Source organism: Streptomyces sp. GQFP (assembly GCF_021545335.1).
GTDB lineage: Bacteria > Actinomycetota > Actinomycetes > Streptomycetales > Streptomycetaceae > Streptomyces.
The window spans coordinates 7,198,482-7,429,167 of the sequence record NZ_CP089312.1 but is presented as its reverse complement, the minus strand read 5'-3'; the positions used below and the strand labels follow the sequence as shown (position 1 = coordinate 7,429,167).

Sequence of the window (230,686 nt, the reverse complement as noted above, 5' to 3'; positions counted from 1 at the left end):
AGCGAACGCCCGGCGGGGCCGCGCGCCCGGGGTGCCGTATGAGGGCCCGGCCACGGTCACCCGCCCTCTCTGAGCACCTCCATCAGCGCCCACAGCCGGGACGACCCCGCCAGTTCCTCCAGCGTCACCGGCCGGCCCTCCGCGTCGGCGATGGGCAGGCGCCAGTTCGGGTACTGGTCCCACGTACCCGGCAGGTTCTGCGGGCGGCGGTCGCCGACGCCGTCCGGGAGCCAGACGCCGATCATGCGGGCGGGGGTGCGGAGCAGAAAGCGGTGGACGGCCTGGATCTCGGCCTCCTCCACCGCGCCCGAGTGACCGCCGCTGCACCCCTCCAGCAGGCCGAGGCGGGAGAGCAGGGTCAGCCACTCCCCCGTGTCGGCGGAAGCGGCGTCCCGTTCCTCGTCCAGGGGGTTGGTCAACAGGCCAAGCCGGTCGCGGAGTTCGACGTGGTCGCCGGTGAGGCGGGCGGCGGTGGGCGGCAGGTCGTGGGTGGTGACGGTGGCGAGGCAGTCGGCGCGCCAGCGTTCGGGGGGCAGGGGTCGCCCGTCGCCGTCCCAGTCCCGTTCGAACCACAGTACGGACGTACCGAGCACCCCGCGTTCGTGCAGCGTCTCCCGGACGCCCGGCTCGACGGTCCCGAGGTCCTCGCCGATCACGACCGCCCCGGCCCGCGAGGCCTCCAGCGCGAGGACGGCGAGCATGGCCTCGGCGTCGTAACGGACGTACGCGCCCTCCGTGGGCGCCTGCCCCTGGGGCACCCACCAGAGCCGGAACAGGCCCATGACGTGGTCGATGCGGAGGGCGCCCGCGTAGCCGAAGAGGGAGCGCAGGAGCTGGCGGTACGGGGTGTAGCCGGACTCGGCCAGTCGGTCGGGTCTCCAGGGCGGCAGGCCCCAGTCCTGGCCGCGCGCGTTGAAGGCGTCCGGGGGCGCGCCGACGGACATGCCGGCCGCGAAGTACTCCTGCTGCGCCCAGGCGTCGGCGCCCCCGGGATGCACCCCGACGGCGAGGTCGTGGACGATCCCGACGGGCATGCCCGCGTCGCGTGCGGCCCGCTGGGCGTCGGCGAGCTGGGTGTCGGTGAGCCAGGCAAGGTGAGAGTGGAAGTCGACGCGGTCCATCAACTCGCGCCGGGCGCGGGCGGTTTCGGCGGAGCGGGGGTCCTGGAGACCGGCCGGCCAGCGGGACCAGTCCGAGCCGTGCGTCTCGGCCAGCGCGCACCAGGTGGCGTGGTCCTCCAGCGCCTCACCGGCCCGCGCGAGGAAGTCGGCGTACTCGGCCTGCCGCCCGGGCCCGAGCGGCACGGCGCACACCAGCTCCAGCGCCTCGCGCTTGAGTTCCCACACGGCGTCCCGGTCGATCAGCGCACCCTTGTCCAGCACCGACTCCCGCAGCCGCCGGGCCCGCTCCAGCAGCGAGCGCACCCGCCCACCGGCCTCTTCGAGGTACGCGAACTCGGGGATGGCCTCGACCCGCAGATGCACGGGATCGGGAAAGCGCCGGGAGGACGGCCGGTACGGGGACGGATCGGTCGGCGCCCCGGGCACAGCCGCGTGCAACGGGTTGACCTGCACGAACCCCGCCCCCAGCGCCCGCCCGGCCCAGGAGCTCAGCTCCCCGAGATCACCGAGGTCACCCATGCCCCAGGAGCGCTGGGAGAGAAGCGAGTAGAGCTGCACGAGGATGCCGTACGAGCGTCCGGTGGGCGTGGGCAGCCGGGCCGGGGCGACGACGAGGTGGGCGCGGGCGGTACGTCCGTCGGGCGCGACGGCGTCCAGCTGATGCACACCGGGCGGAAGCTGATCGACGGAGTCACCGACCTCGCCCTGCTCGGTACGGACACGAAGCCGCGTACCGGACGGCAGCCCGGCCAACGCGGTCGCCGCACCGTCGGCGCCACACACCACGGTCGGCGGCAGCAGCCGCGCCGCCAGCTCCCGCTCCCGGGCGTCGAGGGCGTCCCGGACGGCCTCCGCGCTGCCCGCATCGACACCGAGCGCGCCCAGCACGGCGACGAGCGCGGAGTCGGAGGCGGCGACGGTCCGGTCCGGGGAGGGCCGAAAGGAGGAGGAGACGCCGTACAGCTCGGCAAGCCGAACAAGCGCGACCCGCTCCCCACCCTCGGCCGGCTGGTCTGCGGTCATCTACAACCCCGCGAGTTCCGACAGCGCGGGCACCGGACCCTCGTACAGCCCCGTGGGGTCCGCCTCGGCCTCGGCGTGCTCGCTGGTCATCGCCTCCGCGTCCGCGAGCGGGGGCTCACTGGTGAGCGGCTCGGCGGCGGGCAGGGGCGGCTCGCTGGTGAGCGGCGCCTCGACGGCGATGCTCTCGGCACTGAAGATGTAGGCCGGTACGGCCACGGAGGCCTCCTTGTTGGCGGGTTTCCTTCGCAGGCCTACCCAGTGGGCGGGACGGCAGACGTGTATGAACGGACGAACCACGGCACCGAAGCTCACATTCCGTGGTTCTTCCGCCGCTCGCACGACCAAGTCCATCACCTTCCACTATTCACTCAGTACATGTAGCGAGTGCATAATGACCGGCATGAGCACCCGCCACATCCTGCTGGGGCTGCTCGCCGGAGGGCCGAGCCATGGCTACGACCTCAAGCGACGGCACGACGAACGCTTCCCGCAGGCCCGTCCGCTGGCCTACGGGCAGGTCTACACGACCCTGCAGCGCCTGGTGCGCGACGGCCTCGCGGAGGTCGACGGCACCGACGCGGACGGCGGCCCCGAGCGGACGAAGTACCGGGCGACGACGAAGGGGGAACACGAACTCACCGACTGGATACGGCAGATCAGCGCACCCGCGCCGCACGTCGTCAACGAGATCTTCGCCAAGGTCGTCGTCGCGATCCTGGCCGGCGGGGACCCGGCCGCGTATCTGCTGGACCAGCGGGCCGCACACATGGCGCGGATGCGGGAGCTGACGGCGGTCAAGACCGCGCCCGGCTCGGACCTCTCGACCGTGCTCTCGGCGGACTACGCCCTCAACCACCTCGACGCCGACCTCCGCTGGATGACCACCACGGCGGCCCGGCTCACCACACTGACCGCGGAGGTCGACACGGCATGACCACCACCAACGGGGAAATACCCGAGGGGCAGGCCTCACCACCCCTCCTCACGGCGAGCCGCCTGTCCAAGACGCACGGCAGGACGCCCGCACTGCGCGGCGCCTCGGTCGCGCTGCGGGCGGGCGAGATCCTGGCCGTCACGGGGGCGAGCGGCAGCGGCAAGTCGACGCTGCTGCACTGTCTGGCGGGGATCGTCCGGCCGGACACGGGCACCGTCGAGTACGCCGGGGAGCGGCTCGACACGATGCCCGAGCGGCGGCTGAGCGAGCTGCGGCGCACGGAGTTCGGGGTCGTCTTCCAGTTCGGCCAGCTGATCCCGGAACTGACCGTCCTCGACAACGTGGCACTGCCACTGCTCCTCGCCGGAACCTCGCGCGCGGCGGCGCACGAACAGGCGGGCGAATGGCTGGAGCGGTTCGGAGTACTGGGCCAGGAGACGCTGCGCCCGGGCGAGCTGAGCGGCGGCCAGGCCCAACGCGTCTCGCTGGCCCGCGCCCTGGTCACGGCCCCGAAGGTGATCTTCGCCGACGAGCCGACGGGCGCCCTGGACTCCCTCGCGGGCGAGCAGGTGATGGCAGCACTCACCCACACGGCCCGCGATTCCGGCACAGCGGTCCTCCTGATCACGCATGACGCCCAGGTGGCGGCGTACGCGGACCGAGAGCTGAGGCTGAGCGACGGGGCTGTCGTCGCAGCCGACGAGGCTGAGACGTCGACGGAGGTGACACCGTGACGCCGATCAGCGTTTCCGCCGACGGTTCCGGCGGTTCCGGCGGCGGATCCCCGGGACCCGGCTCGCGACCGGCCCCACAGCCCCGCCGCTCCCATTCCCGGCACGCCGACCGGCGGAACGCGCATGCGGCCCGCGCACCACACTCCGGCGGCCAAGCCCGGCCGGACGGCACGGCCGTCGGCTCCCCGGAGGGGACCTCATGACGTCCAGTAAGGCTTTCCGAAGCAGCCCCCTCCGCGCCGATCTCCGCCTCGCCTGGCTGCTCACCCGGGGTTCCGATCGGCGGGAGTGGTGGCGGGTTCTGCTCACGGGGGTCGGGGCGGCGCTCGCTACCGGGTTCGCGCTGGCCGCCGTGGCCGTCGCCTCGATTCGTGGGCAGTACTCCGTGTCGTTCGGTTCCGGGTTGCTGAACCACCAGGGGGAGCGCTCCGGCATCGTTCTCGCCCTCGTGCTGCTGCTCGTGCCCGTGCTCGGGTTTCTCGGGCAGTGTGCGCGGGTCGGGGCCGTGCACCGGGACCGGCGGCTGGCCGCGCTGCGGCTGGCGGGGGCCGGGGCCGCGCAGGTGCGGCGGATCGCGGCGCTGGAGACGGGGCTCGCCTGTCTGCTCGGCTCGGCGCTCGCCACCGTGTTCTGCGTGCTGTTCCTGCTGCGAGAGTGGCGGCAGCCGCCGGTCGCCTTCTGGGTCGGGGTCGCGCTGGTCGCGATCGCCGTGCCCGTGCTGGGCTCGCTCGTCGGCGTACTGGCGCTGCGGCGCGTGGTCGCCTCGCCGCTGGGGCGGGTCCGGCGGGTGCCGCCGCGTGAGGGGCGGGGGCCGGGGATGCCGTTCCCGACGGCGGTTCTGGGGCTGCTGCTCGTGGGGGTGCTGCTGGCGCCGGACACGTTCGGCGGGTACGCGACCGCGCCGGTGCTGGTGTTCTCCGTGGTGATCGTGACCGGGATGGGCGCCCTGTGGCTGACCGGTGCCACCGCCCGCTGGACCGGGCGGATCCTCGCCGCCCGTACCTCCGACCCGGCGACACTGATCGCGGCGGAGCGGCTGCGCGACGATCCCTGGGCCGCCGCCCGGACCCATGCGGCGGTGCTGCTGGTGACCACCGTCGGTACCGGGTTCGTCGGTGTCCGTGAGGTGCTGCTGACCTCGCTCCGTGAGCGCGGGGAACACATGCTGGCCACGCCCATGTCCTTCTACACCACCGGCGTCGACCTGACCGGCGCCGCCGTGCTGGTCGCCCTGGTGATCACGCTGTGCGGGCTCGGCGTCGGCACCGCCGAGTCGGTGGCGACCCGGCGCCGGGGCCTGGCCGCGCAGGCCGCCGCCGGGGTGCCGCGTGCGGTGCTCGGCCGGGCGCTGCTCCTGGAGACGGCCCTGCCCCTGGCACCGGCGCTGCTCCTCGCGGGCACCGGAGGCCTGCTGATCGGCGGCTGGTTCGCGGCGATCGCCCACGACGGCAGCCGCTCGGTGCCGTACACGGCGCTGCTGGTGCCGCCCGCGGTGTACGTGTCGTGCCTGCTCGCCGCGGCCACCTCGCTGCCGCTGCTGCGCCGTGCGGCGCGGCCGGCGGAGCTGCGGTACGTGTGAGCGCCCGGGCATGAGAGATCCGGCCCTGGGGAACGGGGGTTCCCGGGGCCGGATCGCATCCGTACCGTACGGAGAATCCGTACAGGTGTGCGGGTACTGGGTACTCCCTATTCAGATGAATTCAGGTATACGAAAGCCCGGACGTCAGGCTGAGATGCCGTCGATCCGGGCCAACGCGTCGTCCGCGCCGTACGGCTGCAGGTATGGCAGCCAGCGCGGGTCCCTATGCCCGGTTCCGATGATGCGCCAGGCGAGACCGGTGGGCGGGGCGGGTTTGTGGCGCAGCCGCCAGCCGATCTCGAAGAGATGGCGGTCCGCCTTGGTGTGGTTGCAGCGGCGGCACGACGCCACCACGTTGTCCCAGCGGTGCTGACCGCCGCGGGAACGCGGGATGACGTGGTCGACGCTGGTCGCGGCGGCGCCGCAGTACATGCACCGGCCGCCGTCGCGGGCGAACAGTGCCCTACGGGTCAGTGGAACGGGCCCCCGATAGGGAACCCGGACGAACCTCTTCAGCCGGACCACGCTGGGTGCGGGGACAGTAACGGTCGCGCTGTGCATAAAGGCGCCCGATTCCTCCAAGGAGACTGCCTTGTTCTCCAGGACGAGGACGAGCGCGCGGCGGAGCGGTACGACGCCGAGTGGCTCGTACGACGCGTTGAGTACCAGGACATGCGGCACGGATGCCTCCTTGGGCGTCGGCGGCGCGTGGCTCGCGCCGGGACGATCTGCAGTCAGTCTCCCCTCTCGCCTGGTGGCAGCGCCACCACGTCCCGGTAACGGGCTGGGAGTGTTTTCGACCACACCTTGTGCACTTCCCCGGGACCACACCCTCTTCTATCCCCAGGTGAGCACGGTCTCTCCCTCGAACATCGCGCCGATCCGCACACGTTGCCCCGTTAGTGTGGTGGTTCTGTCCTTCCGGTGACCTTTCCGTGACCTGAATCACCAGCTGACCGACGAGCTGACCGCCGTAACCATCCGTGCCGGGGGCAGGCCGCTTTGGAGGTACCCGCCGTGTCCTTGTCCGCCGTCCTACTGGCCGCCGGTTCGTCGCCGTCGCCGACTCCCTCGGAGTCACCGACCGCGCTGGTCCCGTCACTCCAGGACGCCCAGGAGAGCGCGACCAACGCCGCGAGCTGGGTCGAGCAGAACTGGTCGACCTGGCTGTCGATCGGGCTCAGAGTCCTGCTGATCGTGGTGATCGCGGCGGTCCTGCGGATGACGCTGCGGCGGGCGATCACCAAGCTCATAGACCGGATGAACCGCACCGCCCAGGCGGTCGACGGCACCGCGCTCGGCGGGTTGCTGGTGAACGTGGAGCGGCGTCGGCAGCGCTCGCAGGCGATCGGCTCGGTGCTGAAGTCGGTGGCGAGCTTCCTGATCATGGGCACGGCCGCCCTGATGATCCTCGGCACGTTCGAGATCAACCTCGCCCCGCTGCTGGCCTCCGCCGGTGTCGCGGGTGTGGCGATCGGTTTCGGCGCCCGCAACCTGGTGACGGACTTCCTCTCCGGCGTGTTCATGATCCTGGAGGACCAGTACGGCGTCGGCGACACGATCGACGCCGGGGTGGCGTCCGGTGAGGTGATCGAGGTCGGGCTGCGCGTGACCAAGCTGCGCGGCGACCAGGGCGAGATCTGGTACGTCCGCAACGGCGAGGTCAAGCGCATCGGCAACCTCTCCCAGGGCTGGGCCACGGCCGGCGTCGACGTCACCGTCCGCTCGGACGAGGACCTGGACCGGGTGAAGGCGACGCTCGCCGAGGTCGGCGAGCAGATGAGCAAGGAAGAGCCCTGGAACGAGATGCTGTGGGGCCCGATCGAGATCCTGGGCCTGGACAGCGTGCTCCTCGACTCGATGGTCATCCACCTCTCGGCGAAGACGATGCCGGGCAAGGCCCTGACGGTGGAGCGGGAGCTGCGCTGGCGCGTCAAGCGAGCCCTGGACGCGGCGGGCATCCGCATCGTCGGCGGTCTCCTCCCGGCCCCGGAGGAGGAGCCGCCCGCGGACCCGACGGCGGGTATGGCGGCCCCCTCGGCGTACTCCAACACGGGCTCCCCGCAGGCCCAGGCGGCCACGCCCTTGGTGAGCCCGCCCGCATCGAAGTAGCACATCGAAGCAGTACGCAGAGAGGCGGCACCCCGGAATCCGGGGTGCCGCCTCTCTGCGCGTGCGCAAGTAACGACTCCGTTTCCGCGCGGTTTTCCTTCCGGTTCCCCCCTTGACGCCCGCCTTGGTCCGGTCCTACCTTCCTGCCATCCGATAGGAAACCTTCCTAACAGTCATCGTGGAACACCCACCGCCGGTGACCGTGAAAAACTGGACGACGGAAAGGCAGGTGCAGACCCCCATGGCAGGAACCGCAGGCACGCCAGGCACCCCGCGCGTCCTGCGTGCCATGAACGACCGGGCCGCCCTGGAACTCCTCCTGGAGCACGGGCCCCTGTCCCGCACCCGGATCGGCAACCTCACCGGACTGTCGAAGCCGACCGCCTCACAACTCCTCGCCCGCCTGGAGGCCGCCGGCCTGGTCCTGGCGACCGGCACCAGCGAGGGCCGGCCGGGCCCCAGCGCCCAGCTGTACGCGGTGAACCCCGCCGCCGCCCATGTCGCCGGGCTCGACGTCACCCCCTCGGGTATCCGCGCGGCCGTGGCCGACATCACCGGCCGTACCGTCGGACAGTTCGAGCTGCCGACGCCCGGCCGCAGCGCGCAGGGCGCCGTCGACCGCGTCCTGCAGTCGCTGGACGGGGCGGTCAAGGACGCCGGGCTGCACCGCGCCGACGTGCACCGGGTCGTCATCGGCACACCTGGCGCCTTCGACCCCACCACCGGCAACCTGCGCTACGCCAGCCACCTGCCGGGCTGGCACTCCCCCCAACTGCTGGGGGAACTGGCCGCCACGCTCGGCCCCGTCCCCTTCGAGGTCGAGAACGACGTCAACCTCGCAGCCGTGGCCGAGCAGCGCATCGGCGCGGCCCGCGGCAGTGAGAACTTCACCCTCCTGTGGGGTGAGCGGGGCATCGGCGCGGCAGTCGTGATCGGCGGCCGACTGCACCGGGGCGCCACCGGGGGCGCCGGCGAGGTCGGCTTCCTCCCCGTGCCCGGCGCGCCGCTGGTGCGTCATGTCGCCCGCAACAACTCGGGCGGCTTCGACGAACTCGCGGGGCTGCCGACCGTACTGCGGCTGGCCCGCGAGCACGGGCTGGCGGCCCCACCCGGCGGAAGCCTCACCGACAAGGCCGCCGCCGTGGTCGCTGAGGCGGCGCGGACCTCCGGCTCCCCCGGACCGGGAGCGACACTCCTCGCCGAGTTCGCCACCCGGCTGGCGACCGGCCTCGCCTCGATCGTCTCGGTTATCGACCCCGAGCTGATCGTCCTGGCCGGCGGGCTGATCACGGCCGGCGGAGAACCCCTCCGTGCCCTGATCCAGTCCGAACTCGCCGAACTCGCCGTACCCCGTCCCGCCATCCGCCTCAGCACGATCCCCGACGGGCCCGTGCTGTGCGGGGCCCTGCAAGCGGCCCTCGCGGCCACCAGGGACGAGGTCTTCGACACCACGGATCGCACCCCCTGATCCGCCAGTCCCCGCTCCTCCCCCTCCTCCCTTTCTGACGCTCTCGTCACCACTCGTGCACCCGCCCTGGCACCGGCATGCCCGCACGCCGAACGTCCGCCACCCCGAGAACACCCCTCTGCCAAGGAGTTCCGTCATGCCCAGAATCAGCCGCGTCTGTCTCGCCGGCGCCCTCTCGGCGCTCGCCCTGACCGCGACCGCCTGCACCGGATCCAGCACCTCCGGCGCGACCGACGACCCGAACCAGAAGTCGACCATCACCTTCTGGCACCCCTGGAGCGCCCCCACCGAGGTCAAGGCGATCGAGGCGAACATCGCGGCCTTCGAGAAGGCGCACCCCAACATCACGGTCAAGGTCGTCGGCAATGTCGACGCCGACAAGGTGAACCAGGCGCTGCGCGCCGGCGGGTCCAACGCCCCGGACGTGGTGGCCTCCCCCGAGACCAGCAACGTCGGCAAGTTCTGCTCCTCCGGTGTCTTCGCCGACCTCGACCCGTTCCTGAAGAAGTCGAACATCGACACCGCGAAGACCTTCCCCAAGCCGATGCTGGACTACACCCAGTTCGAGGGCACCCGCTGCGCGCTCCCCCTGCTCGGCGACGCGTACGGCCTCTACTACAACAAGACGGCGTTCAAGGAGGCGGGCATCACCTCCCCGCCGAAGACGCTGTCCGAGTTCAAGGCCGACGCCATCAAGCTGACCAAGTCCAAGGGGGACAGCTACTCGCAGCTCGGCTGGATGCCGAACTTCCACGGCTACGAGGTCACCGTCCCGCACCTCGCGGCGCAGTGGAGCCCCGAGTACTTCTCCTCGGACGGCAAGTCGAACGTCGCCAAGGACCCGGCCTTCAAGGAGCTCCTGACCTGGCAGCAGGACATGGTCAAGTCGCTCGGCGGCTTCGAGAAGCTGGAGAAGTACCGCGCGACCTTCGGTGACGAGTGGTCCGCGCAGAACCCGCTGCACACCGGCCAGATCGCCATGAACATCGACGGCGAGTGGCGCGGCGGGATGATGAAGGACGCCGGGGTGAAGTTCGACTGGGGCGTCGCGCCCTTCCCGGTGCCGGACGACCAGGCCGACACCTACGGCAAGGGCTTCCTCACCGGCACGGTCATCGGTCTCGCCAGCACCAGCAGCAAGCAGAACGCCGCCTGGGAGCTGGTGAAGTACATGACCACCGACACCGACGCGGTCGTCTCCTTCGCCAACGCCATCAACAACGTCCCCTCGACGTTCGCGGCGCTGAAGTCCCCGAAGCTCAAGAACGACGCGACGATGCAGGCCTTCGTGAAGATCGCCGAGAACCAGTACAGCAACACCGCGCCCGCCGCGGTCAACGGCAGCGCCTACCAGGAGACCCTGCAGAACCTCGCGTACGACTACGAGTCCGGGAAGACCAAGGACCTGGACACGGGGCTGAAGACGACCGCCGAGCAGATCGACACCGACATCGCCAAGGCGAAGTAGCCCATGGCCATCCTCTCCGGCCACTCGGCGGCGCTTCGTTCGAAGCGCCGCCGGGAGGGGCTGCGCACGCTGGCGTTCCTCTCCCCCTGGCTCATCGGTTTCAGCGTCTTCTTCGTCTATCCGCTGCTGTCGACCGTGTACTTCTCCTTCATGAAGTACGACGGCTTCAAGCCGCCCACCTTCAACGGCCTGGACAACTGGACGTACGTCTTCAGCCAGTACCCCTTCTTCTGGGCCGCGATGCGCAACACCCTGTGGCTCGTGGTGATCATGGTGGCGTGCCGGGTGGCCTTCGGGCTCGGCGTCGGGCTGCTGATCACGAAGATCAAGACGGGTGCGGGGATGTTCCGCACCTTCTTCTACCTGCCGTACCTCGCCCCGCCCGTGGCCGCGACCCTGGCCTTCGCCTTCCTGCTCAACCCCGGTACCGGGCCGGTCAACCAGGTGCTCGGCGACCTGGGTCTGCCGCAGCCCGGCTGGTTCAACGACCCGTCCTGGTCGAAGCCCGCGCTGACCCTGCTCGCCCTCTGGGGCATCGGCGACCTCATGGTCATCTTCATGGCGGCCCTGCTCGACGTGCCCAAGGAGCAGTACGAGGCGGCCGAACTCGACGGCGCCGGCTCCTGGAAGCGCTTCCGGTACGTCACCCTGCCGAACATCTCGCCCATCGTGCTGTTCGCCGTGGTCACCGGGGTCATCCAGACCATGCAGTACTACACGCAGCCCCTCATCGCCGGTAAGACGGCCAGCGGTGTCATCGGCGCCGGAGCCGGCCAGATCTACGAGCCCGGCTACCCGGGGAAGTCCACGCTGACGCTCCCTCAACTCGTCTACACCCTCGGCTTCCAGCGCTTCGACACGGGCTCCGCGTGCGTGGTCGCCCTGGTGCTGTTCATCCTGTCCATGGCGTTCACCGCGCTGCTGATGCGCCGCCGCAGCGGCCTGATCACGGTGGAGGACTGATCCCCTTGACCAACACCGTCACCGCACGCCCCCCGGCCCCCGCCACAAACGGCCCGGCCGCCACGGCCAGTCGGAGCCCGGCGGCCCGCGCCGCCCGCCGCAAGGAGCTGCTGCACTGGATCGCCGTGCACTCCCTCGGCATCGCGGCCGCACTGTTCTTCGTACTGCCGTTCGTGTTCATCCTCCTCACCTCCCTGATGGACGATCAGCAGGCGCTGACCAGCGCGCTGTGGCCGCGCTCCTGGAACTGGGACAACTACTCGAAGGTCTGGCAGGCTCCCGGCTTCCTCACCTGGTGGCGCAACACCCTGCTGTACGCGGGTCTGGGCACCCTTCTGACGGTGCTGTCCAGCGTCCCGGTGGCCTACGCCCTCGCCAAGTTCCGCTTCCGGGGACGCCGGATCGCGATGATGCTCGTCGTCTCCGCGATGATGCTGCCGCCGCAGGTGGTCATCGTGCCCATGTACCTCTTCTGGGCGAAGCAGATGCATCTGACGGGCACTCTGTGGCCGCTGATCATCCCGATGGCCTTCGGCGACGCCTTCAGCATCTTCCTGCTGCGCCAGTTTCTGCTGACCATCCCCGACGAGTACCTCGACGCGGCCAAGGTCGACGGCTGCGGCGATCTGCGCACCCTCGTACGCATCGTGATACCGCTCGCCAAGCCGGGGATCGCCGCCGTCGCCCTGTTCCAGTTCTTCTACTGCTGGAACGACTACTTCGGCCCGCAGATCTACGCCAGCGACAACCCGGCGGCCTGGACGCTCAGTTACGGGCTGGAGTCCTTCAAGGACAATCACCACACGAACTGGAACCTCACGATGGCCGCGACCCTGCTCGTCATGGCCCCGGTGATCGCCGTGTTCTTCTTCGCGCAGAAAGCCTTCATCGAAGGCGTGACCCTGACAGGAGTCAAAGGATGAAACTGGCGGTCGTCGGCGGCGGCTCGACCTACACACCGGAACTGATCGACGGTTTCGCCCGGCTCAGGGACACCCTGCCCATAGAGGAGCTGGTGCTCGTCGACCCTGCCGCCGACCGGCTGGAGCTGGTCGGCGGGCTCGCCCGGCGCATCTTCGCCAAGCAGGGGCACCCCGGGCGGATCGTCACGACCGACGACCTGGACAAGGGCGTCGAGGGCGCCGACGCCGTGCTGCTGCAACTGCGCGTCGGCGGCCAGGCCGCACGGCAGCAGGACGAGACCTGGCCGCTGGAGTGCGGCTGCGTCGGTCAGGAGACCACCGGCGCGGGCGGTCTCGCCAAGGCGCTGCGCACGGTGCCGGTGGTCCTGGACATCGCCGAGCGCGTCCGGCGCACCAACCCGGACGCCTGGATCATCGACTTCACCAACCCGGTGGGCATCGTCACCCGCGCCCTCCTGGAGGCCGGCCACAAAGCGGTCGGCCTGTGCAACGTGGCGATCGGCTTCCAGCGGAAGTTCGCCGCACTGCTGGGGGTGACCGCCGCCGACATCCACCTGGAGCACGTGGGCCTCAACCACCTCACCTGGGAGACGGGCGTCCGCCTGGGCGGCCCCGAGGGCGAGGACGTCCTCCCCCGGCTCCTCGCGGAACACGGCGACGCCATCGCCGACGACCTCCGTCTTCCGCGCCCCGTCCTGGACAGCCTGGAGACGGTCCCCTCCTACTACCTGCGCTACTACTACGCCCACGACAACGTCGTACGGGAACTACGCACCAAGCCCTCCCGGGCGGCCGAGGTCGCGGCGATGGAGGCGGAACTGCTGCGCATGTACGGCGATCCGGCCCTGGACGAGAAGCCGGAGCTGCTCGCCAAGCGCGGCGGCGCCTTCTACTCGGAGGCGGCGGTCGACCTCGCCGCGTCACTGCTGGGCGGGGGCGGCAGTCCCTACCAGGTGGTGAACACGTACAACAAGGGGACACTGCCCTTCCTGCCGGACGACGCGGTGATCGAGACCCAGGCGGTGGTGGGCCCGAAGGGGCCGACTCCGCTGCCCGTAAGCGCGGTTGACCCCCTGTACTCGGGACTGATCGCCAATGTCACCGCGTACGAGGAACTTGCCCTGGAGGCCGCTCTGCACGGCGGGCGGAACCGGGTCTTCCGGGCTCTTCTCGCCCATCCGCTGGTCGGACAGTACGACTACGCGGAGACCCTGACCGACACTCTGATCGCGCACAACCGGGAGCATCTCGCGTGGGCATGACCGCACACGTCCTCGCCGTCGACGCCGGCAACAGCAAGACCGACGTGGCGGTGGTCGCCGCCGACGGGGAGGTGCTGGCCACGGCGCGCGGCGGGGGGTTCCGGCCGCCGACTTACGGCCTCGACGTGGCGGTCTCCGGGCTGGCCGCCGCCGTCGACGAGGCCTTCACCGCCGCCGGGGTCACCTCCGTCGACCGGGTCTCGGCGTGTCTCGCGAACGCCGACTTCCCCGTGGAGGAACAGCAGTTCACGGCCGCGCTGCGGGCACGCGCGTGGGGCGCGAGTGTCGACGTACGCAACGACACCTTCGCGATCCTGCGGGCCGGGATCACCGAGCCGCGCGGGGTCGCCGTCGTCTGCGGCGCCGGCATCAACTGCGTGGGGATGACCCCGGACGGCCGCACCGCCCGGTTCCCCGCGCTGGGGCGCATCTCCGGGGACTGGGGCGGCGGTTGGGGCCTGTCGGAGGAGGCCATGTGGCATGCGGCACGGGCGGAGGACGGGCGGGGCGGACCGACGGCGCTGCTCACCGCCCTGCCCGCGCACTTCGGGCTCACCTCCATGTACGCGCTGATCGAGGCCCTGCACCTGGGGCACGTCGACAACGCGCGGCGGCACGAGCTGACGCCGGTGCTGTTCGCGACGGCGGCGGACGGTGACCCGGTGGCGTGCGCCCTGGTGGACCGGCTGGCGGAGGAGGTGGTCGCCATGGCCACGGTCGCGCTGAACCGCCTGGGTCTCCTCGAAGAGGAGACGCCCGTTCTGCTCGGCGGCGGTGTACTGGCCGCCCAGCACGCCCGGTTGACGGACCGCATCACCGAACTGCTGGCCGCACGGGCGCCCAAGGCGGTCGCCCAAGTGGTGACGGCACGGCCGGTGCTGGGCGCGGCACTGCTGGGCCTCGACCACACGAACGCCCCGGCGGAGGTGCACGCGCGCGTACGGAGCTTCTACGAGGACTGAGAGGACCGACACCAGGGCTGATACGAGGTCTGACCCCCTTCGTACGGGAACCGAACAGATTCCGGCGGCGTATTCATGGGCAGAGGGGTGGTGCGGGGAGCGCGGGTATGTCCGAATGCAGGACAGCGCGCCCCCGCACAACGCCTCCGCACTGCAACACAACGCGGCCGCACTGCGATCCGATCAAGATCCAGTGAAGGCCGGTGCGGATTGTCAGTGCCGGGGGCGATACTGGCGGTGACGGATGACCATGGGGGAGGTCACAGTGACATCCACGAGCAGTGCGGCACCACCGGCGCCCAACTCGCCCGGCACAGTGGGCACGACCGGCACGCCTGCCGCCCCGCCCCCGCCCGCCGTCCCGGCACAGGCGGGCACGGGTCCGGCCCCCGGCGCCCCCCAGCCGCCGCGCCGCACCGCCTTCGCCGAGGGCGTCGACCAGTTGCGGGCCGCCGCGACCACCGAGCCGGGCCGGCTGCGGATCATCGGCGCCCTGCTCGCCGCGCTCGTCGTGGCGTTCGGCGCCGTCACCGCCTGGCAGATGACGGACCGTTCGTCCGCCGCCGACGACGTGCTGCACAACAGCCAGCCCCTCAGCTCCGCCGCCGCGGACATCTACAGCTCCCTCGCCGACGCCAACACCGCGGCCTCCAGCGGCTTCCTGGCCGGCGGTGACGAGACGGCGGACTCCCGCGAGCGCTACCAGCGGGACATCCGCAACGCCGCCGCGAAGCTCTCCGACGCCGCGACCAACTCCGAGCCCGACTCCCCGTCGGCGGCGACCATCGCCAGGCTCAACGAGCTGCTGACGGAGTACACGGGGTACATCGAGCGAGCCCGCGCCAACAACCGGCTGGGCTTCCCCGTCGGCGGCTCGTATCTGCGCCTGGCCAACGAGAAGATGCAGGACGAGATGCTCCCCGAGGCGGAGAAGCTCTACGCCAGGGAGAACCAACGGCTGCGCTCCGACTACGCGGACGCGACCTCGTACCCATGGGCGGCGATCGGGCTCGGCGTCGTCGTGCTCGGCGCCCTGGTCTGGGCCCAGCGGCGCAACTACCGGCGGACCAACCGGGTGCTGAACCACGGTCTGGTGGCGGCGACGGCCACCGCGACGATCGTCCTGCTGTGGCTGGTCGCCGGGCAGAGCTTCGCCCGCTCGGGCCTCAACGACTCCTACGACCACGGCATCCGCTCGCTGAACGTCCTGCACGACGCCCGGATCGCCTCCCTGAAGGCGCGCGGCAACGAGAACCTGACGCTGGTGGCGCGCGGCGCGGAGACGACCGAGCTGAAGGACGGCACGGTCGTCGACGCCTACGACAACGACTTCCAGGTGGACATGAGCACGCTCGGCAAGGGCCTGGCCGAGGCGGAGCGGCTCGCCGACGACGGGGCGGGCAAGGAGCCGGTCACCAAGGCCGTCGGCGGCATGGAGGAGTGGGAGAAGCGCCACAAGACGGCGCAGACGGCGTACAAGTCGGGTGACTTCCAGCAGGCGCTCGCCAAGGTCATAGGCGGCAAGGACGACAAGCCGACCGGCGAGTGCTTCGACAACGTCGACACGGCGCTGAAGACGGCCATCGGGCACGAGCAGACGGAGTTCCGGCAGGCCGCCGGGAACGGCCGGGACGCGATGACCGGCCTCCCGGTGGGCGCCGGCGCCCTCGCCGTCCTGGGGGCGGCGGGCGCGGTGCTCGGCATCGGGCGCAGGCTGTCGGAGTACCGCTGATGCGGTCCGACACGGTAGAGATGCGGTACGACGCAGTACAAGGGAGTGCGGCGGCAAGGAAGTTCGGGCGATGAGAGGGGGCGTGACGATGAACGCACAGCGGCTTCTGCGGGGTCCGCGCACCGGTCTCCAGGTCCTGCGGGCCGGTCTCCGGACGCTGCGGGCCGGACTGCGGGGCTGGGGCGGGGTCGGGGCGATGGCGGCCGTCTGCGCCCTCGCGGTGGCCTTCGCGCTGCTGCTCCCGCTGACCCAGTCGTCCGGCGACGGCAGCACGGGCACCGGCGGCCAGGGCGTCGCCGAGGGCATCCAGGCGAAGGCGGAGGCCTGCGTGAACGCGCAGGACCAGAGCCCGCCCCCGTCCGACCTGGACGGGAAGACGATCGAGGCGATCAAGGCCCGCGAGGGCGAGGACCGCAAGCTGATCGTCGGCGTCGACCAGAACAGCTACCGCTGGGGCTACCGCGATCCGAACGGCGGCCCGGAGGCGTCGCTGGAGGGCTTCGACATCGACCTGGTCCACCGGATCGCGAAGGACATCCTCGGCGACGAGAACGCGGTCCAGTTCAAGGCCATCCCGACCAACCAGCGCATCCCGGCGATCAAGGCCGGCCTCGTCGACATGATCGTCCGCACGATGACGATCAGCTGTTCACGACTGGAGGACGTGTCGTTCTCCGCCCCGTACTTCCTCACCGGCCAGCAGGTCCTCGCGCCCAAGAGTTCCACGATCAAGGGGTACGACAAGACGCTCGACGGCAAGAGGATCTGCTCGGCGGACGGTTCCACGGCACTGGAGAAGCTGACGGAGGACAAGGCCGCCAACAAGGCCGCGGTCGCCTCCGCCGACATCGGCACCACCGTCCCCAACCAGCTCGACTGTCTCGTACAGCTCCAACTCGGCCTGGTGGACGCCGTGGTGACCGACGGCGCGCTCGCCGCGAGCCAGGCGGCCCAGGACCCGACGGTGGAACTGAAGGGCGCCACGTTCACCAAGGAGTACTACGGCGTGGCGGTGAAGAAGGGTGCGAACGACCTGGCGGCACGGGTCAATCGCATACTGGAGCAGTACCGCCAGGACGGCGGCTGGCAGACGTCGTACGACAAATGGCTGCTGCCCACCCTGGGCAGTGACTCCCAGTCGGCGAAGCCGCCGGTGCCACGCTACAAGTGACGGTTCACCAACCAGGTTCACCAACCAACCAAATGACCGCAGAGCCGACTAGTCGAGGTGATCGATGGGCGTCACGGGAGCCACCGGGCCGGTGATGGACCGGGACGAGGTGGACCGTGCGCTGGCGCGGCTCGGCGCGGAGCACGAGGCGATCGAGACCTCGCTCCTCGCCCTCCAGGACCACGCGGGACGCAGACTCCTCGAAGGCGCCGAGCTGACCGGCACGACCGAGGAACGCTGGACGTCCGCGGAGGCGTCGATCACGCTGCTGTGGGCGTACTTCGACGCGTACTCGGACGCGTTGCGCTCCGCCCGTGAGATCCGTTCCCGCCGCCGCTGGTCCAGCCGCGAGGACCTGGTGGAGCTGACGGAACTGCTGCGCGGCGAGTGCGTCACGGTCGCGGGCAGCACGACGGCCACGGCCAACGCGCCCACCCTGCACGGCACCGGCCGGCTCAGCCAGGCGTACTCGCTGGCCGCCCTGGTGGAGCGGATGAACGAGCTGTACGCGAGCTCACTGGACATGGTCGTCACCGCCGACGCCGTCTGGTCGGCCCTGCCCGCGCGGATAGATTTACTGGCCGCGGAGCTGCAGCGCACCCGCCAGCTGGCGCACTCCGTGGGCGTACGCCCCGGCGAGCACCCGGCGGGCGACGACCTGGAGCGCATCACGCGCACCCTGACCGCCCTGCGCGAGCGCGTGATCTCCGACCCGCTGGCGTTCTGGCTGCCCGCACAGGGCAGTTCGGCGCCCGGCGGCGGCCGTCCGGACACCACGGTGTACGACCGTGAGGCCCGCGCCCTGGAGGACGTACGCCGGGAGATCGACGCCGTGCTGACGGTCCGCCAGGACGCGGAGGCACGGCTCGTCAACCTGCGCGACCTGCTGTCCCGCGCGGACCGCACACTCGCCGAGGCACGCAGCGCGCGCGGTGAGGTGCTGGCGAAGATCGCCGCGTCCGAGGTGCCGGCCGTCAGCGGTCCGCCGACGGCGTTGCAGGAGCAGCTGGCGACGGCCGCCGAGTACCGCAGACACGCCCAGTGGCACCGGCTCTCGCCGCTCCTGGAGGCGCTGGAGGCGAAGGCGGAGGACGAACTGATGCGCGCCCGCGAGTCGTTGACGGCGGTCACCCAGCCGCTGGCGGTCCGCGCGGAGCTGCGCGGGCGGCTCGACGCGTACAAGGCGAAGGTGGCCAGGCACGGCCTCGCGGAGGACCCGCTGCTGATCGAGCGGTACGACGCGGCGCGCCGCATGCTGTGGAGCGCGCCCTGCGATCTGCGGGTCGCGGAGCAGGCCGTGCTGCGTTACCAGCAGGCCGCCGCCGAGTTCTTCGGCGGCCCGCGGGTGCCCGGCCAGGCCGGGCCCAGTGACCGGAGGGGGGACTACTGATGAGCGAGACCGAGAGCGGGACAGAGCAGCAGAAGTGCCAGCGGCCCGACTGCGAGGGCAGCTACGAGGACATGGGCGGCGGCGAGCTGTACTGCGACACGTGCGGACTCGCACCGGTCGTGTCGGCCACCGGCATGGTCGGTTCACCGCCCACCGGGGTCACCGGAAGCGGCAAACGGGGCTCCGGGCGCGGCAGTTCGTCCTCGTCGAGTTCCCGCGCCTCCTCCCGTACCTCTCGGTCCTCGCAGTCCCGCCGCTCGGTCTCCGGGCGGCTGTCGCGGGCCCTGTCGGGGAAGTCGACGGGCCGGTCGGTGTCGGTGCGCAGCTCGGGGTCGACCGCAGGGTCCTCCGCGCGCGGGCGGCTCGGTGTGGGTCTGGTCGAGGTGCCGGGCGTGCCGCGGCCCGACCCGCGCGCGATGGTGCTGGAGAACCCGGAGGTTCCCGAGCGCAAGCGGTTCTGCTCGCGCTCCGACTGCGGGGCGCCGGTGGGGCGGGCGCGCGGCGAGGGCAGGCCGGGGCGCACGGAGGGGTTCTGCACGAAGTGCGGGCACCCTTATTCGTTCGTGCCGAAGCTGCAGACCGGTGACATCGTGCGCGGCCAGTACGAGGTGGTGGGCTGTCTGGCGCACGGCGGTCTCGGCTGGGTCTATCTCGCCGTGGACCGGGCGGTGTCCGACCGGTGGGTGGTCCTCAAGGGCCTGCTGGACACCGGCGACCAGGACGCGATGGCCGCCGCGATCTCCGAGCGGCGCTTCCTCGCGGAGATCGAGCACTCCAACATCGTGCGGATCTACAACTTCGTGGAGCATCTCGACCAGCGCACGGGTTCGCTCGACGGCTACATCGTCATGGAGTACGTCGGCGGCAAGTCGCTGAAGGAGATCGCCAACGACCGCCGCACCCCGGCCGGCAAGCGGGACCCGCTGCCGGTGGAACAGGCGTGCGCGTACGGCATCGAGGCGCTCGAAGCGCTGGGCCATCTGCACAGCCGCAACCTGCTGTACTGCGACTTCAAGGTCGACAACGCGATCCAGACCGAGGACCAGCTGAAGCTGATCGACATGGGCGCGGTCCGCAGGATGGACGACGACGAGTCGGCCATCTACGGCACGGTCGGCTACCAGGCGCCGGAGGTCGCGGAGGTCGGCCCGTCGGTGGCGTCCGACCTGTACACGGTCGCGCGCACGCTCGCCGTGATGACGTTCGACTTCCAGGGCTACACGAACGTGTTCGTGGACTCCCTGCCCGACCCCGACCACATCGAGGTCTTCCGCCAGTACGAGTCGTTCTACCGGCTCCTGGTCCGCGCCACCGACCCCGATCCGGCCCGCCGGTTCGCGTCCGCGCAGGAGATGGCGGAGCAGCTGACGGGCGTACTGCGCGAGGTGGTGTCGCTCCAGACGGGGCGGTCCAGGCCCGCGCTGTCGACGCTGTTCGGGCCCGAGCTGAAGGTCACGGACGCGGAGCTGTTCGGGGCGCTCGACGGGGACGTGTCGCGGCTGGGGGCACGCGTGGTGCCGCCGGGCCGGAAGTCCTCGGCGCCGGCCGCTCCCGCCCTCGGTGGCACCACCAGGGCGCTCACCGGCACCCCGCGGCTCGTGAAGGCCATCGACGCCGGTGCCGCGGCGCTCGCGCTGCCCGTGCCCCGGGTCGACCCGACGGACCCCAACGCGGGCTTCCTGGCGGGGCTGATGGCCTCGGCGGCCGGTGAGCTGATCGCGGCCCTCGCGGTGGTCCCGGCGCAGTCGACCGAGACCCGGCTGCGGCAGGTCCGGGCCCAGCTGGAGAACGGCGACCCGGCGACCGCCCTGGCGTCGCTGGTCGAGCTGGAGGAGGAGCGGCCCGACGACTGGCGGGTGGTCTGGTACCAGGGCGTGGCCGCGCTGGTGACGGGCGATCACGAGAGCGCCGCGCTGTCCTTCGACGCGATCTACGACGCCTTCCCGGGCGAGAGTCCGCCCAAGCTGGCCCTCGGGCTGTGCGCGGAGGTGCTCGGGCAGCTCGACAACGCCGCCGAGTACTACCGGCTGGTGTGGACGACCGACCCGAGCTATGTGAGCGCCGCGTTCGGCCTCGCCCGCGTCCAGTTGGCGGCGGGCGACCGCCGTAGCGCCGTGAAGACGCTGGAGTCCGTCCCGGAGGCGTCGATCCACTACACGGCGGCCCGCGTGGCGGCCGTACGGGCGCGGCTGCGGCAGCGGACGGCCGCACCCGCCGACGCACCGTTCCTGGACGATCTGATCGCGTCCGCCGGGCAGGTGGAGGCACTTGGCGGATTCGGTCTGGACGCGGTCCGGCGGGAGCAGCTGTCCACGGAAGTCCTCGGCTGCGCGCTGGACTGGATACTCTCCCAGGATCAGGCTTCCGCCCCTCCGGCCGTCGGGGGGCGGGTGCTGCTCGGCAGCGACCTGGACGAGCGTGGCCTGCGCTTCGGCCTCGAGCGTTCGTACCGGACGCTGGCCCGGCTCGCGCAGGGCGGCGAGGAGAGGATCGACCTGGTGGAACGAGCCAACCATTACCGCCCCCGGACGTGGGTGTAGTTGATGTCCCAGATGCCCCAGCCACCCCAGCCGTCCCAGCCGACGGCCCTGTCCCGGTGCCCGAGCTGCGAGGAGCCCCTCGAATCCGGCGACCGGTTCTGCGGCGCGTGCGGGTACGACCTGTCGGCCGTGCCCCCGCGCCCCGGTGACTCCCCCACCCTCACCCTGAGCGGCGCGCTCGCCGCCGCCCAGCTCCCGCCTCCGGAGGCCGCTTCCGTGGACTGGCCCCGCGCTCCCGAGACCAGCAACTCCGGCACCCCGGCGACGGTCCACCTGGCGACCGATCTGCAGGGCGCCGACTCGGGCGAGACCCCGCTCCCACCGCTGCCCGCCGGTCTGCCGCCCACGGGCTCGCCGGTCTCCCCGGCCACGGGCGTCCGGTTCGACCGCCGGACCGGCGGTGAGCCCGAGGAGTACCCGCTCCAGGCGCCCGTCCCGCGCCCCGCCGGGGCCTCGACGCCCCCGGCCGGCACCAAGGTGTGCGTGGCCTGCCGGGCGGGCCGTGTCGACCTCGACGGGTACTGCGAGAACTGCGGGCACGCCCAGCCGCGCGAGCGCGACCACATGGAGGACGAGGTCGGCCCGCTCGCCGCGGTCACCGACCGCGGCCTGCGCCACCACCGCAACGAGGACGCGTACGCGATCTCCCACACCACGCTGCCCGACCGCGCGCCCGCCCTGGTCGCGATCGTCTGCGACGGCGTCTCCTCGGCGACCCGCCCCGACGAGGCCTCGCTCGCCGCGTCCCGGGCGGCCGGGGACTCCCTGATGGCGGCCCTGCCCCAGGGCACGCACCCGCAGCAGGCGATGCACGAAGCGATCATCGCCGCCTCGCACGCCGTGAACGCTCTCGCGGACGAGCCCGGCGGGGCCCGCGAGCACACCCCGCACCAGAACTCCCCGGCCTGCACCCTGGTGGGCTCCGTCGTCACCCCGACCCTGCTGGTCGTCGGCTGGGTCGGCGACAGCCGCGCCTACTGGGTCCCGCTGGACCGCTCCGCCGCCCCCGCCCGCCTCACCGAGGACGACTCGTGGGCCGCGCAGATGGTCGCCGCGGGCCTGATGAACGAGGCGGAGGCGTACGCCGACGAGCGCGCCCACGCCATCACGGGCTGGCTCGGCGCGGACGCGTACGAACTGGAGCCGCACACCGCTTCCTTCAAGCCGGACCGGCCAGGTGTAGTGGTGGTGTGCACGGACGGACTGTGGAACTACGCGGAAGCGGCGGACGAGTTGGCCGAGATTCTCCCGCCGGACGCCTCCGCCCGCCCGCTGCACGCCGCCCGGGTCCTGGTCGGCCACGCACTGGACGGCGGGGGCCACGACAACGTAACAGTGGCCGTCGTGCCGTTCCCGGCCCCTTCACAAGGGGCAGGATCGGCCTGAGGACACTGACACGGGGGTGTCCTCAGAAGGACCGGAGGGGACCGGTCCGTATCAGTCACCGCCCCACGGAGGTGGGGGTTTTCGAGGGGGAGCGAAGCACGCATGGCCAATTTCTCGAAGTCGAACGTGCCGCAGTTCTCGGTCGACGTCTACCAGAACGAGTACCTGCCCGAGGGCGGCCGTGAGGTCAGCGCGATCGTGACGGTCACCGCCACCGGCGGCGGCACGGTCGGCACCGCCGTCGCGGCACCTCACCTGTACTCGCCAGGCCAGGGCCCGGACGCGGCCGTGGCGATCATGGTCGACTGCTCCGGGTCGATGGACTACCCGCCGACCAAGATGCGGGGCGCCCGGGAGGCGACGTCCGCCGCGATCGACGCCGTGCGCGACGGGGTGCACTTCGCGGTGATCGGCGGCACGCACCTCGCCAAGGAGGTCTATCCGGGCAGCGGACGGCTCGCGGTCGCCGACGCGACCACCCGCGAGCAGGCCAAACAGGCGCTGCGCAAGCTCAGCGCGGGCGGCGGCACCGCCATCGGCACCTGGCTGCGCCTCGCCGACCGGCTCCTCTCCTCGGCGGACGTCGCCATCCGGCACGGCATCGTGCTGACCGACGGCCGCAACGAGCACGAGTCGGCGGAGGACCTGAAGGCCGCCCTGGACTCCTGTGCCGGCCGCTTCACCTGTGACGCGCGGGGCGTGGGCACCGACTGGGAGGTCAAGGAGGTCACCGGGGTCGCCTCCGCGCTCCTCGGCACCGCCGACATCGTCGCCGACCCGGCCGGCCTCTCCGCCGACTTCACGCAGATGATGGAGACGGCCATGGGCAAGGAGGTCGCGGACGTCGCCCTGCGGCTGTGGACCCCGGTCGGCACGGAGATCAAGTTCGTCAAGCAGGTCGCGCCCACCGTCGAGGAGCTGACCGACCGCCGCACGGAGGCGGGCCCGCGCGCCGGTGACTACCCCACCGGCTCCTGGGGCGACGAGTCGCGCGACTACCACGTGTGCGTCGAGGTGCCCTCCGCGAACCTCGGCCAGGAGATGCTGGCCGCCCGCGTCTCCCTGGTCATCCCGCAGCCCGACGGCAGCGCCCAGAACCTCGGCGCACAGGGCCTCGTACGGGCCGTGTGGACCGACGACATGGTGGCCTCGACGTCGATCAATCCCCAGGTCGCGCACTACACAGGTCAGGCCGAACTGGCACAAGTCATCCAGCAGGGTCTTGATGCCCGTAAAGCGGGTGATGTCGACGGCGCAACGGCCAAGCTGGGACGGGCAGTTCAGCTCGCCAGCGCCTCCGGAAACGCGGATACTGCGAAACTCCTTGCGAAGGTGGTGGACGTGGTCGACGCCGCGGCAGGTACTGTGCGACTGAAGGCGAAGGTCGAAGAGGCCGACGAGATGACACTCGAAACACGGTCCACAAAGACTGTTCGTGTAAAGAAGTAGCAACACAAAACGTAGCGAAGAGGAGAGGGGGAAGCGCCGACATGCCGACCTGCCCGAACGGACACCAGTCGGGTTCCGACGACTGGTGCGAGGTCTGCGGTCACCGCATGGCCGGTGCCGTGCCCCCGCCCCCGCCGCCACCCCCGGCGCCCGGTTACGGCTACCCGCCGCCGGGCTCCGCCACCGGTGCGCCCGGCAGCCGCTCGCACCTGTCCGCCGTACCGGACGCCGAGCAGGAGCTGTGCCCGCAGTGCCGTACCCCGCGTGAGGGGGGCGCTCCGTTCTGCGAGGAGTGCCGGTGGAACTTCCTGACGAACACGGCGACCTCGTACACCCCGGCCGCCCCGCGCCCGCCCGCGCCGGGCCCCGGCCAGGGGTACGGAGGGGGCCCCGGTCAGCAGCCGTACCAGCCCCCGCCGCCCGGACCGTCCTACGGCGGCGGTGACGGCTACGACTACCAGAGCTCGCGTCCGTCGCAGATGAACCGCCCCGCCGAGCCGATCCCGCCCTTCGGCGGCGACCCGTCCCGCCCGGTCCCCCCGCCGCCGGGTCCCACACCCGGCGCGCCCGGTGGCCCCGGCAACGGTCCTGGTGGCCCTGGTGGCACGTCCCCCGGGCAGCAGGGCTTCGGTGGATCGCCGGGATACCCGCCTCCCACGTCGGGAGGCCCGCAGGGGTACCCGCCGCCCGGTGGCGGCCCCGGAGGGCCCGGAGGGGCTCCGCAGGCGTTCCAGCCGTCCGGTCCGCCCTCCCCGCCCGCGTTCCCGCAGGAGACCGGCCGGCGCGGTGGCCCGCAGCCCGGCCCCGGCGGTGGCTTCGGCGGTGACGACGACTGGGTGATCTCCCCGCCGTCCGGCGGCCCGAGCGGACCCCCGCCCCCGCAGCAGGGCGGTGGCTACGGCTATCCGCAGCCCGGCTCGACCCAGGCCCCGCCCGGACCCGGCGGCTACGGCCAGCAGCAGCCGCTGTCCTGGAGCGCGACGATCGGCCCGGACCGCGAGTACTTCATGGCGATGATGCAGCGCTCAGGACCCGAGGCCGCGGGCCTCAACCTGCCCGCGTACTCGCCGGAGCAGCAGCGCGCGCTCACCGGCAACCAGATCACGATCGGCCGCCGCCGCCACTCCACGGGCGAGTCCCCGGACATCGACCTGGCGGTGCCGCCGGAGGACCCGGGCGTCTCGCACCAGCACGCGGTACTGGTCCAGCAGCCCGACGGCAGCTGGGCGATCGTCGACCAGAACTCGACGAACGGTACGACGGTCAACGGCTCCGAGGAGCCCATCCAGCCCTTCGTCCCCGTACCGCTGCAGGACGGCGACCGGGTGCACGTGGGCGCGTGGACGACGATCACGATCCGCCGGGGCTAGGGAACAGGGCTGGCGGGGGTCAGCCGGGGAGGGGCCAGGCGTACGGACCCGTGGGTTCGTCGAGCCAGGCCCACTCCCGGTCGCCGCTGACGGTGATCCCGTACCGCTCCCGCACCGGCCTGCCCTCGCGCTCCCACAGCGCGTACGCCTCCTGCGGGTCCAGGCTGCCCCGGGTGAGCGCCAGCAGGAACCGGAACAGCTCGTGCTCGCGTGTCCGGCGCGGGAGTGCGCCCAGGTGCGGAATGTCGGGCTCCGGCCGGGTTCCGCCCCGCAACGGCACGAAGTAGGCCGACGTGTGCAGGAAGCGGCCCTCCGCGTGCTCGGCGTCGCGGACCGTGAGGGCGGCCAGGCCGGTGGCGAACGGGGTCAGGATGCGGGCACCGGGGCGGCACTGGGCGAGCCAGGCGCGCGGGACCGAGGTGAGCGTGCAGGTCGCGATGATCCGGTCGAAGGGGGCCCGCTCGGGCACTCCACGGGCGCCGTCGCCGGTGACGACGACCGGGTGGTGTCCGGCGGCGGCCAGATGCCGCCGGGCCGACTCGGTGATCTCCGGATCCAGATCGACCGTCGTGACGAGCGCGTCGCCGAGACGGTGCGCGAGCAGCGCCGCGTTGTACCCCGTGCCCGCGCCGATCTCCAGGACGTGGTGCCCGTCCTCGACCCTCAGCTCCGCGAGCATCACCGCCATGAGGGAGGGCTGGCTGCTGGAGGAGAGCAGCTCGCCGTCGCGCATCCGGGTCGCGAGCGGCGCGTCCGCGTAGGCGCCGCGCACCCAGCGCTCACGCGTGCGCCGGTCCGGGCTCTCGCCCCACAGCCGCTGCTGCCCGGTCACGGCACCGGCGTAGTAGTACGGCACGAACAGATGCCTGGGAACCGTCTCGAACGCCTCCCGCCAGACCGGGTCGCGGTCCCAGGCCCCGCTCGCCTCGATCAGCCGCACGAGTTCGGCCCGCGCCGTGGCGGCGAGGTCGTCGAGGTCCTTGTCCCTGCCCTCGTGGAGAGCGTGCGCGCTCATACGTCCACTGTCCTGCGCCCCGGGCCAGGACGCGAGCGCCGATACCGGCCGAAACGGAAGCGGACGCTCAGTACGGCCCGGCAGGGGTCGGTTTACGGGTGGTCCTAAGCCTTGAGTCCTCGGTCTCCCCGTCTGAGACCATGGTGGGGTGAACGAGATTCCGCGCGGCACGCTTCAGGAGCAGACCTTCTACGAGCAGGTCGGCGGCGAGGAGACCTTCCGGCGCCTTGTGCACCGGTTCTACGAGGGTGTCGCCGAGGACCCGCTGCTGCGGCCCATGTATCCGGAGGAGGACCTGGGCCCGGCCGAGGAGCGGTTCACGCTGTTCCTGATCCAGTACTGGGGCGGCCCCACGACGTACAGCGAGAACCGCGGCCACCCCAGGCTGCGGATGCGCCACGCCCCCTTCGCCGTCGACCGGGCCGCACACGACGCGTGGCTGAAGCACATGCGGGTCGCCGTCGAGGAACTCGGCCTCTCCGAGGAGCACGAGCGGACGCTGTGGAACTACCTGACGTACGCGGCGGCCTCGATGGTGAACACGGAGGGCTGAGCGGGCCTCCGGCCGGCCGGGGCTTCAGCGGACGCTGACGTCCAGCGACCCGAGCCCGGCCCTGCGTACGGCGATCGATCCGTACGGGGTGCGCAGCCGCAGCCAGGGCCCGGAGGAGACGAGTGCGAGCCGTGTGTCACCGGAGGACTCCGGCCGCAGGAAGCCCAGGGACTGGGCCGCGTGGACGGCCCGTACCGGCAGGTGGGTGTCGCCGACCGTCCTGGTCCAGATCTCCCGCCCGATCCGGTCGAGTTCGGGGCGGGTACGCAGCTCCGGCGCCAACTCCCCCGTACGGGACCGGAATTCGGCGACCGCCGCGGCGACCATCGCCCGCAGCGCGTCCGGAGCGGGCAGGCCGGGCTCCGGTCGCCAGCCGCCGCGCGGGGGCAGTACCCCGGCCCACGGCGGGCCGGTCACCGCGGCGGGGACGGTGAGGGTGGCGGCGGACTCGTCCACCGACTCCAGGAGTTCACCGGCCGACACGGTGACGTCGAGGGCGGCGTCCAGGCCGTTCTCGTACGGCTTGGCGAGGCGGGCCGCCCGGATCGCGAGGACCTCGAAGGACGGGGGCCGTCCGAACACGGCGAGCGCGGTGCCGTGCGCCTGGAGGCGCACCGCCGCTCCACGGTCGTAGTGCAGCAGCCGGCCGAGGAAGGCGGCGAGGTCGGCCGCCTCTCCCTCGTCGGCGAGGTGCAGAACCGTCATGCGGCGACGGCCCCGCCCTCTTCGTCATCTTCATCTCCGTCGTCCGCGTGCATGTACTCCTCCAGGAACTCCCGCTCCTCGGAGGTGATGCGGCGCGGGCGCTGGGTCGCGAAGTCGAACGGCACGACGACCGTCGAGGCCCGGACGTACACCTGGTCCGGGTCCTTGACCTCACAGGTGAGTGTGAAGGACGCCGCCTTTATGTCCGTGACCCACAGCTCGATGTCCACGGGTGTATGCCGGTGGACCAGCTGCCGTTTGTAGTCGATCTCGTGGCGTGCCACCACCGACCCCTGCTGGAAGTCCTTGTCCGGGCGGAACAGGAAGTCGATACGGGCTTCCTCCAGATAGCGGAGGAAGACCACGTTGTTGACGTGGCCGTACGCGTCCATGTCCGCCCAGCGCAGCGGGCAGCGGTAGATGTGCCGCAAGATCAGCCCCGGGTCAGCTTCTTGTAGGTGGCGCGGTGCGGGCGGGCGGCGTCGGCGCCGAGCCGCTCGATCTTGTTCTTCTCGTAGGACTCGAAGTTGCCCTCGAACCAGAACCACTTGGACTCGCCCTCGTAGGCGAGGATGTGCGTCGCCACCCGGTCCAGGAACCACCGGTCGTGGGAGACGACCACCGCGGCACCCGGGAACTCGAGCAGCGCGTTCTCCAGCGAGGACAGGGTCTCGACGTCGAGGTCGTTCGTCGGCTCGTCGAGGAGCAGCAGGTTGCCGCCCTGCTTGAGGGTGAGCGCGAGGTTCAGGCGGTTGCGCTCACCACCGGAGAGGACACCGGCCGGCTTCTGCTGGTCCGGGCCCTTGAACCCGAACGCGGAGACGTAGGCGCGGGACGGCATCTCGACCTGGCCGACGTTGATGTAGTCCAGCTCGTCCGAGACGACGGCCCACAGGGTCTTCTTCGGGTCGATGTTCTCGCGGCTCTGGTCGACGTACGAGATCTTGACGGTCTCGCCGACCTTGATCGAACCGGAGTCCGGGGTCTCGAAGCCCTGGATCATCTTGAACAGGGTCGTCTTGCCGGCACCGTTCGGGCCGATGACGCCGACGATGCCGTTGCGCGGCAGCGTGAACGACAGGTCGTCGATGAGGACCTTCTCGCCGAAGGCCTTGGTGAGGTTGGTGACCTCGACGACGATCGAACCCAGCCGCGGGCCCGGCGGGATCTGGATCTCGTCGAAGTCCAGCTTCCGCATCTTGTCCGCCTCGGCGGCCATCTCCTCGTAACGGGCGAGACGGGCCTTGGACTTGACCTGACGCCCCTTGGCGTTGGACCGCACCCACTCGAGTTCTTCCTTCAGACGCTTCGCACGCTTGGCGTCCTTCTGGCCCTCGACCTTGAGACGGGAGGCCTTGCTCTCCAGGTACGTCGAGTAGTTGCCCTCGTAGCCGATGGCGCGACCGCGGTCCAGCTCCAGGATCCAGCCGGCCACGTTGTCCAGGAAGTACCTGTCGTGGGTCACGGCGACGACGGTGCCGGGGTACTTGGCGAGGTGCTGCTCCAGCCACTGCACGGACTCGGCGTCCAGGTGGTTGGTGGGCTCGTCGAGGAGCAGCAGGTCGGGGGCCTCCAGGAGCAGCTTGCACAGCGCCACGCGGCGGCGCTCACCACCGGAGAGGTTGGTGACGGGCCAGTCGCCGGGCGGGCAGCCCAGGGCGTCCATGGCCTGCTCCAGCTGGGTGTCCAGGTCCCACGCGTTGGCGTGGTCCAGGTCCTCCTGGAGCTTGCCCATCTCGTCCAGGAGCGCGTCCGAGTAGTCGGTCGCCATGAGTTCGGCGACCTCGTTGAAGCGCCTGAGCTTGCCCATGATCTCGGCGGCGCCGTCCTGGACGTTCTGCAGGACGGTCTTGGACTCGTCGAGGGGCGGCTCCTGGAGGAGCATGCCGACCGTGTAGCCGGGCGACAGGAAGGCGTCGCCGTTGGACGGCTGCTCCAGGCCCGCCATGATCTTGAGAACGGTGGACTTACCGGCACCGTTCGGGCCGACCACACCGATCTTCGCGCCGGGCAGGAAGCTCAGCGTCACGTCGTCAAGGATCACCTTGTCGCCGTGCGCCTTACGCGTCTTGCGCATGGTGTAAATGAACTCAGCCAAGAGAAACCGTCCGGCAGCTTGAAATCTGGCAGTGGTGGGTTACACCCCATCTTGCCGTACCGCCACCCCTGCGGGGAAACGAGTACGTCAGCGGCCCCGGCGCCTGGGAGGCGGGCCGGGGCCGCTGGAATCAGTGGGTCACCGGGCGGTCACACACTGTTGAGTTGTCAAGGTGCGGTGTCGCTCGCGCTCACTCCTTGGCGCCTGTTCCGTGGGGCTCCTTCTTGCCGACCAGGAGGACCACTCCGCCGCCGATCACCAGTAGGACGATCGCTATGCCCGCGATCATCGGCGTCGCGCTGGAACCGCCGGTCTCGGCCAGGTTGACGCCTCCGGCGGTGGTGTCGTCGCCCGCCAGGGCCGGGCTGGGTTCGCTGAGCGTCTGGACCGAGTCGCCGGTCGCGGCGCCCTGGGTCTCGCAGTCGAGGACGCCCGTGAACCGCTGCTCGAAGCCGTTCGGTCCCTGGATCGTGAAGTCGTAGGGCTGGTCCTCCTGCAAGGGGATCGTCACCGTGCGCGACTCCCCGGCCTCGATGGTGTGCTCGAAGCCCATGAGTTGGAAGGTGAACGCCTCGTCGCCCTTGTTGGCGGCCGTGATGTCCACGCCGTCCTTGGCGCAGTTCTTCTGTGCGGACAGCGCGGGGACCGGGCCCGTGGCCGCCCAGTTCGCGGTCGCCGTCGCGGAGACCGTGGACTCGCTGGAGCCGGCGAGGATCTGGGTCTGGCTTCTGCTGTCGGAGGTGAAGGCACGGCCGACCGGGACGCTGGTCGAGGCCTGGACGCTCAGGGCGGCCGAACCGTCCAGCGCGTCCTCGGGCACCTCGAAGAAGACCTGGCCGCCGTCGACCGCGGACGTGACGGGCTTGCCGTCCTGGTCGACGACCCGCACCCCGCTCGTCGCGGCGTCGGCGGGCGGTATCACCGTGACGCTGTCCGCGTCGGTGTGCACGGTGACCGGTCCGAGCCGCTCCCCGGGGTGTCCGGAGACCGCGGGCGGGTCGAGGGTCAGCGAGGCCTCGGGCTCCGCGAGGTTCTCCGCGCTCTTCTCCAGGTAGTCGGCGAGCTTCTCGGCCGCCGGGTCCACGGCGTCCACGTCCGCGCCGTCCGAGTAGCGCCAGATGGCCACCTGGGTGCCGGCCGCCGCGTCCTGCTCGGTGAGGCCGGCCGCGCCCGCCCGGTCGGCCAGCGCCGCGAGGTCGTTCACCTGCGGGTAGGAGTTCTGCAGGATCCAGCGGATCCGGCCCGCGTCCTTGTTGCCGCCCAGGGAGGTGCCGCTCCAGGAGGTCTCCTGGTACTTGGCGTCCTTCTGTGTCGGGTTGTGCAGGTCGACGCAGTACGTCTGCAGCGTGCCGCCGTTGTCGACGGACATCTCGAACAGGCCCGCGGAGATCTGCTCGTCGCCGTCGTCGCCGTGGACGACGGCCGCGCCGTACGTCTTCAGCCCGCCTATGGTGGCGGTCGCCCCGCCCTGCTGCTGCGGAGTTCCGTCGGCGACGGCCGTACCGGCGCCGACCAGCGCACCGGTCATGGCGAGACCGGACACCATCGTCGCGGCGGCGAGCCGGGCCGCCGCCGCTCGCCCGCGCCCGGACAGCGCGGAGAACGAAGAAAACACAGAATTCCCCTTCGAACAGGACTCGTTGACGTGGGGGGTGCGGTCCCACCAGCAGCATCAGAGGCCCCGTGAGCTATGCCCGGCATCCTAGGGACGCGGGCGGACCGCATTTCCCAGTCCGGTCATCCGATAACCGATCCGACTCGGAATCGTTATCGCCAAGATCATCCGCGTGCCGGCCAGTTCACCGATAAGCCTCAGTTCGGACCTGAGGTCACGTCACCGCCGCCGGTTCCCGCCGCTGTTGGGTCTCCTCATCGGCCGCCGGTGTCTCCCAGCTGGGTTCCGGACGGGCCGGCGCCCCTGCCTCGCCCTTGAGCGGTCCGGCCGAGCGGCGGAACGCCGATGTGCCCCGTGCGAGGTCGTGGCCGATCGCCACGGCGTCGATGTCCGCCGATGTCCAGCTCTGCCCGTCGCGCACCTCCGTGCGCACCTTCAACCGGCCCTGCACGATGACCGGTTCGCCGAGCGTCAGGGACGCCCCGACGTTCGTCGCGAGCGCCCGATTCGCCCACACCGTGAAGAAGTTGGTGTGTCCGTCCGTCCACGCGTTCTTCTCGCGGTCCAGGTAGCGCGCGGTCACCGCGACCCTGAACCTCGCCGACGCCCCCGACGCCAGGTCTCGGTAGACCGGCTGCGTCGCCACGTTGCCCACCACGCACACCATCGTCTCGTTCATGCGGACCACCCCTCCCGGTCCCGGCGCACTCGCGCCGGGCGGATACCCGTACGGGCCCGTCCCGTACGGCTGCTTCCGGCACGGCGACCGTGTGTTTCTCCGGTCACCGCCCCGCGTCGATCGCGTCCGTCGTGATCGCCGCGAAGCCAGAATGCATCCGCCGGGCCGAGCCCGCTGAGCGCTGTGGACTACCGGCCGGTTGTGGACAACTCCGTCACCCGACCGAGTGATCCATTTCCCTCTCTCGTCTCACTCCTCCGGGGTTCACCTCGTTTGACCTGCCGTTTTCCACTCTCACCCCACCACCGCCCGAGCACCCGTCACCCGCACGTACTGCTCCCGCACCTCGCGATACCGCAGCAGTTCGGCCGCCACCGGATCCAGTACCCGGGCCCGGCCGCAGCCGGCCGCCGCCTCCCGCAGCCGTCGTTCCGCCTCCAGGCCGTATCGGCGGGCAGGGCCGCGAGCCGCCAGTTTGCAGCTCCACTCCACTCCCGGGCCGCCGACGATGCCCACCGACATCAGCAGCACCGGCACGCCCAGGTTCGGCGCCATGACGCCGACGATCTGGCCTGCCAGCCACAGCCCGCCCACGATCTGGAGGAGCGTCATGGATGCCTGCGCCAGTACGGCCACAGGCCACCAGCCCGGCCGGGGCGGCCGACCCGAGGGTGTCCCGGCCCGGGCCGCCAGTTCGTCCAGCGCCTCGGGCAGGCCCTGGGAGCCGCGTACGGCCGCCTCACGCACCGCCAGCGCCCATGGCGCGGGCAGTCCGGCCGACGCCCGCTCCGCGACCGTACGCACCGCCTGTTCGACCCGCTGGCGGGCCGTGGCCTCCTCGTCCGGCTGCGTGCGTACGGCGAAGCGGCCGGTGGAGGGTTCGCGGCGGTCCTGGTACCAGCGCCACAGCCGCAGCCACGGGGTGCCGCAGGCGCGGTTGGCGTTGCGCAGCCAGGCGCGTTCGGCGGCCTGGCCCGCGGCGGTGGCGCCCACGGCGTCGGCGAGCCGGTCGGCGAACTCGTCCCGGGCCCGTTCGCTAAGCCCGGCGCGCCGTCCGGTGGCGTACACGGGCCGCAGCTCCCAGGCGGCGGCGTCGAGGTCGGCCGAGATCCGGCGGGCCGCGGCCCCGCGTTCGCCCACGAACTGTCCGAGGGCCTCGCGCAGTTCGCCGATGCCGTCCCCGGTGAGCGCGGACAGCGCGAGCACGGTGGCGCCCGGTTCGCCGTACTCCCCCAGGGCGATGCCGTCGTCGTCGAGCAGGCGCCGCAGGTCGTCGAGGACCTGGTGGGCGGCCTCCCCGGGGAGGCGGTCCACCTGGTTGAGGACGACGAACATGACCTCCGCGTGGCCGGCCATGGGCCGCAGATAGCGCTCGTGGAGCACGGCGTCCGCGTACTTCTCCGGGTCGACGACCCAGATCACCGCGTCGACCAGTGCCAGTACGCGGTCCACCTGTTCGCGGTGCTGGACGGCCGCCGAGTCGTGGTCGGGCAGGTCGACGAGGACCAGGCCGCGCAGCTGCGCCTCCGCCTCCGCGCTCTGCAGGGGGCGCCGGCGCAGCCGTCCCGGGATGCCGAGGCGGTCGAGGAGGGTCGCGGCGCCGTCGCTCCAGCTGCACGCGATGGGCGCGGCGGTGGTGGGCCGGCGTACCCCGGTCTCCGAAATGGGTACTCCGGCGAGGGAGTTGAACAGCTGGGACTTGCCGCTGCCGGTGGCGCCCGCGATGGCGACGACGGTGTGCTGTCCGGAGAGTCTGCGCCGGGCGGCCGCCTCGTCGAGGACCCGGCCGGCCTCGGCGAGGGTTCTGCTGTCGAGGCGGGTACGGGACAGCCCCACGAGTTCGCGGAGCGCGTCGAGCCGGGAGCGCAGCTGTCCGTCGTACGCCAGGGGCATCACGGGCTGGGGGGTGGCGGTGATCCGGGGCTCGACGACCGTCTCGCGCGCGGGGCCGTCGGTCTCGGTCACGCGGCGTGCGATCAGGCCGTCGTCCCAGGCGCCGGAGGGCCCGGGTTCGGCGCGGGGTTCCTTGGGTGCGGTAGGGGTGACCGAGCCGGAATCGGCGGCCACGCGCGCGTGGCCGTCGCCGTCGGCGGAAGGGACCTCCTCAGGGGCCTCGCTTTCGGGCGCCCCGCCATCGTCCTCGCTTTCCTCCTTCCCCTCGGCTTTGTCGTCGTCGGAGAGTCCCTCCTGTGGAGGCGTGTTTTCGGCCGGGGGCGGCGGATCGGTCGGCTCGGTGGGCTCCGCGGGCCCGGTCCCCGAGGCGTCGTGGTGGTCCTGGTCAGTGACGGCGGTCACCGCGGTCACCTCTCCTTCTGCAGTACGGACAGCGCGGCGATGAGTTCGGCCTGGGGCTCCGGATGGACGTCGAGGGCGTCGAGCGGGGCGAGGCGGCGCTCGCGTTCGGTGTGCATGACCCGGTCCAGGTGGTCGGCGAGGAGCCGTCCGCCGCGGTCGCGCAGCCGCAGGGCGCCGTGGGCGCCGATGCGTTCGGCGAGGCCCTCACCGGCGGACCGGGCGCGTCGGCCGCCCAGCAGTGCGGTGGCGACGAGCGCGGCGACCGCCTCGACGTCCGGGGCGACACCGCGGTCGAGGTCGCGCAGCTCCTCCTCGGCGTACTCCTCCAGCTCGCGCCGCCACCGTCGTACGGCCATCCCGATGCGGTGTTCGACGCTCTCCTGGGACGGGTCGGGAGCCGTAAGTTCCGGGGCGCCCGCGGCGGGTTCGCGGCGCCAGGCGTCGTCGACGCGTTCGTCGGCGGCGGTGACGGAGCAGAGCAGGAGGGCGCAGAGGCTCTCCACGAGGGCGTCGAGGAGTTCGCCCGCGGTGCAGTCGAGCGGGAAGGCGCGCCACCGCTTGAGCGCGTCCCCGGCGAGCACGGCACCGGCCTGCAACCGCCCCCGTACGCGCGCGTGCTCGCTGTCGTAGGCCCCGTCGACGGCCGCGGTGAGCCGCAGGGCGGCCGAGTACTGCGCGGCGGCGGCGCCCGCCAGCTCGGGCATGCGGGACTTGAGGGAGTCCAGGACGCCGTACGCCGTACGGGCCATGGCCTGTTGGCGGCTGGCCGGGTCCTGCGCCTGCTGGGTGAGCCAGGCGCGCAGCGGTGCCACCGCAGTGGCCGGAAGCAGCCCACCACCCCAGGCGGATTCGGGCAGTTCGGGCACGGTGAAGCGCGGTACGTCGCCGAGGCCGGACTTGGTGAGGAGGGCGCCGTACTGCCGGGACACCTCGGACACCACCTGGTGGGGCACCCGGTCGAGGACGGTGACGAGGGTGGCCTGGTAGTCCTTGGCGGTGCGCAGGAGGTGCCAGGGGACGGCGTCGGCGTACCGGGCGGCCGTGGTGACCATGATCCAGATGTCGGCGGCGCAGATCAGTTCGGCGGCGAGGACACGGTTGTCGGCGACGAGGGAGTCGATGTCGGGGGCGTCGAGGAGGGCGAGTCCGCGCGGCATGCTGTCGGCGGTCTCGACGCGCAGGACCCGGGCGCCGTCCTCGCCGGGGAGCAGCAGATCGTCGTCGGGGTCGCGGCCGGCCTCCTGTTGGGGCACCCACACGCGCGTGAGGTCGGGCAGGACGCGCATCCCGCTGAACCAGTGGTGGTCCTCGGGATGGCAGACCAGGACCGGTGTCCGGGTCGTGGGCCGCAGGACGCCGGCCTCGCTGACCCGGCGTCCCACAAGGGAGTTGACGAGGGTCGACTTCCCGGCCCCGGTGGACCCGCCGACAACGGCGAGCAAGGGTGCTTCAGGTTCCCTCAGTCGGGGCACCAAGTAGTCGTCGAGTTGCGCGAGCAGTTCGTCGCGGTTGGCACGCGCGCGTGGAGCCCCCGCCAGGGGCAGCGGGAAGCGTGCGGCGGCGACACGGTCGCGAAGGGCGGAGAGTGCGTCGAGCAGCTGAGGCCGTACGTCCAAGGTCACCACATGCGAAGAATGCCCAATTTTAGGGGAATTCTGAAGCATATGGGCATGTCTGCGCGCCGACGGAACACAAGGGACGGAAGGGACGACTGGGACGTAGGCGTAGTCCAGGCATAACGAGTGCACAACACCCGATGCGCGAGACGCCAAAAGCGGTGCACGATTCGTACCTGCCTGCGATTATCAGGACCGCTTCACTGAACCTCCACATTGAGCCACGGAGGCGAAGCAACCAGGACAAGGACCCGGGAGCCCTATCCTTGTCCCCGGCAACGTCAAGGACCAGCCCGCACCCGGGCCCACCGCGACCGAGGCCACCACACCCGGCCCCCGTAGCTCAGTGGATAGAGCAGGCGCCTTCTAAGCGCTTGGCCGCAGGTTCGAGTCCTGCCGGGGGCGCCACTGACCACCGGTCGAGCTGGCGATGTTTTCGCAGTTCAGAATGCATTTTCACGACCTTCCACGTTAGTCGGATCGTTCGCCTCCGCCAGGGGCCGAGTCCGGCTGACACCGGCCAAAACCGGGCTTCTACGGGTGTCCGTCCCACATACGTCCCACAAAATCAGGGGGCGCGGGACGGGCCCGACACCCCCTTTCAGCACACAAAGCGGAGCGGCCTCGGGCCCCCTCTTCGGGGGTCCGAGGCCGCTCCGCTTCTCACGACGCCACTTCTGGGAGCCTCAGCGCGGCTTCGGCGCGTTTCAGGTAGAGCTCCCGCTGGCCGACGACGCAGCGCGCGTAGATGGCCTGCAGGACCGGCACACTGTTGCCGGCCATCTCGGCGACCTCTGAGTGCGGGATGCCCTCGTTCATCCAGGCTGTCAGGCAGGTATGACGCAGGTCATACACGCGCTTGCCAGTCGGTGACTGAAACTCGTGATCGGACAGGACCTCCTCGCGCGCCTTGGCCCAGACGCGCCTGAACACCGACCCCGCGAGCATGTCACCCTTCTCCCCCGGGAAGAGGAGGTCGGCCGACCCAAGGTCATACTTCTTGATCATCTCGCGAAGGATCACGACGAGGACCGGGTGGATGGGGACCAGACGCGTGTCGCCCTCTGCCCGTCCTTTGAGATGCCGCTTCTCATGGACCTCGCCGGTGTCGGTCCACTGCCTTCCGACTTCGGGCTGAGCCTCGTGGACCAGGAATTCGCCCCACCCTGTCTCCGGCAGCGTGGCGTCCCCCACCCGGAGTGCAACCGCCTCCTCTGGCCGAAGGCCGGCGTAGTAGAGGGTGGCGAAGAATGCCCGGTAGATGCGCCCACGACGCGGACGCTGGCCTATCCAGTCCAGCATCTTCGCGACCTGGTCGCCGTTCAGCAGGCAACGCTTGTCGATGGCCTGGGCCACCTTCGGAGCAGTACGCGCGCCCTTACCCTTCGGGAGAGGGTTGGCCTTCAGGTAGCTGTGCTCGATCGCGTAGGCCATGACCAAGTTCATGATGCGGTCGTTGCGCCTGACGGAGCTGGCGGCTGCGGCAGTACCGTCAAGGCGCGTGGTGAGGGCTGTTACGACCTTGTCAACGTGCTCGGTCTTCTCCCAGGCGCTCATCGGGAGAGAGTTGCGCTGGACCCAGTTGAGGATCGTCTGCACCTCGGCCGGTATGGGCCTCTCCTGATTTGCACGTTGTCGGATATTGAAGGCGTACTCCCGCAGCGCCCTGCGGACCTTCACCGGTTCGAAGTGCTGAGGCAGCGGCGTGCGCAGCAGGGCGATGGTCACGGGTGTGAGCGCCTTCGCCATGTTCTTACGGGTGTTGATAGCGGCGCTGGGCGATTTCCAGTCGACGTACTCGATCGCGAAGTCGTACCAGTTCACCTCGGCGGCCTTGGACGTCCAGGAGATCGGCCTCCCGGTTTCGATGTCGAACGGCTCGCGTTTCCTGTGCGCGGACATCAGCTTCGCACGCTCATCGTCGGCTACCGCGCTCTTCTTGTACGTCTTGCTGTGTTTCTTGTGGGCGACCTTCCAGCGGACGGTGTAGGTGTTGCCATTAGCCCGCTTGTTCGTCTCGATGGGGTAGAAGCGAACATCCAACGAGCTGGTGTCCATCAAGAAGAGTCCTCACAATCCATAAGCCAGTTTTCGAAGTCACCGCGCCGTATGCGGAGCGAGCCGTTGGGCAGTCGGATGCAGCGTGGCCCGCGTCCTTTCTGGCGCCAGTCGTAGAAGGTCGATCGAGAGACCTGCAGCTCAGCGCAGACCTCGTCGACCGTCAGCTTTTGCGCAGGCCGAACCGCTACCGTCATGACGCCGCCCCGCGATTGCGGATAGACGCGGAGTCAGCGAGCAAGGCGGATGGGACCGCCAGGCTGGGGTGAAAAAGGGCAGGAGGTATCGCGGATCGGCACATGAGTGAATTCCTTGAGAGGGAGCGCACGGAGCGACAGAACGGCATCAGCAACACCAGAGAGCCCTTACGCCAACTCGGCGTGGGCATCGCTGCTTTGAGCGAACCGGCGCTGCAATCAGGGAAGCCGCAGGCGGGGGCCGCTCATTACCTCCTTGCGTCTTGCGGCACTACCGGCTGCGTTCCACAACGGCTCCACCGCCAAGCACAGCCGCTGCGAACACCCTCAATGGTCGTCACGATCGCCGGTTTGGCTAACCGGCGATCGTCGTCTATGTTTCGCCCCGCACGGGAGGTCCACGGACGTTCTCATCGGCGGACGACGCCCGGAACGGCAGCCGGTAGGGCCAGAGACCGTGGGGTGCCGTCCATCACGAGTGCCGAAAGCCCACTGTCAGTGAGCCGGTCAAGGCTGCCTGCCATTACGCGTTCGAGAGAGCCGACAGGTCGAGCGACCCGTCGCGCTGCGGCTCCGGGTGCATCGCGATGTGTGTGAGGACCACTTAGTTACAGCGGTGGCCGCGTTGCAGCCAAGTCGTCGCCGAACAGCTGGCCGCACAGACGCGCAGCGCAGACGGTGCCGTAGTCCTCTCACTCCTGTGCAGTCCCCGCGTTCGAAGGCGCCAAATGCCAAGCGGGTAGGAGCAGTGAAGTTGGGGATCGCTGAGCGGGATCCGACAGGTGCGCCTCCTTGAGGCGGTTTCGGCCGAAGCAGAGCGCAGGTACAGGCCGCCGGAGCGGCCAGCCTGCTGCCGGTCGCATCGGAGGCCCCATCCCTGGCCTGGTTTTTTACGGGACGTTGTACGTTGACATGATCCCGGAGGAGGTTCCAGTCCTTTGGGTCTCTTTCTCGTCTGCCGTGAGCTGATGTCCGGTGACAGCGAACCTTGACCGTTGGCCGCTGAACATTGACCACTGCTCGATGGCGCGGTGGCGGCTGCTGCTGGGCTACCGGGTGAGCGCGGCGAGGTAGGCGTCCAGGGGCTGCACATACCCCGGGAGGCGTTCGAGGAGGTCCCACCAGCGGATAGCCGAGATCTCCTGGGTGGGCTCGAAGGCGCGGGTCTCGGCGCAGGTTCCTGCGTACAGGGCCAGATATTCGGCTCGCCGGTCAGGCGCCAGCACGAATCGCGCGTAGCCGATGAACCGCAACCGTTCGTCAGGTTGCTGCCCGCTCTCCTCCAGCAGCTCGCGCGTGGCCGCCTGGCGAGGGGATTCCCCCCCGGAAGCTCCCAGGACTGACGGTACCGATCGAAGACCATGAGGACCCTACCGGCTCGCCACAAGACCACCAGCGCCGCCGGCAGCGGGGCGTCCTGAGGAGGCGCTGTCTCACCGCCCCGCGCGAACGAGATCAAGGAGTTGCCACGGCCATCGGCTGCAAGCGGTTTATCTGCGGGGTAGGCCACACGGCCGGATGCTTCCCCATGCGACTCCACGAGAAGCCCTCCGCCCCCTCGCTCCGGCAGGTCACCAGCTTCCACCTCTCCCCGGTCGCCATCGTGCAAGCCACCGACCGTCGCCCCGCTTCGGGGTGTCCGCCGACCGGGCTGCCTTCTGCGTTGCCGAGCGGGAGGACACCGGCCCGCCCGACTTCAGTGCCCACGGCATCGTGTACGTGGACGCCCTCGCACCGCCGACCGGGCAGTGGCTGTGGGCGAGCTGGGCCGCGTCCTGGCCCCGGCGGCCGACTGGTTCTGACCCGGGCGCTGCGGCGCGGCGCGGAACCCGTCTGGGAGAAGCAGGCACACGCGGCCAGGCTCGCGGTGGAGCACATGAACGAGCGGCCCGCGAAACCCGCGATGTGGGACCGGCCCTACCGGCTGTGGATCGCCCACGCCGACGAACTCCAGCGCGGGCGAGAAACAGGCGCAGATCATGCTGCGCGAAGCTCACCAGGTGTTGCCCACAGGGCCCGGCCGCCGCGCCCTCCTGCTGGTCCTGCGGCGCCCCGCGTGTGTTCCAGCTGGGCCTGGCACCGCCGATAAGATGTCGGGGCCCGGGTGCCGCCCCGGTGACGGGCCCACGTCCGGCGAGAGGCCCCTCAGTGACCCAGCACCGTTCTGCCCGTGCGGCGGTGTTCTCGGCCGGCTCCTGGGGTACCGCAGTCGCCAAGATCCTGGCCGACGCCGGCACCCACGTCATCGTGCACGCCCGCCGGGACGAGATCGCCGACGCGATCAACACGGTTCACCGCAACCCCGGCTATTTCCCGGATGTCGAGCTGCCGCCCGCTCTGAGGGCCACGACCGACCCGGCCGCCGCGCTTCACGGCGCCGACTACCTCGTGCTGTCCATCCCCGCCCAGTCCCTGCGGACCAACCTCGCCGCGTGGACACCGCACATCGGGCCCGACACCGTGATCGTGTCGCTGATGAAGGGCATCGAACTGGGCAGCAGGGAACGAGCGAGCCAGGTCATCAGCGAGGTGACCGGCGTGAGTGCGGACCGGGTCGCGGTGCTGTCGGGCCCGAACCTCGCCCGCGAGATCATGAAGGGCCAGCCCGCCGCCGCCACCGTCGCCTGCGCCGACGAGGCCGCCGCCCGACGCTTCCAGCAGGCGTGCCACACCTCGTACTTCCGGCCCTACACCAGCACCGATGTGACCGGCTGCGAGCTGGGCGGAGCGGTGAAGAACGTCATCGCTCTGGCGGTGGGCATCGCCTCCGGGATGGGCCTGGGCGACAACGCCTCGGCCATGCTCATCACACGCGGGCTGGCGGAGACCACCCGGCTGGCTGTGGCCATGGGCGCCCACCCGGCCACCCTCGCAGGGCTTGCCGGCCTCGGCGACCTGGTGGCCACCTGCTCGTCCCCGCTCTCCCGCAACCGCACCTTCGGCACCCACCTCGGCCAGGGCCTGAGCGTCGAACAAGCGACGGCCGCCACCCGGCAGACCACCGAGGGCGTCAAATCCGCCGAGGCGATTCTCGCCCTGGCCTATGCCCAGGGCGTGGAGATGCCGATCACGGAAGTGATCTCCGCCCTGCTGCATGAGAAAGTCACCCTCGACGAGGCCGCCGCCGCGCTCATGCAGCGGCCCCGCAAGCCCGAGCGTTGACACCCGGCGCCCCGGTTAAGGGGCCGCCCCCGCACCCTTTCTCCTCCCGCCCGAAGGCTCCTGCCCGTACACGTGCCGTCGCTGTCCAGATCGCCGTCACCGCCGCCCTCATGACGTGGATGATCACCGGCTTAACCCGGACCTGGGCCGGCCTGGCGCCCGCTACCTCGCTTGGTACCCGGCCGAGGCAGTGGTCGAGCAGAAATGGGTCGAGAGCGGCGCTAAGGCGCTGGCACTGTGGGGCGATGTTGTTCAAGCTCACCGGGTCGAGCTGCTCGGGCAAGACGACGCTCGCCTACGCCACCGCCAGCAGGCTCCCGCACATCGTCGTGCACGACTTTGATGAACTTGGTGTGCCAGCGGGCGCCGACCTGCACTGGCGCCACCGGATGACCGAGATGTGGGTGCAGCGCGCGCTGGAGTACCAGGAGCGCGGCATCGACCTGTTACTCACCGGCCAGTCTCCCCTGGGTGAAGTCCTCGCCGTGCCCTCCGCGCCGCTTCTCGATGGCATCGCCGTATGCCTGGTCGATGTCGCCGACGAGGTCCGGCGCGCTCGTCTTGCCGCACGTGACCCCGGCCGGTGGGACACGCCGGCCGTCGACGCCTTCCTCGGTTGGGCCACATGGCACCGGCAGCACGCTCTCAACCCCGGCCACCGGCCCGACGTCATCATCGACAACAGCTGGCACAAGATGGTCTGGCACCGCTGGACCAGCTGGCATGCCAGTGATCCCCGATGGCGCACTCAACTGCTCGACACCACGGACCAACCATTGCCGAACTCCGTGGGCCAGGTCGAGCGATGGATCACGGAGCAACGCGACGCACATCAAGTCGGCCGACTCGCCCTGGGGCACGGTTGGGCTTCGTGATCCGTGCGAGCATTCCGGGCATGGCATCGACGATCTCGATCGGGCCGATACCGATCGGAACTGCCGTCCCCCCGCATGACCATCGATCGGCGCCCTGACAACGCGCCTGCCACGCATCAAAGCCAAACGGAAACGGCGGCGACTCACGCAGGTGAGTCGGCGCCGCGTCTGATCTCAGACGTCGATGGGGGCGACCTTGCGGCCAACTTGAGGTACAACTCGGCACCTTCAAGTTCCCTCAATCACGACTTCGCCGAGCGCCTGCCGTACGGAAACCACCGTTGGCATCGACAGCCGCAGCCAGCCGTATGGGACCCGCTATCGCCAGGTTCTCGATTGCCATCGCCGCTACACGCTCCGTACCCTGCACAGCAACGCGTCGACGGAGACGAGTAGCCACGGATCACACGAGCCGAGAGAGCCGCCGGAAGCTGGGAAGGCGGTCTCGTGCCCTGTGGTGAAGACCCTCCCGAGCGCGGGGAGGAACGACCCCACCCGGTGGTCCAATGCCCCGCCGGCCGGCCCCCGTCACCGGGCCGAATGAGGCCGCCACCGCGTGGCGGCGAAAGTGCGGTGGTACCGCGAGTTGCCCTTCTCGCCCGCACTCCCAAGGGATCATGACGACGTCCTTCGGAGGACCCGAATGATCCACAGCCGCGTACACGTCTCCGACCTGCGAGAACACGTCGGCCGTACCGTTTCTGTCTGCGGATGGGTGAACACCCTTCGCCTGCAGAGCACTATGCAGTTCGTCATCGTGCGCGACAGCACCGGCATGGTGCAGGTGACCCACAAGCGCAAGGACGGGCCGGTGGAGGCCCAACTCGAAGCTCTCACCCCCGAATCCGCAGTCAAGATCACCGGCCGCGTCGTCGACGCCGCCCAGGTCAAGCTTGGCGGCCTGGAAATCGTCCCTGAGGCGGTTGAGGTCCTGAACCCGGCCGCCACACCGCTGCCGATCGACGAGCACACCGGCCTGGAGCAGCGGATGGACTGGCGCTTCCTGGACGTGCGCCGCCGTCCCGCCACCCAGTTGATGTTCGCCGTGCAGACCACTCTGGAACAGGGCATGCGCGAGTACGCCTTCGCGCAGGGCGCCACCGAGATGCACACGCCCAAGCTCATGGGCATCGCCTCAGAGTCGGGCGCCGAGGTGTTCAAGCTCGGCTACTTCGGTGGCAGCGCCTACCTGGCGCAGTCACCGCAGTTCTTCAAGCAAATGGCGATCTCGGCGGGCGTCGACAAGGTCTTCGAGATCGGGCCGGTCTTCCGCGCCGAGCCGTCGTTCACCTCCCGGCACGCCACCGAGTTCACGGGCGTCGACGTGGAGTTGGCCTGGATCGACGGGGTCGAGGACGTGATGGCGTTCGAGGAGCAGATGCTCGCCCACGCGATCGCCAAGGTCGCGGACGCACACGGCGGGGCGATCGCCGAGCGCTTCGGTGTCGAGGTCACCGTGCCCACGACGCCATTCCCCCGCGTCACCATGGCCGAAGCGCAGAAGATCCTGCGCGAGAGCGGCTGGGACCGGGCAGGGGGCAAGGAGGACCTGGACCCTGAGGGTGAGCGGAGCATCAGCGCTCACATCCAACAGGCCACCGGTCACGAATTCGTGTTCATCACTCACTACCCGGCCAGCATCCGGCCCTTCTACAACATGCGGCCGGCCAACGACCCGAGCGGGACGCTCAGCTTCGACCTGCTGTGGAAGGGGCTGGAGGTCACCACCGGTGCGCAGCGCGAGCACCGGTATGACGTACTGCTGGAGCAGGCCGCCGCGAAGGGGATGAGCCCCGAGCCGATGCGGGACTACTTGAACGCGTTCCGGTACGGGTGCCCGCCCCACGGTGGGCTCGGGATGGGCCTCGGGCGCGTGCTGATGGTGCTGCTCGGCCTGGACTCCATCCGCGAGGCCAGCTTCCTCTTCCGCGGGCCGAACCGGCTCACCCCGTAACTGGTCGCGCGGCCAGCCTGGGTGTGAGCAGCTCCAACGCCTCGTCCCAGCGGAACCGGTCCGCCCCACCGCCGGCCTTCGGCTGGTGAAGCTCGTACGAGCCGATCAGGATGCCCATCTCGCATAACCGCTCCACGCTCTGGCGGTACGCGGGATGGGCGGCCTGGGCGGAGTTCAGATACGGGAGGACCGCGGTGCGGATGCCGAGCCCGTACGCCTCACAAAGGATGGCCAGCGCCAGGGTGTCGGAGATGCCGGCGGCCCACTTGTTGATCGTGTTGAAGGTGGCCGGCGCGACCGCGATGGCGTCAGCAGGCGGCAGCGGACGAGGGTCTCCGGGCGAACGCCAGGCCGAGCGGATCGGGTAGCCGGCCTGCGCCTCGACCGTCTCGGCGTCGAGGAAGCCAAGGCCCTGCGGGGTGGCGACGACACCCACGTCCCATTCTGCTCCCTGAGCAGCAGTGATCAGCGTGCCGACGTCGCCTGCGACACCGGCCGCGCATACGACGACGTACAGGAACGGCTTCTGGATCTGCCGGTCGGGCTGCTCACTCACGCGGGAACTCCAGAGAAAGTCAAAGGCCGTGACGACGTCTTCGAGGATGCCGGGGCGAAACGCCAGAGGTAGACGGCGGCCACGGTGAACAGGCACATACTGCCCTGCATACGGTCAGGTACTGGACAGGGTCGGCGGCTGCCGCCCGCGCCCCGGCAACGAGGACCTCCCACCGCGCGACTGCTGCGTCGCGTCCTTGACCAGGAAAGGCCCCATGAGGCAACCGCCCCTAAATGCCATTGCTGAAAGCTGGCTGGATGCGAAGCGCGGGGACCACCCGAGACGTCCTGGGACGTCCTGCTGATCACCAAACGGTCAACGCGCCTCCCCCATAGGCTGCGGAGCATGGATCTCACCCCTTGGGCCCGTGACCTGGCCGGGTCCCTCCTCGCCGAGCCCCTGCCGCGGCGCTGGGCGCACTCTCAGGGCGTCGCCGCAAAGGCGCAGTCCCTGGCGGGAATCCTTGGCGACGATGCGGAACTCTTGTGGGCCGCGGCAATGCTGCACGACATCGGCTACACGCCGTCACTGGCCACAACGGGGTTCCATCCGCTGGACGGCGCCCGATACCTGCGCGACCATTCGGCTGCGGACGAGCGCCTGGTACGGCTGGTCGCCAATCACTCGTGCGCACGGTTGGAGGCAGAGGAGCGCGGACTGCGAGAGGAGCTGGAGGCCGAGTTCCCGATCCTCGACCACGCCGAGCTGGTGGATGCTCTCGTGTACTGCGACATGACCACCACCCCGGACGGTACCCCCACCACCGTGGATGTCCGGCTGGCGGAGATCCTCACCCGGTACGACCGCGACAGCATCGTCGGCCGGTTCATCCGCCGGGCCGACGAGGATCTGCGAACTGCTGTGTACAGCGTCGAAGCCCGGCTGATCCTGGCCGAGCGGTAAGGCAGGGCACCGCGCTCAGTCGACGTGGGGATGCGTCCCGTCCAAGTAGTGGGCGATCTGCTTCCTCATGGAGGGGTGGATGTCGTACGAGTCCAGATCACCGGGCAGGACCCAGCGGACGTCGTCTGCTTCATCGTTGACAGTCGGTTCGCCGCCGACGGGGCGTCCGATCACGGTCACTTCGTATGCCTGCCGGATCTCGCCGTCCGTGTAGGCGACCACATGTTCGGGGAGCGAGTAAACGCCAAGGAGGCCGATGGGCATGACATCGACTCCGGTCTCCTCCTTACATTCCCGCACCGCGCACTGGGCCGGGGATTCGCCGATGTCCATGGCTCCGCCGGGGAGTGCGTACTGACCGGTGTCGCGGCGGCGCTGCAGGAGGATGGCACCGTCGCTCTCCCGGGCGGCGAGCATGTTGCACGCGGGGATCAGGGTGTTCGGCTTGGGTGCGTTCTCGTCGTACCAGTACTCCGTACGTCCCATCGCGGGCCGTGCTCCTCACATGGATTCGGGTGACCAGGGTTTTGCAGTCTCCCAGACGGCGTCGAAGCTGCCCGCGTAGTGGTCGAACCAGCCGTCGTCTCCCAAGCGTCGGAGTTCGAACAGGGGGTTGGCGCTGGCGGGCTGCCCCCAGACGTGCGGGTTGACGAGGAGTGCGTCATCGAAACGGAAGAGGCTGTTGTACAGGGTCGTGTCGTGGAGGCGTACCTCGCAGCCGGGGGTGCCGATCAGCTTGCGGTAGTAGGTGAGCGATGCCCTGATTTTCGCGGAGAGGGTGCCGCCGATCCCTTCTTCCTCGTCTCGGACGGCGACCGCCTTGCCGGACGGATCGCCGAAACAGAGGCGGACCCGGACGCCGGCGTCGGCGCGCTCGGCGAGCATCGCCGCCACGCGCGGGTTGGTCTGGGCGAAGAACGTTCCGCTGAACACCAGGACGTCGATCTGCTCCTGCGCGGACTTCAGGAGGCGGACCCAGGTTTTCTGCGGGACGCTCGCGCGATTGGGAAAGGCGGCGACCAGCTCCGTCTGTTCCGTCGGCTGGCCCGGAGTGTCGTCCTCCTCCGGCGGCCACAAATACGATTCGTCCACGCCGAGTCTCCGCGCGACCGCCCAGCGGTGCCTGCGGAGTGGCTGTCGGCCCAGGCTGATCCAGCGCTCCACCGTCTTGACGTCGACTTCGCAGGACGCCGCAAGATCCTCCGGGGTCACCTTTCGTTGGATCATCACCGTACGCAGCCGCTCGTTCACATTCGCATCCTCGCAGGACGTCCTGGGACGCGGCAAGATCTTGCGGGACGCCAGGACGTCCCAAGAGGGCACTATTAACAGGCAGTTCACGCTGCTTACCCTGGGCACGTGCAGCTCATCGTGCTCTGGGACGTGGACCATACCCTCGTAGACAACGCCGGCGTCAGCAAAGAGATCTACGCCAGCGCCTTCAAGGCCCTCGCTGGGCGGGACGCCGAGTTGCCCGCGCCGACGGAAGGACGCACCGACCGGGCGATCATGCGCGAGATGTTCGTCCAGCACGCTCTGCCGGTTCCCGGATGGGAGTCGGCGCAGTTGGCGCTGGAAGAAGCCGGGCGGGGCCGCGAGGAGGACCTGCGGCGACGAGGCCGGGTTCTGCCTGGTGTCCAGGAGGCGTTGAAGGCGCTCGCGGCTGACTCCGAGGTCTGTTCCTCGGTCCTCACGGGCAACATCGCGGCGAATGCGCGCGTCAAGCTGGGGGCTTTCGCTCTCGACGTCCTGCTCGACATGTCCGTGGGTGGGTACGGCGAGGACAGTGAGGACCGGGCCCGTCTCGTCGATGCTGCCCGGGCCCGGATTCACGCCGCCTATGGCGTGCCAATGACGACGCCGACCGTACTCATCGGTGATACGCCGCGCGACGTGCGGGCCGCGCATGACACCGGGGCGCGCTGTATTGCTGTCGCCTCGGGCATCCACTCAGTGGCGGAACTCCGTGCCGGCGGCGCCGACTTCGTCGTTCCGGATCTGACGGATACGGAGGGCCTGTTGGCCCACCTGCGGGCAGCAGCAGCCTGAGCCGACCTGTCCCTGCCACCGAGGGGCCTCGTAGAGGTCAGGATTTGGATCGTGACGGGTCAGGGGCGCAGGGCGTAGCAGCGCATCGAGTCCAGGTCTTCACTTCGGACCGATGACCAGGGCGCGGTCAGCAATTCCGCCTGCTGCACGGTGATTCCGATCGATTTCCGTTCCTCCGGGAGGCGTTCAACAAGAGGGGTCACCAGCCAGAACGTTCCGCCGGGTGGGAGGAGCCATCGAACGCGGTCGAGAAACGCGGGCTTGTCCTTGATGAAGGCGAATACCAGTCGGCAGGTGACGAGGGCGTAGCCAGCGTCGGGAAGAACGCTGGTGTCGTCAGTCTCGATGTCCAGGTGACAAAAGCCCGGGCCGACGATCGCGGTTTGCTCGGCCTGCGCGATCTTCAGAGCGGCGGAGGAGCAGTCGATCGCCGTGGTGCGGTATCCCAGGTCGGCGTGCAGGTAGCGGGCAAGTGCGCCGGCCCCGCAGCCGATGTCAAGCGCGGGCCGGCCGCGGCCGGCGCCGAGGAAGCGGCGGGTCAGCTGCTGTTCCTCGGGGCCGAGTCCGCGGTAGCGGCGTCCCGATGCCCACAGCGGGTCCCAGTAGTCGGCCGGGTTGGTGTTCGTCATGGGTTGGCGGGCTCCTCTGCCGGGGTCAGGGAGACGAGGGCGGCGGGGCCGAGAGCGCGGACGGGCGAGTTCCACAGCACGAGGAACGGGACGACCAGGGCCACGGTGATGAGCGTGAGGGTGGGACGCAGGCCGAGCAGAGTGCCCAGTGCGCCGGCGGCGAGCGCGGCGAACGGGCGCAGGCTGAAGGCGAGCCAGGAGCCGGTGGCCTGGGCCCGTCCTTGGAGATGGTCGGGGGCGAGTTCCTGGCGGACGGCCCGCTGGAGCCCGCCGTGGCACACGGCGGCGCCGGTTTGGATGACCATGCCGGAACCAATGGCGATCTGCCCGCCGAGCCCGGGGGTGACGAGGACCAGGGGGATCTGGGCGAGTGGGTTGAGGGCGAGTGCGCCGAGCATCACCTTGCCTGGGCCCCAGCGTCGTTCCAGGGGCTGCCAGACGAGGGCTCCGAGGATGCCTCCGACTCCGCCGGCGCCCATGACGATCCCGAGGGCGGTCGGGGTCCAGTGCAGTTCGCGAAGCAGGTACAGCGACCACAGGGCGCTGCTGGCGGCCAGGACGAAGGAGGTGGCCGTATTCGACAGCACGATCGAGCGCACGACGGGGGTGTGCAGGGTGTAGGTGAGCCCCTCGCGGATTTCCGCCCAGTGGCTCGTGCCCGCCGTGCGTGTGGGAGGCGGGTCTTCCCGGTGCTTGATGCGCGACAGGAGCAGGGCGCTGGCCAGGTAGGAGGCGGCATCGACGGTGACGGCGCGGGCCGCGCCGAGCGCCGTGACGAGGACACCGCCGGAGTTGGTGCCGATCAGGTCGGCCAGGGAGTTGTTGGCGCCCATCTTGGAGTTGCCGTCCTTGATCCGGCCTGGGCCGAGGAGGGAGGGCAGGTAGCTGATGGACGCGTTACTGCCGACCACCTGCAGGGCGGCCACCGTGAAGGCGACCGCGTACAGGTGGATCAAGGTGATGCGGGCGAGGATTTGTGCGGTGGGGAGGGTGAGCAGAACGGCGGCGCAGAGCAGGTCGCAGGTGATGATCACGGGGCGTTTGCGGCGGCGGTCGGCCAGGACGCCGGCGTGGAGGGACAACAGCAGGGGTGGGAGTTTGGAGGCAAAGGCGATCAGCGCGACGTTGAAGGTGGAGGCGTGCAGTTCGACGACGGCCAGGACGGACAGTCCGATCGTGGTCACGCCGCTTCCGGTAACGCTGATGCCCTGCGCGAAGGCGTAGTTCCGGAAGTCTCTGTCCCGCCACAGGCTTCCTTCGGCGTCGGGTTCGGATCGGTGCGGCACGTCGGTGAACTCCCCTCGTAAGTAAAGGCTGTTACGGCCCCGCCGTTCGGTGTCGCGTCCCGTGGTGGGCTCCCGCTGCCGACCAGGGCCGCACACGGTCAGCGCGGCAGGAGTCGTTCGGCTCCTTCGCCGTGCAGCAGCTGGGTGATGTTCTCCACGAGGCCGCCGGGGTCGTCGGCCGGGCCGGTGGCTGCGACGTGGATCGCGTCGCCACCCAAGGGGTGGAAGACGGCGGCGTCGACTCTGATCCGGTGGGGTTTGTCGGTGTAGTGGGCGTGGACTGAGCAGGCGGTCTGGCAGTTGCCTTTGAGCTGGGCGAGGACGCCACGCTCGACGGCCAGCAGCCGTGCGGTGGCGGGGTCATTGATGGCGTCGAGGAGGTGGGCGGCGATGGTGTCGCCGCTGCGCTGCTCGACGACGAGCATGCCCGCGCCGGTGGCCGGGGCCAGCACCGAGGCCGGGATGAGCTGTGTGGCACGGCCCGCCTGGGAGACCCGGCACAGTCCGGCATACGAGACCACAAGGGCGTCGAGTGGGTTGTCGCCTTCGCCGGCGTCGAGGCGGGCGAGGCGGGGAAGCAGGTTGCCGCGCACCGGTTGGATGGTGAGGTGGGGGTAGCGGGTGCGGAGTTGGGCGATGCGGCGCGGCGCGCTGGTGCCGAGGACGCTTCCGGCGGGGAGGTCGTCCAGGGTGGCGTCGGGCTGTCCGACGGGAAGGACGAGGGCGTCCCGGGCGTCTTCGCGGGGCAGGACGGCACCGATGGTGGTGTCGGTGCCGCGCTCGTGCGGGCCTGGGAGGTCTTTGGCGCACGAGACGGTGACATCGACGCGTGCGGCGGCCAGCGCCCGGTCCAGCTCGCGTACCCAGGCGGCCTTGCCGCCGATCTGCGCGAGAGGTCCCTGGTGCAGGTCGCCGGCGGCTTTCATCGGGGTCACGTGGACGGCGACCTGGGGGAAGGCGTGTTCGAGTAGTCCGGCGACGTGCGCTGCTTGGACCAGGGCCAGGTCGGAGTCGCGGGTTCCGAGGACGAGTCGGGGCGGGATGTGGGTCACGGACGGATCCTGGGGTCGGGGAAGTGGGAGGTCACGAGGGTGACGATCGTGGTGATGGCGAGGCCGGCCGCGATCACGCCGAGGCAACCCAGCAGGTCGCGCAGCGTGCTCCACAGCGGGTCGGCGGCCCACTTGCTGGGCCGCCGCGCACCGGGCCGTGCGGTGCGCGGCGGGTGGTGGGTGTCAGTCGGGGGTGCTGGCGGCATGTGATTCGCCGTTGGCCGAGGGAGTCGGCAGCACCAACGGTGCGGCGGCGCCGCCGTACTGGTTGGCCTGCAGGAGGTACATGCGCCGGTAGGGGGAATCAGGCCGCGCCATGAGCTCCTGGTGCGAACCGCTCTCCACGAGGTGTCCCTCGTCCAGGACATAGATGATGTCGGCGTGCTGGACGCCGGCCATGCGGTGGCTGACCAGCACGACGGTCTTGCCTTCGTCGGCCAGGCGGCGGATGCGTTCGAAGGATTCGATCTCAGCCTCGGGGTCGAGGGCGGAGGTGGGCTCATCGGCAATGACGAGGCTCGCCTGCCGATGGCGCAGCCGGGCTTGCCCGACCGTCTGCCACTGTCCCCCGGACAGTTCCTGGCCTCCGCGGAACTGCCGGGCCAGCAGGGTATCGAGACCGCGGGGAAGAGTGTCGGCGAGCTTGTCGGCGCCCGAGTAGGCGGCAGCGCGGGCGATGTCGTCGTCCGCGTTGCGTTCCGGCTGGCCGATCTGGATGTTGGTTCGCAGGGTGAAGGGCCAGCGCTGGAAGCCCTGATCGAGAGCGGCCACGTGCCGGAAGATGTCCACCCGGTCGGCCTCGACGAGATCGGTCTGCCCCCACAGGACGCGGCCGGCCGTTGGCCGGTGCAGCCCGGCGAGGAGCTTCACCGCGGTGGACTTGCCGCTGCCGTTCGCTCCGACCAAGGCGATGACGGCCCCGCGCGGGAAGGTCAGGGTCACCTCCTGCAGAGCGGGAGTGTCGCGGTCGGGGTAGGTGAACGACACGTTCTCGAAGGTGACGTGGTCGGGAAAGTCGTTCACGGGCTGGCCGCCTGTGGGGATGGCCCGGCGTTCGGCTTCGTCACGGAAGTGGTCGAGGTCGCGGACGTAGAGGGACTCCTCGTGCAGCCGCAGGATGTTGTCGACGAGGGCGCCGAGGCTTGCTGAGCCGGTGCGGATCGCGAGCGCGGCCGTGGCAACGGTCGCGGCGCTCATGTGGCCGGTCAGCCACAGCGCCCCCAGGCCGGCAAACGTGGCCGCCGATGCGAGGCCGGCCATGGCGGCAGCGATCAGTTCGGTGACCGCGCGGCCGTCGGCGAGGCGGGTCTGTTCGGCCTCGGCGGTCTGGCCCATCTCGTGGAAGTGATCGAGCAGGAAGGGGCCGACCTGGTGAACGCGGATCTCCGTGGCGGATTCCCTGGCGGTGATGAGGTTGTTGACCAGGCGCTTGGCCCGCTCGTGCTCGATCCACTGCATCCGGGAGGCGTAGCGGCGCCGGGCCACATGCATGGCGCCCCAGCCACGGGGCAGCGCGATGAGCAGCAGCAGGGGCAGCAGTACGGGGCTGAGGACCGTGACCACGCCGGCCGCGGCGACGAGGGAGAACAATCCGTTCACCACGGCCACGCAGACGCCGATCATGGTGCGGGAGGACTGGGCGCCGAAGTACGCCGAGTCCAGCAGGGTGCGGAACTCGCCGTCTTCGATGGCCTCGAGTTCCGCGCGGGCGGCGCCCTCCAGGAACTGTTCGGTGGCTAGCCTCTCGACTTTCGGTTCCAGCCGCCCGGTGCCCGCCGTCGAAAGGCAGGCCAGGACGGTGCCGACCACGGCGATGATGCAGCCGGCGATCAGGGCCGGCAGTGCGGCGTGCAGCCGGGAGACGTTGTCCCCGTCCTTGAGCAGGGCTTGGATCACCTGGTTGGTGACCAGAAGCCCGGCGGCTTGGGTGATGCTCTGGCCCACCTCGGCGATCCCGATGGTCAACAGCGCACGGCGGTCCGCCTGCCAGGCCAGGCGCAGGGTGCTGCCCACCAGCGTCGGCACCATCCGGGCGGCCTGCCCGAATTTGGTGTCCAGTCGCGCGTACTCGTGGCGCACCCAGCCGAAGTCGTAGCGCAGCGCCCCGCCGAAGAGCGCGACCTCAGACTCGGAGACGGTCTGTTCCGTCTTCCAGACCCGTTTCAGGAGCCGCTTCATCGCGCCTCCGACCCGGCCGGGCCGGACAGGACGTGGGACGTGCCGTCAATCAGCACAGCCGGCACACCAGCAAGCAGCGCGGCGTATGCCGCCTGGATGCGGCGGGCGAGGCGGTGCGGCAGCCGCGGGAGGGCCTCCTCGACGGGGAGGAACTCGGCGGCGCCGATCTCCCCGTCCGCGAAGCGCAGGGACTGTGTCTGCTGATCGGTGAGGGGACCCACGTGGAACACCGTGACGACCATGGCCCGCCCGTACCGGGCAGCGGGGACCTGGTCCAGGACGAGGAACCGGCCGATCGGCACGCCGGTCAGGTCGAGTTCCTCGGCCAGTTCACGTTCCAGGCCCTCGATCTGCGTTTCGCCGGCCTCCACCATGCCGCCAGGCAGGTCGAAGCCGTCCTTGTAGGTCGGGTCAACCACGAGAATCCGGCCATCAGCATCGGTGATCAAGGCGGTGCAGGAGGCCATAGGCGCCTCGACCTGGGCCCAGTACGCCCGCTGCTCGTCAGTGACCACGCGGTCAGGGCTGCCAACCATCTGTTCGGTGGTGTCAGGTTCGCCGGACATGAAAGTCCTCCTCCAGGGCCAGAAAGGCAGTGCAGGGCATCGCGCCGACAGGACTCCGGCACGAGAGTGCGCGTCACGTGCGGACGTCAGGGCAGGAGGGCCGCCATGCCCGTGTGGGGAATCTCGATCGCGGCCTGCGGCGGACTCAGCGGAATTCCCCAGCGGGCCGCCGCCGTTCGGGCCGCGTACTCGGCCTGTTCGGCTCCGGCGCGTCCAAGGCCGAGCAACTCGCTCGCCTGCACCGGGCTCACCAGCAGCCGACCGTAGGTAATGCCGGTCGCGACATCCGGCGCCGCTGGCCCCAGGGAATCGATGCGGGCGATGTAACGTGCCCGGGCGTTCGCCCCGGTGCCTGGGCCGTAGACCGCACCGTCCGGATCGAGGAGGTAGCCGAGGTAGGCGGCATCGTGCAGGCGCAGAGCCGCCTCTTCGGCGGCTTCACGCAGTGCCGCCGCCTTCGGCCCGTCGTCGTCCATTTCGACCGTTCCGCCGGGCAGGACAACATGGCCGTCGCGCGGATCCACGAGGACGACAACACGGCCGAGCGGGTCGAAGGCCCACGCCCACGCTTGCTTCACGGGAAGGCCGGCAGCGGGATCCATGGCCGGGTGCCAGGCGACGTCCTGGTAGCCGATCGCAATACGCGGGACCACGTCCAATCGCTGCAGCGCCGGACCGAGCCCGACAGCCTCACCGTCCTCCAGCACAACGGGTCCGGCACGGTCGATCCGGGCGCGCAAGGCAGCAAGCATCCGCCGCCCCTCGATCGAGAACATCCGGGATGCGGCCTGCGCCGGCGGAAGGAAGTCGAACGAGGTGATCTCGTCCTCGGGCAAGCGAATCCGGGCGATGTCACTCTCCGCTAGGACGCCACCGTCCCAGATGGAGACGGTTTCACCGGGAAAGCCGTACACCTTCCCGAATTCCGGATTGCCCTTGCCGACCCAGTCGACCGCCAGGAGCTGGCGTACGCCGACGGACAGCCCGAGTTCCTCGGCCACCTCGCGCACCGCCGCGGCCGAGGGCCGCTCCGCCTGGTCCACGGCTCCACCGGGCAACAGCAGCCTTCCAGGCCGGTACGCGGGATCCAGGGTCAAAACCCTGCCCTCTGCGTCGGTGAACAGCACCGCGGCCCCGCCCCAGAAGACAGCGCGTGAGCGCGCATAGTCCTCCGGCGCCATCAACCCCACCGGCTCGCGCACGTCGTCAGCAGGCATCGGGCCACCCCACCGTGCTCGCGCTCTGTCCCCGCTGAATACAGATCAGGGCCTGGCGGGTGTAGCGCACGAGCCTCTCCGGCAGAGCCGAGAGCGGCCACCACTGCAGCTCCGCACACTTGTCCGGTTCTGCGACATGAGGCCGCCCGGCGTACTGATTGGCGGTGAAGAAGACTTGGAGCCGACTCTCGCGAGTCTTGGGGTCGTAGTCATGGACCGTGTGCGCGACCACCAAGTCCGCCTCTTCAAGAGCGATGCCCAGCTCCTCCCGAGCCTCACGGACCATGCCGGCGAGGAAGGACTCCCCCTCCTCAAGATGGCCAGCTGGAACATGCCACCATCCGTCACACCAAGCAGTGCCCGAACGGAGACCGAGCAACACCCGGTCCCCCCGAACCAGGACTAAGTGAAGTCCGATCACAGAACGGTGTGGCAACACCTTCTCCTTCTCTACATGCCTAGGGCGAAGGGCAGTTGTCCGCACGGGCCGCAAGGCAGGGCCACGGGTGCGGGACGATCCGTTCTGGGAACGCGGCCTCGTGCCAGGTAGTGGCATGGTTGCGGTCAACGCCTCGGCAAGGGCGTCGGGGCGATATCGACGGCACCTAGCAGGCAGCAGACACGACACAGCGGGGCCTCCCGAGCATGAGGAAACAATGCGTACGCCGCCTGTGACCGCAGCGACTCGGGTGCCCGTTGCCGGACTCCGCCGAGTCTATCTACCTTGAGCCCTACGGCCGTTGGGTAAATCGGTCTTCGCGACGCTTCCACTCGTTGCGGTGGTTCTCCGGAGCGTCGGGCGCGTCGCTGCGTACGACGACGACCGGGCAGCCGAGCCGCGGCTAAGGGATGTCGCCTGCGCGTCCTCGCGGGTCGATCCCAGCGGTTACGGGCAACGGGCGCCGGAGGTCACCGGCATCCATCCCTGCCCCGAGTCTCCAACTCTCCGGATGAGTGCAGCATCGGGCCCGTGCGCCTTCTGGTCAGCTCGTGGTCTGGTACCTGCGCAGCACCCATGGGAAGCCGCTGGATAGGGTCAGCTACTCCCGGCTTGAGAGGTAGTGGCATGACCGACATCGTGATTGCGCAGACGACCATAGACGACGAGGACCAGGCGATGGCACTGGCTCGGGGCGCGGTTGAGAGCAAGCTGGCAGCCGGCGCTCACATCGACGCGCCGTTCACCGCCGTCTACTGGTGGAAGAGCGAGATCGAGACGGCGCGCGAGTGGCGGATCTCGTACATGACGACCGTGGGCCGGCTGCCGGAGCTGGAGGCGTGGGTGTCCGAAAGGCACTCGTACGAGGTGCCGCAGTGGGTCACCCTTCCCGTGACAGGCGGATCGAGCGCTTACTTGTCCTGGGTCGTTGAGGAGACGACCCAGCGCTGACGCGCTCGCGTCTTCGGCGAGTTCTGCGTTGGGTATGGCCCGAGCCTCAAGACGCGAACTTCCTGAGGTGATCGGCAAGTTCTCGCTCGTTGTCGGGAAGCCAAGTCGCGATGGCTCGGGCGCGCTCCTTGCCCATCGTGTTGGGCTTGGCCTGGCTCGCAGCCGCAAACTGACGTGTTACGTAGACACCTTGCTCGATATCTCCGCCGCGGAGCAGCGCGGAAGCGAGGTCGCCGAGCACGACAACGCCTCCATCCGATAGGCCATCCCCGAGGCGTTCGATGGCGGTGTCGGCCGTGGCCGTCAGCTCGGATCGTCCCAGCTGTCCGTACACGGAGAGTGCCAGTGAGTCCATGCGGTAAGGGGTCACGAAGCGGACCCACGCCTGCTCGCTTGTGTGATCCGCAAAATCGTAGGCGAAGACTGCTTGCTCCAACGCACGCAGTGCCTCTGTGTCGTCGCCGAGCGCCGCGGCCTCCTCCGCGTGCCTGCCGAGCACCCAGGCGGCGGCCGTGGCGTTGCCGTGGCCTCGAACGTCCTGGGATGCCTGGGAAAGAAGCCTCAGCCTCTCCTTGGGCGTCGGAGCTCCGTAGCTGGCGTAGGTCAGGGCCAGGGCTCGGAGCGGAGGGTGTCCGGCAGCCGATGCACACTCCGACGTGACCTGGTAATAGGCATCAGCCTTGTTGGTCTCCCCCAGGTCCCAGGCCACCCACCCGGCCAGGGCTGCGGTTTCTCCGGCGGCGATCGTAAGAGCCCGTTCGTGCTCGCCGGCACGGGGCAAAGCAGCCGTGATCGCGTCAAGGTGAGACTCGACCGTGCGCTGCAACCGGCGTGCACTGATTCCGAGTTCTTGGATGTGCAACTCAGCGGCTCGGTCGACGAGAGCGGCCACGGAAGGCGCGTCGGCCTTGGAACCCTTACTGAGGGCGAGGGCCAGCCGTCCCCATGGCTCGGCAGCCGCGCTCACTCCGATGGCGGCGCCCCCCAGCATCGTGCGGCGCTTCACGTCCTCCTGGTCCTCCTCTTCACGGGCGTATTCCTTTCTCTTCCTGGCGCGAGCGTCCTTGGCCTCCCGCCTCAAGTCCTCGGATGAGACGCCGCAGGCCGCCGCGATCTGTTCAAGCGTGTGGTTGGTCGGGATGTTCTCGAACTGCTCGTAGCGGCTGATCTCTCGACGGGTCATGGTGTCCCGGCCGGAGACAGCGTTGATGGCGGCTGCCTGCTGCTCCTGTGTCCGGCCTGCGTCCTTCCGGAGCCGGAGGAGCAGTTCGGCGAACGGATCTGCCATGAGTGTGACCTCTGTCCGGGGGCGGAATCCAATCATGGCTTCAGTTCCCCCTCCAGTTTCCCCCCTTGACAGATTTTTCCCCCTCCGGATTCCCCTGGTCCGGGGCCCGGACACGCGATGCGATGGGCCCATGACGACGTTCCGCAGGGCGGCACCGCCCCTGCTCACGAGGAGGGCCATCCCGGCGGCCGGAGCTTGGCTGAGGCGAGACCGACTCTGCAACGCAGCCAGGCTGTCGGGTCGAGGCTCTCTCCTTCTTGCCCGAGAGAAGGCCGAAGTTCTTCCCGAGGACAGTCACGCTCTGAGCGCACGCTCGGTCTGGCTCACCACGGCCTCGCCCAGCGCCGAGCTACTGGGCGGCTGCGATGCAGCGGAACCCGGTGTCGTTGTCCTTCATCGTGGAGTTGGCCGCGTTCGCGAGCGCCGGCGCGCCACGCTCGAACGGGCTGCTGAACGCGGACCCCTTCAGCTGGTACCGGTCCGGCCCGTCGATTCCCGGCGTAGAGCACCACTCCCACACGTTTCCGCACAGGTCGAAAGCCCCGTATGGGCTTACTCCGGACTGGTAGCGAGTCACAGACGTCGTGCCGCCGATGCCCGATTCTGCGGTATTGCACTTCGCGGCGGTGGGATCGCTGCCCCAGGGGTAGGCGCGCCCCTTCGGGCCGCGGGCCGCCTTCTCCCACTGGTTGACGGTGGGCAGCGCCTTGCCCGCCCAGCGGGCGTACGCGTCAGCGTCGTGCCACGTCACCCAGACCACGGGATGGTCGTACAGGGCGCTGGGGCAGCGCCGCCCGGTCCAGTGCTGCGGGGGCCGGTGCCCTGTGTCGCGGATGAACTGCTCGTAATCGAGGTTCGTCGTCGGGTAGACGTCGATCCTGTACGCGTCCACCCAAATCGACGTATCTTCTGCGCCAGACAGGTAGATGCCTTCCTCGATCAGCACCATGACCTTGCCGTCGACCGGATGTCTTATGGTGCGCGGGTCGCGGCGCAGCAGCTCCTCGGTTCGCTCGTCGTGCCCCACCGCGGCCTGTTCGGTGAGGAGCTGAGCGAACCGCCACTGGGTGTCGGGGGACGACGTGGAGAGCAGGGTGTCCAGCGCGGCCTGGTTGTTGGGGTGGGGCTTGATCGACTCACCCCGCCCCTCCCAGTTCACGAGCTGCCTGGTGCTGATGCCGACCTTGGCGGCGAAGTCCTTGCCGTTCATGCGCAGCGCTTCGCGCAGCAAGGCGACTTCCCGGCCGGTCCACCGTGTGACCCCCGTTGTCACGCTCGCCCCCTACGGCTACAGAGTCTCGCCGGGGATGGACAGGTACGTCTCACGGAGCGCAGCCAGCACGGGGTGTTCGGTCGGCAGTTCCTTGTCGTCGATCGCCGACAGAGCCCGAACCCCGATGCTGGTGTTCGTCGCGAAGCCCGCCGCCATGCGCTTGGCCTGATCGAGGGTGACGGGGGCGGTGCGGTGCTCGACGCCATTGGCGTGCTTCTGGAGGAGGGCCATCGTCACACCGGGCAGGACGGCCGCCTGCGGCCACACCACCGTCCCGTTGCCGTCGATGAAGGCAGCGTTCCAGGTGCCGCCCTCGCTCACGAGACCTTCGCGGCCGACGAACAGGGCGTCGCCGAACCCTGCGCGCTGCGCTACCCCTCGGGCATGCAGGGCACCGAAGAGACCGACATGCTTCACCTCGGGCAGGTCACGCTCGTACGGCACGCTCATGGCACGCAGCGGTTCTGGGGGCAGGGCGCCGGCACTGCGCACGGACACCATCACGTGCGGCTCATCAGCGTCGACCGGGTGTCCCATCTCGACCTTCGGGTCGTACACCGTGACTCGGACGACGCACGGGCCGCTCTGCCCCTCCAGGCCCCGGCGGACGTAATCGCGAACAAGTGCGGTGTCCAGATCCGCGCCCCACACGGTCTTGCAGTCCCGTACGAGCCGTTCCATGTGCAGCGTGAGGCCCCGGATGCTGCCATCGCCATCGACGCGCATGGACGTGAAGTGACCGAAGTTGGTCAGAGCCAGGGGGAGCAAGTCGTCTGCGGACACGGGGTTTCCATCAAGAGTTGCCATGCCGCCCAGCATCTCAGGACCGTCCGTTCCTCCGGCACCCCAATCAGAGTTACTGACGGGTCAACTTCGTTGAAACTTCCTTCCCCTTGCGGCGCCACACGGTGTTCGCTTGTCACCGTGCGAACACGTCTGGTGATCGACGGACCGAGGCGTGTCACGCGACGCAATGACGACGCATGCCGCACGATCCCCCACACCGCCCACTCGGGAGGCCCTCGATGAGCCCCGCTACAGCCGTCGCGCCGGCTGCCACGAAGGCGCCGCCGCAGACGTCGCGTGCCTTCGACTTGGCCTTCGCCTCTGCCCCAGCCCTTGTCAGACAGGCACGCCGGACCACCCGCGAATTCCTGCGCCTGTGGAACGTGAACGGCGAACTGGCCGAGAACATCGTGCTCGCCGTCTCCGAGCTGGTCACCAACGCCAGTGCGCCATGAGGCGCTCTGTTGTATCCCCGGTCCAACCGGGAGGAACTGAAGGGAGGTTCCTGGGTCCGATGGCTTACCTGGATCCGAAAGGAAAAGGGGACCGTAGCATGCCAGAAAATCAGCGCTCGTGTTCAAGTGCGGAAGCGAGGCGCTGAGGGACCCGCGCGATATGGCGAAAGCTGTACTGCCTGAACCCCAATCTCCAAAGGATGCAATGTGTAACATCCGCCGGAAATCTGCACTTGTCACCGGCGCCGCACCCTGCGGTGGAGTAATTGCATATCCATCGCACCCTTCGGGTCGCGGAATGATTCCCAGTGAGGGAATTAAAGGAGATGAGTGGGGCGCCTAAGTCGCGCTAGATACGTACAACAGAGATGAACATGGGATCACCTAAAGGGCGCGAGCCCCATGGTGACGGAGGCCCCGTAGTAGTCGCAGGAGTAACGACCTGCCAAGGCGGGCGGGAAAGCCGCTCACAGGGCGAAGGGGGCCAGGTGATCGGACATCACGATGCTGGGAGGTATGCGTAATGCAGAACGCCGAAACGGTACTTGATGTCCTGCGTGAACGCGGCAGGCAGGGCCTGCCGTGCAGCGAACTGTATCGACAGCTGTTCAACCCGAACCTGTATCTGCTCGCCTACGGGCGCATCTATGCCAACCATGGTGCGATGACCCCCGGGGTCTGCGGGGAGACCGCGGACGGCATGTCCGAAGCCAAGATCGGACGCATCATCGAAGCCATGCGCCACGAGCGCTACCGCTTCAAACCCGTGCGGCGCACACACATCCCGAAGTCCAACGGGAAATTGAGGCCGCTGGGCCTGCCGTCCTGGTCGGACAAGCTCGTGGGCGAAGTGATCCGCCTCCTGCTGGAGGCGTATTACGAGCCCCGCTTCTCTGGCCGTTCACACGGTTTCCGTCCCGGCCGGGGCTGTCACACGGCGCTGTCCGAGGTGACATACAACTGGACAGGGACGACCTGGTTCGTCGAGGGAGATATCTCCGACTGCTTCGGATCGCTCGACCATGACGTCATGGCGGCGATCCTGGCGGAGAAGATCCACGACAACCGGCTCCTACGCCTGATTCAACAGATGTTCCAGGCGGGATACTTGGAGGACTGGAAATGGCATGCCACCTTGTCGGGAGCCCCGCAGGGCGGCGTCCTCTCCCCTCTCCTGTCCAATATTTACCTGGACCGGCTGGACACCTTCGTCGAGACAGTTCTCATCCCGGAATACACCCGAGGGAAAGCCAGGCGCAAGAACCAGGCATACCGAGACCTGGAGAACGCGATCAACGCCGAAAGGAAGCGGCTCGCCTACCGAAAGGAGCACACCGAGTCCGCTCAAGTCCGCGCATGGCGCAAGCAGTTACGCAGCCTTCCGGCCGGTGATCCACAAGATCCCGGCTACCGCAGACTGCGCTATATCCGCTACGCGGACGACCACCTCCTCGGGTTCACCGGACCCAAGGCAGAAGCCGAGACGATCAAACAACGTCTGGTCGAGTTCCTGCGCGATGACCTCAAGCTGGAACTGAACCAGGACAAGACCCTGATCACCCACGGCCGCACCCAGGCCGCACGGTTCCTCGGCTACGAGATCACCGTCCAGCACGCCGACGACAAGATCTCCCGGGGCGGCCGCATCAACCGTGGTGCACGCTCCATCAACGGGAAGATCCAACTCCGGGTGCCCAAGGACGTGATCAAAGCCAAATGCGCCCCCTTCCTCAAGCACGGAAAACCCGCGCACCTGCTCCCGCTGACCGTATGCACACCCCTTGACATCGTCGGCATCTACGGAGCGCAGTACCGGGGCATCGTTCAGTACTACCTGCTGGCCGGCGACGTCTGGAGACTCGACCGGCTCAAGGGGGTCATGCTGACCTCCCTGCTCAAGACCCTGGCCGCCAAGCACCGGTCGAGGGTGACGACGATGGCCAACAAGTACAAAACCACCATCAAGACACCCCAAGGACCACGCAGGTGCTTCGAGGCCCGGGTCGAACGGCCAGGCAGAAAACCACTGATCGCACGGTTCGGTGGTATTCCCCTCACCCGCAAGCGGACGGCCGTCATCGACGACCTGCCGCCCACCCAGTTCACCCCCCGCAGCCGCCCGCGCGGCAGTCAGCTCATCGACCGGCTCCGCAAGGGATGGTGCGAACTCTGCGATGAGCGATCTTCGGTGGAAGTACACCAAGTTCGCTCCCTCGCAGGGCTTCACGGCAAGGGTGAACGGACCGCATGGGCACAGCTGATGCTCAAGAAGCGGCGCAGAACTCTCGTGGTCTGCCCGCCTTGCCACGGAGGGATCCATGCGGACCAAGGATGAGGAACACGCACAAGTCACTGGAGAGCCCGCTGCATCGAAAGGGTGCACGGCGGGTTCGGACCGGGGGCCACTGGAGAAGGATCCGTTCAGCGGACACCTCGCCAGTGGCCTACCGGTACTCGAACACGGAACCGGAGACGTGGGACTTCGGATCCAGTACCCCGACGGCGAATTGCGGATCGAGGTCACTGACGACAACCCCACCCCAGCCACACTGCGCCCCGCTGACGACGAGGACCTGTCGGGACGCGGCCTGTTCCTCATCGCCGTCCTCTCACGAGAGTGGGGCGTCAGCGACGACGGCAGGACGACATGGTGCGTCTTCCGCGTCCCTGCAAGGAGGTCGTGATGACCCCAGTCACGCCTGAAACCGCAGCAGGACTGAGCCAGCGACGCTCCACCGACGAGATGAATCCACTAGCTGCATCCCCATCCCCTCCGATGTCCTCAACAGCGCCACCTGAGAGCCACAACAGAACGCCTCAGCCTCAACGGCACACCGCAGGTGGGTTACTTGGCCCCGATAGTGATCCCGGCAACGGGACGTCCCAGGACGTCCCGCCCAAGTCCTGTGCGGCGGTACCGGCGTCTCCGAACTCCCTGAACGATGCCCGTGTAACTCACCGCACCGTGTCTTCCTTGAACGAACCGCCCTTGTCGGCGAGTGGCGGCTCGAAATGCCTCGGCGGCTCCTCTTTGGGGGCCGCCGAGGCGACATCCCGATCGCCAACTTCGGATCTCGCTATTGGAGTTGTCCTTATGCCTCGCACCACAACCTCGGCCCCCGCAGTCGGCGGTGGGCAGGTGGACGGCGTGTCCTGGCCGGAGGGCTCATTCAGGGAACTGGGCCGTGACCTGAGGACCGCTGTATCAACCCTCGCACCCGGACCGTCGCCTCTCGCGGTGCAGGAGGCCCTTCACCGCGAAGTGACCAGACTGGTCTTCGCTGAGGCTGCCTCCGTCAGCGAAGACCCGGACGAGCGACACGTTCAACTACTGCTCATGCGCGGCCACTTGATGCGACTTCTCGGAGCAATTGTTCCCGTCGATGCCAACGAGCCTCCTCTGGAAGATGATCGACTGGTCGTACGCGTGCGTGGCCTGCTCGACGAAGAGATTCCCGGCGACGCCGGGCGTGCGGCGTTCCTGCACCGGCGGATGTCCGAGGTCGGGCGTGAGCTGCTCGCCGTCCTTCCTGCTGTCGACGCCTTTGACGACGTGGTCGATGGCTGGGACAGGGCTGTGTGCGCTGGGTTCGATTCGACGCGTATCCGCGAGGCCATTCGTGCGGCGAAGTCCTGGGAGCAAGCGGGGGTGTACCCGCATCCGCCTACCCTCGCGGCGGTCACGCGAGCGCTCGGCGGCTACGTCACGACGCTCGTCCCCTACGTCTCGATCCACTTGGAATCACTCGCCTCCGGGAGTCGGGGGTGGGCCGCATGCGGTGAAGTGATCGAGCGCTCTCAGGAGGCCCGCGACGTCCCTCCGGGCGAGGGACTCAGGGCGGCGAGGGAGCACGCATTCCGTCTCGCGGTCCACACCGAGGCCCTGCTGCGCTACGCCGAACAGGACTGCGAGAGGGACGGTGAGTGACATGGCCAGGTCCTATCGCGCGACGCACCCTCAACGGATTCACCGGGCTCCGGCCTCCCCACCGAATTCGGGCTCGCCCCGCAAAGACGAGCCAGCCCCAGGGCGCCTTCGGCGTGGCTGGCGACAGGCTCGCGCGCACTGGGGCGCCGTCCTCCTCGCTGCCGCCATCAGCCTCCCCACCGTCTGTGTCCTCGCCGAACTCGCCCTGCAGTTCTACGGCCGGTCGTAGCACACGCCCCAGCCAGCTGACCAGCGAAGTGGGCCGGCCCCGATAAGACGACGACTGTGCCAGAACACCGAAGGAGTACGACCATGCCAGCCCCGGACGAGACCATCTCGCCACCGCTTTCCTCTCAGGAGCGGGAGGCTCTGCTGGGCATCTCGCAGGGAAGGACGACCGCAGAGACGGCCTGCGACATGGGAGTGTCCGACAGCACGGTCAAGACGTACATCCTCCGGATCGGCGGAAAGCTCCGAACTTCGGAGCGGGCGGGCATGGTGGACCTCGCCTACCGGCACGGGCACTTGGACGTCCCCATGCTCGTGGCCTACGACGTCGAACTGCCGAAGGAGCAGCGCACCGTCCTGGCAGGGCTCGCCGGCGGAAAGACTGTCGAGGAGATCGCGGTCGACGCGAAGCGTGTGCTGGACGACGTGCGCAAGGACGCTCGACGTCTGCTGCGGGCGCTGGGGGCTTCCTCGGCCGCGCACGCGGTCACGCGAGGGTGGCAGTTCCGCCTTCTGGGCCCCGCGAGCGGCCGTGAAAACTCCGGAGACGTCGTTTCCGTGGCAGGACAGGCATGAACGCCCGCGTCGAGGCCAGCAGCCTGCGACCGGGCAGAGCCCACGTTCACGAGCACGCGGGGGACGTGTTCACCTGCGATCGGCGACAGGACTTCGTGCCCAACGTGATCCGTACGCACCGAGGTGGTCGCTGGCGCAGGGTGGACCGGAGCAAGAACGCGGGCGAGTGGGCGAAGTTCGTCCATCGCTCCGAGATGCTCGTGTTCGACGTGGACGATGGTGGGGAGGGCGGCCCGGGCATCGTCACGGGAGTGATCCCGTCCAAGGAAGACGCCACGGCGCGCTTGGCCGCGCTCGCTCCAGAGCCAGGGATGACCGTTGCCGAGGTCGGCACGGACTGCGGCTGGACTGCAGCCTCTCTGGAACACCTTCTCCAGGGCGGCCAGGTGGTGACGGTCGCGGACACAGAACGTCTCGCCGAGATCGCCCGGCAGCGCCTACGCCCCTACCCGCGGGTTCGGGTGGTCAACGGGTCTGAGGCCGGGGTCATGGGGCCGGCGGGTTCGTTCCACGGGCTCCTGTCCCATCGTGCGGTGCGGCATGTGCCGTGGGAGTGGGTCACCCGGATTCGTCCGGGTGGCCGGCTGTGTCTGCCCGTCCGTACCGCTCTGGGCGGATCCAGCACGCTGCTCGTCCTGACCGTGGCGCGGGACGGGGCGTCGGCCAGTGGGCGTTTCCACGCTGGACCGGCTCATCAGACCGTGTGGCTTCGCGAGCACCGTCCTGGTGAGGGCATCTCCGTCGAGTCGCAGGGCAGCCCGAGGGCGTCGGAAGCCGACGCGAGGGGGGCGCACGTACGGCTGGCGGCCCGGTTGTTCGCCGGTCTGCTTCGCCCTGACCTTCGAATGCAGGTGGTGCGCGGTGTTGCGCAGTTCGAAGGCGATGTTGCCGACCGCTTGCGTATTCATGACCACCAGGCGTCTCGGGCGGTGGTCTTCCTGCACTCCCCTCGCGTCTACGAGTGGGGGCCGCGTGATCTCGGCTCCGATCTGTTCGACGCGCTCGGTCAGTGGCACGCGGCCGGGGAACCAGAGGTGGAGCAGCTGGGCGTGACGATCACGGAGATGGAACACACGCTGTGGCTCGGTGCACCGGACGGTCCGTCGTGGCGTCTGCCCGAACTCCACACGATCACCGGAGGGGTGGAGCGGCATGCGCCCTGACCACCCGATGCTTCTCCACCCTTCCGGAGCGATCGCCGAGTTGCAGGCACGGCCGTCGAGCGCCCGGATGCAGAACTACCTGCTAGGCGGGCGAGACCACTACATCGTCGACCGTGAGGGGGCCCTTCGGGCTGCCGACCGTATGCCGTTCCTGGAGAGCGCCGTCCGTCACGAGCGTATGTACGTGCTCCTGATGGTGCAGGCCCTGGCCATCGCGGGCGTCCGGCAGCTGGTTGACTTCGGCTGCGGCCTTCCTCACGGGCCAACGCCGGTGGATGTCCTGACCCGCGTTCATCCCGATGCCCGCGCCATGTGCATCGACAACGACGTGCTGGTGCACACCCACGCCGAAGAAATGATGACGGCCAAGGCGCCCGCTGTCGTCGAGAGCCTGTGCGCCGACGTACGCGACCCCGAGTCGATTCTCGCTTCCAGAGAAATCCTGGAGACGATCAACTGGCGAGAACCGGTCATCCTTCTCCTCGGCAGCGTGCTCCACTACATCAAGGACACTGCGGCGCAGCCCCTGACCGTCCTCGTCGACCAGTACAAACACGTCGCCGCCACCGGCAGCGCTCTCGTCATCACGCACGCCACCGCCGACGTCTCGGGCAAACCCGTGCGCCGATTCGCCAAGACGATGACGGCGGCCGGCTGCCCCGTCCACCTGCGGACGAAGGAACAGATCGCCCGGCTGTTCGACGGCTGGCAGCTGACCTCCCCGGGCCTGACCGCTCCACAGGCACTGGCACTCGATTACCCAGTCCTGCCCCAAGCCGCGTCGTACGCCGGCACGGCCCGAAAGGAGGCCGCGCATGGCCGAGCTGTGTGATCAGCAGACCGGCGTGATCAAGCCGGTGACCAGCCAACTCCCTTTGGTGTTCCGGCTAGACTCCGTGGCGTCCGGAAACGGGCACCCGGGCGTCGCGGTCACTGACGCTGGACGTCACGTCTGCACCCCGGAGATCCGCATGCCCAACACCCCCGCCTTCTCGCGCGTTCCCGTAAACCCCGTTGTGGGACAGTTCACCGACGCCACGCCGCGGTGCCCGGATGCGAGTCGGCCGCACCCCCGTCTGGCAGGCCAGCGGTGAACGGGCAGGTAGCCTCGCATCGGGGCGGGGACGACATCGTGCAGCGCCACCGGGAACCGGTCGACGTCCATCTCATCCTGCGGCGTAGCGGCGAGGTGCTGCTGAGCCGGCGGGCGGGCGACACCTATGCCTCGGGGCTGCTGCACATGCCGTCCGGGCATCTCGACGGCGACTTCGAGGACGTGGTCACCGGGCTGATCCGCGAAGCCGAAGAGGAACTCGGGGTCCTCATCCGCCCGGAGAACGTCCGGTTCGCGCTGGTGATGCAGCACCGCTCTCCCGGGGGCGAGAACCGCACTGGCTGGTTCTTCGAGGTCACCCAGTGGTTCGGACACCCGCGCATCGCCGAGCCGGACCGCTGCTCCCAACTCGGCTGGTTCCCCCTCAACGAGCCTCCCGTCGACATGGTCGCCTACTGCCGTGCCGGCCTGGACGCGTACCGTCATGGCCACACCGCGGCCCTTCACCTCCAGGAGCCGGGCGACCCCATCGCCTACGATCCAGCCGGGCCCAGCCGCCTTTACCCACTGCCCAGCCGGGCTCCGGACGCGCGCGCCATGCTCGGCGAACAGCTCTCCGACTTCGCCGAACAGGCCATCGGCCCTCTGCACACCGTCACGGACTCGTCCTGGGCGCGCGAAGGATCCCGCGTGTGGAAGCTGACCGGCCGTAGCGGCGGCAGCTGGTTCCTCAAGGTGCACCAGAACACCACGTTCCACGAACGCGAGGTGGCGGCCTACCGACGCTGGGTTCCCGCGCTCGGCCGGGGTCACGCACCCCAGCTCGTGGCCGCCGACCCCGACCAGTTCGCCGCCGTCGTCACCGCCCATGCCGGGATCAATCTTCACGGCGCCGACCTGAACGAGCCGACCTGGCAGGCGGTCTACCGCCAGCTCGGACAGCTCCTGCGCGTCCTGCACTCCTGCGAGCCGGCCATGATGGCGCCCGCCGTGGGCGGCCTGGCGAAACTGGACCGCCACCTGGCCGCGGCCGACGGACTCCTGGAACCGGGAGAGGAGAAACTGATCCGCCGCCTCGCCCAGCGCCTGACGACCCTGCCGCCCATTCCCCATGGCCCACGCCACGGCGACATCCAACTGCGCAACCTGCTCCTCGACGACAGCATGCTGCTCGCCCTCATCGACTTCGAGCGGGCCGAAGTCGGCCCCCTCGTCAGTGACTTCATCCGGATCGCCGACACCTGGGCGAACGCCCCGGCCCGCCAGGCAGCCATCTTCGACGGCTACGCCCGCTCGCTGTCGCCCGACGAGGCCCGGGCATTGCAGGGCCTGTCAGCGCTCGACGCCCTCAGCGGTATCCAGTACGGCGCGGCCCACGGCGACCCCGAACTCGTCGAACGCGGCCACCGCACCCTGTACCGCCTGCGGAAGGACGCGGCGTGAGCACCCCCGATTCCGTGACACCGGAACAGGTGAACGAGGACGGCTGGCTGGAGTACGGGCAGCGGCAGCTCGACCGTGGCTACAGGCCACCGGAAGTCACCGAGATCGACTGGGGATTCTGGGGAACCGGCCCCGGTACGACCGTCCTGGGCAACATCGCCGGACACCGCGTGCTGGACATCGGCTCCGGAGCCGGCGTCCACGCCGCGCACCTCGCCCGCGCCCACTCGGCCTTCATCGACGCCATCGACATCTCCGCCACCCAGCAGCAGCGCGCCCGCCACCGGTTCACCTACCTGCCGGGCGTGCGGTTCCTCCTCGGTGACGCCGTGGCACACCTGCGCGACACCGAGCCCTACGACCTCGTGTACTCCGTGCACGGCCTCTCCTATATCGATCCGTGCAGGCTGCTGCCCATGCTGAGGGACGGGATCCGGCCGGGCGGGCGGCTGGTGTTCTCCACCCTGCACACCAATCTCGACGGGCTGGGTCCCTCCTCAACCGTCGCCTCCCGCCAGGAGGAGATACGGCTGGCGCAGACCCCACCGATCCCGGTGCAGATGTGGATTCTCGCCCCCGACGTCTGGGAGCGGCTCCTGGCCGAGAACGGCTTCGCCGTCGAGTCCATCGAACTGCTGCACGCGCCGGACACCGACAACCCCGTCGTGGTCCAGCTCATCCAGGCCCGCCGCCTCATCCACCCCGACACGCCCCGAGTCGTGACACAGGAACGCAGCCAGTGGTCACCTCTCCCACAGGCGGCCCTGGGCGTCGGCGTCATCGTCACCAATCCGGACGGCCACGTGCTGATGGGCCAACACCGCCTGGGTACCCACGAGTTACCCGGCGGCAAAGTGGACGCATCGGCCTCCGCGGTCGAATCGATCGAGGGCGCGGCGATGCGTGAACTCGCCGAGGAGACCGGCCTCGTGGCAGATCCCAAGGACGTCCGGGTCCTCGCGCTGCTCCTGGACGCACGACACGACATCAAACGCCTCACCGCCGCCGTCGTGATCCGCCGCTTCGACGGCACACCGACCACCAGGAAACCGAAGACCGTCGCGGAATGGCGCTGGCACCCGCTGGACTCCCTGCCCAGCCCACTGTTCGTGCCCTCCGCACAGGTCCTGCGCTGCTGGCGCCCCGACCTGCCCATCGATCATCCACCCGCCCACCGCTACCCCGTGGATTCCTCCCGCCCGCCTCGGCCGCGCACACACGGCGATGCGCGAAGGAGTCCGCCGTGACACCAGCGCTGTTCCGATTCGGCACCTACTACCGACTCAACCCCCGGCTACCGACCACGCCCGCCCAGAACCAGTGCTCTGAGCTGACCGTCGGCATGATCCGCGCCGCTGGGCTTTCCAGACTGCGCCCCGCCCACCATCACGTGGTCGCACACATCGAGTTCGTGTGGCTGGTGACGGAGACGCACCAAACCGGCCGCCACACCTCCACTTTCGAACGTATCCAGGAGCTGCCCCTGCGGCACTGAACGACAGTCGGCTTCCACCAGCTGGCATCCATCACCGAACCACCACGCAGTTGGCGCCGACGCCGGAGGCGAAGGCGCACGAGGCCCCGTAAGGAACCCCTCTATGACCGATGTGACCATGGCCCCCGACGAGGCCACCCAGCTCCGCAACAAGGTCGTCGACCAGCTCAAGGAGGACCGCACGATCGTGTCGCCCGCGGTCGAGGCCGCCATGCGCAAGGTGCCCCGGCACCTCGCCGTACCGGAGGCGCCACTGGAGAACGCTTACAGCACATACAACGCCGTGATCACCCAGGAGGACGAGCACGGCAATCACACCAGCTCGGTGTCCGCTCCACAGATCCAAGCGATGCAGCTGGAGCAGGCCGGCATCCGCCCGGGCGACAACGTGCTGGAGATCGGCACCAACGGGCCGAACGCCGCCTACCTCGCGGAACTGGTCGGGCCCACCGGTCAGGTCACCACCGTCGACATCGACCCCGCGCCCGCAGACCGAGCCCAGCGGTTCCTCACCGAGACCGGCTACACGGGCGTCAACGTCGTCGTCGCCGACGCCGAGAACGGCCTTCCCGAGCACGCCCCCTACGACGCGATCGTGGTAACGGTCGGCGCCTGGGACATCCCGCCCGCCTGGATCGACCAGCTCAAGGACGACGGCCGGCTCGTCGTGCCGCTGCGCATCAACGGCCTGACCCGCACGTACGGGTTCGTCCGGCGGGCTGACCATCTCGTCGCCACCAGCGCCCACGTGTGCGGTTTCGTGGCGGCACAGGGCGCCGGCTCCCACGCGCAGCAGGTCATGCAGTTCCCCGGCGAGGAGGGCGTGACGCTGCGCTTCGACGAGGGCTTGCCCGCCAACCCGTCGCTGCTGGACGGCGTCCTGAACAGCGCTCGCGCCGAGACGTGGACCGGGGTGACCGTCGCCAGCCAGGAGCCCATCGGCACCCTCCAGATGTATCTGTCCACGCGGGTCCCGACCTACTGCTTCATGTCCACCGACCCGGAGTTGGCCGCCGGCAGGATCGGTCCCACGGGCAGCGGCTGGTCCATGGTCGCCATCGACGGGCCGCACTTCGCCTACACCGTCGTGCGCCGCGACAGCGAGAAGAAGACCGCAGAGTACGGGGTCCACGCCTTCGGGCCCGACGCGGCCGAGTTCGCTGAGCGAATCGCCGACATCCTTCGCACCTGGGGCGCAAAGGTCCGCGGCACTGACGGGCCACGCATCGCCGTTTACCCGGCGGGCACGCCCGATGACCGGATCACCGGCGACCGGATCATCGACAAGAGGCACAGCCGGATTTCGATCTCCTGGCCGGCCGTCTGAACCGCGGCGCTGGGTCAGGGCGTTCTGCACCATCCCATCGGACAAAGAGAGTGATCACATGACCACCGCCGTATTGCACAGCGTCCCGGCCCCGCTCGGCCTGCCGGTCGACGCCCTCGCCGATGACGACTTCGAGCTCGACATCCGGGTCGTCATCTCCGAGAGCCCCCTCACCGTCTTCATGTGCCCCACCAGCGACGGCTGCGGCAACACCTGCGTGAACGGGGCGAGCGCCTGCCAGTCCTCCATCGAGGACGCCGCCTGACACGTGGCGTCCGCCGGGGCGGCAGCCGATCATCGCTGCCGCCCCGGCTCCACCCATCCGCGCACCCCACAACAGGAAGGGACACCGGTGGCCCACGGAATACCCCTCACGTATCAGTGGCAGCCCGGAATGCTGCTGCGCGCCTCCACCGCTTCACAGCCGATCCCTGTGCCGGACTTTGACCTGCACGGTGACGACGCCGCGATCCGCGGTCGGCGGTGGCTGGACGAGGTATGGCGCGCTCCAGTGCCGACGGCGCTGTCCGCGGCCAGCCCCGTCCTGTGTCAGCGCGTCGCCGAGATCCTGAACGGCGCCGTCACCGACGACCGCCGTATCAGGCGGGCCGTCCGGTCCGTTGCCGCGTACCTCCTGCGGTGGAACCACCGGCCCACCCCGTTCGGGGTATTCGCCGGGGTCGCTCCCGCTGAGCCCGCTCAAGCCGCCCGCATTCTGTGGGGTGAGGGGTACCGGACTGTTCTGCGTCCTGACTCCGACTGGCTGACGGACGTCATCACCCGCCTGGAGAGCCACCCCGCTCTGGTGGCCCGGCTGACGGTCGTGGCCAACAACACCGGCCGCCCCCGCGGCAACCGGCACGTGGTGGACGGGATGCCTGCCGACGCGCACACCTCCGGCTACGCCCCCGTCGAGCTGTCGGTCCGCCTCACCCGGCCCGTGGCCGCCGTGCTGGAGGCTGCCCGCACCCCGGTCCCGTACGAGCTGCTCGTGCACCGTCTGTCCGGGCAGTTCCCCACCGCGCGCCCCGAGCAGCTCGCCGGCCTGATCGGCGACCTACTGAGCAAGCACGTCCTGATCAGCAGTCTGTGGCCCCCAATGACGTCCGTCGACACGCTCGCCCACATATGCGATGAGCTGGAGAAAGCAGACGCCACCGGCATACCCGACATCGCAGAGCTGGCCTCCCACCTCGCTTCGATCCGGGGCGGCTTGAATCACCCGGACACCGTCGCCCCCTGGACGCTCGGCGACCCGCTGACGCAGAGCATGCAGTACGTGAGTGCCACCGGCCGCGTCCCGCTGCTGGTCGACGCCGCACTGGACTGCACCGCCCACATCCCCGAAGCCCTCCTGGCCGAAGCCGCCGAGGCAGCCCAGGTCATGCACCAGCTGTCACCTCATCCGTACGGGTATCCGCAATGGCGCGACTACCACCAGCGGTTCCTCGACCGGTACGGCAACGAGGCCCTCGTGCCCGTACTGGATCTGGTCGCGGATAGCGGCCTCGGCCTGCCCGCGGGCTTCCTGGGGTCCGAGCGCGCCCGCCCGCCATATGAGGTGACCGACCGGGACGAGAAGATCCTGCGCCTGCTCCAGGAGGCGATGCTCGACGGGAGGCGTGAGCTGGTCCTCACCCGGGCCACGATCGCCGACCTGACCGCCCACCACACCGAACCGCTGCTGCCCGTGCCCCGGGCCGAGCTCGCCGTGGAGATCCACGCCCCCACTCTGGAGGCCGTGCAGTGCGGCGACTACCGGCTGCTGGTCACCGGAGCCCCCCGCCCCGGCAGCAGCATGCTCGGCCGGTTCGCGCACCTGCTCCCGCCGTCCGCGCAGAGCGCGCTCACCGACTCGTATGCGACCGCCGGACCCGGCGCCATCGCGGCGCAGCTGTCGTTCGCCCCTCGCCGGCGCCGCAACGAGAACATCACCCGCACCGTGCAGGTCCTGCCCTTCACCATCCCTCTCGGCCAGCACCACGAGCCCGGCCCCGGCGTGATCCCGCTCGACGACCTGGCGGTGACCGCCGATACCCGCCGGTTCCATCTGGTGCGCAGGTCAACGGGGCAGCACGTCGAGCCCCGCGTCACCCACGCGCTGGAAGCGTCCGTCCACACACCGCCGCTCGCCCGGTTCCTGGCGGAGATCACCACCGCCCGCAGCGCCGCCTACCGGGCGTTCACCTTCGGCGTCGCCGCCACCCTGCCCTACCTGCCACGCGTGCGGTACAAGCGGACGATCCTCACGCCTGCCCGTTGGCTGCTGTCCGCCGAGGAACTGCCCGGCCGGTCCGCCCCCATGGCCGACTGGGACAAGGCACTGGCCCGGTGGCGTGAACGGCTCTGCGTCCCCGATCGCCTTGCTCTGGTCGAAGACGGCCAGCAGCTGCCCCTCGACCTCGACCAGCGCATCCACCGGGCGCTGCTGCGCGCCGGCGCGGACCGCAACCGCGTGGTCGAACTGCGCGAAAGCACCACCGCGCAAGACTGGGCGTGGATCGGCCGCCCCCACGAGCTCCTGATCCCTCTGACGAACTCCACCCCCGCCGACCCGCCCCGCCTGACGGAGCCGGCTGCCGCCACCGGGACGCCCAGCCAGCCCACCGTCCTGTATGCCCGGCTGTTCGCGCACCCCCAGCGCTACGACGAAATCCTGACCGGCCACCTGCCCACTCTGCTCGACCAGTTCGCCACCATGCCGCTGTGGTGGTTCAGGCGCCATCGCGACACCACCCGACCGGCCTCCGACCAGCATCTGGATCTGTACCTTCGCCTCCCCGATCCAGCCGCCTTCGGCGCAGCCGCCCAACAGGTCACCGGCTGGGCAGACGCTCTCGGCAGCCAACGTCTGGCGGGCCACCTGGAGTTGACCACCCACCCGCCGAAGTCCGGCCCGTACGGGCATGGCCCCGCTCTGGACGCCGCGCACCTAGTGTTCGCCGCGGACTCGGCCGCCGGCGTGGCCCAGATCCGTGCCGCCGCGGATGACGCCGCCATCGGACAGGCCCTGACCGCCGCGAGCATGTTCGACCTGACGGTGCGGTTCACCGGCGACGCAGATCAGGCGTCGGACTGGCTGACCCGCGCCCTGCCTCAAGAACGCGGCCCTCTCGCCCGGGAGCGCGTCACACTGGCCCTCGCCCTGGCCGATCCCGAGCACACTGCCCTCCAAGCCCTGCCAGGCGGCCCAGCTGTCATCGCGGCCTGGCGGCAGCGCGCCGCCGCCCTGACCGCCTACCGGCAGCAACTGTCCACCGCACGCAACGCCGACAACGTGCTGCTGTCGCTGCTCCACGAGCACTGCGTGCGGGCGCTGCCCGTCGACCCCGAGCACGAACGCGCCACCGGCCGACTCGCCCGAGCCTGCGCCCTGCGACACCGGGAGCGGCAGCCGTGACCACCGCAACCAACCCAGCCGTGCTGGCGGACACCTACGCCCGCCACCTAGCCACCCCCCTCCCGCCGCCTGAAGAGCAGCCTTGGGCGGCGCAGGACCTGGCCGCCGGCGCCGCAGGATCCGCGCTCCTGCACATCGAGCGCGCCCGCACCGGGGACGGCACATGGCAGCAGGCACACCCCTGGATCAAGACCGCCGTCGCCACCCCCGTCAGCGCCGCCGACACCAGCGGCCTGTACCTGGGGGCACCCGCGGCAGCGTTCATGCTCAACTGCGCCGTCACCGCCGAGGCACCCCGGTACCAGAACGCGCTGGCAGTCCTGGACCACCACGTGGCTCAACTCGCCCACCGCAGATGCGACGCAGCGCAAACTCGCATCCGCCACGGCCGTCCAGCCGGCTTCCACGAGTACGACATCTTCTACGGGCTCACCGGCATCGGCGCGTACCTGTTGCGCCGGTCCCCGTCCGGCACCGCGATGGCACGCGTCCTGGCCTACCTCGTACAACTGACCCGCCCCATCCGACACGACGACCTGGGCGGGCTGCCCGGCTGGTGGGTCGATCACCAGCCCGACCTCACCCCATCCACCGTCCCCGCCGGCCACGCCAACTTCGGTGCCGCCCACGGGATCGGCGGCCCCCTACTGCTCCTTGCCCGCGCCCTGCGCCAAGGAGTGAGGATCGACGGCCAGGAAGACGCCGTCGACACCATCCTTCACTGGCTCGACACCTGGCGGCAGGACGGCCCCGCCGGTTCCTGGTGGCCCGAGCACCTCCACCTCGGTGAACTCCGCGCCGGCCGACCCGTTCAACGCGGCCCGGGACGGCCCAGTTGGTGCTACGGCACCCCTGGCATCGCCCGCGCCGGACAGCTCGCCGCCCTCGCCCGCCGCGACACGGCTCGCCAGCACCTGTACGAGGACGCCCTGGTCCACTGCCTGACCGACCCCGATCAGCTATCCAAGATCACCGACGCCGGCCTGTGCCACGGCTGGGCGGGCGTCTACCAGACCACCTTCCGCGCCGCCCGCGACGCCGCAGGCCCGGCTCTGCGCGCCGCCCTGCCCGACCTGGCCGCCGCCCTGACCCAGCACGCCCGTCCCGGCGGCGACCCCGGCCTCCTGCAAGGCGACGCGGGCACCGCCCTCGCCCTGAACACCGCAGCCCACGACGCCGCGCCGACCTCGGGATGGGACGCATGCCTACTGATCGGCTGAACCAACCCTCCCTCCTGGACGCGACCCTGCACGCCGTACTGGACGTCCTGGCCGGCACCGACATGAACACCGCCGCAGCCCGCGCCGGACTCGAGCCCGCCGACTTGGACGCCGCCGTCGCGGTCTACCAGCAGGCCGGGCAACAGGCCCTGGCCCAGCAGGCGGGACCTCCGGCGTGGCGTCAGCTGTACATCCAGTTCACCGACTGGGACAAGGCCGAGCAGACCGCCTCCGACCACCTCGTCCCCGTTCTGGACCTGGCCCAACAGGACGGTCTGATCACCGGGTGGTGGTTCATCCGTAAGCACCCGTGCTGGCGGATGCGGCTGCTCCCGGCCGTCGGGACGCAGCAGCTTCCCCTGGCGCTGGCCGGCCTGCTCGACGAACTCACGGCCGCCGGGCACATCCACCGCTGGTGGCCCGGTATCTACGAGCCCGAAACCGCAGCGTTCGGCGGCGACATCAGCATGACCATCGCCCACACCCTGTTCCACGCCGACAGCCACGCCATCCTCACCACCGGCCATGGCGAGCTGGGCCGCCGGGAGTTGTCACTGCTGCTGTGCGCGACCCTGATGCGCGCCGCCGGACTGGAGTGGTACGAGCAAGGAGACGTCTGGCACCGCGTCACCCGGGAACGTCCTCTTCCCTCAGACGTTCCGGCCGCCAAAGTCCACGCCATGGCCGACAGCCTCCGACAGCTACTCCTCGCTGACACCAGCCCCGCTGGCCCCATGCTCCAGTCCGACCGCGCTCTCAAACCCGCCGCCGACTGGGTGAGCGCGTTTCGGCAGGCCGGAAGAGACCTCGGCACAGCCGCCCGGGACGGAGTCCTCGACCGGGGCCTGCGCGAGGTCCTCTCCTACCACGTGATCTTCCACTGGAACCGGCTCGGCCTGCCCGCCCGTACCCAGAGCGTTCTCGCTCACGCGGCACATACCGCGATCCTGCATCCCGTTGACCCCACGGAAAGGCCGATGCCGTGACCGCGCCGCCACAGCCCCCATTGGAAAGGCTCCGCCGGCTCTCCGGGCGCTTCCCCCTGGTCAGCCGATCCCACCTCGTCTACCGCAACTTCGCCGCCCGGATCGACGAAGTCCGCACCTGCGGGGAGAAGTCGGCGCAGGACGGACCCCTCCTCGACCGGATCAACCTCGCCTGCGCCACCTGGAACCTGTCCGCGCTGATCGCCTCCGACTGCGGGCTGACCGACCTGGCGACAGACCTCTGCCTTCGTCAGCTCCGTCTCTTCCAGGCCGCATGGCCCGTCACCGGGGACACCGCCATCGCCAGCCTCCAGCCCATCGTCAACCTCGTACGACTGACCGCCCGAACGGGCGACCCACAGGCCGCCCATCAGCAGCTCATGAGCGTGCACCGCGCCGCACACGATGGCGGTACCGTGACCGTCCACGGACAATCCATCGGCCTCACGGGCTTCACCACCGAAGCCACCTTGAACCACATCCGGCCCTGGCTCCACGACCTCCTGCTGGACGACGGAACCCGGCTCCTGGTCGCCGCCGGCCAATGGCGTCAAGCGGCAGAGCACGCGACCGTCTACGACAAGGAACCCGAGCGGCTGTACGGCAGCAGGCAAGCACACGTCGTGGCGAGCCTGCACACGGACGCACAGGACACGGCCAATTCCCTGATCGACAAGGCCACGATCACCGAACCATGGGAGGAAGCCGTCGCGCAGATCCTCCGCCACTACGCCGACCACCTGGCGGGCCGCGCCACAGCAAAAGGGTTCGCCGCCACGGCAATCGCCGTGCGGGATGCGCTGGAGCCTGACCCGCCACACTTGCGCATGTTCCGGGTGCGGCTGGTCCTGGCGGCGATCGATCTGGCGCCGGAAGGCTGCGAAGTCCTCGCACGCCCGCTGTACGACGCGATCGTCAGCGACACCACGCAGGCGCGGGACGCGTACGCAGCACGCGAAATCCTCCGCCACCCCGCTCCACCGGCTGGCGGGTGGTCACGCCGCGAGCTGGAGGCGATCGTCCACGACGGCTGCCTCGGCCGCGGCTCCCTGCCGGAATCGGTGCTGTCCACGATGTTGCGGGCTGTCGGCACGGCTGGGGCGAGCCTCGCTCAGTGCCTCACTGAGGGGGGAGGTGTATCGCCGCATGCGAGACGGCCAGGCGTCAGCTGATGCAACGACCACCGATGCTTTGGGGGCGACAATGACTCCTTGGCCTACCTCACGAAGAGGGAAGAGGACGAGCACGGCACGTTCTGGCAGATCGGCGTCAGGGGCCACGGCCCGCGCGCCGCCGAACTTGCCGACGAGGTCGCCGCCACTTGCCCGAACCCACTTTCCGCATGGCCGTCGGTGCCGCCCGCAACCGACTCACAGCCTCCGAGTCACGCTTCGTCATGGACAAGCCCGACAGCCGCCTCGTCGTCGACTGGCCCCTCAGGAGTTGAGCCGACGATGCCGTCACAACAATGGAGAGATTCTCAGCCCGGTTGACCCGCATCACCGATGCATGCAGAGCAGCGGTATTTCCTGATCTGGATGCCAACACCCTTGTGCACCACGTATTTTTCACAGGCTTATGACCTGAGAGCATCGATTACTTCCCTGGTTTACCTGTAAAATCAACGCAGGCCGGAAACGGTCACCCGGGCGTCGCGGACAAGACGCTAAGACGACAAGTCTGCGCACCCGGAGGACACCGTGCCCGCCCTGTTTCCCGCCTTAGCCGGCGTAACGGCCTATCGCGGCCGTGCCTGGATCATCGAGGCCACCAGTTGCGCAGGCGCCCCAACTCCCGCGGACTCGCCGGTCATCGCCGCTCAACTGATCGGCCACGTGCGGTTTCTCGGGAACATACCCCCAGCAGAGACTCGCTTTCGTGAGCATCACCCTCTCCTTGGTCCTTGTGCTGGCCGTGGTGGTGTGGCTGCTGATCAGCAAAGGCGGCCTCAAGGCCAGCCATGCCGCAGCAGCCGTACTCCTCGGTTTCCATCTCCACGACATCTCGCTCGCACCGTCCATCAGCAGTGTTGTGGCGAGCGTGGCCGAGACGGTCAGCAGGGTCCGCATATAGACCGGCCGCCGGGGCACCCCCGTGCGCCCGGACCGTACGCTGCCTCCCCCGTCGGCCGCGGTCCGGTGCGCGTGCCCCGGCGGCCACGCCCACCCGAGTCCCGGCATGGCCGCCACTGTTTGCGCACCTTGTGCCGGTGCGCTGCTCGCCCGGTCCCGGCCGGCCTTTCCGTCCTCCCTGTCAGGACCACGTTCCGCGAGGTCGCCAATGTCTGATCTGTCATGCCCGCGCCCACATGGTCACCGGCGTGGCCAGCGACGGCGTGCGCGCGATGCCGAACCGCTGCGCACCGAGAGGGGACTGCGCCTGCGGCTGCGGCTTCTGGTGCTCGTGCCCGCTCTCCTGGTCTCGGCGATCTTGTGCACGGCGGCTGCCGTCAGTACGACGGTCCGCGTCCCTGGGGATGGCTGGATCATCGCAGCGGTGGTGGCAGCCACTGGTCTCGCCGTGCTGATGTGCGCGGACTGGCTGGCGGTTCGCATGGCGGCTGCGCTGCACCAGCAGCGCAGCGAGGACAGCGATTCCGTACACGGCTGGCTGCGGCATTTCCAGTCCGGTGTGAACGAGGGACGCAAGAGCATCAGCGATGCTCTGGAGCAGATCAACCGGGGCGAGCGGCCTTCCCCTCCCGACTTCGGTACGCCACAGGGGAACTCCGACAGCAACCCGTGGAGCGAAACCGAGGCCGCGCTGCTCCGGCTGCACGCCGAAGCGTGGCGGGCGGTGGCGAACGGGCGGCAGACGGAACTGACACAAGCGCTCGTCTACCTCGCCGGGGGCATGACCCTGCTGCTCGTACGGGCGTTGGGCACCGTGTCTGAGCTGACGAAGCAGGTCCAGGACCCGGACGTGCTGTACAGCGTGTTCGAGGTCAACAATCTCCTCAAGCGGATGCGGCGGTCGGCGGGACGGCTGGCGGTTCTGGGCGGTGTGAAGGCACGCCAGCTCAACCAGCCAACCGGGCTGGTGGATCTGCTACGCGGCGCGGCGGGGGAAATCGAGAAGTACCGCCGGGTCCGCATGCACACATCCACTCTGGATGTGCAGATACCGGGCTTCGCCGCACCCGATCTGATCCACTTGCTGGCCGAACTGGAGGAGAACGCGACACTCTGTTCGCCGCCGGACAGCCAGGTCATCGTGCGCGCGACGCGGGTCACCGCGGGTCTGGCCGTAGAGATCGAGGACCGCGGCATCGGCATGGCCGAGGGCGAGATCGACCGCCGTAACCGGATGCTGGCCGATCCCCAGGACTCGGACCTGGCCGAGCAACTCGCCCTGCGCCAGACCGGCCTGCTCGTGGTGGCCAAACTCGCCCGCCGGTACGGCATCCAGGTGAAGCTGCAGAAGAACCTCATGCACGGCACCACGGCGCTCGTGGTGGTGCCGAACAAACTCCTGCTCTGGCGGGACAAACCGGCGGCCCCCTCGGGGGCTCAACCTGGCGCACACGGTGGCGCCGCACCGGGCCCGGCAGCGCAATTCGCGGCCCGCCCCGTCCTCCAGCCGGCCGGAGGCCCCCGGCCCAGCCCCCCGGCCCAGGTCCCGGTTGCGGCCCAGGTCCCGGCGGGGATGGCGGCATTGCCCTCCCGCGCTGGGCGGCGTGCCCCGGCGCAACAACCCCTCGCTGTGGCAGCAGCCGCGGCGATGTCTTCGGAGGGCGCACCGCACGACGCTCGACCCAGGTTGCCGCAGCGGACACCGCAGGCAACCGTCCGTGAACCCGAGGCTTCTGCTGTGCCGGATGCCGCCCCGGCCCCGACAGTGCCGCCGGATCCGGCCTTCGTCAGCAACTTCGCCCAGGGCGTGCTTCGTGCGGAGCAGGCCCACGGGGCCGGCCTGCCCAACCGGCCCGCGGCACGGCCCTCCGATGGGAGCGCGGGCTAGCCGCTTGCAGCCGCGTCCCGTCCACATCCTTTGTGCCCGGATTCGTACCTGGGTACCGACCGTACAGCGTACGGAGATTCGGAGAATTCGATGACCACCGACTCGACGGCAGTCCAGCCGGAAGAGGTCCTGGTCCTGGACCAGGCTCTCAAGGACCTGGCGGGGCTGCCCGAAGTGAACGGAGCCTTGCTCGCCTCGCAGGACGGCCTGAGACTGGCCCACGCGGGACCGGCGATGGACGGCACCCTGGCGGACCGTCTGGCCGCAGTGATCAACGGCATGTACTCCATCGCCCACGGGATCGACGACGGCAAGGGCGCGGTCGAACAGGTCCTCATCAGGAAGAGCAGCTGGCTCCTGTTCATCATGAGCGCCGGATACCCGCCGGCCGCGGTGGCGGTGAACGCCGGACGTGATCCGGCCAAGGTGCAGAGCGTGTTGGGTGTACTGACCACCACGAAAGCGGACGAGGGCGCCGTCGGTTTCGCCATGGTCGACCTGATCAACCGGATGGGCGAGCTGCTGGCCACACCAGCACGTGCGGGTGGGGACTCTTCCGGTGACGGCCAGTGAGATGGCGGCCACAGGCGGCCCGGCCTGGACCGTCGAGGACACCGAGGCCCCCAGCCACTACGTCCTGACCGGCGGCCAGACCAGGCCCACGCACGACCTGCAGATCCAGACGCTGCTGTGGGCCGAGGGAGAACCGCCGCCCGGCCAGCCGCGGGAAGCCGAGCAGGCCGTGGCGTTGTGCCGGGGACGGCCCCTGGCCGTCGCCGAGATCGGAGCCCTGATCGGGCTGCCCTTCCAGATCACCAGGATCCTCATGTCCCGACTGATCGACATCGGCGCACTGAACACCATGAGCGCCACGGACTCCGCTGCCCTTCCCGACGTTGCTCTCCTGAAGGCCCTTCGCGATGCACTCCACACGCTCTGATCCCGGGCTGTCACGCCTGTTCGCCGGTGCGACGCCCACCTCCACCAAGATCGTCGTCGCCGGCGGGTTCGGGGTCGGCAAAACCACGTTTGTGGGCGCCGTCTCCGAGATCACCCCGCTGCGTACCGAGGCCGTGATCACCACAGCCTCAGAGGGCGTGGACGACCTCACGCTGCTGTTCGACAAGACGGCGACCACTGTCGGCATGGATTTCGGCCGGATCACGCTCCCGCAGCTGAACACCATCCTGATGCTGTTCGGCACACCGGGGCAGACCCGGTTCTGGTTCATGTGGGACGAGCTCACGCGAGGAGCCCTCGCCGCGGTTGTCCTCGTCGACACCCGCCGCCTCGACGAAAGCTTTCCCGCGGTCGACTACTTCGAGCGGCTCGGTCTGCCCTTCCTGGTCGCCGTGAACGTGTTCGACGACGCCAGCCACTACGACCCCGCCGAAGTCTCAGCAGCCCTGGCGCTGGCGGCCACGGTTCCGGTCGTGCTGTGCGATGCCCGCAAGAGAGCGGATGCCGCTTACGTCCTGGGCCGTCTCGTCGACCACGTGCTCAACCTCTCGGATGTCTCTGCCCACCTTCTGCAAGGAGCACCGCTGTGAATCCCCACGCTCCGTCAGGTCTCCTGACTGCCACCGGTCACGACGTTGACTGGCAGAGCCAACTGCCCGACCACTTCGACCCTGCGGCTCCGCCCGTGGGCGCGTTCGACGCCTTCGCCCAGCAGGTCGCCCGCGCGGCCGGCACCCCGTACGCCATGCTCAACTGGGTCGGCAGCGAGCAGTTCTTCATCGGCCTGGCCAACCCCACCGGAGGCGAGCTGCCCGTGGTGGGCCGCTCCATGCCGCTGACCCACGGCTTCTGCCCGCACGTCGTCCAGCGCCGAGGCTCACTCGTCCTGACCGACGTCCTCGACTACGACGACTTCGCCGGCAACCCGGTCGTCGACGAGATCGGCGTCCGCGTATACATAGGGGCCCCTCTCATCGACGAGCGCACCAACCACGTCTTGGGCACAATCTGCGGGGTCGGCACCGAGCCGCGACAGCGCTCGGAAGGCCGCGCGCTATGGAACACCATCGATCACCAGCGCGATCTCTTCATGGCCGACTTCTACCGGCGTACCAGCGCGTAGCACCGCCGCATTTCGCCAGGGCCGCACCGCAGTGGCCAGCCACGCAGGCAGAAGGGGAGTTTCACGATGCCCGCCACGAGCCCGTACCTGACTGACGATCACCACAGCCTCCGGGAACAGGTCAAGAGCATCGCGGACACCGAGATCGCCCCCCGTGTCCCGGACATGGAATCCCGGGGCCCGCACACCGACCGTGAGCTGCGACCGATCCTGGGTCAGTGGCTCGGCCTGCTCATCGGCTCGGAGTGGGGCGGCAAGGACGCAGGACACCTCGCAAAGACCGTCGCGGTAACGGAGGTGTCGCGCGTCAGCGGGGCCGCCGGAGCCATCCTCCAGGCGTCGATCCTCGGGTCCGCGCCGGTCATCGAGTACGGCAGCGCCGAAATGCGGCGAAGATGGCTGCCCGCCATCGCCGACGGCAGCGTCTGGCCGAGCATCGCCGTCACGGAGGCCCGCCACGGCAGTCACCTGCTGGACATGGACACCACCGCCCGGCTCGACGGCGGGGACCTCGTGATCGACGGTGCGAAGGAATTCATCGGCAACGCCGACCTCGCGGACATCCACTGCGTCGTGGTCCGGACAGGCGAGCGCGGCACCAAACGCGGCCTGACCGCGGTCCTGGTGGAGGCCGACAGGAACGGCGTCGACATCGTCCGCCAACCCGCCAGCGGTCTGTACGGATTCTCCGTCGACCGCCTCCGCCTCGACGGCGTCCGCGTCCCGGAGGCCAACATCATCGGTGAGGTCGGCGACGGCCAGGACGTCGCTCTGATGGCATCGGTGGTCTACGGCCGGCTCAACCTCGCGGCCGTCGCGCTGGGCATCCACCAGCAGGCCCTGGACGTGACCATCACATGGGTCTCGGAGGAACGCGAGCGCTACAACGGCCACTTGGCCGACGTGAAGATGGTGCGCCGCCGCCTGGCGAAGATGTCCTTCCGACTGATGCAGGCCGAACTCGCCGCCTATCACGCCGCTTATCTCCTGGACCACGGGGAGCCGTGCGACCGATGGCTGTACAACGCCAAGCTCGTGAACAACCGTCACGGCGTTGCCTCCGCCGAGGACGCCAAGCAACTGCACGGCGGTCACGCCACACGGATCGGCAACCCGTGCGAGCGGATCCTGCGCGACATCCAGCTCATCAACGCCCCCGCAGGACCGGACGACATCCAGCTCAAGTACATCGCCGACGACCTGCTCTCCCCCGCCCGGCATCAGTGGTCCGCACAGCACGCCTCCCGCCGCCGCGCCGCCTGACCCTCCCGTCGTTCCCCGAGACCGAGCCAAGACGGGCCGAATCGCGCCTCCGTGCCAGCCGCGAACCGGCGTGTCCGGCCGCCTCGATCCCGAAAGTGCCGGACAGCGGTCTGGCCCAGACCGGTATGTCCGTCAAGCCACAAGGACCATGACAGTGCGTCGGATCACGATCGTCACCTGCGACTTCGAGCCCAGCGGCAACGGCGATCACTCCATGTGGTCGGCCATACACCGACAGCCTGCCGTGCTGCACCCGGCGATGCGGTGCAGACAGGAGAACGTCGGTCATGCCCGCACCGGCCGCAGATCCACCCTCTTCGGCGAGTCGAAGCACATCCGGCGTCGGCCGCGGTCCATCGAAAGGATTTCCCCCGTGAGCACCCGGCTTGCCCGCCCGCCCGCAACGCTTCTGCCCCTGACTCCTCTACAGCTGCGGATCGTGCGGAAGATCGCGTACGGCGCGGCCACGACCGCGATCGCCTCCGAACTGTCGCTCACCATCGGCTCGGTCAACGTGCAGGTGACCCTGTGCGGGCGCAAGCTCGGCGCGAGCGGCCGGGCCGCCGTCGTCCACGCCACCTTCGCCACCCACCAACTCCCGTGCCCGGAACGGGCCGCCGCCCCCGGGGAGTTCTCGGACCAGCACATCGAGGCATGGCGCATGCTCGCCATCGGCGCACCATCCAGGGTCTATGCGCAGCGCGTCCGCACCAGCCGAGGCGAGGCCCTGCGGCGGGTCACGGCGCTGCGCAAGTTCGTCGGCGCCGTCAATGCACCGCACCTGGTCACCCTCGGCTGGGCGCACGGCCAGCTCGATGACTCCCTCACCAAGATGGCCACCGGTCACCTCCTTTGTACCCCGGTACATGCCGGGGCGGGACGGCGCCAGGGGAGAGGAGTGCCGTCGGCAGAACATGTGACCCGTACTCCACCGCCCCGGCAGCACCAGCATGTTGCCATCGGTCCGGATCAGACCGCAGGCGCCCCGTACCGGCTGGTTCCTGTTCGCACGGGCACGGGTGAGCTGGATGGATAACACGGAATGGAGTCGTGGGCTGACGGCTGACGTCTTGGAAGAGCAGTACGGACTCACCGTCGTATCAATGCAGATCACCAAGTTGAGCAGGAAAGGGGCCAACCGGCACGTCGTCACCGACGAGGGAAAGCGGCTGTTCGTCAAGGAGTATCACTCCACCACCGGCCGGGACCCCGCACGCGTCGCGCTCGACACATCCCAGCACTGCCGGGCCGCGGGGCTTCCCGTCCCCCTCGTACGGCCCGACAAGGACAACTGCCTCATGACGGTCGCGCGGGGCAGCGCCTGGAGCGTGACCGACGAAGCACCCGGCCGCGTGTCCACCTCGGCGATGACGCGCCCCCTCGCCGAGCACACCGGAACCGTACTCGGGCGCATGCACCGGGTCCTGACCGCCTACCCGCCGCCCGAACACGTCCAGCCCAGCCCCTGGCGCACCGAACCAACCGAAAACGCGCACGCCCAGTGCGCCACCGTGCTGAGCAACGCCGTCCGCCACCAGTGGACACACGACGGACAACTGCACGCCGACCTCGACCAGCGCCGCGATGACCTCGACCGCCACGTCCTGCGGCTCCGCCGGCAGTTACCCGACGCCCTGGTGGAACAGGCACTGCACGCCGACGCGGGACGCACCAGCCAACTGGTCCTCGCCGACCAGGTCACCGGCATCATCGGCTTCCGAGGCGCCCGGGGCGCCACCGCCTGGGAACTGGCGCGCGTGGCATTCGACCCGCGCACCGTCTCCACCAGTCCCGACTGGATCGCCTGCGCGCTGACCCTGCTCGACGCATACCACCTCGCCAACCCCGCCCTCCCCCTTCCCGACTTACAGGCGTGCGCCCGAATCGCCCTGCTGGACCTGCTCTTCGACTTCGAGGGTGCCCCGACCGCCGCGTACAACCAGTGCGAGCTGGAGCAGGCCATCCAGCAGCGGGAGTGGAGCGAGCGCCAGACCACCATCCGGCGTCTGCTGGAACACCTTGACGACCTCGACGACGCCCTCGACGAATTCGGAGCGGAAACGGGCGGGCCATGACGAGCCCGCCCGCCGCACACGCCCAGCTCCCCCACCATCCGCAACTCATCGACAAGTGGGACGACTTGGCCGCAACACGATCGGCCCGCACCATGTATGTACGGCCCAGCCTCCCTACACCAGCCTCCTCCTCAGCGGCTCACGGACCACGCCCCGGCCCTGGCCGGAGCCGGGCCGCGATGACGATCCGTACGGGCACGTCACCCGCCGGCGAGCACCCCGCGCCCGAAGAAAGCATGCGGGGCGAGGAACCGCGGTTCGTCATCCCGGGTGATCGCCGGATCCTGGCCGCCCAGAGAGCCGCCGGCCGGGTCATGGCCCACCGCCGGTCCCAGCTGATCCGCCGCTCTGTCCGCCGTCCGATTCAGGCCCTCGTATGACCGGCCGCCCGGAGAGCCGCCCTGCCTTCAGCCTCTCCTTCGACCCCCGTGCCCTGACAGACCTGCTCCAGGCCCCAGGGGACATCCGCGACCTCGCCCTCGCCCAGCTCCAGGACGTCGTCAACGCCCGCCTGTTCGGCATCGGCCTCACCGGTGAACTCACGGGCTACCGCAAGCTGTACGTCGATCACCGGCAGGCGTGGCGCACCGTCTACATTCAGCGCCCGACACCCGCGAACCTCACACACCGTGCCGAAATCCACGTCGTCGCCGTACGCCCGCGCGACCAACAGGACGTGTACAACGCCGCCCGCGCCCGCCTCGGCATCCCCCAGCCTCCGGCGGAAAAACAGCCTCCCCCTGCACACACCCGGCCCGCGCGGCTGGACACACATCGCCCGATCCCCAAACCTGCCCCGCCACTGCGCCCCGTGCCCGTCCACCCCCACCCCGGTCCGGATAAGATCACCCGCCCCGCCGCACCTACGCTCCCCGCCCTCGGTCCACGGCCCGAAATGTGTCCCCCATCGCCTGGCACAGCTCGTGACCAGCCCCGTTCGTCAACACCGATTCCGCCCTCTGGCGACGGCGAAACCGGCGCACACCGCGAACGGCGCTACCGAGACCCGGCTGCCTCCACCGCAGCTGTCGCGACCGGTGCCGACGCGGGGTACATGAGCGGCGCGAACCAACTCCCTTACCCACGGCGCCCTGAGACCGAAGACATCGTCGGCACCAACGCCTCCCCACGCACCGACGCCGACCAGGTCGTCCGGGTCACGAGAGGACAGTCCACGGCGCCCCGCGCTGAGCCGCCCGCCCCGGCCCCACCTCCGACCAGACCGCGCCGGGTCCGGCGCCCGCCCACCACACCGAGCGCGTCCTGGCAGACAGCACGCCACATCCAGATCTACGCCTCCACCCTCGTCCCCGGCCCCTTACAGGTCTGTGGATACCGGGAAGCGGTCCGCAGCTGTCCGTGGGCCCGCGAAGGCGGCCACGACGAAGCCGACCTGCCGGGCGGCGTGAAGGCGACAGTCCTCCTCGAAGAGGGAGCCCTCCATCACCAGGTCGGCTCGCCCGATGTCATGTCCGCCCAGATCACCCACCTGATGGCACTCCTGACCCCCGGCACGGACCTGTCGCTCGGGCTAATTCCCCTCAGCGCCGCCCGCACACCGGCCGAACTCCCCCTGGAACCCTTCGCGATCCTCGACGACCACGACGTCGTCCTGCCCCTCACCACCGTGCCCATCGTTCTCGAACAACACGCCCAGACCTTCCGCTACAAGGCGGCCTTCGCCCAACTGCACCGCCTCGCCCTCACCGGAGCCACCGTCCACCACCACCTCTCCCGCCTCGTGAACAGCCCTGTACCCGCCTGATCTCCACCACCAGGAAGGAAACCAACTCCCTTATGCGCAGCAGCCGTTTGACGAGCGCCGCACTGGTCGCCCTCGCCGGCACCGCCATCACCCACATGGTCCTCACCCACCGCCGCCACCGCGACCGAACCGTCCTGGAAGCCGCACACCTCCACCAGCGCCTCCTCGCCGCACAGGTCGAACGCCCCGGCCTCCGCGCCATCTGGGGAAGCCTCGACCCACTGGAGCCGGCCGAACGACGCCTCCACCTCCACCGCAACGCGTGGGTCTCGGCCTGGGAGGCAATGTTCCGCGTCGGTGTTCTCTCCGCGGACGGCGTCCACGGCGCGGCACTCGCCCTGTTCGCCACCCCCGGCGGCCAGAAGTGGTGGACCGGCGTACGGGACTCACGTGCCCAGGCGGTCGGCGAGGGGTACGCCCACCGCTTCCACACCCTGGTGGACACCGCCTACCAGGACGCAACCGGTGACATCCTGCCCACCTTCCCCTCCTGGCAGGCGGGCCAGACCGTCACCAGCCGGCCCGACACCGCGGGACCCTTTCCCTGAACCCAGCCAACCGCAGGTCCTCCGCCCGAAGCCGTGCACCGCGCTCCATGACGACCCGGAGGTCTTCGAACAGGTCACGCTGTGGGACACCGACTGGCCGAACTGGCTGACACCGCCCACCGCGATGGCCCTCCGGGTGCGCGGCACCGCCAACATCGGCCTGGTGGCGGCCTGTGCACACCTGTCCTACGACTCCCCACCGCTCAGGTCGGCCCAGGCCGACGACGTCACCCGGTTCGCCGACAAGGTCGGGATCTGCCGGGCCCCCGACGGATGGGTGGGACGGACGCTGCCGGTCCTCGCCGTCGGCATGGACTGCGACAGCTACGTCGACCCCGACCGCATGCCGCACCGCGCCAAAGGCCGCTCCTGCCACTCCCATCGCCGACTGATGGCGGCAAGGACCGTCATGGCCCGCACCGCCCTAATCGACCCCGGCTCCGCACCCCGCCAGCACCTCCAAGGAAGGCCACGACCATGCCTCGGCACATCACCGTCGTCAGCTGCAACTTCGAACGCAACGGCGGCGGCGACTACAAGAAGTGGCTCGCCATGCACCAGCGGCTGGCGCAGCTACGCCCGACGATCCTGTGCAGGCAGGAGAACCCCGGTCACGCCCCCCAAGGAAGCGGCAACAAGCTGTTCAACGCCTCCAAGCGCATCCTCGGGGGCCTTGAAGGGGACCTGGGCCCCAAGTCGGCCACCGCGCTCTACTACGACCCGGAGGTCTTCGAACAGGTCATGCTGTGGGACACCGACTGGCCGAACTGGCTGATGCCGCCCACCGCGATGACCCTCCGGGTGCGCGGCACCGACGACATCGACCTGGTGGCGGCCTGTGTACACCTGTCCTACAACTCCCCAGCACTCAGGTCGATCCAGGCCGACGACGTCACCCGGTTCGCCGACAAGGTCGAGATCTACCCCACTCCAGACGGCGAGGTGGAACGGAAACTGCCGGTCCTCGCCGTCGGCATGGACTGCAACAGCTACGTCGAGCCCGACCGCCTCGTTCCCGGAGAGCTGCCCATCCCCACCCTCGCGGAGATCAAGGATCCGCAGCACCGGGCGCACCGCAGCTACGAGACGTCGCCCGGACATCGGGTGATGGACTCCCGCCCGGACCGGACCCTGCTGACCGCCCATCTGGAGGACGCCGCCCGCCACAACGCCCTCCTGCCCGGCGGTCCCGGTCTGGCCGCCGTCGCGCCCACCGTGGACGCCTCGGCGAGCCACGGGCCGGCCCACCGGGTCGACCGCGTCTTCAGCACCGACTTCCTGCTGCCCGCCGTTGTGCGTGTCGAGGTCGTCGATATGAAGGGCCTGTCCGATCACCACACCGTGATCGTGACGTACGACCTCGACGCCGTTGTCGAGATCTACCGCGCCCGCTTCGGCCTCGCGGCCTGACGCGCCGACCCCGCCAGCCGCCTAGCGGCTTCAACACGCGACGCGTCGATCTGCGCGCCCTGCGCACACCCTGCTCAAACCATATGAAGGAGACCTGTTGACCTGCGACTGCACTGAACTGCGTGTTGCCTGCTGGAACCTTGATCACAATGGAGGCAGTGGCCCGATGCGTCGTCTGGCGCACCGCATCCTCGCCTCCTACAAGCCGCACATCGTCTTCCGCCAGGAACTCACCGGGGCCTGGGACCACGGCAAACGCGCCCTGTACGAGGAGGCGACCGCGCTCGGCGGCCTGTTCCCGTTCATGGTCGCCCCACGCGAAGGCCGCAGCCGCAATCCGACCGGTGTGATGGTCGATCCGCATCTGTTCGAGATCGTCGCCCAAACCGATCACGATCTGCCGTGGAAGGCGATCTGCCACGTTCAGGTGCGCCTCAAGGGCTGCCCCAGGACACTTCATCTGGCATCCGGCCACCTGTGCCACTTCGATCCCGACCTGCGCGCCACCGAGGCCCGTCGACTCACCACCCTGGCCGACCACGGACGCACCGCACTGATGGGCATGGACGGCAACAGCTACCCCCATCGCACCGCCGACGAGGTCAGCAAACCGCTGGTCTGGGCGGAGGTCGAGGACCCCGTCCACTTCCAGCACCGCACCATCGAGCGAAACGGTGTACGCGTAAGCGACACCCGCCCGAGCGAGATCCTCACCGGCGGCCCGAAGGCAGTCTTCACCGACCTCGCTCACCACGCCGGCACCGTTCTCCGGCAGCCCGGAGCCCTGGCCCCCACCGCCAGCCTCAAGCGCACGGACCAGGGACCGCCGCAACGCATCGACTGGCTAGTCGCCACGCCCGACTGGGCGCCGGCCCTCCGGCGCGTCGAGGTCATCGACAGCGAGGACGTCCGACGGGTGACCGACCACGCCCTCGTCATCGCCACCTTCGACCTCTCCTGTGTGCACGGCATCCTCACCACCGCCGCGTAACCCGGCCGCCCGCGGCACGAAATCGGGCTCCTCCGGGCCCAAACCCTCGTCCGGCGCTCGATGGACGCAGCCCCGGTGGCGGGCGGCGCCCTTCACCGCTGAACGAGCCTCTTCCGACCCGTCTCCCACACAACCGAGGAAACGACCGATAGTGGACCCGCTCAAGACCCCTACACCGCTGTTCGCACACCAGCAGGAAGCAGTGGAAACCCTCTCCAAAAGCCTGATCGACTCCAGCCGGGTCACCGCCGTGATGGCGTGCGGGACAGGCAAGACACGGGTAGGCGCGGAAGTCGCGGGCCGGGTCGCCGATGCCGGTTCCCAACGCCGCCTGGTGGTCGTTCCCACCCTGGAACTGGTCCGGCAGACGATGACGGAATGGGCACGTCAACTCGGTCGGCACCGGCTGGGGCGCGTCATCGCGGTCTGCTCGGACAGCGAGGTCCTCTCCGCCCAACGCACCGGATTGCAAGGCGAACTCGCTGGCACCGACACGCAAGTCGCCAACGACGCTGCCCAGTTAGCAGATCTCGCCGCAGGCCCTGGTGCAGTCACCGTCGCGTGTACCTACGCCAGTCTCCACATCCTGGCCCAGGCCCAGGCTCGGTACCGCATGGCTCCGCCAGCCATCGCCGTGATCGACGAAGCCCACCGCACCGCAGGCACCGCAGGAAAAGCCTGGGCGGCCATCCACTACGACCACATCATCACGGCGCGCCGCCGCCTGTATCTCACCGCCACTCCCCGGATCCTCGACAACGAGGGCGACGACGTCATCAGCATGGCGGACGAGCGCCTGTACGGTCCGGTCGCCTACCGGCTGCCCTTCGCGACCGCCATCGACCTCGGCCTGCTGGCCCGCTACCGCCTTGTGGTCCCCGTCGTCACCAGCATCGAGGCCCATCAACTGCTCGGCCGGGACGACGCCTTCCTGCGCATCGGCAGGACCGCCGTAGCGGCCCCCATGCTTGCCAAGCAACTCGCTGTGCTGCGCGCCGCCCACGAACACGGCATCCGCCGCATGATCACCTATCACGGCACCATCGCCGAGGCGAAATGGTTCGCCACGACCCTGCCCCACGCCCACGCCCTTCTGCCCCCCGACCAGCGCCCTACGGCTTTGGCGGCCGAGCACGTCCACGGCCGCCAAACAACCGCGGAGCGGCGAAGGGCGCTGGACAGGCTCGCCGGGCAGGAAGACGGCCTGGTCGTCGTCTCCAACGCCCGCGTTCTGTCTGAAGGAGTCGACGTCCCCGCCGTGGACGCCGTCTGCTTCCTCAGCCCGCGCAGCACGATCGAAACCATCCAGGGGACCGGTCGGGCCATGCGGCTCAGCGACCGCAGTCAACCCAAGACAGCGACCATCGTGGTGCCGGTCTTCCTCCAGGAGGACCAGGACCCCGAATCCGCGCTGAGTTCCACCCCGTTCGGCCCGGTCTGGCAGACGGTCCGGGCCCTCGCCTCGCACGACGAGACGCTGCAGCGGCAGCTCGAAACCGCCCGACGGTCCCTGGCCACCCCCACCGCTGAGGGAAGGGTCCGCCTCGGTGCCGGCACCGAGAGCAAGCTGCCCGACTGGCTCTCCGTCACCGGTATTCCCGTCCCTCCGGACTTCGCAGACGCCATCACCGTGCGCACCGTACGCGCGGCCACCACCGTCTGGCCCGAATACCTCCAGGCCGCCGAAATCTACCGGGGCGAACACGGCGACCTCCGTGTCCAGGACGACTACCGCACTTCCACCGGACTGGGCCTGGGCCGTTGGGTCGCCTACCTGCGCAAACTGCACCAGCTGGGAAAGCTCTCTCCTTCCCAGATCGAGGAGTGGGAGGCCGTCGGGATGACGTGGTCAGTTCCCGAACAGAAACTGCAGGAACTGATCCACGAGTTGAGGGAATTCAAGAAGGACTATGGCCACCTGGACGTCCCGAAGACCTACACAGCCAAGAGGGGAGACCGCGATTACACGCTCGGCAATATATGCGCCACTCTGCGCACTTCCTACAGCAACGGCCAAGTTCCAGAGGCCAAGGTCAAGGCGCTCAACGCGGAGGGATTCATCTGGGACAGGGCAGAGTACGTCTGGAATCAATTCGTCTCAGATTGCCGCGAGTTCATGATCTGGAACGGCCACCTCGACATACCCCAGACGTATGCCCTGCGCGGTCGGAACATCGGTCAGCAGGTCTCCAGCTTCCGCTCCCACCCGGACCGCCTGACTCCCGAGCAGCACAAGGCACTCGACCGCATAGGTTTTATCTGGGACTCGCTGCAGTACCGCTGGGACCTGCACATCAAAGCAGTCGCCGAGTTCAAGTCCCGGCACGGGCACCTGAACATCCCGGGCAGCTACATCATCGAGAAGCCGATCCTCCTTCGCCCACGCAGCTGGATGAACACCTGCGTCCAGAAGTACCGGCGCGGCAAACTCAAGCCGGAGCGGCATCAGCAGCTGGTGGCCCTCGGAATGGAGTTCCCGGCGAAAAGGGCGTGACCATCGCCCACAGGACGTTGAGGCGTCGGCGCGCGAGCTCAAGCGGGGCCTGCTTGTGCCCTTTCCCCTCGCTGCGCTTGCGTTGGCAGTAGTTCTTGGAGGCGGGACAGGTTGTGATGCTGACCGTCGCCGAGAGATACATGCTCTGCAGCAGCCCGCGGTGATAGCGCCTGGGCCTGCGCAGGTTGCCACTGACGCGACCGGAGTCGCGGAGCTCCGGGCGGCCAAGTCCTGTGAGCCGTCGAACCGCTGGTGCAGCGTGGCCGTCGCCTGGCAGCGCGCGAGCGGCGGTGACTGGATGGGATACGCCGCTGACGTCGCCGCCCGGTCCGTCATCCGTGCCGGCTCCCGGACTACGGACACCCCGAGTGCTTAGCCGAGCTGGACCTCTTCGACAACGTCCCAGGTGTAGTAGCCACGGTCAGGGTGCTGGTATTGGTTGACGAAGTGGACGCGGTCGATCGTGATGTTCACGCGTGGGGGCCGTAGCGCCCGCAGTGCCCGGTTCAGGTCCCGGCTGGAGAAGTCCGCACGGGCATAGGTCAAGGATGCGTGAGCCCAGAATCTGGCTTCCTTTCCTCGCAGAGAGATACCCGGCACCTTCTCGGCCGCGGTCCGGACCCGATAGTTGAGTGCGGCCATCCCGTCCTCCGGGTAGACCGCGACCGTCACGGCGGTGATGCCGGGCCATACCGGTCCGAGCTGGACCTGGAACGGCTGCATACCGGCGAGTTCGTCGTGCAGGGCGCTGCGGAACTGAGCCATCTGCTTGGCGTCGAGGGCGTGGTGGATGCCCTGGACCGTGGAGTGCAGCCACTGCTCGGGGATCACGCCGAGCTGCTCGCTGTACTCGGATAGCAGGTCATGGTGGGCGCGGGCGTACTCGCGGAACTCGGGGTATTCACCGAGGAGCACGAGGACGTGTGGGAAGGGGCCTCCGTCCTTCCAGATCTTCGTGGGGGTGAAGAAGTTTTCCAACGTCGGGCTCCCGATGTGGTGTGTGAAGCTGCCGGCCTGGACAGTGGCGGCTGAGTGTGTTCTGGGCCGGCGGATTCTTGAAGTCCCTGCGGTCTGCGGGTGGTTCAGAGTGTGCGGGCGTGCTGGAAGACGGTGTCGAGCCGTTCACGCAGCCCGGGGTCGGGAATCAGCTTCACGGCGCGGGTGAAGTCCTCCTGGGCGGCGGCCAGATGGGGCCGCTGTTGGCGTTCGTGGTCGACGAGGACGGCGGTTGCGGCCCCGGTGGCGCCGGGCCGGGCCCGGGTGGCGTAGATCATCGTGAGGGGGAAGGCGAAGCAGGCGTGGAGGAACCCGTACGCGGGCCGCTGGGTGCCGCGCCACGGGGAGAAGTACGTCTCGTCGTCGGGGATGGTGATGTGGAGCGCGGCGAGGGCGTCGTTGAGCCAGTTGTGGGCGGCTTCGTGGACGAGATCGCGGCCCAGCACCGTAGCGTCTCCGGTGTGGTCGGTGAAGACGGTCGCCGGGAGCCGGGTGATGGCGAAGCTGCGCAGGGTCTGGTCGGGGCGGCGTCGGCCGGTAAGGCAGATGACGGCGGCGTGCGCTGCGACGAGAGCCTCGAGGCCGGTGACAGTGACGTGGCCGAAGGCATCGTCGGTCAGTACGGCCAGGGACTCGGCGGCGCTGGTCGTGTCGGGGCCGAGGACGTAGTACGGGGTGTCGGAGTGCGGGCCGTGGATCATCTCGTCCTTGTTCGGGGCGATCACGATGCGCGGGCCGAGGCGGGAGGAGTGGGCCAGGCGGGCCAGGGTGGGCCCGGCCGTGTTGCGGTACCAGTCGAGGGTGGTTGTGTCGCGGTGGCGGGCGGCGTTCTCGGCACCTTCGAGCCGGTGGTGTGCCAGTGCGTAGGCCAGGGGCAGCGCCTCGTCGTCCGGCGGTGTGACGGAACCGGGGTGGAGCAGGGTCAGCGCGGCGGCGGTGCGTTCGCGGCGGTGGGTGGTGATGGCGTCCAGGTCGAGGGCGGCGGCGATGTCGTTCATGTCGGGAGGCTCCTTGGCAGCGGGCCCCGGTGCCGGGCCGTGGGGCGCCGGCACCGGGTCTGAGATGTGGGACAGGCCGGATGGGCCCTGCCCGATCAGCTGGCGCTGTCCGCCTCCGGGGTGGCGGCCGGCGCCGATTCGGCGCCGGTGGCCGGGGCGCTCCAGGCGTCTGCGGAGACGCTGGAGGTGTGGGCGGTCAGGCGCACGGTGCCGCCGTCGTCGTGCAGTTGGTCCACCGCGGCGAGGAACTCGCCGCACGCATCGGTCGTCATCTCTTCCTCCGTGGGGTTGCAGGGTCTGGTCGGGGTACATCGCGCGAGGGGCGGGCTGCGGATGGGCGGGGGCATGGCCGGATCAGGCTTCGCTGATCAGCCAGCTGATGAACTTGCGTGCGCGCCCCGCGCGGACCGGCTCGGTGCCGTGGGTGACCTGGGATCCGTACAGCAGCGCGGTGCCGGGGGCGGGGTGCACGTTCCAGCGGGTGCGCGGCATGGTGCGGAACCAGTCGGCGGAGTGGTCGGCTCCGTCGTGGGTGAACACCATGGCCGGGTCGTAGCCTTCGCCGCCGTGCTGGTCGCTCCACAGGGCAGGGTGGGAGGTGGTTTCGACGAAGAAATCCCCTCCGTCTTCGGCATGTTCGAGAACGACGCTGATCCCGGCGAGCTGGCGGACAGAGTCGGCGGGGTCGGGGGCGATGCCGTCGACGTGCGGGGTGATGTGCTGTCCGGGCGCGTACTCGACGTACATCCATTCGCGGCAGGAGGTCAGGGCGGGCAGGGCGCGCCGCAGTGCGGGCATCGCCCGCTCTACGGCGTGGGCGAGGACCTTGGCCGCGGTCTCGGGCGGCGGGTGGATTTCGAGGCGGCCGGCGGGTTCGTAGACGGCCATGGCCTGCTCGCTGGTGTGGCCGGGGATGGAGTGCAGGGTGGTGGTGCGCTCGGCGTCGAAACGGCGGAGGCCGTCCTCACCGAGGGCGTCGTCCACGGCGCTGATCAGGGTGGTGATCTCGCCGGGGGTGAGGAAGTTCTCGATGCTGGAGACGGTGAGCGTCTCCGCTATGTGGATCATGATGCCTCCCGGGTAGGGCGGGGCGGGCGGAGGGCGCAGGCGCACCCGGTGACCGCCGGGGTGTGGCGGGCGGCGTGCGTGAGCGTGCGCACGGCCTGGTCGAGGCCGGTGAAGTAGTCGGCCCATGTGCTGCCGGGGGCCGGGGCGAGGGTGAGGTTGAGGACGGGGTGACGGCGGCCGGTGTGGGCGCTGGTCAGGTCGGTGCGTGCGACGAGTGCGGTGATGGCGCCGGGCAGGTAGCCGTCGGCGGCGGCGAGCGTGTGGCACAGTCGGTCGGCGAGTGCGGCGTACTCGGTGCGGGTGCGCGGCAGCAGGCCGACGCGGAACGCGGACGGGGCCAGGCTCGTGCCGGTGTGGGCGTGTCCCTGGCAGGAGCCGTAGGTGACGGCCTTCCAGCTGCGGGTCAGCGTGTCGACCAGCGGCCACACTCGGTCCTCGATGCCCTCACGCCACTGGGGGTGGTGCGGGTCGAGGTCGTCGGCCGCCTGCTCGCCGGGCAGGCCGGCGGCGTTGATGTTGCCGTGGTCACTCGCCCGGAGCCGGGCCGGGGAACGGGGAGCTGCCGGATCGTCCCAGCGAGCGAGGAAGGCGTCCACGTCGTCCATGACGTTCGGGCCGAGGGGCCGCCAGTGGGCGCGGAGGCAGTGAGCGCCGGCCGGGTGGTCGGGGGCGGCGAGCAGGTGAGCCATGCCGTCGATGAGGCGCCCGCGGTGGTCGCAGTACGCGTCATCGCTGCCGGTCTCCTGGACCATGCGCCAGCGGGTCGCGGTGCACCCGCCTCCGCAGACCGCCTGGTACGGGCAGGAGAGGCACTTCGTCATCAGCTCCCGTCCGGCGGTGAGCAGCGGGTTGGCGTGCTGGGCCTGGGTGACGTCCTTCTCGCTGTGTGCGGCGGCGAGGGGCAGTAGGCGGGCCTGGGGCCAGGGGAGTTCGTCGCACGAGCCGAAGCGGCCGTCGGGGTAGGCGGTGAAGACGTGGGAGCACTTGTGCGCGGAGAAGTGGCAGTGGGCGGTGTCCAGGCCCTTGAGTCGGCTGATCGTGGCGACGGCCGGGTCGAGTTTGATCCGCCGGAAGTGGCCGGCGCCGATCCAGCGGGCGGCGGCCTCAAGGACGAACTCGGCGTACTGGACGGGAGTGATCGCCCAGGCCGCGCCGTCGGTGCCGACCGCACGGGCCTGGAGGAGGCGGCTGGGGCTGGTACGGCGGCCGGACGCCGTGAGCGGCTTGGTGACGGTGGTGTCGAAGGCGGGCAGGAGGTGCACGGCGCGTACCGCGTCGAAGGTGGCGATGTGGTCGATGACCTCTGCGGCGCGGCCCAGGACGGCGGGGGTGACCACGGTGACGATGCCGCAGGTGCGTCCGCGCTCGGCGAGCAGATTCAGCGCGTTCACGATGTGCGGGTAAATCGCGGTGCCGTCGTAGCCGATCCGCCAGGAGTTTCCCTGTTCGTCGCCGTCCATGGAGATGCCGATGTGCAGGCCCGGGTAGTGGGCGTCGAACAGGTCGAGCCACTCGCCGTCCAGCCGCACGCCGTTGGTCTGCAGGTGGACGCGGTGCACGGTGGGCTGGGCGGCGAGTTCATCGAGGAGCGCGGCCATGGCGTCCTTGCCGACGGTCAGGGGTTCCCCGCCGTGCAGTTCGATCGCGAGAGGCCGCTCACCGAAGATCTGGCCGAGGCGGTGTATCTGCTCGACGGTGATCTGGGCGCCGCCGGGGGCGAGTTTGCGTTTCTCGAAGCAGTACAGGCAGTCGACGTCGCAGGTCTCGCCGCGCAGCTTGAGGACGACGGAGACCGCCGCGGCGTGGTCGGTGTCCTCCAGAGGCCGCCACACGTCGGCGCCGACGGTCGTCGTGGGGGTGGTGAGCGTGCTGGGCATCGGGACCTCCCCGGTCGAGGGTGGGCTGATGGGTTCAGGTGCGGGCGCGCCGTGCGGCGGACTGCTGCCAGGTGCGTATTTCGCCGTCGGTGAGCGGGACGCGGGTGTCGCCGCGGCGCAGGAACCAGCCGTCGCTGTATCGCTGCGGCAGCCAGCCGAAGCCGCCGAGCCGTGCCTCGTCGAAGGGCTCCGGCTCGGCGTCGGTGGGCCAGAGCGTGAGCAGGGCGTCGGCGAGGCGGGTCTGGACGGGGGCGAAGAAGGGACTGTGTGCGGCGGCGCTCAGCCACTGCGGCTCGGGCAACGCGGGCACGGGTCTGAATGGTTCAGCGTCGTCTTGGCTCAGCAGGCTCGGTAGCCATTTCTCGCCGAGCAGCGGAGCGCCGGCGGCGACGGTCTCGGCCTGGGCGACGACGCGGGCGAGCTGGTCCCACACCAGGTCAGCGTGGGGGTACAGGCCCGCCTGGGCCAGACCGAGAAGGTCCTCGGCCAGGCTCGCCGCCACCTCGCAGCGGTCCGCAAGCGCCCACCGTTGGTAGGTGGCCCGCTGCTCGGGCTCCAAGACCGCCCCCTGATCCGGTGCTTGAGTCAGCGGGCGGGCCGTTCGCAGAAGGGTGAGGTCGCTCAAGCGTGCCCGCACCGCGCGGAACGTGGCGATGGCGCCGCGGGTCACGATGAACGCGTCGAGCAGCGTGCGCCAGTCGTCCACGGTGGTTTCCCGCACCGCCCGTACGTCGACGCGGATGCCGTGGATGAGGCGGGAGCCCGGCTCGGCGACGAACTCTTGGGTGATCAGGAGTAGATCCACGTCACTGTGCTGGTGGGCCAGACCTTCGGCGAGCGCGCCCACCAGCCACACGTCGGCGCCGGCGTACTCGTCTGCCAGGGCAGCGGCGGCGTGCTCGGCGACCTCTAGTCGCGTATTTAGCCACGGGGTGGCGGTCATCGGGCTGTCCTGTCTGCAGCGGCAAGGACACCGGCGGCGGTCGTGGCGACCCAGCGGTCGAGGAGGGCGCGGACGTCGCTGCGCTGGGCGCCGATGTGCGGGGTGGCGATCAGGTTGAGGGGTCCGGGCAGGGCGTCAGCCGGCCACAGCGGCAGATCCGATTCCTCGACGGGATCGAGGGCGAGACCGCCAAGCGGGCCCTCGGTGAGGGCGCGCAGACAGGCGTCGATGTCGAGCGTGCCGAGGCGGCCGACGCAGATCAGCAGGGGACGCCGTTGCCGCGCTGCGGCGAGGAACCCGGTGCCGAACCGGCCTCGGTTCTCGTCGGTGAGCGGGAGCGCCACAAGGTGGGTGTCTGCCCAGGCGGGCAGTTCGTTGCCGGGCCGCGAGGGCAGGGTGTCCGGCAGGCTCGGCCGGGCGGCGAAGGCGATCTCGGCGACATGCGGGGCGAGGGCGTGCGCGCAGGCCCGGCCGACCGGCCCGGCGCCCCAGATCGCCAGGCGCATCGCAGAGACGGGCGGGGCGAGGCAGTGCTGCTTCGCGTGCCGGCCCTGGAGGAGGGCGGCGTGCCCGTACGGGATCCGGCGAGCGAGCGCGAGCAGTGCGGCCAGGGCCCATTCGGCGACCGCGCCGGCTGCCGGCTCTGGGTTGCGGTGCACGCTGATGCCCCGCGCCGCCAGGGCGTCGATGTCGATGCCGTCCAGTCCGGAGCCGGCCCGGATCACGTGCCGCAGCGCCGGCCACTGGCTCAGGCGCTGGGTGTCCAGCCGGTGCCCCGACCGCAGCACCAGCACGTCGGCCCGGGCGGCAAGTTCCGGGTCCGCGGTGGCGAGTGCGGTGATCTCCCGGATCACGCAGCCGGGGAGGTGTTGCTGCAACAGTGCGGTGTCGGCCGCGCCCTTCACGCTCACGAGGAGCGGCGCCTTGCGCACCGCGCTCACTGCTGTGTCCCGTCGGCGGGCGCGGTGTAGCGGCCGAAGGCGAGGTCCCCGGCGCCGGTGATGACCTGAAGCGGTGTGGGCGCGCTGAAGTAGTCCTCGCAGGCTGCTTTGACGCCGGGCAGCCCGTTCCATGCCTTCGGGTTCGCCTCCAGGTCGGCGTAGTCGTCGACGATCAGCGTGCCGCCGGGGGCCATGCGCGGGATGCACGCGGTCAGGCAGGTGTGGATGGAGTCGTAGTAGTCGCCGTCCAGGTAGGCGAAGGCGATCTGGTCCGGGAGCCGGCCGGGGAGGGTGTCGGCGAACCATCCAGGGTGGATGGTCGGCGGGGTGCGGCCCCAGCGGTCGTGGAGGGCGAGCACCTGTTCCGGCTCGGCGCGCAGGTACCCGGTCTCGAACAGGTCCGGGTCCTTCGTTCCGCGTTCGGGCAGGCCCTTGAAGGAGTCGTAGACGTGGATGCTCCGCTGGTGCTGTCCGGTGGCGTCGAGGACGGCGCGCATCCACAGCGCCATGGCGCCCTGGTAGCAGCCGAGTTCGATCACGGCGCCGGGCACCTTACGGGCTGCGAGCTGTTCGAGTTCAGTGCGGATGGCGGGCAGGCGGTCGGCATCCACGGTGTCGCCATGCTGTTCGAGGAGCCAGTTGTGCAGTTCCGCGAGGCTCGGCACGGTGATGGGAGGGTGGTGCATGGTCACCACCGGTCCACGAGGACGTCGCGGTCGGCCGGGTTCCCGGCGAGTGCGTCGAGCACCTGTTGGTTGACCCGCGGCAGCAGGTACTTGCCGCCGAACTCCTGAAGGGGCACCCATTCGAAGCCGACCTGGATCGGGTCGGGTGGGTCGGACTTACGCGGGGTGGTGTCCTCGTCGAGGAGCTCGGCGAGGAAGTTGTGCTGGGTCTTGTGGACGGTGCCGAACTCGTCGTTGTACTGCTCGGGGACGTACTCGACGACGAATAACAGCCGCGAGGTGCGCACCCGCAGGCCGGTCTCCTCCTTGACCTTGCGTACGACCGCGTCGCGCAGCGGCTCACCCACCTTCGCCTTGCCGCCGGGCAGGTTGTAGTGGAAGCCGGAGTGGTCGTCGTAGGACATGAGCAGGATGCGGCCCTGGTGGACGATCGCGGCCTTGACCGACACGCTGATGCGGGGCAGAGATGTCATGACGCGGATGTTCCTTCCCTCGTCGAGCCCGCCGCGGCCGACTGCCCGGCGGAAGCTGGTGGTACGGGGCTGGAGCAGAGCGAAACTGTTGGAGCAGCGGAGACCGCCGCCTTCTACAGGCAGGCGCGGGCGGTCGGGTCGGCGATCTGGAGGAGGTCGGCGACATCGGACAGTGGCGTTCCGCCGGCGGTGAAGGAGCCGGTGGACTGGAAGGAGGCTGCGGCGCGCCGCATGGCGGCGAGCGCGGCACGCGAGAGCTGGTTGGCGTAGATGGCCAGGGCGAATCCCGCCTCGCCGAGATCGTCCGGGGCCAGGTGCGCAAACGCGGTGGGCACGGTCACCAGCGGCACCGCTCCCGTCCAGGCGGCGGCCGTGGCCAGGGCCTGCTGCCCGGTGGGGTCCTTGGAGTGGATGAGCACCGCGTCCGCGCCACAAGCCGCGTACGCTGCGGCCCGCTCCACCGCCTCCGCAACACTCCCGCCGCAGATCAGGGCCTCGGTCCGTGCGATCAGGGCTACCTGGGTGCCGGCGGCCTCGCGCATCGCGGCGAGCTGTTCGGTCACCGTCTCGATGCGGGCGAGCGCCTGGCTGCGGTGCAGGGCGAAGGAGTTGACCTTGGGGTAGGCGCTGTCCTCCAGGCAGAGGGCAGCTGCTCCGGCGCGGGTGAGGTCGCCGGCGAACCGGCGGGCGGTGGCCGGGGTGCCGCCGGCGTTGTCGATGTCCACGATCACCGGCAGCGCCGCCGTACGGGTGAGGGCGAGGACGGTGTCGGCCAGGTCGCGCGGTCCCAGCACGTTCTCGTCCGGCAGGCCCAGGGCCGTGGAGACCTCCAGGCCGGACACCCACAGGGCGTCGAAGCCGGTCTCCACGGCGACCTTGGCGGCCACCGCGCTCGCGGCGCCGATCGCCCGCAGCGGGCGGCGGGCGCCCGCCGCGGCGGTGAGCCGCGCAACGAGCGGGGCTATGTCGGTCTCGGTGGGAGTGGTCACGACTCGGCTCCTTCACGGTCGGGCAGCAGGCCGTGCTGGGCCAGAGCCTCCCAGGCGGTGTGCAGGACGGTGGCGCGGTCCTGCGCCGCGTTGATCCGGACGACCTTTCCCAGGGCGGGGAACGCGTCAGGCGTGTCGGCAACGGACTGGTAGACCTCCCGGACCCTGGTCTGAACGTCCATCACGTCCCAGTCGGGGCGGGTGGCGTCCCCCGAGCGGTCGGCAGCCCGTTCCATCGCGGTCTCAGGTGTGATGTCCAGGACGAGCGTGAGGTCGGGCACCAGGTGGAGCTGCCCGGTGAGATGGGTGTACGTCTCTTTCGGGGCGCGGTCGTGTTTGACCGCGAAGAAGGCCAGTTCGGACAGCAGCCACCGGTCCGCGATGACCGGACGGGTCGCCAGGCTGGGGGCGATCAGCCGGTCGGCGGTGGCCTGCTTGTCCGCCGCGAGTGCCGCCAGGTAGCGGTCCCGGTTCTCTGCGGTGGGCTGGTACTTGCCCTCCACCAGGTCCAGCGCGACTGCCGCGTCAAGGAAGTTGGTGGTCAGTACGGCGAGCGGCGTGATGCGGAACAGGCCCTCGAAGAGGCGGAACAGACCCTTGCGGAGGGTCGTCTTACCGGTGCCGTCCAGGCCCTCGACGACGATGAAGGGATAGCGGTCCATCGGCTTTACTCCACCTGTCCTGCGCCGGTGCCCCCGGCGTACTTCATGAACCGGCCACGCCACGGGATCGACGTCGATACCAGATCGACCAGCCTCAGTTCACCCAGCTCGTCCAGCAGTTCGGGGAGTCGGCTCTCGACGACGATGCTCTCGGTGATCGCCCGGCAGTACGCCATGCGTACGGCCTCGTCTGCCGAAGCGGTGCGCAGCTGCTCGGAGAGGATCCGCTGGGCGGTGCCGAGGGCCACGATGCTCGTCGCGCTCTGCAGCGTGTTCAGAGTGATCGCGGTATCGACGGGCTGGAGGGAGGTGTGGTGGACGCCGAGGTGGCGGATGACAGCGAACGCGCCCGTCCACCAGGCCGACGCCGTGCACACGGCGGCCACCGCAGCGCGGACGACCGGATCGGTGACGCCCCCGAGCAGGGTGCCGGCGACCTGGTCGGCACTCGCGGCCAAGGGGTTCGTCCCGGCGTCGGCCGTTCCGTATTCGGCCGGCAGGCGCAGCCAGTGCTGAAGGCCGGCCTGGTCGATGACGGCCTCGGCCGACGGTTCGGCGAGCGGGGAGGGGCGCGCGGCCAGCGCGCTCGGCGGGGTCTGCGCGAACAAGGCGATGTTGCCGGGCGGTGCGAGGAGTTGCTCGCGCAACTGCGACAGGTGCAGGACCAGGCGCTGGACCTGCAGTCCGTCGGCGAGCGTCTCCCAGGACGCGTACAGGTTCGGGCCGGGTGGGAAGAGGGTCACACGGGCTCCTTTCTCGGGCATGCGGACGCCCTTTCTGGATTCGTCAGGACCGGAACGCGACACAGCGCCCGCGATCACGGCGCACGGCCGCGTGCAGCCCGGGCAGCTGGAGGCCGAAACCGGGCAAACAACTCTGATTCTAGATCTCGCCGGAGGACGCCACCGAAGCACGAGTGAGCTCGAACTACCGTACGGAATAAGGAAGTTGGCTCGATAAGAGCCATCGCGTCGACGGCCGTCATCGGCCTTCCTCCCGGCCTGCGGCATGGCCGATCCGGAACCAGACCTGCTTCCCGTACAGCAGGGGCTGGCTCTGCAGCTCGTCGGCCAGGCAGGACAGAAGGAACAGGCCCCGGCCGCCCTCGGCGTCCCCGTCGGCGTCCTTCACGGTCGGCAGCGCGTCCTCGAAGTCGGTGACGCCGACCAGGATGCCGTCGGGCATCTCGCGCACCAGCAGCTCACAGTCGCCCGGCGTGTGCTTCAGGACATTCGTCAGCAGTTCGGTGACGCCGAGCTCGGTGACGAACTCCAGCTCGCTCTTGCGCCACATGCGCAGGAGGACCCGCACGATCTCCCGGACGCATTCCATGCTCTCGGGGCCGATTGCGGGCAGCACCATGTGGTGCTGCCGAACTGGGCTGACCGCCATCACAGGCACTGACCCTCCAGGTGGCACGTGCGTCCACGGCGGAGATGGCGCGGCGTAACCGGGGCGCCACCGTCCGCTGGGTGAGCTTCGATAATGACGGCCAACTACCCTTTCGGCAAGCAGTCCTTGAGGAAAGCCTTTCCTCTCGGGGAGTTGGCATATTCACGAAATGGCCCAGCCGCTAGTCTGGCGTCAAGACTGACGAGGAGGTGAGGGATGCCGGTCGAGCCGACACCTCGGCGCCGTCGCCTGGGTGCTGAACTCCGGCGCATCCGCGAAGCCTTGGGCTGGACGCAGGAGGAGGCGGCGAGCCATCTCGGCTACCGGTCCTTCTCGACGGTCAGCAAGATCGAGAAGGGGGTGCAGGGCCTCAAGATCCAGCAGCTGCCGCACTTTTTCGAGGTATACAGGATCACCGACCCCGAACTGCGCGAGGAACTGCGCGGCCTGGTCCGCCGGGCCGGGGAAGCCGACTGGTGGCAGCGCTACCAAGGTGTCGTCGACGACCCACTCGGCGACTACCTCTCCCTGGTGGAAACCGCGAGCAACCTGTTCGTCTTCAACCCCGCAGCCATCCACGGACTACTTCAGACCCCGGAGTACGCCCGCGCGGTGACCGAGGGCAGTCGGGCCTGGAAGACTCCGGAGGACATCGACGGCTTCGTGTCCATGCGCCAGGAGCACCAGAAGAACATGCTGGAGCGCGACCCGGCGCTGAAGATCTGGGCCGTGCTTCCCGAAGGGCTCCTGCGTCAGGAAGTCGGCGGCCGGCCCGTCATGCGCGCCCAGGTTGAGCATCTGATCGACCTCGCCCGCACGGCTCCCAACATCACCGTCCAGGTCCTGCCGCACCGGGTCGGCGCGCACGCAGGGATGGACGGACCGTTCATGCTCATGTCCTTCGCGACCGGGCGGGACTTGGTGTGCATCGAGTCCATGCGGGCCTCGCTCCACCTCAATGAGCCGGAGACGGTGGAGGTGTACCGCACCACCAGCGACCTGCTCAAATCCGACGCTCTCTCCCAGAAAGCGTCGCTGCCACTTCTCACCACCATTGCCAAGGATCTTGCATGAACAAGAACGAACTCGACCCGGCCTGGGTCGAGTCCCAGCTGCGTGACGCCCAGTGGCAGACCAGCAGCTTCAGCAGCGGCGGCACCAACTGCGTCCAGATCGCCTTCCTCGACGACGGCATCGTGGCCCTCCGCGATTCGAAGAACCCCGGAAAGCCCGCGCATCTGTTCACGGATTCCGAGTACGACATGTTCGTCAGCGGCATCATGCACGGCGAACTGCGCCGCCGTGTGCCCAAGACCCATTGAACATCCTGCTGATGGGGTCCGAGGGGCGTATCCCTCGCGAATCCCGACACCGCCGCAGTGTCCCACCGTCGGGGGAAGCCCAGGTGAACGCCCGTACGCCGGCGGCCGGGCGGCGTAGCGTGCCCGGCATGACAGAGATCGAACCACTGCCCCAACTCGTCGACTACGCGGGCATCGGGCAGGGCTGCCTGGTCTGCTCCGACCAGCATGTGACCACCACTGACGTCGAGGCGGTCGCGCACATGGCCAGCCACCGCCCGGACGAACTCGCCTGGGCTCTGCTGCTGTGGGCCGGTCAGACCCAGTCCCTGACCGCGTGGTGTGCCGAGAACGAGGGCATCGAGGACGAAAGCACGGCCGACGCGGTGATCGGCGCCGTCGAGACGACCTTCGACCGGTCCCTCCCGCCGGACGTCCAAGCCCGCATCGAGCGGCACCCCTCGGGCACCTGACCACGAAGGGGTGAGCGAGTGATCCCCGGACCGCACCGGAGGAAGGGCGCCGGCCCGATCATCGGCACCGGCCCCGGAGGCGCCGGGCCCTTCGGTCCGTGCGGCGCGGACACCACCGACATGACCGACGGGGAGGAGTGGACGGGCGAGCGCGCCGCGCGGTACCTGAGCCTGCTGCCCGCCGGCGCCCGCCTGCTCGCGGTCCTGGCCTCCGAGAACGGGTCGGTGGCCGTCGCCGACCTGCGCACCCGTCTCATCTCGGTGCGCGGCTGCCGCACCGCCCACGGCTTCGCCCTGCGCCGCGGCGTACGCGAGGGCTGGTGGCCGACGACAATCCCAGAGCCCGTCACGCCGGTGTACGACCCGGCCGACCCCCACCGGCACCGGGCCGTCGCCTACACCATGGCCCCCGCCCGCCGCGCCGTCTTCCTCCAGGCCCTCGCCCGCCTGCGGGGTGACGCGGACTCAGGTCATCCTGCGTGCTGATCGCTACGCTTCGTCCACAGGGACGTCCCGCAACCCCGGGGAGCAGTTGGTGTCACGACGTACACGCCGTCACGGCAGCGGAGGCAGGACGGGGCAGCACTACAGCGCCACCGACCGGAACCGCAACGAAGCCGCCGTCCGTGCCGCGATGGAACGACTGCTGGGCGGAGACCTCCCGCCGGGCGGCAAGTGCGACCTCAAGACGCTCGCCTCCCTAGCCGGGATCACCCGCACCGGCTTCGACCCGAAGAAGAACCGCGACGGCACCACACGGCCCGGCACCTACCAGCATCTGGCCGAGGAGTTCGAACGCCGACGCGCCGAGCTCCAAGAAGCCGGCGCGATCACCGACCCGCGAGACGCACAGATCGAGCGGCTCAAAGCAGAGGTCGCCACTTTGAAGTCGCGGGTCCTCGCCCGCGATCAACAGATAGAAGCCCTCTCCGAGTTCAGAGCTCTCGGCATCTCTCGGCTCGCTGCCCAGCACGATGAGATCGAACGGCTGCGCCGACAGCTGGCGGAAACCGGAGCTGCCCGGCAGCTGCCGCGCAGCGCGAGCCGCAAGGCTCCGTACGGCTCATGTAGTTGACACACTCCCGGCATTGAGGGCACTCCGGGGTCTTCGGTGCCGGGGAGCCTCCTTGCCGCTGCAGCTGAGGCTCTGGCTCCGCACCCCTCGATAGCATCGGCTGGGGCACGGTCCAGGGCCATGCCAAGGCGCCGAGCCGGAGCGGCCTCGTACTGACCGGGCGGTGCCGTTCTGCGTTGGTGTCCGCCCACGACTTCCAAGGAGTCACATGGAGTTCCGTCCGGTCAGGCGCGCCCCAGGAGCGTTCCAGCAGTCGCTGGACCCCGAGGAGATCACGGCGGTGTGTGACCGGGCCTTCGGACCCGAGAGCCGCCCGCTGTCCGCCGTCGAATTGGGCATGGGCATGTACAACAGCACCTACAAGGTCGAACTGGCTGGCCAGGACCGGCCGGTTGTCCTGCGGGTGGCGCCGGAGCCGGGCAGCCAGTTCCGTTCCGAGCAGCAGTTGATGCGCAACGAATACGCCTCCGTGCCCTGGCTGGCAGTGATCGCGCGGCTGATGCCACGAGTGATCGCGGCGGACTGGTCGCACCAGGTGATCGGCCGGGACTGGATGATCCAGACGTACCTGGACGGTGTCCCGGCTCCGGAGCGCCTGGGGACGTACCCGCGTGCCGCGTGGCCGGCGTTCTTCCGGCAGATGGGCGCCATCACCCGCTCCGTGCACGACGTGTGCGGCCCGTACTTCGGTCCCGTCGGCGGCCCCGGCTGCGAGACGTGGAGCGAGGCGGTGATCACGTCACTGGAGGAGATCGCCGCCGACCTGGACGGCGTCGGCCTGGACGCGGCCGACGTACGGAAGATCGCCGCGGCGGCAGCGCACCACCGCGCGGTGCTGGACGAAGTCGCCGAGCCCAGGCTGCTGACCGGAGACCTGTGGACCGTCAACGCCCTGGTGGACTCGGCAGCGCCCGAGCCGGTGATCACCGGCGTCATGGACTTCGACCGCACCTCATTTGGTGACCCGGCCGCTGACTGGACCATCCGCATGGCGACGGCCAAGGACGATGAGCGGACAGCGTTCTGGGAGTCCTACGGTGCGCTGGACCGCTCGCCCTCAGCGGTGTGGCGGGCGCGGGTCTACGAGGCCCGGCACTTGGGCGCGATCCGGCTCGAACGCCACCGGCTGGGCAACGCGGACGCGGTCCGCGAGAGCTACGGCGCAATGTCCGAGGTGCTCGCCGGCCTGACCTGACCGGGGTTCTCGGGGGCTGGTTCGACGTGGATGCGGACCCGCCGCAGAAGTGCGTCGGCCCGCTCCTCGACCTCGGCGGCCTCTGCGCCGGTGACCACGAACGCCCCCAGCCGGTGGCTGTTGGCGCCCGGCTCGTGGACGAGGCCGCCGATCGCTGCCCGCCAGCGGACGAACGGCAAACCCGGTCCCGTCTTCGGAAACCCGCAGAGGGAAACCAGCCGCCCGGCGCGCGGGCTGATCACGAACCGTACGGTCGCGTACCCGCGGGCGGCGGGGGTGAGCGCGGCAGGTCGGCCGAGGGCGACATCGAGCAGCGCCGCCCACACGTCGATGCCCAGGGCGTGCTGGATCAGGACTCCGATGTGTCCGGCGGCGAGGCGGGCGCCGATCTCGATGACCGTGCACCGCCCGTCCCCGCCGACGATGACCTCGGTGTGCGAGGCCCCTTGCCGGATACCGGCCGCCCGGATGGCCGCCTCCACCTCCCGGTACACGGCCGACACCACGGCCGGGGGCAGGCAGATGGGCAGGCTGTGCCCCGTCTCGACCCTCTTCGTGCCGCCGGTCACCTGCTTCCGGGTCACGGCAAGATGCGTCGTGGTGCCGTCCTGGGTGAGGGACTCGACGCTGTACTCCGTCCCGGCGGCGAACGCCTGGACCAGGACGCCCGGGTCGCCGCCGCTGCCGTACATGCCGACCGTCTCGCGGGCGACGTGGGCGGCCTCGGCCGCACCGGCGGGGCCGCTGGCCACCGTGACGCCTGCGGAGCCTGCCCCGGACAGCGGCTTGAGCACGCAGGGGAAACCGAGCCTCGGGTCCGCCAGGGCGGCCCGCAAGCCGGCATCGTCCCGGACGAGAACGGTGTACGGGGTGCGCACCCCGGCCGTCGCGAACGCCTCGCTCATGACGGCCTTGTCACGGGCCGCCCGCGCCCGGCCCGGATCGTTGCCGGGCACCCCCAGCTCGGCGCAGAGATGCGCGGCGAGCTCGGTCAGGTACTCGTTGACGGTCAGCACCGCGCCGACCCCATGGCGGCGGGCGTACGCGGCGGTCTCGGCCAGGGCCTTGCCGGGCCGGGTGAAGTCGGTGGCGATGTGCCCGGCCAGCAGGCCCTTCAGCTCCGGCCCGTAGCCCGCGTACGGCGCGGCGGTGGTCGCTGCGTGAACCTGGTGGCCGCGGGCGGCTGCCGCCATGGCAAGGGCGCCCGCCTCGGGGCCGGCCGCGTCCAGCAGCAGCACGCCCGGGAGGGTCACGACAGGTAGTCCTCGAAGCCGCCGGTGCGGCGGGTGTCCAGGGTGAAGCAGTGGAATCCGCCCCCGAACAGCCTCCGGTGCCGGTGCCGTACGGGGACCACGTCGAACTTCTCCGCCTCCAGCAGCTTGATCAGGCCGGTGCACTCCTCGTTGACCAGAACCGTGTGCTCGTCGACGGAGAGCACGTTGAGGTCGATATAGGGGCTGGTGAGGACCAGGTCCTCGTAGTCGTCGTAGACGGGGAACGCGCCCGCGTCCGGCTCTGGCGGCACGAGGTAGCGCCACGAGCGCAGTGGCTCGGGCATCAGGTCCCGGATGCCGTCGTGCCGGGCCAGGAACACCCCCGGCTTCAGGGCGAGGACCATGCTGTCGATGTGGTTGTCCGCCATCCTCCATACCCGGTGGACGCGGTAGTCGTGGCCGAGGTGCCTCTGAAGCCATTCGGCGCCCCGGGTGTGGTTCTCCTGGGCGACGTTGACGACCAGGTCGCGGCCCAGCCGCAGGACCTGCGCGCCGTCCAGCATCATCTCCAGGCCGACGTCGTACGGGCTGGGCTGCGGGTCGTCGATGACCTCGGTCGGCCCGCCCAGGGTGGTCGCGGTGTCCCTCGCGTACGACAGGTCGAAGGAGTTGTCGGTGAGGGTGGGGCGGGGCATCGTCATCCACCGTGCACCGTTCTCCCAGTAGTGGGTGAAGACGGGGGCGAGCAGGCGGGTCTCCAGGTAGCGGGAGCGGATCGCGGGCGGCGTCTCGATGATCTGGTCGCCGAGGATCAGCGTGTTGTCGCGGATGTTGAGCGCCGGGGTCGGGGCGGCCTCCCAACCCAGGCCCGCGATCGGGGCAGCGGCCGCAGGCAGGGGCAGCGGCCGGTGCACGGCGATGCCGAGTCCGGCGAGGGTGGCCGCCAGGGCTTCGACGTCCTCGTGCAGTTCCTCCGCGTACCGGGCCTTGATGGCCCAGCTCTCCCGGTGGCCGGCTGCCGCCTGGGTCAGACGGGGATAGGCCCAGTCCGACCGGAAGCCCGTCAGGTTCTCGTGGTGGAACAGCTCGAAGCTGACGTCGCGGTCGTGTCCGACGTAGTTGGCGGCGGACCCGACGATGACCTCCTTCAGCGGGGTGAAGTCGTCGTGACTGTTCAGGCGGGGCATGGGTGTTCCTCTCGGGCAGCGGAGCGGGTCAGGGGGTACGGGAGGCTGCGGTGACGTGCCGGTCAGCGAGCGCGCGGCCGTGGCGGGCCCGCAGAGTCAGGCCGGTGCCGTCGCGGTCCGGCTGAAGGGTGCGCTGCTCGCTCCAGCCGGAGAACCGGAACTCGCGGTCGTCGACGGGGGTAAGGGCGAAGACGCGTCCGGCGATCGTCAGGGCGAGCACGCCGTCGGCGCCGCGGTCGATGCGGGCGGGGATGAGGGAGCCGTCCAGCGGGTCGGAGGTGTCGAAGTCCGCGAACCCGACCGGCAGCAGCGCGTCGTACGGCAGCCCAGCAGGCCAGGCCGGAGCCGCTGGCGGGCCTGTGCGGTTGAGCAGGACCTCGCCGCGGGTCAGCAGCTCCTGCCAGGAGTCCGGGAACCAGGCCACGAGGTCGGCGGTGAGCAGGGCGTCGATCACGACGTGGACCCGGGTCACCGTCTCGCTGGTGTTGCGCACCAGGTGCTCGCGGGAGAAGTCGCCGTACCAGCAGCTGCCGGGCTGCCAGCAGTGTTCGACGCCGTCCAGGACGAGGACGGCGGCCGGGTCGGTGACGACGGGGATGTGCAGACGCACAATGCCGCGGTCAAGGCGGTACTTGGGGTCGCAGTGCGCCTTCGATACAGCGCCGGGCCCCAGCGCCATCAGCCGCACCGCGTTCAACGGGGCGGGGATGGTGTCCAGGACCTGTGCGAGGTACGGCAGCCGGTCGAGCCATCGCGTCGCCTGGAACGTCTGGGGTCCGGGGCCGCCCGGGTCGGTGCGCTCCGGGTCGCCGCCGAGGCTGCGCAGTGCCAGGACCCGCCAGTCGATCGTGGCCGCCTGGCCGATCTGCCCCTCTCGGGTATGGGTGCGCTGCACGTTCCAGGTATGGGCGGTGACGGCCGCGAGTTCGGCAACCAGCCGGCTGTAGTCGAAGACGGGGCGGAGTCGGGCGGCTTCGGCCGGTGCCGAGGTGAGCGAGGTGGTGGTCACAGGGGGGCTCCCGGTCAGGAGGAGAAGGACACGGCGCCGGTGCCGATGTGCTGGCTGGCGTCGTAGGTGCCGGCGGGCACGGTCGCGAACCGCGCGTCGAGCAGGGCGAACGTGCTCGCGTGGCCCTCGGCGGGGTCGTAGGCGAGGCAGAACACGAACTGCACCGGTTCCCCGGGGGCCAGGGGGATGGCGGGCATCGACACGATCACCCCGGTCCGGGTGGACGGGTCGTACGCCAGGCCCAGCTCGTCGAGCAACGTCAGGAACGCGGCGAATGACGGCACCGCCCAGGTGGGCGGGACGTGGTACTCGACCACTTGCCGGACCGGGACGGCGGCGACATCGACGATGCCGTGAGCGATCGACTGGTAGATGTGCAAGGACCCGGAGACCTGGGCGTTGACCTCCGTGAACACCACGGTCCCGTCGGGCAGGACCAGGGCGTCCGCGCTCAGGTGCCCGCGGTAGCCGAACGCCCGGTACGCCTCGGCCAGCCGGGCCCCGCCGTCCAGCAGCGCCGCGCGCACCGGCTCGGTGACACCGTCGAGCGGCACGACCTGGTGGCTCAGACGCCGCCCGACGTACAGCAGGCGGCCCGTCTCGGTGGCCCGGGTACCGGCGTCGGAGGCGTAGTGCTCGGAGTACACGGCATCCGCGCCGGGCGCGAACTCCTCGATGACGACCGGCCAACGGCCGTCCCCACTCGCCCACGGCCACCGCTCGGCCCAGTACGCGGCGATGCCGTCGGGGCCTGGGGCCAGGTGGTGCAGGTGCCGGGCGCCGACGTGGTCCACGGCCATCTCCGGCTCGCGGACGAGGAGTTGGTTGCCGACCCCTGCCCCGTTGTGGGCCTGCTTGACCACGACGGCCCCGGATGCGGAGTCCTTCAGCAGTGCACCGGTCGCTTCGGTCGCTTCGGCGAGGCTGCGGCAGATGCGGCCCGGCAGGATCGGCACCCCGACCGCTGCCGCCAGGGCCCGGAAGTTCGCCTTGTTGTTTCCGATCTCCCCGCCGCCCTGCCCGAAGAAGGCCGCTCCCGGTAAGCGGTCGGCCACGCCCAGGGCATCGGCGAGCCGCGCCACGGCGGCGGACGGCCACAGCGCGAACACCTCGCTCACTACGTCGGCACCGGCCGGGCCGAGCGTGGCGCGCACCTGCTCCACGAACGCGGGCCCGGTCAGCGAGGAGGGGTCGAGCAGCCGGTCGCCCCAGGCTCCGGCCGGGGCGGTCAGCAAGGTCAGCTCCTCGCGCTTCACGCCGGTGTGGGCCAGGGCGTAGTCGACGAACTCCATGTCCGGCTCGCAGCACAGGACGAGCAGGTCACCGGGGCGGGCGAACCACAGCAGGCGCTGGGTCCAGGCCCGCATGTCGTGGCGCTCGCGGATGGATGGATCGATGTGGTTGCCGATGAGGATGCGCACAACAGGCTCCTGGAGTAGGGCGGGTGAGCGGCGTCAGAGGAGGAGGGCGGGCAGCGTGTCGAAGGCCCGCATGGTCGCCGTGCGGCGCCGCACGCCGTCGTCGGCGGCGGTCAGGCGGGTGGGGTGGTCGTTCAGGGCCGCGACCAGGGCGCGCAGTCCCGTCTGGGCGACCGTCGTCCCGATGCAGGCGTGGGGTCCCCACCCGTAGCCGAGGTGGCGGTTCGGGGTGCGGTCCAGCACCAGCTCGTCCGCCCGCGAGAAGGCGGCCGGGTCTCGGTTGGCCGCCGCGAACAAGGGGACGACCTTCTGGCCCGCCTCGATGACGGCGTCGCCGATGCGGCAGGAGCGCACGGCGGTGCGTGTGGTGCCCTGCACCGGTCCGTCGAAGCGCACCAGCTCGTCCACGCCCGTGGCCAGCAGCGCCGGGTCCTGCATCTGCTCCAGGGTTCTCGGGTGGCCGAGGAGGGTGTGCACGGCGTTGCCGACTGCTGCGGCCATCGTGCTGTAGCCGCCTTGGAACATGACCCGTGCCGTGTTCTTCACGTACAGCCGGGCCGACGCGTCGGAGTCGGGGGGAACTGCCTGCCGCACCTGGGTCAGCAGGCCGGGGCGGGACGAGGCCGTGAACCAGGAGTCGACCAGGTCGCTCAGCTGGCGGCGGGCGGCGCGGCCCGGCTCGACGAGCGTCGGGTTGAGGCCGCCGTCCATGCTCCGCATGATCGCGTCCGACACCGCAGCGAACTCCCCGTACGGCGGGGGCTCGACACCGAGCAGGTCGGCCACGACCGCCACGGACAGCGGCACCGCGATCTCGGCCATCACGTCGAACGCGCCGGCGCCGGCCAGTTGGTCGAGCCGTTCGCGCACCAGGAGGCGGGCCCGGTCTTCGAGCCTGGTCAGGTCCTGGGCCCGCAGCGCGGTCATGAACAGGGACCGGACTCGGCTCTGCTGCGGGGGGTCGAGCGTCTGCACGCTCAAGGACGGTTCGGGCACCGTGCCTCCGGTGCGCCGGGGGTCGCGGGCGAACGTCGCGTGGTCGCGCAGCACGCGCACGCTGTCCGCGTACCGGGTCAGCGCCCACGAGCCCATTCCCTGGTGCCAGAACACCGGCTCAGACAGCCGCAGTTCAGCGAGAGCCGGGTACGGGTCGCGCAGGATCTCGGGGTCCAAAGGGTCGTAACGGTCGATCACAGATGACATCGCGAGTCCTTCCAGAGCGGGGCGGGCCCACCGTGGAGGGCCCGCCCCTGTACCTCTCGGGATCAGTGGTCATACGACATAGCTGGCCTCCTCTCGTCCGACTGCGTCGCGCCAGCTGCGGCAGCGCCGGTGACTGCTCGCCACCAGCTCCGCCGGGCTCGGGCCACTCCGACCTCTCGGGTGAAAGGCTCCGGGACCCGACGGCCGCGCTCTGCCGAGAACCGGAGCCGCCTTTGACCAACTTCATGTTGGAGAAACCGAGTTCGAGGCGGACGATGTTCAGTCAAGCGCCGGGTGCCGAACCCCGGCAGGGGGAAGGATGTAGTCCTGCGTAGGCCCGTGTAGTCCAGGGGTGGGGTGACGAGATGACGAGCAGGCCGCACGCCCAGGCCATCGCGAACCTGATCCGCACGGCCTGCGAAGAACGCGGCTGGGGCCCCACGGACCTGGCGCGAGCCGTCGGCAAGGAAGAGGGAAGCGGGCCCGGCCGCATAGGTCGCCAGTACGCCCGCAAATGGATGACCGGCGAACGCACGCCCGACTACTGGTGGCCCCACGTCGCCCGTGTCCTCGATCTCGATCCTGACGCGACCGTCATCCGCCAATCCGCCGCACCAGCACCGCCCCACGCCGATACCGTGGCCTCAGTCATTGAGTTGGGAAGGAACGACCTCGACGTGGACCGCCGGAACTTCCTCACCGCGTCCAGCGGCTATGCTCTCGCGGCCCTCGGCCTGCCCGACCCCGAAAGCATCACCCGCCGCGTCACCAGAACGCCGGCCAACGCCGTGCGGGTCGGCCGGGGCGAGGTCGAAGCCATCAAGGTCATGGTCAAGACCCTCGGCGACTCCGCCTCCGAACTCGGCGGCGGCCACGCCCGCCACCTCGCCGTGCGCTACCTCACCGAAGACGTCGCCCCCTGGCTGAACGGCAAGTACACCGAAGCCACGGGCCGAGCCTTGTTCGCCGCCACATCCCAGCTCGCCCACCTCGCAGGCTGGATGGCGCAGGACGAAGGCGACACTCCTGAACTCCAGGGCATCGCCCAGGGCTACTACGCACACGCCTACCGGCTCGCGGACGAGGCCGGCGACCCCGAACTCGCCGCCACCGCCCTCCGCGGGCTCGCCGTGCAGTGCATCGATCTCGGCTACCGCGCCGAGGCCGTCCAGCTCAGCGAAGCCTGCGTCAACTACGGCAAGGCACTGCAAAACCCGCGCGCCGTGGCGTACTACAACGCCACCCTCGCCAACGCCGCCGCCCAGGACTACGACCGCACCCTCGCCACCCAACACCTCGCCCTCGCCGAGAGCGCCATCGGCAAGCCCGCCACCGGATCCGGCGACTCCTGGGCAGCTCACTACTCTCCCGGCCGCTGGGCCCACGAAACCGGAATGATCCACACCCGCCTCGGCGACCTCACCGCCGCCGAAGAACACCTTCACCTTGCCCTCGACATCCACGGCCTCGACCGGCGCCGCACCCGCGCCATCGTCCTGGCCGACCTCAGCGGCGTACTCCTGCGCCAAGGCAATGTGGACGGTGCTATGGCCACCTGGTCAGACTTCCTCGACTTCGCCGACGGCGTTCACTCCGTCAAAGTCCGCGCTGCGATCCAGGACATGCGCGTACGCCTCCGCCGCTTCCCCGACCTGCCCGAAGCCCAAGAACTGAGGACACGGGCGGCAGCCCTCTCGTAAGTCTGACCGCGAGCCCTGCAGGACCAACATCGCTTTTCCCCCTCAGACTTGGAGGTCGCGTCGGTACGTTGACTCATCATGAAGCCGTTCACATTTCAGCAGGGCAAAGACTTATGGGAAGCCGGTCGCACGCCGTCTTTGCTCCACGCCTACGTCACCGTCGATCTCGGCCGCAATCCGGAACTCTCCGAACTCATCCGCGGTGTCCGTGAGGCAACCAGGGACGACCCGCTCACCCACGTCGCCAACGAGTGGTTTCACATCACGCTCTACCAGCTGAGTTCAATAGCCGCCCACGATGTCCCGGAAGCCGAACGGCAGGCCCTCGTCGCCGAGTTGGCCCGGCAGATGCGCTCCATCGCCCCGTTCTCCATCACGGCTGGCAGTCCCCTGGCGTACCCCACCGGGATTCTTTTTGACCTTGGGCCGGACGGGCCGCTGAACACGCTGCGCACCGCAGCCACCCGCGCCTTCGAGGTCGTTTATGGGGCCGACGCGACGGCATACGAGACCGGAGTGCTCCACCTGACGGAGTCGTACGCCACAGCCGAGGTCACCCTGGACCACTTCCACCAGATACACCGACGCGTCCGGCGTGTCCGTCCCAGTCACGCCCCCCTGCACATCGAGTGCATCACGCTGGTCGACGTCGTCGCCAACGACACTGAGAAGACCATCACCTGGCAGACTCTGGCGGAGATCCCGCTGGGTGGCGTCCGGTGAGCACCGGAACGGTCGGCGAGGGACACGTCCAGCTCCTCGTCGAGCCCGTCACGATCACTTATGCCCACAGTGGGGCCGACTCCGATCAAGCACAGCGGCTGCTGCGTCGGATGGGGCCACGGCACGCGCCGCTGCCCTTCTCTGCTTTCGGCCTTGAGGACCTTCACGCCCGACAGCAGCGAGAAAACGATCACGTGGAGCACCTCGGTGCCATTGCCTGGGCATCACTGTCGGGCCCCGGCGCAGCAGCCGGATGCAATCCGGTCGCCGCCGCCCGTTGCGCGACAGATCGGCCCGGTCAGCCGCCACACCTCAGCACTCCGGACGCTCACAAGCGAGTTCGAGGTGTGATCCGGTCGCCCCGGCCCCTCTGGGAGGCAGTCAGGTCATGGTCACAGACCACGCTTCGCTGAGTGCCGGGGATGAGCAAATCACCGTGGGGCCACTGGACTTGCGCACCGCAGGGAGGATAGGAGAAGTACATCTGCCGAACCGGGCGGGTATCCATGGGCGGCAAGGAGAGGGGCCCGGCGTGCTCGATGTGCCGACGGACGAGGCTGTGGCTGCGGGGCATGTGGAAACGCAGGTGGATACCGGGGCGGAGTCGGTCGTGCGGGTCCGTGTGGACTGGCACGCGCCGGCAGGCGCGCATCCGCCGACGGCGGAGGGGACGTGGCATCTGTTGGCACCGGCCAGCCAGTCGCTGATTGTTCCGGAGCCGGTTGTCCAGAGCGCGTCCGTCGTCGTTGCTGATGCCCGCAAGCACCCCAGCTGGCAAGCCGCGCAGGAGGAGCTGCGGGAGAGAGTGCGGTCGCTTCCCGGCGCCTTGGTCGTGGCCGCGGTGACAAGCAGTCGCTCAGCACTGGTGTGGGTGCGCGTCCAGCCGCCCGCAGTGTGGGAACCGGCCGGCTATACGGTCATGGTCCGCAGCGACGAACCTGGGCCGGTGGGCCTGTACCCGTCGGTGATCTATGGCTGGATCAGGTGGTGGGCCGACCAGCAGACCGATATCCCGGAAGGCTTTCCCGCCGGCCTGCTGCAGCCCCGTCCGCCGACCCGCATCGACGCCACCGTGCTCTCCGACACCTACCGGCTCGCCATCACCCCGGCCGACGCGTCCACCTCCTCCGTACACCCGCACGATCCCACGGAGTGGAGCTGACCCGCCTGGCGCTGTGTGCCCGTCCCTCCGGGTTCTCCTCCTCTAGGCTGCCTGCGGCCTTGCTGGTAGCCCGCTGCGGAGCCACTCCAGGGCGGGGGCCAGCAGCATGCGGAAGTCGGGGGTCTCCATCGACGGCAGGTCCACCGTCACCCATACCTCCTGGGGTGTCGTCAGGGAGGTGACCAGGCGGCTGAGTGGTCCGCCGTCGTCGGGGAGGCCCTCGGCAAACAATGCGCGCGTAGCGGACACTGCGTCCGCTGTGCGCAGATACTCGGCATCCGGCGTGTGCGTATACGGCGCGAGGGCGGTGAGCGTCGCCAGCTCGTCCAGCTGCTCATCGCAGTCGAGCGCAAACAGGATCAGTGCCAGACTCTGCAGTGCGAGATGGCGCCTGTACTCCCACTCCTTCGTCAGCCACTGCGGCTCGATGAGCCGCACGGCCCGGGCCACAGCGACATCCCATCCAGGCTCGTCCCGGCCGATCGCCGAAACCTCTTCCGCTGCCGTGCGCAGGTTCGATCCCATGGCAGCACGGTATCGATTCGACGGCCGCTCCAACAGGTTGACCAGCAGATCTCGCGCCGGGCAGGCGCCGTTCGCCGAGACGGACGCCCGGCCGCAACGATGGCGTCAGATCGGTGCGGGACCTGCTCCTGTGCCACCCTGGTTGCAGCGCCCTGCCGCCGGACGGGGGCTCAGCCCAGTCGGCGTCACCGGCAATAACGCCAGCGCCTCCGCTCGTCGCTCGGGAGGGGGTTACACAAGCAGAGCGGCGGTGAAGCGGGACAGGTACCGGGGGTCGGACTGTGCGCTGTAGGGCCTGCTGGTGACGAGGAAGTCGCGCTCGACTGCTACATCAGCGCCGATGGGCAGCTCGGCGTACGCGAGCGCGTTGCGCACGCGCCAGACGTCCAGCCGGTGGTCGGCCGTGGTGTGCCCCTCGGCGCACACGAAGGTGACCGCCGGGCCGTCCACGCGCAGCGACCCGCCTTCGCAACCGTCGCAGATGTCGCACTTGATCGGCCTGATGGCGTCGGTGGCGACAGCCTGGACGTAGCGGCCAACCGAGATGGTCAGCGCTCCGGGGGAAGGAACGGGTACCGGCGTTCGCCGGATGACGGCCTCGTCCAGACCGCTGATCCTTTCGTGCAGACGGCCCACGGCCGCCCACAACGCTGGGGGCCATCCCTCTGCGTCGCCCATCGGGTCGCCCGGCGCCTCCTGCCAGCTCTTCAGGTCCGTCCACAAGGTGTCCAGCGTGTCGGGACCGTAGCCGTTGCCCAGGACGCCGGCGGTCGTTCCGGCCGCTTCGATCCGCCGGCTCAGCTCGTGCGGTTCTTCGCCCTGGTCGCTCAGGGCCTCGGCTACGGCCGCCGGAGGGATGGACTCCGGGGGCTGCTCACGCTCGACCGACAGCGTGAGCAGGATGAAGGCGAGCGCCTTGAGGCCGTTGGGGCGCTCATCCCAGCTCGGTGCGAGAAGGTGGGCGGCGCGCGCCACGGCGGCACGCCACACGTCCGGCGCCGTGGTGGGCAGCAGGTAGGCCATCTCGTCCGGCAGCGTCCGATGGGGCAGGACAACCGTCATACGGTGACTCCAAGCGGGTCGGATGAAATGTCAACGAGGCGCCGAGCTCGGCGAGTTCAACCGGCTCAGGCTACAGCGCGCACTCGCGCCCGCACTGCGTTCCATGGCCAGACTCGTGCCCAGCACGATGCCCTGCGACACCTCCCTGACACCCGGCCCCGACGGAGGACCATCACAAGAGCCGGTCATAGCAGTCGCCCCCTGCCAGACCGGCTGTCCCGTACAGCCGGCACCGGTGCTGAGGCCGTGTACGGTCCGTCTGCCCAGGGCCGTCATAGGCTGATCACCCTCACAGTGAGGGAGTGGCCGGTCGGCAGCAGCGCCCTTCGGGCACGCCCCCGGGGCTTGTCCCGCACCAGCCCGGCCAAGACCGCCTCCGCAGCCTCGCCGTCCGTCACGTCGACGGCCACGCTGTACCGGGTGGACAGGTCATGGACGGCCAGCGTGTGCACATGCGCTTCGACGTTACAGGCCCATGGGACAACGGCCCTCAGTACCGCGATGGTCCCGTGCGTGGTGGTGGTCCGCTGCGGAAGAACGCTGTCGGGGATCGCGGCATTCGTCACCGCCACGATCTCCACACCCTCGCGGACACCGCGCACCGAAGCGCCGTGACGGCCGGTGAAGACCGGCTGGAGCAAGGGGACCTCACCCAGCACGGCGGCAACACGGTCGACGGCGGAACGCTGATCGGCCACGGCCAGCTGATGCGGGGTGTGCAGACGGACGAAGGGCTGCTCACCGAGTTCACACACGACATGAACCTGAACAAGGTCGCCGGCCGATCCCAAGATGTGTGCTGCCGTCTCCAGCTGCTGGATGAGAACCCCCATGGGGGCAGTCTGCCCGATCCCGTCGGCGCGGCGCGGGCCCTTGCCCAGGCGTTCAGCCCGAAGGCGAAGCTCAGAGGCTGGATCGCCGCGGTGCTCACGCTTCAGCCTGCGAGGCGGATTCCTGCCGGTCCCCTGGCGCCTGATCCCGCAGAAGCCTGCCCTCCCGCTTCTCGGCCCTCGCCGCCGTCCACGCTCGTCAGCCGTTGGCCTGCTGATCGACGCCACGGCAGCCGCAGGCAGGGACCAGCAGTCCTCCACCTCATGAGAGCTTGCAGGTACAGGGCCCGGGGCGGCGCTCCGCCTTCCGGCCACGTTCGCCACTTGATCACCGCGGCGGCGTGCTGATCGTCTACCGTCTGTGAGAGGGGTGTCGACGAACTGCTCTGAGACGCCCACAACGCGCCAGTCCTACAGACTCGTTCGGGCCGTGCCTGGTTGAAGTCCCTTGGGAGAAGCCGATGATGACGTTGACCCGCGAAGGCGAGTTCACCGCGGTCCACAGCCAGCAGGGACTGCCGTCCTGGCACGAATGCCACCATCCGCACGGACACCGGTGGACGGTACGGCTGGAGGTCGTGGCGAAGGACAACCTCACCGAGGACGAATCGGTCGCGGTGCACACCGCTCTGGCCGAGTTCGACACCTGGGTCGACGCCGAGCTGGCCCACCAGTACCTGAACAAGCTGGACGACTCCCTGACGGGAAACTGCTCCCCCTGGGAGCTGGGCCGGTGGATCTTCGCCACCTGGTCCGATCGCGTACCTCACCTTGCCGCGGTGCACGTACAGGGCCCGCTCAAGGACGGTCGGTCACGCGGATCAGTCCCGGGCGGCGAACGGTACGAGGTCACCTACCGCCCCGAGGACGACCCTCGCTACGGCCGGTACCCGCTGCACAATGACGCCATCGAGGTCGCCGAGGTCGTGGCGTCCTGGGGTGAGTTGTGGATGGGGCCTGACGGCGCCCGCACGGTGGAGACGGTCAGAAACGTCAAGGTGCGCTTCGTCGACGGCCACCAGCCTTACGCCCGTTGGCACGGCGGGAACGTCCTGACCGACTGGGCCGCTCCCGACGCCCAGTTGCTGCGCGTGGAGTCGGTCTCTTTCGAGTACCGGTACACGACGTGGCCCGCGCCGGTGTGGTGGTCCGGTATCGCAGGCGCGGAGACTCTGTACGCCAACGAGAGCGGCCAGGTCATCGAGCCCCGTCGCGAGCGGTCACTGGCCACCATGGGCATGGGCGAGGGGGTTCCCGCGTGGGTGCGGTCGCTGGAGCGGGCCCACCGTCCCGCAGCAGAGGAGGTGCCGCCTCCGCCGCCCTCCGCTGCTCGCTCCTGAATACGGTGTGCATCGTCAGGGGCGATGTCGAGCAACGGCCCGGCGTAGGCGAGCCCGGCAATTGGCAGGGTTTCGGTCGTCAAGTTCTGCCTCGACTCACGCGCCCGCTGAGCGGCTGGCGAGTTGCCCGAGGACGACCAAAACCGGCGTGCCGCCGTCCGGGGAGGGCCGGTAGGCGACACCGTAGTCGCGGGCAAAGCGGTTGGCCTCGGCCTCGGAACCGCTGAGCCGGTGCAGGTAGAGCCCGTAGGCGACCGAGGCGATCTGCCTGTCGTTCAGGCACAGCCGCCAGCGGTTGTCCGCCCGGCTGAAGGACGCGGCGTGCACGCGCTCGACGAGCCCGTCGGCCGGGGCAGTAGCCAGTGCGCGGGCGAGGCCGACGAAGACGCGCACCGCACGCATCTGGGCCGGGCGCAGTTCCACCAGCCGTTCACCCGGACCGGGTTGAGGCCCATCGGACACTTCCAGCGGGCAGGCATGAGCGTACGCGAGAGCGTCGCGACCATGAGGGGTCAATCGCGCCGCCCAGCGCACCGGCCGGGAGGTGAGGACGGAGAGTTCGGCGCGGATCCCCCTGCCGGCCAATTCGACCAGTCCTTCGCGCACCGCAGCCTCCGCACTCCGCTGGAGGGACACGGGCACCGCATCGTCCAGCACCCACGCCTCCTGCGCGCCTCGCTCGTGCTCACGCAGCGCGTCCAGCACGGCGATCCTCTTCTCCGAGCCCCTCATCCCCGCCTCGCCTACTCGAACCTCGATACCCCACCGCCGGCAACCCATCGTCCTTGATCGCAGACCGGAGTGCCCCGCGTCCCCTTCGCCTTCACACCTGTGAGGGACGGGCGTCGTCGGCACGGCCACCTTGGCCACCGCGGTTGACCACGACTGGCCGGCACGGCTCCGCTGCCGATCGCGGATCCCTGTCGTCCCCGTAGAGCGGGCCGCGGAGGGTCACGGAGCCCGTTCGTCCTCACTGCTCATATTCACGCAGCCTGGGCCGGAGCTCTTCGCAGGATCGGCGTCGTCTTCGGCTCTCGCTGCGTCTCCATGCTGTCAGGGAGTCTCGGGCGGATGGGCCAGGAGCCAGAGTGTCATCTCGGACAGAATGTTCGGCTGCGGGGGCCAGGTCGCCGGCAGTTTGCGGCCGGTCAGGGCGCCTGCATCCAGCAGGTCGGCACCGGGAGCGCAGATGGAAGCGAGCAGTCCAGTGAACAGTTGCATGCTGTAGGTGTGTTGAGCCGTCTCGGCGTCGGTGGCGGACCGGGGCCGCTTACCGCTGTTTACAGCGGCAGCGTCGTCGTAGTACGCCTGGGTTGTCCTCACCGCGTCGAGCAGGTCGTCTCCGGTGAGGAACAGGGTGAGCTTGGTGATGTCCTCCAGCATGCCAGCGGGATCGCCGTAGTTGGAGGTGAGCAGCAGCTCGGCGTCCGCGGGGCCGTGGTCGCTGACATCGTCGAGGCAGGCCAGGAGCAGGTGGATGGTGCCGTTGTCGTCGATGACCATGCCGAGGCCGGGGGCGGGCATCGTCGTGGGGAGGTTGACGGGGGCGCGGTCGCCGGCGGTTTCCTGGAGCGGCATCGTGGTCAGGATGCTGTGGCGACCGCCGTTGCGCCAGGCTCCCAGAGCGGCGATGCGGGCACCGTCCCACAGAGCCGTCCGCGGCGGGGTGTCGTACTTCGCTTTCAGATAGGCGGAGACGAGCCGGCTCGGTACCCAGCACCATGGCTGCCAGTCCTTGTGTTCCCGGGCACGTAGTTCCTCCAGGTTCGCGAAGATGCCGGGATACTTCTGGTTGGCCTGGGTCTCCAGCCGGTGCCAGTGTGCTGCCGCCTCCCGGTAGATGTGGGCGATGCGCCGGTGGCCGGCGTCGAGCTGGTGGTCGAGCGCGGGGTCGAAGACACCGTGCGAGACCTTCTTGGAGGTGGCGGCGAACTCTGGTGACGGCTTGAACCAGTCGTCGGGATCGCCCGCCGCGCTCATCTTCTGGGCGGCGCGCTCGGTGATGTCGCGGTGTGTGGTGTCGGCGTCAGGCGTGGTGGCAACCTGAACCCCACGTTTCTTCGCCTTGAGTTCCTTCAACGCCTGGGTGACGGCGGCTTGGGGCCGCTGTTCGGACAGCGTCGTGGTGTCCGCGGTCAGGGCGTACCAGGCGGCGACCACGGTGCGCAGCGGGACGGCCGAGTAGAGCAGGCCGGACGACAGTTCCTTATTCGGCTGGAGCAGTCGCGTGTCGATGCGGGGCAGGAAGGACAGGTGCAGGTCGAAGTCGGGGTTCATCGGGATGAGCCGGCCCCGGGCCGCGGCGTCCGGCTCCTGGGCTTCTTCCGGCATCGCCGTCCACCAGGTCAGATGTACTCCGGGGCCGAAGCCGTCCATCGGCGGCCCCCAGGTGGCCGCGATCACGGGATGCGGCCCGATCGTCATCAGCGGATCCTGCCGGGAGAAGGCCAGCATGCCGGAGGGGGCGGGCAGCACGTCCGCGGTGAACGGCAGGGGAATCGACTGGTCCTGCCCGACGGTGCGGGCCGCCTGTATCAGGTCACTGTCCATCGCGAACGTCATGCCGTCGGCGACCCGTTTGCTCTCCGCCGCGACCAGGGACTCGGCCTGGTGCGAGCGGGCGCGCGCCGACCAGGAGGCAGGCATGGTGAAGCTGTGCCCCTGAGCCATGAGCCAGCTCCAGACCTCCTGGCCGAGCGGGGTGCGCAGGAAGGTCAGTGTCTCGCGCCGCAGTGTTGCGGCCTGGTCGGCAAGCGGATGCACAGGCATGAACGAACTGTAGAGCTCCACCCCGCGAGGCAGACAATTCGCTCCCGGGTCAGCCGAGTTGAGGTCGCAGCTGCCTCGGGTGGGACGATCTCCCCCACCCGAGGCCGACGACTGACGATGGCACGGCCCAGCGCGCCACCGACTCGTTGGGCCGGTCGGGGAAGACAACCGCGATGGGAGTCGCAGGCAGAAGCACTCCCGCTTCACCGCTCGCGGTGACACCCCGCCCACAACGATGGCAAAGTTGCTGACCGAGGAACTCTGCCGCGTCAACCACCAGCGCGGCACGCGAACAGGACCCGAGAACGGAGTTGACGGTGACCGCGCAGACCACGCCGGCGACCAGGGCCTGGGACGACGCCGTGCGCCGCGCCACGGCCGTGGCCAACAGCGAACGGCCCGGCGGGATGGACGAGGACTGCTGGGATGACGTCGCCATCCGTGACATCATCGCCACGGTCCTCTACGCCCTGCACCTGCGCACCGGCACCGAGACCGACACGGTGCCATGGTCATCGGTGCTGTGGTGGCTACACGATGACGAACGCGTCATCTCCCTGGTCGAGGACACCGTGCCCGGCGCCGCCCAGGCCCTGACCGAGACCACGGCAGGAACAGGAGACGCGGTACTGGACCGGTGGCGATGGCTGAACCGCACCTGGGATCCCGACGCACCCGTCCGGCGCCGCAACCGAGCGTCCTCCGCCGGGGGCACGCTCCGGCAAAGCGGGCACGAACTGTTCGGCAGTCGGGTGGCCGTGGCGGAGCCCCGGTGGGACGGCATGAGCCGAGGCATCGCGGGCGGCCTCCCGGACCCCGCACTCGAAGTCTGCACGCACTGGGCCGCGGGCGCGGTCGCCTCCGTCCTCAGCGCGGAGTGCAGAGGCTTCGCTATCTACCAGCGCGTCCACGTCGTGGCCGGCGACTTCACCGGCCGGCGCGGCTACGTCCAGGACCTCGGCTGGATCGTCGACGACGAAGAACAGCAGCTGACCGGTCCGGCGGGATACATCGTCGACCTGGACGGCACCGAAGGCAGCACTCCGATCGATGCCGAGGATCTGGAGGCAGCACGCGACGACCGATGGGCACGGCGCCTCGCGGGCACCCTCAAGGACGGGCCGCCCCCAGGCTGGGGCGCTCCGCTGCCCCCGAGCCCCTCATGCGGCGAGGACCTGGAGGAACTCCTGGGCCGGGCCGGCAACCCCGACGCCGTACCGGAGGAACTGCGGCAGAGCATCCGAGACGCGCACAGCCACCACCACCTCGACCTGCGGCGCCTCGCCAGCCCACGCCCACACCGCGCTACCGCCCAGCTCCTCCTCCACTGGTACCAGTTGTCCGACCGCTACGTAGACGGTCCGGACGGCCGGGCGGAGTTGTGGGAGGTGGTGCTGACGGAACATCTGCGGGACGAAGAACCGACCCGCCTGCTGGCCACGAACGAGCAGGCGGCGAAGGCGCTCGCCGAGCAGCACACCGGACTGCCGCTGTGACACCGCCGGGCGACGCTCCCCGCACCGCAGGGGCACTGAGCCCCGAGGAGGAGAGCCCACACCACGAACTGCGCACCGAGCGCCACGGTGATCACCGGCGGCACGTAAAGTCCAGCGCATGAGCGGTGACGGACGATGGCACAAACGCGGTAGCCGGGTCCTACACGCGGGCGGCCCTCAGGATCGCATCCGCCTGACCGTGGATGAGGCCGTACGGCCCGACGGTGCCACGGTGGGTTATCCGCATGTCGCCGCCCCGGACTCAGTCCGCGTTCTTGCCGTCCGGCGAGACAAGGTCGCGACGGTCACCCAGCATCACTACCTGCACGGCACGATCACCGATCTGCCCGGGGGCCTGGTCGACGACGGCGAGGAGCCGGCGCAGGCCGCCCGTCGTGAACTCGCCGAGGAGACCGGCCTGACGGCGCAATGGTGGCACCCCCTCGGGACCGTCGTCACAGCACGCGCCACGAGCACGGAGAGGGTCCACCTCTATCTCGCGCACGGCTGCACTGAGGGCACGACGTCCCTGGACGCCGGCGAGGCGGTGCGGGCACAGTGGCGCTCGTGGCACGAACTGGAACAGGCCGATGCCCTGTCGCTGCTGGGCGACGCCACTCCGGCCCTGGCCGACGCAGCGTCACTGGCCGCGCTCCAGCGCACCGGCGCTCTGCTGCGGATCGTGGGTGATGAGCTTCCTCCTCCCCACACTGAGCTGACGAAGGCGGCATGGGCGGCCTATCTGGTCGCCGAGGCCGGCGCCGGTATCCCGAACAACCGCCTGCTTCTGCTGTGGATGGATCTCGCCGTTGGCCGCTTCGCTGAGGGCGCGGCCATCGTGGCCGAACTGGAAACGCACTACGCAGGTCCCGATGCCGAGGGTGCGTGGGCGAAAGCCGCCCATCGGCTATTTACCCTGGCCCAGCAACGGTGAGCACTCCCCCGCGGTCCGCGCTCCTTTTAACGGCTGCGGTTACTCGGGGCGACGAGCCACACCTGCGGCGGCGGGGCCGCCGGAGGAACCGCCGGCGGTGCGCTTGGGGTCGTGCGGGTTGAGCATGGGCCGAACTGGCTGTTGTCCGTGTGCAGGTCCTGGCAGTACGCCGGGGTGTTGGTCTTGCCCATGATCGCGGCGCCTTGAAAGCGAAGCACCGCCGCAGGCCCGAGCCGAGGACCGCATCCGCGCCGTCCGCGCCACCGGCCTGCGTAACCCCTTTCCGGCGAAGCCCGCCGCTGGGAACCCCGCCGCCTGCGGCTTCGCCTGTTCTCCATAGCCGGCCGACTCGTCACCACCGGACGCCGCCGCATCCTCCGCCTCGCGGCGAACTGGCCCTGGACCGATGTGATCACAGACGCCCTCGACCGGCTCCTTGCTCTCCCGAATACTGGCTAACCAGCACCTTCGCGCCCCTGCGACCCGCACCACCCCACCGGAGCCGTGGAACCCGGCGCCCACCCGGCGTGACAGCCGGGGCCCAGCCCTGCCACGGTCAGCCCTCAGGGCCGAAACGGCCCGCCAGGAAAACCGACGGACTGTCAGTAAAGATCGAGGTTAAGGCAAGGTAAGACGTCGCCGCTTAATTTCGATCTTGGAATCCAGATTGTGAGATTACTGCGCACGGGTGACCTTCACAACACCCCAGTCTATATGGATCACGCTTTCCGCCTTGTACGATCAGCAAACAGGCCATGCTGGCCGACCGCCGCACGCCTCAAGCACAAGCTCCTGGCTACTAGCGAGTATCGGGATGGGACTGGCAGCGAACACCTCACTGGCATTTCAATGGAGCGACCATGCGCTGGCGTAGAGACCCCTCACAGCGCGCACTCGTGAAAGAATGCGAGAGACTGCTCGCCGATCTCCCTATCCCCGCTCCTTTCAGCGTCGAGGCGCTGGTGCGGAACATGGAGGGCGTGTCGGGTCGCCAGATTCGGCTAGTGCCACTGGACGATCCCGACGGCGGCCTGGGCACAGCATGCGGTCTTCGAGTCAAAGCGCCGGAGGTCACAATCATTCTCTATCGCCGCCGTTCAAGTCGCAATCACACCGAGCACATCATTCTCCATGAGCTCGCGCACGAATGGCTGGACCACGGGACATCCCTGACGGCTGCCGAAATCGAGCGATACGTCCCTGAACGTATCCGCCAGGAAGTGCTTCGACGTTTCCCGTCGGCTCTGGTCCAAGGGCGCGTAGATTTTGACAGCCCCGAGGAAAAGCAGGCGGAGATTTCAGCCTCATTGATAAAACGGTTGGCGCGTCGTCAATCGATCACAGGAGATGACATGGTTAGTCTCCTGGAGTCTTCACTTGTTCACCCAGTTGCTCCACCGCGGCGCCGACGCTAACCACGATTGGGTGCCGCCCGCCGAGGTGAAAATCCCGACCTCGCGACTTTCGCCGCACCGAATAGTCTTCCCACTGGCAATTAATGCTGCAGTCAGTCATCCTTACGGATCGGCAAAACGTGCAGCCAGCACAGATAGTAATTGGTTGCATGTTCGACTACTTTACATACCTGACTGCGGCAGTGATGACCGTCATCGCCATATGGCGATTCCCTGCAGTTCGGTACGGCGACTCTCACCGCAGGGCGCTCTGGGGCGGCTATGCGGGATTCGCTGTAGCCCTGTGGCTCTACACGCCAGCAGCAATGGATGCGCTAGATCGTATTCCCGTGGTGGACCTGAGTGCCCTACTCAGGCACTTCGCTAGCACTGCATCGATCATCGCGGCCCTGACGTACGTCGCCACCAGCTACGGGAAAAGCTCGGAGACAGTCGTCCCCCGGCACGTAGCGGTCTCCCGCTGGGTCGCCCGTGCATCCTATAAGGCCGGGGCGATAGGCGTCACTCTGCTCACGGTCCTATTTTTCACCGTGGTGGACCGACCCACGCCGAGCCAAAATTTCCTCATCGACCACGCTGGAGAATGGGGAGTCGCGGTCTACATGACCGTCTTCTACTTCTTCCCCCTTGTCACGACCGCGATTTGCGGCTACCAGTGGACGAGGGCGGCGCGACAGGCCGAGAGCACCAGCATGCGCGTGGGACTGGGCTTGATGGGGATTTCGATGTGGATGGGACTGACCCACACTTTGGCCCGTATCACCATCCTCTGGACTGCGGTAGCCTTCCCACTAAGCCCATCCACAGTGCAGCTCCTCGTAGACGCCACAGCGATATGGATGGATCTGCTGTTCCTGATGGTTGCCGTAGGTGCGAGCATTCCCACCACCAGCGCGGCGGCGGCCCAGTGGAAGACGTGGCGCACCCTCTACAGGATTTATCCACTCTGGTTTGACCTGGTGGAGGCTTTTCCCGGGACGAGCCTGTATCCGCCCGGACGGCGCCTCGTGGAACTCATGCACATACGCGTCCCCATCGATGTCCGCCTGGACCGATGGACCCAGGATATTGCTGACGCCTGCGAGAGACTGCGCTATTACGCTCCACGAGACTTGATGTTCGCCGCCGAGGACATCACGGCCTCGCTCCCCGACCCTGAGCCGGCTGCGGAAGCGTACTGGATTAAGGCCGGACTCCAGGCCGCTGACACCACGCCAGCCAATCCGTATGCCGCTGCTACATTGAGAGCGAAACCGTTCGTTGACACCGATAGCGAAGCGGCGTGGCTAGCGCGGGTCAGCACGGCCTACTCGCACATCACCACCGATCAAGCTCGGGAGCTTCTCCTGCACTCCGCAGAGGCGGAATCCGAACCAGGCCGATAGCCTGCAATGAGCTTCACAGGCTGATTTATCGGTTCAGACCTCATTGCCCGGCACACATAGCCATGCGGCATAGCGATCTTGATGGCGCGTCCGCAAGTGAGATTTAGCACCATCTACTGTATGAAATGAGCTGGTACCGTCGGTCATGCGGACTGGTAGGTCTTGCTCCGCCCCTAAGTACACCCCGGCCTGCGACGCACAGATACCGCCGTCGCCACCTGTAGCCGGGCCGTGACGCCGGCCGGTCTGGACTGGCGTCGAAATCTCAGCAATGGAGTTCCCGCATGTCCAACCGCTCCGGTCTTATCCTCGATTTCGGGGGCGTTCTCACCACCCCCCTGCTGCCCGTGGTGCTCGCCTTCGAGCAGCGTGAGGGACTCCCGCAGGGTGCATGCATCTCCGCGCTGTACAAGGACGAAGAGGGCGTCCGGCTCACCAGCGATCTTGAGCGTGGCGCGGTCAGTCAGACCGAGTGGAACACCATCGCGGGCAAGAAGCTCGGCGTCTCCCCCGACAACTTGATGGGCCGGATCTTCGGCGGTCTGCGTCCTGAGCCGCTGATCATCAATGCGGCTGCTGCGGCGAGGCGAGCCGGCATCAAGGTGGGCATCCTGTCCAACTCCGTAGGGCTCGCGCCCTGGGACCTGTACGACGGCTACGAGCTTGAGCGGCTGTACGACGTCGTAGTGATCTCCGAGCAGCACCTGCTGCGCAAGCCTGACCCCGAGCTCTTCGAGATCACGCTCAAACTCATGGGTCTGCCGGCCGAGGAGTGCATCTTCGTCGACGACACCGAGGGTTATGTTCGGGCAGCGGAGCAGCTCGGCCTCGCGGGGGTGCACAACCAGGACCCCCGGCAGACGGTGGCCACTCTCTCCGAGCTGCTCGGCGTGGACCTTACGGCGTCTTAAAGGTTGCGCGGAGAGGCACGCTGGAGGACATCGGCTGCAGAACGGGCACAGGTCACAGTGATCATGGAGTTGCGACGCTCTGTGATCGCTGGGGGACCTGTGCCCGCGCTGCCATCATGGCTGGCTGAACCACTCTCGCGCGCTTCTGCCCGAGCGGCCGGTGTACCACCCAGACCATCCGCTCGTCTACGCCGGGCCGCTCGGGGAACGCTCCTCAAGCGGCCCGAAGCCTGCAGGGAAGGGGATCCCGAACCGCTGGCACAGCAAGGGCACGTCGTGGCGATCGACATCACGAGCCGGATAGCCGGTATGCCAGCGCACCGCCCACTCGGCCGACTCGCACCGCACCGCAGTCCCGGCAATCGAACCGTGTCCAGCGAGTGCTTCAGCCGGGAAAGGGCCGCCATCCACCACGGATCCGTAGTGCAGCGATCCGTTCGCGAGCGGCTCGTAGAGGTGCAAGTCGACCCGCAACCGAACGCCGTCGTGCAAGACGAAGTTCCACGGCCTGTCGCCAGGCCACGGGAAGAGCCGGTCGACACCAGCCTCCGCGAACGCGACAAACAACTGCTCAAGGTGTGCGGCCGGCGCCCAAACGTCAAGGTCAGAATGGTCTCGCGTCTGCTCCCCGAGCAGCGCATCCACGCCCCATCCGCCCCCGATACACGCATCCACGCCGTGGGCGTCGAGCCGCTCCACAAGCGCGATTACATCCGTGGCTGACATCGAATACTGACTCACCGCACCAGGGTAGAGGCCAGCCCAGCCCCACATCTGGCGATGACTATGGGCTTCACCGGACCCGGGAGCCGGTCCCCTGGCCCGAGTCCAGACCACTCAGTGGACGCGCTGGTTTCACCACCCTGACCGGCCACTGCCCCGCCCAGGGTGAGGCGAACGCGGAGGACGACGAAGACGACTGCCCTTCTAGAACCGGCGCTGGTCGGCCCTGCCGAGGAAGATCAGCAGCAGTCCGGCCAGCAGCAGGAAACGTCTCACCGCGTACACGCCCGGGGTCAGGACCGAAGACGGCGACTGGGACGCCCTCGTCATCGACGAGGGGGACACCGCCGGCGTACCGGGGATCGCCGGTGCTGAAGCCCACGGTCGCGGTGACGTCATATTCATCGGCGAGCTTGACCAGGGCCTGGTCGACGCGAAGGCGGAAGACGCGGGCCACCTGCCAGAGCCTGCCGGGCGGTTGGGTGCGGCTGCTTGTTCGGCGGCGGTGGCCTCGGCCAGGGCCTTCGCCCGGGTGAGCTCGTTCCTCGCGCGGATCTCCTCCCGCTTCTTCTCCTTAAGCCCGCAGAGCGAAAATGCCTCAGACATCCAAGCCCACGAGGATTACTCGCCGACGGCGTCACTCCCCATCCTGCGCCTCTGGCAGCTTGTGCTTCAGCTCTCCGACGAGCTCGTTGATGTGGGCCATCATCTCGGCGGACAGACCCCTGCTGCTGCCACGGGCAGCCAGGCCAAGGATCTGCCCTCGGTGAATCGAGCCGAGGAAGCGGAGTCCCTCCAGGAATTCGCGGGCCGCAGGGTCGACCTCGGCATCGTCCTCGAAGAGGGCCGCGTCGACCTGGAGGGCCTGGGCCAGGCCAGCACGCACCACATCAGAAGCCTCGGTTGTGGCACCCGCGCGAAGGGCGGCGATGCCGTCGGCGGTGACGGCCGCCACGCCCGCATACTCATTGACGATCCGCGCAATTTCCTCATCAGAGGGCGCTTCCTGACCAACGTACCCGTGCTGCAGGAGATAGTTGATCTTCTCCCCGACCGTGCGAGGTGCGGACGCCCGCTCGTCACGCGAGCCCCGGGGGCGAAGCCCGAACGAGCAGTCCTGGGCGGCCAGCAATTCCTCCTTGGTCACCCCGTACGCCTGTGCAAGCGGCTGCACGTAAGCATCACTGAGCCGGCGCCGGCCGGATTCCGCGTTGCTCACCGGCACGCGGCTCGCGTCGATGATCGCAGCGGCCTGCGCCACGCTGAGGCCGGCGTCGCAGCGCAGGAGCTGCAGGTCCGGCGGACCGTCGTGGGGGAAAAGGACATCAAGCGGCTGACCGAGCGCCGCTGCAATCGCGGGGAGCTTCTCGCCCTTGGGGAAGTCCTGGCCGCTCTCCCATCGCGCGACTGTGGGGGCGCTGACGCCCACCATCTCGGCCAATTCCTTCTGATGGAGGTCCTTGCCACGCCGGACAGCACGTATGCGGCTGCCGTCGAACTGACGTGGGGACACATGAACTCCTGCAGGGTGGCGATCGGGCTGGTGGGGGCGTCCTCTAGAGCAACTGTAGCCCAGGCTTGATACATTTACGCAACTGGCGTACGTTCCCGTATCGCACCTGCTGGCCGGCTCCAGCTCTCTACGGTGCGAGCCTCCGGAAGGACCCTCCATGCATATTGCGTCGCCGTCGCCGCCTGCGCAACGCGCCACCGGATTCGGTACCCAGCCGTTGCCGACGACGAGACTACGGATTCGGCCCCACCCTCATCAACGGCCGCACCCTGTCGGGGCCGCGCGGGGATAGCCCCGCGCCGCAACCCCACCCACAGGGGTGCTGCCTGATGACTCGCAACCGTCCAGTCCAGCGCCGAACGCCTGGCAGAGTGGAATAAAAGGGGCCAATTTCCCAAAGGGTCTATATGGCGGCACGAGTCGGCACTTCCGGGCCAGCGCAAAAGTGAGGCTCCCCGTCGCTCTCTGCAACTAGTACAGGGATTAAGAACCAACTCTGGATCTTGACACGGGTCCGTGCGTATGTTCGTCGTCCCCCAGGCACCCCGCCGCCCGGGCCCACGAGCGTGAGGAGCACGGCAGGTACCGACCAGAGCTGTAGGTCCGCATACAGCGGCGGCGCCCGGGAGCGCTAACTCCCGGACGCCGAACGCTCAACGGCAACTCGCCCCGGCAAGGGCGGAGATTGCCCACCTTCACCACGCTGATCCCTTCCACGGGGCGCGTCAGCGTGGCAACACTGCAAAGGGGATTCTTACATGCCTCCTGCCCTGCGCAAAAGGCCCAACCGCATGGCCTGCGCGGCAGCCACCTCCGCCTCGGCGCCTCAGCGCCCCGAACCGGAGCACACCATCCCGGCCCCGGTGCGCCGTCGGCCCCGCCTGCTCACCGGGAGCGGCCGATGAGCAGCGAAGCCCGCGAGTGGGTGTGGGAGCACAGCACCAGCCGGGGGACCGCGCGTCTGGTCCTGCTGTCGATTGCCGACCGGGTGGCCGACGAGCAGTACGTCTCCTGGGCCTCGCTGTCGAGCCTGGCCAAGCGCACGCGCGCTTCCGTCTCCACGGTGCGCGAAGCCATCGACCGCCTGGTCCACGCCGGTGAGCTGGAGCAACTCGACGACCTCACCGGCCCGCAGCGCAGCACCGTCTACCGCCTACCCCTCGCCGCCGAGGCCGCGGTGCAGACCGCCGAGGACGAGGAAGCCGACCAGGCGCCGGAGGAGGGGCCCGAGGCCGCCCCAGCGCTCCGGATCTCGGCCCTGCGGCGGTACGGAATCCGCCCCCGTGAGGTGCCGGAATCACCCGCGAGGGCCCGGAAACCGGCAGTACCGGAAACCGGCAGGTCCCGACGGAAACCGGCACGTCGACGTACCGGAAACCGGCACAGCGATGTACCGGAAACCGGCACACAGAACCGTAGTGAACCGGATTTGAACCGTAGGTACAGCAGTGGTGCTGCCGTCACCTCGGCTGCCGAGTGGCAGGTCGACCCAGCCACCCACACCTGGGCCCGCCAGCAGGGACACCTCGACCGCCTCGGCGAGCAGGGCCTGCAGACGGCCGACGCGAAGTGGCGTGCCCACCGCGCCGGCTTCGAGCCGAGGCCGGCGGAAGCCTGGGCTGCCGACTGGCGCTCCTGGATCGCCCGAGAGCACGCCCCCAGCCGCCCGAACCTCTACGCCGGGCCCGGCAAGAGCTCCTCCGCGCCGAGCGGCATGACGCGGACCGAGGCCCACACCGCTGCCCTTCTCGCCGCCCTCGACGAGCCGACCGGAACGGAGGTCTGACCGTGGACCGCCGCGAAACCGCCGCCCTGCTGGCCTACCTCGGCCGACTCGACCCCCGCACCATCCGCACTGACCAGGGCGAAGCCCGCGACCAGCTCGCCCAGTGGCACGAGCTGCTCGGCGACGTGCCGATGGCCACCCCGTACGGCTGGGACGCCCGCGTGGCCGCCCGCCAGCACATCCGCACTTCGCCGTACCAGATCCTGCCCGCGGACGTGGTCCGGCCCTGGGAGAGCTACCGGCGCGACCGTCTGGCCCGGCACTCCGACCCGACACCGTCCGCCGATCCGGACGACCAAGTCGCCTGGACCGCCGAGCTGGTCGGCATGCGCCGCGCCGTCGCCGCCGGCCTCGCGGAGCCCGCACAGGCACGGGCGATCACCAGCGGTCGGGAGGGGACCGACCCGGAGCTGGAGACGATGCTGGAGCGGGTCGGCTCCTGCATCCCGCCCGCTGCCCGAGCCGCCCTCGCGCCCTACCGGCCCGGCCGGGCAGCCCGTGAAATGGCCATCGCTCTAGGAGAGCCCGACGCCCTGAGCGTGCGCTGCGAATGGTGCAAGGCCCAGCCCGGTGAGCCCTGTCGGCGCCGCCGGATCGGCCCCGACGACGGGGTACGCGGAACTGCCCCGCGTGCCACCCCGCACCCCGGCCGCATCGACCTCGCCGCCGCCCAGCAGGACCAGCAGGCTCAACAGCCCGCCATGGCCTGACCAGCGCATCCGGCGCGTACATCCCGTCCGCTGCACCGCCTCCCAACATCACCGTCCCGCCCCGGCTGCGGCGCACGCCCGCGCACCGCAGCCGGCACCCGACGCAGCGCCCGCCGAGCACCGCCCCGGTCGGCCGCCGCGGCAGCACATCGGAGATCGCCTTGCGCCACATCACCACCCACGACGCGCCGGCCACCGGCCTGCGCGGCATCGGAGACACCAGCTGGCACACCCGCGGAGCGTGCCACGGCATGGACGTCGAGGACGCCGACGCCGTCTTCTTCCCCGGGCCCCGGGACCACGAGGACATCGCGGAGGCGAAGGAGCTGTGCGGCTGGTGCCCGGTACGCCGTGAGTGCCTCGACTTCGCCCTGGAGAACGTCCTCAAGGAAGGCGTCTGGGGCGGCCTCACCGAAGCCGAGCGGCGCCCTCTGCACGACGGCCTGCCCAAGCGTCTCGACTACCGGCGCGTGACGGCCTTCTTCCAGGGACGTGACGTACACCTGACCGAGGTCGAGCGGCAGGTCGTCATCGACCATGCCTACGTACGCGGCTGGCGGCCCGGCAGGCTCGCCGCCGCCCTGCAGATCAGCCACAAGCACGCCCGAGACCTGCTCCGTCAGGCCGCCAACAAGGTCTTCGACCGCGACCGCACCTACGGCGTGCCGCGGCCCAAGAAGAAGCGGAAGACGACCAATCCGGCAGCAGGCAGCCCCGCGCCCGCCGCACCTGGCACACAGCAGCCGGTAGCCCGCCCGGCGGCGTCGACTCCGGCGCCCGCTTCTCTCGGAAAGGCCGCATGATCCACCCCGTCCTCACCCTCAGCGCCGCTCCGGACCTCCCTCTCCTCCTCGACGCCGGCGTGCCCGCTGCCCTCGTGCTGGTGCTGGCCGCCTGGACGATCCGGCGCCGGGGTACGCGCACGCAGAAACGTCTCGGCGGTCCGGCGGTCAAGGTCGCTGCCCTTGCTGCCCTCGGCTGCACCGCCTACAGCGCCGACACCTCGTGGCGCTTCGCGGCCGACTTCCTCGATATGGCCGGCACCGCCGAGCGGGCCGGGATGTTCGCCGCAGCCGAGCTGGCGCTCTTCGCGACCGCGCTGATGGCACGCCAGAACCTGGCCACTCAGGGCGCCCCCGGCATGCCGGGCACCCTGGTCTGGGTGATCACCGGAGTGCAGGTGATTCCCGCCTATGCCGAGAGCGGTCCTGTCGGCGGCACCGTCCGGGCCTTCGTCGGGCCAGTCATGGCGGCGATGCTGTGGCACCTCGCGATGGGGATCGAGCTGCGCCTGCGCACCCCGGGCGCCGCCTCCCACGGGCTGATCGCCGTCCTGGGCCGGGAGGCACGCGAGCGGCTCCTGTCCCGCCTCGGCATCGCCGCGCGAGACCGCGACGCCGCGCAGATCACCCGGGATCGGGCGACCACCCGCGCGGTCGCCCTCGCCGCCCGCCTCGCCGAACGCACACCCGCGCAGCAGCGGAGCCGACGCGGCCGTCGGCTCACGCGGCGCCTGTCGAAGGCGGTCGGCAGGGCCTCGGTCGGCACCGACCCCCTCCAGCGCGCGCAGCTGCTCGACCAGCTCGCCGCCCGTCGGCACGCCCTCGCGCTCGCTACGATCCCGCTGCCCTCGCCCTGGTCCCCGGTACAGAGCACCGCAACGGCAGCCACGGTCCCCTCGCAGTCAGCCTCGAAGGCGCCGGTCCCCGTAGCCGGTCCCCACGGTCCCGACGAGTCGGACGGGGGCACGGGACCGAGCGCCCCGAGGGGACCGGGGACCGAGTTTGCGGACTCGAAGGCGTCGGCAGGCGCGGGGACCGAAGGCGAGGAGGCGGGGACCGGGGTGGGGACCGAGGTCCCAGAAGCAGGCGCGGTCCCGGGGACCGGTCCCGCCAATCCGGAAACCTCGGAGGGGGACGCCCGAGGCGTGGGGACTGAGCGCCTGACGCGAGAAGTGCCTGCTCAGGGCCCTGATTCACGTCGGGGACCGAGCGCCGCCGAGTCGGGGACCGAGCCCACCGGGGACCGGGGACCGACCGACACGGGGACCGAGCCCACCGGGGACCGGGGACCGACCGACACGGGGACCGAGCCCACCGGGGACCGGGGACCGACCGACACGGGGACCGAGCCCACCGGGGACCGGGGACCGACCGACACGGGGACCGAGCCCACCGGGGACCGGGGACCGACCGACACGGGGACCGAGCCCACCGGGGACCGGGGACCGACCGACACGGGGACCGAGCCCACCGGGGACCGGGGACACAAGGTCCCCCTCCGGCGGAAGACGACCGCGAAGACCAGGACGAAGAACAAGGGGAAGCGCGGCCGGTCCCGCACCCCGCAGACACAGCGCCCGCCACGCGAGCCGGAGCAGTCGGTGGACCAGCTCGTCCTGCAGGTCCGCCCCCACGTCCCCGCCCTGCTCGAACGGGACGGCAACGAGTCCGTCACCCGGGTCCAGCTGCGGGAGATCCTCCGCCGCGAGGGCCTGAAGGGCGGCCGGAACGACCGGCTGAGCCTCGTCCTCCAGGAACTGCGGAGCGACGGCACCACCAAGACAAGGAGCACCGCCCGATGAAGACCTGCCACCAGTTCGACACCGTCCGCGCGGAGTACGAGCGGGAGATCGGCTTCATGCTCGCCCACTCCAAGCGGCACGAGGGCAGGCCGGCGGCGAAGTCCAGCGCAAAGCAAGCTGCCTCGACGAAGCAGCGGATGGCCCGAGCGCTCAACAGCCACGTCGGGCGCTGCCCCGAGTGCGGCTGAACCGGCCAAACCCCAGCTCAACACCCCTACCCGCAACGGGTGACCCGGCTCCGTGCCGGGCCACCGCCCCGCTCCAGGAGACACGCCATGATTCCGCTTCCCTCTCGTTCATCCGAGCCCAACGCCGCCGAGGCCGGCGCCTGGGCGGACGTCCTGGTCCGCCGGCGACTCCTGCACACTGCCGTCTTCACGCCGAACCGCCAGTGGCTCGTCCAGGACCGGCCCGACGGACCTGTCCGCGTCCTCTTGGGACCGGCCGACGTCGTCGCGCTGGCGGCGACCATCCAGCACCGCACCCGAACCATGAGGCCCGAAACCCGATGACGAACCCCGCCCAGAACGGCACCACCCCGGAACCTGATCCCGACTCCAACTCGGTCTCAGGGCGAGCAAGTTGGGGCGGAAGCGTAGCTTCCGCCAACCCCGCCCCCGAGGGGGACGGGGAGGACCTGCACCGGGGGGCGCAGGTCCGGGAGGCTTCGACCGGGGGCGGATCGAAGCCGGGCAAGGAGGAGAAGCCGACCGAGCGCCGCAGCCGCCGTGAGCGTGCTGACCGCGCTCGTCAGCGTCCGCGTCAGCCGCGCGCCACGAAGCGCCTGCACCAGCCCAACACGCGTTTCAACGAGGAAGAGTTCGCGCTGATCAAGTCCGCCGCCGCCCGGTGCAACCTGTCCGTCGCCGGGTTCCTCGCCCGCGCCGCGCTCGCCACAGCCCGTGACCTCGACCGCACGAGCGCCGAGATCGCCGACGAACGCGAAGTGATCACCGCGCTGTTCGACAGCCGCCGCAAGCTCGGCTGGGCCGGCAGCAACCTCAACCAGGCCGTGAAGGCCCTCAACTCCGGTGCGGAAGCACCCCAGCTGGAAGCGGCGATCGCCGCGGTCCGCCGTGCCGCCGAGAGCGTCCGCGATGCCTCCGCCCGCCTGATCGAACAGCGTGCCGCGTGATCCCCAGCGTCAACGACACCGGATCGAAGACCTTCGGTCTCCTCAAATACCTCTACGACACAGGCAAGTACGAGGACCACACCGACCCCCACCTCGTCGCCTCCTTCGACGGCATGGCCCCCGATCCCGGCCGCGACCCGAACGCCGCCCTCGAAGACCTCCAGCAGCTCCTGGACCAGCCCGTGATGGCACTGCCGAAGCACGCCCGTCCCGCTAAGCACGTCTGGCACACCTCCGTCCGCGCGACGGCGGACGACCGGATCCTGTCCGACGAGGAATGGGGCGAGATCGCCCGGCGGATCGTGGCCGCCACCGGCATCGACCCCGGCGACGGGCAGCCCGGCTGCCGCTGGGCCGCCGTACGCCACGCCGACGACCACATCCACATCGTCGCCACCCTGGTCTGCGAGGACGGCTCCCGGCCCGACGACTTCCGCTCCGGCAAACGCGCCCAGGCCGAGTGCCGCCTCATCGAGAAGGAACTCGGCCTCCACCAGGTCGCCCCTGGTGACGGCACCGCCGCCCAGCGGCCCACCAGCGCCGAACGCCACAAGGCCGAGCGCCAGGGCCGCGAGCGCACCGCCCGGGAGGAACTGCGCGAGAGCGTACGGCGGGCGGTGGCCGGCGCGACGGGCGAGGAAGAGTTCTTCGACCGGCTGGCCGCCGCCGGCCTGCTGATCCGCAAGCGGTTCGCCCCCTCCGGGGACCTGCTCGGCTACAAGGTCGCGCTGCCCGACGACCGCAACAAGGACGGCGAACCCGTCTTCTACCCCGGCGCGCGCCTCGCACCCGACCTGTCACTGCCCCGGATCCGGGAACGCTGGTCCGCCGACCGCCCCGACCAGGACGCCGTACCCACCGGTCCGAAGGACCGTACGGCGCCGGGCGGACCGTCGGCGGCCCGCCGTCGTACGGCCGCAGCGGCATGGCAGGCCGTACTCGTCATCGAGTATGACGACGACGCGGTCGCCGCCGCCCACATCGCCTCCGCCGGCGAGGTCCTGGACGCCCTGGCCAAGACGTCCGCCGCCCACACCCGAGCCGAACTGCGCGAGGCCGCCTTCATCTTCGAGCGTGCCTCCCGTTCCCACGTCCGGGCCGAGCGCGGCCACGACCAGGCGCTGCGCGAGGCCGCCCGCGACCTCGTCCGCAGTGGCCCCGCCCTCGGCCGGGGCGAGGACGGCGCCACGACCGCGATGGCCATCGACATGCTGTTCTTCCTCATCACCGCCACCGCCCACTGGCACGCGAAGAAGGGCCACTCCCAGCAGGCCGCCGCCGCCCGAAAGGCCGCCGAACACCTGCGCGCCGCCTACCAGTTGGCCGCTGCCCAGCCACTCGGCGCCCTCTACCAACGCGGCCGGCACCTCGGGCGCCCCCTCCTCCAGCGGCAGACGACGGTCCTGCGCGAAGCACTGCCGGAGCTGGCGGAGCAGATCCTCGCCGAGCCCGGCTGGTACGCGCTCGCCGCCACCCTCACCGACGCCGAAACCGCCGGCCACGATCCCGCCACTCTCCTGGCCGACGCCGCCGCACGGCGGGAACTGGGCACGGCCGAGTCCGTCAGCGACGTCCTGGTCTGGCGCCTGCGCCGGGCTGCGGGCCTGCCCGCCGACACCAGCACCATGGGCAGCGGCGCCTCTCAGCCGGACGAGTCGGGACGCCGTACGGGGCAGCAGGCGTCACGGGGGTCCGGGTCCCGGCGCGGACGGAGGTGACTGTGGAATGTGTGAATTGAAGCAGGCGAGGACGTGGGGCACGATCATGACGCGTGCTGGACGAGACGAAGGAGAACACCAGATTGTTTGAGCGGATACGCCGCCGTCGCGGAGCGGACACCGAGCAGATGCGCCGCGTGCACGATCAGATGTGGGCGGGGCTGGAGAGCTGGGTGCCGCCCGAGGCGGAACGGATCCGGGCCGCGATCTCAGCAGAGGAGACGGCCGCGGTGGTGGACGACTTCCTTCCCCCGGACCTGCGGGTGGCGAGCCACGATCAGCTGGACGGGCGGATGATGCCCTGGACCCAGCCGCTCGTCATCGACGGCGAGATGGCCACGTGCGCGACCTGCGGGGCATACCGGGACTGGCTCGTCCTCTCGACCCGCGACGAGATCTGGCTGCGCTGCCGAGCCGGCCACCAGCAGCACGAGACGCGCCTCGACACCGCCTGGTACAACCGGCACGCCGCGCCAGCGGACGCGACGCACGCCACATTCGAGGACTGCCTGCGCCACCTCGGGCACTGACCCCCCCACCCCTACAACCCCACCGGGCCCGCGGGCCCGTACTGACCAACCGTCGCCCAGCACCAAGGGGTCAGTTCCGCATGCGCGTTCGCGTCACCACCACCGCCCTCGGCCTCGTCGCCGCCACCGCCCTCGGCCTGTACGCCTGCTCCAACGACACCAGCGAGCCGAAGCCCACCGCCCCGTCCTCCGCCCGCGCCAAGACATCGTCGGACGACAGCACGGCGTCCGAGACGCCGCTGTCGTCGGCGGCGCTGGCCGCACGCCTGCTGAGCGAGCAGGATCTCGGCAGCGGCTACACCCCCAAGCCGCAAAGCGCCTCCGCCCAGCACGACGACGTGACCGTCCTGAGCTGCCCCGCCCTGAACGACCTGGGCAGCGACGCGGTCACCGGAGGATCGCTCGACTTCCCCCACCGGGCGAAGGCCGCCTTCGTCTACGCTGGCAGCAGCAACTCGGAGGTCACCGAGGAGCTGTACAGCGACGCCCCCGGCAAGTTGTCGGTCGGCACCGCCCAGATCTTCGACACCATGGCCGCCTGCCTCTCGTACCAGGTCCTCGTCGGCGGCACCGCGGTCGACGTGACCACGCAGGCGGTGACCGCCCCTCGCCTCGGTCAGGAGCGATGGAGTCAGCTCCTGACGTTCTCCACCGGCGCAGGGGACACCGTGGTGAAGCAGACCGCGATCCGCGAGGGCAGCCTGCTGCTGGTCGTCTCCGGCTCACCGGCCCTCGTCGACCGACACCTCGATCAGGCTCTCGCCAAGGCCACAGCGGCCCGCTGACGTACCCGTACGAAGGGGCGCCGACCACCGCATGGTGGTCGGCGCCCCTTCGTACGGGTGGTCACGGCGGATGCAGTGGGCCATGTCCGCGCTGTCATCAGCCGCGCAACGAACCGCGCTGCGCCTCGTAGGTCCAGCCGCGCGGAACAGGGTCTCCTTCATCGAGGCGCAGGGCCTCGTAGGCATCGCAGACGAGGCGAAAGGCGGCCTCCTCGGCCACCTCAAGGTCGACGCGGTACGGCCCGGCCACGTATACCGGCCGACGCGTATCGCCCTCGCGTTCCCATTCCAGTCGGTGGTTGAACGCCTCGGACAACTCGTCGTCCGGAACACGGTCTTTGGTCCTTGATACCTGCGGCTGTTGCAGGTTGCCGATTCCCATGGCGTATTCGTCAAAGTGCTCGATCACGTCCCGCGCGCTCTCGCCTCCAGGAACGGCACGGTCGAATGCGGCGAGTGCCTCGCTGAGCAACTCCCGGGCTGCTTCTGTCTTTAGGTGTTTGCGGGTCATCTCAACCCCGCGGAGAACATGCCGTAGCGCCATGACCGTGTACGGGGCATCGATGAGCGCACGATCGCAGTCGCCCTCGTTGAGCATCCGGTGCAGGTCGAGCGCCACCTTCCGGTGGGCCATCCAGGCAGACGAATGCCCGATATTGGCCCCGTGCCCGGTCGGCCGCCACGCCTCGGTGGTCTCGCTCATTTCCTGAACTCCCTTACCAGTTCCTGCAGAACAGATCAGATTACGGTGTCTATCGATTCCAGCGGGCGGATTTTCTCTTGGCGCGTCAGGCGCAGCCGTCCGGCACCTTGAGGCGGGTAAGCACGGTGCCCGGTCACCCCCTTCGCGGGGTGACCGGGCACCGTGGGTTTCGGCCGCGCGGAAGACGGTCGAGCACTTGTATCTCGGGATTTCTTCAATCGGTTTCCGGAAGTCAGGTGGCCGGGGCACGCAGGAGCCGGTCTCGGGTGCTCTCGGGCAGCACTCGGCGCAGGACTGGGGCCGTGGAGCTGAGGGAGGCGGCGAACGTGGCGACGAGGTCGTGCGGCACGCTGCCGCTGAACGACGCCGCCCACAGGCACGGAGCACCGAGCGTCGGCTCGGCCCACGCTTGCCATCCGGCCGGGCCCGCCTCGTCTCCTGCGGTATCCAGGGCGCGCGGGTCGGCGTCCTGGATGAGCGGCGGTACCTCGCCGAGGGTGAGGTGCGAGGTGAACGTCGGGTCCATCGCGCCGGCATTGGGCTGGTCGATGTCGCGGAGCCAGCCCTGTGCCGTGACGGTGTCGAGGACGAGCTCGGGCGCGGCGAACTGCTCGGCGGGCTGCTCGCGGGCGTCGAGTGCGAAGAGGAAGTCGACGATGACCTCCCCGGGGACGTCGGGGGTGAAGTAGGCGGACCACTGGGCGAGCGGGCTGGCAGTGTCCGCTCGGGCGGACACGTGCCAGGCGATCGGCAGCTCCCCGAGGTAGAACGGCTCGTCCGCGAGGACCCACTGGGCCCAGCGCAGGGTGTCGGGGCTGAGGTGCAGGACGGTGGAGCGCAGGACCTGGCGGTCCTCCGGTTCCTCGTCCGGCTCCCGTCGTCCGCGCAGGATCGTCAGGCTGGTCCAGCCGAGGTCGGCGAGCGTATCGGCGACGGCGTCGTAGAGCCGTGCGTCGTCACCCGCCAGGTGACGGGGACCGACCCAGTACGCGCCCTGGGCCTTGTTCGGGGTGGATGGGTCGAGCGGGAAGTCGGGGTTCAGGGGCGCCTCCAACGGCTGGTGGGGGATCTACTGTCCGCCGGCGGTGCGGCGGGGACGGCGCGGGGGCGCCTGGACGGGTCCCTGCCAGGCCAGCAGGACGGCGACCTCGGGCGGCAGATGGCCGAGCTGGGTGTCCGCGTCCCGACCCTCCGCGAGATAGACGACCGCTCGTCCGGTCGCGTCCGTGGCCGGGACCACTTGTTCCAGGCGGTGCGCCATGGGGACGAAGGGGTTGATCGCCAGGTGCACCGGAGTGCTGGGGTCGCAGGCGGACAGTTGGTCGATGAGTTCGCCGACGGTCATCTCGGAACGGGGCACGGGCAGCCTCCTTGGGCGGCGGAGCACGGGTGAGGGATGCGGGCCCTGGAACGACAGGGGTGTCGACGTCATGCGCGCCGAGAGGTCTCCAGGATGCGTGACACGGCTGCGGCGACGACGGCTGCTGGCGTCTCCACGTCGAACGAGACGCTGTACCCAGGGACCTTCGCCGTACCGGTGACGGCGATCTTCCACCCATCCCCATGAGTACCGGGGCGGCCGAGTGGAAACCATCCGAGGTAGAAGCGACCGTCGGCCGAATTGACGTGCACGTCTGCCCGGTCGTCCACGACCAGGTGGAAGTCCTCGGCGGTGAACTGGTCCATGACGATGGTGGGCTCGCCGGGACCAAGCTGCCACTCACGCAGCCGCAGGGCCTCGACGGTGGTGGAGAATCCGGGGCTCAAAGGAGCCACGGTCACGGGCAATCACCTTCCTGACCTGGGCTTTTACCGGAAGGTGATCTACGTTGACATGCCTGTGCACGCCTTGGCCAGTCTTTCTCGCGTCTTTCCTGTCTGCCCCCGGCGAACTACTGTCCTTGGACAGCGAACCCAGTCGTCGACTCCACGCTGACCTGCGGCGACTAATTTGATTGGCAAGGCAGTTGGTAGGACGCCCCCTGCTCGCCAACGCCGTGACCTGCGACGACTGTGTTGGATGGCAAGGAACTCCGCGGACTGGGTTCGATGTCGACGGACAACTACGGTCAGCGAGCCTTCGTTAGGCGAAACGCCCCTTCCCGCTCACTCCTGCGACGGCGCGGACGTCGTACTCCTCCACGAGGCACCAAGTTCCACAAGCCGCCCCCGGAGCACACCTCGCTGCTCCTCCAGGTCCTGCGAGCTGGGCGAGAGGAGATAGATGTTGTCGCGGTACAGGCGGAACCCGATGGCTTCCCACCCTTGGGCGATCTTGGTGTTCACGCGGTCCCACTCGGAGCGGTCGGTCAGACGACGAGCGCTGAGGTCCGTGATGCCGGGCGAGCACGCGATGGCCCGGCAGCCGGTCATGAGCCGGTGGACCGCCTCGATGGCGAGTGCAGCGGCCAGGCCGTGTCCGCGCCACTGTGGCTCAAGGGTGACCCGGTCCATGACGAGCAGGGCGGAGCCGACGTACTCCAGCCTCTCGCTGACCTCGCTGGTGAACGAGCCGGTCTCGGGATCGAGGAGGACCTGGGCGGTCTCGTACAGGTCCTCGGACTCCTCTTCCATGGCCCAGTAGGCGTTGCGGCCACGGTCGAGGTGCACCCGGTAGAAGGTCATCTCCCCGACGATGAGGTCCTCCGTCGTGCACGACGGGCAGCCCGCGGTGGGGCAGGCGCTGCCCGCCACCAGGCTTTGAGTGCCGTCATGTGTACGTCGGCGGTGCAGGACGGCGACGGTCCACCGCTCCAGCGTGTCGGCCTGCGGGGTATCCCACAGTTCGTCGTCGAAGGAGATCCGTAGGCGGAGCTCGGTGGGATCGCCGGGCAGCGAGGAGGACTCGATCACTGCGGCAGCGTAGCGAGGCACGCGCGGCTCGCCCGCCCCTCCGCGAAACCACGGGAGCTGCCGGCGGCCGGCATACGCCACGCGACTTCGGACTCGGGGAGGCGAACGGGCGTACGCGGCATGGCCGTTCGCAACCGCCGCTCCTCTCGCGGGGGCCGTCACCCGCAGCCGGGCGCGCGGCTCGTGCGAGTGGTGGGGCGTGCACCCGCTTGCATTTCTCGCCCAAGGAATCGAACATGTGTTCATGCGCGTCGTTTCGCCTGGTGAGCGAGGGACTCCGGAGGCGACCGGAGCCAACTCCGGCACCCTGTCCAGTCTGCTCCCGGGCGGGGTGCTGCCCCGCGGTGCGGTGGTGAGCGCTGGCGGCGACCTGCCCCTACTGATCGCGCTGGCCGCGGAGGCCGCTGTCGACGGCGGCGCCTGGGCAGCGGTCGGCCTGCCGCAGCTCGGTGGGCTCGCGGCAGCGGATGCTGGTCTGGACCTGGCGTGCGGGCTGGCCGTCCCCGAGCCGGGAGGGCGTTGGCCCGAGGTGCTGGCGACGGTCTGTGAGGCGGCGCCGGTGGTCCTGCTCGGCCCGGTGGGGCAGGTGGCGTCGCGTACGAGCCGTCGCATCGCGGCCCGCCTACGGCGCTCCAGGACGACGCTGCTGACCTGGCAGGACTGGCCGGAGGCACAGCTGCGGCTGCGGGTGACCGAGGCCCGATGGGACGGGCTCGGGGACGGCTTCGGTCTGCTGGCCGGCCGACGCGCCCGTCTGGTGGTGGCTGGCCGGGGTGCGGCGACGCAGCCGCGGCAGGCCGAGGTGTGGCTGCCGGGGCCGGACGGCTCGGTGCAGTTGATCTCCGCGCCCGCCGCCGACGGCGCGAATGTGGTGCCACTGCGGCCCGTCACCGCGGGGTGAGCTGGCGTTGCGTGCACTGGCGATCTGGATGATGGACTGGCCCGTGGTGGCCGCGGGCGCGGATCACGACCGGCCCGTGGCGATCATCGCGCGGGAGCGGGTATTGGCTTGTTCGAGGGAGGCTCGCCGGCAGGGCGTACAGCGCGGGATGCGGGTACGCCAGGCATCCGGACGCTGTCCGCAGCTGCGGCTGCTCGACCGGGACCTTGAGGCGGAGGTGCGGGCGTTCGAGCCGGTGCTGCGTCTGCTGGAGAAGCGCGTCGCTCCGCACATGGAAGTCCTGCGGCCCGGCCTGATTGCCGTGCCAGCTCGCGGACCCGCCGCTATTTCGGCGGCGAGCAGGCCCTGGTGGAGCACATCACCACCGTGCTCACCGGAGCCGGGGTCGAATCACGTACCGGGGCGGCGGACACCGTGTTCGCCGCTGCCCTGGCGGTGCGGGCCGGGAAGGTCGGGGAGCTGGTGCCGGCCGGGCGGACCGCGGAGTTTCTGGCCCCGTATCCGGTGGGGGTGCTGGGCCGCCCGCGGCTGTCTCAGCTGCTGCCCCGCCTGGGCATCACCACCTTGGGGGCGTTCGCGGCACTGCCGAGTGAGCGGGTGCTGGCCCGGTTCGGACACGACGGCGCCGCAGCACAACGCACCGCCCGCGGCCTGGAGGCCCGGCCGCTCAACACGTCCGGGGCGGACAGTGACTACAGCGTGACCGAGACGTTCGAGCCGCCCGAGGACCGTCTCGAACCGGTCACGTTCCTCGCCAAGGCCCTCGCCGAACAGCTACACGTCCACCTTGCGGGGGCCGGGGCGGTGTGCGCCCGGCTGCAGGTCGAAATGGGCCTGGCGAGCGGGCTGCGCCTGTCACGGCTGTGGCGGCACGAGGGCCGGCTGTCGGCGCTGGCGGTGGCCGAACGGGTGCGCTGGCAGGTCGCCGCCTGGGCCGAGACCGGGCAGCTCAACTCCGCCGCGGCGGGGATCACCACCCTGCGGCTGGTCCCGGAGGGACTGTCGGCGGCGACCGGGCGGCAGTCGTTGTTGTTCGGGCCGCGGATCGCGCCGGAGGAACTGGAGCACGCCGCGGGGCAGCTGCAGGCGATGCTCGGACATCGCGCGGTGGTACGTCAGGAACTCGCCGGAGGCCGCGGTCCGGGCGAGCGGATCGTGGACATCCCCTACGGCGATACACGCGCACGTCCGTCGGTGGAGGGGACGTGGCCGGGGCGGCTGCCGGCCCCGCACCCGGCCGTCGTCTATCGCACCCCGCGCCCTGCCCAGGTGATCGGGGCAGATGGCGGCTCGGTCGGGGTGAACGGACGCACTCTGCTCACCCAGGCCCCCACCGCGCTGTCCGTCGACGGGGCCGCGCCGGTGGCGGTGACCGGGTGGACCGGACCGTGGCCGGTGCTGGAGGACTGGTGGATTCCCGCCCGGGCCCGCCGCCTGGCGCGTCTTCAGGTCGCCTGCGCGGACGGCCGTGCCTGGCTGCTGCACATCCAAGGCGGCCGGTGGGCGGTGGAGGCGCTCTATGGCTGACCCCCGCAGGAGGGTGCTGCACTTCCCCGGCACGCGCGCCGCGCCGACGCCCCTGGGCGGAGGCTGGGCGGAGTTGCACGTGCACTCCGCCGGCTCGTTCCTCTTCGGCGCCAACCACGTCGAGGAACTGGTCGCCGAGGCCGTCCGCCTCGGTATCGAGGCCCTGGCGATCACCGACACCAACGGGCTGTACGGCGCGAGACGTCTGGCGGAGGCCGCGGGCGAGTACGGCATCGGCACCGTCTACGGCGCCGAACTCACCCTGGACCAGGGGCTGGGGTCGATCGTGGTGATCGCGCGCAGCCTGCTGGGTTTCACCCGGCTGTCCGCGGCGATCAGCGCCGGGCAGCTGGCCGGCGCCAAGAACGCCCCCGTCTACGACCTCGACGCGCTGTCGGCTGCCGCGCACGAGGGCCAGTGGGCGATCCTCACCGGCTGCCCCGCTGTCGGCGAGGCCGCGTACGACACCGACGCCATCCACACGCGGATGGACCGGCTGGTGGACCTCTTCGGCCGAACCCACCTGCACGCCGAGCTCGTCGATCACCGGCTGCCAGAGGACGGTCCGCGCAACGCCGCCGTAAACGCGGCGGCGTTGCGCTGGCGACTGCCGGTGGTGGCCACGAACGCGGTCCGCTACGCGGCCCCACGCTCCGCGCGGCTGGCGGCGGCGCTGACCGCGCTGCACCGCCGCGAGAACCTCGACACCGCGATCGGGGAGTTGCCGCCGGCTCCGACGGCGCATCTGCGCACCGCCGAGGAGATGCGCATCCTCATGGCCCGCTACCCGCAGGCCATCGCCTCCGCCGTCGACCTCGCCCGCAGCAGCGTCATCGACCTGAGCAGACTGCGCCCCCAGCTGCCCGACTTCGAGGTGCCCGCCGGGCACACCCCCGACAGCTATCTGCGCCACCTCGCCGAGGAAGGCTGCGCCCGCCGGTACGGGCCGCGCACCGACCCGGCAGCCGGGACGGCGTTCAAACAGCTCGACTACGAACTGTCCGTGATCACCGACATGGGCATGCAGGGCTACTTCTTGATCTGCTGGGACATCACGCGGTACGCGGCCGAGCAGGGGATCTGGTGCCAGGGGCGCGGCAGCGCCGCCTCCTCGGTGGTCTGCTACGCGCTGGGCATCACCTCCGTCGACGCACTCAGACACGGCCTGCTCTTTGAAAGATTTCTGCACGTCGAAAAGACCGACCCGGACATCGATATCGATTTCGAGAACGACCGCCGGGAGGAGGTGATCCAGTACCTGTATGCCAAATACGGCCGCTCGCACTGCGCGCAGGTGGCGAACCTCATCACCTACCAACCCCGCCTGAGTGTGCGGGATTCAGCACGCGCCCTCGGCTATCCCATCGCACGGATCAATGAGATGACCCGCCACATTCACCACGAGCCACCAGGGCCCGAGGCTGACATCCCCGACGACGTGCGCTCCCTCGCGGGACAACTGCATACTTTGCCGCGACATTTGGGCATCCATGTCGGAGGGATGGTACTGACCCGCCAGCCCATCGGGGAAATCATGCCTGTTGAATGGGCCACCCGAGAAGGGCGCTCGGTACTGCAAGGCGACAAAGACGATGTGGCCGCCGCCCACCTCCTGAAAATCGATATCCTGGGTCTGGGCATGCTGGCCGCATTGCACACCGCATGCGACCTCATCGCCGAACACCACGGAATCAGCCTGGACATGGCCTCGATCCCGCAAGACGACCCGGACGTGTACGCCATGATTGCCGCAGGTCAGACCATAGGCGTCTTCCAGGCAGAGTCACGAGCGCAGGTCTCGACCCTGCCGCAGCTCCAGCCCCGCTGTTTCGAGGACCTCGCAGTAGCGGCCTCAATCATCAGACCGGGCCCCATTCAGGCCGGATCAAAACATCCATATTTGCGACGACGAGCCGGCCTTGAACCCGTCACCTATCCGCATCCACTCGCCGAAGCAGCGCTTTCCAAAACGCTCGGGGTCGCTCTGTGGCAAGAGCAGGCCATGGCCCTGGCCATCGACTGCGCGGGTTTCACCCCAAGTGAGGCAGACCGCCTCCGTAAGGCGATGGCCGCCAAGCACTCTCCCGAAAAGGTGGCGCAGCTGCGCGGACGGCTATTTGCCGGGATGGCCGCAAAGGGAATCGACCAGGCCGCCTCAGAGCGCATTGTGGGCATGATAGAGGCGTTTTCCGATTATGGATTCCCGCAGTCGCACGCCCAGTCGATGGCGGGCATCATTTATGCCAGCGCCTGGGTGAAGTACCATTTCCCGCACGCCATGCTAGTGTCCTGAGTCGTTAATTCGTGTGCAGTATGCGGCTAGGGTGTCGAGTATGTCGTCGGCGGTCTTCGTCCAGACGAACGGCTTGGGGTTCTTGTTCCACTCGTTGATCCAGCCGCGGATGTCCCGTTCGAGTTCGACGACGCTGCGGTGTGTCGAGCGGCGGAGTTTGCGGGAGGTCAGCTCGGCGAACCAGCGTTCGACGAGGTTGAGCCAGGATGCCGAGGTGGGGGTGAAGTGCAGGTGGAAGCGGGGGTGTCGCAGCAGCCACTTCTTGACCGGCTCGGTCTTGTGGGTGGCGTAGTTGTCCAGGACCAGGTGGAGTTCGAGGTCCTTGGGGACCGCGGCGTCGATGACCTTCAGGAAGCGGAGGAACTCCTGGTGGCGGTGGCGGCGGTAGTGCTGGGCGATGACCGACCCGGAGGCGATGTCCAGGGCGGCGAACAGGCTGGTCGTGCCGTGCCGGACGTAGTCATGGGTCATCCTCGCCGGCGCGGTCGGCGCCATCGGCAGCACGGGCTGGGTCCGGTCCAGGGCCTGTATCTGCGACTTCTCGTCCACTGCCAGGACCAGGGCGTTCTCCGGCGGGGTGAGGTAGATGCCGACCACGTCGCGGACCTTGGTCACGAACTGCGGGTCGGTCGACAGCTTCCAGGTCTCAACGATGTGCGGCTTGAGGCCGAACGCCCGCCAGATCCGCGAGACGGCTGACTGCGACATCCCCGCGGCCCCGGCCATCGAACGCGTCGACCAGTGCGAATCACCCGTCGGTGGCGCCTGGTCCAGCGTCCTTGCGACCAGGGCCTCGACCTGCTCATCCGTGATCCTTCGCGGGGCCCCCGAACGCGGCCGGTCCACCAGACCCTCCAACCGGTCCGCGGCAAACCGGGCCCGCCACTTGCGTACCGTCTCCCGCGAGATGCCCAGATCCTGCGCGACCTGCGCGTTCGGCCGGCCCTCCGCGCACGCCAGCACGATCCCCGACCGCAACACCAGTGCCTGAGACGCCGTCTGCTTGCGCAACCAGCCCCGCAACACCCTGCGTTCATGGTCGGACAGTTCCAGCGACAGCGGTTTCGGACCAGGCATCACCCCACCCTACAGCCGCCCGCGAACTTACGACTCAGGACACTAGCGGGGATTATGGCGCATCTCCCGATGGGTTTCTACGACTCCCAGACCCTCATTCAGGATGCCAAGCAGCACGGCATCGAAGTCCGGGGCGTCGGCCTTCAGTGCTCCGGTGTGCACGCCACGCTGGAGCCTCACGCCGATCGTCCGGAGCGGCGGCCGGCGATCCGCCGCGGACTGACCTCCGTGACCGGCATCAGCGAGGGGATCGCCGAGCGGATCCTGACCGCACGCGGCACCGTCGCCTTCCGCTCGGTGGCCGACGTCGCCCGACGCACGCGGCTGTCGGCGAGGCTGATGGAACAGCTGGCCACCGCGGGGGCGTTCGACGGCCTCGGCGTGGACCGGCGCACCGCCCTGTGGTCGGCCGGCGCCTACACCGGCGAGATCCAGGGTGTCCTTCCCGGGTTGGACGACTTGGCGCCCGCGCCGGAGTTGCCGGTCATGACCGCGGCCGAGGTCACCGCCGCCGACCTCGACGCCTCCGGTGCCAGCTCCACCACCCACCCCGCGCAGCACCTCCGCTCCCTGTTGGCGACGCATGGGGCGCAGCCCGCGCGCGAGGCCCGTGACCTGGCCGACCAGACCCGGGTGCGGGTCGGCGGACTGGCCAAGTACATCCAAAGACCCCCGACCGCCAGGGGAGTTGCGTTCGGCGCTCTGGAAGATGAGACCGGCATGATCAACCTGGTCTTCTCTCCCCCGGTCTGGGAACGTACGCGAGAGGTGGTCCTCAGCGCCCCTGCGGTGCTGCTGGAGGGACACATCGAGCGCGATCGCGGCTCGGTCAACATGATCGTGCACCGCGCGCGTGCCCTGGCGGGCCCTACTCGCGCCCATCAGCCGGGGCGATTCAGGTGACGATCCGCGGGAAGCGGAGGTTCACCTTCTGTGCCCGCCAGCGGATCTGCGTGACATCCTATGAGTTCTCCCGAGCCAGATCGGCGCGCTGGCACTGGGTGCGCAGACCTATCTCCCGCCGATATCGTCGTCGCAGAACCGACGACGGGGGACACATGCGTAGCAAATGGGGATGGGCTGCATTCGCAGCCGTAGTTGTCGGTCAGCTCGTCGTAAACGCACGGCCGCGTGCCGCTTCCGAGGCAGACGAGGCGGTCATCCGCAGATTTCGCGACGACCCAGGCAGCTTCGGCACCCACTGGAACACCGGCTCAGGCGGGTACCGGTCGTGCGGCCACAATGCGTGCAGCAAGAAGGCAAGGGATTTCATCACGAGTCATGACTGCTGCGGTCGGTGCCGGATCGCGAACCACCGGGACTGCGGGGGCACAGCGATGCGCGACTACGACGGGCCGGGCAGTTTCTACCACGGCTTCCACGACGGGATCATGGCGCCTGGCGTGTGCACCGTCTGTGGTGAACCGCAGGAAGCGCACTGACCCGAAGCGTTCCGACTCCAGCGGATGTCGCACCCATTGACGGCCGCTTACTAAGCGATCGCTGCCGACGACACTTTGGTCGCCTATCGGCGCGCGCTGGTCGTCGGTATTCCGCCCGTCGGCACATGCCGCCCGCGGCCGGAAGCGGAGCAGAAGCCGTGACAGACGCACCGTCTGTGTCGGCGCTCTCACGGCACACGGCTGAGTGACGTCCAGCCACACACCAGCCCCGCCATCGCCTATACGCGGAACTAGGATGGTGCTGGTTGGGGGTGCCCGCCCGTAGGCGGGCACCCCCAACCAGCCTTTTATCTACTCGGTCGGCGTGCTGCCCGGCTCACAGCAGTCGGGATCAGCGCCGGAGGCCGGTCGGCCGTCTCCTGGGTTGTCGCGAACATCGCTCTGTCGCCGCCGCCCCTCGATGATCTGGAGCGTCAGCGACCCGACACCCGCGATGGCAGAGATGGCGTTGACAATGTCGTCGAGATTCAACCTCGGTCCTCAGGGTCGAGCAGGACCGTCCCGCCGCTACGCGGTCAGGTGCCCTCCACACCCTCCGGCTCGATGCAGCCGAGGGCGGCCCTGCGCGGTGACTGAACGAGGGATCACTGGACCTGGTGCTCGCGGCACACGTGGTGCCGCACGCAATAGCTGACCCGGCGGACGGCATTGGCGAGGCGGCACGTCCCGTTTCGCGGCACACGACGCCTGAATCTCCGCTTCCACTTCAAGGCAGGCCGTGAGTATGTCCAGCAGCGTGTTCCATGCCGCTGGCTCGACACCGAGCAAGGCGAGGATGCGCAGGCTGTAGAGGACGCGCTCCGCCTCGTTCAGGAAGCTTTCGCTGCGGCCGGCCCGGCTGACCAGGTCGCTGGGGGTCATCGAGCGGAGGTCGTCGAGGGGGATTTCGTCCAGTGCGGCCACGGCCCACAGTGGGATGCGGGCAGACTTCAAAGCGCGCGCGATGCGGTGGTGGTTTTCCCCCCAAGCCTTCTGCCGAGCTCGGAGTTCACTCATGACATCCGCGAGCCGCCAGAGTTGGACCACCCACTCCATGGGCATGCCGAGCGCCAGAGCCCGTACCGTGACCGCTTCTTCGGCTCTGCCTTCTTCCGCCAGTCTGTCTTCGGCCACAACCAGACGGTCGGCGTGAGTGCGGCACATCGCGGCGAACCTAGCGTCCTGCACGCACCTCGCCATGGACCGCAGCAACCGCGCCTGCTCCTGAGGAGCCCTGTGGACTACCGGGTGCTTACTAAAGCTGTCGAAGCCGCCCCTGAAGTGGCCGTGCATGGCGGTGCACCTCGCCCGCCAGACGTTGTCGGCCACGCCTTCCGGCACGGCGGCCATCAGCCGCATGGCCTCGGTCACCGAAAAGGACAGCGCGAGACCTGCTCTCCGCGCGAGATTGCCCCCGATCAACTCCACGCTGACACTCTATCGGCTGACGCGGCGCACTCCATGCTTCCCGCTGGGGAGCCGGACTGCCCTCAGAGGGAAGGCCCACCCCATCTACGCGTCTTCTTCCAATTCGCGGCCGGGCGGAAGCTGGGACAACTCACCAGCCACCTCGATGTGTCCATAACGCCGTCAGCTTCGTTCGCCCGCGCCGGGAGTGCGCTTGCCCGTCGGCATCGGTCACGAGTGCACCCGTGGGCGACCACCGCGATCGCGGCCCTTCTGGGACCCGAGTTGGCCCGACGGGCCGCGGAGGCGGTCCGCAAGACCGCGCCCCCGCTCGCTTCCCCTCCGGACACCGGTCCGGGATCGCAGCACGGGGCCCGCGACTTGAACGAACACCACCAAGAGTTATCCACAGGGCCGCTGATGGTTGTGCACAAAGCCGTACCGTACTGCACAGATGATCACGAGCACGGGGGTGTGCAATGCGTTGTGGCGTGGTGGTGGAGGAACTGGCCTCGGACGTGATGGGTGAATTGCCGGCGGACGCGCGGCGCGAGGTCCTGGAGCTCGTCGAGGTCGTGCGTGCCGCTCCAAGAGAGTGGCCGGATGTACGGGACCCAGGCAGCGCCGAGGAGATCCGTGAGGCGTTCGGGGTGCACTGCTGGATCCAGTACATGCCGTACGACGGGGCCATCGAGGTACGCGAGATCGGCTGGGCCGGGTAGCAGCGTTTGGCGCTCACGTGGCTGGCGTGGACCCACCCTGGCCGCGTTACGGGTGTTGCCGCAGGCAAGACCTGCGACGACTTTGATCGTAAGGGCCCGGAGATCACATGCTTTCGATACTCTCTTCGGCGCGGTATCGCCGCTCATGACATCGTTGTACCGGAAAGTGACGAATGTTCATCGAGAAGCTCGTGCTGGAGAACTTCAAGTGCTTCGGGCCGGGGCGCACGTCCCTTCGGCTGGACTCAGGCATGACCGCCTTCATCGGAGCCAATGGCTCGGGCAAGACCGCGGCGTGCGAGGCGCTGCTGCGGTTGTTCGGGATATCCGGGCAGGAGCGGTCCGTACGCGTGGACGACTTCCACGTGCCCGCGGGCGAGACCGACGTGCCCACCAGCCGTGAGTTGACGATCGAAGCGGTACTCGCCTTCCCCGAACTCGACGACCCTGGAGAGGACGACGAGGTCGGGGACGAGGTTGATGACGCCGCGGAGGGCGATGACGACCAGGAGCGGGCTGAAGTACCGCGAGCGGTACCGGAGTTCTTCCGTCGCATGGCCGCCACGGAGGATGGCGAGCTGAAGGTGCGGGTGGCGCTCCTGGCGGAATGGGTCGACGACGGCACAGTGGAGGGTGCCATCACCGAGACACGTGTGATCGTCAACACGTTCGCCGAGGAGTACAGCGAGGACGACTACGTGCCGCTGACGGCTCGGGAGCGCAGTCGCATCCAGATGATCTACATTCCGGCCTCACGCGACGGCGCGCGCCAGGTGACGGCGTTCCTCCGCAGTCGGCTCTGGCGGGCAGCGCAGTGGTCATCTGATTTGCGCGAACTCGTCACTGACCACGCGGCGGAAGTCGCGGATCAGTTCGCCGACGAGCCCGTTGTCCGGGCGGTCGAGGGTGCGCTGACCGCGCGGTGGCAGGAGTTGCACGATGCGGGACTGCACTCGGAACCCAAACTGCGGCTCCTCGACGGTGACTTCAGCCAGCTGATCCGCAACTCCGAGCTTGTCTTCGAGCCCGATCACCACAGCCGCCCAAGGCCGGCCCGCATGCTGAGTGACGGGCAACGGTCGCTGCTGCACCTCGCCCTGGCGGCTGCGGCCCTCGACGTCGAGGCCGCTGTCTACGGCGGCCAGCACAGCAACGACTTCACGCTGGAGGCCGCGCACCTGCCGAACCTGACCCTGATCGCGGTCGAGGAACCGGAGAACAGCCTTGCGCCGTTCTTCCTGTCCCGGATCGTCGGCCAACTGCAGGGGCTGAGCGGCTCCACGGCGACGCAGGCGGTCCTCTCCAGCCACTCCGCCAGCGTCATGCCCCGAATCCGCCCGGAAGACGTTCGGTACTTCCGCACTGAGCCGGCCACGGCGACCGCATCGGTCCGAGAGATCACTCTCCCTGACGACGCCACCGAGGCGGGCAAGTACGTGCGTGAGGCGGTGCGTGCTCACCCGGAACTGTATTTCGCCAAGTTCGTGGTGCTCGGCGAAGGTGACACCGAGCAGCTCGTCATCCCCCGGGTCGCCCAGGCCCACGGTGTACACCTGGACCCGTCGTTCGTAGCGATGGTGCCGCTCGACGGCCGGCACACCAATCACATGTGGAAGCTGCTCAACGACCTGGACATCCCCCATGCCACCCTGCTGGATCTCGACTACGGCAAGGCCGGGTCCGGTCCGGCCCGGCTCCGGGACGCGTGCAATCGCCTCATGGACAGCGGGCTGGACCCGTTGGAAGGGCTCAGCGACTACGACGAGGTCGCAGACATCCACGACGGCCTCCTCCTCAAGCACATCCGACCGATCCTGCGGCACCTGCGCACCTTCGCCGTGTTCTATTCCGAGCCGCTCGACCTTGACTACGCGATGTTGTGCGCGTTCGAAGGCGCCTACACCCACCTTGAAGGCAACCAGCAAGGGCCGGACTCCAGTGACCCCACCACCACGGTCCTGGGAGCGAAGGGATCCAGGCCGCGCTACTGGGAGGACAAGACCGAGTGGCTGGGCTGGTACCGCTACCTGTTCCTGTCACGGTCGAAACCAAGCACCCACATGAGCGCGCTCGGCCGCCTCAGCGACGAAGAGATCAGACTGAATGCCCCGGAGGTCCTCACCGCCCTCGTGGAGCACATCCGGAAGGCGATCTCGCTGTGAGCACCCCCGACCCACTCATCCCCATGCCCCCAGCTCCACGCCGAACGACACTGATCCCGGTGGACGATTGGCGCCCGGCGGGCATCGAGGACTTGGAGCCAGCCGCATGGGAGGCTCTGCGGGATGTCGGCAACGTGGCAGTGGTAGCCGGGCCCGGCGCGGGGAAGACGGAGTTCCTCGCTCAGCGCGCCGCGTACCTCTTGCAGACCGGGCTCTGCCCGTGGCCCCAGCACATTCTGGCAATCTCCTTCAAGCGGGATGCCGCTGCCAACCTGGGCCGCCGCGTTACTGCCCGTGTCCCAGAACACGCCGGTCGATTCGCGTCGATGACCTTCGATGCGTTCACCAAGGGACTGGTCGACCGGTTCGCGCTGGCCCTCCCGCCAGACTGGCGCATGACGGATGGGTACGAGATCAGCACGGTCACCAACGCCGAAGTGGGGGACTTCCTCAACGGTATCGCTCACGCTGCCCCCGAGGCGCTGCGCTGGGAGGTCGCCCGGTTCCAGCCGAACCGCTTCGTTTCCGGCGTCGTCGGCAACTACGACCTGCCGGAGGTCGTGCCTGCTGATGCCGAGGTCGACGCCATCTCGTACGCCGTACGCGAGTGGTGGCAAGCCCGCTACCTACGGCGCGGCAAGGCCCAACTCGACTTCGTCATGCTGAACCGGCTCGCGGAGCTGCTGGTCCGCGCGGTGCCGAGACTCAGACGCGCCCTGCGCATGACCTACCCCGTGGTGTTCGTCGACGAATTCCAGGACACGACCAGCGCGCAGTTTTCCTTCCTCACATCCGTGTTCGGGGAGGAGACCGCCGTGACCGCGGTCGGCGACAGCAAGCAGCGGATCATGGGCTGGGCCGGCGCTCTGCCCAACGCTGTCCAACGCTTCACCCACGCATTTGACGCCACCACCTATTCGCTGGCCTGGAACTTCCGTTCCAGCGACGCGCTGGTCGCGCTGCAGCACGTCATCGCCCGTCAACTGGACCCCGCCGCCGTACGGGCCACCTCGAAGGCAACTACCGAAGACGGGCACGATCCAGCCTCACTGTGGACGTTCTCCACCGACGAAGCGGAGGCACAGTTCATTGCGGACTGGATTGCCCGCGACATCGCGGGATCCAACCGCACCCCGGCGGACTTCGCGCTCATCGCGCGGCAGAAGATCAAGGACTTCGAGCCGCTGTTCCGGGCGCACCTCGCCGTGCACGGGATCAGGGTCCGCAATGACGACGCACGGGTCGGCAAGATGACCCTCCAAGACCTGTTGAAGAGCGAGACCACCCACCTGCTCATCGGGCTGCTCCGGCTGGCGCACGAACCCCATGGCCTGCCCACGGTCTGGCAAGACGTATCAACGACTCTGGAGCGTGTACACGGTGCGATCGACGACGAAGTCGCCCAACACCGTGTCGGCGAGAACCTGACCGAGATGACCCTTCGGCTACGAGCCTGGCTCGAATCTCACCCTCCGTCGACCGTGTCCGCCGTCGACACCGTCCAGCAGTTACTCGCGCTCGTCGATGGCGCCGCCCTCCGTCGCTATGTGAGGGCGACGACGCCCGGCGAGGACTTCGACCTCATCGCAGGGGCGTTCGAGGCACGCCTTGAGAGCTCAATCAAGCAGGCCGCCGGCTGGGGGGACGCACTCGATGAGTTCGAGTGCGCCGAAGCCGTCGTCCTGCTCACAGCCCACCGCAGCAAGGGCCTCGAATACCACACCGTGTTCTTCCTGGGCATTCACGACAGACAGTGGTGGGCTCTCGGCAGCGACCTCCCCGAAGGAACTGCAACCTTCTTCGTAGGGCTGTCCAGAGCTGCTCATCGGCTGATCCTCACCACAGACCGAACCAACCGTGCCGGTCCCATCGCAGCCCTCTTCACAATGCTCGCCGAGGCAGGCGTGCCCGAGATCGACTGCGGGTAACCGCGGCTTGCGGGCTTTTCACCGCCACCCGAGACGAGGAAGGGCCCGGAAGTCAGGGACTTCCGGGCCTTTGCATCACGGCTAATGACGCTACGTCACCCTTCACCGGACGGTGTGTTCTCGCTGTTGCCCGTACGGCGAGCTCGGGCAGCAGCCAGCATTCCGATGCCACTGGCGACAAGGAGACCTGCTCCGCCCGCGAGCCACGGGCTGGCATCGGCTCCGGTGTGGGCGAGGGAGCCGGCGGGGGTCGTGGACGTGGTCTCGCCGGACGCGTCGGCCGCCAGCGAGGAGTCGGTGTCCGGCGTCGCGGAGTCCGCCGGACGCGCCGACGTGCCGCCGACCGTCTTGTCGCCCTGCGTGGTCGGCGTGCTGGTCGGCTGGTCCGTCGCCTTCTCGGTCGGAGCAGGGCTCGAACCGGTCGCGGTCTTGGAGTTGGTGACGGTCACGGTGACCGGAGCGCCAGGCCCTGCGGTGAACGTCTTCGAGGGCTTGTACAGGGCGTAGCCGGAGGGCGCCTTGGTCTGCTTGACCCAGAACTTCGTCGTACGGCTGGAGATCGGCAGCTCCCCGGAGGCCGTGCCCTTCGGGCCCGTCGTGAGGGTGAGGAGGGTCGTGTCACCGGTTCCGATGTTGACGGTGGAGCCGGGCAGCAGCTTGCCGGTCTTGTTGTCCTTGGCCTTCAGGGTGAGATGGGCGGGCTTGAAGGTGCCGATGACCGTCACGGGGGCGGTCGCGCCGGGGGTGACGATGACGTCCTGGTCGGCGGCGACGTCGTGGAGCGGGCTTCCGGAGTCCGTCTCCTTCAGCCGGTAGACGCCGGGCGCGAGGGCGGGGAAGGTCAGCTTCCCCTGGGCGTCGGTCTTCCCGCGTCCGGCCTCCTGGCCGGAGGAGTCGAGAAGGAGGAACGCGGCGCCGGGCAGGACGTCTCCGGCCGTGTCCTTCGTGGTGATCGCGACGCTGCCCGCATCCGCTGCCGGCGTCTCAGCGGGAACAGTGGAGGCCGAGGGCGTCGGCTCGGACGCCTGGGCGGTCGCGGCCGTGGCGCAGGTGAGGGTGGCGGTCAGCGCGGCGGCGAGGGCAGCGGATCTGCTGGCGCCACGGGCGAAACGAGCAGGCACGAGAAGGGGACTCCTTGATCGAGTGGTGGGGAGGTCATCGGGTCCGGCCAGAGGCCGTCGCCGGAGGCGGGGCGGCAGGTGAGTAGGTGGATGGCGGTTTGGTTGCCGCCGTGGCGACGTAGAGGTGGCGGCGGGTGTGGAAGGGGACGTCCTGGACGGTGCGGTGCAGCGGTTCAGTGGAGATCAGCGAGGCGGTGAAGGCCGCGACGAGGGTGGTAGGTGTGCCGAACGAGAAGTGCGCCTGCCAGTACGGTTCGCTCGGGTATCCGCCCCAGGCTCGCCAGGCCGCTGTGCCGAAGTCCTTGGTGGCGTACCGGTGCCGCACGCCGCCGAGCCCGTCCGGGGCGAAGAAGGTCTGCGTGCCGTCGGTCTTGACGTCGTGGCTCCAGCCCCGTGCGAACAACGGCGCGTACCCCTCGTACGGTGCAGTGGGGTCGTCGAAGAGCCGGTCCTGGTCGCTGGTGCGGTCGTCCCGGTGGAGGTCGAGGAGTTCGGCGTGGATGTCGTGGAGCAGTTCGACGGGGGTGGTGGCGTCGAACGTGATCTTCCAGTCGGTCTGCCCGAACGGGGCACGATTGGCGCCGATGGTCCATGTCCCCTTGCCCCGCTTTTCGGGTTCGGGGGTGAAGCTGGTCCACAGGCGAAGGCAGGGGCTGGTGGCGTAGGCCGTTCCTTCGTCGGGCTGGTGCAGTGACCAGTCCTCGTCGAAGGGGAACGGCCAGGCCGTGTGGAGGTCTGCCGGGCCGGGGCCGGCCAGGTGGCGCGGGAGAACCTTGACAGGCTGGGTGGGGTCGAGGTCTTTGAAGGGGTCGGGCAACACGAAGATGGCTCCTGCCGGGAAAGGCCACGCGGGGGAAAGGGCCTGGGAGGACTGGGATTCAGCGGGCTCGGCCACTGGCCCGTGCGCTCGGCCGGGCGGGCGCCGGGTGAGCGGTACGGCAAGCAGGGCGGCTCGGTGGGGACGCGGCCCACGCGCCGGGGAACCACACGGCGGTGTACTGCTCGATCGCGTCGCGCAGTCCGGTCGTGACGGCGCCCTCCCACGGCGGCCGGCCGGGGCGGTGGTAGGTGCTGAACGTGCCGTACTGCTTGGTGTTCACCCGGGTGTTGTGGGCTTCGTCGCGGCGGTGGAAGGTGCCGTGATCCACGAAGCTGAGGGCCACCGAGTCGATCTCACCGCGGTCCGAGTGGACGAGTGCCAGGCGCAGGCCGCCGTAGGTGTCCGCGTGGATGGTCTTGGTGAAGTCGATCCGCAGCCGCAGCAGTGTGTCCGGGATGGGGCGGCGAAGTAGGTGTTGCCCACGACGGTGCTGTCGTGGAAGGGGAGGCACAGTTCGGCGAAGAACTCGGGGGCCTGCAGGGCCATATCGCTCCTTCCCGCGTGGATGGGTCGTGTGGATCAGCGGCGAAGGCCCGGGCGGGGGCTCAGGGCCGGTGCGGGCGGGGGTGTGGCGGTGGTCCACCGGCGCACACTGCGGGCCGGTACGGCGGCTGGGCGGCGGGTTGCGGCGGCCCGCTGGATGTCGAGTGGGGTCGGCGCAGGTGGCCGGGGCGGTGTGACGGGGGTGAGCCGGGCCAGCTGGGCGAGCCGCGGGTCGAGTGAGTCCCTGTAGCGCAGGACGGGGGTGGGATCGGCGAGGGCGGCGGCGGTGGCAGCGATCAGGTGCTTGGGCGTGCGTGCGGTGAAGGTCGCCTCGGCGCGGGTTGCCCATCCCGGCGGTCCGGCCCACAAAGTCACGGTCTCGGCGTCGGGGCTGGAGGTCACAACGTCGATGCTCGCTCCGGCCAGGCCGTCCGGGGAGACGACCTCCACCCTGCCGCGTGCGAGGGGTCCCTTCTCCCAGCCCGCGTCGAGCAACGGCCGCACCGCGTCGCTCCAGAAGTAAGACCGCGAGGTGAGGAAGGAGTCGCTGTCTTCGTCCCACTCGGCGGCCAGGGCGCGGGTGAGTCCTTCGACGATCTCGGGTGGAGTGTTCTGGTTGATGCGCGCCGTCCAGCGGGCAGCAGAGACGGGGTCCTCGGCGGCGCTGATCAGCCACGTGTCGTGGTCGTCGCCGAGCCAGCCGATGCGGATGCGGTGGTCCGGCGAGGTGACCACCAGCTGGCACGGGCCGGCGTCGAGGCGGTGATGGGGCCAGTGGGCCACCGGATGGAAGCTGGGGTCGGCGTGTCCGGGCAGCCCGGCGAGGTAGCGGGGTGAGACGTAGACGTCCCCGCCGATGTCGTTCGAAGGCACAAAGATCCTGAGGGATGAAGGGATGGGGAGGGTGGATCAGCCGGAGAGCAGTGCGGCTTCGAGGTCGACGACCCGGCCGGTGTAGTGCAGGGTGCGCAGGCCCAGGCGCTCGGCGGCCTGGCAGTTCTCCGCCCGGTCGTCGACGAACAGCACCCGTCGCGGGTCCCGGGCTCCGGTCGCGGCCAGGGCTTGCCGGTAGGCGGCGGGGTTGGGCTTGTTCGTCTGGAGGCGGGCCGAGTAGAAGGCGCCGGTCATGAGCCGGCGGCACCAGTCGGTGGCGTCGAGGACGTCGCTGAGGTGGGCGGGCGCGTTCGACAGCAGGAACAACGGCAGCCCGCTGGAGTGGGCGCGCTCCAAGACAGCGAGGACGCGGTCGTCCGTGGTGGTCCACATATCGGTGTCGGCGTCGCGCAGTTGGCGCAGCAGGCGCGGGCCCGGGTGAGAGCCGAGGACCTTCGCCCAGTACGCCATATCGCTCAACTGCCCGGCGTCGTACGCCGGTCGGGCGCCCCAGACAGCGTCCTGGAAGCCCGCGAGATCCTGCTCGGGCCAGTGGGCGGTGCGGGCGAGGTGCTGCCACTGATCGAGACGGGGCTGGCGGCCGATGACGCCGTTGTAGTCGAGGATCGCGGCGTCGAGGCCGGGGTGTGCGGTGATGGTGCGGGTCAAGGGGTGGTGTTCTCCAGGGCGCGGTGGGCGAGGGCGGCGACGGCGGCTGCGAGGAGGGCGGGCAGCAGCAGGGCCGTGGACAAGGACGTGGCGGAGGCGAGGGCGCCGATGAGGGCGGGGCCGGCGAGCAGGCCGAGGTAGCCGGTGACGGAGACCGTGGCCACCGCTCGGGGTCCGCCGGCGCCGGCGGCGGTGATGAGCGAGGGGATGGTGGTGGACAGCCCGAGGCCGAAGACGGCCCACCCGGCCAGGGCGAGCGGCACGCTGGCAGCTGATACGCCGGTGGCCAGGCCGGCCGCGGCCAGCAGCGCGCCGGCGCGGACCACGGCGGGAGCACCGACGGCGGCGGTGAGCTTGTCGCCGGTCAACCGGCCGGTCATCATGGCGCCGCTATAGAGGGCAAACGCTGTGGCACTGACAGCCGTTGTGGCGTGCAGGCTGTGCAGGTGGACGGCGGCCCAGTCGGCGGCGGCCCCCTCTCCGAGCAGGATCGCGGCGGCCAGGGCGCCCAGCAGCCACAGCTTCGCTGCCGACAACGCCCGGCCTCCCTCGTCGGCCCCGGGCCCGGTGAACGCTGCCGGATGCCCCAGGCCCGCCAGGGCGAGGGTGCGTGATGCGTTGGCGAGTACAAGAACAACCAGGGCCAGGCCGGTCACCAGGAAGAGGGCGGTGTGCGGCATACGGGCCGTCGCGGCGGCGAGGCCGGCACCGGCGAGGGCTCCGCCGGAGTAGGCGGCGTGCAGGGACGCCATGATGGGCCGGCCGATGGCGTTCTGGCAGCGCACGGCCGCCGTGTTGAGGGCGACGTCCAGGATTCCGTGCGCGGCCCCGAAGAGCATGGCGGCCAGGAGCAGCGAGGTGAGGGTGGTGCACTGTCCCAGGACGGCGAGACATCCGGCGAGTCCGGCGCCACCGCCGATGGTGAGGGCGGGCAGCAACTCGGGCCGGGCGAGCCGGCCGCCGGTGGTGAGGCCGGCGACCATGCCGAGGGCGGCGGCCAGCAGCACCAAGGACAGGCGTGCGGTGCTCAGGTGGGCGGCGTGCTGGACGGCGGGCATCCGCGCGCCCCAGAGGGCCATCACCGCGCCGAGTCCCAGGAAGTAGCCGGTCAGCACCGTCCGCTCGCGTCGGGCTGAGGCGAGCAGATGGCTCATGCGACCCTGCCGTCGGCGAGCGCATGGGGGGTGTGGGGTGTGATGTGGATGTCGAGGCTGCCCAGGGCCTGTTCGGCGCGAGCCTGCGCCACGGCGGAGGTGGGCGCGGTGGTGATCAGGTAGCCGATGCGGGCGGTGAACATGTCGCCCCCGTCGGCGGGCAGCAGCAGGTCGTCGCCGACGTGGTGCTGGAAGTGGAGGCGCTCCAGCCACGACGGCCTCTCGCCCTCGTACGCCAGGCGGTCGAGGGTGCCGGAGGTGTCCGGGTAGAGGAGGCGAATCGCGGCGGCCGAGGCGCGGGTGGGCGTGAGGTCGGGGGCGCGGTCGCAGGCGATGTCGGCGGCGGCGCGCGGCAGGTCGATACCGGTGGCGAGGCTCACCAGATGGCTGATCATGTCGCCGGCGATGCGGCCGTTGACCTCGATGAGACGGGGGCGGCCGTTGACCAGGCGGAGTTCGACGTGGCTGACGCCGTCGGTGATCCCGAGCGCGCGGATCGCCGCCCGCGCGGCGGGGGCGACCACGGCGAGCAGGGGGTCGGCCGCGTCGACCGAGTGCGCCGTCTCCTCGAAGTACGGCGGCATCCCAACCGTCTTGCGGGTGAGGGCAACCGCGGTGGTCTCGCCACGGTGCGTGACGCACTCGACGGAGACCTCGGGCCCGTCGAGGTACTCCTCGACCAGGACGCTGCGGCTCTCGCGTCCCAGCCCGGCCACCTGGTTCGTGAACGCGTAGGCCGCGCCGAGCTGTTCGGGGGTGTCGGCCCTGATGACGCCGATGCTGGCCGCGTGTGCGGCGGGCTTGAGGACGACCGGGTAGCCGATCCGCTCGGCGGCGTCCTGCGCCTCCGACAGGCTGCGGACGCTGACGGAGGCGGCGGAAGGGACGCCGTGCCGGGCGAACAAGGTGCGTGCGGTGGCCTTGTTGCGGCACGCCCGCATCACTTCCGGTGCCGTGGTGGGCAGGCCGAGCCGGCGGGCGAGGCGGGCGACCGGGACGAGACACCACTCGGTCCAGGTGAACGCCCCGGCCAGCCGGTGGCGCTCGGCCAGCACCTGGCCCGCGGCGGACAGCGCCGCCTGATCGGTCGGGTCCGCGACGACCACGCAGTCGCGGATGTAGGGCACTTCCCACGAGGGCTCCTCGCCGGTGATGAGGACGACGTCGTAGGCGGCGGTCACGGCCTTAAGGCAGGTTCCGCGGTATCCCTCGGCTTCCCGATCGGCTGCGACGACCAGGACGATGGGGCGGTCGGACAAGAACAGGCTCCTCGATGATCTGAACGGACGGTCGGCGGGACGGTGCCCGGTTCACGGGCTGCGTCGGCGGCGCGTCTCGATCGCGGAGGCCCAGTGCGGGTGCGCGGCGATCAACTGGCGTGCGTACAGGGCCGTGTAGTTGTTGTTGAGGCCCTTGACCCCGTGGGGGTGGCGCCAGCGCAGGGCCTCGAACAGCGCCTTCATCCCGACCCGGGTCGCTCCCTGGCCGAGGCGTTCGGCGACGAGCTGCTCCAGGGCGCGGTAGACCCAGGGGTGCTGTGCGTTGAACACGCGGAACTGGTCGGTGATGGAGGGGCCGTCCCGGTGCGGGAGGCCGAGGCCGGGAAGTCCGTCCTGGGTGATGGTGGGCATGTGCGGCGAGGGGTCCTCTCGTACCGGAAGGTCAGGCGGATCGGGCGGTCAGGGTGCGCAGCCGGGCGAATGCGGTCGCCAGACCGAGGGCCTGCAGGAGGGCGGCGGCGGTGAGGGCGTGCCCGAGCTGGGCGACCGGGACGGCGGCGACGAGCAGTCCCGCGACGGGGTAGGGCAGCAGGAGCAGCAGAATCGTCACGGCGAGGGTGCTGGCGAACACGTCCGCTGGGATGAGGTGGGAGCGCAGGGTGCGCAGGACGACGGTGAGGCCGCCCTCGCCGGTCATCAGGACGGCGATGAGCAGGAGGTATCCGTGGTAGGTGTGGGTGTGGGCGACGGCGAGGGTCGCTGAGGCGGCGATCGCGGCGGCGATGGCGCCGACCGGCCACAGGCCCCACCGGTCGATCGCCCGGCGGGCGGTGGTGATCGCGATCAGGGAGACGAGGGCCGCGGCGGACCAGATGAGTCCGGCCTGGGCGCTGGAGCGTCCCAGTTCGCTGACCACGATGACCGGCAGGGCCGCCTGGAGCAGGGCGACGGCCGTGTTGGAGACGACCAGGCCGCCCACCAGCCAGGCGAGAGCGGGAAGTCCCCGCAGTGTGCGCCACCCGGTGCGCAGTCCGCCCTTGCTGCTCACCGCGGCCCTCGCCGTGGTCCGGTGGCCGGAGGCGAGGACGGCGGCGAGGACGGAGAACGCGGCGAGCGTGCCGAGCATGACGGCCGGTCCGCCGTGTTCCAGCAGCAGGCCCGCCACCAGGGGCCCGGCGAGCATGGCCGTCTGGTCGATGCCCAGCAGCACGGACTGCACCCGGTGTGCCCCGGCTCCTGCCGCCCGGCTCGCCTCGCCGCCCGCGGTCTCCGCCGCGACATAGCTGAACTCGGTGAGGAAGCCGGTCAGCGGGGCGAGCGTCATCACCGTCACCACCGCCGCAACTCCCGTACCGTGCACGGCCAGCAGGAGCGCGGCCACCAGAGCGACCACGGCCCGCAGGGCACACGCGGTGCGGAAGACGCGGGCGATCCCGTGACGGTCGACGAGGGTGCCGGCCACCGTGAACGCGCCCAGTCGGGGCAGCCACTCCAGCGCGAAGGCCAGTCCGGTCAGCGTCGCCGACCCCGTCGTCGCGACCACGATGAGCGGGATGCCGTAGGTGGCGAGGGCGAACGCGGCACCGTCGGCGCTACGGGGCAGGTAGACGCCGCGCACCAGGGACGACGAGGCGGGGCGGCGGGCGTGCTGGGCGGAGCCTGCCCTCACGCGGCGATCTCGGGATCGGCGACCCCGACGACCTGCGGATGGTCCTGCAGCCACTCCTGAAGGAGGCGGCGCAGCCGTGCGAACTCCGTGTCAGCCTCCGAGTTCGCTGGGGCAACGTCGGCACGTCGCCGGGGTCCGCTGTGCGAGGGGCGTATCGGTGGCTGGGCCAGGAGCGCGAGGGTGTGCTGGATCCGGCCGGTGAAGTCGCAGACCGGAGCCGGACGCTCGTGGCGGCGAGCCCAGCGGGCCATCGCGTCGTACACGTCGGCCAACTCCACGCCGGCCGTGGTCAGGCTGAGGCCGGCGCCGGGCTGTACGTGGACGAGGCCGAGCACGCGGGCCTGGTCGGCGCTGTGTCGCAGGTGGTCCGCGTGGATGTCGGTGAGGGTGCGGGTCAGCGCGCGGGGCGGGATGGGGCCGTTGTCGTCGATCTCGGTGATCAGGCGGATCAGGGCCGGCAAGGACAGGACCGCCTGGGCGCGCTGGACGTCGGTGGTGGAGAGGGTGGTCATCGGCGCGGTCCTCCCGCCGGAAGGGCCGCCGTCGGGCGGGCGGGGGTGGCGTGGGAGAAGAGTCCGCCGTGCTGCCAGGCCGGGGACGGGTTCGTGCGGGTGTTGGCCGGCGCGGGCGTGGCGGTCGGGGCGGGAAGCCGCGCCGGGTTGCTGACCCACTTCTGCGCGGCGGGCGGGTCGTCCGGCCGTCCCCAGACCGGGTGGCGTACGGCCTGCCGCAGGGGTTGTCCCGCAGACCATGCGGACAGCGCGCCCAGGATGGGCCCGAGAGCGTCGCCGGCTGCGGACAGGCGGTAGGGGTGCCCGGTGCCGTCGGTGTCGACCAGGCCGTCGGCGACGAGCTGGCGCAGCGGCGGGTAGACGTTGGTCCAGTCGCTGTCGGGCATGACCAGCCGGGCCAGGGTCCGGCCGCTGCTCTCCCCGCGGACCTTCAGCACCCACAAAAGCGCGACGGCGTGCCGCCGGGTCAGGAGGGTGAGGCCGTCCTCGATCTGCTCGATCGCGGGCAGCGGCCTCTCCGGCTTCTCCAGGTTTTTCTCGGCCCAGGTGACGATCAGCGGCAGGACCGGCAGCAGGGCGGCGGCACGGTCGGTGTGGCCGTAGGTGACGTGTCGGGTCGTGTGCTCGGTGCGCTGGACAAGGCCGGCATCGCACAACTGCTTCAGCTTGAGGTGCAGCTGGCCATTGAGCAGCCAGGACACCTTGCGCGCGATCTCCTTGTAGCGCAGCGGCTTCCCGTCGAGGGCGAGCAGGATCCTCGCGTTCCAGCGCGGAGTGATCATGGCGAGGGCCTGGGAGACCCGGGCGATGTCGGTGTCGGCGTCGGGAGGCAGACCGGTGAGGGCCAAGGGAGCAACTCCTGGGTGAAGGAAGAAAAGAAGGGGGGATGCCCGCGAGGGGTCAGCGGCTCGGAGCGGCGCTCGTCGCCGCCACGGGAGGCGCGGGCGCGGCGGGCGCGGGCGCCGGGGACGGCTCGGGGGCGGCGACGCGCCCCAGGCTCTGGAGTACGGCCAGTGCCGTCGTGGCCTGGACGTCGCGGACGGCGACCGCTTCTGCAAGCCGGCGGGCGCAGTCGAGAATGTGCGACGCCTCGTGGGTGCTGATCTGCCCTTCGCCAGCGACGAGTTGGGCAAGCCGGTCGCGGTTCGAGGCGATGCTCTGCTCGGCGAGGGCGAGGCCGTGGTACAGGCCGAGGAGTGCGGAGAGCATGCCGGGCGGCAGGTCCTGCGCATGGGTGGCGAGATCGGCGAGCGGGGCACCGTAGAGGTCCTCGATGCGTCCGGCGATGCCGGTGGACGTCAGGTGGGGCATTCGGGGGCTTTCACGGTTACCGGGCCCGGGCCACCCCGGCACGCTGCGGTGCCGGGGCGGCGACGGCCGTGGACGGAGCGGTGGTGACCTGGGGTTGCGCCGTGCGGACGGGCTGGGTGCGGTGGCCGGTCGGCGGCATGGTGCGCAGCAGGGTGTCGATCGCGGCGCGGTATCCGTCGCGGGCGTCGAGTGCCGCCTGAAGCCACTCGGCGTCCATCCGGAGGGCGTCGGGGGACAGTTCGCCCATGTCGCGGTCGGCCGCCGTGGCGTCGTGCACGCGGTCACGGACCCGGGCGACCTGCTCCTCGGCCAGGGCGAGGAAGGACCGCAACTCCAGCGCGCGGGTCAGGGCCGGGGAGGCATCGGACCGTACCGCCATCTCGTACAGCTCATCGATCGGAGCGTCGAAGACCTGGTGCAGTCGGGCGTCCACGGAGCTGGGCTTGCGCCGGGTGCTCACCGTGTCACGCCCTTTGCGGCCTGCGGCGCGCTGACCGGCCGGGGCGGGGCGCTGGTCGGCACCGCCGGACCTGGGCGGGTGGCGCGGAGTCGGGCCAGCCGTTCGGCGGCAAGGCCCTGCTTGCCCGGGGCCGTCGGGTCCAGATACCACCGCAGCGTCTGGGCCCGCCCGTCGCGCGCGACCACGGCTGCCTCGACACGGCGGACCAGGGCATGCGTCCGGTCGGCGACAGGGTCGGGCTGGGTCTCCAGCACCACCATCAGGTCGTGCTCCGCACGGTCGAGGACCGTCTGGGACTCCAGGAGAAGCCCGTGCCAGCGGACGATGTCGGTGGCGTCCGGATTGGCGTCCGGCGCCGCGGCGACGACGGCCTTCAGCTGCTCCATGCTGAGTCCGAAACGGGCTTCGATCTGTTCGGTGAGCACGTCCACGACATCGACCGTGCCGTCGGATATCTCGTCGGACAAGAAAGAACTCCTTGGCGGCAGGGGCCTATCGGCGCCCATGAGCGTGAGAATGCGAAAGAGCGGTCAACTCGGCTTAAGAAGCGGCCGGTTGGTGCCGACTGCTCGTCAGTCGAGGCACATGCGTACGTCGCGGTAGACGTACTTGCCGGACACCCAGCCGGTGACCTTGGTGGTCTTGTCGGTGATGTACACCCACTTCGCGCCCTTGGTCGTCTTGTGCACCGTGAACTTGTGCGACTTGTAGAGGATGCCGACGGCCGTGGACGCGGTCGTGGCCTTGGAGCGGATGGTCACGGCGCTGGTGCCGTGGACGGCCCACGGCAGGTACGGGTTGCTGGTGCAGGACGATGCGGGCAGTGCCGTGGCGGCGGATACCGGGGCCGCGGTGGCCGCCGAAGCCGACGCAACCGGCAGTGCGAGCGCCCCGAGCACGGCTGCGGATATCGCTATTCGGGTGGAACGCATGCGGAAGAAACCTCCATGCAGGAAAAGAAAGAGGGGTGGGGAGAATCGGCCGGGGTTGTTGTCCCGTCGGCCGTAAATAGAGTCCGGAGAATCGCCGGTTTGGCCAACCGGCGATCGTCGGCTATGTTGCGCCGCGCCCGTCGGCGTTGTTGCTCAGCGCGATTTGCCGGGCGGGCGCGGAATGGACGCTGTTGGCGGGAGTGCCGGGCGGGTCGCTGACGTGGCCGGCCGGACCGGCGGGAGGGGGCCGGCCGTGCCGGTGAGCCGGTCGTCGCACCACGTCAGGGCCTCTTCGACCGTGGCGAAGCCGCCCTCGCGCAGGGTGTGCGTCCACGCACCGGTGTCGACCTCCTCGACCACGACGCGGAACGGCGAGGTGGCCCGCTCGTCCAGGGCGCGCAGGGCCACCACGGTGACCATGTCGTCCGGGTCGTCGCGGGTGTAGGAGTAGCCGAGGGCGTAGTGGTTGCCGTCGCCCGCGAGGCGTTGTTCAAGAGCCCGCGTCGCCTCGTCCGCCGGCGGCCCCTGCTGGGGGTCGAGGGTGATGGCGTCGGCGGGACAGCCGCGGTGGATCAGCCAGGACTGCGCCATCGAAGGCAGCGGCAGCGGGGCCTTCTCGAAGTCGAACGTCCGCTTCTCGTGGTGCCGGTGCAGGTGGACGGCGACGTACCGGGGGACGCCGGGGTGGCCCAAGGTGGCGGTGCGGTCGAACAGGACGTAGTAGCTGTGCTCACGGCCGGCGGTGTGGTGCTCGGCGAGCGGGAGGAGCATGTCCTCGTTGACTTGGACCTGTCGGTAGAAGTCACGGGAGATCTGCTCATCGGCGTCGAGTTCGTCGACGTCGAAGTCGACTTCAGGCATGTCGCCCGGGGCGGTCGGCGGTGCAGAGGAGGGCAACAAGAGCCTTTCGGGGGCGGTCAGCGCCGGGGTGCTGGGGTGGACGGCCACGCTCCGGGCCGTGCCGCCACCGTCTGTACCCCGGCTGACGGGGGACGGCGTCCGGCGGCGAGTGCAGCGCGGCCGGCGTCGGTGAGGCTGACGGGCTGTCCGGCGTGGACCGGGTGGCTGGTGTCGACGGACACGAGACCACCGGAGATGAGGCGCTGCAGTTCGGTGTAGGGGATGCGGGTGCCGGAGGCCGCGGTGACCGCGAGGCGGCCGGTCAGGAGGTGCTCGTAGAGCTTGGCGCCGCCGGCAATGGCCAGCAGGGCCGCCTGATCGGCAGTTGAGATTTCCTCGGCCGCCGCTCCGGAAGCCGCACTCGCGGTGGCCTCGATCGGTGCCAGGGCGGTGAGCACCCGTCGTACGGCGGCGTCCCGGACGTCGGCCGCGTCCCGCAGCTGCTTCACGGTGCGCTCGATCCGGCTGAACAGGGCGGTATCGATCGGGAACTCGCCGCTGGACAGGCGGTTCAGCAGGGTGCGGTAGAAGGTCACGCCCGTCTCGGCCTGGACCAGCTCACGATGCCGGTCGACCAGGCCGCTGTGCGGTTCATCGAGGACGCTTCGGTCGCGGTGGGCCCACAAGGTGTCGACGACGTGACCGGTGGCGGCCTCGATCCGGGAGTCGAGCGAGGACAACACGCGCCGGGCTGCTGCCGACGCGGAATCACGGGACATGGACGGGGACTTCCGTGTACTCAAAGGGTGTGACGCGACGGGCGCGGCGCGGGGCAGGCCGGGCGTCGCGGAGGGGAGGGGGCCGGGCCTCGGTGCCGGGCCTCGGGCCGCGAGCTGCGGCGACGCCGAGCGCGCCGCGTGCGTGCGCGCGCTGAGCGGGCGGCGCGACATGCCCAGGCGCCGCCCGACTTCGTCGTAGACGTCGTTGCCGGCCCGGGGTCTGACGGCCACCACGTAGATCTCCCGTTGGTGCACCGCGTTCTCTGGGGCCGGCCGCAGGCCGTAGACGACCCGCCAGTCCTTTCGGGCGTCGACGAAGAGCTTGCGGTAGCCCTCCAGGTCGCCCGTCAGCCGCAGCCCGAAGCGCTGGCCGTTCACGACGTCCTGCAGGTAGGCCAGAGTGAGGTCGCGGATGTCGCTGGGTGCCTGGAGCAGGTCGGTCAGGGCGCGGGGATCGAAGCTCAAGCCGAAGGCCGACCGTGGCCGTCCCCCGCTCATGCCGTCAGCTCATACGGTCCACCGGAGTCCGGCGACTCGGGCTGCGCGGTCGTCTTCTGCGGACGTGCGGACGGAGGCGGACCGGGCAGGATCCGGTGCGCGGGCCGCTCCGGGGAGGTCATACAGGCCGACAGCGGACCGCCCGGCGCGCGGACGGCGGCGATGGTGTGGGTGAGGAAGTCCCGGTGCCACACCGCCATGCCGGACAGGCCCGCCTCGGGATCCTTGTGCTGCTGGTAGGCCATCCACAGGGCGTGCAGCCAGGCGACGACGTCCTGGTGCTCCTGCCACTGCGGGCACCAGGGCGCCGCCGTGGTGACCTCGGCTCCGTAGACGGGCAGGAGCCAGTCGTCCACCCAGTCCGACAGCGCGTCGAGTTCGTCCTCGTACGCCTCGCCCTCCAGTTCCAGGATGGGACGCGGCTCCGGGGACGGTGCCGGGGGCGGTCCGCCGAATCCCGGCAGGCCGAAAGCGGCGAACGGCGATCCGCCGGGTGCCGGGGCGGCGGCCAGATGGTCGAGCTGGCGGGCCTGCTGCGCCGACTCCTCCATCAGCCGGCGCACACTGGCCTCGATCCCCTCCAACTGGGAGTCGGGCAGGCGGACCGGTTCCAACTCCCCCTCATTGGGGGGTTCTACGGATTCAGGCATGAAAGCAATGGCCTCCTCGGCCGTGGGAATGGCAGGACACGCCACGCGGTGGCGAACAGGCCGACCCGCAGGAAAGGCGAGGTCCGCCCCGGATGCCGGCCTGGGATTGCGAAAGTCACCAACTATCGCTGAAATAGGGCCTGTTGGCGGGTCAGGCGGTGAGGATCAGGTCGTCCTGGGCGAGGGTCTGGCGGATGGTCTCGGTGAGCCGGTCGGCCGCGACGGCGGCGTACTGCTCGGTCTTCTCCACGCCGATAAAGTCACGGCCTTCGAGGAGCGCGGCGACCCCGGTCGAGCCCGAACCGGCGCAGAAGTCGAGCACCGTGCCGCCGTCGGGGCAGATCTTGACCAGCTCGCGCATCACCTCGACGGGCTTCTGCGTGATGTGCCGCCGGGCCGAACCGGACGGCTGTGAGGCGGAGTACATGCCCGGCAGGTAGACCGGGTTGGCCGAGCCGTCGATCGCGCCCTTGGAGGCCCAGACGACGAACTCGCAGTTCTGCGTGAAGCGCCCCTTCTGCGGGCGGGCCTGCGGCTTGTGCCAGGCCAGCACGCCCCGCCACAGCCAGCCAGCCGCCTGGATCGCGTCCGTCGTAACGGGTAGCTGACGCCAGTCGGTGAACAGCAGCGCGGTCCCGCCGGTCTTGGTGAGCCGGTGCGCCTCGGTCATGATCTGCGTCAGCCAGAATCCGTACGACCGCTGGTCCATGTTCTCGCCGGTGAAGTCCGGCAGCGTGTGCTGGGCATCGGCGGAGGTGTACTTCTGCTTGGCCGACCGGCTCGTGCGTTCCTTCGCGGTCCGCCCGCCCGAGTTGTAGGGCGGATCGGTGATCACGGAATCGACGCAGTCGTCCGGCAGCTTGGAAAGGACGCTCAAGGCGTCGCCCTGATGCAGGGAAAAAGGCAAAGAGGAACCCCGATTCGGGTCGGTGAATGCGCATGCGCAGGAAATGACCGCCTCGCACAATGGCGTCCCCGCGGAACCGAAAATGGGCATACAGAAGCCCGAGGCCGCAGACCGGGGAGGGCGAGGGAGTCCTAAAACTGTAGAGGCGAATCGGCCGACGACCAAGAAGTGCCCGCCCGAGGGACCGGAATCCGGCACATCCCGCCGACTTTTTGGTCAACGGCCGATTCGGGCCTACTGTTTTTGAACCGCCCGGCGCACACCGCCGCTGGCGCTCCCCCTTCTTTGCCTCCTGGAGGTTCCCCCTGCCCCAGCACACCTAGCGCTTTTCGGCCCCGCCGAGCGAGCGGCAACTCGCCCACGGCCGGCCGACGCACTCGATCGCCCACCCCGGCCGCCGCGCCTCCTTCCACGACGCCACGCGCACGCGGCACGCCGGACACCGCATCCAAAGGACCCTTGATGACGCCTCGTTACCCGCCCCTGCCCAGGTCACCGGACCGCGACCGCCGCCGGGGAGGCTCCTCCGATTGAAGGGCGTGGCCGCCGGCATCGGCGTCTTCGTCCTCTCCCCTCTCCTCCTCGCCGGCACAGCCATGCTGATGGCCACCAGCAGCGAGGCCGCCCAGAGCACCTACTCCTCCCTCACGTGCGTGGGCGACGTCGACACCGACACGGTCGTCGAGCAGGTCACCAAGATCCTCAACGGCGCGGACGCCAAGACCGTCCGCGTCGAGGGCCTGTCCCTGCCCGAGGAGCAGATCCCCAACGCCCGCACCATCGTGGCCACCGGGATCAGCCTGAACGTGCCGAAGAAGGGACAGATCATCGCGCTCGCCACCGCGATGCAGGAATCGCGGCTGCGCAACCTCAGCTCCGGCGACCGCGACAGCCTCGGGCTCTTCCAGCAACGGCCGAGCCAGGGCTGGGGCACCGCCACAGAGATCCACGACCCCGTCTACGCCTCCACCCAGTTCTACAAGCACCTGCTCGCGGTGGACGGCTGGCAGCAACTGACCGTCGCCCAGGCCGCCCAGAAGGTCCAGCGCTCGGCATACCCCGACGCCTACGCCGACTGGGAGGACCTGGCGAGAGCCCTGCAGAAGGCGATCGCCGCGACGTTCCCCGACGCCAGCCAGGACACCAGCGAGACGGACACCGCGTCCTGCGCGGCGACGGAGGACGGCTCGGGGTACGGCACCATCCCGGAAGGGTCGGTGCCGAAGGGCTACTCAATCCCGAAGGACGCGGATCCGAAGGCGCGCAAGGCCATCGCCTGGGCGATGGCGCAGCTCGGCACGATGTACCAGTGGGGCGGCACCTGCACCGCGCCGCACGGCCCCGACCCGATGGGCCGCTGCGACTGCAGCTCGCTGACGCAGCAGGCGTACAAGCACGCCGGCATCGCCCTCACCCGCACCACGTACACGCAGATCAACGAGGGCAAGGCCGTCTCCGTCAAGCATCTTCAGCCGGGTGACCTGATCTTCTCCCGCGGCAGTGCCGCCCGCCCCGAACACGTCGGCATGTACATCGGCTCGGGCCTCGCGATCGAGGCACCAAGGACTGGAAAACCAGTTCGAATCACCCCTCTCGCGGACTGGGACATCCTCGCCGCGCGCCGCGTCATCTGATCCCCGTTCCGGGCGCGGCAGCCCGGGCCCACCACTCCCGACCGGGACCCCGCCCGCCCCCGCGGACGGGGCCCGCAGGACCCAGCCTCCTGCCCTCTTTCCCCTGACACCACGGAGCACCTCTTTGATATCCCGTCACCGCGCCCAGCGTGCCCTCGCGGCAGCCTCTGTGGGTCTGGCCGTCGCCGCCGGCGGCCTGGCCACCGCCTCCACCGCGCAGGCGTACGACACCGACACCACCAAGATCTCGTGCAGCGCGGTCAAGGTCCGCAAGTCGCCGTCGACGACGGCCACCGCGGTCGGTGTCGCCTACCGAGGCGACAAGATCACCTACGACCAGTGGGTCTACCTGAAGGCCACCAAGACCTGGTGGACCCGGGGCACCGTGACCCGCAAGTCCGACGGAAAGAAGCTGCGCGGCTACGTGATCTACAAGTGCGCCAACCCGTACGGCACCAACGGCGCGCCCACCCCGTCGATCCCGAAGTAGCGCACCCCGGCGGCCGGTTCGGATTCCGCGCCGCAGCACTGTCGCCGGCAGCACGGCCCGAGGCGCGGCCTCGCCCGAGCATCGCCGCGGCACCTGCCGTGTTCTCGTGCACGCCGCACCTCCCTTCTGGGGCGCCGATCCGGCTGGCCGTCTCCCGGCCCGCCGTCGGCTCTCCCCTTTTCCAGGCACTCGCCGCCCTCGCTTCCCCTTCTTCCGTGATTCCCGCGCGCCGGGCTTCGGCGCGCGCAAGGAGCCTCTTTGCCCCTGCTCGAAACCGTGCAGTACCTGGCCTACGACCCCGGCATCACGCCCTCCGGCGGCGGGTTGCCTGGTCTGGCTGTGTTGAAGAACGTCGTCAATTCGATCAACCTGTTCGCGATCGTCGCGGTGGTCGGCGCGCTCGCCGTCTCCCTCGGTGTGTGGGCCTGGGGCCACCACACCGGCGGCCACCAGGCCGAGGCCAACGGCAAGAAGGGCGCGGTCGTGTCGGCGGGCGCCGCCCTCGGACTCGGTGCCGCCAACGGGATCGTGGCGTTCTTCTCCGCCCTGGGGTCGCAGGTCCACTAAATGCCGAAACGATTCCCTTCCCTGTCCGGGTACGGCCTCGCCTGGTCGACCCGCCAGCGCACCCTGGTCATCGCGACCGGCCTCGCCCTCCTGCTCGCCCTCGCCGCCGTCGTCGCCCTGCTCACCGGGCGCACCACAGCCGGAGACAACCAGGCTGCCGCTCCGTCCTCCGGGCCGAGCAGCAGCACCTCCGCGTCCGCCGGCCCGTCGCCGTCGGCCGGGGCCGGTTCGGTGGCGAAGCCTCCGCAGCTGGCTGACCCGGTCGCCTTCGCCAGGGCCGCCGCCGCGATGCTCTGGTCGTACGACACCCGCGCCACCAGCCGCGATGAGCAGCTCGCCGGGATGCGTGCGTGGCTGACGTCGGAGACGAAGTACGCCGACTGGTCCTCGATCGCCGCGCAGGTGCCCGATCCGGTGCTGTGGTCGCGGATGGCCGACCAGGACCAGTACGCGACTGCCACCGTCACCGAGGCCCACTACCCCTCGGCGTTCAAGGAAGCGCTGGCGGACGACCCGTCGGCGATCACCGAGGCGTACATCTACGCCGTCACCGTCACCGGCAAGCAGCAGATCGCCTGGACGAAGGGCGGAGCCGGCGCCGAGGACCGCTCCATCACCCTCGCCGTGCAGTGCCGCCCCAACGCGAGCTGCTCCCTGGTCTCCATCGCCCCGAGCGTCGTGCCCTGACGCCTCAAGCCCGTCTGAGAAAGGAGGGACTCCCCTTTGGGCTTCTGCGACCTGCCCGTCGCGTCCCAGCTCTGTGCCGTCGGTGACGCCGTGGACTTCGCCTCCGACCCCGGTACGGCCATCGGCAACTGGATGGCCAAGAGCGCTGGCGAACTCGCCGCCGCCGCAGCCGACTTGGCTGCCGAGGCGGTCAACACCACCACCAAGGTCGACTTGAATGCCGGGTGGTTCCGCGACAACTACGAGATGATCCTGCCGATTGGCCTGATCTGCCTCGTCGCCACGTTCTGCGCCCAGCTCGTACGCGCCGCGATCCGCCGCGACGGCCAAGCGCTCACCCAGGCATTCACCGGCACCGCCACCGGCGTGATCTTCGCGTTCACCGCCATCGCCTTCACCACCGTCGCCATCGAAGTCGTCGACGCACTCTCCGACGGCCTCCTCAAAGCCGCCAACCTCGACATCGCCACGGCAGTGCGGCGCATCGTCAAGGTGGGACAGATCGCCGAGCTGTCCGGCCTGGGCTGGCTCGTCACCGTCTTCGTCGGCATCGGCGCCGCGATCGGCGCCATCCTCTACTGGTGCGTGATGATGGTCCGCAAGGTCGGCATCCTCGTCATGGTCACCCTCGCCGTCTTCGCAGGAGCCGGCGGCGGCTGGGAAGCCGCCCGACGCTGGCGCAAGGGATGGATCGAAGCCACCGCCACCCTCGTGGTCAGCAAGCTCCTCATGACCGTGATCTTCGTGCTCGGCATCGCGGCGATGGGCAAGACCGAGGCCAAGGACGGTATCGCCGCCCTCGCCGACGTCATGGCCGGCATCGTCATCATGGCCCTGGTCCTGCTGTGCCCGTACGCCACGTTCAAGTTCGTGCACTGGGCCGCCTCCGAAGGCTCCGACGCAGAAACGTTGCACCGCTCCGGCGGGGCCGGCGCGCAGATGGCCCGCCAGCACGCCGAACGTGCCGGACGCAAGGCCGCCGCCGCGGTCGCCACCGCCGGAACCGGCGGACCAGCCGCCGCAGCAGGAGGCGCACCCCAGGGTCCGGACGCCGTCCCCGGCGGCTTCCCGGGCGATATCGCCTCCAACCCCACCCCGAGCGCCGGCACCGAAGGCAGCAGCTCAGGAACCTCGTCGTCCGGCAGCGAGGAGACCAAGAGCGGTCTGGACAAGGCCGTGCAGCCCCCGCCCACTCATGTCGCCGACGACACCAGCAGCCAGATGGGCGGAACCCCCAGCCCAGGCGGCTCGGGGTCCGGCACCGCGGCCAGCCCGGCTGGTGGATGGCAGTCCTCTCCGCCGACCACGGCTCCGCCGCCGCAGGGCGCCCCGCCGCCCCCGAACTCCAGCAGTTCGACCAGGACCGGCACACCACCGCCTTCGCCTACCGGCCTCTGACCTGCCCTTCGCGCCGGGACGGCACCCCGCACCCGCACCCGTGGGGGTGCCGTCCCGGCCCCGCGCTCCACCGGAAACCGGCTCCTTGTCTGAACTCGCTTCCCCGATCACGGTCAAATTCCCGCACCGCTCCCGGCGCGGCATCCTCCTGGGCCTCTCCTTCCCTCAACTCACACTCGTCTCAACGGCGTTGGCGCTTCTCCTGATTACGGTGGTGACCAGCGGGCTGCTCGGCGCGCTCCTCCTGACCCCCGTCTGGGCCGTCGCCGCCGCCCTGGTCGTGGTGCGCCGCAACGGCCGCTCCCTGATCGACTGGGCGCCGGTCGTCACCCGCTACGCCCACCGCCGCCGCACCGGCCAGACCCTGTGGCTGGCCCGGCCCGTCACCCGGCCCCGCCAGGACGGCATCCTGCACCTGCCCGGCACCGCCGCCTCGTTGAAGGTGGTCACGCCCGGCGACTCCGCCAACGGGGCCGCCGCCGTGCACGACCCGCACGGCCAGACCCTCACCGCCGTCGCCCGCGTCACCTCACGCGCGTTCGCGCTCTTGGACCCGGCCAGTCAGAACCACAACGTCGCCGGATGGGGGCGGGCCCTGGCGGGCATCGCCCGCACCGGGCACGTCGCCACCGTGCAGGTCCTGGAGCGCACCGTCCCCGACAGCGGCGACACCCTCGCCCGCCACTGGACCCACTATGGCCGCCCCGAAACCCCGGTCGCCGGACAGGTCTACAGCGACCTGGTCGCCTCCGCGGGACCGGCCGCCGCCCCGCACGAGACGTACCTGGCGATCTCTCTCGACCTCAAGGCCGCCAAGCGCCTGATCTCCCAGGCCGGCGGCGGACTGCCCGGCAGCTTCACCGTGATGGAGCAGACCACCTCAGCCATCGCCCAGGCCGCGCGCAGCGCCGGACTGATGGTGACCGGCTGGCTGACCGCGCGGGAGATCGCCGCCGTCATCCGCACCGCCTACGACCCCAGGGCGCTGTCCGCGCTGCAGCAGTGGTCTCCCGCCGGCCGGGCAGAAGCCGATCCGGCCGCCGCCGGGCCCGTGGTCCAGGTCGAGGAGTACGACCGGCTCGCCACCGATACGGCCCGGCACGCCACCTATTGGGTCGAGGACTGGCCCCGCACCGAAACGAGCGCAGGCTTCCTGCACGGCCTGATGTTCACCGCCGGGGTCCGCCGTGCCCTCTCCCTTATATACGTGCCGCAGGGGCTCGAGTCAGCGATGCGCGACGTGCAGCGCACGAAGGCGGCGATCATCGCGGACGCCAGCGAGCGCTCGCGCCGCGGGCAGGTCGACTCCGAAGCAGACTCCGTCGAATACGCCGACGTCAAGATGCGGGAACGGCAGCTGATCGCCGGGCACGCCGACGTGGCGCTGACCGGGCTGCTCACCGTGTCCGCCGCAACCGATGCGGCACTTGACGCCGCGTGCGCGCAGATCGAGACCGCCGCCGTCACCGCCCAGGTCGACCTCCGACGGCTCTACTACCAGCAGCCCGACGCCTTCACCCTCGGCGCCCTTCCGCTCGCCCGCTCGGCCCTGTAACCCCCGCCCCGGTGCCGGCCGACGTCCTGCCACCGCGGCAGGAAGGAACTCTTCCCCTTTGCCCTCTGCTCTTCCCGTCGGCGACGCGTACCCGTATCTGCGGGCCGCCAGCGCCGGCATCCGCCACCACGCCCGCGCCCTCGCCCCACGCACCCAGCACACCGCCACGCCCGCGGACCGCGTGCACCTCGACGTGCTGCACGCCCATCTGACCGCGCTTCACCACCTGCTCGACCAGCTCGCCGCAACCACCCGGCCCCCGCACCCCGCCGCCGGACGGCAGCTGGCCACCGCGCACACCCGGCTGTTCCAGGCCGCCGCCGCGGTACACGACGCCTTCCACCTCCTGCCCGCGACGGACAAGACGCCGACGGACACGGAATGCCACCCCGAGCGGCTGCCCGAGGGACCACCCGTCCTGACCATCTGCCAGCGCCACCTCGCCGCAGGTCACATCGTCCGCCGCAAGACCACCCCGAGCGACCTCAACACCCCCCTGCACGGCCACACCACCGCCTGCAGCCGCTAACCCCGTACCACCGAAAGGCCCCGCACTTGCGCGCCCTGAAGCGCTCCACCTCCGCCGCCGTCGCCCTCGCCGCGCTCACCGGCACCGCCGCCCTGGCCACCGCCACTCCGGCATCCGCCGCCAGCTACCACTGCAAGACCAGCAGCCACTCGGTCGACGACCCGAGCTACACCGGTCCCGACTCGGACAACTGGGACTTCGACGTCACGCTGTGCGCCATGCGTTCCGGCGGCTACATCTACACCACCGCCACCGTCTACTGGGACGGCCCGTACACGGCGAAGAACCGCTCGACCCTGACCTTCAACAAGGCCCGGTTCGTCCTCCAGACCAAGAAGAGCGTCAAGGGCACGGACCCGGTCGTGAAGTCCGGCGCCTATACCGGACTTGAGCACGCGCTCGAACACAGCAGCAGCAACGGCAACGGCTCGTATTCGACCGGTACCCTCAAGTCCAAGGCGGGCTCCGGGCGTTACCTCGCCGACGGCTACATCCAGCTGGACTGGTCGGGCGACGGCAAGAGCTACCGGGCTCCGATTCTCTTCACCGCCTCGCCGGTCGTCTGACCGCCGCGCCGCCAGACCGCCGTCCTGTGAAAGCCGCCCCGCTATGAGTCACCGGCCTGCGCGCCGCGCCCGCCGCGCCAGCGCCAGCCCCCTGTTCACCCCGCACGGTAGCGACCGTGCTTCCCGCAAGGCCGCCCGTCGGCAGCTCGCCGAGGCCGCCGCGAAAGCGCGCGTCGAGGCCGCCGCCCACACCAGCGGCCCCGACGTGGAGGAACAGGCAATGCCGGCGCCCCTCTTCCCGCCCGCCGGTCGGCCCGGCCCCGCGTCCGCCCGCCACAGCAGGCTCAAGCTCCCCGCCCACCGTATGACCACCGCCACCGCGAGCGGGGCCTACCCGTTCCTCGCCGAAGGCGGCCTCGGCGCCGAGGGCATCTACATCGGCCGCGACGTACACGCCGAAGCCAGCTTCTGCTTCGACCCGTTCGCCCTGTACGGCAAGATCGAGGGCTTCACCAACCCGAACATCCTGTTGGCCGGGGTAATCGGCCAGGGCAAGTCGGCGCTGGCCAAGTCGTTCGCGCTGCGGTCGGTGGCCTTCGGCTACCGGGTCTACGTCCCGTGCGATCCGAAGGGGGAGTGGACGCCGGTGGCGCAGGCGCTGGGCGGCACCTCCATCGCGCTCGGGCCGGGCCTGCCCGGCAAGCTGAACCCCCTGGACGCAGCTCCCCGGCCGAACAGCGTCTCGGAGGCCGACTGGGCGGGCGAGATCCGCAAACGCCGCCTGCTGCTGCTCGGCTCACTGGCCCGCACCGTGCTCGGGCGGGACCTGCTGCCGATGGAACACACTGGCCTCGACGTCGCGCTGGACGCCGTCGTCACCCGCGCCACCGCCGCCGGACGCACCCCGCTGCTCGGCGACATCGCCGCCACCCTCAACAACCCCGACGCACTCGACCGGGCCGCCGGCCTGATGTCCGGCCGCCTCGGCGACGCCTCCCGCGACCTCGCCCACGCCATGCGCCGCCTCGTCCACGGCGACCTCGCCGGCATGTTCGACGCCCCGAGCACCGTCGCGTTCGACCCCCACTCACCGATGCTCACCATCGACCTGTCCCACCTGGGCGGAGCCGGCGACGACACCGCCCTCGTCCTCGCCATGACCTGCGCCTCCGCCTGGATGGAATCCGCGCTCACCGACCCGAACGGCGGGAGGCGCTGGATCGTCTACGACGAAGCCTGGCGCCTGATGCGCCACCCCGGCCTCCTGCAGCGCATGCAGTCCCAGTGGAAACTCTCCCGCGGCCTGGGCATCGCCAACCTCATGGTCATCCACCGGCTGTCCGACCTGCTCACCGCAGGCGACGCCGGATCCCGCGGACGGGCCCTCGCCGAGGGCCTCCTCGCCGACTGCTCCACCCGCATCATCTACCGCCAGGAGACCGACCAACTCCACGCCGCCGCAGCCCTCCTGGGGCTGACCACGGTGGAGACCGGCGCGATCTCCCACCTCAACCGGGGGCGGGGGCTCTGGCGGGTCGCCGGACGATCTTTCATCGTCCAACATCAACTCCACCCGCACGAGCTGGCGCTCTTCGACACCGACGCCCGCATGCACTGAAACCCCTGCGGGTTCACTCCGACTGAAAGACCGTCACTTCCTGATGCCCGACATTGCCGACCCTCGCTACTTCCAACAACTGGCCCGCACTCTCGACCGGATCACCGCAGAGCTGCCGACCGCTGAACAGCTGCGGCGCGGTGACGACATCAGTCCGGCCATCCGCACCCTGATCAGCGACGTCGGCTTCATCCTGACGGAAATCAGCGAGGAGCTGGAGACCAGTTACCGGCACGAGGTGTACGACCGGCCGGCGCACGGCCCCGCCGAGCGCTACGGGACCTTCGCACTCGCCCAATGCGCACCGTCCCTGGGCGCTTCCCTCGGCTGCCTCGGGCAGGTCATCGAGCGGCTCGGCTTCCTCCACCAGCACCTTCTCCAGCCGGCCAACGGCCCACGGATTCCGATTCCGGACTCCGTGCGTGAGCCGCTCCAGGGCCATCTCGACCAGGTCGCCGAGCTGGTGCGGGCTGGGGCACAGCAACTGCGCACCGCCTCCGACGAACTCTCCCGGATCCCTACCGCGCGGTTCACGTCCGGTACGCCGTCTGCGGCAGCTCCCGATACCCCATCCCGCAGGCGTGGATCGGACACTCAACCCCACCTACCGCAAGCACCCGCAACTGCCGGGCACTCCGGTCCTGCCCGGTGAAGAGTGGACCAACTCACGGCCGGACCCACCCCGTTACACCCGGCAGCACGCTCGACGACATCTCTGACACGCGAGACCTGGAGCATCCCTGAGCAACCCGGACTTCGAGCTGTACGACAACGTCGGCCGCACCGCCGAGCAGATCCACGCCTACCACACCCGCTCCGCCACGAAGGCGGACCTGCACCGCTGGGCCGAGCGTGACGCCGAGCCGTTCCGCGTCCGGCACCCTCTGCCGCCCGAGCCCTTCCCCGCCCCGGACCTGAGCCCTTACCGGACGGCTCTGGAGGCAGCCGAGACCCCGGCCGAGTTCCACGCCGTGCTCAACACCTTCCTGGACGCGGTCGAGCCGTTCCTGAACGAGGTCATCGACCACCTGGCCGTCACCGCCCAGTGGAAGGGCCAAAACCGCGGAGCCGAACCCGGATCACCGCCCTGGCTGCTGCGCGGCGCCGCCAGCAGCGTCGCGTCTGCGCTTGCCATGGCCACCGAAGCGGATCTCACGATCCTCCGCGCGCACTACGACCCGCCCCCGAACCTCGACACGCTCCTGAAGAAGACCGACACCACACCGGGCGTCCCCCCGGCCCCGCCCGGTCCGCAGCCCGGGTCCCCAGGACCACGGCGCTGATCTCCCATGGCCCCCATCACCCGCCGCAGCACCTCAGGACCCGATGCCCACGCCCCGCACGACCTTCTTGTCCGCCTTCGCTGCCGCGCTCGCCGAACGTCTGCCCGGCGCGTGGACGAGCGAGTACCACCGTCACTCCACCTACGAGGACCAGCTCCCGATCATCGAACGGCTCTGGGATGCCGGACATGTCGACTACATCGTCAGCCAGGGCACAGACCATGGCGCCGTCCTGAACGGCCCCGACGGACAACAGCTCTACCTCGTCGACCGGCCCCGCTACCGCCACCAGTTCGTGGTGGCGGCCCTGGAGCCCGAGGGCTTCAAGACACATCAGATCTCCCCGGTGCGCGAGCCGAACGGCATCGCCGTCCTCAACGACCCGGTGCGCGCCGCCGCGGCAGTCACCCGCCGCCTGCTGCCCCGTTACCAGGCCGCCCTGGACACGGTCCGCGACAACGTCCTGGTCCAGCCCGAGCCGCCGTACCGCCGGCCCGCGCCCGAGGTCGCGCAGACCCTCACGCTGGTCTGGTACCCGGACGGCGTGGTGGGGGCACCGTACGACGCGGTGCCCGAGCAGGCGCGCATGACGCTGTTCGGCTGCCGCTTCCAGTACCGGCCGAACGAGTTCGCCTTCGTACTGCCGGCCTCCTACAGCGCCAAGGAGCGTGCCCTGCTGGTCCAGCTCACCGCCCAGCGACTGATGGCCGAGGGCATCGGGGTCAACTTCCGCCGTGCCGCACCCCTCCCGCCTCCCGTCGCGGCATCGGCAGCCGTGAGCAGGACGCCGGTGGCCACGGGGGCGACGTCCCCCTCCCGGCGGTAGAACACCGCCTCGGCATCAAGGAGTTACCGCTGTCCGCGTCAGATCTCGACCAGCGGATGCTGCTGCACGACATGGCCGACAAGTTCAACGCCGTCTCCGACCAGCTTCCGCTCCCCGACCAGATCCGCCCGGATCCGGCACTGAGCGAGATCCTGGACGACGAAGTCCGCCACCTGGCCCGCCTGCTGGCATTCCTGGCCGGGGAGAGCGCCTTCCGTCACCGGGCCGCCACCCGCTACCCGGCCCAGCCCACGGCCACGGTGCGCCGTACGACCCTCGCGCTCGCGAGTGCCGCCGCCCCCGCCGGGCTCGCGCTCGCCGCCCTCGGTGCCGCCGTCCGCCACCTCGGCCAGCTCGCCGACCTCGCTCACCAGGCACCCGGCCCTGCCCGCACCCAGGCGATCGCCATCGAGCAGCAACGGCTCGTGGACCGCCTCGGCGACAGCCGCATCCACCTCGCCCGCGCCGCCAAGCAACTGCGCACAGCCGCCGACACCCGCACACCACCGGCCGCGACCGCGCCCGCCCCGTCGCCCGCTGCAGCCGCTTCCCCGTCCCGTTCCCGCTGATCCCGCCCCCTGGAGCACTCACATCCCGTCGCACACCACCGCCCGCCAGACCGCCCTCCTGCTCACCGCTCTGTCCGTCGCGCTCACCGCGTCCGCATGCAGCACCACCTCCTCCGGCACGAGCACCCCAGCCAAGGCCACCCGCACCGCCTCCCCGGCACCGACCGTCGAGCCGGCGCTGACGAAGAAGGCGGCCCTCGCCCAGATCTCCCGCTACTCCAAGATCAACAACGAGGCCAACAAGCACTCCAGCCGCAGCATCCTCGACACCGTCGAGGACGGCCCGCTGTACGCGCAGTCGGTCGCGGACTACAAGGAGAACGAGGGCCTGCCCAAGGCCGACCGCACGACGTACAAGCCGTGGTCGTACGACCTGGACGCCACCGACGTCTACATCCCCCGGATCACCGCCGGCCAGCAGAAGTGGTTCGCAGCCGTCAGCCTCAGCGGCAAGAAGAAGCAGTACACCCGCGTGCTGGTCATGGCCGAGCAGGCGAAGACGAAGCGGTGGGAGATGGTCGCCACCGTCGACCTCAACGACCCCAAGAAGCTGCCGAAGATCGCCCTGGACGCCCAGGGCTACGCCACCGCCATGGACTCCACCTCCACCCAGAACGTGGCCACCCCCGTCGACGTGCTGCGCACCGCCATCGGCGACAACTTCGCCACCGGCGGCGACCTGTCCGGCAAGAAGGTCTTCACCTCCTCCAAGGCATCGGCCCGTCAGATCAAGGTCCACGACGAGACCGGCACCAAGTTCGGCACCCGCGGCACCACCCGCTTCTCCCTGGCCGCCACCCAGTACCCCGACAGCTACGCGCTCAAGACCACCGACGGCCAGGCCCTCGTCGTCTTCTCCCACACGCACACGCAGCGCGACATGGTCTTCGCCGGCTACGAGATCATCCCGGGCAAGGACGACCGTGCCTGGCTCGGCACCACCCGCTCCCCCTACTTCACCTACACGTTCACCTGCTCCGACGCCGCCACCGTCCCCACCACGCCGGGCAAGTCGACACTGATCGGCTACACCTGCCAGCAAACCGACGCCCATGCATGACCGCCCCGTCGCCTCGCCGGTCGAGGAATCGCCTTTGCACATAACGGAGTTCACCCGAGCGCTCGCCGACCGCCTGCCCGGCTGGCAGCCCGACCCGACCGCGGTGCCCATCGCCACCGACCCGGCCAGCGACCGGATCTGGGACAGCGGCCCCCTGCCGTACGCCGCGTTCCAGACGGACAACATCCAGCGCAGCGTGCTCACCCACCACTGGGGCCTGCAGCTGTACGTCATGCCCCGCCCCCACCGCCTGGGCGAGTACCTGGCGCTGCCGATGCTGCCCGCCAACACCAGCCACCAGCACGTGACGGGCCTGAGAGCCCCGCGCGGGATCGCCGTCCCAGCCGACCCCGTCCGCGCCGCGGCCCGGCTGCACCGGCGGCTTCTGACCGACTACCGCCTCTCCGCCCCCACCCCGATCCGGCGCAGCAGCCTGGGCCACCTCCAGGTCCACGTCACCCTCGACGAGCACCGCCGTCCGCGGATCCGCACCGGTTACCTCGGCGCCGTCAGCGAACTGCTCGCCCGCGGCGGATTCCTCCTCGACCCCGCCACCGGCGAATGCCACCTGCCGGGCTCCCTCACCGACACGGCGGCCCGGCGCCAGCTGACAATCAGCGTGCACCGCCTCCGGCTGAAGGGCTTCCACATCACCATCCCCTCACCCGACGGCCCGCGCACCTATCCGCCCCATGCGCCCGCCGCACCGCGCAGGGGGCAGCGCCGATGAGCCTGACCAACGACGCCGTCGTCCGCGCCCGCCTGGCCAGCTGGCAGCGCCACATCAGCGAGTCCGCCACCCGCCTGGTTCCACCACAGACAGGCAACGCGCTGGCCGCACTCGCGCCCATGCTGGAGCAGCTGATCACGGTGAACGACCTCTCCCATGGGCTCGTCGCGGATCTGCGGCAAACCACGGACAGCTCCCTCGGTGCTACCAGGGCGGGACGCGACTACCTCGCCCAGCTCGCCGCCGCCCTCGCCCACACCAACCGTGCCGCCGCCCACCTGAGTACGACGGTGATCGGCCTCGCCGACACCCACCGGCTCACGCCCCGCCCGGGCACCGCCGCCCCCGTCGAGAGCCAGCTGGCCGTCACCCTCGGCCACGCCGCTGCCCTGCGCAGCCTCCACCGCGCGCTGGAGGCCGTCACCCGCCCGCTCGCCGGGCCGGAGCAGAGCTCGGGCCTCTCCTCGGCACCCGTCGTCGGGCAGCACAGCCGGGCCGTTGACGCCGACGGCATCCAGCCCACACGCCGCCGCCCCTGACAGCCCCGGCATCACCTACCCGCGGTCTCCTCAACTCCCGAAGGAATCTCCTGTCCATGCCCCACCTGCCCCCGGTCACGGTCGTCATCGCCACCCGTCTCAGCGAAGACCGGATCGGCCACCTGGGGGCCATGCACGCCAGCCTCGACCGGCAGAGCGTGCCCTGGGAAGCGGTGATCGCCCTCGACGGCGCCGATCCGCGGCGGCTGCCGGCCCCGCTCGCCGACGATGCCCGCGTACGCATCCTGCCGCTGCCCCCGGTGGGAGCAGCCTGCGCTCGCAACCTCGCGCTGAACGAGGTACGCACCGCCTACGTGAACTGGGCGGACGACGACGACCTGTTCACCGACGACGCGATGGCCGTACGGCTGTGCGTGCTGGAGGCCACCGGCCTGGGCTGGTGCGCGGGCTACAGCGAGGACCTCTACCCGGACGGCACGACCTCCCTGTGGCGCTGCCCGGCTCCGCCAGGCCGGCACGCGGCCGGCGACGTGTGGACGTACTGGAAGGACCCGTGCGCCACCATCCCGGTCGGGCCGACCACGATCCTCGCGCGCACCGATCTGGTGCGCGCTGCACCGATGGGCGGCCTGGTCCAGGGCGAGGACTACATGGCCGCGATCGGCGTCACCTGCCTCGCGTCCGGCGTCCTGCTGCCCGTGCCGGTCTACCGCTACCGCAAACACCCAGGCCAGATGACCCGCCAGGACACCTACGACGTCCTGGAGCCAGCAGCCCGCCGGCATGCGTGGAACTACGGGCGCAGCCTGCGAGCCGCCCTCTCCGTCCCGGCGGCCAGCGATGCGGCCGGGGTGGTGTGATGGTCTCCTCCGTCTCCCAGAGCACGCTCGATCACCTGGCCCGGCGTCTGGACGAACTCGCCGCCGAGTTTCCCACCCAGCCCGAGGCCGTCGACCCGGTCACGCTCGCCGACGACATCGCCACGCTCTCCCACCATCTGCAACACGCCGTTGAACGCGCCTGGGAACGGTTCGCCGTCCCGGACACGGTCCACGCACCAGAACGCGTCGTCCTGGTCCGGCTCGCCCGGGCCACCGCGGGCATGGCGCACGCTCTGGACACCCTGGCCGAGGCACTGACCTACGCCACGACCGGCTTCCAGCGCGAGGCCGTCCCCGACCTCTCCCACACGCACCTGCGCAACGACCCCCAGGTGCTGCGGATGCTGGCGGCCGAGAAGTACGTCGCGGCCCGCGCCCGGCTGCGCAATACCGCCGCCGACCTGCGCACCGCCCCGCCCCCAGCCAGTCCTCCCACGCCACGCGCCACCCTGCCGACCGCCGTCGCACAGACGCCGCAGCGGACCCGTCCCTGAACTCCCCGCCAAGGAAAGCCGAGTTGCCGCCAAACCCTCCCGCCCAGATCACCGTGGCCTACAGCCGCCATTTCGACGGTCTGATCGCCATCGCCCACGGCGAGAAGTGGCCGTGGGCACACACCGCCCTGGAACAGACCGGCTTCACCAAGCGGGACGACGGCAGCTTCCACACGCCCGGCGACAGCGTGCCGGCGGCGATGGCGAAGCTGCTACCGATCGCCCGCCGCCACCGGGCCACAGTCCAGGTGAGCGGCCGTCCATATCTCGGCGATATCGCCGACCAGATCGCCGCACGGCTGCCCGGACGGTGGACAGCTCAGGTCGAGATCTACAGCAATCCCCTCTGGCAGGAAGACCTCCTTCCCTACCTGTGGGACCGCGGCGACCTCGCCCGAGCCGTGAAAGACCGACGCGTGCCGTACGCGGCGAAACTCGACAGCGACACAGGCATCGAACTGCTGCTTACCGAGCACAGCCCAGATCCCGAACACGGCTACCTGCTCGGGGCGTTCGCCTCCTACGAGGAGTTCGAGGACAGCTACGACCCCCACGCGCCCGCCAGCATCACCCTTCCCGCAGGGCCGGGCCCGGCCGCGCAGGTCATCAGTGACACGTTCCTGCCCGCCTACCACCGCGCCCTCCACGAACGCCGTACGGGCGCCGTCCTGGCGGCCCTCGACGCGATCCGAGCCGAGTACGACACCCTCCAGGCGATGCGTGATTCCGGGCGCTTCAGCGACGGCGTGCCCCTGCGCTCTCCCACGGCGCTGACGGAGGCGACGAAGGTGTTCGTCGAACGGATCTGGCTGGAGTTCCTGCCCGTTCTCACGCACGCGCCCGGCGTGCTGGCCAACTGCACCACCGCCCTCACACACCATCCCGCCGACGCCGGCGTCGTCCACCGCCTCGGTGACGCCCTCGCCTCCTGCACCCCGGCTATGCAGGAGTGGCAGCACCGGCTCCGGGAGCTGTGGTTCCGGCCTCCCATATCCCTGGAGCCGCCGGAGCAGTTGCGCACCCGGCTCGGGCGGCAGGTGCTGCCGTCCCTCGGGGTCTGGCTCGCCGAAGCCGACGCCTTCGCGCGTATCGCCCACGCCGCCCGCCCCGGCGTTGCCCCGTCCCCGGGCGTTGTGGCGCCCGCTCCCGCCGTCCGGCCCGCCCTGCCGCCTCCCTCCCCGTCCCCGCACCGCTGACCAGAAGAAGGGCTCCCTTTTCCTGTCCGACCATTTCCGCTTCGCCGTCCATCCCAAGCACGGCTACGTGGCCGAAGTCGGCTCCCCGTTCCCCGGCCACCTGGCCGACTGGCTGCTCACCCGCGAGCAGTTCGAGCCGGTCCCCGGCGCCGCGGGCCTGTACCGGCTCACCACGCCCGAACGCGACGGACAACGCCGCGCCCTCCAAGCCGTCCACGACCTGCGCCGCCTCGGCTACCGCGTACACGCCGACCCCGCCCTTTATCCCCCGGCTCCGCCCCGCCCGGTCCAGGACCGCGGGATGCACGAACGGCGCAGCCGTCTCGCCCAGGCAGCCGCCCGCCCGTCCCCCCAGATCGGCCCGGCTCGCGCCACCTCCGTGCCACCCGGGCCGGACCCGGCCGCGCACGCGCCCACCGTGCACCCGCCCAGGAGCCCCAGCAAAGGCCCCTTGAGCCGCTCCCTCACCCACTTCGGGTAACCGGCCGCCCGGCCCCACAAGATCACCTCACAGGAAGCATGCCTGACTACTCCTTCACCACGCTCCCCACGGCCGTCCTCTTCACGATCACCGCTGCGACCAGTGCAGCAGCGGAAGCACTCGCCGCACAGCTCGGGGACGAGACCCACGGTCTGGACTCCCTCGCCCGGCTGGAGGTGACGATCGAAGAGATCACCTTCGGGGACCCTGCCGACCTGGAGAGGGTCGATGCGGATGCGGGCATCACTGCTTGCGCCGACCTGGAGACCAGCCGTTCCGCTGCCGTCCCTGTCGCACAGCGGGCGGCCACGGTGACACCCGGCACCGAGCCGATCCGTATCGTGCGCGAGCGGGGCGGCGAGGTCGAAGTCATCGGCCGCGTCGACGCGTTCGCGTCCGACGTGCTGCGCAGAGCCGGTTTCCGCTTCGAACCCACCCTGCGCAGCGTCTGGATCCGTCTCCCGTTCGACATGGGCCACGCCTGGGAGAACGATCGCGCCTCCTGGGCAGCCGAGATGCTCACCGCCGCCCGCTACCACGTAGAACTCGCCCCCGACCTGCACGCAGCCGCCCCCGGAGCGACAGCTCCCACCGGCCCGGTACGCACCGCCACGACGACTGCCGCCCCACCCAGCCGTCCGCCGCGCCGCCGGTCCTGACACCCAGGAGCCTCTCCATCCCCGACACCCCCGCACCGGACACGGCCGATCTCGTCTCCCGGGCACGCGACTTCCGGACGCGCATAGCCGTCCTCGACCGCGAGATCCAGACCGCGCTCGACACCACCCGCGACCGGTACGGCCGCACCGTCCACCACCGCGCCGAGGCAACGGCCCGCGCCCGCCGCAACCAGACGGCCCTTGCCCTCTACGCCGCTCAACTCGTCCAGCACGCCGACGCGTTGCTGGACTCGGCCCGCAGCACCCTCGACATGCTGCCTCCGGCCCGGCACACCAGCGCTTGGCGCGACCTGCTCGACGCCCTCGCCGCCTCCCACACCGAGATCACCGGCGTGCTCAAGCGCCCCGCCTGTGAAGGGACGTCCGCCGAGCGGGAGCAGCACGCCGCTGTGTGGCCCCACCTCGTCTTCTGGGCCGAGCACGGCAGTCTCGCCGCCGACCTCGCCGACGCCTCCCGCCTGAACCAGCAGCCCGGCACCGGGCTCACCGCGGAGGAACGGCAGATGTGGACCGAGATGGCCCAAGCCGCCCAACGGCGGCGGGAGTTGGACTTGATCGAGTCGTGGTACGCGGCTGACGGCCGCCTCATCACCCTCGCCTACCTAGTCGAGGGCAACACCGACACCGTGATCGCTCTCGTCGGCGACCCGGACGCGCCGGGCTGGCAGGTGATCGGGCAGTTCGACAACGAGTACACGGCCTCGCTGGCGTTGCCGCGGCCCGTGCCGCCCGGTGTCCTGCGCGCGGACTCCGCCTCCCGGTTCAACCGGCCGGAAGCCGCGCCCGAACAGCCCCTCCACGATCTCCTGCGGGATGTCATCGAGGCGCGCGGCGCCGGCGAGGTCTCCGAGGCCCTGCTCAGCGCCACGCGGATGGGCTACGCCGCAGGTCCCATGGTCCAGCTGGCACAACTCCTCGACACGGTCGCCGAGTTCTCCCACGCCCTGAACACTGTGCAGGGCCGGCAGATCGGTGCCCGACTCGAAACGCTCGGCCGGCAGTTCGCCTTCCTGGTCCGCGAGGTCCACGTCGCGGCCGAGGATCTCGGAGCCACCGTCGCCGTCCTTCCCCCGCACCGCACCCCCAAGTCGCCGCGGATCCGGTCACGTCCCGCCCTGGACACCGCACCCCCTGCCCCGCCGGCACACCCCGCGTCCCCCGCGCGGCGCCTGTGACCTACCCCGCAGGCATGTCCGTGTCCGAGTACACGGCTCCAACTTCCCTTCTCGTCAGCACGTTTAAGGAGCTTGACCGATGGCTGTTGTTGGAACACCCGGCTATCAGAACGTGCGGAAAGGCGAGTCAGGTAGCTGAGGGGCGGTGAGGCCCGCCCTGGAGCATGTCGGCAGTCATTGCCCATCGTTCGTGGTCCAGCCACGCACCGTTGAGATGCTGGAAGCTCCGGGCCCGCCGCGCCTTCGCCCAACACCCCACCGCTTTCCCGCCACCACCGACAGGAGTTCCGCCTTGCCCGAAGCACCAGCAGAGCCGTTCATGCCGATCCGGCACACCGTCACCGGCGAGATCACCACCACCGGCTACAACGCCGCCGCCCGACGGATCCTGCTCCAGGACGGCTTCGAAGAGGCGCCGGGCTGCGCCTGCCGAGCGACGGAACCCGGTACGGAGCCGATGCACGGGCCTGCTCGGCAGCCAGCGAGCTGCTCGTCGCCGACCACCCCCTGCCCCTGGACCGAGCCCTCGGCCAGCCGGTGAGCGCCGACGGTACGCCCCGGTTGCCCAGTCGCCGATGTCGGCACAGTCCGTGATCCGCTCCGAGAACGGCCAGCCTCTCCAGCGCATCGCCAACCCAACCCGCACCCACACCTGTTGAAGGGCCCTCATTGACCACACCCGGACCGCCTACCAGTCCAGCGCGCACCAAGGGCGGCGAACTACGGGCGAAAGTCGCCCGCTTGCTGGCCGACCGGCCGGCGGACACGCTCACCATCGGCGACATGGCCAGGCAGCTGGGCCACTCCCACGGCGCCGTCCGCAACGCCGCCCTCACCCTGGTGCGACGCGGCGAGGCCGACCAAAGCGGAACCGGACAGCCGGAGTTCCGCGCGAACGCGAAAACCGCCGCAGCCGCGCAGACCGCTGTGATCAGCCCACCGGGCACCCACTCTCCCCGCGCCCAGGCGGCCACGGCCCGCACGACCATTCCCGCCGCAGCCACGCCCAGGCAGACCGGCCCGATCCGCCGCGCGGGGGGCCAGCTCTACCACCCCCGGGAGCTGGCCGATCTGCCCGACGTCGAGGCGTTGAACCGCCTGCGCGACGCCGACGTGCCGGTGCTGCTCTACGGCCCTCCGGGCACCGGCAAGACGAGTCTGGTCGAGGCGGCGTTCCCGGACCTGCTCACCGTCGCCGGTGACGGCGACACCACGGTCGGCGACTTGATCGGCGAGTACACACAGGACGACGCGGGAGCCTACGTCTTCCAGTACGGTCCGCTGGTCACCGCGATGACCGAGGGCCGCGCCCTGCTGATCGACGATGCCACCTTGATCTCACCGAAGGTCCTGGCGGCGCTGTATCCCGCGATGGACGGGCGCAGGCAGATCCAGGTCAAGGCCCACAAGGGCGAGACCATCAAGGCCGAGCCGGGCTTCTACGTGGTGGCGGGCCACAATCCCGGCGTCCACGGCGCGGTGTTGACGGAGGCACTCGCGAGCCGGTTCAGCGTGCAGATCCAGATCGGCACGGACTATGACCTCGCCCTGGCCTTGAGGATCGATGCCCGGGTGGTCCGGGTCGCCCGACACCTCGCCCGCCAAGTCGAACTCGGCGAGCTGGGCTGGGCCCCCCAACTGCGGGAACTGCTCAGCTACCAGAAGACCGAGGCCGTCCTGGGCACCAAGGCCGCGCTCGCGAACCTGGTCGGCATCGCTCCTGTGGAGGATCGCGACGCCGTCGCCGCCGCCGTCATCAAGGCTGCCGGCGTCAAGGAGGTCGCGCCCCTCACCCTCGGCAAGCAGCTCTCCGCCTCGGCCGTCCGGCAGCCCCCGGGCAGCACCGGCTCCGCGCACCGGGGCCGCTCGCGATGAGCGCCCACCACCACGTCCAGTCCCCCGCCACCACCCGGGACGACGACGCCGACCTCGCGCGCTGGGACGACGACGGCGCCCCGCCCGCGCAACCCCGCACCTCCCCGCACTTGTGGCTGCGCGTGGGAGCCGAACTCGGCGACCGGCTGGTCGACCTCTCCGGCCGCCAGGACCTCCTCGTCACCTGCCGCCCCGGCACGCTCAGCGGCGCACCGGCCGCGTTCTTCCCCGCTCTGGGCGAGGTCGAGTTCGACGCCGGCCTGTTCGCCCCGCTGAAGCCCCACGAGATCCATCCGCGGATCGTGGGCGACGAGGAGCGGTATCCCGCCGCCTGGGGAGTGTTCGTCCACGAGGCCGCGCACGCGGCCCACTCCGTCTGGACGAAGCCTGCCGGAGCAAACCCCCGTGTCGTCGAGGCCGCGCTCCTGCTGGAGGAGAGCCGCGTCGAAGGCGCACACCTGATCACGCGGCCCACGGACCGCACCTACCTGCGCACCAGTGCCCGAACCCTGGTCATGCCCGACATAGCCCACCCCACCCTCCAGGGCATCGAGCACGCCGCCGCCGTGGCGGCCCTGGTCCTCGGCCGCCGTGACGTTGGCATCCTGGATGCCGGCGAGACCCGGGCCGTCGCCGAGCTGTGCGAGAAGGTGCTGGGCGCCAACCTGCTGGCCACCCTCACCCGCATCTGGACCGCAGCCCACCAGTGCGCCGACCACGACGCCACGACCATGCTCGCGCACGCTCAAAAATGGTGCGACGCTCTGGACACCGCGACCCCCGCCCTGCCCGTGCCTAAGAACCTCACCGATCTGCTGTCCGGCGCCGTGGAGGTCGTCATGGACAGCACGGCCGCCACCGACGCCGCCGACCTCGCGGCACAGGCCGCAGCGGCCAACGCCATGGCCGCGCAGTCCCAGGCGCAGGCTCAGGACCGCGCCCAGCGGGCCGGCCAGCGACGCAAAGCCGCCGCCACCGCCAAGTCGGTCTTCAACGCCCGTGGCACCACCGTCACCCCCGACGGCACACCGGCGCCCTACGGCAACCCGGTCACCGGCACCCGCAGGCCCACCGCCGCCGAGCAGAGTGCCGCCGCGCGCCTGAGCCGCGCCCTGCGCGCCGCCGCCTACCGCGAGCGAACCGAGGAGCGGACCACCAGCCCCACCCCGCCCGGCCGCCTCAACATGCGCGCGGCCCTCGCCCGCGACGCTCAGCGCGCGGCCGGGTCGGTCCCCACCGCGGAACCGTTCACCCACACCCGCCGCCGGAACTCCCCCACCCCACCGCTGCGTGTGGGTATCGCCGTCGACGTCTCCGGCTCCATGCGTGCCGCCTGCGCGCCCGTCGCGTCCGCTGCCTGGATCGTGGCACGCGCAGCAGCCCTGACCGACCCCGACTCCCTTACCGCCACCATCGCCTACGACATGCACCTAACCGCATTGACCCGCCCCACCCACCGAGCACCAGAGCGCGTGACGACGTTCGATGCCAACGGCGGCCACCACAACCTCGGCGACGCCATCGACGCACTCGACCACGGCCTCGAACTCAGCCGCCCCGGCGCCGGCCGCCTCCTCGTGATCGTCACCGACGCCCGGTACGGCAGCGACGAAACCGCTCAAGCCATCACCCGCGTCAAGCAGCTCACGACCGCCGGCTGCGCCGTACTCCAGCTCACCCTCACCGCCAAGTCCCACCACTTGCCGGGAACCACCTTGCTGCACCTGCCCCAGCCCTCCAGCGCTCCCGTCGCCATCGCCACGGCGGCCACAGACGCCATCCGCAGGACACGCTGAGACGACGCAGAAGGCGGAAGCGTCCCCGAGACCACCGCCAAGCACTCCAGACCACCTCCGTCCGCCGCATGAATCGTGCATCTGATGCACGACCCTCCGCAACGACGCAGGCCACCACCATCTGTCTGCTCGACCGCACAGACCCGCCCTTAACCCCTGAACTGCCCGCCACCGCAAGGAGATCACCCCGAATATGGCTGTCCGTACGACCTGGAAAATTGTCCACAGCTGTGGACACGAAGTGGCACACAACCTGTCCGACCGGGCCGCTGACCGGCGCGCTGGATTTGCCCGCTGGCTCGAAGGCCGCGACTGCACCGACTGCTGGAAGGCCGCCCGCGACTCCGACACGGAATCCAAGGAAGACGTGTTGACCGAACTAAATCATGCGTATTCGCAGGTCAGAGTGCCTTTCTGCTAGTTTTCGCGCCGTGTCTGGCGAACGACGTCCCGGAAGGGACCTGAAGAACTTCGTCCTGCCTCAAGTGGGCCGATTATTGGAGACGGGAGACTGTTGGGAGCCGTACCAGGTACTGGACCCGCACGGCATACCGATCGAGGCCGTTGCGGTGTACCTCAAGGATTTGGTTGCAGCGGACGGCTCACCCCTGACTCCGCGCTCATACGGTATGGATCTACTGCGTTGGTGGCGGTACCTGTGGGCGTTCGGGCTCGAGTGGGACCGCGCGGTTCGGGAAGACGCCCGGGACTTCATGCTGTGGATGCGGCTTGCAGACAAGCCGGTGCGCATTCATTGGCGTCATCGAGGCAAGGACCCGGCGGAGATCCCAGCCTCCTCCCGGACTGCCAGGCCGGAACCCGGTACGCCGAATCCGGTGACCGGAAAGCCCTCCGTCGGCAAGAAGTACGCGCCGAGCACACGAGCGCACTGCGAGACGGTGCTGCGGTCGTTCTACGACTTCCACTTGGAGCGCAACACCGGATCGCTGCTGGTCAACCCGTTCCCTCTTGTCCGTAGCAGGCGCTCGGCCCGTGCTAATGCGCACCACAGCCCTGAAAAGCCCTACAGAAACCAACGTACCGGCCTATATCGGCCCAAACTACCCAAGCGGATCCCGCGGCAGATCCCCGAGGAGAAGTACACCGAGGTCTTCGCGGGCCTCCGCTCGCATCGCGACCGGGCTCTGCTGGCGTTCTGGGTCGCGACAGGGGCCCGCGCGGAGGAACTGCTTACCTCCACTCAGAGTGACGCCGACGTCGGCGAGCAGACCATCGGTGTGATTCGTAAGGGCAGCCGCGCTTACCAGGAACTCCCTGCCACTCGCGACGCGTTCGTGTGGCTGCGCCTCTACCAGGAGGAAGCCTGGAAGAAGGGCGTCCCTCGCGGACGTAAGCGGCCACTGTGGTGGACACTGCGCCGTCCCTGGCGGCCATTGCAGTACGACGCGGCCCGCATGATGTTCAACCGGGCCAACGAACTCTTGGGCACGAACTGGACCCTTCACGATCTGCGGCACACCGCAACGTTCCTGATGCTGGACGACCCGGACATGCCGCCCGTCTACGTCCAGCACATCCTGGGCCACAAGTACCTGTCGACCTTGGACATCTACAACCGTCCCACCAAAGACGACGTCATCACGGCCGGGCTCGCCCACCATGCCCGGCAGCAGCAGCGTCGAGAGAATCCGCCGCCGGCACCGCCAGCCCCGGCCTATAACCCCGACTCTCTCAACATCCTTTTCGGAAGGCCCTCTTCGTGACCAGCCGCCTCGCCGTGCCCTCCCGCCCAGCGTCGGCCACTCATCGGGGAGAAGAGGCTGCCGCCCTGCTTCGAGCGTTCCCGCCTCGTTCCCGGACAACCTCGTGGCCACTGACTACAGCACCACGCGAGGCGGTCCTTGACCGCCTGGACAAGCCGCCCCTCCGAAGAGAGAACGCAGGAGTTCGGAGCTCTCATATGGTCGGAGCCCGTCTGCTGCTGAGCTGGCTGGAGACATTCCCCGGCGAGACCTGGCAGGAACGATGGAACGCCGCTCCTGCCTCCGCTGCCTACGACAACTGGCAGCAGGGAATCCTGGCCTGGGCGTCTACCCTCGGCAGGAGCCCCAGCCGTACTGCACTCAAGTCTGGCCTGCTGGCTTTGACTTGCGCGGATGTCATCCGCCCCAGTATGGAATGGCTGGCCGGGAACTCCTCGAGATACCTGCGGCCCGCTATCGCCGCTACGCGCGACCCCACTGGATTTGCCCGCTTGGTAAGTGACACCTCTGGACACGACCGGGCCAACCGCAACAGCTCAGAAGCCTATAAGTTCATCGCCCAAATCGTCGCCGCTTACGGCGGTGGCGTCGACGACATTGTCGTAGGCGACCTGCTGACTCATCCGAAGCTGGTCGCAGGGTCGAGCGGAAAAGCCGTCCGACTCGCCTACACCTGGCTCCGGAACCGGGGTCAGTTCCCTCCTGATGCCCCCGTCACCCTCAACCACGTGGCTGTCCGCACGGGACAGCTGCGACCAGCCGAGCTCATAGATCGCTACAAGCTGCACTGCCGGCCCGTTCGTGATCTCTTGGTCGATTACCTCACCGAACGCCAGCCCACCCTCGATTACACCAGTCTCAAGAGCCTCGCCTCCGAACTGGGCCGCCTATTCTGGGCTGATCTCGAACATCACCACCCCGGCATCGACACCCTCCGGCTGCCGAAAGACGTGAGTGACGCCTGGAAAGCACGCATCGCGGTGAAGACCACACGTCGGCGTCGCCCTGACGGCACCGTCCAGACAACGATCGAACCCCGCGAGAGCGCACCGGCCGTCAAGATTTCGGTACGCGCCTTCTATCTGGACCTCGCGGAGTGGGCCCTCGACGAGCCCGAACGATGGGGGCACTGGGCTGCACCATGCCCGGTCAGCGAAGCGGAGTTGGCAAAGAAGAAGCATGAGCAGCGGAAGAAGTCCAGGTCAGACCAACGCACCCGTGAACGTCTGCCTGTATTGCCGGTTATTGTCCAAACCGCTGAGCTGCTCCTCAAAGAAGCCACTGCACGCCTCGAAACTATTGAATCAGCTCCGTTGGGCTCCACCGTGAAATTTCGCGGGGAGACCTTCACCCTCCCCGAGTCCTCCAGCCGCGCCGACGGAAAACCAGGACGCGTCCGGGACATCAACGGGACCAGCCGGGACATCCGTGGCGAAGAAAAGCGGGCGTTCTTCGCGTGGGCGACGATCGAAATCCTGCGCCATACAGGCATCCGGATTGAGGAGCTCCAAGAACTCAGCCATCACAGCATCATCCGCTACAAGCTCCCCACCACCGGCGAGACGGTCCCCCTCCTTCAGATCGCGCCGTCAAAGACCGACAAAGAGCGACTGCTGCTCATCGACCCAGAACTTGCCGACGTTCTGAGCGCAGTCATCAGTCGCGCCCGTCAACCCGACGGGACTATTCCATCAATCCAAACATACGACGCGCATGAAAGGGTCTGGAATGCCCCGATGCCCATCCTCTTCCAGTGGGCCGTCAGTGGTGAACACAGAGCCATCTCATATGGCACCATCCGCAGGGCCTTGGATGAAACCCTCGAAGCATCCGGACTCATAGACAAATCCGGAATGCCGCTGATTTTTCGGCCGCACGACTTCCGTAGGATCTTCATCACCGACGCCATCATGAACGGCCTGCCGCCCCACATTGCCCAAGTTATCGCAGGCCATGACAGCCTCACGAGCACGATGGGCTACGCCGCAATCTACCCTGCCGAAGCCATCGAGGCGCACCGTGCTTTCATCGCTCGCCGACGCCAGGACCGGCCTGCCGAAGAGTACCGTACAGTCACACCAGAGGAATGGGACGAATTCCTCGGCCATTTTGAAAGGAGGAAACTCGCCCTCGGGGAGTGTGGGCGAGCCTACGGAACCGAATGCAGTCACGAGCATGCGTGCGTCCGCTGCCCCGTACTCATTACCAGCCCTACCGAACGACCCCGGCTGATTGAAATCCGGGACAACTTGCGAGACCGCATCTCCGAAGCAGAGCGTGAAGGGTGGCTGGGAGAAGCAGAGGGGCTACGGGTCAGTCTCACCGCAGCTGATGAGAAGATCACGCAACTGAACATTAGGGAAGAACGAAAAAGGTCTCCAATTTTCCTTGGAGTCCCTTCGTTTGATCAGGTAGTCGGCCGCACAAGCGAAAGCCCAGGGTTTCACAGGGCCAGCGATCCAGATGAGTCGACGAGATGAAATCAGAGTCGATAGACAGCGAAACGCGGCGGCCTTGACCATCGACAGGCCAGGGCGCGTATCGGATCGCGTACGGCGGGCAGCACCGCCAGCCGACCAGTGCCGGAGTCCGTTCTGCCCGCTGAACAGTACGAACGCTGGTTCCGGTGCTGACAGCCTCGCGTAGAAAGGATATCCGTCCCTGGCAGGTCGGCTGTCGGCTATGGTGAAGGCATGTGCTGCCCCATGACTACCCGTACCGCCGCTTAGCGGCGGTACCCGAGGTTGCTGTAACCGCGGCCTCATTGCTGCCCCTGCCGGGGCCAGCGCCAAGACGTACCGCCGGATCAGTGTCCTGCCGGCAGTCACTCCCTTAATTCTGTGCTGCCGGGCCATCCTGCCTGATCAGGGGAGTCATGTCTCAGTCGCAGCGTTTCGATTCACAGTACGAAAACCCATTCCCATGCCCGGATGCAGCCAGGCCCGTCACGCAGGACCCGCGTGTCGCCACCCTGCTCCTGATGGTCGGGCTCCCCGGAGCCGGGAAAACCACCCGGGCCAAAGAGCTCGCCGCAACGCACCGGGCGCTGCGGCTGACCCCAGATCACTGGATGATCCCGCTGTTTGGCGATTCGATGGCCGACGGCAAGCGCTTTGTGCTCGAAGGGCGGCTCATCTCGGTCGCTCTGCAGGCGCTGCGGCTGGGGACCAGCGTCGTGCTCGACTACGGGCTCTGGGGCCGCGATGAACGGTCGGCACTGCGCTGGCTGGCACGGTCGGCCGGGGCAGCATGCCAGGTGGTCTACGTGCCCGTGGACAAGGACGTCCAACTCGCCCGCATCGCGCACCGCCAGGCGACGACACCGCATCAGACGTTCCCGATGAGCGAGGCCGACGTAGACCAATGGCGGGAGCAGTTCCAGGTGCCTGACGCCGCCGAACTCGATGGCGGCGAGATTCCCAGCCCGCCGCCGGGCTGGCCGGGGTGGTCGGAGTGGGCAGAAGACCACTGGCCCTCGTACACCGACAGCTAAAGGCGGTGCCGTAACCGGTGGTCGTGCTCGGCAGTGCGAAACCTGCTCGCCCTGTTGGCCTGTGATCTTCTACGTTGAGCGGATGCAGGAACCAGTTGGACTGCCAGCACTCGTGGTCGAGTGGTGCACGCGCGAGCTGGGTGGAACGCCCGTCGAGAGACTGCTCTCCACCACGCAGATGTCGGAAGTGGCGGCCGTTCGTCTGGACGACGGCCGCCGGATCGTCGTCAAGATCCGGCCCGATGAAGCAGGCCGCGCCAGGGCTTGTGTGGACGTCCAGCACTTCCTGGCGGACAGCGGGTACCCCTGCCCGCGGCCCCTCACCGCCGTGACCGTGATGGAAGGGCAGGCCGTTCATGCCGAGGAGTGGCTTCCGGGCGGTGACATGCTTCGTGGCGATGGCCCGAATGTCGCTGCGAAGTTCGCTGCGCTGCTCGCAGAATTGGTCACCGGCGCACTGCATGTCGATGTGCCGCCTCCGCTTCCGAACCCGGCATGGGTCCGCTGGGACCACCGGGACTCCGAGGTGTGGCCGACCTACGACTGGCACGATGCACGGGCGGACCAAGTCGAACTGCCTCGCGATCTTGAGGAGACCGCCATACGCGTTCGATCCCGGATGGCACGTACCCAGCTGCCGAGCGTGGTCGGCCACGCAGACTGGGAGACACAGAACGTGCGGTGGCAGGGCGGGAGAGCCTACGCGGTCCACGACTGGGACAGCCTGGCCTGGCTTCCCGAGGCGGCAATCGCGGGTGCGGCTTCCGGAACCTTCGCCAGCGCCGAGCACCCAACCCTGGCTCCGGTCGAGAGCTCTGCGGTCTTCCTTGATGTGTACCAACAGAGTCGTGGACGTGCCTTCACAACCGAAGAGCTACAGATCGCTTGGGCTGCCAGCCTTTGGCCTGCGGCTCACAATGCCCGCACAGAAGTCCTCTACGGGAAACAGCCGATCGCGCTTGGCGCCCTACGCGACCAAGCTTCTGAGCGGCTGACCCGCGCCAAGGCGTGAACAAGCGGACGCGGCGCCCTTGCTCATCCTGCACAGGCCCAGTGCTTGGTTCGGAGAAGCCTGGCTCGCCGCCAAGCGCGCCGCGGAGCAGCAGGCCGCCCGCGAGTGGGCCGAGCAGTTCGACATGCCGCCGCTCGAAGGACCCGAGCGGGCCCTGGACTGGGGCGAGCGCTCCCGTCACCAGCTGGTGGCCGCCGCGCACACCGCACTGGTCGTCGAAGGCACCTGGGACGAGGCCGACTGGGCCCAGCTGGAGGAGAAGGCCCGCGCGGTCACCCGGGCGGGATGGTGGATCGACCAGCGCGACGCGGAAGGCGCTGACCTGCTAGAACTCCTCGATTCCGCAGGAGAGCAGGACCGCGGGACGGAGAACCCGTTCCGGTGACCGGCGGGGGAACATAGCCGACGATCGCCGGTTAGCCAAACCGGCGTTCCTGCGGACCATTGATCCTCCCGCCGACACCCCGCAACTGCGTGGAAGGATCTGCATGCTCCCGCCCTCCTCAACGCCTCCGCCGACGCCGGCCTTCGCGCCGACGCCCGACCCGCTCACCCCCGCCCGGGATATCACCCACGCCCACTTCGAGGCAGGTGACCAGGTCGTCGTCCTCAAAGGCGTGGCCGGCAAGGAACTGTGGGGGGATGCGATGCGCGTCGTCGCTCCGTCCTGGCACGCCCCGACCGACGAGGACGGCTGGCGGCTGCGGGATGCCACCGGCGGCGCCCAGACCTTCATCACCGCGCACCCCCGCTACCTGGTGCATCTCTCGCGTCGCTGCCCGGACTGCCTGATCTACCTGCGTGCCATGGAGGACCACCTTCTGCCCCGGCACGCCGGAGTCGACGCGCTCGTCGACTGCGGCTGGTACACCACTACCGCCCTCGGCCAGCTGGTCCACATCGCCGATGTCCGGTCCGGCCGGTGACGCTTCCCCTGCGGCGTCCCGGCCGCGCTCTCGGCCTGCTGCCAGCAGGCACCCGCGTCACCGAGAACACCGCGGACCCGTTGTGGCCGGCCCGCCTGGCCGGCGACCTGCGCAAGCTCAGCGCCGACTGGCAGGAGTCGGCCGAGGTGTGTGCGGATGCCGCCTGGGCCGCGCGCGCCGCCGGGAACAGCGTCCTGGGTCTGCTGCATCCCGGCCAGGTCACCGCCACCGGCCTCGACCCGGTCACCGCCCGTACCTACCGGCATCTGTACTTTTCGGGGCTTCGGTACGACTTCCGCTGCGCCGCCCTCCAGTCCCTCGCCGAACCGCTCCTGGAGAGCGAACGCGGGCCGCTGGACTGCTACAGCCGGGCCCTGTACGCCTTCGCGCTGCTGGGCCAGTCCCGCCCCGAGGGCCTGGCCGTGATGGACGAGGTCCTCGACGAGGCCGGCGATCACGCCAAGACCCTGCACGTCCTGCTGCACGGACTGTGGCTCGGCCTCGACCTGGACCAGGGTGCTCAGCGGCTCCTCGCCCTCAGCACCCGGCCGCCCCTCCACTCCGCCACGGACCCGATCGTCGCCTTCCGGCGGGCGGGTGCGCTGCGCCGGCTCGGCCACTACGACGCGTCCCTCGCGGCCATCGACCGCGCCCTGGACCTGCTGCCGCCCGGCGACACCACGGTCCACGCCGATCTCGTGCGCGAGCGGTCCCTGACCGCGACCGCCCGCGACCTTCACCACCACCTTCTCGTCCCCGGAGGCACCCCCACGTGATCCCCCGCGTCAACGAACGCACCATCAGCGCACACGATCCGCTCAGCGAGGCCCTCGGCAGGGCGGTCATCGCCGAGGAGGGTCTGACCGAGCACACGATCGTCGCCTACTGGCCCGCGCTGGACTCCTACACCCTGGACGACGAGCAGGCGACGTGGAGCGCCGTCCAGTGGGCCGACCACCTCGAAGACCCGCTCTTCGAGAACCCGTTCGCGGCCAGCCCCCGCGGTGACCGGCAGGCCATCTCCCACCTCGATGTCCGCCTCCACCCCGACGACCGTGACCTCAGCGGTGCGGAGTGGGCCGAGATCGCCCACCGTTTCGCCCGCGCCGCCGGAATCGAGGTCCCCGGCGACGTGAACAGCTGCCGGTGGATCGCGGTCCAGGCCAAGCCCCGCCGCCTCGACGTGATCGCCAACCTCATCCGGCTCGACGGAACGTGGCAGCACCCGCCCGTCGATCTCGGCCGCCGCCTGAACGACGAGGCCCGGCGCATCGAGCAGGACCTGCACCTCATCCCGGTAGCGACGTCCGACGGCCCGGGCTCCACTCGGAGCCTGCCGACCGCGTCGGCCCAGCTCGCGGGTCTGCTCACGCAGCTGGCCGACGAGCAGTCGGGACCGCTGGCCACCGTGCGGGGGCTGATCGAGCACAGCGCCCACCGCCTCGCGCACCAGGCGGGCGCCGCGGGCTCGGATACCGCGCGCCGCCTGGAGCTGATCGCCACCCGCCTTCACCACGTCCAGGAGGACCTCGACGCCACGGCCGGCCGGCTCACCGGGCCACCCCGTCTGCGTACGGCGCTCGACCCGGCTCCGCCCGCAGCCCGGGCCTCCGCCCGCCACGCACCGTAGGAGAAACGCTTCTTTGCCTTCGGCCGACCGCTTCCTGACCGTCCACCGTGATCCGCACTCCGCGGAGGTCCTCGCCCGCGGCGGCGGCAGCGAGGCGCACAGCGTCCTGGAGCGCGCGGGCTTCGTGCCCGTCGTCCGCCTCGACGAGACCTACCACCGCGCCCCCACCGGCCTGGCCCCGGACACCGAGAACCAGCTCGCCACCGAGGCCGTCGCCCGCCTGCGCGCCGCCGGCTACCACGTCGGCTGCGACGAGGACTTCAACACAGGCCGCCGTCCGGCCCGCTATCCCACGCTGGGGTCCTCGGTCGCCCACCTCGCCGAACACCTCCGCGAGGCGACCACCACCGAGGACGCGGCCGACGCGCTCACCGAGCTGACCGCCCCGTACGACGGCGTCCTCGCCGCGATCGAGCAAGTCCTGTACGCCGCAGCCGACTTCCACGATGGTCTCGGCGCGGCAGCCGACCCGTACACCGCCCGGCGGCTGCGACATCTCGCCGACCGGCACACCCCGCACCCCCGCCGCAGCACGTGCGCCGGAGAAGTCCCGGCCGGTGAACGCGAACGCTCCGCCGTGTGCGCCTGCCCGCCCCCGCCGTGCACCGCGCCGGTGCGGCCCCCGCCCGCAGTGGCCGCCGGGCTGCGCCGGTGATCTCCCTTCCCTTTCAAGGACACCATGCACCCCTATGAAGACCCTGAGCGCCTCGCCTCGTACGCCGACGTCCTCGCCGGTGAACTCCCCGGCGACTGGACCAGCACTTACCACCCGTCCGACGACAAGGACGACCTCGCCGAACTGACGGACCGTATCTGGGACTTGGACCTCGTCGCCGCCGCCCTGGCCGAGCAGCCGCTGCGGCAGGCGGCCGTCCTGTCCCGCCCGGACGGCGCCCAGCTCGCCGTCATCGACCGGCCCGGCGAGCACGAGGGCTTCCTCATCGCCGCCGTCGCCCCGCGTGCTCTGCCCGACGAGGCGTACCGCAGCGTGCGCGAACCAAGCGGCATCACGCTCACGGACGATCCGTTCCTGGGCGCCGAGCAGCTCGCCGGCGACCTGCTCGCCCGCTACGAGACCGCGCTCGCCCAGGTCCGCCACAACGCCGCAGCCGACGTCCAGCCGTCGACACCCGACCGGGTCATGCTGACCTGGCAGTATGACGGCAGCCTGGCCGCCGCCCCCGCAGGCACGATCGCCCCGGACGTGCTGGCCGCCCACGGCTTCGTCCCCGACCAGCAGACCGGGATCTACCGTCTCAGCGGAGACGACACCACAGTGCAGGCCCGCGCCGTCCGCGCGTTGGGACTGCGACTCAATGCCCATGGCATCGCCCTGGCGATCCCGCATCCCTCGGGCCGGGTCGCGCCCGCCGCCACACCGCCCGCCACACCGCCCGCCACACCGGCCCCGGCCGGACCCCGGTCCTCGGCAACCAGGACGCGATGAGGCCGAGCGAGCCCGACTTCGCGGTGCTGGAGTACATCACCATCACCAAGGACTCCCGCACCGGGCTGGTTATCGCCCTCGGCGGCGCCCAGGAAGCGGCCGGCATCCTCCAGCGCAACGGTTTCCTCGATGCCCCCGGTCCCCGGGGCGAATACCACCGCCTCCCTCACCACCTCTCGATCGAAGAGGAGCGGCGAAAGGCCACGGCCGCCTCGCACGCCTTGCTCGGCGCCGGCTACAGCGTCCACCTCGACCCGGCCCTGAACGCCTTCCATGCGCCCGACGGCGAACGCGAGGCCGCCCGGCGCTATCTCGCCCAGCTCTCCCGGCGGGCCTTGGACGCACGGAGCGGCCCCGAGGCCGCCGCGATCCTGACCGAGATCGCCGAACCCGATGCGGGCCTGCTGACTCTCCTGCGCGAGGCCGTCGTCGGCACCTTCATCAGCTGGTCCCATGTGCTGAGAGCCGCGGGCACGGACCCGGAACCGGCCGCGCGGCTCAGGGAGACGGCCCATACCCTCGCCCGCACCGCCGACAGCATCCTCCTCGCCCGCAATCACGCCGCGTGCACCGGCCACCGGCCGGCACCCACCACGTCGACGCCCAGTGCGGCGGCACGTCCCTCCGCACCCCTGTCCCGCCACCACTGAACCGGAGACCTGTTCGTGGCAAACCGTGCCGACGACGAAGGCACCGACATCGCGATCTACCGCAGGCCCCTGACCGACACCGTCCACGCCGACACCCCCACTGGCGCTCCCGAACAACTCCTCGCGCTGCTCGACGAGTTGGGCTTCGAGCGCAACACCGTCAGGCCCATCGGTGACGAGGGACCGGCCTACATCTGGCACGAGGCCCCCGGCCACCTCAGCAAGGACGAGACGAAGCGGCTGGCCACCCGTGCCGTTCCCGCCCTGCTCACGGCCGGTTACACCGTTCACATTCCCGGCTATCTCTTCGATCAAGACGTCTACCGCCGCGCCGTGGAGGACCTCCGCGCGCAGCGGATCACAGCGGCAGCCGCTTCGCCCGCAGCGGCCCGCCCGTCCCGCCGCCCGCGTGGCTGAACCGTCCCAGCCCGCTCTCCGTCCGACAGGAGTACCCCCCCGGTTGTCGCCGCGTCCGCCGTCTGCCGTCCCCTATGTGCTGGCCGCTCCCGGCCACCTCGCCGGCGGGGGTGACTGGGAGCATCTGACCGAGCTGCTGCTGCGCGGACACGGCTGGCACAACGTGTCCACGATCGACCAGCACACCGCGCTGGCCAGCCCCGACGGGCGCCTGCACGTCGTCCACCAGAGGCGGGCGGGCTGGACCTGGAACCTGCGCGCCACCACCCCGGACGGACGCCAGTGGGAAGCACTCCTCGGCGCCCACCTGCCCGTCGAGTACGTCACCGCCATGGTCGACACCATGCGCCACCCGCCAACCACCAGCAGCTCCACTTTCCTTGACCCTCTGTTCGAGGCAGGCTGGATCCCGGACGGCACCGGCCCCGCCTCCACGGCGGTGTCACCGGACGGCCTGGTCCGCATCACCGAGGAATCCGCCCGCCACGACGTACCGAGACCGTGGCACGCCGAATGCACGGTGAACGGGTACCGCTGGTGGACAGCCGCGTTCAGTACCCACACCCCGCCCGCTGTCGTCACGGCGTTCACCCGCAGCCTCGCCCGCGAGGACCCGCTGCCCCGGATGGCCATCGGCATGCCGATGTACGGCTGCGGTCCCCACACCCGCCTGGCTAGGACATCGTACGGCTGGGACGACGAGCAGGCGCTGCTCGAAGCGCGGATCGCCGACGCCCGCACCATGCGGGCCAGCGGGCCGAAGGCCGCTGCCGCGCCGCCGAAGCCCGCCTCGCCGACTCCGGCCGGCCGTCACCGCTGACCCGCGGGCCACCGCCGTCTTCGTTCCCCTTCGCCTTCTTCGTCCAGGAGCCTTCCGTACCCCGCACGCCTCCTCGTACCGCACCACCGCCGATCGCCGCTGAGCGTCCGCCCCGGCTGGCCGTCTTCCTCTTCCGCCGCTACCTGCGCGCCTGCATCCCCGTCCGCCCCGACCACACCGTGCCCCTGGCCGGCGCACGCCCCGAGACCGTGCTCGCCGAGGCCCGCCGCATCGGGCACCGCCACCACCACTGAGCCCGCCCCCGCGCTCTGGAGGAGCATGACCCACCCCACCGTGAACCCGGTGCTGCTGGCCGACGAGATCACCCGTCAGCTCGGCCGGCTCACCGACCACCTCGCCCAACTACCCCCCGCCGAGGCCACGTTCGTCATCGCCCGCATTCTCGATCCGGACGAGGGCGTCCTCGGCGGCGTCACCAGCCTCGTGATCGCCGGCAGCCGGTTCGCCAAGACCCAGGCCGAGCAGGGGCGGCTGCCCGCAGAGGTCTGGCTCGCTCTGGGCCGCGCGGCGAACGAACTCGACGACATCGCCTACGACCTCGACGAACACCACACGACCCTTCGCCACCTCAGCCAGCAGCCCATCCCGGCGGCGGCGAAGCCCCCGGCCCCGGCTCCGCTGGTCGTGCGGCGGCACCGGTGAAGAGGAAGCAGTGGGCCAGCTGGGGCCCAGGCGAGCAGCCCGAACAGCACTACCTCATCGAACCCCGGGCCCTCGCCGGCGGCGGCGACATCCGGCACGTCTCGGAGTACCTGCGCGCCTCCGGCTGGCGTGACCGCTCCAAGAAGGACGGCCCGCTGACGTTGGAGAGCCCGGACCGCACGATCCGCATCTCCTACGACCCGTACATCCAGCCGGGCGGCTGGGCCATCCGCGGCGCAGCCCGAGGGCACCAGGCCGAGTGGTGGGCCACGCTGGGCCGGCAAACCCCGGTGGAGATCGTCGCCGGGCTGACCGACGCCCTGACCCAGCCCCGATCCGCCCACGCCCCCGACGTGTGGGCGCCGCTGAAGGAACAGCGCTGGCAACTGGAGAGCGAGGGCCGGCACTACACGGCTACCAGCCGGGACGGTTCGGCATGGCTGCACTTTCGCCAGGACACGACCGGTGACGCCCTGTGGTGGTCCGGTGCGGGCGACCCGCGCGGCGGCGGCTGGAGCGCCCAGTTCGCCCCCACCACCCCGATGCACCTCGTCGCTGCCTTCTCCGCCGCGCTCGCCAGCCCGGAGCCGGTGATGCGCCCCCGCGGGCGCGTCCCGCACACCGCGAAGATCCGCACCACGTCCGTGTCGGTCCTGCCTTCCCAGCTCTCCGCCTGGCAGCAGGCCCGGATCACCGCCGCCCGTGCCGCCACCTGGGCCCGCTCCTGGAGCTCCGGCCGGCCACGGACCGCACCGCGACCCCATGCCTCCGCCGGCGGCACCCGCGCCCGCGCCCGCCGTTGACCCTGCCCCGCCGACCGCCCAGGAGCCCTGTGCGCGCCCCGATCGTGGACGCTGTCCACTCCTCACTCCTCTCCCGCCCCGCCGGCTACCCGTCCACGGGGCCCAGGCTCGCCCTGTCGGCGGACACGCCGCCGAACGCCCTCAGGTGGGGCCGATGCCGGTGAGCCAGCAGCAGTTGGCGGCCTTCGCCGACACTCACGCCTGGCGGATCCCCTTCGACACCAGTCCCCGCCACCTCGCCGGGCCCGGCGACGGGCGCCGCGTCACCCACGGTCTGGCCGCCGCCGGATGGCGGCGCACCTCCGACCCGCTCAGCCCCGAGATCGTCCTCACCAGACCCGGCCAGCGCCACAGCCTCCAGTTCGACCCGCAGTCCGCCACCTCCGCCTGGTGGCGGCTGCGGGCCGAGCACACCGGCTCCGAGCCCGGCTGGTACGCGGAGTTCGGCCAACTCGTCCCCTCCGAACTCCTCGCCGCCGTGACCGACGCCCTTGTCGCCCCACCACCGGCCGAACAGAGCGATCCATTCCGCAGGCTGCAGTCGGCGAACTGGCCGACCGACGCGGCGGACGCGGCGCGCTCGCCCGACGACATGTGCTTGGTGGAGCGGCGCTTCATCGACGGTCACAGCACCAGGTACTGGCACATCGAGGCGAACGTGCCGGGACACGGCATCCCCCGGGGCCCGCGCCTGTGGCATGCCGTCTTCAGCAGCCGCACCCCGGTCCATCTGATCGACGCGTTCGTCGCCGCGCTCGCCGACCCGGCTCCGCTCCAGCGCGGCATGTACGAACGCACCGCCCACCACAGCGTCGTTCAGGAGCCCAGCCCGCTCACGCCGCAGCAGATCGTCGCCGCGCACACCCGCCGCCTCGACGCGATCCGCGCCCAGGCACGCGCCGCCCGCCGACAGCAGCAGACACCCACAGCGGCCCAGGCCCCGGCGACCAGCCCGGTCGCCCGGCCCACCGCCCGCCGCTGATCTTGAGAGGACCCCTTCCGATCTCCTTCGACCATCTCGCTCACCGCGACTTCCTGCACCACCTCGACGTCTTCATCCAGGACAGCGAGAAGATCCTTACCGCGTGGGACGAATACTCCGACGAACACACCGACCTCGACGGCTGGCCGTACGACGACCACGCCTACGGACTGCGCCAGCGCCAGCGCGATGCCGACACCGCCGAGGCGTTCGAGACCGTACGCGCCGGCGCCCGCCACCTGCTGGCCACGGCCGACGCGCAACTGCCCACCCTGCCGCCCGCCTCGGTCCAGGCGCACTGGGTCTACCGGCTCGGCGTCCTGCGCGGCGCTCTCGACCGGCTCGACATCCTGCACGAACGGTGGCTGCGCACCCGTGACAGTCTCCCGGCCAGTGCCCATCCGGGCACCTCGGTCTTCGACGACGCCCTCGCCGAGCACCACGCCGAATGCTGGAGCTACCTCGACGACTGGGCCACCCACGGTCAGGTGATCGGCGACATCAACACCGCGGCCCGGCACGCCCCGTCGCCGCTGGCACCGCCACCCGTCGCGATACCGGTCCTCCCCGCGCCCGGCCCGACCTTCACGGTGCACAGGTGACCGTGCCCCAAGGACCCGAGATGGTCGAGGTCGACTTCGTCGCGCCGCGTCACCTGGCCGGCGGCGGTGACCCCGTCTGGATCACCATGCCCCTGCACGACGCCTGCGGCTGGAGCTACGGCCAGGACCCCCTGCTGCCACGCGTCGTCCTCACCAGCCCCGACCAGAAGGCCCACCTTCGGCTGGACCCCGACCCCGACGGCCAGTGGTGGACCCTCCACCACACAGCCAAGCCCGACGGGCCCGCCTGGTACGCGAGTTTCGGAGCCCGCACCCCGGTCGAAGTGATCGGCGCCTTCCTCGACGCCCTCACCGACCCGAACGCGGCCACCGCCGACAAGGCAGACCCGTACGAGCCGCTGCGGCAGGCGGGCTGGGTCCCCGCCAGCACCGAGACCAGACTCGTCTCACCCGACGCCACCACCTACGTCCAGTGCCACGGGCCCTTCTTCGCCACCACCACGCTCAACAGCGGCTCCCATCCGGTGTGGCAGGCCCGGTTCGGCGAGCACACCCCTGCCCACCTGCTCGCCGCGTTCACCACCTCGCTCGCCGACCCCAGCCCGGTTGCCCGCACCCTCGACACCCAGCGTCTGCCCACGCTCAACCCCCGCCTCGTCACCCGGGTACGGCGCGAAGTCACCGCCGAACAGGCCGCCTTCGACCTCGAAGACCGCCTCCGCGCACTCGGTGCCCGCAGCCCCGCCCTGCCCGCGCCGCCAGGCATCCAGCCCAGGCCACCCGGCACCGGCCGCACCCGCTGAACCCGCCGTCCAACCGGAGCACGTAGCCCCTCTTGCCTCCCTCCTCTACGAACAGCACCGACGGCTACGACGTTGTCTTCCGGCTCCTGCTGGGAGCGCTCGCCGTCGTCGTCCCCCTGTCCCACCTCGCCTGGCTGTCCGGGAACATCACCGCCTACCTCACCGGCGACGCATGGGCCCCCTACCAGCCAGCCATCGCCCTGCTCCACCCCGAACGGCTCTGGCCCGACCTCGGAGAAACGTCCCTGCTGATCGGCGCGCGCATCGCCCCGATCGTGATCCTCCTCGCGCTCGCCATCACCGCCGCCCTCCTGTGGGGGCGGCACAAGAACCCGAGCGGCAGCCGGAAGAAGATCACGGGCATGGCCAAGGCCCGGGACATCGAACCCCTGATGGCCAAGGCGATCACCGCCAAGGCCCGCTCCCTGCGCCCGAGCCTTAAACACTCCAAGCACATCGACGCCGCCGACACCGGCATCCTCCTCGGCAACCTCCAGGGAACCCGCCACGAAGTCCGCATGGGCTACGAGGACGTCGCCGTCGCGATCATGGCCCCCCGGTCCGGCAAGACCACCAGCCTCGCGATCCCCTCCATCCTGGCGGCCCCCGGCGCGGTCCTGTTGACCTCGAACAAGGCAGCCGGCGACGCCTACACCGCCACCCTCGACGCCCGCGCCGCCGTGGGACGGGTGTGGTCGATGGACCCGCAGCAGATCGCGCACGCCGAACGCTCGATGTGGTGGAACCCGCTCGCCGACGCCAAGACCCTCGACGGCGCGGGCCGCCTGGCCGGACACTTCCTCGCCGCGTCCGTGGACGCCTCCCAGCAGGGCGACTTCTGGTCCAAGGCCGGCAGCAACATCCTCTCGCAGTTGTTCCTCGCCGCCGCGCTCGACGAACGCCCCATCACGGACGTCATGCAGTGGCTCGCGTTCCCCGCCGACCGCACACCGCTGGACATCCTGCGCGACCACGGCTTCACCGCGGTCGCCGCCCAGTTGAAGGGAACCGTCGAGGGACCGCCCGAGACCCGTGACGGCATCTACGAGACCGCCCGCCAGTACGCCGCGGCCCTCCTCAACTCCGAGATCGCCCGCTGGGTCAGCCCTCAGAAGGATGTGCCCGAGTTCCGCCCCGCGCAGTTCGTCACCTCCGCCGACACCCTGTACCTGCTGTCCAAGGACGGCGGAGGGGGAGCCTCCGCTCTGATCGCGGCGTGCGCGGACTCCGTGATGCGGGCCGCGACCGCCCAGGCCGAGCGCGCCGGCGGACGCCTCGACCCGCCGATGCTCGCGATCCTCGACGAGGCCGCCAACGTCTGCAAAATCAGTGATCTGCCGGACCTGTACAGCCACTTGGGCTCGCGCGGGATCATCCCGATCACGATCCTGCAGTCCTACCGCCAGGGCCAGAAGGTCTGGGGGGACGCGGGCATGGACGCCATGTGGTCCGCCTCCACCGTCAAGGTGATCGGCTCCGGCATCGACGACCCCGACTTCGCCGACAAGCTCTCCCGCCTCATCGGCGACCACGACGTGGAGACCACATCCACCTCCACCTCCGAGTCCGGGAAGTCGACCTCGGTGTCGATGCGGCAGGAACGGATCCTGCCCGCGGACGCGATCCGCGCGCTGCCCAAGGGCACCGCCCTCGTTTTCGCCACCGGCCTGCGAGCCGCCATGCTCGACCTGCGCCCGTGGTACGCGGAGCCGGGTGCCGGTGAACTGGCCGCCGCCTCGGAGCGGGCCTCCAGGGGCATCACCGCACGCGCCGTCGCCAAACACACCCCGGTCCAGTCCGACTTCGACAAGGCCGCATGAACGGATCCCGGCTGCACCTGGTGCCGGTGCGCTCCCGCGAAGCGAAGGAGTTCGTGCGGACCTGGCACCGCCACCATCCACCGCCCGCCGGACAGATCTTCGCCGTCGGAGCCGCCGACGGCGAAGGCATCCTCCGAGCCGTGGCCATCGTGGGCCGGCCAGTCGCCCGCCACCTCGACGACGGGACCACCCTGGAAGTCACGCGCACCGCCAGCGACGGCGCGCGCAACGCCAACTCCCTGCTGTACGGGGCTGCGTGGCGGGCAGCGAAAGCGCTCGGATACCGGCGATTGATCACCTACACGCAGGAGGGCGAAAGCGGCGCGTCGCTGCGCGGTGCGGGCTGGCGCATCATCGCCAGCCGCCCGCCCCGCAGGGGATGGCACACCCCCTCCCGGCCCCGCGCCGGCCACGGATACGACGGCACCGCCCGCTTCCTGTGGGAAGCCCCCTGACCACCCGCAGCCCGCACCAGCCCGTCGTACGCCGTCCGTCCCTTCTCCTCACCCACCCGTTCCCTCACGTCGTCCCCAGTCCGGAGTTGCCTTGCAGAGCCTCGACATGAGCGAGCACACCCGTCTCCTCGGCCAGGTGGCCCGCGCGCTGAAGGATCTGCGCGAGGAGGCGGAACGCATCCGTGAAGGCGACATCACCAGGCCGGTCCGCGAGATCGCGCCCCTCAGCCTGCGCGTCCAGCAGCTCGCCATGGAATGCACCCGGCAGTTCCATGACCTGTCGACGAGCCAGTACGCGGTCATGAAGGGCGGCCAGGAGAACCTCGCTCACCTCGCCGGCGCCTGCGCCCAGGTCTCGCTGGCGGCCACGCTGTGCAACCTCGCCATCCACCACCGCACCGAGGTCCTGCTGTACGAGGACGCCGACCCCACCCCTATGCCCAGCCGTGACCAGCTCCGACGAGCCGGTGACGAAATGCAGCGGGCGGCCACCACGTACCGCGCGCTGGCACGCCTGCTCTCGCGGCGGCTGGCTTCAGCCGCCGCCCGCACCGAAGACCAGCGGCTCATCGCCAGTGCGCTGGCGAACGGCTCGGAGAGGGCGTCCGCCCCTGCATCCACGCCGTCCTCCCCGGCGCCACCACGCCCCGCGCCGAAGCCGTTCGCCCACAGACGGCGCTGACGGCGGGGGCGCCTGCCCCTCACCCGTCAATGCGCCGGGCTTGCTCACGGCGCCACCCGCAGCCCCCCTTTTCTGGAGATCCATGTCCTTCGTGGACCACGCGGACGTGTTCATCGGCTCCACCGGTGACGCGCACACGTTCGTCGTCCTCAACCGTCCCATCCGCGGCGCCGAACGCCTGCTGACCGGCGCCGGGTTCACCGCCCGCACGATCAACGGCCGGAGCATCTACCTGCTCCCGCCCACTGCCTCCGAGGAGGCCAACGAGCGGGCCGGCATCGCGATGTACGGGCTGCTGTCCCATACCCACGACCTCGTCGACCTGTCCTGGACCACCCGCCGCAGCCCGCAAGACCCTGGGCCCGAACCCGACCTGTGCTTCACGCTCAGCGACACCGCCCTCACCGCGACCGCCGCCACCAACGAAGCCCGCTCCCTCCTGGAACAACACGGCTTCACACCCTCCGCCGGCTCGTCGTACCAGGCGCCGGTCCCCCTGAACGAGCGTGACCTGCTGGGCGCGGTCGTCCGCGCCGAATACCACGCCTACGCCCACGGACTGGTCGTCCACGTCGACCTGGGCATCCCCACCCCCGACGCGATCCCCGCCGCACCCCAGCGCGCCTCGACCGCCGTCCCCGGCGGCCCAGCCACCCAGCCGACACGGCGCCGCACCCACTGACCTCCCCGGAGACCCCTCATCGCCATCCGCCAGATCGATCTGCCCGTCCAGGTCGACCACTTCCTCCAACTCGGCGCCAACTTCGACGCCTTGAAGACCAACGTCAGCACGCTGAAGGCGCAGCCGGGCAGCGAAATGCTGGAACAGCTCACCCCGAAGATCGCCCAGGTGCACGAGCTGACGGGCCGCGTCCTGGTGCGGCTGTCCGCCCTCAACGGCAGCCAGTACACCCTCGTACCCGGCAGCCGCTCCACTCTGGACGCACTCGGCTCCGTCGTGGAGGCGGCGTCCCTGGCCGCTCTCGGACTCGCGCGCGCGGTGGCGGACAACCCGCTGGAAGGAGCCGCCTTCGCCGACGGCCCGCCGGTCGACGACGCCAGCGTGCGCACAGCCCGTCACGCCGAGGCCGCCCCTCGTCTAGCCAAGGCCCTGGGCGACGCCGCCCACCAGCTGGACCTGTGTGCAAACGGCTGCCAGTACACCGCATCGTTCATCATCCGCGACCTCAAGGAACACCCGGAACATCTGCCGCCGCTTCCGCAGCTGACCCGGGCCCAGTACACGGTCCTGGAGAAGGTCGCCCAGGGCGGCACCCGTGTCTCCCGGTCCCTGCGGGGCGGCCGGGAGAGCGTCCGGGCCGGCGACGGCAACACGCTCCACAGCACGCCCTTCACCGTGCTCGCGGACAACAAGCTGATCCGCGTCCACCGCGGGACCTCCGTCTTCCTCGACCGGAGCGTCACGGTTACCGCCGCCGGGCGCCTGGCCCTGGACACCCAGAACCCCACCCGCACACCGGCACCCGCCATGGCCAAGGCGCCCGCTCCCGCCGCGGCCGGCAGGCGGCGGTGACGGGTTTCGCTCCCGGCGACCCCGTGTTCATCGCTCCACGCCACCTCGCCGGCCCCGGCGATCCGTCCCTGGTCATCCAGCCGCTGCAGGCCGCCGGATGGATCAGCCGCTCCCGGCCGGACAGCGCGCATCTCCTCTACGCCAGTCGCTTCAGCGATCGGACGGTGGCTCTGCGCCCCGTCCCTTCGGCGTACGCGCCGTGGTGGCACTTCACTGGCACCCACGACAGCCAGCCGTGGAGCGCGGAGTTCGGCGGGAACATCCCCTGCGAGATCCTCGCCGAGTTCACCGCCGCCCTCCTGCACCCGGTACCCGACACGTCCGCCGAAGTCTGGACCGTGCTGACCGCAGCCGGCTGGCGGCACCACGACTACGAGCAGGACGACGAAACCGCCCGGCACCCCTCCGGGTCCCTCGTCCTGTCCCGGCACCGCCCTGGTACCACGCCTGCGGACTCCTGGACCGCCGAGGCGGCCGTCCACCTCGGCACCTACTTCTGGAACGCCGAACTGCACGGTGTGCCCCCGCACCTCATCACCGCATTCGCCACCGCCCTGACCCGCTCAGAGCCCGTTCCGCGGGCCAAGGGCGCGGTCCTTGACCCGTACGTCGTCACGCAGACGCCCAGCGAACGGCACGAGGCACCCCGGCGCACCGCCCCGCTCCGGCCCCACTCCGCCTCCCCGGGGCCCGTCACGGCATCTCCCTCCCGCAGAACGGGCCGCTGACCCCGCGGGCCTGGATTCACGCACCCAAACGATCACACACCCGAAAGCACACCGCTATTTCCGACATGCCTGCCCTCACCTGCCTTTCGCTGGGTGCCGGAGTTCAGTCCAGCACTCTGCTCGCCCTGTCCGCCCACGAAATTCTCCCGAAGGTCGATTACGCCATTTTTGCCGATACCGGCTGGGAACCTCAGGCGGTATATACCCATCTCGACCGCCTCGAACGGGAAATCGCCCGGCCGGCCGGAATACCTGTTCTCAGGGTTTCTTCGGGAAACATTCGCGACGACGCCCTCGACCCGGATCACCGGTTCGCATCCATGCCTCTCCACGTCCTCAACCAGGACGGAAAACAGGGCATGACCAGGCGCCAGTGCACCGGGGAGTATAAAATTAAGCCCATCAAGAAGAAGGTCCGAGACCTTCTTGGGTACCCCTACCCACAGCGCATCCCGAAGAATGTGTTCGTCGAGCAGTGGGTGGGCATCTCGACGGATGAATTCCATCGGGCCAAAGACGCCGACGTCAAGTACATGCACAACCGACACCCTCTCATCGACCTGGACTGGACCCGCGCGGACTGCGTCCGATATCTCACCTCTATCGGTCTGGCAGATACGCCGAAATCGAGTTGTCTGGGCTGTCCCTTTCATGGAAATCAGCAGTGGCGAAATATCCGGGACACCAGTCCTGAGGAATGGGCGGACGTGGTCGCCTTCGATGCGGCCATCCGGCAGGGCAACGCCCGCGCGAACGCCTCCGGGAACCGGCTGCTGGGGCAGGCGTACCTGCACCGCTCCCGCGTCCCCCTCGACGAGGCACCCATCGACCACGTCACGGCCGCCGAGTGGGCGGCCCGCCAGCAGAACCTCGACGACCAGGCCGCCGTCGTGGAGGAGTTGGAGACGGGGGTGGTCGACGGCTGCTCTCCGTGGGCGTGCCGCGGCAGTGAACCCGAGCCGGTGCAGGGCGACTTCGGCCTGGCCTCGTGAGGCGGATCATCCTCGACCTGTTCGCCGGCCCCGGCGGCTGGAGCCACGCCCTGACCGTCCTGGGGGCGCGGGATGTCGGTTTGGAATGGGACGAGTGGGCCTGCAAGACCCGTGCCAAGGCGGGGCAGTTGACGATCCGCACCGACGTCGCCGCGTATCCCGTGTGGATCTTCTCCGGGCGGGTGCTCGGGTTCATCGCCTCCCCGCCGTGCCAGGCGTGGTCGATGGCGGGCAAGCGGCTCGGCCTCATCGACCAGGCCCTCGTGCACCAGGCGGTCGCCGATCTCGCCGCCGGACGTGACACCCGTGAACAGCTGCTCGGCGCGTGTGCGGACGAGCGCTCGCTGCTGGCCGCCGAGCCGATGCGCTACCTGCACGCCCTCAACGCGGTGGGCGAGCCGGAGTGGGTGCTGATGGAGGAGGTTCCGGACGTCCTGCCGCTGTGGCGGCAGTACGCGGCCGTGCTGCGCGGCTGGGGTTTCTCGGTGTGGACCGGGATCCTGAATGCGGCCGACTACGGCGTACCGCAGACGAGGCGGCGGGCGATCCTGCTCGCCTCCCGGGTCCGCGCCGCCGGGCCCCCGCCGCCCACCCACGCACCCTCCGCCGAGCCGGAGTCGCTGTTCGGGCCGGGCCGCGACCGGTGGGTGTCCATGGCCCAGGCCCTGGGCTGGGGCGCCACCGACCGGCCCGTGCCCACCGTGTGCGCGGGCGGCGGGCCGGGAGGCGGCCCCGAACCCTTTCCCTCCGGCTCCCGCAAGACCCTCATCGACGCCCGCGACCGCGGCACCTGGACGCCCCACCCCGACTCCGAGACCGTCCCCGCCTCCCGCCGACAGGGCCCCGGCCGGGCTGCCCGGCCGGGTGAGGACCGACCCACGGCCCCTCCGGCCGCCGCCCTCACGGGCGAGGCTCCCCGCTGGTCGTGGTCGCTGCGCAGCAACAACCAGAGCAACGCCACCGTGCGACGTGCCGACGAGCCCGCTGGCACCCTGTTCTTCGGCCACCGGGCCAACGAATGCACCTGGGTCGCCGACACTCCCTCGGGCATACCGGACGATGCGCAGCGCCCTGCCCCGATCAAGATCACCGCCCGGGAAGCGGGCGTCCTGCAGACCTTTCCCGCCGACTACCCGTGGCAGGGCAACAAGGGCCAGCAGTTCTCCCAGATCGGCAACGCGGTCCCCCCGCGCCTGGCCGCGCACCTGCTCCTGCCTCACCTGCGCCCCGACCAGCCCTTCAACCCCGACGACTTCGCCCTCACCGCCTGATGCCCCACACCCCCGACGCCTTCGAAGACGACGGCATCGACCGCGTGCCGGCGCCCAAGCCGGTCCACTACGCCGAGCAGGCCCTGCTCGGTGCCCTCCTCCTCGAACCCGCCCGTCTCGCCGCCATCGAGCAGCTGAGCGCCGACCACTTCGAAAGCCACACCCACGCCGCCCTATTCACCGCGATCCGTACGCTCCCGGCGCCTGATCCCGCAGACCACGCCAAGGACACGGCCTGGCTCAACCAGGTCCTGGACAACGCCCGCCCGCACGCCCCCGGCCTGAACGCCTCCTACCTCCACGCCCTCATCCAGTTCTGCCCCCGCGCCCAGCACGCCGCCGCGTACGCGCGGATGATCCGCGCCGACCATGCCCGACGGCTCCTGCGCGGCCACGCCGAGCGCCTCGGACTCACCGCGGCCGACCCCGGACTGCCCGATCCGGCCGCCACGGTCCTCCAACTCGCCGACGACTTCAGCCGCCTCCTGGACACCCTCGCCGGCGAGTTCACCCCGCACCCCGGCTCCCTGCCCCGTACCGCGCCCCCAACCCCGGCCGTACGGCAGGCCGGGCCGGAGGAACTCGACGAGGAGCAGCTGCTCCTGGCCTCGGCCACCGCCAGCCCCCAGGACGTGCAGCAGATGCGGTGGCTGACGGAGGACGACCTCGTTCTGCCGTTGCACGCCGGAATCTGGCAGTCCATCACCGCCCTGGTCCACCGCGGTGACATGGTCGACCCGGTCACCGTCCTCGGAGAAGCACAGCACCGCGGACTGATCACCGAGGCCCTCACCCCGCGCGATCTGATGGCCCTCGTCTCCACCCCCGCAGGCTCTCCCGAGCACTGGGGCGAACAGATCCTTCGGCGCGCTCTCCTCGCCCGCGCCCAGACGATCGCGACACGGATCACCGCCTACACCGACGACCTCGCCAACACCCCCCACCAGATCATCACCGGCAGCCGCCGCGCCCTGGCCGACCTGAACACCCTGCGCACCCGCTACCGCCGCGCCACGACCCCCGCCACGACACCTGCCACCCATCCCCCCGCTCGCGCCGCGCCGCTGCCCCGGGCAGCCGGGCCCCCGCCGCACACCACCCCGGCCGCTCCACGAGCCCACCGCTGACCTCAACCACCGCGCCCCACACCGCCCCTGGGCCCGGACCGAATCGAGCCCGCTCCTCATGTCCACCACGTCCCCCGACCTCCACGTCCGCTTCGACACCCACCCCGCCCACCCCAGTGCCGTCACCGCTCACCTCACCGGCACCCTGCCGGACTCCGCGCACGCTCTCCTGACCGGCCAGGGCTTCGAGCCCCTCGACGAACACACCATGGTCCTGGTCCGCATCGACCACGAAGAGCCCTACTGGGCCAACCAGGCCGACCAGGAACTCACCGGCCAGAGCATCACCACCGAGATCACACCCCGGCTGCGGGAGGCCATCCACGAGGAGTGGACCTGGGCCGAGCACCCCATGTCCTGGCTCACCCGCAGCGAAATCCGCGACGTCTCCAACGAGGCCCAGCAGATCCACGACGACATCCGCCACGGACACCTGATCATCCACGCCCACGCCGACGACCACGGGACCACCGTGGCCGTCGGCACCTACCGCAGCACAGGCCAGAGCGTCTACCTCCACGGCGAGAACCACCTGCGGTGCGTGGCCGGCGCCTTCGACTCCATCGCCGACGCCCTCACCGCCTTCGAACACGCCCACCGGGACACCCTGCGCCCCGGACCCGCCCCCATGACCGACACCGAACACCAGGCCGCCCACGCCCGCACCAGCCTCCAGGCAGCGAGCCCCCCGACCGCGCCAGTGCCGGTTACCGAAGAGGTACCCTCGTACGCAGCCGACCCGGCAGACCACGACGCCCTTCTCAACACCTTCCTCTCGGAGCACGGCGACTGGGAAAAATGGCGGACCTGGTCCGACGAGACCACCCACGCCATCCACGAATCGCAGACCCTACGCATCGAGCGGGTCCACGAAGCCCACCCCCGTGAGACCGCCTGGACCGTGGCCGCGTACGAGACGCCAGTGTCCGACCGCATGTGGCACCTGACCGCCACGGGTACTGCCGCCCCCATGCTCCAGGCTCTGCTGAACCACCTCGCCGACGGTGACGGATGGGACACCGTCCTGGGGAGCCCCATTGACGAGAAGACCTTCACCGCCGCCACGAAACCCCTCGCTGACGCCGGATGGCAACACACAGTGGACGGGCGCTGGTTCCGTTGGACGAACGCCTCCCAGGATGCCGGTGTCCAGTTCGACGCCTTCGCCGCCCAGCAACTAAACGGCAGCCTCGCCACCTGGAGCATCTGGGCCGGCACCACCATCGACCAGCCCACCTGGACGATCCACGCCTCCCCCTACGCGCCCGCCCTCATGATCGCCGACCTGGCCGAGGAACTCGCGCACGGCACCGGCACGCGGCGGTTCAGCCCCAGCGTCCATCGGCAGCCTCCGCGTCTCACCGCTACCGCACCGGCCATCGCGACGACCCTCGCCAGACCTCAGGCGAGCCGAAGTCGCTGACCAGCACACTCACGCACGCGAACAGCAGTGTGGCCCCACGGACGGGGGATGCCGCAGGGCCACACTCGCACCGTACCGCGTCTGTCCGTTTCACGGGGGCTTACTCTCGCTGAATGCCGATGAGGCCCCGCCCTCGGCAACCCAGCGCAAGGGCGCTCGTGGATTCACTCTGCAGAGCGCTCTCGCCTTGGCTTGTGACCCCTAAGGTCCAAGCAGTGCTCGTGGGCGGCAAGGGAGTCCAAGTGAAACGTGAACGGGCAACGGAGATGCTCCACGAGATGCTCGACAATCTGGACGCAGGCAGTCGCCCCCTCGATCTCGTAGACGAGGTCTATGTATTCGGTTCCTACGCCCGAGGCGCGCTGCAGCCAGGCGACCTCGACGTGGCGGTGGTCCACCGGACCGACACCGAGTTCACCGAACACGTCGTCGGCGCCCTCATGCACGGGCGGGATCCCATGGCGGCATGAAGCGCGCACTCAAAGGCAGCAAGCGCGGCTTCCAATTCCAGTTCAACCAGAACGACCGCCTCCCCGAAGGCTCTGAGCCACAACTGCTGTGGAAACGCGGCGACACCCGCACACCACCGCAGAAGAACGGCTGCAGGCGATGAAGGCGGACCCGGACGCCAGCCGAGCGCCCCGCGACGCCATGATCGAGCAGTTCGACGGACTCGACCGGTGGATCCCCCTCCCCATACGCGTCCGGCTAGTGGAACTGCTCGACACCGGCGCGATCGAGATCAGCCGCATCGCCCTCACGGCCGCTGACCCCACCGACCCGGCCGCCGTAGCCGCCCTGGGGCGCCGATGGAAGACGGACAGCCCACTGCATCGCGCAGCTGCTGCCGCTGTGCGCTATACGGAGGACTCCGGTATGTCCCCGCCGTCCGTATGGGTGCAGGGACAGCCACTCGATCACCGCCGCGACCAGTACGGCGCCGGCGCCCTGTGGATCAACCTCGCCTGGTACCACTTCGACCAGCTCGTATTCCGGCTTCGTGAGGGCGCACAAAGTCTGGAGGTCGTGCGCCCCACACGGACGCAGCCGCTTCACGCCCTCCACATCACCGTGCGCGACATCACAGCCCTGGCCCCGTTGTAGCATCCCCACCAGCCGGAACGACGACGAAAGTTGGCGTCGCTCAGGGGACAGATCGGGGCCCGAGCAGCACGACGAGGCCCGGCAACCGTCACAGGTTGCCGGGCCTCCACGCACTCGTCAGTCAACGAGGTAGTGGGCTTCAACGTAGGCGACGGTGGAGCCGTACGGTTCGCCCACCGGCTTCAACATGTACCGGCGGAAGACCGCGGCCGTGGCGCGGCGGACGCCGCGGTTGCGGGCCTCAGCGTTGTCCCATGACTGGGCGAGGGTGCGCTTGACCACCTGGTCGATCTCCTCGGCCAGGTTCTGCTCCGTGACGGTGAGGCCGGGCGGCGCGTGGTCGTGGATGATCCGTGACAGGACACCCACGTGGTCGTCGTCCAGCACGACGGCTTCGTCGGGGTGCTTCTCGGCGTTCACGATGGCACGGGCGACCCGGAGTGCTTCTGCCAGGAACTCCAGGGCGTCTTGGGCGTTCTGGATGATCCGGTCCCGCAGCTGCCTGATCCGCTCTGCTAGGGCTGTGTACTTCGCGGACCCCGGTTCGACGCCCTTCTCGAGGGCCGCCTTGATGTGGTCCAGGATCTCCGCCGCAGACGGCGGCCTCTTGTCCTCGCTGTCGTCCTTGTCGGGCTTGGGACGGACGAGGGCCAGCAGCTCCTTGAGGATCGTAATGCCCTGGGCGTCCAGGACGAGGGCTTCTTCCTGGGAGGCGGCCACCGAGAAGGAGTGGACGTGGGCGTTGATTATCTCCAGGACCATCGGCCCCAGCTCGCCCAGTCGCTCCTTCCTTTCCTCGTCGGAAGACTTCTTGAACAGGGTCGTGTACGCAGACCCGAAGAGCCCGAACCCGTCCTGGTACTTGGCGACCCGCTTGTCCGTGTTGATGAGTGGGTACAGGCGGGCCAGGAGCCGGTAGTTCTTGCTGAAGACCTCAGCGGCGTCTGGGTTGGCGTCCAGGAAACCGTTGATGACGCGTACGGACTCGTATCCGTGGGCCGTGAGGTCGAGGCCCTCCACGTCCGCGAGGAGGTCTTCGATGCGGGCGAAGGTGGTGCGGAACTCGGCGACCAGGTCGGTCAGGTCGGTGACGAACCCGCCGCCCTTGCCGGCGGACCCCTCCGAGGTGGGGTCGACGACGGCACGCTGGACCTCTTCGGCCAGGCTGATGTAGTCCACGACCACGCCGGTGGTCTTCACGAATCCGGCCGGGGACACCCAAGTGCGGTTCGGGCGGGTGATTGTCTGGAACAGGTTGTGGGCCTTCAGCGGCTTGTCCAGGTAGAGGACGCCCTCGTTGGGGGCATCGAACCCAGTCATCAGCTTGGCCGTCACGACCAGGAAGCACAGCGGGTCATCGGGAGTGAGGAATCGCCGCTTCTGGTCCTCCTCGTCGACCTCCGAGAGCCGGTACGGCCGCATGGCCGCTTCCTCGGTCTTGGCGTCCGAGACGTGGATATTCACCTCTGCGGTGATCCGATCGTGCTTGCCGACCTCGGCGAGTACCTGCGACGCCTCGAAGCCGGCCAGCAGCTCGTTGATCTTGTCCGTGTATGCCACGGCCAGCTCACGGTTGTAGGCGACGACCTGCGCCTTGAGGCCGTTGCGATAGGTACCGGCCAGGTAGTGGTCCACGATGTCCTGGCAGACCGTGTGGATGCGTTCGGGGTTGGCGAACACCGAGGTGAGGCGCCCGAACTTGCGGGACAAGGTTTCACGGTCGGGGTCGTCGAGGTCGAATTCGTCGGCGAACTGGTCGAACTCGGCCTGGAGCGCCTGGTCGTTCATCTCGAAGGTGACCGGGTGCGGGTCCAGCATGACTGGAACGGTTGCCTCGTCCTGGAGAGACCGCGACACCGAATACCGGTGCAGCACCCTGTTCGGGTCGGTCTCCTCGCCGAAGAGGGCGAAGGTGTTGGTGGCGAGGTTCCTGATGGGTGTACCGGTCATGCCGAAGAACTTCGCGTGCGGCAATGCTGCGCGCATCTGCCCGGCCAGGGACTCTTCCTCGGATGACTGGGTGCGGTGGGCCTCATCGACCAGCACGATGATGTTGCGGCGGGTCGACAGGCCCTTGCCCGCGTCGGCGAACTTGTGGACAGTCGTGGAGATGACGCCGCGCACATCGTCAGCCAGCAGGGAACGCAACTCCTTGCTGGTGGAGGGCTGGTGGAAGTAGGCGTCTCCCATCGCGGAGGTGAATACCCCGGAGGTTTGCCGCACGAGCTGGGTTCGGTCCGAGAGCAAGATGATCGTGGGCGACTCGGTGCGGGTGTCAGCCAGCAGCAGCGAAGCAGCGAACACCATCAGCAGCGTCTTCCCACTGCCTTGGTGGTGCCAGACCAGACCCTTCTTGCCGTCGGCCAGGACCCGCCTGTGGATCAGATGGGCGGCCTCCATCTGCGGGTAGCGGGGCAGGTACTTCTTGTCCGCCCCGCCTCCAGAGGTGTCGAACAGGGTGAAGTTGGCGAGCATGTCCAGGACCGTGGCCGGGTTGAGCAGCAGCTCGACGGAGCGCTGCACGTCGGCCTGCCCGGACAGGTTCTCGTCGTCGTCAGTGGATCGGAACGGCTGCCACAGGTTCAGGGGCGCACCAGCGGCACCGAACCGCAGCTTCAGCCCGTCGGAAGCGACAGCGAAGACATTGGGGGTGAAGAACCACGGATACTCGGTGGCGTACACGTCGTTGATCTCGCGTGCGGCGTCGGCCCACCCTGACTTAGCGGTCGGTGACTTCACCTCAACGACAACGAGGGGCAGGCCATTGGCCCAGTACACGAGATCGAACCGGCGGGGGGTCTTGCCGGGGATGGTAATGGTCACCTCGTCCGACACGACCAGGGTGTTGGTGGTCGGGTGCTCGAAATTGATGACCTTCAAGGCGTGCCACACGCCGTCGGCGCCCCGGAACTCCTTGTGCCCGCACAGCAGTTCCAGCACCTGCTCGTTGGCTCGCACCAGCCCGCCATCGACGGCGTTGACCGAGGCGATGATCTCCTCGACCACGGCGTCCACGTCGAACCCGTCGATCACCTCAGGGTTGAGCCGGACGATGGCGTCACGCAGCTCGCCGACGAGCACCGTCTGTGTCGTCTCACGCGGCAGCGACCTGCCGGCTGTGAAGCCCCATCCCATCGGAAGGGACCACTGGATCATGGAGTTCTGGAACTCGCGCTCCCGTATGCCTTTTGCCACGGCTCAGACCTCCAACTCGGCAGACACGATGTCGATGGCGCGGTCCAGTAGTCCCGCCAGCAGCCCAACCCGAACTTTACGGAGGCGCGCGGCTTCAGCGACGACAGTCTCACGATGCCCCCGGAGCGCAGACAGCGCGGCATCTACCGAAGCGATGCTGTCCGGACAAGGCATTGCTACCTGGATCGAGAACAACTGCTTGCGGTTCACCTTGGGCATCTTGGTCCGCCCAGCCATCGAAACCGCTGACTCGACTACGCGCTCTTGGAGCAGTACCTCACGTAGCAGGGAGGCGGGAATATCGCCCTTGGGCCTGAGCGGGTATGCGTCCGCACTGCACAGCCCTGAGAATCCCGGCACAGCAACCTTCCGCAGCGCGGGACGGATCTTCGAGTAGATGACGTCACCTTCGCGGAATAGGAACTTTCCGCTGATGATCTTGTCTTCCCGAGCGGTTCGTGCACCGACGATCTCCCCCGTGCCTTTGGCGATCGCCTCAACACCAACGTGGGTCAAGTCCGCGTACTCCTCCAACCTCGGGTCCACGAGCCGAGCGGTCAGCTCGCAGACATCAGAGAGTGGGGTCAAGGGCGCATCCATGAGTAGCGATTCACGTGTTGCGTCATGAATCCGAGCGAGCGCTTCCGCTTCCCGGCGGAGTGAGTTGATCTGATCATCGACCGCGTCGAGCACCTCCACGATCCGAGTTTGTACCTCCCGGGGCGGGATCGGCAGTTGGATCTGCAAGAGCTGCTCTGGGTTGAGACGCTTGCGCCGTTGGACTGTCCCGCTCACTCGGTTCTTCATCTCTGCCCACAGTCGCGGCGAGCCGCAGACGTGCCTCATCCAGTCGGGCATCAGTTCTGGGCCAAGCGTGAACGTCGGGAACTCGTTACTGACGACGAATCCGTCGAACTCGGCAGGTACTACGGCGATTGGCCCTTCCCACGCAGTCAGTTTTCGCATTACGACCTGGTCAGCGCGCAGAACGTTCATTGCTGCGTACTCTGTATCTCCGCCGTCGAGTTCGCCTTTAGCGACAACCCCCTTTCCCGCATTTAGGACCCCGGCTAGGCGGTAGGTAGTTGCAGGCTTCATCGGGGTGCGCTGGATGTCGAGGCGCATTACTTCCCCGAGCGGACGGAGCGGATAGCCGTCACGCATTGAATCCCTCGATCCCTGCGGGGGAACGGCTGCCTTAAGGCGCACGGGAGTCTCCAGGTCGCCGAGGCCGATCTGCTGCCAGTCACTCATCGAAGCCCTCGATCCCGGCGGCAGAGAGGACCGCGAGCATGCGCTGCTCGGTCTTTTGGCGCTCGGCGCGGGCGATGTTGTAGGCGTCGATGAGGGTGCCGAGGTCCTCTTGCTCGGCAGCGGTCTGCTTGATGTAGCGGCCGATGTTGAGGTCGTACCCGTTCGCCACGATCTCTGCGGAGGGGACAAACCGTGCCGAGACACCAGCCGCTCCGCCGCTGTCGGAGCCCGAGTGGTAGGCGGTCACGATGTCGGTGATGTTTACGTCAGTGAGAACGTTGCGGTTCTTGGCTTTGGTGAACCGTGTGGAGGCGTCGATGAACAGCACGCCGTCCTGCCGCTCCGGGGTCTTGGTGCCGGGGGCACGGAATACGAGAATGCAGGTCGGAATCGTCGTGCTGTAAAAGAGGTTCGCGGGTAGCCCGATCACGGCTTCCAGGAGGTCGGTGTCCAGGACGCGCTGACGGATGGCTGCCTCCTGGCCGCCTCGGAAGAGGACGCCGTGCGGCAGGACGACGCCGGCGCGGCCCTTCTTCGGATCCATGCTGGCGATCATGTGCTGCACGAATGCCCAGTCGGCCGACGACTGTGGGGCGACCCCGCCGATGGCGCGCGGGTCGCTACTCCATGGCCTCCACTTCAGGCTGTAGGGCGGATTGGCGACAATCACGTCGAATTGCTTGACGGACCCGTCCGGCTTCTTGAAGCGCGGGTCCCTCAGGGTGTCGCCGACCTCGACCTTGAACTCGGTCAGGTTGTGCATGAAGAGGTTCATGCGAGCCACACCTGCGGTATCCGTTACCGCCTCTTGCCCGTTCAGGCTGAGTGTGTACCCCCGCCCGCCGTGGGCCTTCAGCAGGTTCGCGGCGGCAATGAGCATGCCGCCCGACCCGCAGGTCGGGTCGTACACCGACTCGTGGTTCTTGGGGTCCAGCAGTTCGATGATCAGTTCGACGACCTCGCGCGGGGTGAAGAACTGGCCGGCGCGGGTGCCTGACCCGTCAGAGAAGCGCTTGAGTAGGTACTCGTACGCCCCACCGAGCACATCGTGGGACATGTTGCCCTCGTGCATCTTGGGGACGCGGTTCATAGTCCGCATGACTGACGCCAGCACCTCCCCCGGAAGCACCGCTTCGGAAGTCCAGGTCATGGACCCGAACAGACGGGAGAACTTGTCAGGGTTGGCCGACTCGATGGCCTGGAGGGAAGCGCGAACACGCTGGCCGAGGCCGTGCTGGGCGACGGTGGCGAGGATGGATGACCAAGAGGCGCGGCTCTCGGCGACGGTACCAGGGAAGATGAAGGGGATCTTGAACGTCTGGTAGTTGCTGTACTCGACCTCGTCGGCTTCCTCGGCTGAGAGGTCGAGGTCCTCGTTCTCCTTGAGGAAGGTCTGGTGGGTGTGCTCCCACGTATCCGACAGGTACTTCCAGAACATCAGAGGGAAGACGACCGAGGAGTACTGCGCTTCGGGCATCGCCACGCGCAGCTCGTCGGCGGCGTCCCACAACCGGTTCTCGATCTCCTGCTGCGTCACTGCCATCTGTCGGGGGTGTCCTTGCTCGTCAAAAGGTGGCGACCCGAAGGCCGTGAAATCCTGCTGGTCACCCTATTTAGGGCAAGCTCTGCATGTACACACCAGGCTTGGTCTGCCGGGTGAGCACACGCGGAGCGTCGCGCTCCCTGCGCGGGAGACTCACAGACGATATCCGCCTCCCCGAAACCACGAAAAACGGCAAACGACGCAGCCATCGGGACGCACCTTGCGGTGGCCTCGGGCATATGCGCGTGGGTAGCCGACGGCGCCCTGCACACCCCCTGTCGCCACTGCGAGGTTCGCCCGCCGGACCCCATCGCTCGAGAGCTGCCCGCACCAGACCTCCCAGGACGCAGCCCGATGGCTCGCTGCTCCTGTCCGATCAGTGCAACCCGAGCGAGGTACCGGGCTCACTCCGATGCCATTTTTCGGCTCGCAAGAGGCAGGGACCGTCATATCTAAGCTCATGTGGACGACTCCGGAGACATCGGCAACGGTGCTACGGCATATCCCACCACCCACCACTGACAGCGCGGGCCGCGCGCCTTCCCGGAACCGAAGACAGAGCGGTTTTCAGAGATCCCCATCGAAGAATCCCGCAGGCCGAAGCGCAGCTGTCCACACTGCCATCCGGCAGCGCCGGCCGACGACAATCGAACCAATGAGCGGATCAATCGCATAGTCATTCGAATCCCGAGGGGCGTTGTCAGTGCGGTCGGGTATACCGGTTGGCTATGAGTGTTGCTCAGGAAGCGGCTGCGTCGGCCTCCGGCGGTACGCAGCCACAATCGGTTGACGGCGACTTTCCAGATGATCCCCGCCCGGCTGCTGCGGTCCCTGCATCGC

The 230,686-nt window shown here is 69.8% G+C and carries 227 protein-coding genes, 1 tRNA gene and 5 pseudogenes (1 of these 233 running past the window's edge); 148 read left to right on the top strand and 85 right to left on the bottom strand.

Annotated elements, in window-relative coordinates; all coding sequences use genetic code 11:
• Positions 1–56: 56 nt before the first annotated feature.
• Together malQ and LUX31_RS33655 are read right to left on the bottom strand one after the other, a co-directional pair.
• Positions 57–2,144, bottom strand: a complete 2,088-nt coding sequence (malQ, locus tag LUX31_RS33660) for a 4-alpha-glucanotransferase (protein ID WP_235479085.1) — start codon at positions 2,142–2,144, stop codon at positions 57–59.
• Positions 2,145–2,360 carry a hypothetical protein gene (locus LUX31_RS33655; RefSeq protein WP_235479084.1) on the bottom strand — a complete coding sequence of 72 codons (216 nt, stop codon included), beginning with the start codon at positions 2,358–2,360 and terminating at the stop codon, positions 2,145–2,147.
• 184 nt (positions 2,361–2,544) lie between these two features.
• On the opposite strand from LUX31_RS33655, the gene LUX31_RS33650 reads away from it, so the two are divergent.
• The 3 genes from LUX31_RS33650 (at position 2,545) to LUX31_RS33640 (ending at position 5,391) form a co-directional block, all read left to right on the top strand.
• Positions 2,545–3,078 carry a PadR family transcriptional regulator gene (locus LUX31_RS33650; RefSeq protein WP_235479083.1) on the top strand — a complete coding sequence of 178 codons (534 nt, stop codon included), beginning with the start codon at positions 2,545–2,547 and terminating at the stop codon, positions 3,076–3,078.
• Complete coding sequence (locus tag LUX31_RS33645; protein WP_235479082.1) at positions 3,075–3,812, top strand: ABC transporter ATP-binding protein; 738 nt, start codon at positions 3,075–3,077, stop codon at positions 3,810–3,812. Before LUX31_RS33650 ends, LUX31_RS33645 begins: the two co-directional genes overlap by 4 nt.
• 199 nt (positions 3,813–4,011) lie before the next feature.
• A complete protein-coding gene (locus LUX31_RS33640) occupies positions 4,012–5,391 on the top strand; it encodes an ABC transporter permease (RefSeq protein WP_235479081.1) in 1,380 nt (459 codons plus the stop codon).
• Positions 5,392–5,535: 144 nt separating this feature from the next.
• Here LUX31_RS33640 and LUX31_RS33635 read toward each other — a convergent pair whose 3' ends face one another.
• Positions 5,536–6,072 (bottom strand): HNH endonuclease, encoded by a 537-nt coding sequence (locus LUX31_RS33635; protein WP_235479080.1) that lies wholly within the window; start codon positions 6,070–6,072, stop codon positions 5,536–5,538.
• A gap of 336 nt (positions 6,073–6,408) precedes the next feature.
• Here LUX31_RS33635 and LUX31_RS33630 point away from each other — a divergent pair, with 336 nt between their 5' ends.
• The 14 genes from LUX31_RS33630 (at position 6,409) to LUX31_RS33565 (ending at position 25,587) form a co-directional block, all read left to right on the top strand.
• Positions 6,409–7,503 (top strand): mechanosensitive ion channel family protein, encoded by a 1,095-nt coding sequence (locus tag LUX31_RS33630; protein ID WP_235479079.1) that lies wholly within the window; start codon positions 6,409–6,411, stop codon positions 7,501–7,503.
• 241 nt (positions 7,504–7,744) lie between these two features.
• Entirely contained in the window at positions 7,745–8,971 is a 1,227-nt protein-coding gene (locus tag LUX31_RS33625; RefSeq protein WP_235479078.1) for an ROK family transcriptional regulator, read from the top strand.
• 136 nt (positions 8,972–9,107) lie between these two features.
• Entirely contained in the window at positions 9,108–10,439 is a 1,332-nt protein-coding gene (locus LUX31_RS33620) for an ABC transporter substrate-binding protein (protein ID WP_235479077.1), read from the top strand.
• Between the two features lie 3 nt (positions 10,440–10,442).
• Positions 10,443–11,402: a carbohydrate ABC transporter permease gene (locus tag LUX31_RS33615; RefSeq protein ID WP_235479076.1), complete on the top strand. Its 960-nt coding sequence runs from the start codon at positions 10,443–10,445 to the stop codon at positions 11,400–11,402.
• Between the two features lie 5 nt (positions 11,403–11,407).
• Entirely contained in the window at positions 11,408–12,325 is a 918-nt protein-coding gene (locus LUX31_RS33610; protein WP_443046021.1) for a carbohydrate ABC transporter permease, read from the top strand.
• On the top strand, positions 12,322–13,587 hold the full coding sequence (locus LUX31_RS33605; protein WP_235479075.1) for a 6-phospho-beta-glucosidase: 1,266 nt from the start codon (positions 12,322–12,324) through the stop codon (positions 13,585–13,587). The genes LUX31_RS33610 and LUX31_RS33605 overlap by 4 nt, the downstream gene beginning before the upstream one ends.
• Positions 13,584–14,549 carry an N-acetylglucosamine kinase gene (locus tag LUX31_RS33600; protein ID WP_235479074.1) on the top strand — a complete coding sequence of 322 codons (966 nt, stop codon included), beginning with the start codon at positions 13,584–13,586 and terminating at the stop codon, positions 14,547–14,549. The genes LUX31_RS33605 and LUX31_RS33600 overlap by 4 nt, the downstream gene beginning before the upstream one ends.
• A gap of 250 nt (positions 14,550–14,799) precedes the next feature.
• Positions 14,800–16,281 (top strand): hypothetical protein, encoded by a 1,482-nt coding sequence (locus LUX31_RS33595; RefSeq protein ID WP_443046020.1) that lies wholly within the window; start codon positions 14,800–14,802, stop codon positions 16,279–16,281.
• Positions 16,282–16,369: 88 nt separating this feature from the next.
• A complete protein-coding gene (locus tag LUX31_RS33590) occupies positions 16,370–17,452 on the top strand; it encodes a glutamate ABC transporter substrate-binding protein (protein WP_235480146.1) in 1,083 nt (360 codons plus the stop codon).
• A gap of 64 nt (positions 17,453–17,516) precedes the next feature.
• Positions 17,517–18,842, top strand: a complete 1,326-nt coding sequence (locus LUX31_RS33585) for a hypothetical protein (RefSeq protein WP_235479072.1) — start codon at positions 17,517–17,519, stop codon at positions 18,840–18,842.
• The gene (locus tag LUX31_RS33580; protein ID WP_235479071.1) at positions 18,842–21,382 is read left to right on the top strand and encodes a serine/threonine-protein kinase; all 2,541 of its coding nucleotides are present in this window, start codon (positions 18,842–18,844) and stop codon (positions 21,380–21,382) included. Before LUX31_RS33585 ends, LUX31_RS33580 begins: the two co-directional genes overlap by 1 nt.
• Positions 21,383–22,768, top strand: a complete 1,386-nt coding sequence (locus tag LUX31_RS33575; protein WP_443046019.1) for a PP2C family serine/threonine-protein phosphatase — start codon at positions 21,383–21,385, stop codon at positions 22,766–22,768.
• Positions 22,769–22,870: 102 nt separating this feature from the next.
• On the top strand, positions 22,871–24,217 hold the full coding sequence (locus LUX31_RS33570) for a vWA domain-containing protein (RefSeq protein WP_235479069.1): 1,347 nt from the start codon (positions 22,871–22,873) through the stop codon (positions 24,215–24,217).
• 41 nt (positions 24,218–24,258) lie between these two features.
• On the top strand, positions 24,259–25,587 hold the full coding sequence (locus tag LUX31_RS33565) for an FHA domain-containing protein (protein WP_235479068.1): 1,329 nt from the start codon (positions 24,259–24,261) through the stop codon (positions 25,585–25,587).
• A 19-nt stretch (positions 25,588–25,606) separates the two neighbouring features.
• On the opposite strand, the gene LUX31_RS33560 is transcribed toward LUX31_RS33565, so the two are convergent.
• Entirely contained in the window at positions 25,607–26,602 is a 996-nt protein-coding gene (locus LUX31_RS33560; protein WP_235479067.1) for a methyltransferase domain-containing protein, read from the bottom strand.
• A gap of 148 nt (positions 26,603–26,750) precedes the next feature.
• Between LUX31_RS33560 and LUX31_RS33555 the strand changes: the two genes are divergently transcribed.
• The gene (locus LUX31_RS33555) at positions 26,751–27,155 is read left to right on the top strand and encodes a globin (RefSeq protein ID WP_235479066.1); all 405 of its coding nucleotides are present in this window, start codon (positions 26,751–26,753) and stop codon (positions 27,153–27,155) included.
• A gap of 24 nt (positions 27,156–27,179) precedes the next feature.
• Here the strand turns inward: LUX31_RS33555 and LUX31_RS33550 are convergent, their stop codons facing one another.
• The 7 genes from LUX31_RS33550 to LUX31_RS33520 form a co-directional block, all read right to left on the bottom strand.
• Positions 27,180–27,860: a hypothetical protein gene (locus LUX31_RS33550; RefSeq protein WP_235479065.1), complete on the bottom strand. Its 681-nt coding sequence runs from the start codon at positions 27,858–27,860 to the stop codon at positions 27,180–27,182.
• Complete coding sequence (locus tag LUX31_RS33545; protein WP_235479064.1) at positions 27,857–28,291, bottom strand: acyl-CoA thioesterase; 435 nt, start codon at positions 28,289–28,291, stop codon at positions 27,857–27,859. Before LUX31_RS33545 ends, LUX31_RS33550 begins: the two co-directional genes overlap by 4 nt.
• Positions 28,292–28,293: 2 nt before the next feature.
• The gene (gene ettA / locus LUX31_RS33540) at positions 28,294–29,958 is read right to left on the bottom strand and encodes an energy-dependent translational throttle protein EttA (protein ID WP_235479063.1); all 1,665 of its coding nucleotides are present in this window, start codon (positions 29,956–29,958) and stop codon (positions 28,294–28,296) included.
• A 190-nt stretch (positions 29,959–30,148) separates the two neighbouring features.
• On the bottom strand, positions 30,149–31,573 hold the full coding sequence (locus LUX31_RS33535; protein WP_235479062.1) for a Cys-Gln thioester bond-forming surface protein: 1,425 nt from the start codon (positions 31,571–31,573) through the stop codon (positions 30,149–30,151).
• Positions 31,574–31,787: 214 nt separating this feature from the next.
• Positions 31,788–32,252, bottom strand: coding sequence for a single-stranded DNA-binding protein (locus tag LUX31_RS33530; protein WP_235479061.1), 465 nt, complete (start codon positions 32,250–32,252; stop codon positions 31,788–31,790).
• Between the two features lie 294 nt (positions 32,253–32,546).
• A complete protein-coding gene (locus LUX31_RS33525; RefSeq protein ID WP_235479060.1) occupies positions 32,547–34,547 on the bottom strand; it encodes a YfjP family GTPase in 2,001 nt (666 codons plus the stop codon).
• A gap of 5 nt (positions 34,548–34,552) precedes the next feature.
• A complete protein-coding gene (locus LUX31_RS33520) occupies positions 34,553–36,172 on the bottom strand; it encodes a dynamin family protein (protein WP_235479059.1) in 1,620 nt (539 codons plus the stop codon).
• 323 nt (positions 36,173–36,495) lie between these two features.
• Here LUX31_RS33520 and LUX31_RS33515 point away from each other — a divergent pair.
• Positions 36,496–36,571: transfer RNA gene (locus tag LUX31_RS33515), tRNA-Arg, on the top strand.
• 255 nt (positions 36,572–36,826) lie between these two features.
• On the opposite strand, the gene LUX31_RS33510 is transcribed toward LUX31_RS33515, so the two are convergent.
• The 3 genes from LUX31_RS33510 to LUX31_RS33500 form a co-directional block, all read right to left on the bottom strand.
• Positions 36,827–38,221: a tyrosine-type recombinase/integrase gene (locus LUX31_RS33510; RefSeq protein ID WP_235479058.1), complete on the bottom strand. Its 1,395-nt coding sequence runs from the start codon at positions 38,219–38,221 to the stop codon at positions 36,827–36,829.
• Positions 38,221–38,418 (bottom strand): helix-turn-helix transcriptional regulator, encoded by a 198-nt coding sequence (locus tag LUX31_RS33505; protein WP_119580331.1) that lies wholly within the window; start codon positions 38,416–38,418, stop codon positions 38,221–38,223. The genes LUX31_RS33510 and LUX31_RS33505 overlap by 1 nt, the downstream gene beginning before the upstream one ends.
• A 1,049-nt stretch (positions 38,419–39,467) precedes the next feature.
• Complete coding sequence (locus LUX31_RS33500; RefSeq protein ID WP_235480145.1) at positions 39,468–39,704, bottom strand: hypothetical protein; 237 nt, start codon at positions 39,702–39,704, stop codon at positions 39,468–39,470.
• Between the two features lie 862 nt (positions 39,705–40,566).
• Here LUX31_RS33500 and LUX31_RS33495 point away from each other — a divergent pair.
• The 3 genes from LUX31_RS33495 (at position 40,567) to aspS (ending at position 44,409) form a co-directional block, all read left to right on the top strand.
• Positions 40,567–41,580: an NAD(P)H-dependent glycerol-3-phosphate dehydrogenase gene (locus tag LUX31_RS33495; protein WP_235479057.1), complete on the top strand. Its 1,014-nt coding sequence runs from the start codon at positions 40,567–40,569 to the stop codon at positions 41,578–41,580.
• 245 nt (positions 41,581–41,825) lie between these two features.
• Entirely contained in the window at positions 41,826–42,455 is a 630-nt protein-coding gene (locus LUX31_RS33490) for an AAA family ATPase (RefSeq protein WP_235479056.1), read from the top strand.
• 643 nt (positions 42,456–43,098) lie between these two features.
• A complete protein-coding gene (gene aspS / locus LUX31_RS33485) occupies positions 43,099–44,409 on the top strand; it encodes an aspartate--tRNA(Asn) ligase (RefSeq protein WP_235479055.1) in 1,311 nt (436 codons plus the stop codon).
• Here aspS and LUX31_RS33480 read toward each other — a convergent pair.
• Positions 44,399–44,965, bottom strand: coding sequence for a flavoprotein (locus LUX31_RS33480; RefSeq protein WP_235479054.1), 567 nt, complete (start codon positions 44,963–44,965; stop codon positions 44,399–44,401). The two genes, aspS and LUX31_RS33480, sit on opposite strands and share 11 nt — an antisense overlap.
• A gap of 345 nt (positions 44,966–45,310) precedes the next feature.
• On the opposite strand from LUX31_RS33480, the gene LUX31_RS33475 reads away from it, so the two are divergent.
• Positions 45,311–45,868, top strand: coding sequence for an HD domain-containing protein (locus LUX31_RS33475; RefSeq protein ID WP_235479053.1), 558 nt, complete (start codon positions 45,311–45,313; stop codon positions 45,866–45,868).
• A 15-nt stretch (positions 45,869–45,883) separates the two neighbouring features.
• Here LUX31_RS33475 and LUX31_RS33470 read toward each other — a convergent pair whose 3' ends face one another.
• Positions 45,884–46,354: an NUDIX hydrolase gene (locus LUX31_RS33470; protein WP_235479052.1), complete on the bottom strand. Its 471-nt coding sequence runs from the start codon at positions 46,352–46,354 to the stop codon at positions 45,884–45,886.
• A gap of 15 nt (positions 46,355–46,369) precedes the next feature.
• Positions 46,370–47,119 carry an XRE family transcriptional regulator gene (locus LUX31_RS33465; protein ID WP_235479051.1) on the bottom strand — a complete coding sequence of 250 codons (750 nt, stop codon included), beginning with the start codon at positions 47,117–47,119 and terminating at the stop codon, positions 46,370–46,372.
• A gap of 108 nt (positions 47,120–47,227) precedes the next feature.
• Between LUX31_RS33465 and LUX31_RS33460 the strand changes: the two genes are divergently transcribed.
• On the top strand, positions 47,228–47,917 hold the full coding sequence (locus LUX31_RS33460) for an HAD family hydrolase (protein ID WP_235479050.1): 690 nt from the start codon (positions 47,228–47,230) through the stop codon (positions 47,915–47,917).
• A gap of 59 nt (positions 47,918–47,976) precedes the next feature.
• Here LUX31_RS33460 and LUX31_RS33455 read toward each other — a convergent pair whose 3' ends face one another.
• From LUX31_RS33455 to LUX31_RS33420, 8 genes are all read right to left on the bottom strand, one after another.
• The gene (locus LUX31_RS33455; RefSeq protein ID WP_235479049.1) at positions 47,977–48,546 is read right to left on the bottom strand and encodes a class I SAM-dependent methyltransferase; all 570 of its coding nucleotides are present in this window, start codon (positions 48,544–48,546) and stop codon (positions 47,977–47,979) included.
• Positions 48,543–49,832: an MFS transporter gene (locus LUX31_RS33450; protein WP_268828234.1), complete on the bottom strand. Its 1,290-nt coding sequence runs from the start codon at positions 49,830–49,832 to the stop codon at positions 48,543–48,545. The genes LUX31_RS33455 and LUX31_RS33450 overlap by 4 nt, the downstream gene beginning before the upstream one ends.
• A gap of 98 nt (positions 49,833–49,930) precedes the next feature.
• Positions 49,931–50,884, bottom strand: coding sequence for a hydroxymethylbilane synthase (hemC, locus tag LUX31_RS33445; RefSeq protein ID WP_235479047.1), 954 nt, complete (start codon positions 50,882–50,884; stop codon positions 49,931–49,933).
• Positions 50,881–51,090, bottom strand: coding sequence for a hypothetical protein (locus LUX31_RS33440; RefSeq protein WP_235479046.1), 210 nt, complete (start codon positions 51,088–51,090; stop codon positions 50,881–50,883). The genes hemC and LUX31_RS33440 overlap by 4 nt, the downstream gene beginning before the upstream one ends.
• Positions 51,068–53,062, bottom strand: a complete 1,995-nt coding sequence (locus tag LUX31_RS33435; RefSeq protein WP_235479045.1) for an ATP-binding cassette domain-containing protein — start codon at positions 53,060–53,062, stop codon at positions 51,068–51,070. Before LUX31_RS33435 ends, LUX31_RS33440 begins: the two co-directional genes overlap by 23 nt.
• Positions 53,059–53,628 (bottom strand): NUDIX domain-containing protein, encoded by a 570-nt coding sequence (locus LUX31_RS33430; protein ID WP_235479044.1) that lies wholly within the window; start codon positions 53,626–53,628, stop codon positions 53,059–53,061. Before LUX31_RS33430 ends, LUX31_RS33435 begins: the two co-directional genes overlap by 4 nt.
• An 86-nt stretch (positions 53,629–53,714) precedes the next feature.
• Entirely contained in the window at positions 53,715–54,845 is a 1,131-nt protein-coding gene (locus tag LUX31_RS33425; RefSeq protein ID WP_235479043.1) for an NUDIX domain-containing protein, read from the bottom strand.
• Complete coding sequence (locus LUX31_RS33420) at positions 54,835–55,401, bottom strand: NUDIX hydrolase (RefSeq protein ID WP_235480144.1); 567 nt, start codon at positions 55,399–55,401, stop codon at positions 54,835–54,837. Before LUX31_RS33420 ends, LUX31_RS33425 begins: the two co-directional genes overlap by 11 nt.
• A 510-nt stretch (positions 55,402–55,911) precedes the next feature.
• Between LUX31_RS33420 and cutA the strand changes: the two genes are divergently transcribed.
• Positions 55,912–56,235: a divalent-cation tolerance protein CutA gene (gene cutA, locus LUX31_RS33415; RefSeq protein WP_235479042.1), complete on the top strand. Its 324-nt coding sequence runs from the start codon at positions 55,912–55,914 to the stop codon at positions 56,233–56,235.
• A gap of 46 nt (positions 56,236–56,281) precedes the next feature.
• Here cutA and LUX31_RS33410 read toward each other — a convergent pair whose 3' ends face one another.
• From LUX31_RS33410 to LUX31_RS33400, 3 genes are all read right to left on the bottom strand, one after another.
• Positions 56,282–57,523: a helix-turn-helix transcriptional regulator gene (locus LUX31_RS33410; RefSeq protein WP_235479041.1), complete on the bottom strand. Its 1,242-nt coding sequence runs from the start codon at positions 57,521–57,523 to the stop codon at positions 56,282–56,284.
• Positions 57,524–57,872: 349 nt separating this feature from the next.
• Positions 57,873–58,796, bottom strand: a complete 924-nt coding sequence (locus tag LUX31_RS33405) for an SUMF1/EgtB/PvdO family nonheme iron enzyme (RefSeq protein WP_235479040.1) — start codon at positions 58,794–58,796, stop codon at positions 57,873–57,875.
• Between the two features lie 15 nt (positions 58,797–58,811).
• Positions 58,812–59,603, bottom strand: coding sequence for an aminotransferase class IV family protein (locus LUX31_RS33400; protein WP_235479039.1), 792 nt, complete (start codon positions 59,601–59,603; stop codon positions 58,812–58,814).
• A 218-nt stretch (positions 59,604–59,821) separates the two neighbouring features.
• Here LUX31_RS33400 and LUX31_RS33395 point away from each other — a divergent pair, with 218 nt between their 5' ends.
• The 32 genes from LUX31_RS33395 to LUX31_RS33245 all read left to right on the top strand — a co-directional run bounded on the left by LUX31_RS33395 (position 59,822) and on the right by LUX31_RS33245 (position 93,446).
• The gene (locus tag LUX31_RS33395; RefSeq protein WP_235479038.1) at positions 59,822–60,037 is read left to right on the top strand and encodes an ATP-binding protein; all 216 of its coding nucleotides are present in this window, start codon (positions 59,822–59,824) and stop codon (positions 60,035–60,037) included.
• A gap of 523 nt (positions 60,038–60,560) precedes the next feature.
• Positions 60,561–62,372 carry a reverse transcriptase/maturase family protein gene (locus LUX31_RS33390; protein WP_235479037.1) on the top strand — a complete coding sequence of 604 codons (1,812 nt, stop codon included), beginning with the start codon at positions 60,561–60,563 and terminating at the stop codon, positions 62,370–62,372.
• Positions 62,373–62,511: 139 nt separating this feature from the next.
• On the top strand, positions 62,512–62,721 hold the full coding sequence (locus tag LUX31_RS33385) for an ATP-binding protein (RefSeq protein WP_235479036.1): 210 nt from the start codon (positions 62,512–62,514) through the stop codon (positions 62,719–62,721).
• Between the two features lie 464 nt (positions 62,722–63,185).
• Positions 63,186–63,965, top strand: a complete 780-nt coding sequence (locus tag LUX31_RS33380) for a DUF6415 family natural product biosynthesis protein (protein ID WP_235479035.1) — start codon at positions 63,186–63,188, stop codon at positions 63,963–63,965.
• A 312-nt stretch (positions 63,966–64,277) separates the two neighbouring features.
• Positions 64,278–64,769, top strand: coding sequence for a LuxR C-terminal-related transcriptional regulator (locus LUX31_RS33375; protein ID WP_235479034.1), 492 nt, complete (start codon positions 64,278–64,280; stop codon positions 64,767–64,769).
• Positions 64,766–65,932 (top strand): protein-L-isoaspartate O-methyltransferase family protein, encoded by a 1,167-nt coding sequence (locus tag LUX31_RS33370; RefSeq protein ID WP_235479033.1) that lies wholly within the window; start codon positions 64,766–64,768, stop codon positions 65,930–65,932. The genes LUX31_RS33375 and LUX31_RS33370 overlap by 4 nt, the downstream gene beginning before the upstream one ends.
• Positions 65,922–66,764 (top strand): SAM-dependent methyltransferase, encoded by an 843-nt coding sequence (locus LUX31_RS33365; protein WP_235479032.1) that lies wholly within the window; start codon positions 65,922–65,924, stop codon positions 66,762–66,764. The genes LUX31_RS33370 and LUX31_RS33365 overlap by 11 nt, the downstream gene beginning before the upstream one ends.
• A gap of 258 nt (positions 66,765–67,022) precedes the next feature.
• Complete coding sequence (locus LUX31_RS33360) at positions 67,023–68,429, top strand: phosphotransferase (RefSeq protein ID WP_235479031.1); 1,407 nt, start codon at positions 67,023–67,025, stop codon at positions 68,427–68,429.
• Positions 68,426–69,676, top strand: a complete 1,251-nt coding sequence (locus LUX31_RS33355; protein ID WP_235479030.1) for a bifunctional class I SAM-dependent methyltransferase/NUDIX hydrolase — start codon at positions 68,426–68,428, stop codon at positions 69,674–69,676. The genes LUX31_RS33360 and LUX31_RS33355 overlap by 4 nt, the downstream gene beginning before the upstream one ends.
• Positions 69,673–69,924, top strand: a complete 252-nt coding sequence (locus LUX31_RS33350; RefSeq protein ID WP_235479029.1) for a hypothetical protein — start codon at positions 69,673–69,675, stop codon at positions 69,922–69,924. Before LUX31_RS33355 ends, LUX31_RS33350 begins: the two co-directional genes overlap by 4 nt.
• A 103-nt stretch (positions 69,925–70,027) precedes the next feature.
• Positions 70,028–71,251: a methyltransferase, FxLD system gene (gene fxlM, locus LUX31_RS33345; RefSeq protein WP_235479028.1), complete on the top strand. Its 1,224-nt coding sequence runs from the start codon at positions 70,028–70,030 to the stop codon at positions 71,249–71,251.
• A gap of 58 nt (positions 71,252–71,309) precedes the next feature.
• Positions 71,310–71,516 (top strand): FxLD family lanthipeptide, encoded by a 207-nt coding sequence (locus LUX31_RS33340; protein ID WP_235479027.1) that lies wholly within the window; start codon positions 71,310–71,312, stop codon positions 71,514–71,516.
• 87 nt (positions 71,517–71,603) lie between these two features.
• Positions 71,604–74,651: a lantibiotic dehydratase gene (locus LUX31_RS33335; protein ID WP_235479026.1), complete on the top strand. Its 3,048-nt coding sequence runs from the start codon at positions 71,604–71,606 to the stop codon at positions 74,649–74,651.
• Positions 74,648–75,871: a lanthionine synthetase C family protein gene (locus LUX31_RS33330; protein ID WP_235479025.1), complete on the top strand. Its 1,224-nt coding sequence runs from the start codon at positions 74,648–74,650 to the stop codon at positions 75,869–75,871. Before LUX31_RS33335 ends, LUX31_RS33330 begins: the two co-directional genes overlap by 4 nt.
• Positions 75,853–76,857 carry a thiopeptide-type bacteriocin biosynthesis protein gene (locus tag LUX31_RS33325; protein WP_235479024.1) on the top strand — a complete coding sequence of 335 codons (1,005 nt, stop codon included), beginning with the start codon at positions 75,853–75,855 and terminating at the stop codon, positions 76,855–76,857. Before LUX31_RS33330 ends, LUX31_RS33325 begins: the two co-directional genes overlap by 19 nt.
• Entirely contained in the window at positions 76,854–78,029 is a 1,176-nt protein-coding gene (locus tag LUX31_RS33320) for a hypothetical protein (RefSeq protein WP_235479023.1), read from the top strand. The genes LUX31_RS33325 and LUX31_RS33320 overlap by 4 nt, the downstream gene beginning before the upstream one ends.
• A gap of 149 nt (positions 78,030–78,178) precedes the next feature.
• The gene (locus LUX31_RS37585; protein WP_268828233.1) at positions 78,179–78,304 is read left to right on the top strand and encodes a hypothetical protein; all 126 of its coding nucleotides are present in this window, start codon (positions 78,179–78,181) and stop codon (positions 78,302–78,304) included.
• Between the two features lie 431 nt (positions 78,305–78,735).
• Positions 78,736–78,930, top strand: coding sequence for a hypothetical protein (locus LUX31_RS33315; RefSeq protein ID WP_235479022.1), 195 nt, complete (start codon positions 78,736–78,738; stop codon positions 78,928–78,930).
• A 207-nt stretch (positions 78,931–79,137) separates the two neighbouring features.
• Positions 79,138–80,817 carry a sensor histidine kinase gene (locus tag LUX31_RS33310; RefSeq protein WP_235479021.1) on the top strand — a complete coding sequence of 560 codons (1,680 nt, stop codon included), beginning with the start codon at positions 79,138–79,140 and terminating at the stop codon, positions 80,815–80,817.
• A gap of 90 nt (positions 80,818–80,907) precedes the next feature.
• Positions 80,908–81,390 carry a roadblock/LC7 domain-containing protein gene (locus tag LUX31_RS33305; protein WP_235479020.1) on the top strand — a complete coding sequence of 161 codons (483 nt, stop codon included), beginning with the start codon at positions 80,908–80,910 and terminating at the stop codon, positions 81,388–81,390.
• Positions 81,377–81,757, top strand: coding sequence for a DUF742 domain-containing protein (locus LUX31_RS33300; protein ID WP_235479019.1), 381 nt, complete (start codon positions 81,377–81,379; stop codon positions 81,755–81,757). Before LUX31_RS33305 ends, LUX31_RS33300 begins: the two co-directional genes overlap by 14 nt.
• Positions 81,738–82,367: a GTP-binding protein gene (locus tag LUX31_RS33295; RefSeq protein WP_235479018.1), complete on the top strand. Its 630-nt coding sequence runs from the start codon at positions 81,738–81,740 to the stop codon at positions 82,365–82,367. Before LUX31_RS33300 ends, LUX31_RS33295 begins: the two co-directional genes overlap by 20 nt.
• Positions 82,364–82,900 (top strand): GAF domain-containing protein, encoded by a 537-nt coding sequence (locus tag LUX31_RS33290; protein WP_235479017.1) that lies wholly within the window; start codon positions 82,364–82,366, stop codon positions 82,898–82,900. Before LUX31_RS33295 ends, LUX31_RS33290 begins: the two co-directional genes overlap by 4 nt.
• 66 nt (positions 82,901–82,966) lie before the next feature.
• On the top strand, positions 82,967–84,163 hold the full coding sequence (locus tag LUX31_RS33285; RefSeq protein WP_235479016.1) for an acyl-CoA dehydrogenase family protein: 1,197 nt from the start codon (positions 82,967–82,969) through the stop codon (positions 84,161–84,163).
• A gap of 148 nt (positions 84,164–84,311) precedes the next feature.
• Positions 84,312–85,199 carry a hypothetical protein gene (locus LUX31_RS33280; protein ID WP_235479015.1) on the top strand — a complete coding sequence of 296 codons (888 nt, stop codon included), beginning with the start codon at positions 84,312–84,314 and terminating at the stop codon, positions 85,197–85,199.
• Between the two features lie 67 nt (positions 85,200–85,266).
• Positions 85,267–86,238, top strand: a complete 972-nt coding sequence (locus tag LUX31_RS33275) for a phosphotransferase enzyme family protein (protein ID WP_235479014.1) — start codon at positions 85,267–85,269, stop codon at positions 86,236–86,238.
• Between the two features lie 179 nt (positions 86,239–86,417).
• Positions 86,418–86,618: a hypothetical protein gene (locus LUX31_RS33270; protein ID WP_235479013.1), complete on the top strand. Its 201-nt coding sequence runs from the start codon at positions 86,418–86,420 to the stop codon at positions 86,616–86,618.
• Positions 86,615–88,003 (top strand): Scr1 family TA system antitoxin-like transcriptional regulator, encoded by a 1,389-nt coding sequence (locus tag LUX31_RS33265; protein WP_235479012.1) that lies wholly within the window; start codon positions 86,615–86,617, stop codon positions 88,001–88,003. The genes LUX31_RS33270 and LUX31_RS33265 overlap by 4 nt, the downstream gene beginning before the upstream one ends.
• Before the next feature lie 32 nt (positions 88,004–88,035).
• A complete protein-coding gene (locus LUX31_RS33260) occupies positions 88,036–88,551 on the top strand; it encodes a DUF6082 family protein (protein ID WP_235479011.1) in 516 nt (171 codons plus the stop codon).
• 477 nt (positions 88,552–89,028) lie between these two features.
• Entirely contained in the window at positions 89,029–89,961 is a 933-nt protein-coding gene (locus LUX31_RS33255; protein ID WP_235479010.1) for a hypothetical protein, read from the top strand.
• A 97-nt stretch (positions 89,962–90,058) separates the two neighbouring features.
• Positions 90,059–90,952 carry an endonuclease/exonuclease/phosphatase family protein gene (locus LUX31_RS33250; RefSeq protein WP_328285715.1) on the top strand — a complete coding sequence of 298 codons (894 nt, stop codon included), beginning with the start codon at positions 90,059–90,061 and terminating at the stop codon, positions 90,950–90,952.
• A gap of 151 nt (positions 90,953–91,103) precedes the next feature.
• Positions 91,104–93,446 (top strand): DEAD/DEAH box helicase, encoded by a 2,343-nt coding sequence (locus tag LUX31_RS33245; protein ID WP_235479008.1) that lies wholly within the window; start codon positions 91,104–91,106, stop codon positions 93,444–93,446.
• Here LUX31_RS33245 and LUX31_RS33240 read toward each other — a convergent pair.
• From LUX31_RS33240 to LUX31_RS33175, 14 genes and pseudogenes are all read right to left on the bottom strand, one after another.
• Positions 93,382–93,726: pseudogene (locus LUX31_RS33240) on the bottom strand (IS110 family transposase); the annotation flags it as partial. The gene LUX31_RS33245 and the pseudogene LUX31_RS33240 sit on opposite strands and share 65 nt — an antisense overlap.
• Before the next feature lie 92 nt (positions 93,727–93,818).
• Complete coding sequence (locus tag LUX31_RS33235) at positions 93,819–94,424, bottom strand: 2'-5' RNA ligase family protein (protein ID WP_235479007.1); 606 nt, start codon at positions 94,422–94,424, stop codon at positions 93,819–93,821.
• A 104-nt stretch (positions 94,425–94,528) separates the two neighbouring features.
• Positions 94,529–95,440 (bottom strand): aKG-HExxH-type peptide beta-hydroxylase, encoded by a 912-nt coding sequence (locus LUX31_RS33230; RefSeq protein ID WP_235479006.1) that lies wholly within the window; start codon positions 95,438–95,440, stop codon positions 94,529–94,531.
• A gap of 95 nt (positions 95,441–95,535) precedes the next feature.
• Entirely contained in the window at positions 95,536–95,712 is a 177-nt protein-coding gene (locus tag LUX31_RS33225) for a hypothetical protein (protein WP_235479005.1), read from the bottom strand.
• 82 nt (positions 95,713–95,794) lie between these two features.
• Complete coding sequence (locus LUX31_RS33220; protein ID WP_235479004.1) at positions 95,795–96,508, bottom strand: 2OG-Fe(II) oxygenase; 714 nt, start codon at positions 96,506–96,508, stop codon at positions 95,795–95,797.
• Positions 96,505–98,385: a radical SAM/SPASM domain-containing protein gene (locus tag LUX31_RS33215; protein ID WP_235479003.1), complete on the bottom strand. Its 1,881-nt coding sequence runs from the start codon at positions 98,383–98,385 to the stop codon at positions 96,505–96,507. The genes LUX31_RS33220 and LUX31_RS33215 overlap by 4 nt, the downstream gene beginning before the upstream one ends.
• Positions 98,386–98,419: 34 nt before the next feature.
• A complete protein-coding gene (locus tag LUX31_RS33210; protein ID WP_235479002.1) occupies positions 98,420–99,328 on the bottom strand; it encodes a nucleotidyltransferase domain-containing protein in 909 nt (302 codons plus the stop codon).
• Positions 99,325–100,269, bottom strand: coding sequence for an NAD(P)-dependent oxidoreductase (locus LUX31_RS33205; protein WP_235479001.1), 945 nt, complete (start codon positions 100,267–100,269; stop codon positions 99,325–99,327). The genes LUX31_RS33210 and LUX31_RS33205 overlap by 4 nt, the downstream gene beginning before the upstream one ends.
• Positions 100,266–100,955: a TylF/MycF/NovP-related O-methyltransferase gene (locus LUX31_RS33200; RefSeq protein WP_235479000.1), complete on the bottom strand. Its 690-nt coding sequence runs from the start codon at positions 100,953–100,955 to the stop codon at positions 100,266–100,268. Before LUX31_RS33200 ends, LUX31_RS33205 begins: the two co-directional genes overlap by 4 nt.
• Before the next feature lie 2 nt (positions 100,956–100,957).
• Positions 100,958–101,428, bottom strand: coding sequence for an NUDIX domain-containing protein (locus LUX31_RS33195; protein WP_235478999.1), 471 nt, complete (start codon positions 101,426–101,428; stop codon positions 100,958–100,960).
• Positions 101,429–101,541: 113 nt separating this feature from the next.
• The gene (locus tag LUX31_RS33190) at positions 101,542–102,417 is read right to left on the bottom strand and encodes an isocitrate lyase/phosphoenolpyruvate mutase family protein (RefSeq protein ID WP_235478998.1); all 876 of its coding nucleotides are present in this window, start codon (positions 102,415–102,417) and stop codon (positions 101,542–101,544) included.
• Complete coding sequence (locus LUX31_RS33185) at positions 102,414–103,079, bottom strand: dTMP kinase (protein ID WP_235478997.1); 666 nt, start codon at positions 103,077–103,079, stop codon at positions 102,414–102,416. The genes LUX31_RS33190 and LUX31_RS33185 overlap by 4 nt, the downstream gene beginning before the upstream one ends.
• Positions 103,080–103,084: 5 nt before the next feature.
• Positions 103,085–103,822, bottom strand: coding sequence for a hypothetical protein (locus LUX31_RS33180; protein ID WP_235478996.1), 738 nt, complete (start codon positions 103,820–103,822; stop codon positions 103,085–103,087).
• A gap of 238 nt (positions 103,823–104,060) precedes the next feature.
• The gene (locus LUX31_RS33175; protein WP_235478995.1) at positions 104,061–104,441 is read right to left on the bottom strand and encodes an ATP-binding protein; all 381 of its coding nucleotides are present in this window, start codon (positions 104,439–104,441) and stop codon (positions 104,061–104,063) included.
• Between the two features lie 246 nt (positions 104,442–104,687).
• Here LUX31_RS33175 and LUX31_RS33170 point away from each other — a divergent pair, with 246 nt between their 5' ends.
• From LUX31_RS33170 to LUX31_RS33145, 6 genes are all read left to right on the top strand, one after another.
• Positions 104,688–105,545, top strand: a complete 858-nt coding sequence (locus LUX31_RS33170) for a helix-turn-helix domain-containing protein (protein ID WP_235478994.1) — start codon at positions 104,688–104,690, stop codon at positions 105,543–105,545.
• Positions 105,542–105,793 carry a DUF397 domain-containing protein gene (locus LUX31_RS33165; protein WP_235478993.1) on the top strand — a complete coding sequence of 84 codons (252 nt, stop codon included), beginning with the start codon at positions 105,542–105,544 and terminating at the stop codon, positions 105,791–105,793. The genes LUX31_RS33170 and LUX31_RS33165 overlap by 4 nt, the downstream gene beginning before the upstream one ends.
• 128 nt (positions 105,794–105,921) lie before the next feature.
• Positions 105,922–106,245, top strand: coding sequence for a hypothetical protein (locus LUX31_RS33160; RefSeq protein ID WP_235478992.1), 324 nt, complete (start codon positions 105,922–105,924; stop codon positions 106,243–106,245).
• Between the two features lie 18 nt (positions 106,246–106,263).
• Positions 106,264–106,731: a hypothetical protein gene (locus LUX31_RS33155; protein WP_235478991.1), complete on the top strand. Its 468-nt coding sequence runs from the start codon at positions 106,264–106,266 to the stop codon at positions 106,729–106,731.
• Positions 106,732–106,780: 49 nt separating this feature from the next.
• Complete coding sequence (locus LUX31_RS33150; RefSeq protein ID WP_328285714.1) at positions 106,781–107,320, top strand: hypothetical protein; 540 nt, start codon at positions 106,781–106,783, stop codon at positions 107,318–107,320.
• A gap of 208 nt (positions 107,321–107,528) precedes the next feature.
• The gene (locus LUX31_RS33145; RefSeq protein WP_235478990.1) at positions 107,529–108,515 is read left to right on the top strand and encodes a phosphotransferase family protein; all 987 of its coding nucleotides are present in this window, start codon (positions 107,529–107,531) and stop codon (positions 108,513–108,515) included.
• Here the strand turns inward: LUX31_RS33145 and LUX31_RS33140 are convergent.
• From LUX31_RS33140 to LUX31_RS33120, 5 genes are read right to left on the bottom strand one after another with little or no spacing between them, the layout of a single operon-like run.
• On the bottom strand, positions 108,476–109,768 hold the full coding sequence (locus tag LUX31_RS33140; RefSeq protein WP_235478989.1) for an ATP-grasp domain-containing protein: 1,293 nt from the start codon (positions 109,766–109,768) through the stop codon (positions 108,476–108,478). The genes LUX31_RS33145 and LUX31_RS33140 overlap by 40 nt on opposite strands.
• Positions 109,765–110,916, bottom strand: coding sequence for a glycine amidinotransferase (locus tag LUX31_RS33135; RefSeq protein ID WP_235478988.1), 1,152 nt, complete (start codon positions 110,914–110,916; stop codon positions 109,765–109,767). Before LUX31_RS33135 ends, LUX31_RS33140 begins: the two co-directional genes overlap by 4 nt.
• Before the next feature lie 28 nt (positions 110,917–110,944).
• Entirely contained in the window at positions 110,945–111,925 is a 981-nt protein-coding gene (locus tag LUX31_RS33130) for an aspartyl/asparaginyl beta-hydroxylase domain-containing protein (protein ID WP_235478987.1), read from the bottom strand.
• A 14-nt stretch (positions 111,926–111,939) separates the two neighbouring features.
• Positions 111,940–113,346: a peptide ligase PGM1-related protein gene (locus LUX31_RS33125; RefSeq protein ID WP_235478986.1), complete on the bottom strand. Its 1,407-nt coding sequence runs from the start codon at positions 113,344–113,346 to the stop codon at positions 111,940–111,942.
• Positions 113,347–113,379: 33 nt separating this feature from the next.
• Complete coding sequence (locus LUX31_RS33120) at positions 113,380–114,546, bottom strand: cytochrome P450 (protein WP_235478985.1); 1,167 nt, start codon at positions 114,544–114,546, stop codon at positions 113,380–113,382.
• Positions 114,547–114,911: 365 nt separating this feature from the next.
• Here LUX31_RS33120 and LUX31_RS33115 point away from each other — a divergent pair, with 365 nt between their 5' ends.
• The 3 genes from LUX31_RS33115 to LUX31_RS33105 all read left to right on the top strand — a co-directional run bounded on the left by LUX31_RS33115 (position 114,912) and on the right by LUX31_RS33105 (position 118,131).
• Positions 114,912–116,246: a tetratricopeptide repeat protein gene (locus LUX31_RS33115; protein WP_235478984.1), complete on the top strand. Its 1,335-nt coding sequence runs from the start codon at positions 114,912–114,914 to the stop codon at positions 116,244–116,246.
• Positions 116,247–116,384: 138 nt separating this feature from the next.
• Complete coding sequence (locus tag LUX31_RS33110) at positions 116,385–116,969, top strand: 2'-5' RNA ligase family protein (RefSeq protein ID WP_235478983.1); 585 nt, start codon at positions 116,385–116,387, stop codon at positions 116,967–116,969.
• Positions 116,970–117,501: 532 nt separating this feature from the next.
• Complete coding sequence (locus LUX31_RS33105; protein WP_235478982.1) at positions 117,502–118,131, top strand: hypothetical protein; 630 nt, start codon at positions 117,502–117,504, stop codon at positions 118,129–118,131.
• A 42-nt stretch (positions 118,132–118,173) separates the two neighbouring features.
• Here LUX31_RS33105 and LUX31_RS33100 read toward each other — a convergent pair whose 3' ends face one another.
• The 3 genes from LUX31_RS33100 to LUX31_RS33090 all read right to left on the bottom strand — a co-directional run bounded on the left by LUX31_RS33100 (position 118,174) and on the right by LUX31_RS33090 (position 120,551).
• Positions 118,174–118,656, bottom strand: a complete 483-nt coding sequence (locus tag LUX31_RS33100) for a hypothetical protein (RefSeq protein WP_235478981.1) — start codon at positions 118,654–118,656, stop codon at positions 118,174–118,176.
• Between the two features lie 231 nt (positions 118,657–118,887).
• Entirely contained in the window at positions 118,888–119,718 is an 831-nt protein-coding gene (locus tag LUX31_RS33095; protein ID WP_235478980.1) for a hypothetical protein, read from the bottom strand.
• Between the two features lie 272 nt (positions 119,719–119,990).
• A complete protein-coding gene (locus LUX31_RS33090) occupies positions 119,991–120,551 on the bottom strand; it encodes a hypothetical protein (protein ID WP_235478979.1) in 561 nt (186 codons plus the stop codon).
• 458 nt (positions 120,552–121,009) lie between these two features.
• Between LUX31_RS33090 and LUX31_RS33085 the strand changes: the two genes are divergently transcribed.
• Entirely contained in the window at positions 121,010–121,888 is an 879-nt protein-coding gene (locus LUX31_RS33085) for a 6-pyruvoyl trahydropterin synthase family protein (RefSeq protein WP_235478978.1), read from the top strand.
• Between the two features lie 96 nt (positions 121,889–121,984).
• Here the strand turns inward: LUX31_RS33085 and LUX31_RS33080 are convergent, their stop codons facing one another.
• Positions 121,985–122,620, bottom strand: coding sequence for a DUF6417 family protein (locus tag LUX31_RS33080; RefSeq protein WP_235478977.1), 636 nt, complete (start codon positions 122,618–122,620; stop codon positions 121,985–121,987).
• 321 nt (positions 122,621–122,941) lie between these two features.
• A complete protein-coding gene (locus LUX31_RS33075; RefSeq protein ID WP_235478976.1) occupies positions 122,942–124,657 on the bottom strand; it encodes a hypothetical protein in 1,716 nt (571 codons plus the stop codon).
• Between the two features lie 317 nt (positions 124,658–124,974).
• On the opposite strand from LUX31_RS33075, the gene LUX31_RS33070 reads away from it, so the two are divergent.
• The 6 genes and pseudogenes from LUX31_RS33070 (at position 124,975) to LUX31_RS33045 (ending at position 130,798) form a co-directional block, all read left to right on the top strand.
• Positions 124,975–126,153 (top strand): hypothetical protein, encoded by a 1,179-nt coding sequence (locus LUX31_RS33070; RefSeq protein WP_235478975.1) that lies wholly within the window; start codon positions 124,975–124,977, stop codon positions 126,151–126,153.
• 118 nt (positions 126,154–126,271) lie between these two features.
• Positions 126,272–127,087 (top strand): NUDIX hydrolase, encoded by an 816-nt coding sequence (locus LUX31_RS33065; RefSeq protein ID WP_235478974.1) that lies wholly within the window; start codon positions 126,272–126,274, stop codon positions 127,085–127,087.
• 223 nt (positions 127,088–127,310) lie between these two features.
• Positions 127,311–127,546, top strand: a pseudogene (locus LUX31_RS33060) (transposase); the annotation flags it as partial.
• 401 nt (positions 127,547–127,947) lie between these two features.
• Entirely contained in the window at positions 127,948–128,502 is a 555-nt protein-coding gene (locus tag LUX31_RS33055; RefSeq protein WP_235478973.1) for a hypothetical protein, read from the top strand.
• Between the two features lie 149 nt (positions 128,503–128,651).
• Positions 128,652–129,887, top strand: a complete 1,236-nt coding sequence (locus LUX31_RS33050; RefSeq protein WP_235478972.1) for an MAB_1171c family putative transporter — start codon at positions 128,652–128,654, stop codon at positions 129,885–129,887.
• Positions 129,888–130,171: 284 nt separating this feature from the next.
• Complete coding sequence (locus LUX31_RS33045; protein ID WP_235478971.1) at positions 130,172–130,798, top strand: HAD-IA family hydrolase; 627 nt, start codon at positions 130,172–130,174, stop codon at positions 130,796–130,798.
• A 186-nt stretch (positions 130,799–130,984) separates the two neighbouring features.
• Here the strand turns inward: LUX31_RS33045 and LUX31_RS33040 are convergent, their stop codons facing one another.
• From LUX31_RS33040 to LUX31_RS33035, 3 genes are all read right to left on the bottom strand, one after another.
• Positions 130,985–131,539 (bottom strand): nucleotidyltransferase domain-containing protein, encoded by a 555-nt coding sequence (locus LUX31_RS33040; RefSeq protein WP_235478970.1) that lies wholly within the window; start codon positions 131,537–131,539, stop codon positions 130,985–130,987.
• 186 nt (positions 131,540–131,725) lie between these two features.
• Positions 131,726–131,851, bottom strand: coding sequence for a hypothetical protein (locus tag LUX31_RS37580; RefSeq protein ID WP_268828231.1), 126 nt, complete (start codon positions 131,849–131,851; stop codon positions 131,726–131,728).
• Positions 131,852–132,158: 307 nt separating this feature from the next.
• On the bottom strand, positions 132,159–133,034 hold the full coding sequence (locus tag LUX31_RS33035) for a helix-turn-helix domain-containing protein (RefSeq protein WP_235478969.1): 876 nt from the start codon (positions 133,032–133,034) through the stop codon (positions 132,159–132,161).
• Between the two features lie 901 nt (positions 133,035–133,935).
• Here LUX31_RS33035 and LUX31_RS33030 point away from each other — a divergent pair.
• The 10 genes from LUX31_RS33030 (at position 133,936) to LUX31_RS32985 (ending at position 142,282) form a co-directional block, all read left to right on the top strand.
• Positions 133,936–134,820 (top strand): helix-turn-helix domain-containing protein, encoded by an 885-nt coding sequence (locus LUX31_RS33030; RefSeq protein ID WP_235478968.1) that lies wholly within the window; start codon positions 133,936–133,938, stop codon positions 134,818–134,820.
• 2 nt (positions 134,821–134,822) lie between these two features.
• Entirely contained in the window at positions 134,823–135,530 is a 708-nt protein-coding gene (locus LUX31_RS33025; protein ID WP_235478967.1) for a zinc finger domain-containing protein, read from the top strand.
• 161 nt (positions 135,531–135,691) lie between these two features.
• Entirely contained in the window at positions 135,692–136,333 is a 642-nt protein-coding gene (locus LUX31_RS33020; RefSeq protein WP_235478966.1) for a WhiB family transcriptional regulator, read from the top strand.
• Positions 136,330–138,114: a hypothetical protein gene (locus LUX31_RS33015; RefSeq protein WP_235478965.1), complete on the top strand. Its 1,785-nt coding sequence runs from the start codon at positions 136,330–136,332 to the stop codon at positions 138,112–138,114. The genes LUX31_RS33020 and LUX31_RS33015 overlap by 4 nt, the downstream gene beginning before the upstream one ends.
• Entirely contained in the window at positions 138,111–138,302 is a 192-nt protein-coding gene (locus LUX31_RS33010) for a hypothetical protein (RefSeq protein WP_055493674.1), read from the top strand. The genes LUX31_RS33015 and LUX31_RS33010 overlap by 4 nt, the downstream gene beginning before the upstream one ends.
• Positions 138,303–138,389: 87 nt before the next feature.
• Positions 138,390–138,626: a hypothetical protein gene (locus LUX31_RS33005; protein WP_235478964.1), complete on the top strand. Its 237-nt coding sequence runs from the start codon at positions 138,390–138,392 to the stop codon at positions 138,624–138,626.
• Positions 138,623–139,249, top strand: a complete 627-nt coding sequence (locus LUX31_RS33000) for a plasmid mobilization protein (RefSeq protein WP_235478963.1) — start codon at positions 138,623–138,625, stop codon at positions 139,247–139,249. Before LUX31_RS33005 ends, LUX31_RS33000 begins: the two co-directional genes overlap by 4 nt.
• The gene (locus LUX31_RS32995) at positions 139,246–140,967 is read left to right on the top strand and encodes a relaxase/mobilization nuclease domain-containing protein (RefSeq protein ID WP_235478962.1); all 1,722 of its coding nucleotides are present in this window, start codon (positions 139,246–139,248) and stop codon (positions 140,965–140,967) included. Before LUX31_RS33000 ends, LUX31_RS32995 begins: the two co-directional genes overlap by 4 nt.
• A gap of 53 nt (positions 140,968–141,020) precedes the next feature.
• Positions 141,021–141,497 (top strand): hypothetical protein, encoded by a 477-nt coding sequence (locus LUX31_RS32990; RefSeq protein WP_235478961.1) that lies wholly within the window; start codon positions 141,021–141,023, stop codon positions 141,495–141,497.
• Between the two features lie 80 nt (positions 141,498–141,577).
• The gene (locus LUX31_RS32985; protein WP_235478960.1) at positions 141,578–142,282 is read left to right on the top strand and encodes a hypothetical protein; all 705 of its coding nucleotides are present in this window, start codon (positions 141,578–141,580) and stop codon (positions 142,280–142,282) included.
• A 97-nt stretch (positions 142,283–142,379) separates the two neighbouring features.
• Here the strand turns inward: LUX31_RS32985 and LUX31_RS32980 are convergent, their stop codons facing one another.
• The 5 genes from LUX31_RS32980 to LUX31_RS32960 all read right to left on the bottom strand — a co-directional run bounded on the left by LUX31_RS32980 (position 142,380) and on the right by LUX31_RS32960 (position 145,838).
• Positions 142,380–142,985: a hypothetical protein gene (locus LUX31_RS32980; protein WP_235478959.1), complete on the bottom strand. Its 606-nt coding sequence runs from the start codon at positions 142,983–142,985 to the stop codon at positions 142,380–142,382.
• Positions 142,986–143,217: 232 nt separating this feature from the next.
• Positions 143,218–144,039, bottom strand: coding sequence for a DUF317 domain-containing protein (locus tag LUX31_RS32975; RefSeq protein ID WP_235478958.1), 822 nt, complete (start codon positions 144,037–144,039; stop codon positions 143,218–143,220).
• Positions 144,040–144,054: 15 nt separating this feature from the next.
• Positions 144,055–144,345: a hypothetical protein gene (locus LUX31_RS32970; protein WP_235478957.1), complete on the bottom strand. Its 291-nt coding sequence runs from the start codon at positions 144,343–144,345 to the stop codon at positions 144,055–144,057.
• A 68-nt stretch (positions 144,346–144,413) separates the two neighbouring features.
• On the bottom strand, positions 144,414–144,767 hold the full coding sequence (locus tag LUX31_RS32965) for a DUF317 domain-containing protein (protein ID WP_235478956.1): 354 nt from the start codon (positions 144,765–144,767) through the stop codon (positions 144,414–144,416).
• 324 nt (positions 144,768–145,091) lie between these two features.
• Positions 145,092–145,838 (bottom strand): hypothetical protein, encoded by a 747-nt coding sequence (locus tag LUX31_RS32960; RefSeq protein WP_235478955.1) that lies wholly within the window; start codon positions 145,836–145,838, stop codon positions 145,092–145,094.
• A 244-nt stretch (positions 145,839–146,082) separates the two neighbouring features.
• Between LUX31_RS32960 and LUX31_RS32955 the strand changes: the two genes are divergently transcribed.
• The 4 genes and pseudogenes from LUX31_RS32955 to dnaE all read left to right on the top strand — a co-directional run bounded on the left by LUX31_RS32955 (position 146,083) and on the right by dnaE (position 150,559).
• Complete coding sequence (locus LUX31_RS32955; protein ID WP_235478954.1) at positions 146,083–146,739, top strand: hypothetical protein; 657 nt, start codon at positions 146,083–146,085, stop codon at positions 146,737–146,739.
• Positions 146,705–146,965 (top strand): annotated as a pseudogene (locus LUX31_RS32950) (Y-family DNA polymerase); the annotation flags it as partial. The gene LUX31_RS32955 and the pseudogene LUX31_RS32950, both read left to right, overlap by 35 nt.
• 122 nt (positions 146,966–147,087) lie before the next feature.
• Positions 147,088–148,266 (top strand): DNA polymerase Y family protein, encoded by a 1,179-nt coding sequence (locus tag LUX31_RS32945; protein ID WP_235480211.1) that lies wholly within the window; start codon positions 147,088–147,090, stop codon positions 148,264–148,266.
• Positions 148,259–150,559: a DNA polymerase III subunit alpha gene (dnaE, locus tag LUX31_RS32940; protein ID WP_235478953.1), complete on the top strand. Its 2,301-nt coding sequence runs from the start codon at positions 148,259–148,261 to the stop codon at positions 150,557–150,559. The genes LUX31_RS32945 and dnaE overlap by 8 nt, the downstream gene beginning before the upstream one ends.
• Here the strand turns inward: dnaE and LUX31_RS32935 are convergent.
• Positions 150,548–151,636, bottom strand: coding sequence for an IS630 family transposase (locus tag LUX31_RS32935; protein WP_235478952.1), 1,089 nt, complete (start codon positions 151,634–151,636; stop codon positions 150,548–150,550). The two genes, dnaE and LUX31_RS32935, sit on opposite strands and share 12 nt — an antisense overlap.
• Before the next feature lie 69 nt (positions 151,637–151,705).
• On the opposite strand from LUX31_RS32935, the gene LUX31_RS32930 reads away from it, so the two are divergent.
• Positions 151,706–152,539, top strand: coding sequence for a helix-hairpin-helix domain-containing protein (locus LUX31_RS32930; protein WP_235478951.1), 834 nt, complete (start codon positions 151,706–151,708; stop codon positions 152,537–152,539).
• Between the two features lie 851 nt (positions 152,540–153,390).
• On the opposite strand, the gene LUX31_RS32925 is transcribed toward LUX31_RS32930, so the two are convergent.
• Positions 153,391–153,570, bottom strand: a complete 180-nt coding sequence (locus LUX31_RS32925) for a hypothetical protein (RefSeq protein ID WP_235478950.1) — start codon at positions 153,568–153,570, stop codon at positions 153,391–153,393.
• A gap of 36 nt (positions 153,571–153,606) precedes the next feature.
• A complete protein-coding gene (locus tag LUX31_RS32920) occupies positions 153,607–154,506 on the bottom strand; it encodes a hypothetical protein (protein ID WP_235478949.1) in 900 nt (299 codons plus the stop codon).
• A gap of 458 nt (positions 154,507–154,964) precedes the next feature.
• Between LUX31_RS32920 and LUX31_RS32915 the strand changes: the two genes are divergently transcribed.
• From LUX31_RS32915 to LUX31_RS32905, 3 genes are all read left to right on the top strand, one after another.
• Complete coding sequence (locus LUX31_RS32915; RefSeq protein WP_235478948.1) at positions 154,965–155,207, top strand: hypothetical protein; 243 nt, start codon at positions 154,965–154,967, stop codon at positions 155,205–155,207.
• 173 nt (positions 155,208–155,380) lie between these two features.
• A complete protein-coding gene (locus tag LUX31_RS32910; protein ID WP_235478947.1) occupies positions 155,381–157,369 on the top strand; it encodes an ATP-dependent nuclease in 1,989 nt (662 codons plus the stop codon).
• Positions 157,370–157,392: 23 nt separating this feature from the next.
• Positions 157,393–159,297 carry a UvrD-helicase domain-containing protein gene (locus LUX31_RS32905; RefSeq protein WP_235478946.1) on the top strand — a complete coding sequence of 635 codons (1,905 nt, stop codon included), beginning with the start codon at positions 157,393–157,395 and terminating at the stop codon, positions 159,295–159,297.
• 95 nt (positions 159,298–159,392) lie between these two features.
• On the opposite strand, the gene LUX31_RS32900 is transcribed toward LUX31_RS32905, so the two are convergent.
• The 19 genes and pseudogenes from LUX31_RS32900 to LUX31_RS32805 all read right to left on the bottom strand — a co-directional run bounded on the left by LUX31_RS32900 (position 159,393) and on the right by LUX31_RS32805 (position 174,255).
• Positions 159,393–160,418, bottom strand: a complete 1,026-nt coding sequence (locus tag LUX31_RS32900; protein WP_235478945.1) for a SpaA isopeptide-forming pilin-related protein — start codon at positions 160,416–160,418, stop codon at positions 159,393–159,395.
• 34 nt (positions 160,419–160,452) lie between these two features.
• Positions 160,453–161,238 carry a DUF317 domain-containing protein gene (locus tag LUX31_RS32895; protein ID WP_235478944.1) on the bottom strand — a complete coding sequence of 262 codons (786 nt, stop codon included), beginning with the start codon at positions 161,236–161,238 and terminating at the stop codon, positions 160,453–160,455.
• A 58-nt stretch (positions 161,239–161,296) separates the two neighbouring features.
• Positions 161,297–161,784: pseudogene (locus tag LUX31_RS32890) on the bottom strand (hypothetical protein).
• A gap of 33 nt (positions 161,785–161,817) precedes the next feature.
• Positions 161,818–162,654: a DUF317 domain-containing protein gene (locus LUX31_RS32885; protein WP_235478943.1), complete on the bottom strand. Its 837-nt coding sequence runs from the start codon at positions 162,652–162,654 to the stop codon at positions 161,818–161,820.
• Between the two features lie 36 nt (positions 162,655–162,690).
• Positions 162,691–163,323: an HAD-IA family hydrolase gene (locus LUX31_RS32880; protein ID WP_235478942.1), complete on the bottom strand. Its 633-nt coding sequence runs from the start codon at positions 163,321–163,323 to the stop codon at positions 162,691–162,693.
• Positions 163,320–164,477, bottom strand: coding sequence for an MFS transporter (locus LUX31_RS32875; protein ID WP_235478941.1), 1,158 nt, complete (start codon positions 164,475–164,477; stop codon positions 163,320–163,322). The genes LUX31_RS32880 and LUX31_RS32875 overlap by 4 nt, the downstream gene beginning before the upstream one ends.
• Positions 164,474–165,736 carry an ATP-grasp domain-containing protein gene (locus LUX31_RS32870; RefSeq protein WP_235478940.1) on the bottom strand — a complete coding sequence of 421 codons (1,263 nt, stop codon included), beginning with the start codon at positions 165,734–165,736 and terminating at the stop codon, positions 164,474–164,476. Before LUX31_RS32870 ends, LUX31_RS32875 begins: the two co-directional genes overlap by 4 nt.
• Before the next feature lie 51 nt (positions 165,737–165,787).
• Positions 165,788–166,108, bottom strand: a complete 321-nt coding sequence (locus LUX31_RS32865; RefSeq protein WP_235478939.1) for a hypothetical protein — start codon at positions 166,106–166,108, stop codon at positions 165,788–165,790.
• Between the two features lie 31 nt (positions 166,109–166,139).
• The gene (locus LUX31_RS32860) at positions 166,140–167,366 is read right to left on the bottom strand and encodes an MFS transporter (RefSeq protein WP_235478938.1); all 1,227 of its coding nucleotides are present in this window, start codon (positions 167,364–167,366) and stop codon (positions 166,140–166,142) included.
• Positions 167,363–167,878, bottom strand: coding sequence for a hypothetical protein (locus tag LUX31_RS32855; RefSeq protein ID WP_235478937.1), 516 nt, complete (start codon positions 167,876–167,878; stop codon positions 167,363–167,365). The genes LUX31_RS32860 and LUX31_RS32855 overlap by 4 nt, the downstream gene beginning before the upstream one ends.
• Entirely contained in the window at positions 167,875–168,726 is an 852-nt protein-coding gene (locus LUX31_RS32850) for a winged helix-turn-helix transcriptional regulator (protein ID WP_235478936.1), read from the bottom strand. The genes LUX31_RS32855 and LUX31_RS32850 overlap by 4 nt, the downstream gene beginning before the upstream one ends.
• A gap of 52 nt (positions 168,727–168,778) precedes the next feature.
• Complete coding sequence (locus tag LUX31_RS32845; RefSeq protein ID WP_235478935.1) at positions 168,779–169,189, bottom strand: hypothetical protein; 411 nt, start codon at positions 169,187–169,189, stop codon at positions 168,779–168,781.
• A 16-nt stretch (positions 169,190–169,205) separates the two neighbouring features.
• The gene (locus LUX31_RS32840) at positions 169,206–169,649 is read right to left on the bottom strand and encodes a hypothetical protein (RefSeq protein ID WP_235478934.1); all 444 of its coding nucleotides are present in this window, start codon (positions 169,647–169,649) and stop codon (positions 169,206–169,208) included.
• A complete protein-coding gene (locus LUX31_RS32835) occupies positions 169,646–170,116 on the bottom strand; it encodes a hypothetical protein (protein ID WP_235478933.1) in 471 nt (156 codons plus the stop codon). Before LUX31_RS32835 ends, LUX31_RS32840 begins: the two co-directional genes overlap by 4 nt.
• A gap of 105 nt (positions 170,117–170,221) precedes the next feature.
• The gene (locus LUX31_RS32830) at positions 170,222–170,581 is read right to left on the bottom strand and encodes an SH3 domain-containing protein (protein WP_235478932.1); all 360 of its coding nucleotides are present in this window, start codon (positions 170,579–170,581) and stop codon (positions 170,222–170,224) included.
• Between the two features lie 153 nt (positions 170,582–170,734).
• Positions 170,735–171,442 (bottom strand): hypothetical protein, encoded by a 708-nt coding sequence (locus LUX31_RS32825; RefSeq protein ID WP_235478931.1) that lies wholly within the window; start codon positions 171,440–171,442, stop codon positions 170,735–170,737.
• Between the two features lie 785 nt (positions 171,443–172,227).
• Positions 172,228–172,698 (bottom strand): annotated as a pseudogene (locus LUX31_RS32815) (hypothetical protein); the annotation flags it as partial.
• Entirely contained in the window at positions 172,695–173,249 is a 555-nt protein-coding gene (locus LUX31_RS32810) for a DUF4913 domain-containing protein (RefSeq protein WP_235480141.1), read from the bottom strand. The pseudogene LUX31_RS32815 and the gene LUX31_RS32810, both read right to left, overlap by 4 nt.
• A 250-nt stretch (positions 173,250–173,499) precedes the next feature.
• A complete protein-coding gene (locus tag LUX31_RS32805) occupies positions 173,500–174,255 on the bottom strand; it encodes a DNA-methyltransferase (protein ID WP_235478930.1) in 756 nt (251 codons plus the stop codon).
• Between the two features lie 530 nt (positions 174,256–174,785).
• Between LUX31_RS32805 and LUX31_RS32800 the strand changes: the two genes are divergently transcribed.
• From LUX31_RS32800 to LUX31_RS32530, 56 genes are all read left to right on the top strand, one after another.
• Positions 174,786–175,889: a C40 family peptidase gene (locus tag LUX31_RS32800; RefSeq protein ID WP_235478929.1), complete on the top strand. Its 1,104-nt coding sequence runs from the start codon at positions 174,786–174,788 to the stop codon at positions 175,887–175,889.
• Between the two features lie 124 nt (positions 175,890–176,013).
• A complete protein-coding gene (locus tag LUX31_RS32795) occupies positions 176,014–176,379 on the top strand; it encodes a hypothetical protein (protein ID WP_235478928.1) in 366 nt (121 codons plus the stop codon).
• A gap of 258 nt (positions 176,380–176,637) precedes the next feature.
• The gene (locus LUX31_RS32790) at positions 176,638–176,946 is read left to right on the top strand and encodes a DUF6112 family protein (protein WP_235478927.1); all 309 of its coding nucleotides are present in this window, start codon (positions 176,638–176,640) and stop codon (positions 176,944–176,946) included.
• Positions 176,947–177,633 carry a hypothetical protein gene (locus tag LUX31_RS32785; protein ID WP_235478926.1) on the top strand — a complete coding sequence of 229 codons (687 nt, stop codon included), beginning with the start codon at positions 176,947–176,949 and terminating at the stop codon, positions 177,631–177,633.
• 36 nt (positions 177,634–177,669) lie between these two features.
• A complete protein-coding gene (locus tag LUX31_RS32780) occupies positions 177,670–179,031 on the top strand; it encodes an SCO6881 family protein (RefSeq protein ID WP_235478925.1) in 1,362 nt (453 codons plus the stop codon).
• An 85-nt stretch (positions 179,032–179,116) separates the two neighbouring features.
• On the top strand, positions 179,117–180,586 hold the full coding sequence (locus LUX31_RS32775; RefSeq protein WP_235478924.1) for an SCO6880 family protein: 1,470 nt from the start codon (positions 179,117–179,119) through the stop codon (positions 180,584–180,586).
• Positions 180,587–180,644: 58 nt separating this feature from the next.
• Positions 180,645–181,115, top strand: a complete 471-nt coding sequence (locus tag LUX31_RS32770) for a DUF6238 family protein (protein WP_235478923.1) — start codon at positions 180,645–180,647, stop codon at positions 181,113–181,115.
• Positions 181,116–181,141: 26 nt separating this feature from the next.
• Entirely contained in the window at positions 181,142–181,681 is a 540-nt protein-coding gene (locus tag LUX31_RS32765; protein WP_235478922.1) for a hypothetical protein, read from the top strand.
• A gap of 43 nt (positions 181,682–181,724) precedes the next feature.
• Complete coding sequence (locus tag LUX31_RS32760; protein WP_235478921.1) at positions 181,725–183,239, top strand: ATP-binding protein; 1,515 nt, start codon at positions 181,725–181,727, stop codon at positions 183,237–183,239.
• Between the two features lie 43 nt (positions 183,240–183,282).
• Complete coding sequence (locus LUX31_RS32755; protein ID WP_235478920.1) at positions 183,283–183,891, top strand: hypothetical protein; 609 nt, start codon at positions 183,283–183,285, stop codon at positions 183,889–183,891.
• Positions 183,892–184,210: 319 nt separating this feature from the next.
• Entirely contained in the window at positions 184,211–184,522 is a 312-nt protein-coding gene (locus LUX31_RS32750) for a hypothetical protein (RefSeq protein WP_235478919.1), read from the top strand.
• Between the two features lie 43 nt (positions 184,523–184,565).
• Complete coding sequence (locus LUX31_RS32745; protein ID WP_235478918.1) at positions 184,566–185,348, top strand: hypothetical protein; 783 nt, start codon at positions 184,566–184,568, stop codon at positions 185,346–185,348.
• Between the two features lie 56 nt (positions 185,349–185,404).
• On the top strand, positions 185,405–185,917 hold the full coding sequence (locus LUX31_RS32740) for a hypothetical protein (RefSeq protein ID WP_235478917.1): 513 nt from the start codon (positions 185,405–185,407) through the stop codon (positions 185,915–185,917).
• Positions 185,886–186,977 carry a hypothetical protein gene (locus LUX31_RS38035; protein ID WP_443046087.1) on the top strand — a complete coding sequence of 364 codons (1,092 nt, stop codon included), beginning with the start codon at positions 185,886–185,888 and terminating at the stop codon, positions 186,975–186,977. The genes LUX31_RS32740 and LUX31_RS38035 overlap by 32 nt, the downstream gene beginning before the upstream one ends.
• On the top strand, positions 186,970–187,707 hold the full coding sequence (locus tag LUX31_RS32735; protein ID WP_235478916.1) for a hypothetical protein: 738 nt from the start codon (positions 186,970–186,972) through the stop codon (positions 187,705–187,707). Before LUX31_RS38035 ends, LUX31_RS32735 begins: the two co-directional genes overlap by 8 nt.
• Positions 187,704–188,246: a hypothetical protein gene (locus tag LUX31_RS32730; RefSeq protein WP_235478915.1), complete on the top strand. Its 543-nt coding sequence runs from the start codon at positions 187,704–187,706 to the stop codon at positions 188,244–188,246. The genes LUX31_RS32735 and LUX31_RS32730 overlap by 4 nt, the downstream gene beginning before the upstream one ends.
• A 131-nt stretch (positions 188,247–188,377) precedes the next feature.
• Positions 188,378–189,067 carry a glycosyltransferase gene (locus LUX31_RS32725; protein WP_235480140.1) on the top strand — a complete coding sequence of 230 codons (690 nt, stop codon included), beginning with the start codon at positions 188,378–188,380 and terminating at the stop codon, positions 189,065–189,067.
• Positions 189,067–189,582, top strand: coding sequence for a hypothetical protein (locus LUX31_RS32720; RefSeq protein ID WP_235478914.1), 516 nt, complete (start codon positions 189,067–189,069; stop codon positions 189,580–189,582). The genes LUX31_RS32725 and LUX31_RS32720 overlap by 1 nt, the downstream gene beginning before the upstream one ends.
• 23 nt (positions 189,583–189,605) lie before the next feature.
• Positions 189,606–190,778 carry a hypothetical protein gene (locus LUX31_RS32715; RefSeq protein ID WP_235478913.1) on the top strand — a complete coding sequence of 391 codons (1,173 nt, stop codon included), beginning with the start codon at positions 189,606–189,608 and terminating at the stop codon, positions 190,776–190,778.
• A 67-nt stretch (positions 190,779–190,845) separates the two neighbouring features.
• The gene (locus LUX31_RS32710) at positions 190,846–191,259 is read left to right on the top strand and encodes a hypothetical protein (RefSeq protein WP_235478912.1); all 414 of its coding nucleotides are present in this window, start codon (positions 190,846–190,848) and stop codon (positions 191,257–191,259) included.
• Between the two features lie 38 nt (positions 191,260–191,297).
• Positions 191,298–191,918: a hypothetical protein gene (locus LUX31_RS32705; protein WP_235480210.1), complete on the top strand. Its 621-nt coding sequence runs from the start codon at positions 191,298–191,300 to the stop codon at positions 191,916–191,918.
• A gap of 242 nt (positions 191,919–192,160) precedes the next feature.
• Positions 192,161–193,114, top strand: coding sequence for a hypothetical protein (locus LUX31_RS32700; RefSeq protein ID WP_328285713.1), 954 nt, complete (start codon positions 192,161–192,163; stop codon positions 193,112–193,114).
• Positions 193,115–193,433: 319 nt separating this feature from the next.
• Positions 193,434–193,655, top strand: coding sequence for a hypothetical protein (locus LUX31_RS32695; protein ID WP_235480138.1), 222 nt, complete (start codon positions 193,434–193,436; stop codon positions 193,653–193,655).
• A 128-nt stretch (positions 193,656–193,783) separates the two neighbouring features.
• Positions 193,784–194,989: an AAA family ATPase gene (locus tag LUX31_RS32690; RefSeq protein WP_235478911.1), complete on the top strand. Its 1,206-nt coding sequence runs from the start codon at positions 193,784–193,786 to the stop codon at positions 194,987–194,989.
• Positions 194,986–196,785, top strand: coding sequence for a hypothetical protein (locus tag LUX31_RS32685; protein ID WP_235478910.1), 1,800 nt, complete (start codon positions 194,986–194,988; stop codon positions 196,783–196,785). Before LUX31_RS32690 ends, LUX31_RS32685 begins: the two co-directional genes overlap by 4 nt.
• 431 nt (positions 196,786–197,216) lie before the next feature.
• Complete coding sequence (locus tag LUX31_RS32680) at positions 197,217–198,509, top strand: tyrosine-type recombinase/integrase (protein WP_235478098.1); 1,293 nt, start codon at positions 197,217–197,219, stop codon at positions 198,507–198,509.
• Between the two features lie 197 nt (positions 198,510–198,706).
• On the top strand, positions 198,707–200,989 hold the full coding sequence (locus LUX31_RS32675; protein ID WP_235478099.1) for a tyrosine-type recombinase/integrase: 2,283 nt from the start codon (positions 198,707–198,709) through the stop codon (positions 200,987–200,989).
• A 500-nt stretch (positions 200,990–201,489) separates the two neighbouring features.
• On the top strand, positions 201,490–202,002 hold the full coding sequence (locus tag LUX31_RS32670) for an AAA family ATPase (RefSeq protein WP_235480086.1): 513 nt from the start codon (positions 201,490–201,492) through the stop codon (positions 202,000–202,002).
• A 61-nt stretch (positions 202,003–202,063) separates the two neighbouring features.
• Positions 202,064–203,014, top strand: coding sequence for a phosphotransferase (locus LUX31_RS32665; protein WP_235478909.1), 951 nt, complete (start codon positions 202,064–202,066; stop codon positions 203,012–203,014).
• A gap of 19 nt (positions 203,015–203,033) precedes the next feature.
• A complete protein-coding gene (locus tag LUX31_RS32660; RefSeq protein WP_235478908.1) occupies positions 203,034–203,399 on the top strand; it encodes a hypothetical protein in 366 nt (121 codons plus the stop codon).
• 103 nt (positions 203,400–203,502) lie between these two features.
• Positions 203,503–203,940, top strand: coding sequence for a hypothetical protein (locus LUX31_RS32655; protein WP_235478907.1), 438 nt, complete (start codon positions 203,503–203,505; stop codon positions 203,938–203,940).
• On the top strand, positions 203,937–204,716 hold the full coding sequence (locus LUX31_RS32650) for a hypothetical protein (RefSeq protein WP_235478906.1): 780 nt from the start codon (positions 203,937–203,939) through the stop codon (positions 204,714–204,716). The genes LUX31_RS32655 and LUX31_RS32650 overlap by 4 nt, the downstream gene beginning before the upstream one ends.
• Complete coding sequence (locus tag LUX31_RS32645; RefSeq protein WP_235478905.1) at positions 204,713–205,570, top strand: relaxase/mobilization nuclease; 858 nt, start codon at positions 204,713–204,715, stop codon at positions 205,568–205,570. Before LUX31_RS32650 ends, LUX31_RS32645 begins: the two co-directional genes overlap by 4 nt.
• Before the next feature lie 13 nt (positions 205,571–205,583).
• Positions 205,584–206,225, top strand: a complete 642-nt coding sequence (locus tag LUX31_RS32640; RefSeq protein ID WP_235478904.1) for a hypothetical protein — start codon at positions 205,584–205,586, stop codon at positions 206,223–206,225.
• Between the two features lie 24 nt (positions 206,226–206,249).
• The gene (locus LUX31_RS32635) at positions 206,250–207,017 is read left to right on the top strand and encodes a hypothetical protein (RefSeq protein ID WP_235478903.1); all 768 of its coding nucleotides are present in this window, start codon (positions 206,250–206,252) and stop codon (positions 207,015–207,017) included.
• The gene (locus LUX31_RS32630; protein WP_235478902.1) at positions 207,014–207,667 is read left to right on the top strand and encodes a hypothetical protein; all 654 of its coding nucleotides are present in this window, start codon (positions 207,014–207,016) and stop codon (positions 207,665–207,667) included. Before LUX31_RS32635 ends, LUX31_RS32630 begins: the two co-directional genes overlap by 4 nt.
• A 15-nt stretch (positions 207,668–207,682) precedes the next feature.
• Complete coding sequence (locus LUX31_RS32625) at positions 207,683–208,084, top strand: hypothetical protein (protein WP_235478901.1); 402 nt, start codon at positions 207,683–207,685, stop codon at positions 208,082–208,084.
• A gap of 43 nt (positions 208,085–208,127) precedes the next feature.
• Positions 208,128–208,904, top strand: coding sequence for a DUF317 domain-containing protein (locus LUX31_RS32620; protein ID WP_235478900.1), 777 nt, complete (start codon positions 208,128–208,130; stop codon positions 208,902–208,904).
• Positions 208,905–209,183: 279 nt separating this feature from the next.
• Positions 209,184–209,567 carry a hypothetical protein gene (locus LUX31_RS32615; RefSeq protein ID WP_235478899.1) on the top strand — a complete coding sequence of 128 codons (384 nt, stop codon included), beginning with the start codon at positions 209,184–209,186 and terminating at the stop codon, positions 209,565–209,567.
• Positions 209,564–210,370 carry a DUF317 domain-containing protein gene (locus LUX31_RS32610; RefSeq protein WP_235478898.1) on the top strand — a complete coding sequence of 269 codons (807 nt, stop codon included), beginning with the start codon at positions 209,564–209,566 and terminating at the stop codon, positions 210,368–210,370. Before LUX31_RS32615 ends, LUX31_RS32610 begins: the two co-directional genes overlap by 4 nt.
• A gap of 154 nt (positions 210,371–210,524) precedes the next feature.
• Positions 210,525–211,352 carry a DUF317 domain-containing protein gene (locus LUX31_RS32605; protein WP_235478897.1) on the top strand — a complete coding sequence of 276 codons (828 nt, stop codon included), beginning with the start codon at positions 210,525–210,527 and terminating at the stop codon, positions 211,350–211,352.
• A 2-nt stretch (positions 211,353–211,354) separates the two neighbouring features.
• The gene (locus LUX31_RS32600; protein WP_235478896.1) at positions 211,355–211,954 is read left to right on the top strand and encodes a hypothetical protein; all 600 of its coding nucleotides are present in this window, start codon (positions 211,355–211,357) and stop codon (positions 211,952–211,954) included.
• The gene (locus LUX31_RS32595; RefSeq protein WP_328285712.1) at positions 211,951–212,718 is read left to right on the top strand and encodes a DUF317 domain-containing protein; all 768 of its coding nucleotides are present in this window, start codon (positions 211,951–211,953) and stop codon (positions 212,716–212,718) included. The genes LUX31_RS32600 and LUX31_RS32595 overlap by 4 nt, the downstream gene beginning before the upstream one ends.
• Before the next feature lie 32 nt (positions 212,719–212,750).
• Positions 212,751–214,538 (top strand): type IV secretory system conjugative DNA transfer family protein, encoded by a 1,788-nt coding sequence (locus LUX31_RS32590; RefSeq protein ID WP_235478895.1) that lies wholly within the window; start codon positions 212,751–212,753, stop codon positions 214,536–214,538.
• The gene (locus tag LUX31_RS32585; RefSeq protein WP_235478894.1) at positions 214,535–214,993 is read left to right on the top strand and encodes an XF1762 family protein; all 459 of its coding nucleotides are present in this window, start codon (positions 214,535–214,537) and stop codon (positions 214,991–214,993) included. Before LUX31_RS32590 ends, LUX31_RS32585 begins: the two co-directional genes overlap by 4 nt.
• A 106-nt stretch (positions 214,994–215,099) precedes the next feature.
• Positions 215,100–215,675, top strand: coding sequence for a hypothetical protein (locus LUX31_RS32580; protein ID WP_235478893.1), 576 nt, complete (start codon positions 215,100–215,102; stop codon positions 215,673–215,675).
• An 82-nt stretch (positions 215,676–215,757) separates the two neighbouring features.
• Positions 215,758–216,357, top strand: coding sequence for a hypothetical protein (locus LUX31_RS32575; protein ID WP_235478892.1), 600 nt, complete (start codon positions 215,758–215,760; stop codon positions 216,355–216,357).
• 90 nt (positions 216,358–216,447) lie between these two features.
• Entirely contained in the window at positions 216,448–217,209 is a 762-nt protein-coding gene (locus tag LUX31_RS32570; RefSeq protein ID WP_235478891.1) for a hypothetical protein, read from the top strand.
• Complete coding sequence (locus tag LUX31_RS32565) at positions 217,206–217,937, top strand: DUF317 domain-containing protein (RefSeq protein ID WP_235478890.1); 732 nt, start codon at positions 217,206–217,208, stop codon at positions 217,935–217,937. The genes LUX31_RS32570 and LUX31_RS32565 overlap by 4 nt, the downstream gene beginning before the upstream one ends.
• A gap of 116 nt (positions 217,938–218,053) precedes the next feature.
• A complete protein-coding gene (locus LUX31_RS32560) occupies positions 218,054–218,929 on the top strand; it encodes a hypothetical protein (RefSeq protein WP_235480136.1) in 876 nt (291 codons plus the stop codon).
• Between the two features lie 5 nt (positions 218,930–218,934).
• Positions 218,935–220,200, top strand: coding sequence for a DNA cytosine methyltransferase (locus tag LUX31_RS32555; RefSeq protein WP_235480135.1), 1,266 nt, complete (start codon positions 218,935–218,937; stop codon positions 220,198–220,200).
• Positions 220,200–221,327, top strand: coding sequence for a DnaB-like helicase N-terminal domain-containing protein (locus LUX31_RS32550; RefSeq protein ID WP_235478889.1), 1,128 nt, complete (start codon positions 220,200–220,202; stop codon positions 221,325–221,327). Before LUX31_RS32555 ends, LUX31_RS32550 begins: the two co-directional genes overlap by 1 nt.
• 58 nt (positions 221,328–221,385) lie before the next feature.
• Positions 221,386–222,750 carry a DUF317 domain-containing protein gene (locus LUX31_RS32545; RefSeq protein WP_235478888.1) on the top strand — a complete coding sequence of 455 codons (1,365 nt, stop codon included), beginning with the start codon at positions 221,386–221,388 and terminating at the stop codon, positions 222,748–222,750.
• A gap of 242 nt (positions 222,751–222,992) precedes the next feature.
• On the top strand, positions 222,993–223,220 hold the full coding sequence (locus LUX31_RS32540; RefSeq protein ID WP_235478887.1) for a nucleotidyltransferase domain-containing protein: 228 nt from the start codon (positions 222,993–222,995) through the stop codon (positions 223,218–223,220).
• Entirely contained in the window at positions 223,217–223,363 is a 147-nt protein-coding gene (locus tag LUX31_RS32535) for a hypothetical protein (RefSeq protein WP_235478886.1), read from the top strand. The genes LUX31_RS32540 and LUX31_RS32535 overlap by 4 nt, the downstream gene beginning before the upstream one ends.
• Positions 223,360–223,854: a hypothetical protein gene (locus LUX31_RS32530; RefSeq protein WP_235478885.1), complete on the top strand. Its 495-nt coding sequence runs from the start codon at positions 223,360–223,362 to the stop codon at positions 223,852–223,854. Before LUX31_RS32535 ends, LUX31_RS32530 begins: the two co-directional genes overlap by 4 nt.
• Before the next feature lie 117 nt (positions 223,855–223,971).
• On the opposite strand, the gene LUX31_RS32525 is transcribed toward LUX31_RS32530, so the two are convergent.
• The 3 genes from LUX31_RS32525 to LUX31_RS32515 are packed head-to-tail and all read right to left on the bottom strand — an operon-like array spanning position 223,972 to position 229,846.
• The gene (locus tag LUX31_RS32525) at positions 223,972–227,049 is read right to left on the bottom strand and encodes a type I restriction endonuclease subunit R (protein ID WP_235478884.1); all 3,078 of its coding nucleotides are present in this window, start codon (positions 227,047–227,049) and stop codon (positions 223,972–223,974) included.
• 3 nt (positions 227,050–227,052) lie between these two features.
• Positions 227,053–228,303, bottom strand: coding sequence for a restriction endonuclease subunit S (locus tag LUX31_RS32520; RefSeq protein ID WP_235478883.1), 1,251 nt, complete (start codon positions 228,301–228,303; stop codon positions 227,053–227,055).
• Positions 228,296–229,846 (bottom strand): type I restriction-modification system subunit M, encoded by a 1,551-nt coding sequence (locus LUX31_RS32515; protein ID WP_235478882.1) that lies wholly within the window; start codon positions 229,844–229,846, stop codon positions 228,296–228,298. The genes LUX31_RS32520 and LUX31_RS32515 overlap by 8 nt, the downstream gene beginning before the upstream one ends.
• Before the next feature lie 728 nt (positions 229,847–230,574).
• On the opposite strand from LUX31_RS32515, the gene LUX31_RS32510 reads away from it, so the two are divergent.
• Positions 230,575–230,686: the beginning of a restriction endonuclease-related protein gene (locus LUX31_RS32510; protein WP_235478881.1), read on the top strand. The gene runs 1,187 nt beyond the window's last position; the window shows 112 of its 1,299 coding nt (coding positions 1–112); it begins with the start codon at positions 230,575–230,577; its stop codon lies beyond the right edge, outside the window.

What these genes read in the sequence shown, in the direction of transcription:
- malQ (WP_235479085.1), bottom strand. Translation starts at nt 2,144, where the DNA reads ATGACCGCAGACCAGCCGGCCGAGGGTGGGGAGCGGGTCGCGCTTGTT.
- LUX31_RS33650 (WP_235479083.1), top strand. Translation starts at nt 2,545, where the DNA reads ATGAGCACCCGCCACATCCTGCTGGGGCTGCTCGCCGGAGGGCCGAGC.
- LUX31_RS33645 (WP_235479082.1), top strand. Translation starts at nt 3,075, where the DNA reads ATGACCACCACCAACGGGGAAATACCCGAGGGGCAGGCCTCACCACCC.
- LUX31_RS33640 (WP_235479081.1), top strand. Translation starts at nt 4,012, where the DNA reads ATGACGTCCAGTAAGGCTTTCCGAAGCAGCCCCCTCCGCGCCGATCTC.
- LUX31_RS33625 (WP_235479078.1), top strand. Translation starts at nt 7,745, where the DNA reads ATGGCAGGAACCGCAGGCACGCCAGGCACCCCGCGCGTCCTGCGTGCC.
- LUX31_RS33620 (WP_235479077.1), top strand. Translation starts at nt 9,108, where the DNA reads ATGCCCAGAATCAGCCGCGTCTGTCTCGCCGGCGCCCTCTCGGCGCTC.
- LUX31_RS33615 (WP_235479076.1), top strand. Translation starts at nt 10,443, where the DNA reads ATGGCCATCCTCTCCGGCCACTCGGCGGCGCTTCGTTCGAAGCGCCGC.
- LUX31_RS33605 (WP_235479075.1), top strand. Translation starts at nt 12,322, where the DNA reads ATGAAACTGGCGGTCGTCGGCGGCGGCTCGACCTACACACCGGAACTG.
- LUX31_RS33600 (WP_235479074.1), top strand. Translation starts at nt 13,584, where the DNA reads ATGACCGCACACGTCCTCGCCGTCGACGCCGGCAACAGCAAGACCGAC.
- LUX31_RS33595 (WP_443046020.1), top strand. Translation starts at nt 14,800, where the DNA reads ATGGGGGAGGTCACAGTGACATCCACGAGCAGTGCGGCACCACCGGCG.
- LUX31_RS33590 (WP_235480146.1), top strand. Translation starts at nt 16,370, where the DNA reads ATGAACGCACAGCGGCTTCTGCGGGGTCCGCGCACCGGTCTCCAGGTC.
- LUX31_RS33585 (WP_235479072.1), top strand. Translation starts at nt 17,517, where the DNA reads ATGGGCGTCACGGGAGCCACCGGGCCGGTGATGGACCGGGACGAGGTG.
- LUX31_RS33580 (WP_235479071.1), top strand. Translation starts at nt 18,842, where the DNA reads ATGAGCGAGACCGAGAGCGGGACAGAGCAGCAGAAGTGCCAGCGGCCC.
- LUX31_RS33570 (WP_235479069.1), top strand. Translation starts at nt 22,871, where the DNA reads ATGGCCAATTTCTCGAAGTCGAACGTGCCGCAGTTCTCGGTCGACGTC.
- LUX31_RS33565 (WP_235479068.1), top strand. Translation starts at nt 24,259, where the DNA reads ATGCCGACCTGCCCGAACGGACACCAGTCGGGTTCCGACGACTGGTGC.
- LUX31_RS33560 (WP_235479067.1), bottom strand. Translation starts at nt 26,602, where the DNA reads ATGAGCGCGCACGCTCTCCACGAGGGCAGGGACAAGGACCTCGACGAC.
- LUX31_RS33550 (WP_235479065.1), bottom strand. Translation starts at nt 27,860, where the DNA reads ATGACGGTTCTGCACCTCGCCGACGAGGGAGAGGCGGCCGACCTCGCC.
- LUX31_RS33530 (WP_235479061.1), bottom strand. Translation starts at nt 32,252, where the DNA reads ATGAACGAGACGATGGTGTGCGTGGTGGGCAACGTGGCGACGCAGCCG.
- LUX31_RS33510 (WP_235479058.1), bottom strand. Translation starts at nt 38,221, where the DNA reads ATGGACACCAGCTCGTTGGATGTTCGCTTCTACCCCATCGAGACGAAC.
- LUX31_RS33505 (WP_119580331.1), bottom strand. Translation starts at nt 38,418, where the DNA reads ATGACGGTAGCGGTTCGGCCTGCGCAAAAGCTGACGGTCGACGAGGTC.
- LUX31_RS33490 (WP_235479056.1), top strand. Translation starts at nt 41,826, where the DNA reads ATGTTGTTCAAGCTCACCGGGTCGAGCTGCTCGGGCAAGACGACGCTC.
- aspS (WP_235479055.1), top strand. Translation starts at nt 43,099, where the DNA reads ATGATCCACAGCCGCGTACACGTCTCCGACCTGCGAGAACACGTCGGC.
- LUX31_RS33475 (WP_235479053.1), top strand. Translation starts at nt 45,311, where the DNA reads ATGGATCTCACCCCTTGGGCCCGTGACCTGGCCGGGTCCCTCCTCGCC.
- LUX31_RS33470 (WP_235479052.1), bottom strand. Translation starts at nt 46,354, where the DNA reads ATGGGACGTACGGAGTACTGGTACGACGAGAACGCACCCAAGCCGAAC.
- LUX31_RS33455 (WP_235479049.1), bottom strand. Translation starts at nt 48,546, where the DNA reads ATGACGAACACCAACCCGGCCGACTACTGGGACCCGCTGTGGGCATCG.
- LUX31_RS33440 (WP_235479046.1), bottom strand. Translation starts at nt 51,090, where the DNA reads ATGCCGCCAGCACCCCCGACTGACACCCACCACCCGCCGCGCACCGCA.
- LUX31_RS33435 (WP_235479045.1), bottom strand. Translation starts at nt 53,062, where the DNA reads ATGAAGCGGCTCCTGAAACGGGTCTGGAAGACGGAACAGACCGTCTCC.
- LUX31_RS33430 (WP_235479044.1), bottom strand. Translation starts at nt 53,628, where the DNA reads ATGTCCGGCGAACCTGACACCACCGAACAGATGGTTGGCAGCCCTGAC.
- LUX31_RS33425 (WP_235479043.1), bottom strand. Translation starts at nt 54,845, where the DNA reads ATGCCTGCTGACGACGTGCGCGAGCCGGTGGGGTTGATGGCGCCGGAG.
- LUX31_RS33420 (WP_235480144.1), bottom strand. Translation starts at nt 55,401, where the DNA reads ATGCCACTACCTGGCACGAGGCCGCGTTCCCAGAACGGATCGTCCCGC.
- cutA (WP_235479042.1), top strand. Translation starts at nt 55,912, where the DNA reads ATGACCGACATCGTGATTGCGCAGACGACCATAGACGACGAGGACCAG.
- LUX31_RS33410 (WP_235479041.1), bottom strand. Translation starts at nt 57,523, where the DNA reads ATGGCAGATCCGTTCGCCGAACTGCTCCTCCGGCTCCGGAAGGACGCA.
- LUX31_RS33400 (WP_235479039.1), bottom strand. Translation starts at nt 59,603, where the DNA reads ATGGCAACTCTTGATGGAAACCCCGTGTCCGCAGACGACTTGCTCCCC.
- LUX31_RS33395 (WP_235479038.1), top strand. Translation starts at nt 59,822, where the DNA reads ATGAGCCCCGCTACAGCCGTCGCGCCGGCTGCCACGAAGGCGCCGCCG.
- LUX31_RS33390 (WP_235479037.1), top strand. Translation starts at nt 60,561, where the DNA reads ATGCAGAACGCCGAAACGGTACTTGATGTCCTGCGTGAACGCGGCAGG.
- LUX31_RS33375 (WP_235479034.1), top strand. Translation starts at nt 64,278, where the DNA reads ATGCCAGCCCCGGACGAGACCATCTCGCCACCGCTTTCCTCTCAGGAG.
- LUX31_RS33370 (WP_235479033.1), top strand. Translation starts at nt 64,766, where the DNA reads ATGAACGCCCGCGTCGAGGCCAGCAGCCTGCGACCGGGCAGAGCCCAC.
- LUX31_RS33365 (WP_235479032.1), top strand. Translation starts at nt 65,922, where the DNA reads ATGCGCCCTGACCACCCGATGCTTCTCCACCCTTCCGGAGCGATCGCC.
- fxlM (WP_235479028.1), top strand. Translation starts at nt 70,028, where the DNA reads ATGACCGATGTGACCATGGCCCCCGACGAGGCCACCCAGCTCCGCAAC.
- LUX31_RS33340 (WP_235479027.1), top strand. Translation starts at nt 71,310, where the DNA reads ATGACCACCGCCGTATTGCACAGCGTCCCGGCCCCGCTCGGCCTGCCG.
- LUX31_RS33325 (WP_235479024.1), top strand. Translation starts at nt 75,853, where the DNA reads ATGCCTACTGATCGGCTGAACCAACCCTCCCTCCTGGACGCGACCCTG.
- LUX31_RS33310 (WP_235479021.1), top strand. Translation starts at nt 79,138, where the DNA reads ATGTCTGATCTGTCATGCCCGCGCCCACATGGTCACCGGCGTGGCCAG.
- LUX31_RS33305 (WP_235479020.1), top strand. Translation starts at nt 80,908, where the DNA reads ATGACCACCGACTCGACGGCAGTCCAGCCGGAAGAGGTCCTGGTCCTG.
- LUX31_RS33295 (WP_235479018.1), top strand. Translation starts at nt 81,738, where the DNA reads ATGCACTCCACACGCTCTGATCCCGGGCTGTCACGCCTGTTCGCCGGT.
- LUX31_RS33285 (WP_235479016.1), top strand. Translation starts at nt 82,967, where the DNA reads ATGCCCGCCACGAGCCCGTACCTGACTGACGATCACCACAGCCTCCGG.
- LUX31_RS33280 (WP_235479015.1), top strand. Translation starts at nt 84,312, where the DNA reads ATGACAGTGCGTCGGATCACGATCGTCACCTGCGACTTCGAGCCCAGC.
- LUX31_RS33275 (WP_235479014.1), top strand. Translation starts at nt 85,267, where the DNA reads ATGCAGATCACCAAGTTGAGCAGGAAAGGGGCCAACCGGCACGTCGTC.
- LUX31_RS33270 (WP_235479013.1), top strand. Translation starts at nt 86,418, where the DNA reads ATGACGATCCGTACGGGCACGTCACCCGCCGGCGAGCACCCCGCGCCC.
- LUX31_RS33265 (WP_235479012.1), top strand. Translation starts at nt 86,615, where the DNA reads ATGACCGGCCGCCCGGAGAGCCGCCCTGCCTTCAGCCTCTCCTTCGAC.
- LUX31_RS33260 (WP_235479011.1), top strand. Translation starts at nt 88,036, where the DNA reads ATGCGCAGCAGCCGTTTGACGAGCGCCGCACTGGTCGCCCTCGCCGGC.
- LUX31_RS33255 (WP_235479010.1), top strand. Translation starts at nt 89,029, where the DNA reads ATGCCTCGGCACATCACCGTCGTCAGCTGCAACTTCGAACGCAACGGC.
- LUX31_RS33230 (WP_235479006.1), bottom strand. Translation starts at nt 95,440, where the DNA reads ATGAACGACATCGCCGCCGCCCTCGACCTGGACGCCATCACCACCCAC.
- LUX31_RS33225 (WP_235479005.1), bottom strand. Translation starts at nt 95,712, where the DNA reads ATGACGACCGATGCGTGCGGCGAGTTCCTCGCCGCGGTGGACCAACTG.
- LUX31_RS33220 (WP_235479004.1), bottom strand. Translation starts at nt 96,508, where the DNA reads ATGATCCACATAGCGGAGACGCTCACCGTCTCCAGCATCGAGAACTTC.
- LUX31_RS33215 (WP_235479003.1), bottom strand. Translation starts at nt 98,385, where the DNA reads ATGCCCAGCACGCTCACCACCCCCACGACGACCGTCGGCGCCGACGTG.
- LUX31_RS33210 (WP_235479002.1), bottom strand. Translation starts at nt 99,328, where the DNA reads ATGACCGCCACCCCGTGGCTAAATACGCGACTAGAGGTCGCCGAGCAC.
- LUX31_RS33200 (WP_235479000.1), bottom strand. Translation starts at nt 100,955, where the DNA reads ATGCACCACCCTCCCATCACCGTGCCGAGCCTCGCGGAACTGCACAAC.
- LUX31_RS33195 (WP_235478999.1), bottom strand. Translation starts at nt 101,428, where the DNA reads ATGACATCTCTGCCCCGCATCAGCGTGTCGGTCAAGGCCGCGATCGTC.
- LUX31_RS33185 (WP_235478997.1), bottom strand. Translation starts at nt 103,079, where the DNA reads ATGGACCGCTATCCCTTCATCGTCGTCGAGGGCCTGGACGGCACCGGT.
- LUX31_RS33175 (WP_235478995.1), bottom strand. Translation starts at nt 104,441, where the DNA reads ATGGTGCTGCCCGCAATCGGCCCCGAGAGCATGGAATGCGTCCGGGAG.
- LUX31_RS33170 (WP_235478994.1), top strand. Translation starts at nt 104,688, where the DNA reads ATGCCGGTCGAGCCGACACCTCGGCGCCGTCGCCTGGGTGCTGAACTC.
- LUX31_RS33165 (WP_235478993.1), top strand. Translation starts at nt 105,542, where the DNA reads ATGAACAAGAACGAACTCGACCCGGCCTGGGTCGAGTCCCAGCTGCGT.
- LUX31_RS33160 (WP_235478992.1), top strand. Translation starts at nt 105,922, where the DNA reads ATGACAGAGATCGAACCACTGCCCCAACTCGTCGACTACGCGGGCATC.
- LUX31_RS33145 (WP_235478990.1), top strand. Translation starts at nt 107,529, where the DNA reads ATGGAGTTCCGTCCGGTCAGGCGCGCCCCAGGAGCGTTCCAGCAGTCG.
- LUX31_RS33135 (WP_235478988.1), bottom strand. Translation starts at nt 110,916, where the DNA reads ATGCCCCGCCTGAACAGTCACGACGACTTCACCCCGCTGAAGGAGGTC.
- LUX31_RS33120 (WP_235478985.1), bottom strand. Translation starts at nt 114,546, where the DNA reads ATGTCATCTGTGATCGACCGTTACGACCCTTTGGACCCCGAGATCCTG.
- LUX31_RS33115 (WP_235478984.1), top strand. Translation starts at nt 114,912, where the DNA reads ATGACGAGCAGGCCGCACGCCCAGGCCATCGCGAACCTGATCCGCACG.
- LUX31_RS33100 (WP_235478981.1), bottom strand. Translation starts at nt 118,656, where the DNA reads ATGGGATCGAACCTGCGCACGGCAGCGGAAGAGGTTTCGGCGATCGGC.
- LUX31_RS33095 (WP_235478980.1), bottom strand. Translation starts at nt 119,718, where the DNA reads ATGACGGTTGTCCTGCCCCATCGGACGCTGCCGGACGAGATGGCCTAC.
- LUX31_RS33090 (WP_235478979.1), bottom strand. Translation starts at nt 120,551, where the DNA reads ATGGGGGTTCTCATCCAGCAGCTGGAGACGGCAGCACACATCTTGGGA.
- LUX31_RS33085 (WP_235478978.1), top strand. Translation starts at nt 121,010, where the DNA reads ATGATGACGTTGACCCGCGAAGGCGAGTTCACCGCGGTCCACAGCCAG.
- LUX31_RS33080 (WP_235478977.1), bottom strand. Translation starts at nt 122,620, where the DNA reads ATGAGGGGCTCGGAGAAGAGGATCGCCGTGCTGGACGCGCTGCGTGAG.
- LUX31_RS33075 (WP_235478976.1), bottom strand. Translation starts at nt 124,657, where the DNA reads ATGCCTGTGCATCCGCTTGCCGACCAGGCCGCAACACTGCGGCGCGAG.
- LUX31_RS33065 (WP_235478974.1), top strand. Translation starts at nt 126,272, where the DNA reads ATGAGCGGTGACGGACGATGGCACAAACGCGGTAGCCGGGTCCTACAC.
- LUX31_RS33055 (WP_235478973.1), top strand. Translation starts at nt 127,948, where the DNA reads ATGCGCTGGCGTAGAGACCCCTCACAGCGCGCACTCGTGAAAGAATGC.
- LUX31_RS33050 (WP_235478972.1), top strand. Translation starts at nt 128,652, where the DNA reads ATGTTCGACTACTTTACATACCTGACTGCGGCAGTGATGACCGTCATC.
- LUX31_RS33045 (WP_235478971.1), top strand. Translation starts at nt 130,172, where the DNA reads ATGTCCAACCGCTCCGGTCTTATCCTCGATTTCGGGGGCGTTCTCACC.
- LUX31_RS37580 (WP_268828231.1), bottom strand. Translation starts at nt 131,851, where the DNA reads ATGACGAGGGCGTCCCAGTCGCCGTCTTCGGTCCTGACCCCGGGCGTG.
- LUX31_RS33030 (WP_235478968.1), top strand. Translation starts at nt 133,936, where the DNA reads ATGAGCAGCGAAGCCCGCGAGTGGGTGTGGGAGCACAGCACCAGCCGG.
- LUX31_RS33015 (WP_235478965.1), top strand. Translation starts at nt 136,330, where the DNA reads ATGATCCACCCCGTCCTCACCCTCAGCGCCGCTCCGGACCTCCCTCTC.
- LUX31_RS33010 (WP_055493674.1), top strand. Translation starts at nt 138,111, where the DNA reads ATGAAGACCTGCCACCAGTTCGACACCGTCCGCGCGGAGTACGAGCGG.
- LUX31_RS33005 (WP_235478964.1), top strand. Translation starts at nt 138,390, where the DNA reads ATGATTCCGCTTCCCTCTCGTTCATCCGAGCCCAACGCCGCCGAGGCC.
- LUX31_RS33000 (WP_235478963.1), top strand. Translation starts at nt 138,623, where the DNA reads ATGACGAACCCCGCCCAGAACGGCACCACCCCGGAACCTGATCCCGAC.
- LUX31_RS32985 (WP_235478960.1), top strand. Translation starts at nt 141,578, where the DNA reads ATGCGCGTTCGCGTCACCACCACCGCCCTCGGCCTCGTCGCCGCCACC.
- LUX31_RS32980 (WP_235478959.1), bottom strand. Translation starts at nt 142,985, where the DNA reads ATGAGCGAGACCACCGAGGCGTGGCGGCCGACCGGGCACGGGGCCAAT.
- LUX31_RS32955 (WP_235478954.1), top strand. Translation starts at nt 146,083, where the DNA reads ATGCGCGTCGTTTCGCCTGGTGAGCGAGGGACTCCGGAGGCGACCGGA.
- dnaE (WP_235478953.1), top strand. Translation starts at nt 148,259, where the DNA reads ATGGCTGACCCCCGCAGGAGGGTGCTGCACTTCCCCGGCACGCGCGCC.
- LUX31_RS32935 (WP_235478952.1), bottom strand. Translation starts at nt 151,636, where the DNA reads ATGCCTGGTCCGAAACCGCTGTCGCTGGAACTGTCCGACCATGAACGC.
- LUX31_RS32930 (WP_235478951.1), top strand. Translation starts at nt 151,706, where the DNA reads ATGGGTTTCTACGACTCCCAGACCCTCATTCAGGATGCCAAGCAGCAC.
- LUX31_RS32915 (WP_235478948.1), top strand. Translation starts at nt 154,965, where the DNA reads ATGCGTTGTGGCGTGGTGGTGGAGGAACTGGCCTCGGACGTGATGGGT.
- LUX31_RS32910 (WP_235478947.1), top strand. Translation starts at nt 155,381, where the DNA reads ATGTTCATCGAGAAGCTCGTGCTGGAGAACTTCAAGTGCTTCGGGCCG.
- LUX31_RS32905 (WP_235478946.1), top strand. Translation starts at nt 157,393, where the DNA reads ATGCCCCCAGCTCCACGCCGAACGACACTGATCCCGGTGGACGATTGG.
- LUX31_RS32875 (WP_235478941.1), bottom strand. Translation starts at nt 164,477, where the DNA reads ATGAGCCATCTGCTCGCCTCAGCCCGACGCGAGCGGACGGTGCTGACC.
- LUX31_RS32865 (WP_235478939.1), bottom strand. Translation starts at nt 166,108, where the DNA reads ATGCCCACCATCACCCAGGACGGACTTCCCGGCCTCGGCCTCCCGCAC.
- LUX31_RS32855 (WP_235478937.1), bottom strand. Translation starts at nt 167,878, where the DNA reads ATGACCACCCTCTCCACCACCGACGTCCAGCGCGCCCAGGCGGTCCTG.
- LUX31_RS32845 (WP_235478935.1), bottom strand. Translation starts at nt 169,189, where the DNA reads ATGCCCCACCTGACGTCCACCGGCATCGCCGGACGCATCGAGGACCTC.
- LUX31_RS32830 (WP_235478932.1), bottom strand. Translation starts at nt 170,581, where the DNA reads ATGCGTTCCACCCGAATAGCGATATCCGCAGCCGTGCTCGGGGCGCTC.
- LUX31_RS32825 (WP_235478931.1), bottom strand. Translation starts at nt 171,442, where the DNA reads ATGCCTGAAGTCGACTTCGACGTCGACGAACTCGACGCCGATGAGCAG.
- LUX31_RS32810 (WP_235480141.1), bottom strand. Translation starts at nt 173,249, where the DNA reads ATGGAGGAGTCGGCGCAGCAGGCCCGCCAGCTCGACCATCTGGCCGCC.
- LUX31_RS32785 (WP_235478926.1), top strand. Translation starts at nt 176,947, where the DNA reads ATGCCGAAACGATTCCCTTCCCTGTCCGGGTACGGCCTCGCCTGGTCG.
- LUX31_RS32760 (WP_235478921.1), top strand. Translation starts at nt 181,725, where the DNA reads ATGAGTCACCGGCCTGCGCGCCGCGCCCGCCGCGCCAGCGCCAGCCCC.
- LUX31_RS32755 (WP_235478920.1), top strand. Translation starts at nt 183,283, where the DNA reads ATGCCCGACATTGCCGACCCTCGCTACTTCCAACAACTGGCCCGCACT.
- LUX31_RS32745 (WP_235478918.1), top strand. Translation starts at nt 184,566, where the DNA reads ATGCCCACGCCCCGCACGACCTTCTTGTCCGCCTTCGCTGCCGCGCTC.
- LUX31_RS32740 (WP_235478917.1), top strand. Translation starts at nt 185,405, where the DNA reads ATGCTGCTGCACGACATGGCCGACAAGTTCAACGCCGTCTCCGACCAG.
- LUX31_RS32735 (WP_235478916.1), top strand. Translation starts at nt 186,970, where the DNA reads ATGCATGACCGCCCCGTCGCCTCGCCGGTCGAGGAATCGCCTTTGCAC.
- LUX31_RS32730 (WP_235478915.1), top strand. Translation starts at nt 187,704, where the DNA reads ATGAGCCTGACCAACGACGCCGTCGTCCGCGCCCGCCTGGCCAGCTGG.
- LUX31_RS32725 (WP_235480140.1), top strand. Translation starts at nt 188,378, where the DNA reads ATGCACGCCAGCCTCGACCGGCAGAGCGTGCCCTGGGAAGCGGTGATC.
- LUX31_RS32720 (WP_235478914.1), top strand. Translation starts at nt 189,067, where the DNA reads ATGGTCTCCTCCGTCTCCCAGAGCACGCTCGATCACCTGGCCCGGCGT.
- LUX31_RS32705 (WP_235480210.1), top strand. Translation starts at nt 191,298, where the DNA reads ATGCCTGACTACTCCTTCACCACGCTCCCCACGGCCGTCCTCTTCACG.
- LUX31_RS32695 (WP_235480138.1), top strand. Translation starts at nt 193,434, where the DNA reads ATGCCGATCCGGCACACCGTCACCGGCGAGATCACCACCACCGGCTAC.
- LUX31_RS32685 (WP_235478910.1), top strand. Translation starts at nt 194,986, where the DNA reads ATGAGCGCCCACCACCACGTCCAGTCCCCCGCCACCACCCGGGACGAC.
- LUX31_RS32675 (WP_235478099.1), top strand. Translation starts at nt 198,707, where the DNA reads ATGGTCGGAGCCCGTCTGCTGCTGAGCTGGCTGGAGACATTCCCCGGC.
- LUX31_RS32670 (WP_235480086.1), top strand. Translation starts at nt 201,490, where the DNA reads ATGGTCGGGCTCCCCGGAGCCGGGAAAACCACCCGGGCCAAAGAGCTC.
- LUX31_RS32655 (WP_235478907.1), top strand. Translation starts at nt 203,503, where the DNA reads ATGCTCCCGCCCTCCTCAACGCCTCCGCCGACGCCGGCCTTCGCGCCG.
- LUX31_RS32635 (WP_235478903.1), top strand. Translation starts at nt 206,250, where the DNA reads ATGCACCCCTATGAAGACCCTGAGCGCCTCGCCTCGTACGCCGACGTC.
- LUX31_RS32630 (WP_235478902.1), top strand. Translation starts at nt 207,014, where the DNA reads ATGAGGCCGAGCGAGCCCGACTTCGCGGTGCTGGAGTACATCACCATC.
- LUX31_RS32615 (WP_235478899.1), top strand. Translation starts at nt 209,184, where the DNA reads ATGACCCACCCCACCGTGAACCCGGTGCTGCTGGCCGACGAGATCACC.
- LUX31_RS32605 (WP_235478897.1), top strand. Translation starts at nt 210,525, where the DNA reads ATGCCGGTGAGCCAGCAGCAGTTGGCGGCCTTCGCCGACACTCACGCC.
- LUX31_RS32585 (WP_235478894.1), top strand. Translation starts at nt 214,535, where the DNA reads ATGAACGGATCCCGGCTGCACCTGGTGCCGGTGCGCTCCCGCGAAGCG.
- LUX31_RS32580 (WP_235478893.1), top strand. Translation starts at nt 215,100, where the DNA reads ATGAGCGAGCACACCCGTCTCCTCGGCCAGGTGGCCCGCGCGCTGAAG.
- LUX31_RS32575 (WP_235478892.1), top strand. Translation starts at nt 215,758, where the DNA reads ATGTCCTTCGTGGACCACGCGGACGTGTTCATCGGCTCCACCGGTGAC.
- LUX31_RS32550 (WP_235478889.1), top strand. Translation starts at nt 220,200, where the DNA reads ATGCCCCACACCCCCGACGCCTTCGAAGACGACGGCATCGACCGCGTG.
- LUX31_RS32545 (WP_235478888.1), top strand. Translation starts at nt 221,386, where the DNA reads ATGTCCACCACGTCCCCCGACCTCCACGTCCGCTTCGACACCCACCCC.
- LUX31_RS32535 (WP_235478886.1), top strand. Translation starts at nt 223,217, where the DNA reads ATGAAGCGCGCACTCAAAGGCAGCAAGCGCGGCTTCCAATTCCAGTTC.
- LUX31_RS32530 (WP_235478885.1), top strand. Translation starts at nt 223,360, where the DNA reads ATGAAGGCGGACCCGGACGCCAGCCGAGCGCCCCGCGACGCCATGATC.
- LUX31_RS32520 (WP_235478883.1), bottom strand. Translation starts at nt 228,303, where the DNA reads ATGAGTGACTGGCAGCAGATCGGCCTCGGCGACCTGGAGACTCCCGTG.
- LUX31_RS32515 (WP_235478882.1), bottom strand. Translation starts at nt 229,846, where the DNA reads ATGGCAGTGACGCAGCAGGAGATCGAGAACCGGTTGTGGGACGCCGCC.